The 230686-nt window shown below is 34.1% G+C and carries 185 protein-coding genes, 2 tRNA genes, 1 other RNA gene and 1 riboswitch (2 of these 189 running past the window's edge); of the genes, 91 read left to right on the forward strand and 97 right to left on the reverse strand.

Annotation, left to right across the window (positions count from 1 at the left end; all coding sequences use genetic code 11):
• The 14 genes from BLP44_RS11875 to BLP44_RS11945 form a co-directional block, all read left to right on the forward strand.
• Positions 1-79, forward strand: partial view of an SRPBCC family protein gene (locus BLP44_RS11875; protein WP_091133181.1) — the end only. 407 nt of this gene lie to the left of the window's left edge; 79 of the gene's 486 nt are visible here — the last part of the coding sequence; its start codon lies beyond the left edge, outside the window; the stop codon is at positions 77-79.
• A gap of 92 nt (positions 80-171) precedes the next feature.
• Positions 172-1068: an NmrA family NAD(P)-binding protein gene (locus BLP44_RS11880; RefSeq protein ID WP_091133184.1), complete on the forward strand. Its 897-nt coding sequence runs from the start codon at positions 172-174 to the stop codon at positions 1066-1068.
• Between the two features lie 12 nt (positions 1069-1080).
• Positions 1081-1995, forward strand: a complete 915-nt coding sequence (locus tag BLP44_RS11885; protein ID WP_008468617.1) for a helix-turn-helix domain-containing protein — start codon at positions 1081-1083, stop codon at positions 1993-1995.
• A gap of 53 nt (positions 1996-2048) precedes the next feature.
• Positions 2049-2465, forward strand: coding sequence for a hypothetical protein (locus BLP44_RS11890; RefSeq protein ID WP_091133186.1), 417 nt, complete (start codon positions 2049-2051; stop codon positions 2463-2465).
• A gap of 7 nt (positions 2466-2472) precedes the next feature.
• Positions 2473-2652 carry a hypothetical protein gene (locus BLP44_RS11895; RefSeq protein ID WP_244511753.1) on the forward strand — a complete coding sequence of 60 codons (180 nt, stop codon included), beginning with the start codon at positions 2473-2475 and terminating at the stop codon, positions 2650-2652.
• A gap of 111 nt (positions 2653-2763) precedes the next feature.
• Entirely contained in the window at positions 2764-3132 is a 369-nt protein-coding gene (locus BLP44_RS11900) for a nuclear transport factor 2 family protein (protein ID WP_008468614.1), read from the forward strand.
• 85 nt (positions 3133-3217) lie between these two features.
• A complete protein-coding gene (locus BLP44_RS11905; RefSeq protein ID WP_091133188.1) occupies positions 3218-4261 on the forward strand; it encodes a serine hydrolase domain-containing protein in 1044 nt (347 codons plus the stop codon).
• Positions 4262-4268: 7 nt separating this feature from the next.
• Positions 4269-4691, forward strand: coding sequence for a DUF1801 domain-containing protein (locus BLP44_RS11910; RefSeq protein ID WP_091133190.1), 423 nt, complete (start codon positions 4269-4271; stop codon positions 4689-4691).
• Positions 4692-5795: an MBL fold metallo-hydrolase gene (locus BLP44_RS11915; protein WP_091133192.1), complete on the forward strand. Its 1104-nt coding sequence runs from the start codon at positions 4692-4694 to the stop codon at positions 5793-5795.
• A 119-nt stretch (positions 5796-5914) separates the two neighbouring features.
• Positions 5915-7036: a lactonase family protein gene (locus BLP44_RS11920; protein ID WP_091133194.1), complete on the forward strand. Its 1122-nt coding sequence runs from the start codon at positions 5915-5917 to the stop codon at positions 7034-7036.
• Positions 7037-7268: 232 nt separating this feature from the next.
• Positions 7269-7850 carry an LOG family protein gene (locus BLP44_RS11930; protein WP_091133196.1) on the forward strand — a complete coding sequence of 194 codons (582 nt, stop codon included), beginning with the start codon at positions 7269-7271 and terminating at the stop codon, positions 7848-7850.
• A 111-nt stretch (positions 7851-7961) separates the two neighbouring features.
• Positions 7962-8429: an SRPBCC family protein gene (locus BLP44_RS11935; protein ID WP_091133198.1), complete on the forward strand. Its 468-nt coding sequence runs from the start codon at positions 7962-7964 to the stop codon at positions 8427-8429.
• A 265-nt stretch (positions 8430-8694) separates the two neighbouring features.
• On the forward strand, positions 8695-9063 hold the full coding sequence (locus BLP44_RS11940; RefSeq protein WP_091133200.1) for an iron chaperone: 369 nt from the start codon (positions 8695-8697) through the stop codon (positions 9061-9063).
• Positions 9064-9068: 5 nt separating this feature from the next.
• Positions 9069-9752, forward strand: a complete 684-nt coding sequence (locus BLP44_RS11945; RefSeq protein WP_091133202.1) for a 2'-5' RNA ligase family protein — start codon at positions 9069-9071, stop codon at positions 9750-9752.
• Between the two features lie 2 nt (positions 9753-9754).
• On the opposite strand, the gene BLP44_RS11950 is transcribed toward BLP44_RS11945, so the two are convergent.
• Genes BLP44_RS11950 through BLP44_RS11965 form a run of 4 tightly spaced genes read right to left on the reverse strand, consistent with a single transcriptional unit; the run spans position 9755 to position 13907 of the window.
• Positions 9755-10909, reverse strand: a complete 1155-nt coding sequence (locus BLP44_RS11950) for a DUF6438 domain-containing protein (protein ID WP_091133204.1) — start codon at positions 10907-10909, stop codon at positions 9755-9757.
• A 26-nt stretch (positions 10910-10935) separates the two neighbouring features.
• Positions 10936-11301 carry a VOC family protein gene (locus BLP44_RS11955; protein ID WP_091133719.1) on the reverse strand — a complete coding sequence of 122 codons (366 nt, stop codon included), beginning with the start codon at positions 11299-11301 and terminating at the stop codon, positions 10936-10938.
• 11 nt (positions 11302-11312) lie between these two features.
• Positions 11313-11744 carry an SMI1/KNR4 family protein gene (locus BLP44_RS11960; protein WP_066034000.1) on the reverse strand — a complete coding sequence of 144 codons (432 nt, stop codon included), beginning with the start codon at positions 11742-11744 and terminating at the stop codon, positions 11313-11315.
• A gap of 15 nt (positions 11745-11759) precedes the next feature.
• Positions 11760-13907 (reverse strand): cation:proton antiporter, encoded by a 2148-nt coding sequence (locus BLP44_RS11965; protein ID WP_008468587.1) that lies wholly within the window; start codon positions 13905-13907, stop codon positions 11760-11762.
• 295 nt (positions 13908-14202) lie between these two features.
• Here BLP44_RS11965 and BLP44_RS11970 point away from each other — a divergent pair, with 295 nt between their 5' ends.
• The 9 genes from BLP44_RS11970 (at position 14203) to ypfJ (ending at position 26528) form a co-directional block, all read left to right on the forward strand.
• On the forward strand, positions 14203-15630 hold the full coding sequence (locus BLP44_RS11970) for an L-serine ammonia-lyase (RefSeq protein ID WP_091133206.1): 1428 nt from the start codon (positions 14203-14205) through the stop codon (positions 15628-15630).
• A 107-nt stretch (positions 15631-15737) separates the two neighbouring features.
• Complete coding sequence (locus tag BLP44_RS11975) at positions 15738-16931, forward strand: SH3 domain-containing protein (RefSeq protein ID WP_091133208.1); 1194 nt, start codon at positions 15738-15740, stop codon at positions 16929-16931.
• A gap of 51 nt (positions 16932-16982) precedes the next feature.
• Positions 16983-17801 carry a 3-methyl-2-oxobutanoate hydroxymethyltransferase gene (panB, locus tag BLP44_RS11980; RefSeq protein WP_066033997.1) on the forward strand — a complete coding sequence of 273 codons (819 nt, stop codon included), beginning with the start codon at positions 16983-16985 and terminating at the stop codon, positions 17799-17801.
• A gap of 138 nt (positions 17802-17939) precedes the next feature.
• Positions 17940-18290, forward strand: coding sequence for a four helix bundle protein (locus BLP44_RS11985; protein ID WP_091133210.1), 351 nt, complete (start codon positions 17940-17942; stop codon positions 18288-18290).
• Positions 18291-18354: 64 nt separating this feature from the next.
• A complete protein-coding gene (locus tag BLP44_RS11990; RefSeq protein ID WP_091133212.1) occupies positions 18355-19044 on the forward strand; it encodes an RluA family pseudouridine synthase in 690 nt (229 codons plus the stop codon).
• A gap of 75 nt (positions 19045-19119) precedes the next feature.
• Positions 19120-20448 carry an aldehyde dehydrogenase gene (locus tag BLP44_RS11995; protein WP_091133214.1) on the forward strand — a complete coding sequence of 443 codons (1329 nt, stop codon included), beginning with the start codon at positions 19120-19122 and terminating at the stop codon, positions 20446-20448.
• A 121-nt stretch (positions 20449-20569) separates the two neighbouring features.
• A complete protein-coding gene (locus BLP44_RS12000) occupies positions 20570-21376 on the forward strand; it encodes a hypothetical protein (RefSeq protein ID WP_066033993.1) in 807 nt (268 codons plus the stop codon).
• An 89-nt stretch (positions 21377-21465) separates the two neighbouring features.
• The gene (locus BLP44_RS12005; RefSeq protein WP_091133216.1) at positions 21466-25518 is read left to right on the forward strand and encodes a PAS domain S-box protein; all 4053 of its coding nucleotides are present in this window, start codon (positions 21466-21468) and stop codon (positions 25516-25518) included.
• A 155-nt stretch (positions 25519-25673) separates the two neighbouring features.
• A complete protein-coding gene (gene ypfJ, locus BLP44_RS12010) occupies positions 25674-26528 on the forward strand; it encodes a KPN_02809 family neutral zinc metallopeptidase (RefSeq protein ID WP_091133218.1) in 855 nt (284 codons plus the stop codon).
• 236 nt (positions 26529-26764) lie between these two features.
• On the opposite strand, the gene BLP44_RS12015 is transcribed toward ypfJ, so the two are convergent.
• The 4 genes from BLP44_RS12015 to BLP44_RS12030 form a co-directional block, all read right to left on the reverse strand.
• Positions 26765-26838 (reverse strand) — tRNA-His (locus BLP44_RS12015).
• 79 nt (positions 26839-26917) lie between these two features.
• Complete coding sequence (gene bshB1 / locus BLP44_RS12020; RefSeq protein ID WP_091133221.1) at positions 26918-27634, reverse strand: bacillithiol biosynthesis deacetylase BshB1; 717 nt, start codon at positions 27632-27634, stop codon at positions 26918-26920.
• Positions 27635-27718: 84 nt separating this feature from the next.
• On the reverse strand, positions 27719-28786 hold the full coding sequence (locus BLP44_RS12025; protein WP_091133223.1) for a chorismate-binding protein: 1068 nt from the start codon (positions 28784-28786) through the stop codon (positions 27719-27721).
• 3 nt (positions 28787-28789) lie between these two features.
• Positions 28790-29221 carry a PaaI family thioesterase gene (locus BLP44_RS12030; RefSeq protein WP_091133225.1) on the reverse strand — a complete coding sequence of 144 codons (432 nt, stop codon included), beginning with the start codon at positions 29219-29221 and terminating at the stop codon, positions 28790-28792.
• A 266-nt stretch (positions 29222-29487) separates the two neighbouring features.
• Between BLP44_RS12030 and BLP44_RS12035 the strand changes: the two genes are divergently transcribed.
• The 6 genes from BLP44_RS12035 (at position 29488) to BLP44_RS12065 (ending at position 40912) form a co-directional block, all read left to right on the forward strand.
• Positions 29488-30999, forward strand: coding sequence for a hypothetical protein (locus tag BLP44_RS12035; protein ID WP_091133226.1), 1512 nt, complete (start codon positions 29488-29490; stop codon positions 30997-30999).
• A 320-nt stretch (positions 31000-31319) separates the two neighbouring features.
• Positions 31320-33164 (forward strand): endonuclease, encoded by a 1845-nt coding sequence (locus BLP44_RS12040; RefSeq protein ID WP_091133228.1) that lies wholly within the window; start codon positions 31320-31322, stop codon positions 33162-33164.
• Between the two features lie 386 nt (positions 33165-33550).
• Positions 33551-37204: a phosphoribosylformylglycinamidine synthase gene (gene purL, locus BLP44_RS12050; RefSeq protein WP_091133232.1), complete on the forward strand. Its 3654-nt coding sequence runs from the start codon at positions 33551-33553 to the stop codon at positions 37202-37204.
• 259 nt (positions 37205-37463) lie between these two features.
• Positions 37464-37898, forward strand: a complete 435-nt coding sequence (locus tag BLP44_RS12055) for a hypothetical protein (RefSeq protein WP_008468558.1) — start codon at positions 37464-37466, stop codon at positions 37896-37898.
• A 178-nt stretch (positions 37899-38076) separates the two neighbouring features.
• Positions 38077-39855: an AMP-dependent synthetase/ligase gene (locus BLP44_RS12060; protein WP_091133234.1), complete on the forward strand. Its 1779-nt coding sequence runs from the start codon at positions 38077-38079 to the stop codon at positions 39853-39855.
• Between the two features lie 142 nt (positions 39856-39997).
• On the forward strand, positions 39998-40912 hold the full coding sequence (locus tag BLP44_RS12065) for a phytanoyl-CoA dioxygenase family protein (protein WP_008468553.1): 915 nt from the start codon (positions 39998-40000) through the stop codon (positions 40910-40912).
• 6 nt (positions 40913-40918) lie between these two features.
• On the opposite strand, the gene BLP44_RS12070 is transcribed toward BLP44_RS12065, so the two are convergent.
• From BLP44_RS12070 to BLP44_RS22955, 9 genes are all read right to left on the reverse strand, one after another.
• A complete protein-coding gene (locus BLP44_RS12070) occupies positions 40919-41464 on the reverse strand; it encodes a 3'-5' exonuclease (protein ID WP_091133236.1) in 546 nt (181 codons plus the stop codon).
• 188 nt (positions 41465-41652) lie between these two features.
• Positions 41653-42156: a hypothetical protein gene (locus BLP44_RS12075; RefSeq protein WP_008468549.1), complete on the reverse strand. Its 504-nt coding sequence runs from the start codon at positions 42154-42156 to the stop codon at positions 41653-41655.
• Positions 42157-43574: 1418 nt separating this feature from the next.
• Positions 43575-44945, reverse strand: coding sequence for a helicase-related protein (locus tag BLP44_RS12085; RefSeq protein WP_170830233.1), 1371 nt, complete (start codon positions 44943-44945; stop codon positions 43575-43577).
• A gap of 17 nt (positions 44946-44962) precedes the next feature.
• Positions 44963-46240 (reverse strand): DEAD/DEAH box helicase, encoded by a 1278-nt coding sequence (locus BLP44_RS12090; protein ID WP_091133242.1) that lies wholly within the window; start codon positions 46238-46240, stop codon positions 44963-44965.
• Positions 46237-47175, reverse strand: coding sequence for a Hachiman antiphage defense system protein HamA (locus BLP44_RS12095; RefSeq protein WP_091133243.1), 939 nt, complete (start codon positions 47173-47175; stop codon positions 46237-46239). Before BLP44_RS12095 ends, BLP44_RS12090 begins: the two co-directional genes overlap by 4 nt.
• A gap of 212 nt (positions 47176-47387) precedes the next feature.
• The gene (locus BLP44_RS12100; protein ID WP_091133246.1) at positions 47388-48185 is read right to left on the reverse strand and encodes a TatD family hydrolase; all 798 of its coding nucleotides are present in this window, start codon (positions 48183-48185) and stop codon (positions 47388-47390) included.
• A gap of 263 nt (positions 48186-48448) precedes the next feature.
• A complete protein-coding gene (locus BLP44_RS12105) occupies positions 48449-49870 on the reverse strand; it encodes an RtcB family protein (RefSeq protein ID WP_091133248.1) in 1422 nt (473 codons plus the stop codon).
• A 226-nt stretch (positions 49871-50096) separates the two neighbouring features.
• The gene (locus tag BLP44_RS12110; protein ID WP_091133250.1) at positions 50097-52337 is read right to left on the reverse strand and encodes a hypothetical protein; all 2241 of its coding nucleotides are present in this window, start codon (positions 52335-52337) and stop codon (positions 50097-50099) included.
• Positions 52338-52593: 256 nt separating this feature from the next.
• Positions 52594-52710: transfer RNA gene (locus tag BLP44_RS22955), tRNA-OTHER, on the reverse strand.
• Between the two features lie 284 nt (positions 52711-52994).
• Here BLP44_RS22955 and BLP44_RS12115 point away from each other — a divergent pair.
• From BLP44_RS12115 to BLP44_RS12150, 8 genes are all read left to right on the forward strand, one after another.
• Positions 52995-53609, forward strand: a complete 615-nt coding sequence (locus tag BLP44_RS12115) for an HD domain-containing protein (protein WP_091133252.1) — start codon at positions 52995-52997, stop codon at positions 53607-53609.
• A 376-nt stretch (positions 53610-53985) separates the two neighbouring features.
• The gene (locus BLP44_RS12120; RefSeq protein ID WP_091133254.1) at positions 53986-55023 is read left to right on the forward strand and encodes a helix-turn-helix transcriptional regulator; all 1038 of its coding nucleotides are present in this window, start codon (positions 53986-53988) and stop codon (positions 55021-55023) included.
• Positions 55024-55244: 221 nt separating this feature from the next.
• The gene (locus BLP44_RS12125; protein ID WP_008468520.1) at positions 55245-55703 is read left to right on the forward strand and encodes a MarR family winged helix-turn-helix transcriptional regulator; all 459 of its coding nucleotides are present in this window, start codon (positions 55245-55247) and stop codon (positions 55701-55703) included.
• A gap of 47 nt (positions 55704-55750) precedes the next feature.
• Entirely contained in the window at positions 55751-58141 is a 2391-nt protein-coding gene (locus BLP44_RS12130; protein ID WP_091133256.1) for a 3-hydroxyacyl-CoA dehydrogenase/enoyl-CoA hydratase family protein, read from the forward strand.
• Between the two features lie 103 nt (positions 58142-58244).
• Positions 58245-59426, forward strand: a complete 1182-nt coding sequence (locus tag BLP44_RS12135) for a thiolase family protein (RefSeq protein WP_091133258.1) — start codon at positions 58245-58247, stop codon at positions 59424-59426.
• 128 nt (positions 59427-59554) lie between these two features.
• Positions 59555-59845, forward strand: a complete 291-nt coding sequence (locus BLP44_RS12140; protein ID WP_317040785.1) for a four helix bundle protein — start codon at positions 59555-59557, stop codon at positions 59843-59845.
• A gap of 106 nt (positions 59846-59951) precedes the next feature.
• Entirely contained in the window at positions 59952-61757 is a 1806-nt protein-coding gene (locus BLP44_RS12145) for an acyl-CoA dehydrogenase family protein (RefSeq protein ID WP_091133260.1), read from the forward strand.
• A 310-nt stretch (positions 61758-62067) separates the two neighbouring features.
• A complete protein-coding gene (locus BLP44_RS12150) occupies positions 62068-63084 on the forward strand; it encodes a glycoside hydrolase family 18 protein (RefSeq protein WP_244511754.1) in 1017 nt (338 codons plus the stop codon).
• 44 nt (positions 63085-63128) lie between these two features.
• Here BLP44_RS12150 and BLP44_RS12155 read toward each other — a convergent pair whose 3' ends face one another.
• From BLP44_RS12155 to BLP44_RS12170, 4 genes are all read right to left on the reverse strand, one after another.
• On the reverse strand, positions 63129-63620 hold the full coding sequence (locus BLP44_RS12155; RefSeq protein ID WP_091133264.1) for a hypothetical protein: 492 nt from the start codon (positions 63618-63620) through the stop codon (positions 63129-63131).
• 81 nt (positions 63621-63701) lie between these two features.
• Positions 63702-64616: a transporter gene (locus tag BLP44_RS12160; protein ID WP_091133266.1), complete on the reverse strand. Its 915-nt coding sequence runs from the start codon at positions 64614-64616 to the stop codon at positions 63702-63704.
• Positions 64617-64658: 42 nt separating this feature from the next.
• The gene (locus BLP44_RS12165) at positions 64659-65177 is read right to left on the reverse strand and encodes a DUF4251 domain-containing protein (RefSeq protein WP_008468505.1); all 519 of its coding nucleotides are present in this window, start codon (positions 65175-65177) and stop codon (positions 64659-64661) included.
• A 4-nt stretch (positions 65178-65181) separates the two neighbouring features.
• Positions 65182-65607 carry an META domain-containing protein gene (locus tag BLP44_RS12170; RefSeq protein WP_170830234.1) on the reverse strand — a complete coding sequence of 142 codons (426 nt, stop codon included), beginning with the start codon at positions 65605-65607 and terminating at the stop codon, positions 65182-65184.
• A 212-nt stretch (positions 65608-65819) separates the two neighbouring features.
• On the opposite strand from BLP44_RS12170, the gene BLP44_RS12175 reads away from it, so the two are divergent.
• Positions 65820-66347 carry a superoxide dismutase family protein gene (locus BLP44_RS12175; protein WP_008468500.1) on the forward strand — a complete coding sequence of 176 codons (528 nt, stop codon included), beginning with the start codon at positions 65820-65822 and terminating at the stop codon, positions 66345-66347.
• Between the two features lie 109 nt (positions 66348-66456).
• Complete coding sequence (locus BLP44_RS12180) at positions 66457-67659, forward strand: LETM1-related biofilm-associated protein (protein WP_091133270.1); 1203 nt, start codon at positions 66457-66459, stop codon at positions 67657-67659.
• A 42-nt stretch (positions 67660-67701) separates the two neighbouring features.
• Here the strand turns inward: BLP44_RS12180 and can are convergent, their stop codons facing one another.
• The 4 genes from can to BLP44_RS12200 form a co-directional block, all read right to left on the reverse strand.
• A complete protein-coding gene (gene can, locus BLP44_RS12185) occupies positions 67702-68337 on the reverse strand; it encodes a carbonate dehydratase (protein WP_008468497.1) in 636 nt (211 codons plus the stop codon).
• 114 nt (positions 68338-68451) lie between these two features.
• A complete protein-coding gene (locus BLP44_RS12190; protein WP_066033962.1) occupies positions 68452-70098 on the reverse strand; it encodes a SulP family inorganic anion transporter in 1647 nt (548 codons plus the stop codon).
• Between the two features lie 83 nt (positions 70099-70181).
• Positions 70182-70463, reverse strand: a complete 282-nt coding sequence (locus BLP44_RS12195; protein WP_244511755.1) for a hypothetical protein — start codon at positions 70461-70463, stop codon at positions 70182-70184.
• Positions 70464-70585: 122 nt separating this feature from the next.
• Complete coding sequence (locus BLP44_RS12200; protein WP_008468490.1) at positions 70586-71065, reverse strand: Dps family protein; 480 nt, start codon at positions 71063-71065, stop codon at positions 70586-70588.
• Between the two features lie 107 nt (positions 71066-71172).
• Here BLP44_RS12200 and BLP44_RS12205 point away from each other — a divergent pair, with 107 nt between their 5' ends.
• Positions 71173-72120, forward strand: a complete 948-nt coding sequence (locus BLP44_RS12205; RefSeq protein WP_008468488.1) for a LysR substrate-binding domain-containing protein — start codon at positions 71173-71175, stop codon at positions 72118-72120.
• Between the two features lie 28 nt (positions 72121-72148).
• Here BLP44_RS12205 and BLP44_RS12210 read toward each other — a convergent pair whose 3' ends face one another.
• Together BLP44_RS12210 and mnmD are read right to left on the reverse strand one after the other, a co-directional pair.
• Positions 72149-72346: a hypothetical protein gene (locus BLP44_RS12210; protein ID WP_008468486.1), complete on the reverse strand. Its 198-nt coding sequence runs from the start codon at positions 72344-72346 to the stop codon at positions 72149-72151.
• A 148-nt stretch (positions 72347-72494) separates the two neighbouring features.
• Positions 72495-73175 (reverse strand): tRNA (5-methylaminomethyl-2-thiouridine)(34)-methyltransferase MnmC2, encoded by a 681-nt coding sequence (gene mnmD, locus BLP44_RS12215; RefSeq protein ID WP_091133274.1) that lies wholly within the window; start codon positions 73173-73175, stop codon positions 72495-72497.
• Positions 73176-73482: 307 nt separating this feature from the next.
• Here mnmD and BLP44_RS12220 point away from each other — a divergent pair, with 307 nt between their 5' ends.
• Positions 73483-74553 (forward strand): branched-chain amino acid aminotransferase, encoded by a 1071-nt coding sequence (locus BLP44_RS12220; protein WP_008468483.1) that lies wholly within the window; start codon positions 73483-73485, stop codon positions 74551-74553.
• 237 nt (positions 74554-74790) lie between these two features.
• On the opposite strand, the gene BLP44_RS12225 is transcribed toward BLP44_RS12220, so the two are convergent.
• On the reverse strand, positions 74791-75171 hold the full coding sequence (locus BLP44_RS12225; protein ID WP_008468482.1) for a pyrophosphohydrolase domain-containing protein: 381 nt from the start codon (positions 75169-75171) through the stop codon (positions 74791-74793).
• Between the two features lie 417 nt (positions 75172-75588).
• Here BLP44_RS12225 and BLP44_RS12235 point away from each other — a divergent pair, with 417 nt between their 5' ends.
• The 4 genes from BLP44_RS12235 (at position 75589) to BLP44_RS12250 (ending at position 78353) form a co-directional block, all read left to right on the forward strand.
• A complete protein-coding gene (locus BLP44_RS12235) occupies positions 75589-76788 on the forward strand; it encodes an SRPBCC family protein (protein WP_008468480.1) in 1200 nt (399 codons plus the stop codon).
• A gap of 79 nt (positions 76789-76867) precedes the next feature.
• The gene (locus tag BLP44_RS12240; RefSeq protein WP_091133276.1) at positions 76868-77410 is read left to right on the forward strand and encodes an RNA polymerase sigma factor; all 543 of its coding nucleotides are present in this window, start codon (positions 76868-76870) and stop codon (positions 77408-77410) included.
• Between the two features lie 33 nt (positions 77411-77443).
• Positions 77444-77863, forward strand: a complete 420-nt coding sequence (locus BLP44_RS12245) for a hypothetical protein (protein WP_091133278.1) — start codon at positions 77444-77446, stop codon at positions 77861-77863.
• A gap of 31 nt (positions 77864-77894) precedes the next feature.
• Positions 77895-78353 (forward strand): hypothetical protein, encoded by a 459-nt coding sequence (locus BLP44_RS12250; RefSeq protein ID WP_008468477.1) that lies wholly within the window; start codon positions 77895-77897, stop codon positions 78351-78353.
• A 72-nt stretch (positions 78354-78425) separates the two neighbouring features.
• Here BLP44_RS12250 and BLP44_RS12255 read toward each other — a convergent pair whose 3' ends face one another.
• A complete protein-coding gene (locus tag BLP44_RS12255; RefSeq protein WP_091133280.1) occupies positions 78426-79487 on the reverse strand; it encodes a WD40/YVTN/BNR-like repeat-containing protein in 1062 nt (353 codons plus the stop codon).
• A gap of 250 nt (positions 79488-79737) precedes the next feature.
• Between BLP44_RS12255 and BLP44_RS12260 the strand changes: the two genes are divergently transcribed.
• The 3 genes from BLP44_RS12260 to BLP44_RS12270 all read left to right on the forward strand — a co-directional run bounded on the left by BLP44_RS12260 (position 79738) and on the right by BLP44_RS12270 (position 84493).
• Positions 79738-81036 carry a hypothetical protein gene (locus tag BLP44_RS12260; RefSeq protein ID WP_091133282.1) on the forward strand — a complete coding sequence of 433 codons (1299 nt, stop codon included), beginning with the start codon at positions 79738-79740 and terminating at the stop codon, positions 81034-81036.
• Between the two features lie 133 nt (positions 81037-81169).
• Positions 81170-83143 (forward strand): KUP/HAK/KT family potassium transporter, encoded by a 1974-nt coding sequence (locus BLP44_RS12265; protein ID WP_035692014.1) that lies wholly within the window; start codon positions 81170-81172, stop codon positions 83141-83143.
• 135 nt (positions 83144-83278) lie between these two features.
• Positions 83279-84493, forward strand: coding sequence for an RsmB/NOP family class I SAM-dependent RNA methyltransferase (locus BLP44_RS12270; RefSeq protein ID WP_091133284.1), 1215 nt, complete (start codon positions 83279-83281; stop codon positions 84491-84493).
• Positions 84494-84664: 171 nt separating this feature from the next.
• On the opposite strand, the gene BLP44_RS12275 is transcribed toward BLP44_RS12270, so the two are convergent.
• Together BLP44_RS12275 and BLP44_RS12280 are read right to left on the reverse strand one after the other, a co-directional pair.
• Positions 84665-85708, reverse strand: a complete 1044-nt coding sequence (locus BLP44_RS12275) for an AMP-binding protein (protein ID WP_091133720.1) — start codon at positions 85706-85708, stop codon at positions 84665-84667.
• Between the two features lie 4 nt (positions 85709-85712).
• Positions 85713-86645: a CPBP family intramembrane glutamic endopeptidase gene (locus BLP44_RS12280; RefSeq protein ID WP_091133286.1), complete on the reverse strand. Its 933-nt coding sequence runs from the start codon at positions 86643-86645 to the stop codon at positions 85713-85715.
• A gap of 114 nt (positions 86646-86759) precedes the next feature.
• Between BLP44_RS12280 and arsC the strand changes: the two genes are divergently transcribed.
• Positions 86760-87104 carry an arsenate reductase (glutaredoxin) gene (arsC, locus tag BLP44_RS12285; RefSeq protein ID WP_091133288.1) on the forward strand — a complete coding sequence of 115 codons (345 nt, stop codon included), beginning with the start codon at positions 86760-86762 and terminating at the stop codon, positions 87102-87104.
• Positions 87105-87195: 91 nt separating this feature from the next.
• The gene (locus BLP44_RS12290; RefSeq protein ID WP_091133290.1) at positions 87196-89646 is read left to right on the forward strand and encodes a TonB-dependent receptor; all 2451 of its coding nucleotides are present in this window, start codon (positions 87196-87198) and stop codon (positions 89644-89646) included.
• Between the two features lie 246 nt (positions 89647-89892).
• Here the strand turns inward: BLP44_RS12290 and BLP44_RS22960 are convergent, their stop codons facing one another.
• On the reverse strand, positions 89893-90066 hold the full coding sequence (locus BLP44_RS22960) for a hypothetical protein (RefSeq protein ID WP_008468464.1): 174 nt from the start codon (positions 90064-90066) through the stop codon (positions 89893-89895).
• Positions 90067-90285: 219 nt separating this feature from the next.
• On the opposite strand from BLP44_RS22960, the gene fumC reads away from it, so the two are divergent.
• Entirely contained in the window at positions 90286-91671 is a 1386-nt protein-coding gene (gene fumC, locus BLP44_RS12300) for a class II fumarate hydratase (RefSeq protein ID WP_066033951.1), read from the forward strand.
• 108 nt (positions 91672-91779) lie between these two features.
• Here the strand turns inward: fumC and BLP44_RS12305 are convergent, their stop codons facing one another.
• Entirely contained in the window at positions 91780-92982 is a 1203-nt protein-coding gene (locus BLP44_RS12305) for an NAD(P)-dependent oxidoreductase (protein WP_091133292.1), read from the reverse strand.
• Between the two features lie 240 nt (positions 92983-93222).
• On the opposite strand from BLP44_RS12305, the gene BLP44_RS12310 reads away from it, so the two are divergent.
• Both BLP44_RS12310 and ssrA read left to right on the forward strand, forming a co-directional pair.
• Complete coding sequence (locus BLP44_RS12310) at positions 93223-94425, forward strand: serine hydrolase domain-containing protein (protein ID WP_008468458.1); 1203 nt, start codon at positions 93223-93225, stop codon at positions 94423-94425.
• Between the two features lie 265 nt (positions 94426-94690).
• Positions 94691-95088, forward strand: a transfer-messenger RNA (tmRNA) gene (gene ssrA / locus BLP44_RS12315).
• Positions 95089-95230: 142 nt separating this feature from the next.
• Here the strand turns inward: ssrA and BLP44_RS12320 are convergent.
• From BLP44_RS12320 to BLP44_RS12365, 10 genes are all read right to left on the reverse strand, one after another.
• Positions 95231-95683: an Lrp/AsnC family transcriptional regulator gene (locus tag BLP44_RS12320; RefSeq protein ID WP_008468454.1), complete on the reverse strand. Its 453-nt coding sequence runs from the start codon at positions 95681-95683 to the stop codon at positions 95231-95233.
• Between the two features lie 138 nt (positions 95684-95821).
• Positions 95822-96814 carry a bile acid:sodium symporter family protein gene (locus BLP44_RS12325; RefSeq protein WP_091133294.1) on the reverse strand — a complete coding sequence of 331 codons (993 nt, stop codon included), beginning with the start codon at positions 96812-96814 and terminating at the stop codon, positions 95822-95824.
• 13 nt (positions 96815-96827) lie between these two features.
• Positions 96828-97901: a methionine synthase gene (locus BLP44_RS12330; protein WP_091133296.1), complete on the reverse strand. Its 1074-nt coding sequence runs from the start codon at positions 97899-97901 to the stop codon at positions 96828-96830.
• A 30-nt stretch (positions 97902-97931) separates the two neighbouring features.
• Positions 97932-98984 (reverse strand): DUF1852 domain-containing protein, encoded by a 1053-nt coding sequence (locus BLP44_RS12335; RefSeq protein WP_091133298.1) that lies wholly within the window; start codon positions 98982-98984, stop codon positions 97932-97934.
• A 569-nt stretch (positions 98985-99553) separates the two neighbouring features.
• Positions 99554-100075 carry a DUF3347 domain-containing protein gene (locus tag BLP44_RS12340; protein WP_091133300.1) on the reverse strand — a complete coding sequence of 174 codons (522 nt, stop codon included), beginning with the start codon at positions 100073-100075 and terminating at the stop codon, positions 99554-99556.
• Entirely contained in the window at positions 100072-102507 is a 2436-nt protein-coding gene (locus BLP44_RS12345; RefSeq protein WP_091133302.1) for a zinc-dependent metalloprotease, read from the reverse strand. The genes BLP44_RS12340 and BLP44_RS12345 overlap by 4 nt, the downstream gene beginning before the upstream one ends.
• A gap of 5 nt (positions 102508-102512) precedes the next feature.
• The gene (locus BLP44_RS12350) at positions 102513-103937 is read right to left on the reverse strand and encodes a RagB/SusD family nutrient uptake outer membrane protein (protein WP_066033944.1); all 1425 of its coding nucleotides are present in this window, start codon (positions 103935-103937) and stop codon (positions 102513-102515) included.
• A gap of 2 nt (positions 103938-103939) precedes the next feature.
• On the reverse strand, positions 103940-107572 hold the full coding sequence (locus BLP44_RS12355) for a SusC/RagA family TonB-linked outer membrane protein (RefSeq protein WP_091133304.1): 3633 nt from the start codon (positions 107570-107572) through the stop codon (positions 103940-103942).
• Positions 107573-107706: 134 nt separating this feature from the next.
• Positions 107707-108852: a FecR family protein gene (locus tag BLP44_RS12360; protein ID WP_091133305.1), complete on the reverse strand. Its 1146-nt coding sequence runs from the start codon at positions 108850-108852 to the stop codon at positions 107707-107709.
• Between the two features lie 186 nt (positions 108853-109038).
• Positions 109039-109608 (reverse strand): RNA polymerase sigma factor, encoded by a 570-nt coding sequence (locus BLP44_RS12365; RefSeq protein ID WP_066033942.1) that lies wholly within the window; start codon positions 109606-109608, stop codon positions 109039-109041.
• Between the two features lie 336 nt (positions 109609-109944).
• On the opposite strand from BLP44_RS12365, the gene BLP44_RS12370 reads away from it, so the two are divergent.
• Together BLP44_RS12370 and BLP44_RS12375 are read left to right on the forward strand one after the other, a co-directional pair.
• The gene (locus tag BLP44_RS12370; protein ID WP_008468434.1) at positions 109945-110235 is read left to right on the forward strand and encodes a hypothetical protein; all 291 of its coding nucleotides are present in this window, start codon (positions 109945-109947) and stop codon (positions 110233-110235) included.
• Between the two features lie 10 nt (positions 110236-110245).
• Positions 110246-110707 carry a hypothetical protein gene (locus BLP44_RS12375; RefSeq protein ID WP_091133308.1) on the forward strand — a complete coding sequence of 154 codons (462 nt, stop codon included), beginning with the start codon at positions 110246-110248 and terminating at the stop codon, positions 110705-110707.
• Between the two features lie 13 nt (positions 110708-110720).
• On the opposite strand, the gene BLP44_RS12380 is transcribed toward BLP44_RS12375, so the two are convergent.
• The 13 genes from BLP44_RS12380 to BLP44_RS12440 form a co-directional block, all read right to left on the reverse strand.
• Entirely contained in the window at positions 110721-111899 is a 1179-nt protein-coding gene (locus tag BLP44_RS12380; protein WP_066033940.1) for an MFS transporter, read from the reverse strand.
• Between the two features lie 45 nt (positions 111900-111944).
• Positions 111945-113165, reverse strand: coding sequence for a DUF763 domain-containing protein (locus BLP44_RS12385; protein ID WP_091133310.1), 1221 nt, complete (start codon positions 113163-113165; stop codon positions 111945-111947).
• Between the two features lie 254 nt (positions 113166-113419).
• A complete protein-coding gene (locus BLP44_RS12390) occupies positions 113420-114511 on the reverse strand; it encodes an AI-2E family transporter (protein WP_066033938.1) in 1092 nt (363 codons plus the stop codon).
• Positions 114512-114596: 85 nt separating this feature from the next.
• On the reverse strand, positions 114597-115301 hold the full coding sequence (locus tag BLP44_RS12395; RefSeq protein ID WP_091133311.1) for an ion channel: 705 nt from the start codon (positions 115299-115301) through the stop codon (positions 114597-114599).
• 128 nt (positions 115302-115429) lie between these two features.
• On the reverse strand, positions 115430-116998 hold the full coding sequence (locus BLP44_RS12400) for an MFS transporter (RefSeq protein ID WP_091133313.1): 1569 nt from the start codon (positions 116996-116998) through the stop codon (positions 115430-115432).
• Between the two features lie 3 nt (positions 116999-117001).
• Positions 117002-118066: an HlyD family secretion protein gene (locus BLP44_RS12405; RefSeq protein ID WP_091133315.1), complete on the reverse strand. Its 1065-nt coding sequence runs from the start codon at positions 118064-118066 to the stop codon at positions 117002-117004.
• Between the two features lie 11 nt (positions 118067-118077).
• Positions 118078-119382, reverse strand: coding sequence for a TolC family protein (locus tag BLP44_RS12410; protein ID WP_170830235.1), 1305 nt, complete (start codon positions 119380-119382; stop codon positions 118078-118080).
• A 586-nt stretch (positions 119383-119968) separates the two neighbouring features.
• A complete protein-coding gene (locus tag BLP44_RS12415) occupies positions 119969-121441 on the reverse strand; it encodes an aminotransferase class V-fold PLP-dependent enzyme (RefSeq protein WP_091133319.1) in 1473 nt (490 codons plus the stop codon).
• A 93-nt stretch (positions 121442-121534) separates the two neighbouring features.
• Positions 121535-122524, reverse strand: a complete 990-nt coding sequence (locus tag BLP44_RS12420; protein ID WP_091133321.1) for a TlpA disulfide reductase family protein — start codon at positions 122522-122524, stop codon at positions 121535-121537.
• Positions 122525-122764: 240 nt separating this feature from the next.
• A riboswitch (SAM riboswitch) is annotated at positions 122765-122865 on the reverse strand.
• A 222-nt stretch (positions 122866-123087) separates the two neighbouring features.
• A complete protein-coding gene (locus BLP44_RS12425; RefSeq protein WP_091133323.1) occupies positions 123088-123537 on the reverse strand; it encodes a response regulator in 450 nt (149 codons plus the stop codon).
• A 2-nt stretch (positions 123538-123539) separates the two neighbouring features.
• Entirely contained in the window at positions 123540-126212 is a 2673-nt protein-coding gene (locus BLP44_RS12430; RefSeq protein WP_091133325.1) for a PAS domain-containing sensor histidine kinase, read from the reverse strand.
• Positions 126213-126433: 221 nt separating this feature from the next.
• Complete coding sequence (locus BLP44_RS12435; RefSeq protein ID WP_091133327.1) at positions 126434-126637, reverse strand: hypothetical protein; 204 nt, start codon at positions 126635-126637, stop codon at positions 126434-126436.
• A gap of 105 nt (positions 126638-126742) precedes the next feature.
• Positions 126743-127090, reverse strand: a complete 348-nt coding sequence (locus BLP44_RS12440) for a hypothetical protein (RefSeq protein ID WP_066033928.1) — start codon at positions 127088-127090, stop codon at positions 126743-126745.
• Between the two features lie 193 nt (positions 127091-127283).
• Here BLP44_RS12440 and BLP44_RS12445 point away from each other — a divergent pair, with 193 nt between their 5' ends.
• From BLP44_RS12445 to BLP44_RS12455, 3 genes are all read left to right on the forward strand, one after another.
• The gene (locus tag BLP44_RS12445) at positions 127284-128864 is read left to right on the forward strand and encodes an FAD-dependent oxidoreductase (protein ID WP_091133329.1); all 1581 of its coding nucleotides are present in this window, start codon (positions 127284-127286) and stop codon (positions 128862-128864) included.
• Between the two features lie 18 nt (positions 128865-128882).
• Positions 128883-129641 (forward strand): SDR family oxidoreductase, encoded by a 759-nt coding sequence (locus BLP44_RS12450; protein WP_008468405.1) that lies wholly within the window; start codon positions 128883-128885, stop codon positions 129639-129641.
• Between the two features lie 395 nt (positions 129642-130036).
• Positions 130037-133273: a CheR family methyltransferase gene (locus BLP44_RS12455; RefSeq protein ID WP_091133331.1), complete on the forward strand. Its 3237-nt coding sequence runs from the start codon at positions 130037-130039 to the stop codon at positions 133271-133273.
• Positions 133274-133304: 31 nt separating this feature from the next.
• Here BLP44_RS12455 and BLP44_RS12460 read toward each other — a convergent pair whose 3' ends face one another.
• Positions 133305-133571, reverse strand: coding sequence for a hypothetical protein (locus BLP44_RS12460; protein ID WP_091133333.1), 267 nt, complete (start codon positions 133569-133571; stop codon positions 133305-133307).
• A gap of 128 nt (positions 133572-133699) precedes the next feature.
• A complete protein-coding gene (locus BLP44_RS12465) occupies positions 133700-134146 on the reverse strand; it encodes a hypothetical protein (protein ID WP_066033924.1) in 447 nt (148 codons plus the stop codon).
• 255 nt (positions 134147-134401) lie between these two features.
• Here BLP44_RS12465 and BLP44_RS22965 point away from each other — a divergent pair, with 255 nt between their 5' ends.
• Entirely contained in the window at positions 134402-134560 is a 159-nt protein-coding gene (locus tag BLP44_RS22965) for a hypothetical protein (protein WP_160782162.1), read from the forward strand.
• Positions 134561-134638: 78 nt separating this feature from the next.
• On the opposite strand, the gene BLP44_RS12470 is transcribed toward BLP44_RS22965, so the two are convergent.
• The 8 genes from BLP44_RS12470 to BLP44_RS12505 all read right to left on the reverse strand — a co-directional run bounded on the left by BLP44_RS12470 (position 134639) and on the right by BLP44_RS12505 (position 149258).
• Positions 134639-136501, reverse strand: coding sequence for a TonB-dependent receptor plug domain-containing protein (locus tag BLP44_RS12470; RefSeq protein WP_091133335.1), 1863 nt, complete (start codon positions 136499-136501; stop codon positions 134639-134641).
• Between the two features lie 349 nt (positions 136502-136850).
• Positions 136851-138155 (reverse strand): serine hydrolase domain-containing protein, encoded by a 1305-nt coding sequence (locus BLP44_RS12475; RefSeq protein ID WP_091133337.1) that lies wholly within the window; start codon positions 138153-138155, stop codon positions 136851-136853.
• A 4-nt stretch (positions 138156-138159) separates the two neighbouring features.
• On the reverse strand, positions 138160-140661 hold the full coding sequence (locus BLP44_RS12480; protein ID WP_091133339.1) for a beta-N-acetylhexosaminidase: 2502 nt from the start codon (positions 140659-140661) through the stop codon (positions 138160-138162).
• Between the two features lie 15 nt (positions 140662-140676).
• Positions 140677-142158, reverse strand: a complete 1482-nt coding sequence (locus tag BLP44_RS12485) for a glycoside hydrolase family 10-like protein (RefSeq protein ID WP_091133340.1) — start codon at positions 142156-142158, stop codon at positions 140677-140679.
• A gap of 192 nt (positions 142159-142350) precedes the next feature.
• Positions 142351-144186, reverse strand: a complete 1836-nt coding sequence (locus BLP44_RS12490; RefSeq protein WP_091133342.1) for an outer membrane protein assembly factor BamB family protein — start codon at positions 144184-144186, stop codon at positions 142351-142353.
• A gap of 172 nt (positions 144187-144358) precedes the next feature.
• Positions 144359-145186: an alpha/beta hydrolase gene (locus BLP44_RS12495; protein ID WP_091133344.1), complete on the reverse strand. Its 828-nt coding sequence runs from the start codon at positions 145184-145186 to the stop codon at positions 144359-144361.
• A 55-nt stretch (positions 145187-145241) separates the two neighbouring features.
• A complete protein-coding gene (locus BLP44_RS12500; RefSeq protein WP_091133346.1) occupies positions 145242-148157 on the reverse strand; it encodes an FAD-binding and (Fe-S)-binding domain-containing protein in 2916 nt (971 codons plus the stop codon).
• Positions 148158-148484: 327 nt separating this feature from the next.
• Entirely contained in the window at positions 148485-149258 is a 774-nt protein-coding gene (locus BLP44_RS12505; protein ID WP_240628138.1) for a DeoR/GlpR family DNA-binding transcription regulator, read from the reverse strand.
• A 225-nt stretch (positions 149259-149483) separates the two neighbouring features.
• Here BLP44_RS12505 and BLP44_RS12510 point away from each other — a divergent pair, with 225 nt between their 5' ends.
• From BLP44_RS12510 to BLP44_RS12545, 8 genes are all read left to right on the forward strand, one after another.
• Positions 149484-152768 carry a SusC/RagA family TonB-linked outer membrane protein gene (locus tag BLP44_RS12510; protein WP_091133348.1) on the forward strand — a complete coding sequence of 1095 codons (3285 nt, stop codon included), beginning with the start codon at positions 149484-149486 and terminating at the stop codon, positions 152766-152768.
• 33 nt (positions 152769-152801) lie between these two features.
• On the forward strand, positions 152802-154535 hold the full coding sequence (locus BLP44_RS12515) for a RagB/SusD family nutrient uptake outer membrane protein (RefSeq protein WP_091133350.1): 1734 nt from the start codon (positions 152802-152804) through the stop codon (positions 154533-154535).
• A gap of 254 nt (positions 154536-154789) precedes the next feature.
• Positions 154790-155992, forward strand: coding sequence for an exo-beta-N-acetylmuramidase NamZ family protein (locus tag BLP44_RS12520; protein WP_091133352.1), 1203 nt, complete (start codon positions 154790-154792; stop codon positions 155990-155992).
• Positions 155993-156285: 293 nt separating this feature from the next.
• Entirely contained in the window at positions 156286-157113 is an 828-nt protein-coding gene (gene murQ / locus BLP44_RS12525; protein ID WP_008468383.1) for an N-acetylmuramic acid 6-phosphate etherase, read from the forward strand.
• 350 nt (positions 157114-157463) lie between these two features.
• Positions 157464-158972, forward strand: a complete 1509-nt coding sequence (locus BLP44_RS12530; protein ID WP_091133354.1) for a sodium:solute symporter — start codon at positions 157464-157466, stop codon at positions 158970-158972.
• A 74-nt stretch (positions 158973-159046) separates the two neighbouring features.
• A complete protein-coding gene (locus tag BLP44_RS12535) occupies positions 159047-162043 on the forward strand; it encodes a serine hydrolase domain-containing protein (protein ID WP_091133721.1) in 2997 nt (998 codons plus the stop codon).
• 63 nt (positions 162044-162106) lie between these two features.
• Positions 162107-163378, forward strand: a complete 1272-nt coding sequence (locus BLP44_RS12540; protein WP_091133356.1) for an acyltransferase family protein — start codon at positions 162107-162109, stop codon at positions 163376-163378.
• Positions 163379-163671: 293 nt separating this feature from the next.
• Entirely contained in the window at positions 163672-165159 is a 1488-nt protein-coding gene (locus tag BLP44_RS12545) for an aminotransferase-like domain-containing protein (RefSeq protein ID WP_091133358.1), read from the forward strand.
• Between the two features lie 144 nt (positions 165160-165303).
• Here BLP44_RS12545 and BLP44_RS12550 read toward each other — a convergent pair whose 3' ends face one another.
• Positions 165304-167448 carry a catalase gene (locus tag BLP44_RS12550; protein WP_091133360.1) on the reverse strand — a complete coding sequence of 715 codons (2145 nt, stop codon included), beginning with the start codon at positions 167446-167448 and terminating at the stop codon, positions 165304-165306.
• 269 nt (positions 167449-167717) lie between these two features.
• On the opposite strand from BLP44_RS12550, the gene BLP44_RS12555 reads away from it, so the two are divergent.
• Positions 167718-168200, forward strand: a complete 483-nt coding sequence (locus BLP44_RS12555) for a hypothetical protein (protein WP_091133362.1) — start codon at positions 167718-167720, stop codon at positions 168198-168200.
• Positions 168187-170748, forward strand: a complete 2562-nt coding sequence (gene ligD / locus BLP44_RS12560; RefSeq protein WP_091133365.1) for a DNA ligase D — start codon at positions 168187-168189, stop codon at positions 170746-170748. Before BLP44_RS12555 ends, ligD begins: the two co-directional genes overlap by 14 nt.
• On the opposite strand, the gene ku is transcribed toward ligD, so the two are convergent.
• From ku to BLP44_RS12615, 11 genes are all read right to left on the reverse strand, one after another.
• Entirely contained in the window at positions 170745-171524 is a 780-nt protein-coding gene (ku, locus tag BLP44_RS12565; RefSeq protein WP_008468370.1) for a non-homologous end joining protein Ku, read from the reverse strand. The genes ligD and ku overlap by 4 nt on opposite strands.
• Positions 171525-171761: 237 nt before the next feature.
• Positions 171762-172574 (reverse strand): methionine ABC transporter substrate-binding lipoprotein MetQ, encoded by an 813-nt coding sequence (gene metQ, locus BLP44_RS12570; RefSeq protein WP_091133367.1) that lies wholly within the window; start codon positions 172572-172574, stop codon positions 171762-171764.
• Positions 172575-172617: 43 nt separating this feature from the next.
• A complete protein-coding gene (locus BLP44_RS12575) occupies positions 172618-173271 on the reverse strand; it encodes a methionine ABC transporter permease MetI (protein ID WP_066033906.1) in 654 nt (217 codons plus the stop codon).
• Complete coding sequence (gene metN, locus BLP44_RS12580) at positions 173264-174295, reverse strand: methionine ABC transporter ATP-binding protein MetN (protein WP_091133368.1); 1032 nt, start codon at positions 174293-174295, stop codon at positions 173264-173266. Before metN ends, BLP44_RS12575 begins: the two co-directional genes overlap by 8 nt.
• 389 nt (positions 174296-174684) lie before the next feature.
• The gene (locus BLP44_RS12585) at positions 174685-175689 is read right to left on the reverse strand and encodes an NHL repeat-containing protein (RefSeq protein ID WP_244511757.1); all 1005 of its coding nucleotides are present in this window, start codon (positions 175687-175689) and stop codon (positions 174685-174687) included.
• A 14-nt stretch (positions 175690-175703) separates the two neighbouring features.
• On the reverse strand, positions 175704-176918 hold the full coding sequence (locus BLP44_RS12590; RefSeq protein ID WP_091133373.1) for a hypothetical protein: 1215 nt from the start codon (positions 176916-176918) through the stop codon (positions 175704-175706).
• Between the two features lie 156 nt (positions 176919-177074).
• Positions 177075-178196 carry an N-acetylglucosamine-6-phosphate deacetylase gene (nagA, locus tag BLP44_RS12595; protein WP_091133376.1) on the reverse strand — a complete coding sequence of 374 codons (1122 nt, stop codon included), beginning with the start codon at positions 178194-178196 and terminating at the stop codon, positions 177075-177077.
• Positions 178197-178340: 144 nt separating this feature from the next.
• Entirely contained in the window at positions 178341-179738 is a 1398-nt protein-coding gene (locus BLP44_RS12600) for a TolC family protein (protein WP_091133378.1), read from the reverse strand.
• 1 nt (position 179739) lies between these two features.
• A complete protein-coding gene (locus tag BLP44_RS12605; protein ID WP_008468361.1) occupies positions 179740-181092 on the reverse strand; it encodes an HlyD family secretion protein in 1353 nt (450 codons plus the stop codon).
• A gap of 2 nt (positions 181093-181094) precedes the next feature.
• Positions 181095-182750, reverse strand: coding sequence for a peptidase domain-containing ABC transporter (locus tag BLP44_RS12610; protein WP_066033900.1), 1656 nt, complete (start codon positions 182748-182750; stop codon positions 181095-181097).
• A 102-nt stretch (positions 182751-182852) separates the two neighbouring features.
• Positions 182853-183257 (reverse strand): hypothetical protein, encoded by a 405-nt coding sequence (locus BLP44_RS12615; protein ID WP_008468358.1) that lies wholly within the window; start codon positions 183255-183257, stop codon positions 182853-182855.
• 352 nt (positions 183258-183609) lie between these two features.
• Between BLP44_RS12615 and BLP44_RS12620 the strand changes: the two genes are divergently transcribed.
• Positions 183610-184068 carry a DUF1810 domain-containing protein gene (locus BLP44_RS12620; protein WP_066033899.1) on the forward strand — a complete coding sequence of 153 codons (459 nt, stop codon included), beginning with the start codon at positions 183610-183612 and terminating at the stop codon, positions 184066-184068.
• Positions 184069-184156: 88 nt separating this feature from the next.
• Here the strand turns inward: BLP44_RS12620 and BLP44_RS12625 are convergent, their stop codons facing one another.
• The 11 genes from BLP44_RS12625 to BLP44_RS12675 form a co-directional block, all read right to left on the reverse strand.
• Entirely contained in the window at positions 184157-186199 is a 2043-nt protein-coding gene (locus BLP44_RS12625; RefSeq protein ID WP_091133380.1) for a protein-disulfide reductase DsbD family protein, read from the reverse strand.
• Between the two features lie 145 nt (positions 186200-186344).
• Positions 186345-189161 (reverse strand): M16 family metallopeptidase, encoded by a 2817-nt coding sequence (locus tag BLP44_RS12630; RefSeq protein WP_091133382.1) that lies wholly within the window; start codon positions 189159-189161, stop codon positions 186345-186347.
• Between the two features lie 11 nt (positions 189162-189172).
• Entirely contained in the window at positions 189173-190555 is a 1383-nt protein-coding gene (locus BLP44_RS23160; RefSeq protein WP_244511764.1) for a TlpA family protein disulfide reductase, read from the reverse strand.
• A gap of 27 nt (positions 190556-190582) precedes the next feature.
• Entirely contained in the window at positions 190583-192055 is a 1473-nt protein-coding gene (locus BLP44_RS12640; protein ID WP_091133384.1) for a retropepsin-like aspartic protease, read from the reverse strand.
• Positions 192056-192060: 5 nt separating this feature from the next.
• Positions 192061-192930, reverse strand: a complete 870-nt coding sequence (locus tag BLP44_RS12645; RefSeq protein ID WP_091133386.1) for a thioredoxin family protein — start codon at positions 192928-192930, stop codon at positions 192061-192063.
• Positions 192931-192996: 66 nt separating this feature from the next.
• Entirely contained in the window at positions 192997-194517 is a 1521-nt protein-coding gene (locus BLP44_RS12650; protein WP_091133388.1) for a PKD-like family lipoprotein, read from the reverse strand.
• A gap of 35 nt (positions 194518-194552) precedes the next feature.
• Positions 194553-195323, reverse strand: coding sequence for a DUF4843 domain-containing protein (locus tag BLP44_RS12655; RefSeq protein WP_091133390.1), 771 nt, complete (start codon positions 195321-195323; stop codon positions 194553-194555).
• Between the two features lie 15 nt (positions 195324-195338).
• The gene (locus BLP44_RS12660) at positions 195339-196784 is read right to left on the reverse strand and encodes a RagB/SusD family nutrient uptake outer membrane protein (RefSeq protein WP_091133392.1); all 1446 of its coding nucleotides are present in this window, start codon (positions 196782-196784) and stop codon (positions 195339-195341) included.
• A gap of 5 nt (positions 196785-196789) precedes the next feature.
• The gene (locus BLP44_RS12665; protein ID WP_170830236.1) at positions 196790-200110 is read right to left on the reverse strand and encodes a SusC/RagA family TonB-linked outer membrane protein; all 3321 of its coding nucleotides are present in this window, start codon (positions 200108-200110) and stop codon (positions 196790-196792) included.
• A gap of 172 nt (positions 200111-200282) precedes the next feature.
• Positions 200283-201431, reverse strand: coding sequence for a FecR family protein (locus tag BLP44_RS12670; protein WP_091133397.1), 1149 nt, complete (start codon positions 201429-201431; stop codon positions 200283-200285).
• 157 nt (positions 201432-201588) lie between these two features.
• Positions 201589-202182 carry an RNA polymerase sigma factor gene (locus BLP44_RS12675; protein ID WP_091133400.1) on the reverse strand — a complete coding sequence of 198 codons (594 nt, stop codon included), beginning with the start codon at positions 202180-202182 and terminating at the stop codon, positions 201589-201591.
• Positions 202183-202630: 448 nt separating this feature from the next.
• Between BLP44_RS12675 and BLP44_RS12680 the strand changes: the two genes are divergently transcribed.
• A complete protein-coding gene (locus BLP44_RS12680; protein WP_091133402.1) occupies positions 202631-203032 on the forward strand; it encodes a DUF4345 domain-containing protein in 402 nt (133 codons plus the stop codon).
• A 50-nt stretch (positions 203033-203082) separates the two neighbouring features.
• Here the strand turns inward: BLP44_RS12680 and BLP44_RS12685 are convergent, their stop codons facing one another.
• Entirely contained in the window at positions 203083-203658 is a 576-nt protein-coding gene (locus BLP44_RS12685; protein WP_091133404.1) for a Crp/Fnr family transcriptional regulator, read from the reverse strand.
• A gap of 165 nt (positions 203659-203823) precedes the next feature.
• Between BLP44_RS12685 and pdxR the strand changes: the two genes are divergently transcribed.
• Entirely contained in the window at positions 203824-205236 is a 1413-nt protein-coding gene (gene pdxR / locus BLP44_RS12690) for a MocR-like pyridoxine biosynthesis transcription factor PdxR (protein WP_091133406.1), read from the forward strand.
• A gap of 89 nt (positions 205237-205325) precedes the next feature.
• Here the strand turns inward: pdxR and BLP44_RS12695 are convergent, their stop codons facing one another.
• Positions 205326-205589: a DUF2024 family protein gene (locus BLP44_RS12695; RefSeq protein ID WP_008468331.1), complete on the reverse strand. Its 264-nt coding sequence runs from the start codon at positions 205587-205589 to the stop codon at positions 205326-205328.
• A gap of 158 nt (positions 205590-205747) precedes the next feature.
• On the opposite strand from BLP44_RS12695, the gene BLP44_RS12700 reads away from it, so the two are divergent.
• Both BLP44_RS12700 and BLP44_RS12705 read left to right on the forward strand, forming a co-directional pair.
• Positions 205748-206479: a YggS family pyridoxal phosphate-dependent enzyme gene (locus BLP44_RS12700; protein WP_091133408.1), complete on the forward strand. Its 732-nt coding sequence runs from the start codon at positions 205748-205750 to the stop codon at positions 206477-206479.
• Between the two features lie 30 nt (positions 206480-206509).
• Positions 206510-207223 carry an AAA family ATPase gene (locus BLP44_RS12705; RefSeq protein ID WP_091133410.1) on the forward strand — a complete coding sequence of 238 codons (714 nt, stop codon included), beginning with the start codon at positions 206510-206512 and terminating at the stop codon, positions 207221-207223.
• 349 nt (positions 207224-207572) lie between these two features.
• Here BLP44_RS12705 and BLP44_RS12710 read toward each other — a convergent pair whose 3' ends face one another.
• Positions 207573-209015 (reverse strand): glycosyltransferase family 2 protein, encoded by a 1443-nt coding sequence (locus BLP44_RS12710; RefSeq protein ID WP_091133412.1) that lies wholly within the window; start codon positions 209013-209015, stop codon positions 207573-207575.
• A 532-nt stretch (positions 209016-209547) separates the two neighbouring features.
• Here BLP44_RS12710 and BLP44_RS12715 point away from each other — a divergent pair.
• Both BLP44_RS12715 and BLP44_RS12720 read left to right on the forward strand, forming a co-directional pair.
• Positions 209548-209994 (forward strand): response regulator, encoded by a 447-nt coding sequence (locus BLP44_RS12715; protein ID WP_066033882.1) that lies wholly within the window; start codon positions 209548-209550, stop codon positions 209992-209994.
• 12 nt (positions 209995-210006) lie between these two features.
• Positions 210007-214026, forward strand: coding sequence for a PAS domain S-box protein (locus BLP44_RS12720; protein ID WP_091133414.1), 4020 nt, complete (start codon positions 210007-210009; stop codon positions 214024-214026).
• Between the two features lie 113 nt (positions 214027-214139).
• On the opposite strand, the gene BLP44_RS12725 is transcribed toward BLP44_RS12720, so the two are convergent.
• Positions 214140-214556 (reverse strand): lipocalin family protein, encoded by a 417-nt coding sequence (locus BLP44_RS12725; protein WP_008468325.1) that lies wholly within the window; start codon positions 214554-214556, stop codon positions 214140-214142.
• Positions 214557-214669: 113 nt separating this feature from the next.
• A complete protein-coding gene (locus tag BLP44_RS12730) occupies positions 214670-215611 on the reverse strand; it encodes a hypothetical protein (protein WP_139159202.1) in 942 nt (313 codons plus the stop codon).
• 378 nt (positions 215612-215989) lie between these two features.
• Between BLP44_RS12730 and BLP44_RS12735 the strand changes: the two genes are divergently transcribed.
• The 13 genes from BLP44_RS12735 to BLP44_RS12795 all read left to right on the forward strand — a co-directional run bounded on the left by BLP44_RS12735 (position 215990) and on the right by BLP44_RS12795 (position 225652).
• Entirely contained in the window at positions 215990-216181 is a 192-nt protein-coding gene (locus tag BLP44_RS12735; protein ID WP_091133418.1) for a hypothetical protein, read from the forward strand.
• 54 nt (positions 216182-216235) lie between these two features.
• Complete coding sequence (locus BLP44_RS12740) at positions 216236-217936, forward strand: tetratricopeptide repeat-containing sensor histidine kinase (RefSeq protein WP_091133420.1); 1701 nt, start codon at positions 216236-216238, stop codon at positions 217934-217936.
• Between the two features lie 6 nt (positions 217937-217942).
• Positions 217943-218611, forward strand: coding sequence for a response regulator transcription factor (locus BLP44_RS12745; protein WP_008468317.1), 669 nt, complete (start codon positions 217943-217945; stop codon positions 218609-218611).
• 153 nt (positions 218612-218764) lie between these two features.
• On the forward strand, positions 218765-218998 hold the full coding sequence (locus BLP44_RS12750; RefSeq protein WP_008468316.1) for a DUF4177 domain-containing protein: 234 nt from the start codon (positions 218765-218767) through the stop codon (positions 218996-218998).
• The gene (gene yidD, locus BLP44_RS12755; RefSeq protein ID WP_091133422.1) at positions 218995-219282 is read left to right on the forward strand and encodes a membrane protein insertion efficiency factor YidD; all 288 of its coding nucleotides are present in this window, start codon (positions 218995-218997) and stop codon (positions 219280-219282) included. The genes BLP44_RS12750 and yidD overlap by 4 nt, the downstream gene beginning before the upstream one ends.
• Positions 219283-219294: 12 nt before the next feature.
• Complete coding sequence (locus BLP44_RS12760) at positions 219295-219573, forward strand: excalibur calcium-binding domain-containing protein (protein ID WP_091133424.1); 279 nt, start codon at positions 219295-219297, stop codon at positions 219571-219573.
• Between the two features lie 13 nt (positions 219574-219586).
• Positions 219587-219982, forward strand: coding sequence for a tellurite resistance TerB family protein (locus BLP44_RS12765; RefSeq protein ID WP_091133427.1), 396 nt, complete (start codon positions 219587-219589; stop codon positions 219980-219982).
• Between the two features lie 3 nt (positions 219983-219985).
• Positions 219986-221254: an ABC transporter permease gene (locus BLP44_RS12770; protein ID WP_091133429.1), complete on the forward strand. Its 1269-nt coding sequence runs from the start codon at positions 219986-219988 to the stop codon at positions 221252-221254.
• A gap of 4 nt (positions 221255-221258) precedes the next feature.
• A complete protein-coding gene (locus tag BLP44_RS12775) occupies positions 221259-222158 on the forward strand; it encodes a hypothetical protein (protein ID WP_091133431.1) in 900 nt (299 codons plus the stop codon).
• 165 nt (positions 222159-222323) lie between these two features.
• Positions 222324-223391, forward strand: a complete 1068-nt coding sequence (locus BLP44_RS12780; protein ID WP_091133433.1) for a type I restriction endonuclease — start codon at positions 222324-222326, stop codon at positions 223389-223391.
• Between the two features lie 63 nt (positions 223392-223454).
• Positions 223455-223868, forward strand: a complete 414-nt coding sequence (locus BLP44_RS12785) for a hypothetical protein (protein WP_091133435.1) — start codon at positions 223455-223457, stop codon at positions 223866-223868.
• A gap of 12 nt (positions 223869-223880) precedes the next feature.
• Positions 223881-224090, forward strand: coding sequence for a hypothetical protein (locus tag BLP44_RS12790; protein ID WP_091133437.1), 210 nt, complete (start codon positions 223881-223883; stop codon positions 224088-224090).
• 209 nt (positions 224091-224299) lie between these two features.
• Positions 224300-225652, forward strand: a complete 1353-nt coding sequence (locus BLP44_RS12795; RefSeq protein WP_091133440.1) for a GH1 family beta-glucosidase — start codon at positions 224300-224302, stop codon at positions 225650-225652.
• 136 nt (positions 225653-225788) lie between these two features.
• Here BLP44_RS12795 and BLP44_RS12800 read toward each other — a convergent pair whose 3' ends face one another.
• On the reverse strand, positions 225789-226151 hold the full coding sequence (locus BLP44_RS12800; protein WP_008468305.1) for a hypothetical protein: 363 nt from the start codon (positions 226149-226151) through the stop codon (positions 225789-225791).
• A 374-nt stretch (positions 226152-226525) separates the two neighbouring features.
• Positions 226526-227155 carry a hypothetical protein gene (locus BLP44_RS12805; protein WP_244511765.1) on the reverse strand — a complete coding sequence of 210 codons (630 nt, stop codon included), beginning with the start codon at positions 227153-227155 and terminating at the stop codon, positions 226526-226528.
• A gap of 553 nt (positions 227156-227708) precedes the next feature.
• Here BLP44_RS12805 and BLP44_RS12810 point away from each other — a divergent pair.
• On the forward strand, positions 227709-227906 hold the full coding sequence (locus BLP44_RS12810; protein ID WP_091133725.1) for a hypothetical protein: 198 nt from the start codon (positions 227709-227711) through the stop codon (positions 227904-227906).
• Positions 227907-227963: 57 nt separating this feature from the next.
• Positions 227964-229718 carry a tetratricopeptide repeat-containing sensor histidine kinase gene (locus BLP44_RS12815; RefSeq protein ID WP_091133444.1) on the forward strand — a complete coding sequence of 585 codons (1755 nt, stop codon included), beginning with the start codon at positions 227964-227966 and terminating at the stop codon, positions 229716-229718.
• 72 nt (positions 229719-229790) lie between these two features.
• Here the strand turns inward: BLP44_RS12815 and BLP44_RS12820 are convergent, their stop codons facing one another.
• Positions 229791-230686 carry the 3' portion of a S66 family peptidase gene (locus BLP44_RS12820; RefSeq protein ID WP_091133446.1) on the reverse strand. It continues 145 nt past the right edge of the window, so 896 of the gene's 1041 nt are visible here — the last part of the coding sequence; its start codon lies beyond the right edge, outside the window; it ends in the stop codon at positions 229791-229793.

The raw sequence follows: 230686 nt of genomic DNA on the forward strand, positions 1-230686 counted from the left end.
AATTGAAACCGGAAAAGGACAGCCTAATGCAACTGGAAAACCTCAAATAGAAACCGAAAGGGCTTTATCTAAAAACTAAGGTTACTATAAAAAAGGCTACAACAACAATAGATTCGGCTAAATGATTTGTTCTGATGTTACGCAACTTTGTAATATCAAAATATAGAACAAATGAAAATTATAATCACAGGTTCTTTAGGGAACATTAGCAAGCCATTAACAGAGGCGTTAGTACAAAAAGGAAATACTGTTACTGTAATCACAAGCAGTAACGACAGACAAGAAGAAATTGAAAAACTAGGCGCATCAGCTGCAATTGGTTCTGTAGAAGATTTAAGTTTTTTAACTCAAACCTTTACTGGAGCAGATGCAGTTTATTGCATGATTCCGCGTGCAAATTATTTTGATCCGAATCTTGACTTGGATGCCTTTACCCGAAAAATTGGAAATAATTACGCAGAAGCCATCAAACTTTCTGGAGTGAAACGTGTTGTTTTCTTAAGCAGTATTGGCGCACATTTAAAAGAAAAATCTGGAATTATTCAGCGTTATAATGAAATCGAAGCCGTCTTGAATCAGCTTTCAGATGTTGCAATTACTTTTATGCGTCCGACTTCATTTTACTACAATTTGCTGGCATATATTCCTGCGATAAAAAATCAAGGTTTTATTTCGGCAAATTATGGAGCTGATTCATTGATTCCATGGGTTTCTCCAAATGACATTGCAGAAGCTATCACAGAAGAAATAAGTAGTCCGCTTGACGGGAAAAAAATACGTTATGTGGCGAGTGAAGAACTTTCTGGCCATCAGACTGCAAAAATTTTGGGTGAAGCAATAGGCAGACCCAATTTAGAATGGAAGTTAATTAGCGATGAAGAAACCTTAAACGGGTTAATTTCTGTTGGAATGCAGCCAAAAATTGCGCAAGGTTTGGTAGAAATGTACGCAGCACTTTACAACAATACATTGGGCGCAGATTATGAGCAAAATCGTCCTTCAGTTTTAGGAAAAACAAAACTGTCAGATTATGCTATAGAATTTGCTTCGATTTATAATCAAAATTAAGTACTTTAGACTATGGCAAATCTACAACCGGTCCGAATAAAAAGTATCAGCGAATTTCATGAATTTAGAAACTTGCCAAAACCTGAACACCCTTTGGTGAGCGTCTATAATTTTGAAGATTTAAAATACTTGAATGAAGACGAGCCAAAAAGCTTGATGCTCGATTTTTATTCGATTGCACTGAAACGAAACGCAAATGCCAAAATGCGTTACGGGCAACAGGAATATGATTTCAAAGAAGGTGTTTTACTTTTTATTTCGCCAGGACAGGTTTTTTCTATAGAAGGAAATGCCGAAATGCAGCATACAGGATGGTCATTATTGATCCATCCTGATTTTTTATGGAATACGCCCCTTGCACAGAAAATCAAGCAATATGAATATTTTGGATACGCAGTTCACGAAGCGCTTCATCTTTCTGATAAAGAGGAAAAACTGATAATTGACATCATTCAAAATATTCGGCAGGAATACCAATCCAATATAGATAAATTCAGTCAAGATGTTATTATCGCTCAAATTGAATTGCTATTGACTTATTCTGAGCGTTTTTATAACCGCCAGTTTATTACTCGAAAAATAAGCAATCATCAGATTCTGGCACGATTAGAAAAATTGCTCGAAGACTATTTCAACAACGATTCTTTAACAAAAAAGGGACTTCCGACAGTGCATTATATTGCCGAAAACTTGAACGTATCACCAAATTATTTAAGCGCCTTACTGAAACATCATACAGGACAAAGCACACAGCAGCATATTCATAATAAACTGATCGAAAAAGCTAAAGAAAAACTCTCAACTACTAATTTATCTGTTAGCGAAATTGCTTTTGAATTAGGTTTTGAACATCAGCAATCCTTTAGCAAATTGTTCAAAACAAAGACTAATGTCTCTCCAATTGAGTTCAGGCAATCTTTCAATTAATAATTTAACAAAAGAATAAATTTCATAAATTCGTTACAATAAAAGCAAAAATTATGAACCCTATTTTAAGAAATACTTTGGCCGTAATTGCAGGTCTCGTTGTCGGAAGCATTGTCAATATGAGTATCATTTTGATAAGCGGTTCTATAATTCCGCCACCAAATGGCGCAGATGTTACTACTACAGAAGGTTTACAGGCTAGCATGCACTTATTTGAGCCAAAGCATTTTCTATTTCCTTTTTTAGCCCACGCCATCGGAACTTTTGCTGGAGCACTTACAACTGCATTATCTGTGGCTTCTAACAAAACAAAACTGGCTTTTATTATCGGAGCTTTCTTTTTATTTGGCGGCATCACAATGGTTTTTACACTTCCATCTCCAATTTGGTTTAGCGCTGTCGATTTGGTTTTAGCTTATCTTCCAATGGCATATCTGGCTTCTAAAATTGCTTCAAAAAAGAAAATCTAAAGAAAAAATGAAAACTCAAAACACTATAAAACCAGCTAAAAAATGCTACAGCCATATTGGAGGTAAACTTGGCGAACTGCTTTTTGAAACATCGCAGACAAAAAATGGATCGCCAAAAATGAGGCTTCAGACAAACACTTTTACATCACTGAATTGGGAGAAAAAGAATTTGCTAAATTGGGCATAGACCTTTCCAAAATCAAATCGGAAGAAGTTTAATTTTATAATTATTCAATTCTTTTCTGCAAAATTTGTAGCGCCTAATTTCATATCTTAGTTTACTTTTAAATCCTGAATCATGACTAAGAAAGAAATCGCTAAAAACTTCCTGAAACTGGCAGCCAAAGGACATTCTCATGAAGGTTTTCGGTTATATGTCGGAAAAAATTTCAAGCATCATAATGCCTACTTCAAAGGCGATGCAGAGACATTAATGCTTGCTATGGAAGAGTCTGCCAGAACAAATCCAAATAAAATTTTCAAAATCCACCATATTTTAGAAGACGATAAATTCGTTGCTGTACATTCTCACCTAAAGCAGAATTCGGAAGATATTGGTTTTGCAGTAGTTCATATTTTAAAGTTTAAGGATGATAAAATCGTCGAACTCTGGGATCTCGGGCAACCTGTACCAAAAGATTCTATTAATCAAAATGGAATGTTTTAGTTTACAGTCACAGTGGCAGCGCCAATTTGGAACTGAAAACTGAGACTAAGACTGAAAACTAACTAAAAGAAAATAAATAACCAAAATGAACTTCATCACCAAAATCTCCTTATTATTTGTTTTAATCTTCGCTTCTTCTTTCAATTCATCAGCTCAAAAAAAAGAGGATTATAAAAAAAGTATTGATAGTATACTCCAAAAGGCTAATCCTAAATTTAATGGTGTGGTTTTAATTTCGCAAAACGGAAAAACGCTATACTCTAAAGTCGAAGGTTTTTCGAATTTTGAAACCAAAAAACCTTTGAAATTGGATACACAATTCGAAATCATGTCAAACAGCAAATTAATTGCCGCAACCTTACTTTTATTGGAAGTTGAAAAAGGAAATGTCGATTTGAATACTCCAATCAAAAAGTACTTGCCAGAACTCACGCAAACTTGGGCAGATTCTGTTACAGTTCATCAGCTTTTAAATCATTCTCACGGAATTGTAGATTTACAAAAACCATTGGCTTTTAAATCTGGAACGCAATTTAAATATGGAAATCTAAGTTTCAATTTGGTTGCCAAAATTGTAGCATTAAGCTCTAAAAAAAGTTATAGAGAGATTGCCGAATCGCTTTTTAAGAAATTAAAAATGAATCAGACTTTTTGTTATTCTGCAGATAAAACTCAAAATTTGGCAACTGGTTATTTTAATGCAAAAAATCAGTTGGAACCTATTACAACTAGACAAATTACTGACGAAAGTCTTGGAGCAGATGGCATTATTTCAACCGTTTCAGATCTTGCGATTTGGAACAATAATCTTCATAAAGGAAAAATTTTGAAACCAGAGTCTTATCAGCTATTAACTCAAAATACCATTCTATCCCAGCACAATTTCTTCGGCAAAGAAAAAGACGGTTATGGCTACGGGATTAGAGTTGTAGAAAAAGAGTCCGTTAAATATCTTGGCCACACAGGTTTAGGAGATGGTTTTTCTTCTGTAAATTTGTATTTCCCAGAAAGTGATGTGAGTTTGATTGTCATGGAAAATCAGATGCCTGAAGATTCTAATTTGTATTATGCTTCTGAATTTAAAATCAAAAACATGCTTTTGAAAACCAATTTATTAAAGAAAAAGTAAAGCTAAAATGGCAAAAAATAAAACCGCAGAAACTCAAAATAGCGTTACTGATTTTATTAACGCTGTTGAAAATGATAGCAAAAGAAATGATGCTTTCGAACTCCTAAAAATAATGCAGGAAATAACAGGATTTGAACCTAAAATGTGGGGACCTAGTATTATTGGTTTCGGAAGTTATCATTACAAATATGAAAGCGGACATGAAGGAGATGCGCCACTTGCGGGTTTTTCTCCAAGAAAAACTGCACTGACCGTTTATTTTTATCTGCCAGAAAAAAAAAGAGAAGCACTTTTATCTCAACTTGGAAAACATACCTCTTCTAAAGCCTGTATTTACATTAAAAAATTGGCTGATATCAACATCGAAATCTTAAAAGAAATAGTTTTACTCTCTATAGCACATACCCAGAAATTATATCCCTCAAAATAAATGATTACATTTTTAATTCTATTAGTACTAATAGCCCTTGTTCTCTACCGATTTTTGAACCATCCAAAATTCGGAAAAGCGCCTTCTGGCGAAAGGCTCATTCAAATTCAAAACTCTCCTCAGTATAAAAATGGGAAATTCGAAAATCAGAGTTTTACTCCAGATTTGATCGAAGGAGCAAGCATGGCGGGAGTTTTATTTGAATTTTTCTTTAAAAAGGTAGAAAGAAAAACTCCGACAGATTTGATTCCGTCTATAAAAACCAATTTATTGGAACTTTCTTTAGATCAGGATATTTTAGTTTGGTTTGGGCATTCTTCCTATTTTATTCAGCTTGAAGGAAAACGTTTTTTAATTGATCCTGTTTTTAGCGGTAACGCCTCTCCGATTCCTGGTACAACAAAATCGTTTAAAGGATCTGATATTTATACGGTCGACGATCTTCCAGAAATTGATTATTTATTGATTACGCACGACCATTATGATCATTTGGATTACGATACGATTTTAAAATTAAAACCTAAAACTAAAAAAATAATTACCGCACTTGGTGTCGGTTCGCACTTGGAATTCTGGGGATTTTTGTCAGATAAAATTATCGAAAAAGATTGGTACAGCACCATCAAATTAGATGAAAATCTAACGCTTCATACCGCGCCATCAAGGCATTTTTCAGGCAGAAGCTTTAAAAGATGCAATACACTTTGGACTTCATTTATTCTCGAAACTAAAGATTTTAAAATGTATTTGGGTGGAGACAGTGGCTACGATTCTCATTTTGCAGAAATCGGTGAAAAATATGGCCCTTTTGACATTGCTTTACTTGATAATGGCCAATATAATGAGAAATGGAAATACATTCACAATATGCCAGAAGATGTAATAAAAGCCATGAAAGACCTAAAAGCCAAAAGGGTTTTCCCAGTGCATTCTTCTAAATTTTCATTATCGCTTCATTCTTGGGATGAACCTTTGAAAAGAGTTACAGAATTGAATAGTTTGTCTGAAAATCCAATTACTTTAATTACACCAATGATTGGCGAAACAGTTGAATTAAAAAATGACAAACAGGAATTTAAACAATGGTGGAAAGAGGTTAATTAATTGTTAATTGTTATGTCACCCTGAGCGAAGTCGAAGAGCATTCCAATTAGTACTAAGACTTCTTCGCTCAGCCTGACAATGTAGGCAAAACTTGAAACCTGAAACAAACTTAAAAAACCGTGAAAAACAAAACTTTTTTAGCACTTTTATTTCTCGTAACAACCAACATCTTTTCTCAAAACACTTATGTCTTTTTGGGCTCTTATAATCGTGATAAAACGGCAGAAGCAATTCAGGTTTATCTATTGGACACTTTGAGAGGAAAGCTGACAAAATTCACTTCGGTTAAAAATATTGTCAATCCGTCTTATTTGACAGTTTCTCCTAATGGAAAATATGTTTACGCCTGTACAGATACCAAAACTCCAAATGCAGGAAGCGTGAGCAGTTTTGAATTTAATACTACAGCGAAAACTTTAACTTTTTTAAACAGCCAAAGAAGCGGTGGCGAAAATCCGGTTTATGTCAGCGTTCATAAAAACGGAAAATGGCTTGCCAACGCCAATTATACAGAAGGCAGCGTTTCTGTTTATCCTCTTCTGGAAAACGGTAAAATCGATTCGATTGCACAGAATTTTCAGTACATGGATGGAAGCGTAAACAAAGAAAGACAAACCAGGTCTCATGTACATTCAGCAGTATTTTCTCCAAAGTGCGATTATTTCTTTTTGCCCGATTTAGGTGCCGATAAAATTCGCTGTTATGCTTTTGATGAAAATCAGAAAAAACCTTTAGTTGAAACTCAAAATCCGTTTACGAAAACTGATTTAGAAGCTGGACCAAGACATTTTACCTTTCATCCCAATCAAAAATGGGGATATTGCATTGAAGAAATGGCGGGACAAATAAGTGCTTACAATTATGAAAATGGCATTTTAAACAAAATTCAGCGCATTGCCACACATCCAGAAAAAATAAAAGAAGGTTTTGAAAGTTCTGACATCCATATTTCTCCTGATGGTAAATTTCTTTATGCCACAAACCGAGGCAAGGAAAACAATATTGCTATTTTTTCTATTGATGAAAATGGTTTACTGAAAAGCATTGGTTATCAATCTACTTTAGGAAAACATCCGCGTATTTTTGCTATTGACGAAAGCGGAAAATTTTTAATTGCTTCGAATGTTCTAACAGGTAATATAATTGTTTTTAAAAGAGATTTTAAAACTGGGTTATTAAAAAAAGTAGGAAAACAGATTAAAATGCAAAATGTTTCATGTGTACAGATCAAACAGATTTAATTTTTTTTTCATGCAGATTTCCCTTCGCAAAAAGCCGTTCTGAAACTTGGAGCAGAAAAAAATAATGAATTCACATTTACTGTTAATGGTGCTGAAGTGCCTTATTTTGAATATGAATTGAAGAAAAAAGAATAAATGATAGAAGAAAGAGGCAAGAGAAAAGATATTGAATTTAATACATCGTCTTGCTTCTTTCATCTTCCATCTTTCCTTTCTTAAAAAAATAAAAAAAATGAAAAGAATAACTGTTTTCTGTGCTTCTAGCTTTGGCACTGAAAAAATTTACGAAGAGCAAGCAAGAGCTTTAGGGAAAACTTTAGCCGAGCAAAATATAGAATTAGTTTATGGAGGTGCTAATGTGGGCTTGATGGGCGCAGTTGCTGACGGCGCTTTACATGCAAGCGGAAAAGTGATTGGCGTGCTGCCAAACTTTTTACGATCTAAAGAAATTGCTCATTTAGGCTTGACCGAATTAATTTTGGTAGAAAGCATGCACGAAAGAAAAACCAAAATGAATGATTTGTGTGATGGTGTAATTGCGCTTCCTGGTGGTTTTGGAACACTGGAAGAACTTTTCGAAATGTTGACTTGGGCGCAATTAGGCTTGCATAAAAAACCAATTGCCATTTTGAACGTAAACGGTTTTTATGATGCTTTGATAACTTTACTACAAACCATGACAGAAAAAGGATTGCTGAAAGAAGTGAATCGAGAAATGCTTTTGGTTAGTGATAATATTGATGATTTGTTAGATCAAATGAAAAATTATGTTGCGCCAACTGTTGGGAAATGGATTGACAAGAAAAAGCTATAAATTGTGAATTATGAGTTAAGAGTTATCTGTTCGGAATAAAAACTACAAAATTTAGAGTTATATTTACAAATCCATCTCACTTCTAACAAACAACATCTAACCTAAAAAGAAATGAAAACAGAAAACAACAAATATGCAAAGGCCGAAATGCTGATTAGAAAACCTGTTTCAGAAGTTTTTCAGGCTTTTATTGATCCGCAGATTACGAGTAAATTTTGGTTTACAAAAGGATCAGGAAAATTAGAAGAAAATCAAAAAACCGAATGGACTTGGGAAATGTATGGTTTCTCTCTTTCTGTTACGACACTTGTCATTCAAGAAAATAAAAAAATTGTGATCGAATGGGGAAATCCTGACGAAATTACATTGGTCGAATGGGTTTTTAGTCCGTTAAACGAAAATGAAACTTTTGTTAGTATTACTAATTCTGGTTTTCACGGAGACACAGATAAAATAATCGATCAGGTTCGCAACTCAACTGAAGGCTTTACTTTGGTTTTAGCTGGAGCAAAAGCTTATTTAGAACATAATTTAAGATTGAATCTGGTTTTGGATCGTTTTCCTAAAGGACTTGCTTAATTTTATTGAGCCGCAAAGTCTTTTTTTACCGCAAAGCACGCAAAGATTTACGCAAAGAACGCTAAGTTTTTTTGAGAGTCATTTAAAATGAAAAAGTTCACAAAGCTTTGTCTAGACAAAGTTTTTTATAGACTATGCTTTGCGAACTTAAAATATAGATTTTGTTTAGCCTTCGTATTAAAAAAAACTTAGCGCACTTTGCGGTAAAAATTTAACCGCAAAGAAAGTCAACTTGAAACCTGAAACCTGAAACAAAAAAACTATCATGGAAGTTAAAAAACCTGAAAATATAGACGAATACATTGGCGGATTTCCCAATGATGTTCAAGAAATTCTAGAAAAGGTTCGAATGACAATTCAGAAAGCGGCTCCTGATGCTAAAGAGAAAATTAGTTATTCCATGCCAGCTTTTGAGCAGAAAGGGATTGTCGTTTATTTTGCAGCTTTTAAAAATCATATCGGGCTTTATGCACTGCCTTCTGGACATGAAGCTTTTGCTGCAGAACTTTCAAAATATAAATCAGGAAAAGGTTCTGTGCAATTTCCTTTGAAAGATCCAATACCTTATAATTTGATTGCTGAAATCGTTAAGTTTAGGGTAAAAGAGAATCTTGAAAAAGCAAAAAAGAAGTAACCCAAATGAATTTAACCGAACATTACAATCAGCTTTATAAAACATCTTCTGAAATCATTTCGGCAGGAAAATACTCTATTGATTCTGAACTTAAAAACGAATCCGATTCCCGTTTTGGAATCACGCTTCTTATTCGCCCGAATGATGAAATTAAAGCCAACATTCAGACTTTTATCAACGAATTAAAAAAAGCTGAACCAGAACAGTATTTTTATCCAGATTCAGACATCCATATTACTGTAATGTCTATTATTCCTTGTTCGGAAAACTTTAGTTTGAATCAGATCTCGCCAAACGAATATATTGAGGTAATATGCAGAAGTCTTGTTGAAGTAGAGAAAATCAAAATTCATTACAAAGGCATAACCGCTTCTCCATCAGCCATTATGATTCAAGGATTTCCAAGTGATGAAACTTTAAATAATTTACGAAACAGGCTTCGAGAGAATTTCAAAAATTCAGGATTACAGCAATCTATAGACAGCCGATATGAGATTTCTACCGCACATTCTACAGTAATGCGTTTTCAAGAAAAACTTCATGATCCTAAAAAACTGATTGAAATTGCAGATAAATTTCGTGATTATGATTTCGGAGAGTTTGAGGTCAAAAATTTAGAATTGGTTTATAATGACTGGTATCAAAGAAAAAGCTCAACGCGCGTTTTGGGTGATTTTGGATTGAGATGATTTTAGAAATCATCTTCTGTTTTAGCTTTAAACTTACTTAAAAATCCATTTTCTTTTAAAAAATTGAAGCCTAGATCAAGTGTAATTTCTTTTCCATCGTTAGCTTTAAAAGTAAAAAATCTTCCATCACTAAAAATAGTTTTCTCGGACTCATCAGACCAATATTTTAGTTTATATTTCTCTATCTTTTTAGTATCAACTATTTTAGCATTCAATAGCATACTCTTCAGAAAAAAAAAATCTGATTGAGCTAAATATAAAATTGTACTTTTATCTTCAAAATACGCATAGTAAAAATCAAGTAAAAGCGTTGTATTTTTAACTTTTTCCAGTTTTACCTTTCGTTGTAAATGTCTAATTTCTCTGTAAGCCCAAAAAAACTCCACAGGAGCTTCTTCACCGTAATCTTCAATTGTTTTTACAATTTTATTGTTTTTAATAAATGTTACACTTATTGTTTCATCATCTGTATGTGAAGCTTCATAATCATTTTTCAAATTATACCAACCAGATTTTAGAAAATCATTTTCAATATTAAGAAATTCTTCTTTTTTGGTAATCGCGGTAAAAAAGCCAATACTATCGGCGTAATGTCTACCATTAAAAATAATTTTACCTGTATTATCAATTAAAAGATCCTGAACAGGACAGCTACCATAACAGCCAGAGGAAGAAACAACTATTTTATCAAACAAATTCACTTTACTTTTATCAAAATGAATTCTAGTCCACTTAGAAGATTCATTTTTAGTATCAACCAATTCTAAAGTGTCTTTTTGAAGATTTTTTATTTTAAAAGATTCCCATTTTTCGGTCGATTTATTATAAAGTTTCAGGCTGTCGTTTTTAATTTTGTAGGTGGAACTTCTGCCTAAATAGATTGATTCTGTTTCACCTTTAATTTTATTAAATGCTTCCTTAAAAAAACCTAGTTTATTATCATAAACCCCATTTTCTTTAAACTCATATCCTCTAAATTTATTCCTTATACTCAATGGAGGTTTTATAATCCTTAAATTCCCATCTTTCGGAATAACTGGCTCTTCATACAAAAACTTCCAATCTCCCACAATCAATCTTTTGTTATCATTTTCTAAATTACTTTTACATGAAATAAGTGTTGCAAAAAACAACGTAAAAACAAAAGATTTTGTCATAACTAAAAAGATTTGTTGATTTATTTTTATTTAGAAAACTTCCCAAAATGCCATAAAACACCAGCTGGATCATGCAGAAAACATTCGCTTCCCCAATCTAGATATTTTATCGGAGTTAATTTTGCTCCTTCGTATTTCTCGGGAAGATTTAAAGCTAAAAGCTCGTCATAATATCGCTCGACATCATCAACTTCTACAAAAATCATAGTGTTTTCAATCCAACTTTTATCGTAATAATCTTGAAGATAAAAAGCGATTTCTCCAGATTTAAAAACTGAAAAATTAGATTCTAAAACTGTTTCTTCAAATCCTAAATCGCGGTAAAAGCTTCTTGAGATTTCGAAATTCTTAGCTCCAATAAAAGGTCTGATAGATTTTATTTTGTGATTCATAGCATTTATTTTTAATCTTGAAACCATTCAATTCCCTTATCTAGTCGGACAAGAAAATCTGTAAATGATTTTCCAATTTCGACGTGATACTTCGGATTCAAATCAATAAAAGGAGAAAGAATGATTTTTACAGAATTATCATCATCAAATTCAATTCCTATAAACTCGCCGCTTCCATTTGTGCCAATGGCGAGTGTTTGGGGCAGTTTTTCAAAAATATGATATTCTAAATTTGCATCGATAATTTCTTCTAGACTCCAAAGTTTTATAAACTCAACTCCAATAAACTGATCTATTCCCAAGTAATTCTCAACATAATAAACATAGTCTTCTGGAAGATCAAATTTTAAATGCTCCTGAATATCTTCAATTGCTACTAAAGAATTTTCATCCCGTTTTGGAAAAACATACTTCCTAAAAATCTCTGCTAATTCTTCTGTCATAAAACTATAAATGAGTTATCCTTTCTTCAAAATACTTCCAATACCTCGCCCGATCTGTTCTATGGCTTCGATTCCTTTTGCTAAAGGCGATGATGTAAAATCTTCATAAGCATCCATTGAACTTTCTTTTCTATCGTCTTGCGGATAAACTAAAATCACATTGTTATCGTTGAAATATTTTTCAAATTTCTGTGGCAGTTTATCAAAAATAGACTGATATGAAACAGAACCTTTTCTAGAAAGATTAAAAACGACTAAATCGGTTAGTTTTATTTCGTCTGAAATACTTTCAAAATCTTCCCAATCAGAAACATTTTTAAATCCTAATTTGGCATTTAATTTCAAATTATTAGCAATCTGCTGAATGGTTTCGTGAGTTTTATATTCAGCATAAAGCACAATCGGAATACTCAATTCCTGTGATAAACGGCATATTTTCTGAAGCAGTAAGTGAAACCCGACACCTCTTTCAGAAAATGGCGGACAAATAAAAACCAATCTTTTTTCTTCGATAAAATTCTTCTGAAATCTACAGATAAACAGACTCTTATCAACATTATTGATGATTGAATCTACATTTTCTCCAAAAATTTTATCGATAAATCCTGTTTTTCTCGGCCATCCGACAATTACAATATCGGACATAATTTCTTTTGAAGTTCTGGCAATTCCACTCGCTGGATTGTGGTCAATTCTGGCAATGGTATTGATTTTAACTTCTGAAGCTGAACCTTGAATAACAAATTTATCGGCCGCTTTTCTGTACTTTAAAATATTTTTTTCTGCCTGATTATTATTCGGTACAATCGTCAATAAAGTAATGGGGTTAGATGATTTTTTATCTTTTATCAAAAGAGCAAAATCCAATAAACTTGCCGCTGCAGAAGTTTTCGCCAGTGGAATCAGAATATGTTCGTCTAAAATTTGATCTCTACCAGCATCTTCATGAGAAAACTCTTCTTCGCAGATTGCAATTTTCTTGGCGGCTTTTTCAGTTGCAAACGAAGCTACAATACAAGTAATCAGGATTAGAATAATGGTTCCGTTTAAGATATTTTCGTCTAAAATTTTAGCTTTATAACCCACCAAAATCACGGCTAAAGTTGCTGCCGCGTGCGCACTGCTCAACCCAAAAATAAGCTGTCTTTCGGTTCTGGTATATTTAAAAACAATTTGAGTAAAAAATGCTGCAATCCATTTTCCAAATATCGCCACAACACTCAAAGTTCCAGCTACGATTAAAGCTGTTGGTCCGCTTAAAATAACGCTGACATCAACTAACATTCCTACTGAAATCAGAAAAAACGGAATGAATAATGAATTTCCAATAAACTCAATTCTGTTCATTAATGCTGACGAATGCGGAATTAAAGGATTCAATGCCAAACCAGCCACGAACGCGCCAATAATAGGCTCTACTCCTGCTACTTCGGCTAAAAAAGCTGCAAAGAAAACCACAGAAAGCACAAAGATGTAATGCGCATGTTTTTCACTCTCTAATTTTTTGAAAAACCATTTAGCAATTCTTGGAATAAGCAAAAACATTATGGCTGAAAAAATTGCCAGCGAAATAGTCAATTTGATCCAGAAAGCCTGATTTAAGCTTCCTTGAGCACTTCCCATAATTACGGCCAAAATAATCAAAACAGCTGTATCGGTCAAAATTGTTCCTCCAACAGTAATGGCAACTGCTTGATTTTTGGCAATTCCCAGTTTACTCACAATCGGATACGCAACCAAAGTATGTGTCGCAAACATGCTCGCAGTTAAAAAACTGGCATTGAAATCGTATTGAAGCAAATAAAAACAAACTGGAAAACCAATTGAAAGCGGCAGAATGAAGGTAAAAAAACCAAAGAGCAAACTCTTATTTCGGTTGGCTTTAAACTCATTCATATCCAATTCTAATCCAGCAATGAACATAATGTACAGAAGTCCAATTGTTGAAAAAAGATCAACTGCAGAGTTTTTTGCCAAGATATTTAAACCGTGGGGACCGATAATAACTCCAGAAATAATTAGTCCAATAATTCCCGGAATATTAATTTTTTTAAGCAAAATCGGCGAAAGCAGAATAATAAAAAGTATTAACGAAAAAATCAATACGGGGTTGCTTAAAGGTAATTCGAATTCTTGTAATAGATGTCTGAAAAATTCTATCATATGGTAACTTTATCTTCTTGTGGCATTATAATTTGTAAAAAGACATTTTCAGAATTCAAACAAAATCCATGAAGTATTAATATTAAAGAATCGAGTATTTTTAGCACTCGTTCTTTTACAAAAATACCTAAAAATAGTGAACTTTTTACTTAAAGCACATATTAAGGTTTTAAATTTATTTCGTTGCCGAATTATTAAATTTTAATATTTTTTTTAACAAATACGCAAGATTAACAATCAAAAATTAATCATCATTGCATTATTCGATTATCTTTGTCTTAACAAAAATTGAACAATGGAAGAATGTATCTCTGTTTTTGATATGCTTAAAATTGGCGTTGGCCCTTCAAGCTCACATACTTTAGGTCCTTGGCGCGCTGCCGAACGTTTTCTTGAAGAGCTCAAAGACGAAGCAATTTTAGACGACATTACAAGAGTAAAAGTCGACTTATATGGCTCTCTTTCTTTAACTGGAAAAGGCCACGCAACAGATCTTGCTGTAATGCTCGGATTGAGCGGACAAGATCCTGAATATATTCCTGTTGAAGATATTGCGGGAATTATTAAAAAAATCGAAACTACAAACGAAATCAATTTGGGCAACCAAAAAGTGATTCCGTTCTTTTTTCTTCAAGACATTGTTTTCAACAAAGATTTTCTTCCGTTTCATGCCAATGGTTTGAAATTTACAGCTTACAAATCTGATGATTCTGAATATGAATCTACTTTTTATTCTATCGGAGGCGGATTTGTTGTAAAAGAAGAACGTACCAATGCGAAAGAAAAAAAAGCTATAAAATGTGCGTTTCCTTACCCGATTCAAAACGCAGCTGAATTGTTGAATTATACTATTACTGAAAATAAATCAATTTCTGAAATTGTATATCAAAATGAAATTTCGATGCGTCCAGAAGCCGAAGTGCATTCAGAATTAATGCGCATTTGGAATACAATGCTGGAATGCATGTACATTGGCTGCCACTCTGAAGGCATTCTTCCTGGCGGACTTCATGTGCGCAGAAGAGCTTTTGACATGCACCAAAACTTAATCGGATTGTCTAATTATACCGACCCGCAAAGCTGGTTGGAAGAAATTAGAAAAACTGAGGTAAAATTTCGTCAGATTCTAAAATGGGTTAGCTGTTTTGCACTTGCCGTGAATGAAGTAAACGCTTCTCTTGGACGTGTTGTTACAGCGCCTACCAATGGAAGTTCTGGAGTAATTCCGGCCGTTTTAATGTATTATATGGTAATCGAAAACCATAGTGCTGGCGAAAAAGAAATCAAACAATTTTTGATGGTTGCGGGCGAAATCGGAAGTATCTTCAAAAAAGGATCTACTATTTCTGCTGCAATGGGCGGATGCCAAGCTGAAATTGGCGTTTCTTCTGCAATGGCAGCGGGAGCTTTGTGCGAATTGATGGGCGGAACTCCTGCTCAGGTTCTTATGGCTGCTGAAATCGCAATGGAACATCATTTGGGTTTAACTTGCGATCCTATTGGCGGTTTGGTTCAGATTCCTTGCATCGAAAGAAATACAATGGGTGCAATTAAAGCGATAAATGCTGCTGAATTGGCCTTAGAAACGGATTCAAAAAATGCTAAAGTTCCTTTAGACAAAGTGATTAACACAATGTGGGAAACGGCAAAAGATATGAATTCAAAATACAAAGAAACTTCTGAAGGAGGTCTTGCGGTTGCCGTAAACATGGCTGATTGTTAACTTTTTAAGGTTTGCCACAAATTACACAAATTAGCACGAATTAAATTTTACTCAATTACTCAAAAAAAATTGGTGTAATTCGTGGCAGAAAAAAACCAACCATTTACATGAAAAAACTTTACCTTTTACTCTTTTTCTGTTCTATTTTACTTCATTCTCAAGAACGTTATTTTTTAAATTCTGATACAAGATTATTTATTTCTCCGAATGCATCTGCCGATTTTTTAGGGTATTTTAAATATGGAGCTGAAGTTCGCTTATTATCTGAAAATCAAAATGGCTGGTACAAAATACAAGCTGATAATTTGAACGAAGGTTATGTGCAAGAAAAGTTTATTGCAAACAGCCTTAACGCAAAAGATGTAAAAATTAAAGATCCCAAAAATCCTATTTTGGAAGGTGGCGATGCTTATTACGGTGGCAATCATCTTTTTGTTCTTGCAGCTGGACTGAAAGCAAGAGCTTTGCCCGATAAAAGTTCAAAAATCAGAGAAATTTTATTTACAGGAGATCCTGTTGCAGTAAACTATCTTCCTGTAAATCCTGATGAATGGGTAAATATCAGCGGAATTTTTAACGAAGAATATTCTAAATATACACTGAGAAAATTTCTTGGCCTTAGACCAAACTTTGATGCTTTATTGAAAGATTTCGATAAACTTGATGCAAACGCGCTTAACGAACGTAAAACAGTTAGCGAAAGAATTGTAGAATTGGCATGGAACAGTGATTATTCTAAATTAATTCCTGCTTATCAGAGATACTATGAAGTTGTAAAACAGCTAAACGATCCTAAATTACTTAGCGAAACAGAATTGAATATGGCATTAGCCAAAGGTCTGGCCAATCATAAATTATCAGAACAGATTATTGCCTTTACTCAAAAATCCCATTATTCTTTAAAAGGTTTTAAAACAAAATCGGTTAACATTTCGCTGGCAGATTTAATTAAAACGATGGGAAATCCTCCCAAAAAAACTCGTATTTCAGACGAATGCGGCATTTATTTGAGTGATTTATTTTACTACTATCCAGATTTGGAAATTTCTGTTGATGAAAAACAAAAGCGGGGAGAAATCATTAAAGTTTTCATCAACGAAAACAACAAATTTATTATAAATCAAAACGCTATTTTAGATCATACGCTGTCTGAAAAAGCTTTCATTGAAAAATATGGAACTTATATTGAAGCTTCTCTAAAATCGGCCCACATTTACAGTATCATAATGGAAGACAGCCAATTCCGATTAGAATTTAAAGACGGAAAACTATTTTCTGTCGAAATATTCTATTATTGCTGATTCCCCTTTTACAATTATTCAATACTTTTACATTATCAAAAAAACAATAAAATGTCTGTAGCAAAAAAAGATTATAAAAGAATCACAACAAAGTCATTAATTGAAATGAAAAGCAATGGAGAAAAAATCTCTATGCTAACTGCGTATGATTATACAATGGCGAAAATTGTTGATACCGCTGGTGTCGATGTAATTTTAGTTGGTGATTCGGCATCAAACGTAATGGCTGGTCATGAAACTACTCTGCCTATTACTTTAGATCAGATGATTTACCATGCTTCTTCTGTAGTTCGCGCTGTAGAAAGAGGCTTAGTTGTAGTTGACTTGCCTTTCGGAAGTTATCAATCAGATTCAAAAGAAGCTTTACGTTCTTCTATCAGAATCATGAAAGAAAGTGGTGCGCATGCTGTGAAATTGGAAGGCGGAAAAGAAATAAAAGAGTCTATCAAAAAAATATTAAATGCCGGAATTCCAGTAATGGGACATTTAGGATTAACTCCTCAATCTATCTATAAATTCGGAACTTACACAGTTCGCGCTAAAGAAGAAGAAGAAGCTGAGAAATTAATTGAAGATGCTCAAATGCTTGAAAAAGTAGGATGTTTTGCTGTCGTTTTGGAAAAAATCCCAGCAGCTCTTGCTAAAAAAGTAGCAGACAGTATTTCTATTCCTGTTATCGGAATTGGTGCTGGAGGTGGCGTTGACGGTCAGGTTTTAGTAATCCATGATATGTTAGGAATGAACAACGAATTCAGTCCACGTTTCTTGCGCCGTTACTTAAATCTTTACGAAGAAATGACAAAAGCAATCAGCCAATATGCTGCTGATGTTAAGTCTAGTGATTTCCCGAATGCTAGTGAACAATATTAAAATCAGACTGGCTTAGATTTTTAGACATACTTAGACTTCTTAGATATTGCACTTAAATTCATTTAATTGCGCAAAATTCTAAGAAGTCTAATTTTTTGAAATCTTGAGCTTCTGCCAAAACTATCAATAATTTAAGCCATGCATCAATTTAAAGAGCTTTTGATCTGGAAGAAAAGCAGATCATTTTGTTCTAAAATTTATTCTGTAACAGCCACATTTCCTAGTGAAGAAAAATTTGGAATAATAAATCAATTAAGAAGAGCTTCTGTATCAATCCCTTCAAATATTGCAGAGGGCTCTTCAAGAAATTCAAATAAGGATTTTGCTAGATTTTTAGAAATTGCTATCGGATCAGCCTATGAAGTTGAAACACAACTTTTAATTTCATCTGATTTAGGATTTATAAATGAAGAAAGTACAACTGAACTAATTAACTTACTGGAAGAAATCACTAAAATGACATCCCGATTTAGAGCGACGTTATTATAAAATCAAAAGAATCAGTCAAAATCTAAGAAGTCTAAGTATGTCTAAAAATCTAAGCAAGTCTAATATGAAAATTGTTTCCACCAAAGATAATTTACAAGTACTTCACGAAGACAATCACATCATTGTGGTTAATAAGCGTGTGGGCGATATTGTTCAAGGCGATAAAACAGGCGATAAACCTTTGTCTGATGTTGTGAGAGAATATATCAAAGAAAAATACAACAAACCTGGTGATGTTTTCTTGGGTGTGATTCATCGTTTGGATCGACCTACAACTGGAATTGTGGTTTTTGCGAGAACTAGTAAAGCTTTATCGCGAATGAATGAGTTGTTCAGCAATCGTGAAACTAAAAAAACCTATTGGGCTGTCGTAAAGAATAAACCACGTGAAGCATCAGCAAAATTGGTTCATTATTTAAAACGAAACGAAAAAAATAATACTTCAAAAGCACATTCAAAAGAGGTGCCTGATAGCAAATTAGCCAGTTTAGATTATACGATTATCAAAGAACTTCAAAATTATACGGCGCTCGAAATCAATTTGCATACAGGACGTCATCATCAGATTCGTGCTCAATTAAGTGCCATTGGTTCGCCCATAAAAGGAGATTTAAAATATGGCGCAGACCGAAGCAATCCAGACGGCGGAATTCATCTTCATGCCAGAAAACTAACTTTTGTGCATCCTGTTTCTAAAGAAAACATAACGATTGTCGCGCCGACACCAGACGACCCAATTTGGAATGCTGTATGATTTTTATGATTTAATTGTTAAATTTTTAAATTTTATCAATTAACTTGCATAGGGAAAATTCAAGTTAATCGGAAAATGGATTATAAAAATAACATCGGATATCGAAAGGAAACTCTAAAAAAGTTATTGTATAATATTCAAAAAAGCGAAGATTTAATCGTAAAAGCTTTATACGATGACTTTAAAAAACCTGAGTTCGAGGCTGTTTTGACCGAAACCAATTATGTCATTTCAGAACTCAAAGATGTTATAAAAAACATTAATAAATGGGCCAAACCTGAACGCGTTTTTCCTTCACTTTTAAATTTTCCTTCTAGCGATTATCTTTATAAAGAACCTTATGGAGATGTATTGATTATAGCGCCTTGGAATTATCCTTTTCAGCTTGCTTTATGTCCGTTGATTGCTGCGGTTGCTGCAGGAAATAGAGTGGTTTTAAAACCTTCTGAACTTACACCTCATACCTCGGCCATAATTGCAAAAATTATAGAAAAAACTTTTCATGTTAATCACGTCGAAGTTTATGAAGGCGGAATCGAAGTTTCTAATAAATTGCTTGCACAGCGTTGGGATTATATCTTCTTTACTGGAAGCGTTGCTGTAGGTAAAATTGTTGCAAAAGTGGCAGCAGAAAATTTAACTCCAGTTATTTTGGAATTAGGCGGGAAGAACCCATGTATTGTTGATGAAACTGCCAACTTAAAACTTGCCGCAAAACGAATTGTCTGGGGAAAATTCATTAATGCCGGTCAGACTTGCATTGCACCCGATTATATTTTGATTCAGAAAAATATGAAGGTTAATTTTATTTCTTACTTAATTGAAGAAATCATTAAAGCTTACGGCAAGAAAATTGACAAATCTCCTGATTTTGCGCGAATTATAAATACAAAAAACTGGTACCGACTCACCAATATGATTCAAGACGAACATATTTTATTTGGCGGAGAAAGTGATGCCAACAAACTTTATATTGCGCCAACACTTCTTGAAGAGCCAGATTTGGACAGTCCAGTTATGAAAGAAGAAATCTTTGGCCCAATTCTGCCTATTCTGGTTTATGAAAATGAAAATGACATCGAAAAGGTTGTCAGCCGCTATGAGAAACCTCTTTCATTTTATATTTTTAGCGAAAATAATTCATTTACAAAGAAATTAATTTCAAAATACTCCTTTGGAGGCGGTTGTATCAACGATACTGTTGTTCATTTTTCTAATAATAGACTGCCTTTTGGTGGTGTCGGCCATAGCGGAATTGGCGCTTATCACGGTAAACGAAGTTTCGATACATTCTCTCATCATAAAGCAATTGTGAAAAAAGGAAATTGGCTTGATTTGCCTATGCGCTATGCGCCTTACAAAGATAAATTGGCTTCGATAAAACGAATTTTAGACTGGCTATAAATCAGTTAAAAACATTTCGCAATGTTTTGTAGATTTTTATATGGTATTGATTAAAAATATTATATTTACGTCAAGATACCTTTAAAAATGTTATAAGTCTATAAAACAATTATAAATATAAATGAAATCTACACTTGACCAAATTGAGGACATTAAAAAAAATGGCTTTTCCCTTGATTTTTCTTCCGTTTTCAATCACGCTTTCGAAAACTATAAAAAAATAGCTCTTTATTCGGGACTTATCATTTTGGTCTTAGCCATTATCATTGTGATGGCATATATGGGAATATTGATCGCCTATTTTGGAATCGAGAGCCTAAAGCAAGATTATCTAAAGGAATTCACAAATCAAAATTTCACAGGTGTTGAGCTTTTAGTTCAAACTATTGGATTTTCTTTGTTAGCAGCATTAATAGCTCCTTTTGGTGCAGGATTTTTAAAAATGGCAGATTCTGCAGATAAAGACATTGAATTTAATGTCTCTACGATGTTCTACTATTACAAAGGAAAATATTTTGCACAGATTTTCGTCGCAGCTATTATCACGGCTATTACAGGAAACTTGCTTTCAAATTTAATTAGAAGTTTAAATATTCCATTTGGAGAACTTATTGCATTTGCAATTCCCTACATTATATCTTATTTTGTTTATTTGTCAACTCCTCTAATTATTTTTGGGAATTTGACAGCAATAGAATCCTTGAAAGCAAGCATTATCATAGTTACTAAAAATCCACTAAACATATTCGCATTTTTTATCATAGGTTTTTTAGGTGCTTTGGTAGGACTTGTGGCATGCTGTGTAGGAGTAATATTTACTGCGGTTTTTAATAGTTCAATGCAATATGCTACATATTTTGCCATTTTTGGAACACATTCTGAAGAAGAAGATTCAATTGATTCAATCGGAAAATACAATGTAGATTAAAATAGAAAATTCTTAATTATAAAGAACCTAACCACTTCTTTTTAAGAATTCTCAAAACGCTATTTACTTAACCAACATACCCAAATTCTATGGCCGCAAACTGTAGTTTTTTCAATTCGGTTATCTCAGGAATTTCTGCCAGCGGAAGTGCCTTTGAGTCAATTATGACCGGATGGTATGTGTTTAATTCTGATATCATTTATTACAACAATCATAAACTTGTTGTTTTAGGATTATCGCTTATTGCCTTTCTTTCGCTCTTAGTTTACCAGTTTTTTAAAATTAAAGCTAAAATTGGGTATTTCATTGAAAAAAAGAAAGAGCAGGAAACCGTAAGCAAAGAATACCAACTTTATATTCTATTTTTCGGTATTGCGGTAATTGTTATCGAAATCATCAATGAAATTTTCAAAATCAGACCCAAAAGCCTTTTATTGGTAAATGTCCTGATTGGTATTTTTGTTCTGATTATTTACGTGATAACAAACAAAATCAAATGGGTGAGAGATAAAATCCAGCAGATTTTTATTTCCTGTTTTTTTATTTATATCAGTTATGTCGCCTATAATATTGTCACCTTACGAAATGACGTAGTACCTATAATTGTTTTCCTGATCTCATTTTTCTTTTCGTACAACATTCTCAAACCCATAAAAATTTATTGGTCTTTTGTTGGTTTAACATTTACCTTTTTAATTGCTACTTTATTATTTCATCTTATCCCAATAAAGTCTTCTATTTTATTGCTTAATTTCTGCATCCTAATTTTCATTATAAATCAAGTTAAATATGCTGTCTTATTAAACAATCGTGACAATTTTAGGTTTGCAAATGAAATAGTTCACAAAGGCAATTCGCTTACCATAGCCTCAAATCAAAAAAGCGAAATTCTTTTTTGCAGTGAAACCATTACTCCCATTTTAGGATATCTGCCTGATGAAGTGATGGGATTAAAATTCTGGGAGCTAACCCAAGATTCAGAAGAAAAATTAGACCCCATTAAAAACCACGAAAACAAGCTGTACATCAGAAAATTAAAAACAAAAATTGGCGAATACAAATACATCCAATGGAAAGATAAAAAGTTCTCAGAAGATTTAATAATTAGTATTGGGCAAGATGTTACAGAGCAGATTATCGTTCAGGACCAATACAAAAATCTAATTCAGACCGCAACCGATATTATTTTTGAAATTGATGCAGAAGGATATTTTACTTTTATGAATGAATTTGGTTTTTCGATTCTTGGTTACACTGAAAATGAAATCATTAAAAAACATTATTCCAATTTTATTCATGAACATTATATTACTAGTGCTGTAGATTTTTATGAAAATTTAGTGCTGAATGAAAATAATTATCCCATTATCGAAATTCCAGTTCTGAAGAAAAATGGCGAAGAAGTATGGATTTCGCAAAAGATCATTGTACGTAAAAATGATCTGGGATTAACGACTGGTTTTTCTGGCATTGCAAGAGATATTACTGAAAAAAAGAATATCGAAAATGAGAAAAAAAAGCGTCTTAAAAAAATTGAAGCTTACAATAATTCGACCAAAAAATTATCGACTACGGACTTTAGCAAATACAATGAATTAAACACCATTATTGATTTAATACTAAAAGAAGCAGCCACAATTAGCGACGTCAATCGTGTAAGTTTTTGGAAATATGACAACGATCTCATTACCTGTAAAAATCTTTTTAGCCTTGACAATCAAAGCTTAAACGATAAAAGCATTTTAAAGAAAGAGTCCTATCCTATTTATTTTGAAACACTGAACAACAAAGCGATTATAAATGCTCCAGATGTATTCAACAAATTAGAAACATCTGAATTTCAAAAACTTTACTTTACAAAAAACAACATAAAATCGATGTTGGATGTTCCTATTTTCCTAACGGGACAATTGGCAGGTGTGGTCTGCTTTGAAAGCACCGAACAAAAACGCGAATGGGATAATGAAGACATTAATTATGCAAGAACTATCTCAGATGTAATTTCGCTTGCCATTTCCTCACAAATGCGATTGGAAGCAGAAAGAAAATTACAGCTTAAAAGCCAGCTTTTGTCTGCACTTTCTTTATGTACCGAAAAATTCCTGCTAAGCAAAACCACACATCAGATGTTTGAGGAAACCTACAACATTATTGGAAAAGCAGCCAAAGTAGATCATATGTATTACTACGAAAAAGATGCCATTTACAATACTGTAAGCCAAAAATACAAATGGTCTCGCGAAGGGGTTACACATCAGATTACACCTTTGCGTTCTATGACCGAAGAAAATCTGCGAGAGATTTATGATGCGGCATCGCAGAGAAAAATCCTAAATACGCTAACTCGAAATCTTAATGACGGTTTTTTCAAAAAGCTTCTGATCGATAACGAAATTCAGTCAATTTTAATTTTACCGATTTACATAAATGATATTTTTACTGGTTTCATTGGTTTTGATGATTGTACGACGGAAAGAAAATGGTCTGAAGATGAAATTAATATCTTTCAGGTTTTGGCCAATAATATTTCGTCTGCATTAGAAAGAAACCGAAATGAAACTAAAATTATCGAAAGTGAAGAAAAATTCAAATTGATTGCCAACAACATTCCTGGAACGGTGTATTTATCGAAATTTGATGCTTTCTCAACCAAAATATTCTTAAACGACGAGGTTTCGAACCTTACTGGATATTCAAAATCCGAATTTATTGAAAATAATTTGTCTTTTCTATCGTTAATTCATCCTGAAGACAAAGAAGAAGTAATTAACAATCAAATCGATAATCTCCAAAACGGAATGCCTTTGCATAATGTATACCGCATTAAGCGCAAGAGCGGCGAGTATATTTGGATAGAAGAATTTGGAGACGTAATTAAGCGAGATGATGAAATTGAATTTGTTGGCGGAATCTATTTTGATATTACAAGCAAAAAAGAAATCGAAGACGCTATAAAAGCCAAACAATTGGCCGAAGCAGCAAACAAATCAAAATCTGACTTTTTAGCCAATATGTCGCATGAAATTAGAACTCCTCTAAACGGAATTATTGGTTTTACACATTTATTAATGAAAACAGATTTAGAGGAAATTCAAGAAAAATATATGACGACAATTAACCAATCGGCTCATTCTCTTCTTGAAATTATTAATGACATTTTAGATTTCTCAAAAATTGAAGCTGGAAAATTAGAGCTCTTTATTGATTTATATGATCTCAAAAAAATCTTAGGGCAAGTCTTTGATTTAATTGTCTACGAATCCAATAAGAAGAATCTCGAACTTGAATTGAATATTGACCCTGAAGTTCCAAAATATATCTGGACCGATATTGTCCGTCTGAAACAGATTTTGATTAATCTGCTTTCTAATGCGGTTAAATTTACAATTGAAGGTTCCATCAAATTAAATGTTTCCGTTTTAGAAAAAAAACACAACAACAACTGCGTGATTCGCTTTGCTGTAATTGATACAGGCATTGGCATTTTGGAAAAAAATCAACAGAAGATTTTCAAAGCCTTTTCTCAGGAAGACAGCTCTACGACTAGAAAATTTGGAGGAACTGGACTTGGTTTAACCATATCCAATCAATTATTAGCTTTAATGGAAAGCCGTTTACAGCTAGAAAGCAAAATTGATGAAGGAAGCACTTTTTTCTTTGATCTGAATTTAAAAACGAGTAACCAAAGCATTAATGACAAATACAATGCAGAACTTAAAAGTTTAAATATCAATCTTGATTCTGATGAAATTGAAACAAACGGCAGCAATATTACTTTTCTAATTGTTGAAGACAACAAAGTAAACATGCTTCTTCTTAAGACCATTATAAAAAATCTTTACAACAACGCTTTTATTTTCGAATGTGAAAACGGTTATGAAGCCATTCAGCAATTTGAACAAATTAATCCAACCATAATTTTTATGGATATTCAGATGCCGATTATGAATGGATATGAAACTGCCAAGGCAATCAGAAATACTAAAAAAGGACGAGATGTTCCAATAATTGCTGTTACCGCAGGTGCAGAAAAAGAAGAACGCAACAAATGTATTTCTGCCGGAATGGACGATTACATTTCTAAACCAATTATGAAAGGAAGTGTTGAAGAGGCTTTAATTAAATGGCTAGGTAATTTTTAGTTTTTAGTCTCAGTTGCAGTTTTCAGTCACACACTATTTGCTGAGAGTGAAGACTGCGTCCGAAAACTAAACATAAATATCTTTACTCTAAAATTTATCATAAAAAATCTATAAATTCGTACAACGTTTCAAACAAAAACAAAAAACAATTCAATATGAAATGGAAAGGCAGCAGACAAAGTGATAATGTAGAAGATCGAAGATCTATCTCTGGTGGCGGTAAAGCCATAATTGGTGGTGGCGTAATTGGTATTATTGTTTTACTTCTGAACCTTTTTGGAGGTGAAACAGGTCAGCAGATAGCTCCTATTTTAGAACAAATGCAAGGCGGACAAGGCCAGCAGACTGAAGCCGCTGCCCCATTAAGCAAAGAAGACGAAGAAATGGGGAATTTTGTTAGGGCAATGCTAGCTTATAATGAAGATACATGGACAAAAATTTTTACGCAACATGGCATGACTTATGAAAAACCAAAATTAGTACTTTTTAAAGGAGCCGTACAAACAGCCTGCGGTGGAGCATCTTCGGCCTCTGGGCCGTTTTATTGTCCTGGTGATCGTAAAGTGTATATGGATTTGGACTTTTTTGAAGAATTGAAAACCAAATTTGGTGCAAAAGGAGGTGATTTTGCCATAGCTTATGTAATAGCCCATGAAATTGGCCACCATATACAAACTTTGATGGGAACGTCTTCAAAAATGCGCCAGGAACAGCAGGGAAAAAGTGAAGCCGAAGCTAATAAATTATCCGTAGCTTTAGAGTTGCAAGCAGATTTTTATGCAGGAGTCTGGGCTCACGACAATCAGGAAAAACTTGAGGCAGGAGATATTGAAGAAGCATTAAGTGCAGCTAGTGCCGTTGGAGACGATGCCATTCAAAGCAAAATGCAAGGACACGTTGTTCCCGATTCTTTTACACACGGCACTTCAGAACAAAGAATGTATTGGTTTAAAAAAGGTTATAAAACAGGTGACATTACACAAGGCACTACATTTGAAGAAATTCGATAATACATAAACCAAATATAATAACCACAAGAAAAGCACAACTTAACAGTTGTGCTTTTTTAATTTCCAATATTCTAAAACCCAAACTCCAAACTCTTTGAGATTAGATACAAATAAAAAATTCCAAATTTCAAACTGTAGTGAGTTGGAATTTGGAATTTCAAAAATTGGAATTTTACTTTTTTAGTTTTCGTCAGAAAACAAAAAAAGCCTTGAATTTCTTCAAGGCTTTAAATCTGGGTGGCTGACCGGGTTCGAACCGGCGACCCGCGGCACCACAAACCGCTACTCTAACCAGCTGAGCTACAACCACCATTTTTCTGCTTAGCGAGTGCAAATATAGAACAAAGGTTGAGTTCTACAAAGAAAAAAATGAAAAATTTTTATAAAAATTAAATCAAATTTTCTAAGCTATTGACAGCCAAACATCTTTCAACTGTAAAACCTTCTGCAAAATCTTTCCCAACTAGTCTTCCTAGGTCTTGCGCACGATAATTTAGGCTCTCAAAAAAGTTTTTACTCGTAATTGGCGTTGCAGGTTCATTCGAATTAGGATCATAAAATTGAGTTTTGTAAGCCATAATCGCTTCCACTTTCTTTTCTTCAAAACCTGTAATATCCACAACGAAGTCTGGGGTAATGTTTTTCCATTGAATATAATGATATACTACTTTTGGTCTCCAAGCTTCTTGTGCCTCGCCATCAATCGAAGTTTTGATTTTCATCAAACCAGACAAAAAGCAAGCATCAGAAACGAGTTTGCTTCCTCTTCCGTGATCAATGTGGCGATCGTCAATTGCATTGCATAAAACAATCTCAGGTTTATATTTACGAATCATTTTAATGACCTCTAATTGATGCTTTTCGTCATTTACAAAAAAACCATCACGCATGCGTAAATTTTCACGTACAACGACTCCTAAAATTTCCGCTGCATCTTTTGCTTCCTGATCTCTAGTTTCCGCAGTTCCACGAGTTCCCAACTCACCACGAGTTAAATCTACAATACCTACTTTTTTACCAAGTGATACTTCTTTTAAAATGGTTCCGGCACAACCCAATTCTACATCGTCTGGATGCGCGCCAAAGGCTAATATGTCTAGTTTCATTATCTATATTTAAGTCACAGTTGACAGTCGCAGTATTCAGTCTCAGCAAAACTGAAAACTGTGACTGCGACTGTAAACATATTTTTAAGTTATTTTCAATACTCTTTTCATCGTCATTGATTTGTTGACGCTTTCTTCCCATTCTTTTTCCGGAATGCTTTCTTTTGTGATGCCGCAACCCATATACAGAATTGCTTTTTCTTCCTGAATCTGCATGCATCGTAAATTTACAAATAAATCAGAACTTGCATTATTTCCTGCAAATGTGCTGTTTAATTCGCCTAAGAAACCCGTATAGAAAGTTCTATCGTAATTTTCGTTTTCCAAAATAAATGCTTTCGATTTCTTTTTAGGAAGTCCGCAAACGGCTGGCGTAGGATGCAAAGTATCGATAACTTCTTCTAAAGTTGAATTATCTTTTAAAACACCCGAAATATCCGTTTTAATATGCCAAATCGATCCTGCTTTCAAACTGTAAGGTTCAGAAACCACTACAGAAGCCGTAAATTCTCGAAGGCGTTTTACAATAAAATCAGTCACAAATTGCTGCTCGTCTTTTTCTTTCTGCTGCCAAACAATTTCCGTTTGCAGATTATCTTTCTGTGTTCCCGCCAAAGCCATGGTTTCAAAAACATTTCCGTTTGCTTTTAGCAGTTTTTCTGGTGTGGCTCCCATCCAAAGCCCTATTTTTGGGTGAAAGAAGCAATAACAAAAAGTGGCTGGATATAACTGAACCAAGTGCTGAAAAGTTTCAATACAATCAAATTCAGCCAAAGGCACTTCTTCACTTCTTGATAAAACTACTTTTTTGAATTCTTCATTTTTGATGGCCTGAATTCCCTGAGCTACTAAATATTCATATTGAAATTTAGCTTCAGAATCAAAACTCAAATCATCAATTTCTATTGGAGCAAATGAGGTTTCTTCTTTATTAGCAGTAATAACTTCCGATTCACTTTCTGGAATTAGGATCAATTGTTTTTCATCAAAAGAAGCAAAAACAAATCCTTTTTCGCTGTAATCAGAAACCGTATTTAAATTATTATTTTGCTGTAAAATCCCAATGTAGTTTTCTGAATTGGGTTTTGAATAAAGCACAAAGGGTAAATTTTGTTCTTTATGATTTTTAATTTTTAAGAACAATGCATTCATAATTTATTCACTTTTCTTTCTTTCCAAAACCATATTAGTCAATTTGCAAAGCGAAACCAAGTTTCCTGCTTCATCAGTAATTTTAATTTCCCAAAGATGAAGACTTCTTCCTTTGTGGATAATTCTGGCAGTACCAAAAACATAACCTTCACGAATACTTTTTAGATGATTTGCCGAGATTTCAATACCTCTTACCTCCTGCTCTTTCGGATTGATAAAAAAGAAAGAAGCTGCACTTCCAACACTTTCTGCCAAAGCTACAGAAGCGCCGCCGTGCAATAATCCCATTGGTTGATGAACGCTTGGATTTACAGGCATTTTTGCAGTTAAAAAATCTTCTCCGGCGTCGATATATTCAATTTTCAGCGTTTCCATTAATGTGTTTTTAGAAAACTCATTACAGCGCGCTAAAATCTGTTCTTTTGTATAATTCATTAAAATAAACTTTAAAAACGTAAAATTAAAGAAAGATAAGACACAAATCGAAAAATCGGATTCTAAAATTAAAAATCAATTATGAACTTGTCAGTTTTTTGCTATTTTTACAAAAACAATCCAAATCAATCTTTAGCTTTTTGCCACTCCCGATAGCTATCGGGATACACAGATTGAAAAGGTTTTTTATCTACAATTTATTCGCCACTAATTCACGAATTATTTCAAATAAAAATTCGTGAATTAGTGGCTAAAAAAGAAATTAAATGCGTCAATACTTTATACTCTTCATTTTCGGAATAATTATAACTTTCAGTTCTTGCAGAACTGACTTTGATACCGTTGCCAGCACAGGAGATTTAAAGTTCTCAAAAGACACGGTTTATTTGGATACTGTTTTTAAAAATATTGGCTCAAGCACGTATCAATTAAAAGTTTACAACCAAAGTAAAAATGACATTTCGATTCCGATTGTGCAATTTAAAAAAGGTTTGAATTCTAAATATAGAATGACTGTTGATGGAATGACGGGCAACAACGGGAAAATTTTTCAAAATGTTACACTTTTAGCAAAAGACAGTTTGTACATTTTTATAGAGACAACGGCAGATATCACAGACGCAAATCCTGATGATTTTTTATATACAGACGAAATTCAATTTGACAGCGGAGCCAATCTGCAAGAAGTGGCGCTGGTTACTTTAATTCAAGACGCTGTTTTTTTATATCCAAATCAAAATCCTGACGGAACCAAAGAAAAAATCAAAATTGACGGAAAAGATGTTGACGGATTTTATTTAAATGAAAATGATCCTACAAACGGAAATGAGCTTCTTTTTACAAATGACAAACCGTACGTTATTTATGGTTATGCTGGAGTTCCAGAAGATAAAACCGTGATTTTTGAAGCCGGCACAAGAGTTCATTTTCACGCTAATTCTGGCTTGTATGTTAGCAAAAATGCTTCTCTAGAAATAAATGGAACAGCTTCAACAAGTGATAAATTAGAAAACGAAGTTATTTTTGAAGGCGATCGTTTAGAATCGCTTTATTCTGACATTCCAGGACAATGGAAATCGGTTATTTTTGAAAAAGGGAGCGCCGATCATTCGATTAATCATTTGACTTTAAAAAATGCTGTTATTGGTTTAGATTTTAGAAGTCCTTCAATCACAATAGAAATTAAAAACTCGCAGATTTACAATTGTGCTGAATACGGAATTTCGGCTCAAAATGCTCAAATTGTCGGAGAAAATATAGTGATTAATTATGCTGGACTATCAAGCTTGGCTTGCGTTTATGGCGGAAACTATCAATTCACGCATTGCACTTTCAACAATAATTGGCCTACAGCTTCACAATTTTCTGTGAGCTTAAGCAATTCTTTGGCTGGAGCAACGCCAGAAACCAATCCGTTGACACAGGCTACTTTCAACAATTGCATTATTTACGGCTCAAATACCAACGAATTTAATTTGAGCAAAAATACTAACACGCCATTTGTTTATCAGTTAAACAATTGTCTTTTAAAATTCAGCAGTTCGACAACAAACCCAGATTATCAGTTCAAAACTGATACGGAACATTATAACAACATTATTCTGAATGAAAATCCGAAGTTTTATAATGTTTCTCAGAATAAGTTTAATATTGATAAAACTTCTGCCGCTTTCGCGAAAGGGAATCAGGCCTATATAATTCCAACAGATATTTTAGAAATTACAAGAACTTCTCCACCAGATTTGGGAGCTTATCAGAGTCAGGATTTCCCTAAATAATGGTTTTGCCACGAAGGCGCTAAGACACAAAGTTTTTAATCTCGCAAAGTCGCGAAGTCGCAAAGATTTTGTTTTGCTTAAAATTAAACTTTGCGACTTAGCGACTTTGCGAGAAAACTTGACAAAGAAATTCTAAAAAAAACTTTGCGTCTTAGTGCCTTCGTGGCAAAAAAAAACTCGTAAGAAAATATATCCAAAATTAAACATCACTTAACGCAACGCATTCATAAAAGTAGTAGATTTGTTATAATACATTTTTAAAAACTTAAAAATCAAGTTTTTAAAATAGTTTTCTCAACCAAATCTTAAAACTATTAATTATGAAGAAAAACTACTTTTTACTGTTATTGATGTTTACTGCAATTGGTTTTGCTCAAATTCCGTCAGAATATTACAGCACTGCAACGGGAACGGGCTACACTTTAAAAACTCAATTGTACAATATTATAAAAGGCCATACAGATAACGGTTATGCTGGATTGTACACCACTTACCAAACTTCTGACGTTGATAATTTCTATGAAAACGACGGAACCATATTAGACATGTATTCTGAAAATCCATCAGGAACAGATCCATACACTTACACAACGGGAACCACTCAAAGATGCGGGAATTATTCTGTAGAAGGAGATTGCTACAATAGAGAACATATTATTCCGCAATCTGTTTTTAGCGAGCAGTCACCAATGGTTTCCGATGCGCATTTCATAACTCCAACTGATGGAAAAGTAAACGGAATACGTTCCAATTATCCGCACGGAAATGTAAGTTCCGCAACCTATACTTCTCAAAACGGAAGCAAATTAGGATCAAGTGCCGTTTCTGGATATTCGGGGACTGTTTTCGAGCCAATCAATGACTTTAAAGGCGATATTGCTCGAATGTATTTCTATTTTGCAACTCGATACGAAAACACGGTTGCGGGTTATTCTTATGCTATGTTTAATGGCACAAGCAACCAAGTTTTTACAACCGCTTTTTTAAATATGCTTTTGGCTTGGCACGCGCAGGATCCTGTAAGCGCAAGAGAAATCGCTAGAAACAATGCCGTTTATGCAAGACAAAACAATAGAAATCCATTTATTGATCATCCAGAATATGTAAATCAAATTTGGGGCGGAACTCCATCTGGAGATACTCAAGCACCAACTGCACCAACGAGCTTGGCTTCAACATCAAAAACAGCCACTTCAATTACGCTTTCGTGGACAGCTTCTACAGATAATGTAGCAGTTACGGGTTATGAGGTTTATGCCAATAGTGTTTTAAAAACAACAGTTTCTAGTACCACCACAACAATTACAGGTTTGACTGCTTCAACAGCTTATTCTATTTATGTAAAAGCAAAAGATGCAGTTGGAAATACTTCGGCTTCAAGCAATACGATTTCAGTTACAACCAATAGCAACGGAACCGGAACTGCAACCGATCTACTTTTCTCTGAATACATTGAAGGTTCTGGAAATAACAAAGCTTTAGAAATTGCAAACAATACTGGAGCTTCTGTTAATTTATCTGCCTATACAATCAAAAAACAGACAAATGGCGCAGGTTCTTGGAGTACAGGTTTAGCATTGAGCGGAACTTTAACAACTGGAAGCAAATTTGTAATTGTAAACAGTTCTATGTCATCAAGTTGTTTTTCTACAAGTGCTGCCAATATTTCGACCACTGCAACCGAACTGACTTTTAATGGAAATGATGCTGTAGGTTTATTCAAAAATGGCGTTCTAATTGACATTATTGGAACTTTCAATGGCGGAACAGCCAATTTTGCGATAGATGTTACATTAAGAAGAAAATCGACTGTGACTTCTCCTAGCACAACATTCAATTTAAGTGCACAATGGGATTCCTATTCACAAGACACTTGCAACAACTTAGCAAGCAAAATGGTTCAGGCTGCTGAAATCGAAGAAGAAGTCATTGCAGACGAAATTGCAATTTACCCAAACCCTTCTAATGGAAATTTCAATATTCAGCCAGGAATTGTAGATAGTCCTTATTCGGCTGAAATTTTCTCATTCTCTGGTCAAAAAGTATTCGAAAAACAAAATACGACTTCTCCAGAAGTTTCGGTACATAATCTTTCAACAGGAATCTACATTATTAAAATTATAAAAGGAGAAAAAACAGCATTTAAAAAGGTCATTATTAATTAAAAATTAGATTTTCATCAACCAAAAAAGCGACAAATTGCCGCTTTTTTCATAATCTGTGAAAGATTTTTCTTTAGAAATGTATTTTTCATCACTTTCTGCATTTCGTAAATTTTGCAAAATTGCCCTATTGTAAACGTCAAAATTGTGCCGTTTTATTTTTGATTTTTTCCTTTCTAAAAGTTTAATATTACAGAACATATCAAAAAAGAAATTTTAATAAAACATTAAATTTCTCGAAGGACCGAAACCTCTTGATATTGCGTCTTTTTGGTAGAAAAAATGCAAGAAAAAAGCAATTTCATTTTTTTTGAAAAGAGATGGTTTTCAAATTTGCGCTTACTATTTATTTACATTAAATTTGCAGCTCAATACAACAAACTACACAAATGATCCATTTCTTTGAAAACCAAAGCAAAACTGTTTTTGCCGTACAAACGCAAAACGAAATTTCAGCTCAAGACATTTCAAAATTAAACTGGCTTTTTGCCGATGCGAGTAAGATCGAAAAATCTGCATTGACAGGTTTCTTTGTTGGGCCTCGCGCAACCATGATTACACCTTGGAGTACAAATGCTGTAGAAATTACTCAAAACATGGGAATTTCTGGCATTATCAGAATCGAGGAATTTCATCCTGCAACGGAAGATTTTACTGATTTTGATCCAATGCTTTCTCAAAAATTCAACGAATTAGATCAAGAAATCTTCACTATCAACATTCAGCCAGAACCAATTCTAGAAATTGATGATATTGCTGCTTACAACAAAGTAGAAGGTTTAGCTTTAAGCGAAGAAGAAGTAGAATACTTAAACAATCTTTCGACTAAACTAGGAAGAAAATTAACTGATTCTGAGATTTTTGCTTTCTCTCAAGCAAACTCAGAGCACTGTCGTCACAAAATCTTCAACGGAACATTTGTGATCGACGGAGAAGAAAAACAAACTTCTCTTTTCAAATTAATCAAAAAAACATCTCAGGAAAATCCTAACGATATTGTGTCTGCTTACAAAGACAACGTTGCTTTTGTAAAAGGGCCAAAAGTGCAACAATTTGCACCAAAATCGGCTGATAAACCTGATTTTTACGAAATAAAAGAATTTGATTCTGTAATCTCATTAAAAGCAGAAACACACAATTTCCCAACAACAGTTGAGCCTTTCAACGGTGCTGCAACAGGTTCTGGAGGAGAAATTCGTGACCGTTTAGCTGGAGGTCAAGGATCTTTGCCATTAGCTGGAACTGCTGTTTACATGACTTCTTACTCTCGTCTAAAAGAAGACAGAAAATGGGAAAATGCAGTTGAAGAAAGAAAATGGTTGTACCAAACGCCAATGGATATCTTAATCAAAGCTTCAAACGGAGCTTCTGATTTTGGAAATAAATTTGGTCAGCCGCTTATTACAGGTTCTGTTTTAACTTTCGAACACGAAGAAGAAAACAGAAAAATTGGTTACGATAAAGTAATCATGCAAGCAGGTGGAATTGGTTACGGAAAATTAGATCAATCTATCAAACACAAACCAAAAGAAGGCGATAAAATCGTAATTCTTGGAGGTGAAAACTATAGAATCGGAATGGGTGGTGCTGCAGTTTCTTCTGCAGATACTGGAGCTTTCGGTTCAGGAATTGAGTTAAATGCCATTCAGCGTTCAAACCCTGAAATGCAAAAACGTGCTGCAAACGCGATTCGTGGTTTGGTAGAAAGCGATAATAACCCAATTGTTTCTATTCACGATCATGGAGCTGGAGGACACTTAAACTGTCTTTCTGAATTAGTGGAAGAAACTGGAGGTTTGATCGATTTAGATAAATTACCTGTTGGAGACCCTACTCTTTCTGCAAAAGAAATTATCGGTAACGAATCTCAAGAAAGAATGGGATTGGTTATTGGTCAAAAAGATATCGATACGTTGCAAAGAATTGCCGACAGAGAGCGTTCGCCAATGTACGAAGTTGGAGATGTAACGGGAGATCACCGTTTTACTTTCCAATCAAAAACTAACGGTTCAAAACCGATGGATTATGCTTTAGAAGATTTCTTCGGAAGTTCTCCAAAAACAGTTATGACTGATACTACAGTTGACAGAAAATATGCTGATGTTGCTTACAATGCAGCAGATTTCGAAACCTATTTAAAAGACGTTTTACGTTTAGAAGCTGTTGCTTCAAAAGACTGGTTAACAAATAAAGTTGACCGTTGTGTTGGAGGAAAAGTGGCGAAACAGCAAAATGCAGGTCCTTTACAATTACCATTGAATAATGTCGGCGTTATGGCTCTAGATTATTTAGGAAAAGAAGGAATTGCAACTTCCATCGGGCACGCTCCTATTGCGGCTTTAATTGATCCAGTTGCTGGATCTAGAAATGCTATCGCAGAATCGTTATCAAATATTATCTGGGCTCCAATTAAAGATCAGCTAAAAGGAGTTTCGTTATCGGCAAACTGGATGTGGGCTTGTAAAAACGAAGGCGAAGATGCTCGTTTATACGAAGCGGTACAAGGATGTTCAGATTTTGCAATTGAATTGGGAATCAATATTCCGACAGGAAAAGATTCGCTTTCAATGAAACAAAAATATCCAAATGATGAAGTAATTGCGCCAGGAACGGTTATTATTTCAGCTGCAGGAAACTGTACCGATATCAGAAAAGTTGTTGAACCTGTTTTACAGAAAAACGGAGATTCAATCTATTACATCAATTTGTCTCAGGACGATTTCAAATTGGGAGGTTCGTCTTTTGCACAAATCAGAAATGCAATCGGAAACGAAACTTCTACCATTAAAGATGCTTCTTTCTTCAAAAATGCATTTAATACAGTTCAGGAATTAATCGGCGAAAGCCAAATTTTAGCAGGTCACGATATCGGAAGCGGTGGTTTAATCACAACTTTATTAGAAATGTGTTTTGCTGATGTGAATTTGGGTGCTAAAATTGATTTCAGCGCTTTCGCGGAAAAAGACGTATTGAAAATCCTTTTCGCGGAAAACATCGGAATCGTTTTCCAAGCTAAATCTGATGCAACTGTTGAAGCTAAATTGAAAGCTAACAATATCGAATTCTTCAAAATCGGTTCTGTAACTTCTACAGCTACTTTAGAAGTTGGAAATTGGAAATTGGACATCCCAACTTATAGAGATGTTTGGTTTGAAACTTCTTATTTATTAGATCAAAAACAATCTAAAAACGGAAGAGCTCAAGCACGTTTTGAAAACTATAAAAATCAGGTTTTAAATTATACTTTCCCTACACATTTCACAGGAAAGAAACCAGAAATCGACAATTCTAAACCAAGACCAAAAGCAGCTATTATCCGTGAAAAAGGAAGTAATTCTGAGCGTGAAATGGCAAATGCTATGTACTTGGCAGGTTTTGACGTAAAAGACGTTCACATGACGGATTTAATTTCTGGTCGTGAAACGCTTGAAGATATTCAATTTATTGGAGCTGTTGGTGGATTCTCTAACTCAGACGTTTTAGGTTCTGCTAAAGGTTGGGCTGGAGCTTTCTTATACAATGAAAAAGCAAAAACAGCTTTAGATAATTTCTTCAAAAGAGAAGATACTCTTTCTGTCGGAATCTGTAACGGATGCCAGTTGTTTATGGAATTGGAAGTAATTAATCCAGAGCACGAAGTTCACGGAAAAATGCTTCATAACGAGAGCCAGAAACACGAAAGTATCTTTACTTCTGTAACTGTTCAAGAAAACAATTCGGTTATGTTGTCAACTCTTGCTGGAAGTACTTTAGGAGTTTGGGTTTCTCACGGAGAAGGTAAATTCAAATTGCCTTTAGCAGAAGAAAACTATAACATTGTTTCTAAATATGCTTACGAAGGTTATCCTGCAAACCCAAATGGCTCTGATTACAACACAGCTATGATGTGTGATAAAACAGGAAGACACTTAGTAATGATGCCTCACATTGAACGTTCTACTTTCCAGTGGAACTGGGCGCATTATCCAAAAGACAGAAATGACGAGGTTACGCCTTGGCACGAAGCTTTTGTTAATGCCAGAAAATGGATTGAGAAAAACTAAAAAATATATTTTTACCAGAAGCGCCCGAACTTTATCGGGCGTTTTTTTGTCACAGATTAAAAAGATTATCACAGACTACAGATTTTAAAGAAAAATTACTCGAAAATCAGTTTTCTACGGAGTAAAAACTTACCTAAAACAAATAGTTTCATTCTTGTATTTTTAAGCCTGCATTCTATAAAAAAAATGGATTATATTCGCCCAGAAAAAAATCAGCCACTCGATTTTTTCAGCCCAAAAACACTTAAACCTACATAGAATGAAATTTTTAAAATTACTTTTTGCTTTCAGCTTATTCTTTGCTGTTACCACATCACATTCACAAGTTCACGTAGATCAAATTACCCACAATTCTAAGGAACGTTATATTACTACGACTATCGGATATCCAGTTCCGGGAACTTATGCTCCTCTAAATCAAAAACAGCCTATTACAGTTTTAAATCCAGACGGCACAGGTTTTATTCAAGCCGAAGATTTAAGCAAACAAAAAATCAATTGGGGAATAGAATGCACAGAAGAAGGCGTTCCTGTTTTCAAAGAAGGATTCAATAGCGCCTCTTATACTTTCTGGTATAGACCAAATGATAGCGAAGAATGGTATTATTCTCAATTTTCTATTCATTTTGCCAAGAAAAAAATGTTTTTAATGGGAGAAAGAGTAAAAGAATATGAAGATTACAACGTTCAGTAAATAAAAAAAAGATACCTTCCCATTAAATATTTCTTCATTTTTGACAAAATTTCCTATCAAAAAGAAAACGTTTTCGTTGATTTTTAATAGTCTCTATAAATTTTCCCATAAAATTTCATTAAATAAAAAATCATACCTAAATTTTATTTAATTTGCAATCAAATTCAATATATTAAACATGGTTTCAATCACACGCCTTTTTGATTTTCCCTATTATCAACAAGAAACTTACAATCTTCCAGTTGCTCTTGCAACCAAAAAAAATGGAGTCTGGGAAAAAACATCTAGCGAGGAATATATTGCAAAAGCAAATGCTATTTCGAGAGCATTATTGCGTATGGGCGTTCAGAAAGATGATAAAATTGCTTTAATTAGTTCAAATAACCGTACTGAGTGGAATATAATGGATATTGGTATTTTGCAGACTGGTGCGCAAAATGTTCCTATTTATCCAACAATTGCAGAAGAAGATTACGAATATATTTTAAACCACAGCGGCAGTATTTATTGCTTTGTTTCTGATGAAGAAGTTTTACAGAAAGTAAATGCAATTAAAGCCAATGTGCCTTCTTTAAAAGAGGTTTATTCTTTTAATGAAATTGCGGGATGCAAACATTGGTCAGATTTATTGGTTTTAGGTGAAGACAAAAGCAATCAAAGCGAAGTTGAAGCCAGAAAAGACAGCATTAAGACTGACGATTTAGCCACAATTATTTATACTTCTGGAACCACAGGAAGACCAAAAGGAGTTATGCTTTCGCACAAAAATATTGTGTCGAATGTTTTAGACAGCTCGCCAAGAATTCCGTTTGATCCAGGAAAAAGCACTGCATTGAGCTTCTTGCCTATTTGCCATATTTTTGAAAGAATGATTTTGTACATCTATCAATACTATGGTGTATCGGTTTATTTTGGAGAATCTATTGACAAAATCAGTGATAACTTAAAAGAAGTACGTCCAACTGTAATTACAGCTGTACCAAGACTTTTAGAAAAAGTTTACGATAAAATTTATGCTAAAGGAGCCGAATTAACAGGAATCAAGAAAAAACTATTCTTCTGGGCTATCGATTTAGGTTTAAAATACGAACCATACGGAGCAAATGGTGCTTGGTATGAATTTCAGTTAAAAATTGCCCGTAAATTGATCTTCAGCAAGTGGAAAGAAGGTTTAGGCGGAAATTTAGACTTGATGGTTTCTGGAAGTGCTGCTCTACAGCCACGTTTGACAAGAGTTTTTGCTGCGGCAGAAATTCCGGTTATGGAAGGTTACGGTTTAACTGAAACGTCTCCTGTAATTGCCGTAAACGATCAAAGAAATAGAGGATTTAAAATTGGAACTGTCGGAAAACCAATTCGTAATCTCGAAGTTAAAATTGCCGAGGACGGAGAAATTTTATTAAAAGGCCCGAACGTAATGTTAGGCTATTATAAAGATCCTGAGAAAACTGCAGAAGCTGTTATAGACGGTTATTTCCATACAGGAGATATTGGAGAAATTGACAGCGAAGGTTTCTTAAAAATTACAGATCGTAAAAAAGAAATGTTTAAAACTTCAGGAGGTAAATATATTGCGCCGCAAATGATTGAAAATGCCATGAAACAATCTCGTTTTATTGAGCAGATTATGGTTATTGGTGAAGGTGAAAAAATGCCAGGAGCTTTTATTCAGCCAAACTTTGAGTTTGTAAAAGAATGGGCAAAAATCCACAAAATTACTTTAGGAAATACAGATGCAGAAATTAGTGCAAATCCAGAAGTAATTAAACGCATTGATGAAGAAGTGGAAAGCATCAATAAAAAATTCGGACACTGGGAGCAAGTAAAACGTTTTGAACTTACTCCAGATGTTTGGTCTATTGATGGCGGACAGCTTACTCCAACTTTAAAACTAAAACGTAAAATCATTAAAGAAATTTATAAAGATCTTTACGCTAAAATCTACGGAAACAATTAATAAATCAGAATAATATAACCAAACGAAAAGGCTGTCTCAATTGAGACAGCCTTTTTTAGTGTTAGAAAACAGGTGTTTTTACTTTAAATACCCAGCCATAAATCCTGTATTTTAGCTTATTGTCTTTTATAACAAAAAAGCTATGCCTTGGAATACCCTTGAACAATTATGGAAACGCACTGTTGATCCTCAAAATGCTGATCTCGGTCAAACCAACTGGAACAACGAAATCAAAACCTTGTATCAGCTAGGTATTGGTATGGAAGATGCTTTGCAATTTTTATATTTCGAAAAGCCAGATTATGAATCTTTTAAAATCTGGATCAACAACCGAAAACGTGATATAGTAATTGAACCCGAAGATTTAACCGACAATGTTTTATCCGAAGAAGATCTAGAATTCTGGAACCAAAATGGCTATGTAATCGTTAAAAATGCTATCTCAAAAGAAGACTGTGAAGACACTCAAAAAGCTATTTGGGAATACCTAAAAATGGATCCTAATAAAAAGGAAAGCTGGTACGAAAGCCATGAAGATCTAAAAGGCCTTATGCTTAATTTTTCTGATCATGAAACTTTAAATCGGAACCGTTTTTCTCCAAGGGTAAAAAAAGCGTATGAACAGCTTTATAAAACCACTAAAATTTACAAAACGATTGACAAGGTAAGTTTTAATCCGCCTGAAACAGAGAATTTTAATTTTCTGGGAAGTCCGCTTCATTGGGATATGAGTTTGAAAAAGCCGTTGAGTTTTGGCCTTCAGGGCTTGCTTTATTTAACCGATTGCGGACCAAATGATGGCGCTTTTCATTGTGTTCCGGGTTTTCATAACCAAATTAATCAGTGGCTTGACGAACTTAAACCTCAAGAGAATCCGAGAGAAAAAGCCTTGCAGACACTGCAGTCGAAACCAATTATCGGGCAAGCAGGAGATTTTATCATTTGGCATCAAGCGCTTCCGCATTGTGCGACACCAAATAATGGTGAAAAACCGCGAATGGTTCAATATCTCACTTATCTTCCAGATGATTATAATGCAGCTGGAGAGTGGATTTAAACCATTCTAGTTTTTCAAACACCAATGCAAGATTTTAGCGATGTTTTTAGCATCATCAATACCGCGATGGTGTGTTCCTTCCAATGGAATATTCAGCAACTGTAGAGCGCCATTCATTCCTGTCGACCTCTTCAAGCCAAACTTCTCGGCAAAATGTTCTTTTACATTGATATGCTCCTCTCCCATCGGATATGGAATGCCAAACGATTTACACTGTTTTGTCAGCATATTCAAATCGTACTGCCCATAACTTGCCCAAGTGTACAAATCTGGATTGTATTCGTCGATTAGCAAATCAACAGCTTCTTCAAAAGAAACTCCATTTTTATCCAGTAAATCTTGAGTAATAGTCGTCAGTTCAGTACAAAACGGACTAACATGAGAACGTTGTGGCTTTATCAGAATCCCCTTGTTCTTAGAGATTTCTCCCGTCCCAGTATCTAAGACTGCTAATCCGATTTCAATAATTTCATTCTGCTGTCCCCTCGGGACTGCGCCTTGCCAACATGTAGCTTCTAAATCGATAATAATAATTTTATCTGTTGTTTTCATTTTTTTAATTTTTAATAATTGTTTTATTTAACCGCAAAGAGCACAAAGGTTTACGCAAAGGAACGCTAAGATTAGTTTCACGCTCCCGATAGCTATCGGGATTGCAAATTTGAGCAGATTTTTAATCCTTTTAATCTTTATAATCTGTGGCTAAAAAACTTTGTGTCTTAGCGCCTTAGTGGCACTCCCTAGAAAAACATGCTTTTGAAATCTAGAAAGAAGTTTCTTTTCTTAGACTTCTTTTCATGCTTTTCCTTTTTAGCAGATTTCTTTTTTTCAAGAACTGCTTTAGCTTTCTCAATCCGTTTAACTGGTTTTATTTCTTCAGTTTTAGACATTTCGTAGAACTTTTTAAAAGGACGTGGTTCAAAATCAACCAAAATAGCTGCCATGTTTATAGCGTCAATGTTTGACGGATCTGTTTCTCCTTTGAAGAAAGTTTCGATAGGTCTGAACTTATCCTTTTTCTCCTTAAACTTATTCTTTTTACTATGATCGAAATCTAAGCCCAATAGGTTGCTGAAGACGTTCAAGTCATCCTTTGTTGGGTTGTTTTCGAAAATTAGCCAGCACAAATCACGAAGTTTTCCACGAGAAGGCTTGTACAAGTAATCAAAGTATTTACCTTCTTTTTCTATTTCGTATTTTTTTCTAATTGCTTTTTTGTATTTTTCTAGTGTATTGTTTTGCATGGTATTTTTTTTTTGTAATTCTTGGGAATCTCAGGAAATCGAAGGCTTTTCTGGGAAATCCAATATCACAAAAGTTTAAAAGCACCCTTGCTTTACCAGAGAAATATCTCTACATGATATATATGGTTTCCCGAAAATGTACCTTTTCATTCCATAGGAAAATGAGCTTCAAATTCATTTTTCCAATTGAGGCAAATGGCGACTCACTAAACTCCATTGCATCTGTTTGACCACCGTGGCCCGACGAATATCCTATTTCTTGATTCATCCTTAAATTTTTATTGTTAAACATAAACTGTCAGTGTTTACCACTAACGGTCCCTACTTTTTACTTCATTACTATTTCTTCATGAACAAATATTACAATTGTTCTGCGCAGTTATTTTGCGTATTTCTTTCTCTTGCCGCTAAGGCGCTAAGACACAAAGTTTTTCTTTTTTATCTTTTCTTAAATCTTAGCGCCTTTGTGCCTTCGTGGCTAATAAATAGTCACAAAAAAAGCACCCGATTAAAGGTGCTTCATAACAAATACGATATAACTATCCTATTGCCTATATTGATGCACCAACATGTAAAAGCGTTCACGGTCCGAAGCCGCTGCTACTAGTCCTGGGTTATGTATGTATAATTTAAAACTCATTTTATTTATTTTTTAATTGTTGTTGTTATTTATTGTAATTGCTATTGCTATTGCTATTGTTATTGCAATTTGTTTCAATTTTGTTCGGCAAAGATATGATGGAAAAATTCATATTTCCAAATATTTTTTAAGAATAATTTTCTGATTATCAGTTAGTTAAGCCAAAAATAAAGACAAAGAAATTCCTGTCCGCAAACTGGTGCAGATCTCACTTTTGTATCAAATGACTGTTACTCATCAGATTACTTTCCAAGACTATATCTCTCTATTTTTATTAATCATTAAACATTTTGGTTAAATATTTTTTTAGTTTTTTTAGTTCTGGTTTGTTTTCTTTATCATTTTGTTGTTCACTTTTGTCACACTGAGCGAAGTCGAAGTGCTTTAAAACAAAAAAAGCGTCCTAAAATGAGGACGCTTTTCTATTCTATGATGAGTTTGACTCTAAATTCTAGATCATAATTTCATAAAAATACATACGCATCCTGAGCAATTAGCTGGAAAATCTCCGGCCAAACGTTCAAAAAATGGGCTTGATAAAAGTTTCATATGTATTTTTTTCTATTATTAATTACAGATACAAATGTAGTATATTTTAGATTAATTTAACAAATATTAGTTAAAATTTAATTTTTATAACAATTCTGCGGATTAGTATTTGCAGGGTTTAGTGATGTAATTGTTATCTGATTACGTATTAAAGTTTGAATTACTTTTCATCATGTGCACGCCTAGGGAGCAAGGGCTGACATAGGCAAGATCTGTTCTAGATATTCTATTAACTTTCTTCATCATCAGTTAATAGATACCCCTTTCTCTTTAGATAATCATTATAAATTTTTTGAATTTTCAGTTCTTTTTGAGTTGACAACCATTCTATTGGATTTTCAGTATGCTCTTCGGGTATAAGTTTATAAATCTTAATTGCAATTGATCTTGAAATCCCTTTAGAAATCAAAAATAAAACTAAATTATCTCTAGTTCCCAATTCTAACATTGTAGGTAAAGAAAGGCTAAGCCTATATAACTCTAATTCTTCTTCTGTAAATACATATTCTAAGATATCTCCTAGTAACTTAGTATATTTTACTAAAACATAACTTATTATCGATGAATAAATTTTTATTACTTCATTTATTGTTTTATTTATGTCTCTTTTATTATTTCTATCAATACTTTTTTTGATATCGGCATTAAAATTTATCTCTCTAATTATCAATTCTTTAAAACTTCTATTATCTAACCACAAAGTAGCATAAAATACCATTTGTGGAACTGTTCTGGAAATATCATGTTTAAAATAAGCTTCCTTATTAAAATCAAATATTTCATCCAACTTGTATAATATATTCTTTAATTGTCCAAAGAAATTACTTTCTTCGTGAACTTTTTTTGATAATGTCTCCCTATTCCATTTCGCATTTATATATTTATGCATATGAAGAACCCAATCTTTTACACCTTGTTCCTTAATTCTTAAGTATAGCTCATTTTGAAGTTCTGGATCTATACTCGGATTGAGTCGTAAAATATCACTAGGTAGCTTGATATACTTTAATTTTTCAGAGAGATTACTTACTATTACTTCGATTAAATTCTCATCTGTATTCTTATCCTTTAGATACTCAACGAGTTTTTCTTCCCCTTTAAGATACTTCAGTTTTAGAAAAATAACTCCAAACTCTAGTTTCTTATTCCCAACATCTAGAGGTTGATTTAAAGCCGAAACTAAATCGTCAATTGGATAGCTTAAAATTTTATTAATAGCTGGAATAATTTCTTTATCAGGTTCATTTTCAAAAAAATCCTCAGCCCATTCTTCTTCTTCTTTTTCCAAGCAAATTATTGTTCCGGTCAGCGCATCTCTAATCCTACCAGCCCGCCCAACGATGTTTCCAAATTCAAATGGGCTTAGTTTCTTATTATCTTTTTTTGGGTATGGAATAAAAATTTTTTCGGCAGGTAAATTAACTCCTTCTACTAATGTAGAAGTACAAATAATATTATCAAGATATCCATTTGAAAAAAGATACTCTAATTCACCTCTTATAATCTCAGGCAATTTGCCATGATGAAAAGCAGATTTAATTTTTAATGTGTCTATTAAATTGTATTGATGATGGATTTCTTCTTTTATTAAATCAATCAATTCATTTATTTCCTCGCTTAATTGGGTTTTTCATTACTTTTAGCTAATGTTAAATAATGTGAAAATTGCTCAACATAATTTGCTTTTGGTAAGTAAATTAAATTTTTGCTTTTCTTTCCAAATTTCAATAAAACCTTTACAGTCGTTTTTAGTTTATTATCCATTATTTGCTTTCCATAATCAAAATCAATTGGAACCTCTATTTTGTTTATTAATTCTTCAAGAAAAAAAATATTAGCAAGAACTACCTTATTATCTTTTAATGGTTTTAAACTAATTTTTAATTGAAATACTGGAGAGAATATTGTTTTTAGATTTTCGCTAAACTCTTTAAACATTTGTTTTAATAATGAGTCTGGATTATTCAAAAACGGCCCTGCGGTTATTTTTCTAGATTTTTTCCATACAATTTCCATTTCATTGATTAAATGTTCAAAAACAAACCCCCTATTTCCTTCATCTTCAATATTTTGAACTTCGTCTATAAAAATTATATCTGGAGAAAAATCATTTTTATAAGAATATTGTATTAATTTTAATGTTCTTTCTGGAGTTAATATGAATATCTCTTTATCTGAAAATTGTTCTTTTAAAGTAAGATCTTCTTTTTCAATGAATGCAGTATTTATGTTTACATCGGAATCTAATATTTTCCTAAAATCTTCTGAAACTTCTGAAATTAAAGCTCTTGTAGGAACAATATAAACTACAAAAAAAGATTTTCTATTTAAAAATGAATGTCTAACAAAATTTTGAACTATAAATGATTTACCAGCAGAAGTTGGTGCAGAAATCGCTACATTTTCATTGCTTTTTGTTAATATAGTCCATAAATACTTTTGATAATCTGAACCAATAATTTTTCCTTTCCCACTCTCAATTTCATTTAATGCTATTTTGGATCCCAATTCAAAATCCATTACAGTACCAAAACTATCATCAAAAAATAAATCTCCTGATATTGAATTTATTGTTATAAGCTCTTTAAAAAAACGAGTTGTAATCAAATTACCAGATCTCGATAAAATTATATATGCAACCTTTCTATACTCTTTAGATTCAAATTCTAAAAAAAGAGCAATTCCAAATACTGAACTCAAATATTTGTCATTTTCTTCTGTACTAGTAGCAATTATAGAAGCAAGCCATATCGCCTTGTCTAGATTATTTTCATCTATCAGTTTTTTTTTAGACTCTAAATCTAATTCTGAATAAAATCTATTAGTTATTAAAGAATGTAAAACCTCTCTAAAAACAGGATGCTCTTTTGCTGATTTAATCGTTAAATTAGTCATTCTTTCCTTTCATATTTTTTCCCATTATGAAAAATCTGATAACACATTTCTCTAAAAGAGCTAACATCTTTCACTGGCATCATAAAAAATTCAAGCGTGATATCTAAAACATCGGGTAACGATTTTTTAATATAATTGGCTCTTTTAGTTTTAACTGATTTAATTAATTTTAAAACTTCGTTTTCTATTTCTGTTAAGTCCTCGTCAATTATTTTACCAATTTTTTTTTCTTTATACATTAAAAAAGCTGGATAACAAATACTGTATTCCTTAAATTCTTTTTGTTTGACTCTTAAACTTTGATAAATAAAATCCAAATCGCTCCGTTCTAAATCATATAAATTTCTACTTAAATGTTTTTTTGCCACATCCAGTTCTCTTTCTACTGTTTCAAAATCAGTTATAAATCTTCCAAGTGATTCCATTACATCTCCTACGCATAAATTAAAATTATTACGCATCTTAGATTCACCAATTAATAGTGTTGCTTTATCATTAATATTTCCGATAAAAATTCCGTCTGCTCCTTTTACCTGATCATTATTATTATATGTTTGGGAAATTTTATGAACAATCATTGGTGCTTGCAATACAGACTCAACAAATAGATATAGAATTAATTCTCCATATCGTCCATCAGTTAAAGGGTCGATATCTCCAAAATAGCTTAGAGCTTTCTCAAGGGGATTATGTCCATCCTCAATAAGTTCCTTTATTTCTTTTTCATCAAATACATATTTTTCAACTTCACAATACAGGTAATTTATAAAACCTTCTATGTTCAGCTCATTATTTTCACATTTTAAACTGTAAAATTTAACTTTTATATCATCTGAAATCACTTCTTCTTCGTGTAGAAAAAACCAATTTAAAAAAGTATCTCTATCGACTTTAATAAGCTTTAACCAATCTATTTCTTTAATTCTACTTGCCATTTACAATTTCTCATATTACTTACACAGTAAATATATAAAGATTTTTACTACATCATTTTACGGTTTTCCGTAATCAAGAATTTCATCATTAATATTCTTTCACGATATTTTTATTTTGATAATCTACTCTCAAATATATACAAACAAAAAGCCTTCAAACCAAGTACAAACACCTGATTTAAAAGCCAACAAATAATCTTTGTAATTAAGACTTAAATCCCAAAAAAGCTTTTAGAATTCCTAGTTGTTTCCTCCGCTACTTTAGCTAAAGTAATTCCTTTAAACTGTGCAATTGTTCCGGCAACATACGGCAGAAAAGCAGGTTCGCAACGGCGTTCGTGATATTTCTTCAAAAGGCTGTTCGGGACATTTTTAGGAAGCATAAACGGCGCATCGGTTTCAATCATCATTCGGTCAAGCGGTACGTACTGAATGACTTCTTTTAAAGGACTGAAACGCTTGGCATCTGAAATCGCTCCCGTAAAACCCAGATAAAATCCGTTATCGAGATAGGTTTTGGCTTCTTGCAACGTTCCCGTAAAACAATGCACAACGGCTTTTGGCAGTTTCGGCAGATAGTCTTTGGTAATATTCATAAACGAATTGAAAGCGCTTCTTTCGTGCAAAAACAACGGTTTCTGTACTTCAATAGCCAATTCTAATTGGGCTTTATAACATTCTTCCTGTTTGTTTCGGGGCGAAAAGTCACGATCAAAATCGAGTCCGCATTCGCCAACCGAAACTACGTGTTTCAGTTCTAATAATTTCCTCAGTTTCGAAATACTCTGCACATCGAAACTCTTCGCATCATGCGGATGTATGCCCGCCGTAGCGTACAACACGCCCGGATATTGTCGCGCAATCTTAGCAGATTCTTCGCTATTTCGTACGCTGGTGCCCGTGAGTATCATCTGCGATACATCGGCGTCGAGCGCGTCTTGTACGACATCGTCTATGTCGTTTTGGAATTGTTTGTTGGTTAGGTTGATTCCTATGTCTATATAATTCATGTTTTTTTTAAAGTTGCTAAGGTTCTGAGATACTAAGATGCTAAGGTTTTTTCTCTCTGAACCGATTATTTTTTCTTTTAAGATTTTGCAGAGAAAGGAAGCAAGAGGCAAGACTTTCTCATCTTTCCTCTTGGCTCTTTCTTATTTGTCTACTTTTTTAATTTTTAAATTTTGTGCAGAAAAGAAACAAAAGACAAAACAGTCATATCTTTCTTCTTGCTTCTTGCTTCTCCTTAGTCTTGCCTCTTGCTTCTTGCTTCTTCTTAGTCTTCACGGCTTCCATCATCCGCCATTCTAACTAATTTCGGTGTAAACTTCGCCACAACATCCACCAATTCTTTCTGCGCTTCCATCACCTGATTGATATCTTTATACGCCATTGGGGCTTCGTCAAGGCCTGCTCCGATAAGCGTAACGCCATGATCTCTCAGGATCGATTTCATTTCAGTTTGTGTGATGTTTTTTATGGCTTGGGTTCTGCTCATTTGTCTTCCTGCGCCATGTGAAGCCGAATTAATAGCGTTCTCCTCGCCTTTTCCTCTCACCAAAAATCCCGGTGCGGTCATACTTCCCGGAATGATTCCCATAACGCCTTTTCCAGCTGGAGTTGCTCCTTTTCTATGCACGATCACTTCTTCGCCGTTCCAAGTTTCTTTCCAGGCAAAATTATGATGGTTTTCGACTTTAGCTAAAATCGTCGCACCCAAAGCGCGTTCCATTTTGTTATGGATAATCTCGTGACAAGCCGAAGCGTAATCTCCCGCCAAATTCATCGCAAGCCAATATTCCTGACCCAATTGTGAATTCATATCCAAATACGCTAAGTTTTTGGCAACTTCTGGAAGTCTGCATTCGTCTTTGGCAATTTTAGTATAATGTCCGGCAATTGTGGCTCCCATTCCGCGTGAACCAGAATGCGTTAACAAAGCGACGTACTTTCCTTTTGGGATATTCAAAATCGCATCGTCTTGAGCAAATTCCATGATTCCGAATTCCACAAAGTGATTTCCTCCACCCGAAGATCCTAATTGCGACCAAGCTTTATCTTTCAGGTTCTTCACAAACGGATTCATATTAAATGTATCGTTCTCCAAAACCGCATGATCTGATTTGTATTGACCGTGAAATCCGTGACCTGCTCCAAAAATTGAATTCGCGATTAATTCTTTTTTGAATTTGGCTTCGTTTTCAAAGTAAAAATCTTCTGGTATATCATAAACCGACAATGCCATTCTACACCCAATATCGACACCAACACCATACGGAATAATGGCATTTTTTGTGGCAAGAACTCCGCCAATCGGTAATCCGTAACCTTGGTGCGCATCTGGCATTAAAGCTCCGGCAACCGTCACAGGCAGTTTCATGGCAACTTCCATTTGCTTTCTGGCGCCGTCTTCGATATGATCCAATCCGTAAGCCGAATACGCATTCGGATTCTGATTTAAAGCAATGAAATCTTCTGGTTTTTCATTCGATTTTTCGATTAAAGCCACAGCCAATTTGCTGAAGATTTTATCGTCGATATAGTTTTCTGGAGTTTCTAAGACGTTTTTGTAATGAGCGATCATTTCGTCTCTTGTAAATCCGTTTCTTTTGCTGTTTATTTTTAAGGCAATCCCGATTATTTTTCCTTCTGGGAATCCTAATTCTAATATATCTGTACCGTTTATTTGTGTTTTCATTGTTTCTTTTTTAAGTGACAAAGTGCCAGAGTTTGATAGTGACAAAGGTCTTTTACTACTACGCAGTTATTTTGCGTAGGTTTTGTTTCACGCAGATTTTGCAGATTTAAGCAGATCTAAAAGAATTTTTTTTGATAAATAATCTGCGCTAATCTGCTAAAATCTTTTTTAAATCTGCGTTAAATATTAAAACCTTTGTCACTTTGTTACTATGAATCTTTGCAACTTAATCCACCAATAATTGCGTAACAACCGCTGGGTTCATCGCCCATTGCGCTGTATAAACCTCATCGGCAATTTCATTTTCAGTGATTGTTAAACCTTGAGCTTCCGCTTTAAGCTGTAACAAACTACCAATATTCAACTTGCTGTTTAATTTTGCCAATAGCGCCTGAACTCCTTTGAAATCCAAACCACCTACAACCTGACCTCCGAAAGTCATCTCTAACCAAACGATTTCTCTTTTGGCTATATCCAACACTCCAAAAACTAAGCCTTTGGCAACATTCTGCGTCACTCGAACCTGATGATCTACACACGACGGATCGTATGCTACACCAGTTTTCTCCGAAATTTTCATCGGGTGTTTACTGTTCATCCAACCTACAACTAGATTTGGCGTAATACTTCCGTTGCTGTACGCGTTGCAAGTAAAAGTTACAAATTTGGCTTTGGCTTTCGCCAATTCGTCGATGTTGATGTTGATATATTCGGCAGTTCCAATTTTATTCGGAATGCTTCGGATATCTCCACTATGCTGACAACCTGTAGTCGTCAATCGGCTGAAAGAACAAATATCTGAACGATCTTCGTAGGCAATATGACAGCTTAAATCCATATCCAAATGTTGTGCAGGAAGATCTTTACCCCACTGCATAAACAATCGCACTTCGTTATCTTCAACTGGAAAACGTGTTCCCATTAAAGCAACTGGCAAATCCTGAACAGTTTCGCTTCGGTCACCTATAGAAACCGGAATATTAAACAATTGCGGATCGATATAGATTGTTTTGTTGGTGTTCGCAATTTTCGAAAATCGTTTTTTCATGGCCAAAAGACACAATTCTTCGATTTGATTTTTCATCGCTTCCAACTGAAAATCTTCGTACAACTTCAATAAAGCATTTGCTTCAATTCGTTTGTTTGTTCCACCCAAAGGCTTCACACTTCTCTGCATGTTTTTATCAAAATAATTTTGAGCATACATATTCAAAGTAAACACCAATCGAGCCGGAACTTTATCGATGATTTCTTCAAAGTGAGCAATAGTTTCTTCTGCACCAAACCAAAGCATATTCGAAAATAACGAACGAGCAAATAATCCTGGACGTTGTTTTAATAACGCAAATGTTTTATCGGCATCAAATTTCAATCTTGACGAATCTACTTTGCTTTGCCAAACATCATAGACTTGGTTGTAGAATACATCCATTAAAAAGTTCAATTTCTCAAATCCTTTTCTTTTGCTATATTCTGCCAAACGCAACGCTCGGATAAAACGAACCCACATTCCTCTTTTTGGATGCATGGTTTCGCACATAGCCTCAACATCCATATCCATATTATTCAACCAGTTTGCCACCATTAAACATTCTTTTCGGGAATATTTTAGTTTCAAATCTTTTTGAGACGCAATTCTCGCCTGAACGCTTGTATCTAAAACATTGTAGAAATGCTGAGCATTTTTTGATGTTCTTTTGATAATCGTTTTTGGCTCAATAATTTGCAACATTCCCGTGTTTTTGTACCATAAATATCGTAAGATATCGGTTGGCGTTTTCAAAAACTGAGACGCTTCGTCTTCTTTACCATTTTCAATCAAAAGATCGATTACCAGCATTAAAGTTTCCTTCATTGCTACTTCTGTTTTTGGTAAAGGCAAATATTGCATCGCCATTTTTAAACTATCTACCTGAGTAGCGTCTAAAGCGGTTTTAGATTGCAATAACGATATATAGAAATCATTTAAATCTTTTTCTGTCCACAATTCCAACATTTTCAATTTGCTTCCTTGTCCGATATTTTCCAGTTTTCCAAATTCAAACGGAGTTCCGCAGAACGGACAACCATTGTATCTTTCTAATGGAAAAGTATTGTCTGGTATAATATGACCGCATTGTAATTTACTTCCGTTTTTAGTCTGGAAAATATTTCCGAAAAACGTGATGATATGATCTACAACAGATTCGTTTGTTGGAACATTCCATTCTTTTACCAAAGGCGTCCAGTTTTTATCTGTCCCTAGAACTTCTCTCAAAACTTCTAAAACCTCGATTTTATAATTCGGGCTTACATTGTTTAAAGCATGAAGCAATGATTCAGAAAATGTAAATCCAAGTTTTGAAACATTGGCCAACAAAACTGAAGTTGTTCCTGATAAATTTTTAACATCATTCGTAATCATTTCTGACGGAATGAAAATGGCATTTTGGCGTAAACTGATTTTTAATAATTCTTTTGTTTTCATTTTTTTTTAATTTTTAAAATTTAGATAATTGTGCTTCTAGTTCTACCCAAAAGATTTGAAGTAAGAAACACTTGACCTGAAATTTGACGATAATTGATTAACTAAGCTAAAATGGAGCGGGCTACCGCGAAAGAAGTAAGTTAATCTTGACCCTCGGTTTTTATTAATGATAATTTTAAAACTTAATAACCAGCAACCTCCTTTCGGAAGTTAGGAGTCGAACCTAAAGAAGTAAGTTTTAATTGACCATTAATTGTGGAGCAGGTGGGATTCGAACCCACGACACGGACATTAAAAGTGTAAGAAGTAAATTTTGATTGACCTTTTATTGATAATTTCAAAACTACCTGCTCTACCACTGAGCTACTGCCCCAATTATGATTGAAAAATAAAAAGGTAATGGTGTAAGTGTGTACGTGGAAAGTGTTTTCGAAGTAACTCAAACTTGACCTATTTTATTCTTTTATTTCTATGAACGTTTGTTTTTATTTCTGAACAAAGATTTTAAAACTAGTGCGCAGTTATTTTGCGTAGTATAATTTTTGTTTCATTTTTAAGAAATACTGCTTGTTTTATTTCTTGAGCAAAGATTTCAAAACTACTACGCAATTATTTTGCGCAGTAAAAAAAGAATTTTAAATTTGAGTAAAAAACAAGATGAATTTAAAAGAAATTTATTCTGATTTACTCTTAAATATTGGCTTTTCAGCAAATGAAATTCAGCAAAATTGGTTGGATTTAGAAAAGGCATATTCCAAAAAATCAAGGCATTATCATAATCTCACGCATTTAAAAGAAATGATTGCCAGTTTTGAAGTCTATCGTGATAAACTTCAAAACCCAAACGAAATATTATTTTCGATTTTCTATCATGATTTTGTGTATTCGGCATCCAAGAAAGATAACGAACTCAAAAGTGCTGAATATGCTTTGTCTGTTTTACCTAAAAATGTCAATCTAAATAAACAATTAGTTTTTGATGCGATTTGTGCAACACAACAACATCAACACAATGCAATTGAAGATATTAATTGGTTAATCGATTTTGATTTGAAAATCCTTGCTAAAGATTGGGACGATTATAAAATCTATTTTGAACAAATTAGAAAAGAATATCGCATTTATCCTGATTTTCTATACAAACCCGGGCGTGCAAAAGTTTTGAAGCATTTTCTGGAAAACGAGTTTATTTTTCAGACTGATGAGTTTAGGAGTTTGTATCAGGAAAAAGCTCGGGCTAATATTGAAAAAGAGATTCTATTATTAACGTAAATGCGTGAGGGATTGAAGTGGAGCTCTTTTTTAAGGCGATTTTTCTTCGCCTTAAAAAAAGCGGGAACGTAAAGCCCGACCCGGAGGGGCACGCCCAAAATTTCAACGCAGAATTAATATCGCAAAGACGCGAAGTCGCAAAGTTTTTTATTTAAAGTATTAATTAAACACACCGTTTGTCATTTCGACGTAAGGAGAAATCACACGCGGAATTCGACAAAGATTGGAGAAGTTCTGTATGGAGTTTCTAGTGTGATTTCTCCCTTCGGTCGAAATGACAAAAAATGAGAGAAATCATTCTAATCCTCATAATCTGTGGCTTAAAAATAAAAAACTTTGCGACTTCGCGACTTTGCGAGCAAAACCACACACAGCCATGTCACAAAACAAAAACGCCTTAATCCGGTACAAAACAATCGATAAATGCCTTCAGAATAAATACCGACAATGGACACTCGAAGATTTAATCGAAGAATGTTCTGAGGCTTTATTTGAATATGAAGGACGCCAAAATCCAATAAGTAAACGAACAATCCAAATGGATATTCAATTGATGCGGAGCGAAAAACTCGGTTATAATGCGCCGATCGTAGTTTACGATAAAAAGTATTATAAATACGAAGACGAAGATTTTTCGATAACCGATATTCCACTGACGGAAACCGATATGAATGTTTTGACGGAAACCGTTTCGATGTTGAAGCAATTCAAGGATTTCTCCCTTTTTAACGATGTCTCGGATATTTTACAGCGATTGGAAGATAAAATCTACGCCGAAAAGTCGCATACCAAACCTGTTATTTATCTGGATAAAAATGAAAAACTAAAAGGACTGCATTATTTGGATGAAATATATCAGGCAATTATCAAAAAGATGGTTCTGATTATTACCTATAAATCATTTAAATCTGCTGAAGAGACGAAATTCCATTTTCATCCTTTTATCTTGAAAGAATTTAATAATCGCTGGTTTTTAATCGGAAAGAAAAAAGCAACACAGCCAATTACCAATTTAGCATTGGACAGAATCATTTCTATTGATTACGATTTTAATCATCCATACTTAGAAGAAGATTTTGATGCTGACGTATATTATAAGGATGTAATTGGTGTTACCGTAAATTCAGGATTAAATGCAAGACGTATTGAATTATGGGTCGATGCTTCGAATGCGCCTTATGTACTTACCAAACCTTTGCACACTTCTCAGCGATTAATCAAAGAAAATGAAGACGGCAGTATTATTATACATATATATGTAGTACCAAATTATGAAATGGAACGTCTTCTGTTAGGTTTTGGAAGCTGTTTGGAGATTTTAAGACCAGAAGGTCTTAGAAATCGTATGAAAAAGATACTTCAAGACGCTATTTCACGCTATGATCCAAAAGAAACGACTGAAATAAATGCATAATTTTTTACAGAATACAGAATTAAATGCGTTTTAAAAACCAAAAAAGGATTTTTACAGCATTAAAAATGTTAAAATCTAAAAAAAGAATAGTATATTACACTTAAAATAAACAACCAAAACCCTCTAAATCAGGGATATTTTATAACTAACCAAAAAATTATTAAAAAATTATATGCATGCATAGTATTTTTTAATTATATTTGAAATCGATATAGTTACCTATGAAAGACAAAACGATAGATTATATTTTGAGAGCAACATGGCAAGCTGTTTCAAGAATGTATAATGAAGAAGCTGCTAAATACGATGCAACAATGGCAACAGGATTTGCTCTTTTAAGTATGGACAAGGAAGAAGGAACTCCGTCAACGGCTCTCGGCCCAAGAATGGGAATGGAAGCCACAAGCTTAACAAGAACCTTAAAATCTATGGAAGAAAAAGGTTTGATTGTTCGCAAGAAAAATCCAAGTGACGGTAGAGGTGTTCTAATCTATCTGACCGAATTTGGAAAAGAAAAAAGAGATTTATCTAAAAATACAGTTCTAAAGTTTAATGAAACCGTTAGAAAGCATGTCTCAGAAGAAAAACTGAATCATTTTATCGAAGTTTCTGAAATTATCAATGAACTGATTCACGATAAAAACATATTTAATCAAACAGAAAACACAGAAGAAAAGTAATCAATTTTGATAGCCCTGATTCTGTAAAAAAACAAATAATAACAAATATGAAACGCACAATTAAAAAAGTTGCTGTAATTGGATCCGGAATTATGGGTTCAGGTATAGCTTGTCATTTTGCTAACATTGGTGTCGAAGTTTTACTTCTGGACATTGTACCGCGTGAACTGACCGAAGCTGAAGCTAAAAAAGGATTAACACTTGAAAGTAAAGCCGTTCGCAACCGTGTGGTAAACGAACATTTGGCGAATTCATTAAAATCAAAACCATCTCCTATTTACAGTCAAAAATTCGCTAGCCGAATCACTACTGGAAATACGACAGATGATATGGCAAAAATTGCCAATGTAGACTGGATTATCGAAGTTGTTGTAGAGCGTTTGGATATCAAAAAATTGGTTTTTGAACAAATCGACAAATTCCGTAAACCGGGAACTTTGGTTACTTCAAACACTTCTGGTATTCCAATTCACTTTATGAGTGAAGGAAGAAGCGAAGATTTCCAACAGCACTTCTGCGGCACTCACTTTTTTAACCCTGCGCGTTACTTAAAATTATTTGAAATTATTCCTGGTCCAAAAACTTCAAAAGAAGTATTGGATTTCTTAAACGAATACGGATCTAAATTCTTAGGAAAAACTTCGGTTGTTGCTAAAGATACTCCGGCGTTTATTGGAAACAGAATTGGTATTTACGGAATCCAAAGTTTATTCCATTTAGTTAAAGAAATGGGATTAACAATCGAAGAAGTTGATAAATTGACAGGACCAGTAATTGGTCGTCCAAAATCAGCTACTTTCCGTACGGTTGACGTTGTTGGATTGGATACTTTGGTACACGTTGCCAACGGTATTTACGAAAACTGTCCAAACGACGAACAGCACGAATTGTTCAAACTTCCTGATTTCATTAACAAAATGATGGAAAATAACTGGTTAGGAAGCAAAACCGGACAAGGTTTCTACAAAAAAGTAGACAAAGATATTCTTTCTTTAGACTTAGATACATTAGAATATAGAGCTGCAAAAAAAGCAAATTTTGCAACTTTAGAATTAACTAAAACTATCGACAAACCGATCAATCGTTTTAAAGTTTTAGTAAAAGGAACGGACAAAGCAGGTGAATTCTACCGTAAGAGTTTCGCTGGAATGTTTGCTTACGTTTCTAACAGAGTTCCTGAAATCACAGACGAATTCTACAAAATTGACGATGCTATGAAAGCTGGTTTTGGATGGGAAAATGGTCCATTCGAAATCTGGGATGCCATTGGTGTTGAAAAAGGAATTGAAATTATGAAAGCAGAAGGTTTAGAGCCTGCTGCATGGGTAAACGAAATGTTGGCTTCTGGAAGCAAAAGTTTTTATACTGTAAAAGAAGGCGCTACTTATTTCTACGATATTCCAACAAAATCGCAAGTTAAAGTTCCTGGACAAGATTCATTCATTATTCTGAACAACATTCGCGAAAGCAAAAAAGTTTGGAGCAACAGTGGCGCAATCATTCAGGATTTAGGAGACGGAATCTTAAACTTAGAATTCCAATCTAAAATGAATACAATTGGTGGCGACGTTCTTTCGGCAATCAATAAAGCAATTGAATTAGCAGAAAAAGAACACCAAGGTTTAGTTATTGGAAACCAAGCAGCGAATTTCTCTGTTGGAGCTAATATCGGAATGATTTTCATGATGGCGGTTGAGCAGGAATATGATGAATTGAATATGGCAATTAAATTGTTCCAAGATACAATGATGCGTGTTCGTTACTCTTCTATTCCAGTTGTGGTTGCGCCTCACGGAATGACTTTTGGCGGTGGATGCGAAATGAGCTTACATGCTGATAAGGTTGTTGCTGCTGCAGAAACTTACATGGGATTAGTTGAATTTGGTGTTGGAGTTATTCCTGGTGGTGGTGGCTCTAAAGAAATGACTTTAAGAGCTTCCGATTTATTCCGCAAAAACGATGTGGAATTGAACGTTCTTCAAGAGTATTTCTTGACAATTGCAATGGCTAAAGTTTCGACTTCTGGTTACGAAGCTTTTGACACTGGACTTCTTCAGCATGGAAAAGACATTATTGTAGTAAACAAAGATCGTCAGATTGCTGAAGCTAAGAAACATGCATTGTTAATGGCAGAAGCGGGTTATACACAGCCAATTAGAAGAAATGATATTAAAGTTCTAGGGAAACAAGCTTTGGGAATGTTCTTAGTTGGAACAGATCAAATGCAAGCTGGAAAATACATTTCTGAGCACGATAAGAAAATCGCTAACAAACTAGCTTACGTAATGGCTGGAGGTGATTTATCTGAAGCAACTTTAGTATCTGAACAATATTTATTAGATATCGAACGTGAAGCTTTCTTGAGTTTATGTACAGAGCGTAAGACTTTAGAAAGAATTCAATACATGTTGACTAAAGGAAAACCGCTTCGTAACTAGAAAAATAGATAAAGAAGAAAGAAGCAAGAGAAAAGACAAAACTCTGTTTTGAAATCTTGCTTCTTGCATCTTTCTTCTACCAATCTTAAAAAACAAAAAACAAATGAAAACAGCATATATAGTAAAAGCATATAGAACAGCAGTTGGAAAAGCTCCAAAAGGTGTTTTTAGATTTAAAAGACCTGATGAATTAGCAGCTGAAACCATTCAGTTTATGATGGACGAACTGCCTAATTTCGACAAAAAACGTATTGATGACGTTATGGTAGGAAATGCCATGCCGGAAGCAGAACAAGGTCTTAACGTTGGCCGTTTGATCTCTTTGATGGGATTAAAAGTGGAAGATGTTCCTGGAGTTACAGTAAACCGTTACTGTGCATCTGGATTAGAAACTATCGGAATGGCTACTGCTAAAATCCAATCAGGAATGGCAGATTGTATCATTGCCGGTGGTGCAGAAAGTATGAGTTATATTCCGATGGGAGGTTACAAACCAACTCCGGATTATAAAGTGGCTGCGGCAGGTCACGAAGATTATTACTGGGGAATGGGTTTAACTGCTGAAGCGGTGGCGAACCAATACAAAATCTCTAGAGAAGATCAGGATGAGTTTGCTTACAACTCTCACATGAAAGCTTTAAAAGCGCAAGCAGAAGGAAAATTCGACAAACAAATCGTTCCGATTACTGTTGAGCAGACTTTCATCAATGAAAATGGAAAAAAAGAAACAAAATCATACGTTGTAAATAAAGACGAAGGGCCAAGAGCCGGAACTTCTAAAGAAGCTTTGGCAGGTTTAAAACCAGTTTTCGCTGCTGACGGAAGTGTAACGGCTGGTAACTCTTCTCAAATGAGCGATGGTGCTGCTTTCGTTTTAATCATGAGCGAAGAAATGGTAAAAGAGTTAAACCTTGACCCGATCGCACGTTTGGTAAACTTTGCTTCTTCTGGTGTTGAGCCAAGAATTATGGGTATTGGCCCTGTAAAAGCAATTCCGAAAGCATTAAAACAAGCTGGTTTAACATTGAACGATATCGAGTTAATTGAATTAAACGAAGCTTTTGCTTCACAAGCTTTAGCCGTTACTCGTGAATTGAATATTAACCCTGAAATCGTAAACGTAAACGGTGGAGCAATTTCTTTAGGCCACCCTCTTGGATGTACTGGAGCTAAACTTTCTGTTCAGTTATTCGACGAAATGAAACGTAGAGGTAATAAGTACGGAATCGTTTCTATGTGTGTGGGAACTGGACAAGGAAGTGCTGGAATCTACGAGGTTTTATAAGACTTTTTAGAGGAAAGAAGCAAGAGGAAAGACTTTCTATTTGGGATGAAAAGTTAGCCTGAAATGGATTTTTAAAAAGTAGTAAAAAACTTACTTTTAATTTTTCTTCTTATCTTGCCCTCAAAAACATGAAACACAATTTCAAGAATTTGAAAATTTGGATTTTAGCTATGGAAATTACAAATGATATCTATAAACTAACCGCCACTTTTCCAAAATCAGAAACCTATAGTTTGGCAAATCAAATGAATCGATGTTCTGTTTCTATGCCTTCAAATATTGCAGAAGGTTCAAACAGAGGAAATAAACACTTTCAACATTATTTGAATATTAGTTTAGGTTCGTCATTTGAATTACAAACGCAATTACTGATAGCTTTTCAAAATGAATATCTATCAAGACAAAAACAGAAGAAATAGAAAACAAAATAATTGAATTTCAAAGGATGACATCAGGTTTCATAAGTAAGTTGATTTAAAATCTTGCTTCTTGCTTCTTTCATCTTTTATAAAAAACAAAAACAAAATGGCAGATACAATCGAAAAAAACGTGACTCGTGGTGGTCAGTTTTTAGTTAAAGAAACAAAATGCGAGGATATCTTCACACCAGAAGATTTTTCAGAAGAGCAGTTAATGATGCGTGACTCTGTAAAAGAGTTCGTTGACAAAGAATTATGGGCGCATAAAGATCGTTTTGAGAAAAAAGATTATGCGTATACAGAAGCTTCTATGCGTAAAGCAGGTGAACTTGGACTTCTTGGTGTTGCAGTTCCTGAAGAATACGGCGGATTAGGAATGGGATTTGTTTCTACAATGTTGGTTTGCGACTACATTTCTGGAGCAACAGGTTCTTTCTCAACTGCTTTTGGTGCTCATACTGGAATTGGAACTATGCCAATTACACTTTATGGTACTGAAGAACAAAAGAAAAAATACGTTCCGAAATTGGCTTCTGGAGAATGGTTTGGAGCTTATTGCTTAACGGAACCAGGTGCAGGATCTGATGCTAACTCAGGGAAAACAAAAGCGGTTTTATCTGAAGACGGAACTCATTATCTAATTACAGGACAAAAAATGTGGATTTCAAATGCAGGTTTCTGCAGCTTATTCATCGTTTTTGCTCGTATTGGAGATGATAAAAACATTACAGGTTTCATTGTAGAAAACAATCCTTCAAATGGAATTTCTATGAATGAAGAAGAGCATAAATTAGGAATCCGCGCTTCTTCTACTCGTCAGGTTTTCTTCAACGAAACAAAAGTTCCTGTTGAAAACATGTTATCTGAAAGAGGAAACGGTTTCAAAATCGCGATGAATGCTTTAAACGTTGGTCGTATTAAATTGGCTGCAGCTTGTTTAGATGCACAAAGAAGAGTTACTTCTGGAGCTGTAAAATATGCTAACGAAAGAATTCAGTTTAATACTTCTATTTCATCTTTTGGAGCTATTCGTTCTAAATTAGCTGAAATGGCAACTAATGCTTACGCAGGAGAAAGTGCTTCTTACCGTGCTGCAAAAGACATCGAAGACAGAATCGCTGCTCGTGAAGCAGAAGGAACTTCTCATCAAGAAGCAGAGTTGAAAGGTGTTGAAGAATATGCAATCGAGTGTTCTATCTTGAAAGTAGCGGTTTCTGAAGACGTCCAAAACTGTTCTGACGAAGGTATTCAGGTTTTTGGTGGAATGGGATTCTCTGAAGATACTCCAATGGAAAGTGCTTGGAGAGATGCTCGTATCGCTCGTATTTACGAAGGTACAAACGAAATCAACAGAATGCTTTCTGTAGGTATGCTGATCAAAAAAGCTATGAAAGGACACGTTGATTTACTTGGACCAGCAATGAAAGTTCAGGAAGAATTGATGGGAATTCCATCTTTCGATACTCCAGATTACTCTGAATTATTCTCTGAAGAAAAAGCAATCGTAGCAAACTTGAAAAAAGTTTTCTTAATGGTTGCTGGAAGCGCTGTTCAAAAATACGGACCAGAATTAGATTCTCACCAACAGTTATTAATGGCTGCTGCTGATATCTTAATCGAAATCTACATGGCTGAAAGTACAATTTTGAGAACTGAGAAATTAGCTAAAAAAGAAGGTGAAGATAAAGTTCAAGAGCAAATTGCTATGGCAAAATTATACTTGTACAAAGCGGTTGATATCGTAAACTTAAGAGGAAAAGAAGGAATTGCTTCTTTCTCTGAAGGTGACGAACAACGTATGATGTTAATGGGACTTAAACGTTTCACTAAATATACTAACCTGCCAAACGTGGTAGCGTTAAGAGAAAAAATTGCAGAAAAATTAGTTGCAGAAAATTCATACTGCTTCTAATTTCAAAATAGTTTTTAGCTTTTAATTTGTTATAAACCCGTGCAAGTCCGAAACTGCACGGGTTTATTTTTTTTTAATATGCTTATCGAAAGATATTTCTTATACGTCGCAATATTTTTGCAGCGATTTGCAAAATATTTGTTAAAATTAGCTTATAGACTCATACGGTATAGCTAAACATAAAATGCATTACAGTATATTTAACATTCTAAAAACTATAAAAACAAAATAAATGAAACAAATTAACCTAATTGCATCATTTTTATTGTGCTTTTGCTTCACAGCTGTCTTAGCACAAAAAAATAAAAAAATGGACATTATTGCTTATTACACTGGCGATTCTCAACTTATTGATAAATATGAAGTTGGAAAATTAAACCAGATTATTTTTAGTTTCTGCCATTTAAAAGATGGAAAACTAAGTGTTGATTCTGCCAAAGATTCTATCACTATCAAACATTTAGTTTCGCTTAAAGCAAAAAATCCACAGTTGAAAATTATTGTATCTCTTGGAGGATGGGGAGGCTGCGAACCTTGTTCTCAAGCATTCTCAACTGCTGAAGGACGCTTAAAATTTGCAAAGTCTGTAAAAGAAGTAAGCGATTATTTTAAAATTGACGGTTTAGATTTGGATTGGGAATATCCATCGATTGAAGGACTTCCAGGACACTTATATCAACCTGCTGACAAAACTAATTTTACAGAACTAATCAAAATATTACGTTCTACTTTAGGTAAAAAATATGAATTGAGCTTTGCTGCAGGAGGCTTCCAAAAATGTTTAGATGAATCTATTGACTGGAAAGCAGTTGCTCCTTTTGTTAATCGCATTAATATCATGAGTTACGATTTAGTAAACGGATATTCAAAAGTTACTGGTCACCACACGCCTTTATACAGCACAAATCCCAAAGAAGAATCTACAGATAGAGCCGTTGAATTTTTATTGAAACTAGGTGTTCCTGCTGAAAAATTGGTAATTGGAGGTGCATTTTATACCAGACAATGGAAAAATGTAGAAAACATCAATAACGGATTATACCAAGCAGGAGAGCACTTTCAAGGTGTTGACTTTAAAAACTACGCTACAACATACACAGAAGCAAACGGCTGGAAATATTTTTATGATGAAAAAGCTCAAGCACCATATTGGTACAATGCATCAAATAAAACTTTTGCTACATCAGATGATTTAAAATCTATAAGAGCTAAAGCGGAATATGTAAAAGCAAAAAAACTAGGTGGCATCATGTTTTGGGAGCTTACTCTAGACAGTTTCCGCGACGGAATGGTAAATGAGATTTACAAAGTTAAAACTGAAAAATAAAAAAAGGGAATCAAATTGATTCCCTTTTTTTAAAAACGAATATTCTACATCGTTTTAGTTTTATTTTTGTCCATTTCACCAATAAACGGAATTGCTTCTAAAATTTCGCTTCTTATTATAGTTTGAAGATAAACCTCAAGCTGAATAAACTTTGCCGCGTTTATTGAACCAATTGCTTTTTTTGCCTGATTATAAGTCTTAGAATAAAGCTTCTCGTAATCAACGTGGTTTTTTAAAGTAGCCTTTGCCAACTCATCAGCTTTTGCATCTGTTAAAGTTTCATAATTAGCTGCATAATCATTTAATAGTTGAAACTTTGTCTGTCCTAAGGCTTTTCGCGACGTTTCATAGTCATCATAAACTTTAGTGAAAGCAGCGGCTTGTGCATCAGATAAGTTCATGTACTGTTTTACCAGATCTGCTTTAGATTTTCCATAAACACTTTGTACTACTTCTAAATCTTCTTTATAAGAAGACTGTGCATAAGATGAAAACGAGGCTACCGCCATGATAAGAATAAGTCCTAATTTTTTCATAGTTTTAATTTTAAATTTGTTTTTAAAAATATATGCATACTCAAATATACTGATTTTAAACACTTTAAATAAAATAACATTTTAAAAGAAAGAATATTGGTAAACTGCTGAAAGCGCATAATAATTTAGTCCGTTGTTGGTATATGCCCCAATATGATATTGAAATCTAATGGATTGCCCTTTTGCAATTGGAGTAGAAAAAGTTCCTCCTACGCGCCAGTTATCAATCTGGCTATCATCCGAAACGCCATCAGTAATAGTTCGGCCTCCAAAAAACCAAGTCGTATTAAAACCAACCCACATTTGATTTTTAAAATAATAGCTTGCATGCGCCTGAAGGCTGTAGGTTGGTTTTTGCTCTAATTTTTTTCCTAGATAATCATTATTATCCGTATAAAACCAAACCCCGCCATAAGCCTCAGCATACACATGAGCAAACCGTTTCGATACTCCTATTTCTGGCTTGAAAGCCCATCGGTTTGTTCCAATGTTTACTTGTTTATCTCCATAATATCTTCCTGTTGGGATTGAAGTAACCAAACTGACTCCAAGAATTGTTTTTTGCTCAAAACTTCTGAATTCAGATTTATCAAGTGCAGGAGAACCTAGCAAATTAATTCCAAAACGCACTTTCATATCTGCAAAACCAGTTCTTGAGCCAGTAACCCGCTGATCACTAACTACGGCAGATCCATCCATAAAAGTAAAAGGCAGTCCAACCTGTATACGAGCCAATTTATTTGCCAATCCAAACGTTCTAATATAATTCACAGCCATATTATGGCTTTGAAGTTTAAAATCTTTTATAGGTAGAGAAGGATCTGTAAGCACATTTCCATTTATAAAAACATAACCTGTAGCAATTACATTTAAATCTTTAGGAACATTAGCATACGCTCGAGGTTCCAAATCCTGAGCAGATAGGGACAACACACCAAAAAAGAAAACCAAAAGCGAAAACTGCCACTTTACTAACCAAAAAAAGATTCTTACCATATATTCAGACGAATTTGTGACAAGCTTACCCCATGAATTATATCATTGTTTCTCCGCTGTTTTGGGAGCATATATTATTCCATCATAGCTAATTGGGCCTCTATTATTACTACTGACAGAAAGTGTTGTGCTTCCGTTATAAAAAATAGAAAACAGTAAATCATAAACATCGCTTTTCCCTCTTACTGTCGCTTTTAGAATAGTATTATTCTTTTTACTTTCAACTCTAATATTTTCGGGTTTGCCTTCAAATTTTATTCCGCCATCACTATTGTATCCCACATTATAACCACGTCCGAAAAAGGGAAGATCACAAGTTGTACTGTCAGCTTTAAACTTTAAAAAATAAGTATTATAGTCCAGCTGGATTAATCTCCCGCCTTGAGGCGTTGCTTTCTGAGCTTCAAAAACAAAATTTTGGCTATCTATAAGCGCTTTAATTTCATTTTGTTTTTTAAGTTCTCTTTCTTGCTTGAGTTCTTTTTTTGTTTTTTCTTGTGCAGAAACCGAAAAGTTTAGAATACTAACTAAAAAAAGCAAAACAGATAATTTCGTTTTCATAACATTATTTTTTAGTGAAACGCATCATGGCAATATCTCCAGAAATAAAATTCAATGTTTTGCCATTATCTGTTATATCATATGATGTAATTTTCTGCAGTGTACTCATATACGCCTGCTCCCCTTTGCCGCCATCTAAGCACATCATCTTGGTTACGGCCATGGGTTGAGTAAAATCAATTTTGTTGCCAGTCACATTCAGTTTTCCAGTGTATGAATTACAGCTGTTGTTTCCGGATACCTGATTCTCTTTCGTATTAAAATTTATACTTGGCTTTTTATTTGGATATAAGACATCAAAGGTTTGTGTGTCCGAGATATAATTCAATTCCCAATTTCCATCAAGCTTAGAAACTGCATCGGTTTTTGCGCATTTACAAGAAATTAAAAACGAACTAAAAAAAACGAGGGTAAAAATCTTTTTCATCATAACATTAAGGATTAAATGTGAGCGAATTAGATAATTAGCTTTCAGAAATTATTCGTTAAAAAGCTATACGAATTTAAACAATATTTTCGGTTTTTAACTCAATCAATATCAAATTATAACGTATAGTTTGACTTTTTTTTAACTTTTAGAGTTAATCAGTTCCGTTATTTTATGTTAAATTTACTTAATCTTTAATTAAAATGCCCGTAAATATGAAAAAACTAATCGTTTCTTTCGCTATAATTACAGCCTTAATCATTGGCTGTAAAACAAATAATAAATCAAATGATGCTAAAACTCTGACTGTTGCACTAGAGCCAAAAAGCAACAGTAAAGTAGCCGGAACTGCTACTTTTGTTGAGAAAAATGGCAAAGTAACTTTTACAGCAAAAATCACAGGGTTAGAGCCTGGAGTTCACGCCATACACATTCACGAAAAAGCAGATTGCAGCTCTGCAGACGGAAGTTCTGCCGGGGGACACTGGAATCCAACTTTCAAAAAACACGGAAAATGGGGAGTTGGAGAATATCATAAAGGTGATATCGGAAACTTTACCGCCGACGCAAAAGGTAATGGATCTATCACTTTAACTACCGACGAATGGTGTGTTGGATGTGGAGATTCTAACAAAGATGTTCTTGGAAAAGGTTTAATCGTACATGCAGGAACAGACGATTTTACCACTCAGCCAACAGGAAATGCCGGAGGAAGAGTTGCTTGCGCAGGAATCATTAAATAAGAAAAATTTGAATAACCGCTATTTTTAACAAAATCTAGCGGTTATTTCATTTTAAAATGAATTCTAAAACAAGAAAAAGACATAGCTTTGCATCAGCAAAATAAAGTCAATGATTAACCCATCAGCACCAGGCTGGATCGATAAGTTTTTTAGTGAACAGAAGTTTTCAGAAGCTATTCCTTTTGAGACTGTGGATTTGTTTTACTATAAAGTAAGAGAAACGGGATTTATTTATGGCCATATTATTGCTATAGATTCGCAAGTTCCAATTCCGATAAAAGGCTGGTTTAAAACCGAAATTTCCAAAGTCGCTTTACTTAATACGCTCTACCATATTTTTTGCTTAGAGAAAAGAAACTCGGAACCTAGAAATTTTATTTCTGAAGTTTTAAAGTTTTACAAGCAAATGAACCCAGAAGGATTTAATTTGTTTAAAATTTTATTGCCGAAAGATACTCCTTCTCTATCGCTTGAAAATATTATTGATCAGAGAGTTCAAACCAATGACAGTATCATCAGTAAAAACTTTTCGCATTTGGTGACCAATGCACTTTTGTTTATTGATGTTTTAGCTTTCAGACAATATTTGGAGCACGGAGAAATTCCTGAAAAATATTTAAAACGAATTGAAGAAACAGTTCTTGGAATTGTTGGTTTGGCTTTGAAAACCAAAACCGTAAAATCGCAACATGACGATCTTTTGATTAAACTTTTTGAAGCTTCTATACGCTATTCAAAATTTTCAAAAGTAACGGTTGAGACCTTAGAGACTTTGAATCTTGATTACTTTAAAAACAGACTTGAACAATATTACCTGATTGACATGGCCGGAATGGCTTTGTGGAGTGATGGCGTGGTGGAAAACGAAGAATCGTATTTTCTATATGCTTTAGGTTCAACAATGGGAGTTCCTGATGATTTTGTGACCAAAAGTATGGACACAACCAATACTTTTATCACTACACATAAAAAGAAAATTCCGTACTTTAATTATTCAAATCCTGTTAAGCATTTTTACGATCAAATGACGCATAGCGTAGTCAAATTAATCATACGAAATAAAAACAGGCTGATTAAAGAAATTGTTCAAAGTAAGGAATTAATGGTGCTACTTGCCTACTCTACCACTAGAGATTTGGATGCGAAGGAAAAGAAAAAAGTAAAAAAACAGCTTTTAGACATTTGTAAAACCATTCCATCGCTTACCATATTTTTACTTCCCGGAGGAAGTTTATTGTTGCCGATATTGATTAAGTTTATTCCAACAATGCTTCCATCAGCATTTAATGAGAATTTAGACGAAAACGAATAAAAAAAATCGCCCTTTTTAAGGGCGATTTCTATTTTTTAACGATTAAAGATCTAATTGGTAAACTTCGTCTAGTTCATCATTCGAAGCAATGTTTACATTTAAGTCTGTTACAAAACCTGAATTTAATCCGTAAACCCATCCATGAAGCATTAAATCTTGTCCATTTTTCCAAGCATTCTGTACAATAGATGTTTTTGCTAAGTTGTAAACCTGCTCTTTTGTATTGATTTCAACAAAAGCATTGAAACGCTCTTCTTCATTTTCAATTGAGTTTAAATATTTATCGTGAAGACGATATTCATCTTTAATATGACGTAACCAGTTATCGATAATTCCAACAGATTGATGTCCCATTGCAGCTTTCACACCACCGCATCCGTAGTGTCCACACACAATAATATGCTTAATTTTTAAAACATTTACGGCATAATCTAGAACACTAAGCATATTCATATCAGAATGCACCACCATATTGGCAATGTTACGGTGAACAAAAACTTCTCCTGGTTTTGCACCAACAATTTCGTTTGCAGGAACACGGCTGTCAGAACAACCAATCCACAATAATGGTGGCTGTTGTCCTTTTGCCAAATCAGCAAAATAGTTTGGGTCTTTTGCCAATGAAGTTTCAACCCACTTTTTATTGTTTTCTAATAACTGCTCATAAAATTTTCTCATTTCTTTATTTTTTTGTGTGGTAATTTTTAAGTTATAATAGCCTCAAAAAATGAACTTGATGTAAAGTTACCTAAATTTTGACATTTCTTAGGTCTTAAAAACACCTAAATTTAATTATTCTTCTCTAACAACTTCTCTTTTAACTAGTTCTCTTTTTGCCACATCATAATAATGTTCAATCGTAACATGATTATTATTTTCTGGCGTATTTTCTAGTTCGTATGCTTCTTTAAATCCTTTAAGCTTCACTTTGATGTTTTCATCAACCGCTCTGGTTTCTTTAAATTCGCGAATCAAATCTAAAACGTCATGTGCAATATACTCTGTATCATGAGCATTGATGATTACCTTTGAATTTTCTGGAATTTCATTTAAAGTCTGCTTGATAGCCGCTTTGTTTAAAAACGAAACTTCCTGAGCTAAATCGATATGAATGATATCGCCATCTTCATATTCTTCTTTTTTAAATACATAAGCTCTTTTTAAGTTTCCTCTTAAAACAAAGATGATACTGATGATAATTCCCAACGCAACACCTTTTAGCAAATCTGTCGCAACAACAAAGACCAAAGTTGCGATGAAAGGTACAAACTGGTATTTCCCCTTTTCCCAGAAATGCATAAAGGTTGCTGGTTTTGCTAATTTATATCCGATCAAAATCAAAACCGTAGCCAATGTTGCCAATGGAATTTTGTTCAGAATTGCTGGAATAGACAATACACTTATTAATAAAAGAATACCGTGAATAATGGTTGACATTTTAGATTTTGCTCCTGCGTTGTTATTCGCTGACGAACGCACTACAACAGATGTCATAGGAAGTCCTCCTAAAAGCGAACTAACGACGTTTCCAATTCCCTGAGCTTTAAGCTCAACATTGGTGTCAGTATAACGTTTTTGCACATCCATTCTATCAGAAGCCTCAATACACAAAAGAGTTTCAATAGAAGCGACAATGGCAATTGTAATAGCAACCACCCAAACTTGCGGATTTGTAACAGCAGTGAAGTCTGGCATTATTATAATTGATTTAAAGTCTTCAAAAGATTTTGGAACTGGCAAAGAAACCAAATGTTCTTTCGCAATTGCCAAAGTGCTTCCTGTAGATACAAATATTTCGTTTAAAACTACTCCAGCAATAACAGCGACTAGAGCTCCTGGAACCAGTTTTATTCTTTTTAAGAAAGGAACTTTATCCCAAGCTAATAAAATTACTAATGAAACTGCCGAAACCACAACAGCTCCTAAATGAATATGATTTAAAACATCAAACAAAAATGAAAACGAATTACTTCCATCATTTTGAATAAAAGCTTGATCTCCTTCGAAATCGGCATCATAACCAAAAGCGTGCGGTATTTGTTTTAAGATAATAATAATTCCGATACCCGCTAACATACCCTCTATTACGTTTGTTGGAAAATAATTCGATATACTTCCCGCTTTTAAAAATCCTAATGCTAATTGAATTAGTCCAGCAATAAAAACAGACATTAAAAATACATCGAACGCACCTAAATCGGTAATAGCGGTTAAAATGATAGCGGTTAACCCAGCAGCTGGACCTGATACACTAATATGTGATTGGCTTAAATATCCTACAACGATACCACCCACAACACCAGCGATAATTCCAGAAAATAACGGTGCTCCAGAAGCCATTGCAATACCTAAACACAATGGAAGAGCCACCAAGAAAACCACTAAACCTGAAGCAAAATCAGATTTAAGGTTAGCAAAAAGATTGATTTTTTTTGTCATAATATAATACTAAAAAAATTATTCATTAAAGATTTGCCACATCTCAATAGAAATGCGGATAAAGATCAAAATAATCGGAAGTATTATGCTACGTTTGGCGGTGGAGCAAATATGCTCGGAGATATGTTGTCTAGTTTGACAATATTTTCAGAAATAATTGTTTTTTTCTCGATATAAACCTGAATCAAAACTTCATGCTCAAGAATTGTAGGGTGAACTACATTTTTAAGTTCTTTGTGCACTTCTTCTTCAGCAATGCTAAAAGATATAGCCGTATTATTCCCTTTCTTTAACGCCTGAACAATTGTTGGGGTCGATAAGAAGGCAATAAAAATGAATAATAATATGCGGGCTATAAATTTCATCAAAGCAAAAATAGCGTTAAACAAATAAAATCAAAGAGATTTTTATAGAAATTTAACACAAACAAAAAAGCAGAATGCAATTTTCATCCCATTCTGCTTCTATTTTATTAAAAACCAATACATTATAACGATTCTTCTAACCAAGCATTCATCATCCAAATTGTTTTTTCCTGCTCAGCAATAAAGTCGCTCATCATAGAATTGGTTCCTTCATCATTAATTTCGTCAGATTTGTTCAATATTTCTCTTTCTATTTTTAATAAATCAGATAAGGAGTGAACAATCAGTTGAACTGCTTTTTCATCGTTAGAAATATTCTTTCCAACCGTCAATTTATTATTTTGAATATAATCTTCAAAAGTATGCAGAGGCGTTCCTCCTATTGTTAGCACTCTTTCTGCGATCATATCTATTTTAAGTTGTGCATCTGTATATAATTCTTCAAACTTAACATGTAAATCAAAGAAGCGCTTTCCGCGAATATTCCAGTGAATCCCTCTTAAGTTTTGATAATATACTTGAAAATTTGATAATAATACATTCAATTCTTGTACTAACAATTCTGATTCTTTTACTGGTAATCCTAAAATATTTGTCTTCATAATCTTATTTTTTACACTAATTTACTACAAATTTAGAGTAACTTTACTAAAATATATATAAATAAAAATTATATTTTCTTATTTTCGCATCACAAATTACTATCAACATGACTATAACTCAATTGCAATATGTGTTAGCGGTTGCTGAGCATAAAAACTTCACTCTTGCTGCTGAAAAATGCTTCGTAACACAGCCAACTTTAAGTATGCAGATACAAAAGATTGAAGAGGAGCTTAATATCTTAATCTTCGATAGAAGCAAAAAACCAATTCAGCTTACTGATATAGGACAAAAAATTGTCAGTCAAGCGAAAAACATCGTAAACGAAGCCGATCGCATAAAAGATATCGTAGAACAGCAGAAAGGTTTTATTGGCGGAGAATTTCGTTTAGGAATTATTCCAACGATTATGCCTACACTTCTGCCTATGTTTCTGAATAATTTCATTAAGAAATATCCAAAAGTAAAACTCTTAATTGAGGAGCTGAATACAGAGGAAATCATTACAAAACTAAAAAACGGGCATCTAGATGCTGCAATTGCCGCAACGCCGCTTGAAGACGAAAAAATCAAGGAAATTGTATTGTACTTTGAACCATTCGTAGCCTACATTCCTGAGCATCATGCTAGTTTTCAGAAAGAAGAAATTGAAGTAGCCGACTTAAACCTCAATGAAATTCTGCTTTTACAAGACGGTCACTGTTTTAGAGACGGCATTTTGAATTTATGTAAAAGCGTCTCTGACGTCGATCAAAATAATTTTCAGATTCAAAGCGGAAGTTTTGAAACTTTAATTAAATTGGCAGACGAAGGCCTTGGTACAACGTTACTTCCGTACTTGCACACCTTAGACTTAAAAGAATCTGATAAACTGAAGCTTCGTAACTTTAAGGAACCAAAACCAGCTCGAGAGGTAAGTTTGATTTACCCAAAGAGCGAATTAAAGATGCAAATCATTGATGCACTCAGATCTACAATCGCAGGCGTTGTAAAAGGCGCAATTGTTTTTCAGAATGTTCAAATCATCAGTCCATTACAAAAGAAAGCGCAATAAAAAAGGAGCCAAATTGGCTCCTTTCTTTTTATACTTTAATTAGTTGTAGACTTTGTTTTAATTCTGGTTTTCCGACAACGAAATTCAGTAACCACTCTTGCAATTGTTCCATTTCGTAAGGCAACAGTGTTTTGATAGCTTTTTCTAACTCTTTGCAGAAAAGTACCGGATCGAAACTAACTCTTTCAAGTATTGATTTCGTGTAATCAAACATCATTTTTGACATAATAAAATAAGATTTTCGGGGGTTATCTATTTTTTTAAACTCGCACCAAATTTAAACAAATAACCAACATAAACATTACTTTTAACTTATTTTTTAAAAAACTTTAGCAACGAATACGTTTTCTTAAAACAAATAAATCAATATAGAATCATTCTAAATTATTCATTTGAACCGTTTTAAAAGCTCGAAACATTTCCCTTTTTCCTGGAGGTCCTGTTAATTTTTCTACCGTAAATCCAACTTCCATCATGCTTCTCTTCACAACTCCTCGAGCAGCATAGGTAACCAAAACGCCGTTTGGTTTTAAGCTATTGTACATTTTCTGAAAAATTTCAGTACTCCAAAGCTCCGGTTGTACTCTATATCCGAAGGCATCAAAGTAAATCAAATCATAAATTTCAAAATCGTTTATTTCGTGAAAAAATTGTTTTCTTTTGGTTAACGAGAACAGGTCGCAAATTTCTATTTTTTCATTCCATTCACTTTTATGCATTTTCTCAAAAATGTTCTCAAATTCCAATGCCTCGAGTTCATCGGCATAATTCATCTCCAAGATTTCATCTGCATCAACAGGATATGCCTCTACTCCAACATAATCTATTCTCTGATTTTTTCTAATAGCTTCCAAATACGTGATAAAAGCATTTAAACCAGTCCCAAAACCTATTTCTAATATACTTATTGGATTTTCAAATAATGAAAGACCATTTTTAATAAAAACATGTTTTGCTTCCTGAATTGCACCGTGTTTTGAATGATAACACTCGTCCCATTCAGGCAAACGAATTGTAGTTGAGCCATCTAGCGTTTTAATTATTTCCCTTTTCACCTTTTAAGAATTTAATAATAGCTTATTGTTGATTTTCAAGCCATTTCAATAATCAAATTTAGTCAAAACAAATGCGTAAAGCCTTAAAAAACGACACTTTTTTCATAAAATCTTTATAAAAATCAATTAAATATTTGAGTTTATTATAGGATAAACAAATCTCAATCAAAACCTATAAATAATGAATTTTCACTAAGCATTTTACAGATTTTTACGTAATTTTGCATTCGATAAATTCCATTTTACACGATATCATCACTTTAGATTTCTGAGAGTGAAGAATATCTCACAAAAAACATACATAACTATGAGTACAACTCAAACGAGCAAAATTGAAATCATTAAAGCTACTTCTACAAAAATAAACGAAGTAGATTTTGACAACTTAAGTTTTGGTGCTGTATTTACAGACCATTTATTCGAATGCGATTTTAAAAACGGGCAATGGCAAAATCCTGTCATTAAGCCTTATGCTCCAATTTTAATGGATCCGTCATCAAAAGTCTTCCATTATGGACAAGCGATTTTTGAAGGAATGAAAGCTTATAAGGATGACAATAATGATGTTTGGTTGTTTAGACCAGATGAAAACTTCAAACGTTTTAATAAATCTGCTGTAAGGATGGCAATGCCAGAAGTCCCAGAAGCTATTTTTATGGATGGTTTAAATGAATTATTGAAATTAGATAAAGATTGGATTCAAAGAGGAAACGGAGCTAGTATGTACATTCGTCCTTTCATGATTGCTACAGGTCCTGGCGTAATTGCAAATCCTTCTGATGAATATAAATTTATGATTTTACTTTCTCCTGCAAAAGCATATTACGGAGGTGAAGTAAAAGTTATCATTGCTGAACATTTCAGTAGAGCTGCAAACGGCGGTATTGGTGCTGCAAAAGCTGCAGGAAACTACGCTGCTCAATTTTACCCAACTAACTTGGCAAACAAAGACGGTTTCCAACAAGTTATCTGGACAGATGATGCAACGCATACAAAATTAGAAGAAGCTGGAACAATGAACGTGTTCTTCAGAATTAACGATACTTTATTAACAGCTCCGACAAGCGAAAGAATTTTAGATGGTGTGACCAGAAAAAGTTTGATTGCAATGGCTGAAAAAGAAGGATTAAAAGTAGAAGTTCGTCCTGTAATTGTTTCTGAATTGGTAGAAGCTGCTAAAAATGGATCTTTGAAAGAAATCTTCGGAGCAGGAACTGCTGCTGTAATCAGCGTTATCAAAGGATTCTCATATAAAGATGAGTATTTTGAAATGGCTCCAATCGAAAATTCTTATGCTTCTTTCTTAAAAGAAAAATTAACAAATCTTCAAAACAAACTTTCTGAAGATACTTTTGGATGGACAGTGAAAGTTCAATAATCCAAAACCATATAAAAAAGAAACCCGATAAATTTAGTTTTATCGGGTTTTTCATTTTTCCTTTATTATTAAATTTAGCTTCTCGTTGCCGTTACTTGCGAAGATTTGCTTCGCCTGTTCGCTATCGCTCGGGTCTCCTTCGTCGAAATGACAAAAATAACGTAAAGCTTTGCGAACTTGCCTTTTTCTAAGAACTGCAGAAAAAAAACTTAGCGTTCTTTGCGTTAAAAAACTTCTTTACAATAATTTAGAAAAATCAGGTTTAAAATAATTTGGACCTTTCATTACTTTTCCGTCTTCGCGGTAAATTGGCTTCCCATCTTCTCCTAATTTACTCATATTACTACGTTGGATCTCATCAAAAACAGCTTCAATTTTATCCTGAAGTCCGTGCTCGATAATTGTGCCGCACAAGATGTACATCATATCTCCAAGTGCATCTGCAATTTCAACCAAATCATTATTTTGAACCGCCTCGTAATATTCCTCATTTTCCTCCTTCATTAAATTATAACGAAGTAATTTTTTCTCTGCTCCTACATCGGCAATTGGAGTTAAACTGTGGCCAATTTTAAAAGCAGTGTGAAATTCGGTTACGGCGTCAAGTTGTTTTTTCATATAGTAGTTTTCTTTTTTTTGCTAATTTAAATCACTTTCTAATAATCTGAAAAATTATTGAATGAAATGAAAAGGCAATTTAGCAGCAAATCGTTTACAAATCTCTAAATTTGCTAAAAATTTTTATAATTATGTTTAGTCAAGGACAATTACTATTTGGAGTATGTTTTTTTATCGCTTTTGTAATCATTATGATATTTGCTTATCGAAAAGATTTGAAATTACACAAAGTTTTCTACAAAGGAAATTACAAAGTACTCCTTGCCTTTCTGCTTTTCATCGTCCTTTTGTTCGTAATTAAAATCTTTCTAAAAAGATAAATTATTCTGGTCGTGATAAAATAAAACCTAATAATTAGGGGTTATTAGTAAGACTCATAATAAAATTTATAACTTTACCGAAACCAAACAATCTACCATGAAAATTCTAAAGTATTTATTTCTTTTTGCACTTTTAAGCTTTGTTGCTCTTACTGTTTTTGTTGCTACACAGAAAGGAGATTTTTCTGTAGAAAGAAGTAAAGTCATCAATTCGCCTCGTGCAACGGTTTATAACTACCTGAATGACTTTAGAAATTACGAAGATTTTGAATCATGGTCTGTTGAAGATCCTACGATTAAAATGACCTATGCTAATAAAACCAGTGGCAATGGCGCTACATTTTATTGGGATGGCGCAGACGGAAAAGGAAATTCTATTATTCTTAAAACGAAAGATGGAGAAAGCATCGATCAAAAAATGCAGTTTGATGGCACCGAAGCCGATGTAAACTGGACCTTAAAAGATACTTTAAACGGCAAAACAAAAGTTACTTGGAAAGGAAAAGGAACTATGAGTTTTCTATTTAAAATATACACCGCTCTTCATGGCGGTTCTGACCGAGTTATTGGAACTATCTATGAAAAAAGTTTAGCTAATATTGACAAAAACTTAGATTACGAAACTAAAACTTATGCTGTTAAAGTAGATGGAGTGGTTAAGAAAACTGAAACTCCTTATATCAAGCAGACTTTTACTAGCGAAATTGCCAAAGTAAGCAAGAATGCTAGAATTGTAATTCCGAAGCTTATTCAGTTTAGCGAAACAAATGGTTTGTCTGCGGCAGGAAAACCTTTTATCATTTATCATACTTACGACACTAAAAATGGTTTAGCAAAGATTTCTATCTGTTTGCCTATTAATAAAGAGATTTCAACAAGTTCGGGAAGCGATATTTTAGCAGGAAAATTAAATGGTTTCGATGCTGTAAAAACAACGCTTAATGGAGATTATTCCCATAGGAATGAAGCCATTGCAAAAACAACGGCTTACATAAACAATCAAAAGATTATTCCAGATTTAAGCTGGTCTCATCTTGAAATTTTGACATTAAGCAAATTGGATGTAAAAGCTTCATCTAAATTGGTGACCGAAATTTATTTTCCAATAAAACCAAAAGTAGTTCCTGTTGCTACAGAACCTGTCTATGCTCCAGAAACTACTGGCGAAATGACAAGCGAGCCACGAGCAGAACAACCTACAGAAAAGCCTCGTACAGAACCTGTAAAACGCAAACCAGCTGCACCAACTCCAGCTCCTGCGCAAACACCTGCACAAGAGGAAGATTCAGAATTTTAAATAATTTCAAAAGCGCATTAAACCTTTTGTTTTAAATTCTGTCTAACTTCTATTAAAAAAAGTTTACAAAACAAAAAGTTTGATAGACGAGAAAGAATTTATAAAACAACTATTAACCCCTGAAACGCAAAATACTGCGTTTCAAAAACTCTTGTCTGATTATCAGAAACCTTTGTATTCTCATATTCGAAACATTGTTTTGAATCATGATGATGCTGATGATGTATTACAGAACACTTTTGTAAAAGTCTTTCAAAATCTTAAAAACTTTAAAGGAGAAAGTAAACTTTTTTCCTGGATGTATCGTATTGCCACAAATGAAGCTTTGACTTTTCTATCGCAAAAAGCAAAATTAAGTGGAATTTCTTCTGAAGATCTGCAAAACAAAACCATTGATGGTTTAAAAGCCGATCTCTATTTTGATGGAGATGAAATTCAAATCAAACTTCAAAAAGCAATTGTAACGCTTCCAGAGAAACAGCAATTAGTTTTCAAAATGAAATATTTTGAAGAGTTAAAATATGAAGAAATTGCAGATATTTTAGGGACATCTGTTGGAGCACTTAAAGCATCTTATCATCACGCAGTAAAAAAAATCGAATTATATGTTACAACAAATTAAACCTTTTGTAACTAAAACTGTCTTATAAGTATTATGAAAACATTTAAATTAGAAAACGAACCCAAAATAAAATCTGGCTTTAAAGCTCCAGAAAACTATTTTGATGATTTTTCGGAAAAGGTTTTGCAGCAATTAAACGAAAAAGAAGTTAAGGTAATTCCTTTTTACAAACGTAAAAAAACACTTTGGATGGCTGCCGCTGCAGTAGTGGGCTTTGCAATATTAATTCCTGCCATAAATAATTATAGAGCAAATTCAACCGATCTTGACGAGGCTACTTTAGAAAATTATTTATCCTATCATTCTAATATAAGCCAATACGATCTTATTCAAAAACTGGATGACAGCGATATCGAAAAATTAGGTAACGATGTTACTCTAGAAGATGAAACTTTAGAAGATATTTTAGCTACAAGCCCAAACATAGAACACTTAATTTCAGAACAAAATTAAATCAAACTTAACTCAACAACTTAGCTCAACAATGAAAATAAAAAACATTTTACCGCTATTGCTATTTCTGACAAGTTTTTCATTTTTTGCACAAAATGGAAAAATTGATGAAAAGCGAGAAAAGATTAAAGCTTTTAAAGTGTCATTTTTAACGACAGAATTAGAACTAACTTCAACCGAAGCTGAAAAATTCTGGCCAATTTATAATGCTTATGATGATAAACAATATGAATTGAAGTACCTAAAAATGAAGACTTATATAAAACAGTTAAAAGATGAAAATCTTAAAAATCTTTCAGACAAAGAAGCTGTAACGTTATTATCTCAAATAGAAAGTACAGATAAAGAAATCTATCAGCTTCGTGAAAAATACATGAACAATCTGAAAAAAGTACTTCCTGCAAAGAAAATACTCTTACTTAAAAAATCTGAAGACGACTTTAATCGAAAATTATTGCAACAATACCGAGACAAAGCCAATAAGGATTAAATCTTAACGATACAACAGCGATAAGAACCCTATATAATAATACTTACTTTATTATTTAGGGTTCTTATTTTTTTATTTAAAATTCAATCGGACTACCTTATTGTGTCCTGCTGCGATTGCAGTATTTCTGTTCACAAATCGAATGGTAAAAAATTTGTTATCTGTAGAAAGCTGCATCCAGTTTTCTCCTCCATTTTGAGAATATTGTATTCCTTCAGAACCAACACAAACAATTTCTCTTCCATTACCTCCAGGAACATATTGTATACATGACGCATAACCAAATCCCATATTCTGACCAATTAATTGCCAAGTCTTGCCGCCGTCTTTTGTAAAAGCTTTATTATTGGCTTTATTATTAGGAAGATCATAATCTCCTCCTGCAATAAAACCTTGTTTAGAATCATAAAAATCGGCAGTAAAAATTCCTGTCATCTGTTTTCCTTGCACAATTGGAGTTTCTACAACTTTCCATGTTTTTGCCTTATCTGGAGAATAAAAAACACGCGCTTTTCTTCCGCCTGAAACCAACCAAGTATCATTACCTTTTATAACGATATTTGTATTGCTGGCTGCAAAGGCTGCTTCTCCCGTGCTATTTGTCGGCAGTTTATCAGAAAGCAGTTTGGTCCAAGTCTCTCCGCCATCACGAGTAACTATAATTGAAAAAGTATCTTCTGTTGGATCACCAATTGCAATTCCTTCCTTGTCGTTCCAAAACTGCATGCTATCGTAAAATACTTTTGGATTAACTTCTTTGTAAACCAATTTAACTTTGCGATCCTTTTTTGAAACAGAGTAAAGAAGTGCAGGATTTGCCACACTCAATAAAAAAATATCTTTTGAAGTTTGCGCTATACTTCTAAATTCTAATTTTAATGTATCGCGATAAATATGTTCTTCAAATTTTTCTTTTTTATCCAAATCATAATACCCAAAACGAGAATTATCGGCACCATACCAAACTTTATTTTTATCAATAAGAATTGCTCTAATACTAATTCTGTCTTTAAATAATGTATCTACCGTCATTGAAGTAAAGCCATTATTGTAAGCAACGTCAGTTTTATAATTAAATGATCTAAAAGACATCAATAAAATAAAAATAACACAAAATAAAGTGAGTTTTTTCATAGGAAACTTAAAATTTGGTTAACGCTAAAATACAATTAATTCCCACATGGAAAATTAATTTTCTTATTTTTTTGCTAAGCTTATTTATTGTTTCATTTACAGAACTTTATATAAAAAAGTCACAAAACCACTATTCTAAAAATTTAAAACGCTAAAAATCAGCATTATAAAATTCATCCTGTTTTAAATAAATTTTGTGGCACAGTAATTGGATATCTCATAACACAAAATAATTTAATACAAATTAGCCATGAAAGCGAATTTACTTTTAATAGCAATATCAGCCCTAGTTTTTGGTTCTTGCGCTGCGCAAAGTCAAACTACTGTTTATGCAAAAAACTCAGATATAAGCGATAACTTAGATTTAAGAGCTGTTGCTTCGATGTTTGGAGAATCAGCCAATCTTCAAGATTTTGAAAGACGTTTAAATGACCCTAAATATCAAATATCAAATCTTGACCTTAACGGAGATGACGAAGTAGACTATCTTCGTGTAATCGAAAGTGTTGAAAACAGAACTCACGTTGTAATAATACAAGCAGTTTTGGACCGTGATGTTTACCAAGACGTTGCTACAATAGATGTAGAAAGAGACAATTACAATAAAGTGAGCGTTCAAATTGTTGGAAACGCTTACTTATACGGAGCAAATTACATTTATGAGCCTGTTTATAGTGTGGCACCTGTTATTTACACTTCATTTTGGGTAACAAATTACAGACCGTATTATTCAACTTGGTATTGGGGTTATTATCCAACTTACTATACTGCTTGGAGACCTTACCCTGTTTACAGATATAGAAATAATATCAATGTTTGCATCAACGTACACAATACATATAACTATGTAAATGTGAGAAGAAGCTACAGAGCCCCTGCTATTTATGAAACAAGACGTAGTTACGGTTACGAAAGAATGCGTCCTAACTACAGTTTTGCTGAAAGGCACGCAAACACATCTAACAGATATGAATTAGAACAAAGACGTGTAGCAAACAGAGAAACTAGCCGAAATACGTATAACACCAATAGAAATTATACAGGAAGAACAACATCTGATAATGGTATTTCTAACAGAACATATGCTGAAAACAGAAATGCAACAAACAGATCATCTGTAGACAGAAGCAACAATACCACTAGAGGTTATAACTCTACAGGCAGAAGTACTGAAAGTGTAAGCACAGAAAGAAGCACAAATCGTGGTGGTTATTCAAATAATGGTTATAATTCTCAAAGAAATGAAAATGCAGCTAGAGTACAGAATACTCCAAGAGTAGATTACGGAAACGGAAATACTTCTAGCACATCAAGAGGATATTCTAACCGAGAGGCATCTGCTCCAAGAGCTGAAAGAAGTTCAAGAAGTTATTCTGAAAACCAGTCTAGCAATTCAAACAGAGACTATTCTGCTAGACCACAGCAAAGCCAACGTTCAGAATCTCCACGAATGAGCCAAGAATCTTCTAGAGGAAACCAAGAATCTAGAGGTGGACAGAGCCAAAGAGATAACGGTTCGAGTTCTAGAGGAAATGGCAGAAGAGGTTAATTTTCGAAATAAATAATATTCAAAAAAGAAAGCACAATTTTACGATTGTGCTTTTTTTTATCTTTTTAATTTTAATTGCCTCTAATTTGTTTTAAAACAGTAAATTTGCAACCGTCTTTTTATAAAATTATACATGAGCGCATCGCATAAAAACTTACATAGTAAGTTGTCTATAGGGGGTTTATTGATTACTTTAGGGATTATTTATGGAGATATCGGTACTTCTCCACTGTACGTAATGAAGGCTATTTTGGGTGATCATACGATAAATGCTGATATTGTTTTAGGAGGCATTTCGTGTGTGTTTTGGACACTTACATTACAAACTACAATTAAATATGTACTTATTACTTTAAGTGCAGACAACCACGGTGAAGGAGGGATTTTTGCCTTATATGCATTGGTCAAGAAAACTAAAATTCAATGGCTTATAGTACCCGCGATTATTGGTGGTAGTGCCCTACTCGCTGACGGAATTATAACCCCGCCTATTTCGATTTCTTCTGCTGTAGAAGGAATTAGGGCATTTTACCCAACGATGCAGACACAAACTATCGTATACATCGTAATTACCATTTTATTCGTTTTATTTACTATTCAGCAGTTTGGAACTAAATTGGTTGGAAAATTCTTTGCTCCAATGATGTTAATCTGGTTCGCTATGTTGGGTACACTAGGAGCAATTCAGGTATTGAATTATCCTGAAGTAATTAAAGCGATTAATCCTTATTACGCTTATCATTTATTATCGATACATCCTGATGGTTTCTTCGTTCTTGGATTTGTTTTCTTATGTACAACTGGAGCTGAGGCTTTATATTCTGACATGGGACACTGTGGAAGAAAAAACATTAGAATTAGCTGGATTTTTGTGAAAACCACTTTAGTTTTAAACTATTTTGGACAAGCTGCTTATTTAATTCACCACGAAGGAAGTACGTTACAGCAATTAGGAGGTGAAAACGGAAATCCGTTTTACTTGATTATGCCACATTGGTTTTTACCTTTCGGAATCGTAGTTGCAACTCTTGCCGCTGTAATTGCATCTCAAGCGCTTATCTCTGGTTCGTTTACATTAATTAACGAGGCTATGCGTCTGAACTTCTGGCCAAAAGTAAAAATCAAATATCCAACAGAAGTAAAAGGTCAATTGTACATTCCGTCAATCAACTGGCTATTGTTTTTTGGCTGTGTTGGAATCGTTTTACATTTCGAGAAATCAGGAAACATGGAGCATGCGTATGGTCTTGCCATTATTTTGTGTATGATCATGACAACCATATTATTGAATTACTACTTAATCATGAAACGTGTAAAACTGTACTTTATGGTACCGTTAATTACAATTTATTTATTGATTGAGTTCAGCTTCCTTTTTGCTAATATTACCAAATTTGCCGAAGGTGGTTACGTAACATTAATTATTGCGAGTTTACTTATTTCTGTGATGACAATCTGGTATCTAGCTAAGAAAATCAACAAAAACTACACTAAGGTGGTCAAAGTTGATGATTACAAGCAAGTTCTGGTAGAGTTAAGCCAAGATTTATCCATTCCGAAATATGCCACACATTTGGTTTATATGACCAATGCAAATCGCGTTGATGAATTGGAAGAAAAAGTAATTTATTCGATTCTTCAAAAACGTCCAAAAAGAGCTGATATTTATTGGTTTGTTCACGTTAATATTTTAACTGAACCTTACAAAACGCAATATAAAGTAACAGAAATTGCGAAAGACGATATTTATAGAATTGATTTTAACTTAGGATTTAGAGAGCCAACCAAAATCAATTTGATGTTTAGAGAAGTTATCAAAGACATGGTAAAACGAGGTGAAGTAGATATTACCAGCCGTTACGAATCTTTAAACAAGAACAATATTATTGGAGACTTTAAATTTGTATTGTCTGAGAAATTCTTATCAAACGACAACGATTTAAGATGGCATGAAAATATTATCATGAACTCTTATTTCTTCATAAAAAAACTGAGTTTGTCTGAGGAAAGAGCTTTTGGTCTAGACAGCAGTTCTGTTAAAATAGAAAAATTCCCGATGGTGCTTCACGCTCCAGAAAATATTGGATTAACGCGTATTACAAAATAATAGGCTTTTAAATAATTCAAAAAAACACTCTAATTTGGAGTGTTTTTTTCTTTTAATACGAGTTAGATTAAGATTCAGTATTAAAAATTTAACTTTCAATCAATTAATAGTACCTTTGCAACTCAAATTATAGAAATGAGATTACACAGAAATTTAGTTTATACTACCATTGACTCTTTGAATGCCATTTTCAACGAAGGAGAATATGCTGATAAAGTGGTAGCCAGAGCATTAAAAAAAGACAAACGTTGGGGAAGTTCTGACAGAAAGTTTGTTGCTGAAACGATATACGAAATTGTTCGCTGGAAAAGATTATATGCAGAAATTGCCGAAGTAAAAGAACCTTACGACAGAGATAATCTATGGAGAATGTTTGCGGTTTGGGCAGTTTTACGCGGTTATCCAATTCCAGATTGGAGACAACTGGAAGGAACTCCTGAAAGAAAAATCAAAGGTCGTTTTGATGAATTATCTAAAACTAGAGCCATAAAAGAATCTATTCCAGATTGGATGGATGAATTGGGCGTAAAAGAACTTGGTGAGAAAGTTTGGGCCAAAGAAATTGCAGCGCAAAATCAGCCGGCAAAAGTTATCTTGAGAACTAATACTTTAAAAGGTACAAAAGAAAGTCTTAGAAATACTTTAATGGATTTAAATATTGAAACTGAATATTTAAAAGATCAGCCAGATGCTCTTGTTTTAAAAGAAAGAGCAAACGTATTTTTGACAGACGCTTTTAAACAAGGACTTTTTGAAGTTCAAGATGCCAACTCTCAGTTAGTTGCAGCCTTTTTAGATGTAAAACCAGGAATGCGCGTAGTAGACACTTGCGCAGGTGCGGGCGGAAAAACATTACACATGGCTTCTCTAATGCAAAATAAAGGACAATTGATTGCAATGGACTTGTACGAAAGTAAATTGAAACAATTGAAATTAAGAGCTAAAAGAAATGGTGCTTTTAATATTGAATATCGCATCATCGACAGCACAAAAGTGATTAAAAAATTACACGAAAAAGCCGATCGTGTTTTAATTGATGCACCTTGTAGCGGATTAGGAGTTTTAAAAAGAAATCCAGATTCTAAATGGAAATTACAACCTGAATTTATCGACAACATTCGTAAAGTTCAGAGCGAAGTTTTAGAAAGCTATTCTAAAATTGTAAAACCAGGAGGGAAATTAGTTTACGCCACTTGTTCTGTTCTTCCATCAGAAAACCAAGAACAAGTAGAAAAGTTCTTAAAAACAGAAATCGGGCAACAATTTACTTTTATTGAAGATCGTAAAATGTTAGCTTCAGAATCTGGTTTTGATGGATTCTATATGGCGCTAATGGAAAGAAAAAAGTAAAAATTCCAATATCAAATTCCAAATTCCAACCTTGGAATTGCTTAATATTTAAAATCCCAAATTTCAATCTGAGTTATTGAAATTTGGGATTTTTTTATTTTACAACTTTGTCAAAGTTTAAAACTTTGACAAAGTTCTAAACTCAAGTTTGGAATTTAAAAGATTGAAATTTTACTCTTGCAAAGTTGGTTTACGAAGTAATTTTCCGTTTTCATTTTCTTTGAATTTTGAAACGAAGACTATTTCTTTTGGCTTCTCGTATTTCCCTAAAACATCAAAGAAATCAGGTTCAAATTCTTGTTTTTCTCCTTCTATAACCAAAACTAGTTTTTCTCCTAAAGTAGTATCTGGAAGTCCTGTCACAAAAAATCTATTAGCAATTTTTCCTGTCAGTTTAGCTTCAATCTGTTCTGGAATCAGCTTTACCCCTCCACTATTGATTACATTATCAATTCGACCTAAAAACTTAAACTGCTGTTCATTCACCAACTCTACCAAATCATTTGTGACAATTGGCTCATCAGAAATTGTAGCTACATGAATCACCAAGCATTGACGATCGTCCTGAGAGATTTTGACATTTGGAAGAATCGAAAAAACAGAATCCCCCAAACGTTTCGCCGCAATATGCGTAATTGTTTCGGTCATTCCATAAGTTTCGTAGATTTCTGTTTTTAAAGGCAAAAGCTTTTCCTCAAGAGCCGAATCTAATTTAGCTCCGCCAATAATTAATTTGTGTACTTTAGAAAGTCCGCCTATAGAGTTTTGAACCTGAAGCGGCACCATTGCCACAAAATCGTAAGTCGTCGTATTGAATTGTAATGGATGCAGACTTGGCGAAACCACATCTAATTCCAATCCTAAAATTAAACTTCTCACCAGCATCATCTTCCCTGCTATAAATTGCGTTGGCAAACATAATAAAGCTTTATTTCCTGGCTCCAAACCAAAAAAATCACCTGTTGCCAAAGCAGATTGAATCATGGCTTGTTTTTTTAATCTAACCAGTTTTGGAAGTCCTGTTGTTCCAGAGGTCGTCATTTCGATATAATCTTTTTTATCAAACCAGTCTAAAAAGAACTCTCCAATAGATTGTTCATATGCATCTCCTTCTTTAATATAACTATAAGCGACACGGCACAAGTCTTTTGCATTTAGATGATATCCATTTAATTTGAAATAATTGTGAACGTTATTTTGAGTTAAGTTTTGCATAATCTTAAGCATTTAATTCGACATTACTAATTTTTCCTGTTAGCTTTTCTTTCCAATTTGTCCAGCCATATTTTTTACTAAAAATAAAGAGCAGAATAGGATAAATAATAACCACTGGCAGAATTACATCAATTCCTGCTGAAGGTTCTGAAAGATCTTTAAATATAGAATTGGTTTGAAAAACGGTCCAATCTGAAGTAACCAATAATGCTCCAACAAGATTGTTTGCAGCATGAAATCCGAGTGCCAATTCCATCCCTTCATCCATCAGCGTTATTACACCCAAAAACAATCCCGTTCCTATATAATAAATCATGATAACACCTCCCATTTTTTCAACTTCAGGATTGGTCCAATGCATCGAGCCAAATATGACAGAAGTCATTAAGAGCGGAAACCATCTATTCTGAACTAAATTGGCAAATCCCTGCATTAAATAACCTCTAAAAACATATTCTTCAGTTGAAGTCTGAATCGGAATTAAAATGCATCCTAAAACTGCTAATGTCAAAAAAGGAACTAATTTAAACTGCAATACGAATTGCTCAGGTGATCTTAAATATACGAACAAAAAACTGAGCAAGGAGAAAAATGACCATAAAAAGAAAGAAAACAAGATTCTTTTCCAATCCATTTTAGATCTTGAAGTTGTCACCGACAATAGAGTTTGACGATGAATATATTTAACCACAAAATAAATTCCTGCAAAAGCAAAAATGAAAGAAATCATTATCAGAAAAAGAGTTGTATTAGACTCAAACATTTTCATTATTTCTTCATTTGTAGTTGGGAAAGCAACATGCTCTGTGAATGTTTTATAAAATACAGCTGCTGTAATTGGAATTTGCCCTATAAAAGATGCCGAAATAATAAAAACTGATCCTAACAGATATTTCCAAAATTTATTCTCGGGCTTAATTCCTTGTTCTAAAAACATAAATTTAAAATTTTAAAAAATGAGAATTCAAATTCGATAAGTTAATCTTACTTTTGATAGCACTAAAATACCGCCTTTTTATTTTACGAATATTAAACGTTTAAATATAACAAAATGATACAAATTTACCACAATCCAAGATGCGGAAAATCGAGAAATTGTCTAGCTTTTATTGAAAAATCGAATCAGGATTTTGAAATCATACCTTACTTAACTGAAACTCCATCTTTTGACCAATTAAAAATATTATTAGGTCAACTAAATTTAGAGCCAATCCAACTCATTAGAACAAAGGAAAAAATCTGGATCGAAAATTTTAAAGGAAAAACCTTGAGCGATGACGAGATTATAAATGCCATGGTAGAAAACCCAATTTTAATAGAGCGTCCAATTGTTGTAAAAGACGGAAAAGCTATAATTGGCCGAGACCCAGAACTCGTTGCTTCTTTTTTAGATTGATTCTAAAATACCCTATTAACATTTTTTTGTGATTCTTCTCTTTAAACCAAAAACTACATTTGGCGTCTAAAGAGAAAAAGAAAACCAGAAAATGAAAAAAATCAAATTTGCTGTATTGCTTGTATTCATGTTTACAAGTTTCTACAATTACTCTCAACAAGGTCCCGGAGGCAGACCCAAAGTAAAAGTCACCGGAAAAGTTTTCGAGAAAGTAAGCAAACAACCATTAGAGTATGCTACAATTTCACTTACTGCTCCAAATGATACAAAAGTTGTTGCTGGAGGTATTACGAATCCGAAAGGAGAATTTGAAGTTGCGGTTGCACCCGGAACTTACGATATAAAAGTAGAGTTCATTTCATTCAAATCGACTGAAATTAAACAGAAAAGCATTCAAGGCGATACCAATTTAGGTGTAGTAAACCTATCTGAAGATGCTGCACAACTAAACGAAGTTGTAGTTCGCGCTGAAAAATCGACTGTAGAAATCAAACTGGACAAAAAAGTTTACAACGTTGGTCAGGATATGATTGTAAAAGGCGGAAGTGTTAGCGATGTTTTAGACAACGTCCCTTCTGTTTCTGTTGATACAGAAGGAAATGTAAGTTTAAGAGGAAGCGACAACATTCGTATTTTAATTGACGGAAGACCTTCGCAAGCTATAAATATTGCAGAAGCTTTAAGACAGCTTCCAGCGGACGCAATTGACAAAGTAGAAGTAATTACAAACCCATCAGCGCGTTATGATGCTGAGGGTGGTTCTGGAATTATCAATATTGTTCTTAAAAAAGGAAAAAATCAAGGTTTCAACGGAACTTTTATTGCTTCAACAGGTTTACCAGAAACGTATGGATTAAGTGCTAACTTAAACTACAAAACTGAAAAGTTAAACTATTTTACAACTGCTGGTTACAACTACAGAACTACAGAAGGAGCTGGCCAGACCAATTCTGAATATTTAAATCCAGACGGTACAACAAAAAGTTTCTTAGACGAAGACCGCGATACAAAACGTATCAGAAACGGATTCAATGCAAGAGCTGGAGTTGAATGGACCATAACGCCATCTACATTCTGGACAAATGCTATCAACTACCAAAAAAATACGGGTGACGATAGAGATCTGATCAATTATTATAATTACGATGCTAATCGCAATTTTACTGGAACAACGTATCGTTTAAACAACGCAGATACTGGAAGCGAAAACTTTGAGTACACTTCTAATTTGATTAAGAATTTCAACGATAAGGGACACAAACTTACCGCAGACCTTTCTATTTCAAGAAATACAGATGATAGCTACAGCACTATTACAGCCTCACCGAATTTCAATAATACGCTAAACGATCAGATCCAAAAACAAGTATTATTTCAGGCAGATTATGTTCTTCCGCTAGGAAAAGGAAGCCAGTTTGAAGCAGGATATAAAGGAAGTTTTGGAGATCTAAACAACGAATATTATGTAACTGAAAATGGAGGAGCAAAAGATCCTAATTTATCAAATACTTTAGAATACAAAGAAAACATCAATGCACTTTACACACAGTATGGTTTCAAAGTAAATAAATTCTCTTATTTATTTGGTTTAAGATGGGAAGACACGGACATCCATGTTAATTTGCTAGACAATAGCGATTTCAATACTAAAAAATACAACAACTTATTTCCAAGTGCTTTTATTAGTTACGAAATCTCAGATCAAAGTAATTTCTCTGCAAGCTATAGCAAACGTTTGTCAAGACCAAGAGGACGTTTCATGAACCCTGCGGTAAACTATGCAAGTAATGTTAACATCTTTCAAGGAAATCCAGACTTAGATCCTTCTTTGACAGACAAATATGATATTGGCTACATCAAAAAATGGGATAAAGTAACCTTCAATACATCGGCATATTTTGAAGACACAAAAGATGTTTTCAGTTTTGTACGATCTCCTACTGGAGACGAAGTTAATGGAGTGCCTGTAATCAAAAGCCAACCTATTAACTTAGGAAAAGAGCAAAAATTTGGTTTCGAATTTACGTTCAATTACACTCCATTCAAATGGTGGAAATTAAACAGTAACTTTAACTTCTTCAATGTAAAAACTACAGGGGAACATAGTTATACAGATACGCAAGGAAAAGAGATTGTTCAAGATTTAGACAATCAGGCTAATTCTTGGTTTGCAAGAGTAAACTCTAAAGTTACACTTCCGTACAAAATTGACTGGCAGTTGACAGCAATGTACAACGGAGAACAAAAAACAGCTCAAGGTAAAAACTTAGGCCAATTCGGAATGAATACTGCTTTCAGCAAAGATGTCATGAAAGACAAAGGAACTATTGCTTTCAACATTAGCGACGTATTCAATTCAAGAAAAATGAGATCGTACACGTATTTAGATGATGTAAGTTCATATAGCGAATTCCAATTCCGTAAACGTCAGTTCAATTTATCATTCACATACCGTTTCAATAAACCAAAAGGTGAAAGAGATAAAAATGCACAGCCAAGAAATGATGGCGGTGGAGACGGTGGCGGAGATTTTCCTGGATAAAATCTTTTAAATTCCAATCTGGATAAAAAATTCCAATAAAAAAATTCCAAATTCCAATTTTTATCATTGGGATTTGGAATTTTCTATTTATAAGGAACCCGACAGGTTTTAAAAACCTATCGGGTTTAAATAAGCTTATCGAATTGGAATTTGGAATTTGTCCCGAGGCTTCGGGATTGGAATTTCCTTTTTTTGGCACAAAAAAAAGAACCTTTTGGGTTCTTTTTTTATGACATCAATCTAAAATTAAATAGATTGTTCTTCTTGTCTTTTTCTGGCTCTTTTTTCTTTAATCATTTCCCAGCTAGCTCCTGTTACCCAATAAGATAAGAAACCTACCAAGAAAAACATTAACCAAAACCCTATAGTTAGTATGGTTAAGAAAAGTAAAAAACCTAAGTACTGTGAAAATTCAAACATGTTTTCCGGAATTTTTGAATGTTACCACAAATGTAGGGTATATATTTTTTCTCAGCAATAAAATCTAAATCAATTTTCGTTAAATAACATTTATCCGTATATTTATACTCATTTTAAATAAGCTTTTTTAGATCATACAATCCCTTTCTCTAAAAGAGCTCAGATGAATTTCATCAAAAAATTTCACATTTTACAAATAACATTTTTACATACAACATAATGAAATACAGAATAGAAAAAGACACCATGGGCGAAGTTCAAGTCCCAGCCGATAAATATTGGGGTGCACAAACAGAACGATCTAGAAATAATTTCAAAATTGGGCCGGCGGCATCCATGCCAAAAGAAATCATAGAAGGTTTTGCTTACTTAAAAAAAGCCGCTGCTTATGCCAATTACGATTTAGGCGTTTTGCCAATCGAAAAAAGAGATGCAATCGCAGCAGTTTGCGACGAAATTCTTGAGGGAAAACTAGATGACCAATTCCCTCTTGTAATCTGGCAGACGGGTTCTGGAACGCAAAGCAATATGAACGTAAACGAAGTAATTGCCAACCGCGCTCAAGTCCTTAAAGGTTTTGAAATTGGCGAAGGCGAACAATTTATAAAAGCCAACGACGATGTAAACAAATCCCAATCGTCAAATGATACTTTCCCAACTGGAATGCATATTGCCGCTTACAAAATGGTCGTAGAAACTACGATTCCTGGTATCGAAAAACTTCATGCTACCCTAGCCAAAAAAGCTGCAGAATTTAAAGATGTTGTCAAAATCGGCCGTACGCACTTAATGGATGCGACACCATTAACTCTTGGTCAGGAAATTTCAGGTTACGCAGCACAACTAGCCTTCGGATTAAAAGCCTTAAAAAATACTTTATCCCATTTATCTGAAATCGCTCTTGGAGGAACAGCTGTTGGAACAGGATTAAACACTCCAAAAGGATATGATGTAAAAGTCGCAGAATATATCGCAAAATTTACCAACCATCCTTTTGTAACGGCAGAAAATAAGTTTGAAGCGCTTGCAGCACACGATGCAATTGTAGAAACACACGGAGCTTTAAAACAATTGGCTGTCTCTTTAAATAAAATTGCCAACGATGTTAGAATGCTGGCTTCAGGTCCTCGTTCTGGAATTGGCGAAATTCATATTCCTGAAAATGAACCAGGTTCTTCTATTATGCCTGGAAAAGTAAACCCAACGCAATGTGAAGCTTTAACCATGGTTTGCGCTCAAGTTATTGGAAATGATATGGCAATTGCTGTTGGCGGTATGCAAGGGCACTATGAACTGAATGTTTTCAAACCTGTAATGGCGGCCAATTTTTTACAATCGGCACAATTATTAGGTGATGCCTGTGTTTCTTTTGACGAACATTGCGCACAGGGAATCGAACCAAATCATAAACGCATCAAAGAATTAGTTGATAATTCGCTTATGCTAGTAACTGCTTTAAACACCAAAATCGGATACTATAAAGCGGCAGAAATTGCTCAAACCGCTCACAAAAACGGAACAACTTTAAAAGAAGAAGCGGTTCGACTTGGTTATGTAACTCCAGAAGATTTTGATGCTTGGGTAAAACCTGAAGATATGGTTTGAGTTATGAATTATGAGTTATTACTCTAACGTAAATAATAAAAGGAGAAACATTTATGTTTCTCCTTTTTTATAGACAAAATCGGCTAACTCTAATTCATAATTCATAACTTATTTACCGTCTACATAATCCTGTAAATAACTGAATCTTTCTGTTAGTTTTCCATTTTCAGTGATTTTGGCGCGTTTTAAGATTCCGTCTTTATCACCGTTGAAGAAAGCTGGAATTACGTGTTCCATAAATTGTTCTCCAAAACCTTCGCTGGCATCTTTTGGAATTTCACACGGCAGATTATCTACTGCCATTACTGCAACTGCAGCTGGATGAAAAAGATCAACTTCACGATCTTCTAACGGAAAATACCCATATAAGGGATCTTCAATGGTTGACGAACGTATTGTACAAGCAATCGGACCGTTAACATCACAAGAAATATCAGCTACCACTTTCAATTTGCAGTCGCTTGCGTTCAGCATTTCTTTGGTTAAAATCATCGGTGCATTACTGGCATAAAAATGTCCAGCAAAATAAATGTCAGATACTTTCGTGAATCGTTCAAAATCAGATTCATACTCTTCTGGATGCTTAACAAAATCTACAAAATCCAAAACCTGCCCGTCTTTCCTTTTGTTGTATTCCAAAACATCCAATTGCACATAAACCGCTTGAGCATATTTTTTAGTCAAATAATTATCAATTGTAATTTCCTTCACTTTTATAGCATCCAAAATTTCTTTGGCTCCGCTCCCAACCTTTCCAGTTCCAGTAACTACAAATTTCAGAGCTGGCATTGTGATACGCTTTAAGTGTTTTATCAAATCTTCTTTTCCTGAAAGAGTTTCTGCTTTTGGAAGTTTGAACAATTCGAATTTAATTCCGAATGCGCGGATTCCGTTATAAACACCAACCATTCCAGCATATTTTCCAAAACCAATTAAACGATGATCGTATTCGTTTACAATCGTTTCATGATCGTATAAATCGATATTTTTTTCTAAAATCGCCTGAAGTAATTTTCTATTATGAGGCTGTTTTTTAATTGTATGAGAAAAAAAGAAATACGCTTTGTTTGGAATCAAGCTTTCTACAGGAACTTCTTTCACACCAAATAAAACATCGCAGTCAGAAACATCATCAGTAACGGTAATTCCCATATTTTTATAGTCATCATCAGAAAAAATTCTGATATCTGAACTTTCGACTTTTACAGAGGCATCATGATAAAGTTGCTTTAATCTTGTCAATTCATTTGGAGAAAAAACAACTCTTCTGTCAGGCGGGTTTTTTCTCTCTTTTATGATTCCAAATTTCATTAGATTGGTTTTTTAGTATTTAATAATATAACTTTTTAAAACATATTTGTTTCAAATATAACAAATTTAGTTAAAATTTTGTTTCAAAAATTCTATTTAAAATGTTCCAAAACCGTTAAAAGCTGAAAAACAACCGAGTAAAATTTAGTTTTCTTAAAAAAATGTTAAAAAACACAAAATAGAGCTCCAGAACCAAGAATACAACAAAATTGAATTCGATATATTTGTTTTTAAAGAACGATGCAAATGATTTTCCTTAAAAAAACAAAGATACCACAAATACTTTTTTCAATACTGGTTTTAAGTTCATGTGGCCAAAACAAAACAGCAGCCACAGATACAACTCAGACAGTCGAAGATACCTTACCTAAAATGAAGCCGTTAGGAGCTGAACCGAAAGTTTCACAGGCTTATAAAAACTCAGTTGTCGGCAGAATAAATCACTTTTACAACAAAAATTGGCCAAATAATACCATGAATGGAAGTTTCTTAGTGGCCAAAAATGGACAAATTTTATTTGAAAGATATAATGGTTATGCCAATAAAAATGAAGGAACGGAGATAACTCCTGAAACACCTGTACAAATTGCTTCTGTGAGCAAAGTGCTAACTGCCACAGCGGTTTTAAAATTGGTTAACGCAGGTAAAATCGATTTGGACCAAAAAGTAAATACTATTTTAAAAACTTTCCCATACGAAGAATGTACCATAAGAATGTTATTGGATCACCGCACAGGAATGCGTAATTACGCTTATTTCACAGACCGCGACAAATCGATTTGGGACAGACATAATCAATTAACCAATAAAGACATTTTAGATATTCTGGCTACAAAAGATATTGGTTTGGAAGCTAAAACTGGAACACGTTTTAGTTATTGCAATACGAATTATGCCATGCTGGCTCTTATTATAGAAAAAATTACGGGCTTAAGTTATAAAGAAGCCATGTCTGAAATGATTTTTAAGCCTTTGGGAATGACTCATACTTATGTTTTTGATGATGATAAAGACAGAAAAAAAATTGTTCCTTCTTATAAAGGCAACGGTGTAGAAATTGGCTTTGATTATTTAGATAATGTTTACGGAGATAAAAATATCTTCTCGACTGCACGAGATCTTTTAAAATTTGATCGCGCAAGACAATCGCCAGATTTCTTAAAACCTGAATTACTAAAACAAGTTTACACTGGCTATAGCAATGAGCGTAAAGGAACTAAGAATTATGGTCTTGGCATTAGAATGATTAATTGGGAAACGGGACAAAACTTTTATTTTCATAATGGATGGTGGCACGGAAATACCTCATCTTATATTACTTTGATGAAAGAAGGCGTAACGATTATTGCCCTGTCTAATAAGATGACTAGAAACACTTATGCAGTTCGTAAACTAGCTCCGATTTTTGGAGATTATCCTTTTAATTTTAAAGACGAAGAGTAAAAATAGTTGTAAAGTCATAAAGCCCAAAGTCGAAAGTCCAAAGTCTTAAAGTTGTTGTCTATTTTGACTTTGTCTTTTAATATACTAATTGAGGTACAATAAAAAGGAGCAAAAGAAAGTAAGCTTTTGATTTTAAAAACTTTATAACTTTCAAGTTTCGATTTCCGGCTTTAGACTTTCCGACTTTGGACTTTGGACTTATATTTTTTTGAAAATTTTAGCAGAAAGTAATTTCAAATACTCTAAATTTGCAGACTTATTTTTTGGGGTCGACTGGTTTTGACAGCAAGTCGAATTGAACAGTAAGCACGTCGAGCATTGAGACCTTGCTCGTAAATATAAGATCTCGAACTTTTACACGGCGAAAATAATTACGCTTTAGCTGCATAATCCGAATCATAGTAAGATTACGCCACGTCTCTACAAGGTAGAGAAGCTGGATTCTCCTGGAAAGCCTTGGTTTGTGGCGTTCCGTTCAGGGGAACCGTAAAAATAAACCTAGATTTCCATGAGCTTCGGGTGGATTTCGAAATTTAAGAAGATAAGTGTTGGGTGGTTGTTTCTGGCCTAGCTCAACATCGAAAATCCAATCAGGAAATAAGCGTGTAGAAAGCTCTTTAGTTGCTTGTTTGGACCCGGGTTCGATTCCCGGCGACTCCACAAAAAAGCCTGTAAACAAATTGTTTACAGGCTTTTTGTTTTTTTTTGGTTGACAATTTGGTTGATATTTTTTCTCCTTTGGTTTATCTTATTTTTTTGATGCTAAATGATAGCAATTCCAAAATAATTTTAAAACATCGCGGAGCTATCCATACATATTTTTTATCTCCGACATAACAAAGGTACTTTGGGTACTTCCTATGCTTTCAACTGATCCCAATTTATTAAACACAAAATCCTGATAATGCTTCATATCTTTGGCAGAAACTTTCATTAAAAAATCGTAATCGCCTGAGATATTATAACATTCTACAACTTCTTCTATTTTCATAATATCACTGACAAACTGATTCCCAATATTACGATCGTGCTGTTTTAGTTTGATATTACAAAAAACAATGAATCCCCTGTTTAATTTTTCTGCATCAAGAAGCGCTATGTATTTCTTAATATAACCATTGTTCTCTAATCTTTTAATGCGCTCAAAAACGGGCGATGGGGAAAGATTTACCATCTTCGCCAGTTCTTTTACTGTATATTTAGAATTATCGTGAAGTATATTTAATAACTGAAGATCAATATCATCTATCTGCTCCATAGAATTTTACTTTAAATTAGGTTTAATTTATTTCTAAATTAGAATAAAATTCTTTAAATACAACTAGAAACAACACAAAAATCTTATTTTACACCAATTAAAAAAATAATAACCTGCACTTATTTGATATAACAAAAATTACACTTCTTTTCGCCGAGCCATACCCTGAGCGATAATACTGGCGGCAATCAATTGCAATGCATGGTAAAGCATGAGCGGCAGCAATACGATCCCGGTGATAGTACTGTGCTGAAAAAGTACTTTTGACATAACGGTGCCATGTACCAATGACTTTTTAGACCCGCAGAATAAGACCGTAATACGATCTTCATCTGAAAAACCAAGCAGGCGGCTGAGTAGTCCTACACAAAAGAATACGACAAAAAACAACGCCATCATCCCTACAGCAAGTCCAGCAAGTTCCAGAGCGGTGAAACCTTCAAAAAGATGTTCGGAGAATGACTTGCAAAACGAAGTGTAAATAATGGTTAGAATAACTGCCTGGTCGAAATATTTGAGCTGCTTCTTGTATTTTTCGGCAATGGCGCCAAAACGGGAATTTAAGCTTATGCCAATCATGACAGGCAGCAAGACTTGAAGAATCAACTTTATGACGATTTGAGTAACATCAAAATCGTCTGTCGCAGAAGCTATAAACAGCCCAACCCAGAGCGGCGTAACCAATACTCCGATCAAACTAGAAATGCTTGCATTGAAAATCGCTGCGGGAATGTTTCCCTTAGCAATAGAGACCATAACCACAGAAGAGGATACTGTTGACGGTAAAGCCGCCAGAAAAAATACACCCAACCACAGCAGCTCGAACCCGTTATTGACAAACAACGGGCGAAATGCCAAAACAATGAGCGGAAAAAATAAAAAGGTGGTCAACTGGACGACAATGTGCATTTTCCAGTTGGAAAGTCCGGCTTTTAGTTTCTCAACACTCAGTCGCATGCCATAAAACAAGAAAATCAAGGAAACCCCAGCATTGGCAATCTCCTCCAGCGAAACAGGTTCTTTAACCATGCCTGGCTTTGGTAAAAAATAAGCCATCAGAATCATGGTGGCTATCATTAACAGGAAACCGTCGAAACCTGCTTTTTTTAATACTTGTAATAATTTTTTCAATGTGTATTAAATATTATTCCTCCATAGAAGTATGGACTCCATTATTAATATCGAGACTAATCCCAAGTTCTTTGCGTATAATTTCTGCTCCTGCACTTAAAGCACTTAATTTGCCTCTAGCTACGTTTCGAGATAACGGAGCCATACCGCAGTTTGTAGAAGGGTAAAGATTTTCGGCATCTACAAACTCAAGAGCTTTACGCAGGGTATCAGCTACTTCTTCTGGCGTTTCGATAGTGTTGGTTGCCACATCAATGGCACCGACCATTACTTTTTTACCGCGAACCAATTCCATTAAATCTAAAGGCACATTGGAATTGTGACATTCTAAAGACACCACATCAATTTTAGATTTTTGAATTTTCGGGAAAATTTCTTCGTATTGTCGCCACTCAGAACCTAATGTCTTTTTCCAATCGGTATTTGCCTGTATTCCATAACCATAACAAATATGAACAGCAGTTTGACAATGTAAGCCTTCAATGGCTCTTTCTAATGCCGCCATTCCCCAATCGTTCACTTCATCAAAGAACACATTAAATGCAGGTTCATCAAACTGGATAATATCTACCCCTGCGTCTTGAAGTTCTCTTGCTTCTTGATTGAGTGCTTTCGCAAATTCCCACGCCAATTTTTCCCGGCTTTTATAATGGTCGTCGTACAAGGTATCTACCATTGTCAGCGGGCCTGGCAATGCCCATTTTATAGGTTTATTAGTCTGTTTGCGTAAAAATTTAGCATCTTCAACAAAAACTGCTTTTTGGCGTGCAACCTCACCTACAACCACTGGAACACTCGCATCATAACGGTTACGGATTTTTACGGTTTTACGGTTTTCAAAATCTACACCGCTTAAATGCTCGATAAAAGTCGTTACAAAATGCTGGCGTGTTTGTTCGCCGTCACAAATGATATCTAGATCTGCCAATTGCTGTTCCTGCAGAGAAATGCGCAGAGCATCCTGTTTCCCTTCAAGTAACTGATCTCCTTCTAATTTCCATGGTGACCAAAGTTTTTCGGGTGGTGCAAGCCAGGCTGGTTTGGGTAAACTTCCAACAATAGAGGTGGGTAGTAATAATTTTTTCATAATAATATAATTTTAATGCGTTGTAATCAATTAAAGGGTAAAATTAGCAGACCATTGTTCCAAGAGACTTTTGTAAGGCTTAATGAAATGCTCTTCTGCATATTTACCCTGCTCAACAGCCAGTCGGCTGCGCTCTTCGCGGTCATAAACCACGCGAGTCAGTGAATAATCTTCGTGTTTAAGACTAGGCTTATAGATTTTTCCAGCCACTGAATTTGCATTGTAAATTTCAGGACGATAAATCTTCTGGAAAGTCTCCATTGTGCTGATTGAGCTGATTAATCCAAGATCAGTATAATCGGCAAGCAGATCTCCAGAATGATAAAAAGCCATCGGTGCCACACTATTCGGAGGCATGAAAAAACGAACTTTTAAGCCCATTTTAGAGAAATATTCATCAGTGAGAGAATATTCATTCTGCAGATATTCAAAACCCAGAACAGGATGCTGGTAGTCAGTGCGGGTATACGTTTTGTTGCTCGATACACTTAAACAAATGATCGGTGACATCTTAAAATGCTCTTTATAAGTGACCGAATTCACAAAACATTTATAAAGTTTTCCGTGCAAATCGCCAAAATTTTCAGGAATAGAAAAAGTAGATTTATTTTTATTGTACTCGGTCAATAAAATACTGAAATCATAATCACGAACATAAGAAGAATAATTGTTTCCGGCAACCCCTTCGATTTGCTGGCCACTTTTACGGTCAATAATATTCGTTTTTAAAACTTCAATCATCGGTAAATCGTTACTGCCATTTTTATCATCAATACTCATCGTTACTGTGAGGATTTCAAGTTCTATAAGGTAACGATCAGCTTTTGGATTATCCAAATGAGCCAATGCATTGAATCGATTGTTAATCATATTTAAGGCATTGCGTAAGTTTTGCTGGCGCTTATCTCCTCTAGCCAGATTTGCAAAATTGGTTGTCAAACGCGTTTGGCTTGAGGGATGATAGTTTTCATCTAAACAAGTGCTCTTTAGTGTGAATGCAAAATCATTCTTGATTGCATTCTGAGTATTTTTAATATCCTGCTTTTCGTTTATTCCCCTCTCTTCTTTTATGTTCGCTTTCATTTGATGATAATATTTAGTTTTTTATCCTGCAAATTTTAAAATAAAAGATTAAATATTTTTATTCATACTTAAAATCAGATAATTATTCTTTTTATGTATGTTTATAAAGATTATTATCCTTTAAACAAATCTAATAATGAGCGAAAACAGATAATTATTCTTAGTGCACTTAAAGATGATTGATTCGGAGTTTCCTTTATTACTTCAAAAACTCGAAAAAGAAAATATAAAGGAAAAATTATACCTAATAAAAGCTCAAATAATACTACTTTCAAATACTGGACATAATGTAAAATGATTGCAATCTTCTTTGTCTCGAACTTAAATCACATATACTATTTTAATGGATATTATTTAAGTTTATCAATAAACATTACGATGGGAATTAGCTGTTCGAATGAAATCCCTGCGACTCCATAAAAAAGCCTGTAAACTCTTGTTTACAGGCTTTTTTTCAATTGTTTCTACAATAGTTTTAACTATAACGGTGGCATTAAGTATTCTAAACGACAAATACGGCTTCCCTACAAAGAAGACCGCATCTATCAAACTAATTCAAATTAAAAAAACTATAAAGTTGCTTTTACTTCACCACAGGTAAGCATATTTTTGGGATAATATGGATTTTTGATTTCTTTACTATCGCTTGTCCAAACTGCGCCAGTCATTGGGCAGACTTGTAAATATAATGTTTCATCTGCTGCTTTAAACTTTGAAGCCTGATCCCAGTACTTTACTGAAAGAGTCTCAAAAATCTTGCGCTGTTTATTAATGTTTTTTGTCACGGCAATCTGATTAGCCAATTCTATAATTTCTTTTCTTGAAATTGTAGCAATGTTCATTTGCTCCAACGTTAATTTTTTAAACTTGAAGTTTTTCAAAGAATTCGTCAAAGCCACAGCACTTTTAACGGCAACAAGGCTATCCGAAAGTATTAAGCTATTCTTTAAAGCTAAATAACTCTTTGTAATTTCTTTCTTTTGCTCTTCTCTTTTTTGCACCAATTCTGGAGTCACTTCTTCTTTTGACGTTAATTGTGCCTGAGCCAGAGTACTTAAGCAAATCAATGCTACAACTAATATTTTTTTCATATCGCGGTTTTATCTAATTTATTAACGATTTTATCGATTTCGATTAAAATGCTTTCGAAGTGGTCTTTATTGAATCCTGAAGAAGCATCTTCTAATTTTTTGATTTCATCTCTTAATTTTAAAAGATGCTGTTTCCCATACAATCTAATATCGCTTCGCTGAGCTGCATTTAAGGCTTTTCCGGGTTCTGCTTCTTTTGGCAATAAAAGCATGCCTAGTTTTTCAATATAACCACGCTGTAAACTTCTTCTGTAAAAATCCTGCTTTTCATCGCCTGTAAATTTCACCCAAACTGTCTGCTGCAAATCGTTTAAAAATTCAGGAACTGTATAAGCATTTTCAAACTGGATCGATTTAAGACTGATATTGTACAGCATGCCTGGACTTAAAAGCATATTTAAAACCTGATTCTGCTGATCTGAAATTTGATCAGCTGTTTTTAAAGAAATAAGCTGATCAATTTCCTGCGGGTACATCCATAGCGGAGCTACAAACAATTGTCTTCCGACATAGTCAATCGCGGCTTTTACTTTTGCTTTTGGTATCTGCTGATAGACAACACCTTTTTCATCTACAGTTCTTTTGGTCACATAATTATTACCGATATATTTCAATACATGGTACAAATAGATACTATATTGTGACACCACCGCTTTGTGCATGTCCGATAAATTATCGTAAGCATCATTAGGCTGATAGGTCCATTCGATAAGATTTGGCACAACGCGCTTTAAATTTTTTATTCCGTAATCACTTGCCTTTACTGCGTCATCACCGATATCTTCTCTTTGGCTGCGCGGATCTTCATCTTTACCTTCTCCGCCAAACCATAATTTAGGATTAGCAGCTAAACTATCAGTAGTTAATTTCGCCAATATTTTTTCTTCTTCAAACTCGTCCTTCGCATTTGGATAATATCCATAACCCCATTGAACCGCCCATTTGTCGTAGCTTCCAATACGCGGATAAATTCCTTTTGGACTAATATTGTCTTCTGGCTGCGCCACATAATTAAAGCGGGCATAATCCATAATAGAAACGGTATGGCCATTGGCTTCTACCCATTTTTTGTCACGAAGTTTTTCTACTGGAGTAGCATTACTTGCTCCCATATTATGGCGTAAACCAATAGTGTGACCTATTTCATGCGAAGAAACAAAACGGATTAATTGTCCCATTAATTCATCATCCAGATGCATTTTTCTTGCTCTCGCGTCAAGAGGTCCAGCCTGAATCATATACCAGCGCTGCACTAATTTCATCACATTATGATACCAACCAACATGGCTTTCTATAATTTCACCGCTTCTTGGATCGCTCACACGAGGCCCATACGCATTTGGCGTTTCAGAAGCGTAATATCTTACTACAGAATACCTTGCATCTTCTAGACTCATTGTTTTATCGTCTTCTGGCCATTCTTTCCCTACAATCGCATTTTTAAAACCAGCGGCCTCAAAAGCTTTCTGCCAGTCGTTGATTCCCGCAATTAAATATGGTCTCCATTTTTTTGGCGTTGCTGGATCTATGTAATAAACTATTTGCTTTTTTGGTTCAACCAATTCGCCTTTTAGATATTTTTTAATATCCTTCTCTTTTGGCTCTAAACGATACCTTTGAATGATAAATTTCTTCTGTGCGCGTTGTTCGTCATCATCAAAAAGGACATATTTGTTGGCAAAGTATCCCACTCTTTCATCAAAAAAGCGTTTGCGCATTGGTGTTTTAGGCAATAATACAATAGATGTATTTAATCTAATGGTTATGCTTCCGCTGCTTGCAGTACTGCTTGTGTACGTTTTTGTGGTTTTCACTTCGATATTGATTGCATAGGTATCAATAGCCTCAATAAAAGATTTATCATCGGCAAGAGAAGTCAGTTTTTTTTCTGTTTTCTCTTTGCTTTCTAAAGAAAACATCGGATTGTCTTTTTTGAATGCATCTGTTACATCAATAACAATATTTCCGTTATCTGGATTAGTTGTCTTTATTGCAAAAGCCCCTACAATTGGGTTTTCATTACTTCCAGCCAATGCTTTTGCCAACATTGAATCAGCCGAACGTACATCTTGCTTATATTGCAGCGATCTCAAATAAACCGTATTATTAGCTCCTTTTTCAAAATAAATGGTTTGTTCGTTGGCTTTTTCTCCTCCAAAAGCTCCCATTCCTTCTGGAGTAGATAAATATCGTGTTACCACTAGCATGTATCTATTAAACAAGCTGTCTGGAATCTGAAAATAATATTTAGTATCAACCTGGCTTACAGTAAAAAGCCCTGATTTATTTTTTGCTTTATCTGTTATTACCTTATTATAAGCCTGCATGCCTTTGGGCTGTGTACTGGTACTATCGGCTTTTTTTTCTGGGGTTTGAGCAAAACCATGCTGCCAAGCAGACAGCATGGTTAGTATTATAATTAACTTTTTCATTGAAATTAAAACGGAACTTTTTCGTCTGTATTTAAAGTAAGCTTTGGATTTTTTGTCAGTGCCGATAAAGGAAACGGAATAATGTACAATCTTGAGTTAGGCTGCAATGTATAAGTCTTTTGAGGAACTGTTTTGTTTACGATTGGAAATACTCTTGTTATTGTTTTTGCGTATTCTGCTTCTGTATTTAATCGCTTTAGGTCAAAAAACCTATTAAATCCTAAAAGCAGTTCTTTTCTGCGTTCGTTCACCACCAATTCCATAGTTTCTTTTCTAGTTGCAGGAACCGTTAAATTTACTGTGCCAGATAGAATACGTTTTGCTCTTAAAGTATTTAAAACTCCTACTGCTTCGTTTAATTTATTGTCTCTGGCATAACATTCTGCTAGCATTAAATATACTTCAGTAGTCTTCATGCCAACTGTTGGATAAAAAAACCTTGTATATTGAACTCCCCAATAAGCAGTATTCGAACCCTGATCTAAATTGGTTGTACTCGTAGAATTGAAAAACAAATTAAAACGAGCATCATTTGTTCCAAATAAAGTTCTCAATTCAGGGCTAATAATATAGCTCTGCGCAAAATTCATTTCGTTATAACCTGTCATGTACATATAACTAAGAACTTCAATATTGTCTGCAGCTGGAACAGCCACTGATGTTGGCCCTCCTTTTGCGCTGTAAGCAACCATATCAAATATCTGATTGTTATAACTCAATGACTTTTCTGCCGCAGCCTGTGCCGCCGCAATTTCGCGTTTAAACAAATGTACTTTAGCTTTAAATGCGTAGGCAAATGCCAATGAAGGATGATAAACATCCATTGGTTTTTCCTTCAAATATGGCAACGCATCTTCTATATCTTTCTGTATAAAATCGTAAACCTGAGCAACAGTAGATTTTGAAGGCTGCGCTTCCAGATCAAATTTATCCATGATACAAATTCCTCCATCAGTCGCAGCGGTTTGCGGATCATAAGCTTTAGCATACGTATTTACTAATAAGAAATGATCGTACGCTCTATAAATTTTAGCTTCGGCTTTGGCTAATTGCTTTATGCTCTCATCTCCTTTACTATCATCAACCAACGAAATAACAGTATTCCATCTATTAATATAAGTATAAGCTTGATTATAAAAACTTGAAGCTGTGAATAAAGAAACCCTGTCTATAGTTTCATCAAAAGTAAAATTAATGATGTCGATGTTTGGAGTTCTTCCTATCACGTTGGCTTCTCTCATCCATTGGTCATCTGACAAATATTGAAAGTTATTGATTGGATACCCTCTATTTGGCAGCGACACTAATTCAAGAAATTGTTGAGGAGTTTCGATCACCAAAGCGCCTTTGGGTGTTATTTCAGTGTATTCTTCGCATGATGAAATCGTTAACATCATCAAAGACAATAATAGTATATAAACCTGTTTCATTTTTAAAGAGTAAGATTAAGACCTAGTAAATACGTTTTTGGCAATGGTAAATTACGCGTACCAGAATTTAGGCTATAAACCTCTGGATCAATACGATTACCAGCTGCACTCCAATACCAAATATTATTCATTTGAAAAGTAAATTTTGCAGACGCCATTTTTATTTTAGTTGCAAAAGCTTTAGGAAGATTGTAAGCCAAAGAAATATTTCTCAATTTAATATAATCGCCATCTACAACATTTGCGGTTGAGTTTCTCCATTGGCTGCTTATTGTTCCCGCATAATTTCTAATATTTTCGGCGAAATCAACATACAAACGAGTATTGTCATTTCTATTCGTGTCAGTATAACGATCTGTGATACCAGAAAGATTTACGGCATCAGAACTCATATCTAAGGTTTCTTTACGCATTACGTTTCCTCCCGAAAAAACAAACAGAAAATTTAAATCGAATTGTTTATACGAAAAACGCTGAGATAATGAACCTGTGTAAGTTGGCATTAAAGTTCCCACATTTACTAAGGCATCTGCATTGGTAATTGTTTTTATACTTGTAGAAACTGGATTTCCGTTTTCATCAAAAGTTATAGAAGGATTTCCATTTTCATCCAAAACGTAAGGATAACCATTTACTGTTCCTCCGTATTGGTAAGCATACATGCTATTAAATAATTCATTTTCTAGAAAAAAATTGGTTGGCGAAGAAACATATACCGATGCTGTCGATTCAGCTCTTGTTACTTTTTTAACGGTTGTCTTGTTGTGGGCAAAAACTAAATTAGAATTAATGCGGAAATTACCGTTATTATACCATTCAGAACCAATACTAAATTCTATACCTTTATTTAATAGAGCTCCTGCATTGATTTTTCTTGACAAAGCACCAACAGTAGGATCAAGATCTGTAGTCGCCAATAAATCGCTGCTGTATTTGTGATAAACATCAATTGTACCGTTTAATTTAGCTCTAAATAAGCTATAATCTACACCAATATTGGTACTTTGTGTTTTTTCCCATCTTAACATCGGATTTGGCTGAGCCGTAATATTTGTATATTGTAAAGATTGATACAGGTTATCGTTTCTTCTTGTAGCAGTAATATAAGGTGTTGTATTTTGATCAACATTTCCGTTTATACCATAAGTTGATCTCAATTTTAACATACTTACCCATTTAACCTCTTTCATAAAATCTTCATTGCTGATATTCCAGCCTAAACCTACGGACCATAATGGACGGTTTTTATATTTTGGATCAACTCCAAACAAATCTGCTCTATCTACTCGGTAACTTCCCGTAAGGTTGTATTTTGATAAATAAGTATAACTGGCAGTACTAAAAATAGAAAAGTAACGGTGAAGGATTTCTTGCTGTGTTCTGCCTAATGCTGAAAGTGTTCTGTTATTCCCAAAAATATAACTAGAAACTCCCGTTTGGCTAAGTGCAAGATTGTTTAATACTGCAGAAGTAAGTGTAACAGGATCATACCCATATCGAAGTTGCTCTATGCTTCTTGGAACAAAAGTTTCGCGCATTTCTGTACCAACTAACGCATTAACTGAGTGCTTGCCTTCTGCAAACTCTTGATTAAAATCTAATTGATTTCTAAAAGAATAATTACTTGCCTGACTGCTTGCCTGTTTGTATCTTCCTCCTGTAGAAAAGCCATCAACGTAAGTGTATGCATTTGTAGTCGGATTATAGCCTGTTAAAGCATTGATAGCATAACGCATTCTATAAGAATTGACATCATGATATTGTTCTCTATCATTTTTTCTTACTTCATATTGAAATTGTGTATTAAAGCTTAGACCTTTCCATAATTTAGCTTTTACGTTAGCGAAAGTTCTTAGGCTTAATGAATTTTGCTCCTCAATACCTTCTTTAAGCGCATCTAAAACATTAAAATTAAAAGATTTAAAACCGCTTAAACCTGCAAGTTTTTCAACCATAGCCGGATTAAGAGCTCCACTAGAGGTAAATCCATCTTTAATTGATGCAAATGAAGATTGCACTAAATTTCCGTTATCATCTGTAATACGTTCGTATCGTTTTTGAATGTCGTAATTGCCAAGATCATATTCTGTAACATCGTCATTGCTGTAGGTTCCATTTACTCCAAATGTTGCATTTAACCAATTATTTATCTGGAAACTACTTTTTGCGTAAAGATTGAATGCACGTCCAGTATTATATTTTATACGATTTTTAGATTCATCATAATTAAGAGACACATACGTATTCTGTTTGCTTGTACTGCCCGAAAATGCGATATTGTAACGCTGTCTAAATTCATTTTGCCAAACATTATCGCGATAATCTTTATTGTAATCATTCTTTCTCCATTGTGCAAGAGTACTGTTATAAGTGGCATTATCGATTTTTCCCTCTTCCAGATTTCTGTTTAATTGATAAAGCGGACTGTAATATTTTGTACTGCTGTTTCCAATATCTCCGTAACTGCTAAACATGGTTGCAGTATCAGCAAATCTTGCTCTTTCTCTATTGTAAACCGCCTGCTCAAAATCAATCAGATCACTTGTTGAGGCATAGTTCATATCTCTCAAATTTGGTTTATCTGAAATAAAGAAATCTGAGTTTACCGTCACTTTTAACTTACCATTTCCTTTTTTGGTAGTTAATACAATAATACCATTTGCCGCTCTTGAACCATAGATAGAAGCTGCTGCTGCATCTTTTAGAACATCTACACTTTCAATATCATACGGATTAATTTCATCCAATGTTAATTCTGTTGGCAGACCATCTATTACTACAAGCGGACTATAACCCACATCTGCAGAAAAAGTACCGATACCTCTTAATATTGGCTGATCAGATCCAAGTCCGTTTGGATTTTTTTGAAACATCAAACCAGCTACACGGCCTTCAAGCGCACTAGATAAATTGCCATTAATATTTTCGTTTAACACCTTTTCATCAACCTTACCAATAGCCCCAGTAAAATTACTTCTGGCAATTGTCTGAAAACCCGTTACCACAACTTCTTTCATGGCAGCCACTTTGTCTTCAACAATGAGTGTTAATTCTGTGCGTCCTGCAATCCCAAAAGATTTATTCTCAATAGTTAGTCCAGAACATTCAAGAACAGCACTTGATGAAACTTTATCAAAAGAAAAACTACCATCAAAATCGGTTATGCTTACTCTGTTAGTTCCAGAAACCGTAACTGTTACTCCCGGAAAAGGTTCATTTTTATTGTTTAGTACTTTTCCTCGTATATCGATCAGTTCGTTTCCCAAGTTCTCGGCTTTATCTTTTGAACCAGTCACTACTATAGTTTGGTTCGCAAGATTGAACTTTAAATTCTGACCGCTAAAAATCCGATTTAAAGTTTCCTTCAATGAAGAATTCTTTACATTAATCGTAACAGGTTTAGCATCTTTAAGCAGTTTTTGAGTGTAAAAAACTTCATAATTAGCTTGTTTGGCCACTTCTTTTAATACCGTCTCAAGCGATGCGTCTTTAAAATTGACAGTAATAGTCTGAGCTTGGCTCTTATAACTGCAAAACAAAGTAAACAGAAGACTTAATAAAGCCAGAAAACTAACTTTTGGAATCTTTTTTTTAAGTTTTTTGTAAGGTTTTTTTGGTTGTAAATTTAATTTCATACATTTACATTAGTTATAGTTAAACAATAGTGGACAACTTATATTGGCTATAAACTTTTTAAACAACCAGAAGCATCGCAACTGCCTCTGGTTTTTTAGTTTATAAACTCAATATAATCGGTTAAATAAAAGACTTACGGATAGACGGTAATCGTTTTTCCTTCGACCTTAAATTTTATATTGCTAAGCTCAAGCACTTTTAATACTTCAGACAAATTTTTATTTCTAAAAGTACCACCGTTAAATCTCACGTCTGAGACATCGCCGCGGTATTCTACTTTAATTCCGTACCAGCGTTCCAGCTGTTTCATTACCGATTTCAAATCAGCATTATCAAATTTAAATCGGCCATTTTTCCAAGCTATTGCCGCTTCTGTATCAACTTCTCTAATGGCAATTTTAGCATTATCACTTATATTAGACTGCTGGCCCGGTTTTAAAATTGCTTTCTGATTTTTAGAAGAAACCGCAACACTTCCTTCTAACAATGTAGTTTTTACAGCTGCTTCATTATTATAGGCATGTACATTAAAATGTGTTCCTAAAACCTCAATGGTCTGTTTGTCAGATTTTACTATAAAAGGTTTGCTTTTATCTTTAGCAACTTCAAAATAAGCTTCTCCTTCCAATTCTACGACTCTTTGATCTCCGTTAAACTGAGTTGGATATTTGATAGACGAAACGGCATTCAGAAATACCTTTGTCCCGTCTGCTAAGACAATATTATACTGCCCTCCAGTTGGCGTAGATAGTGTATTAAATGAATTGCCATTTTCTTTTGAAGTATCCGCATCTGGATTTATAACATAAGTAATCACTCCATTGGCATCCATTTTTATAGTTACCTCATCTTGATCTTCTTTAGCAATGATATCTTTCGAAGAAATATCAGAAAGTATAATCTGTTTTCCGTTAGAAAGCGTCAAAATCCCTCTGTTTCCGCCTGGAGCAATTTCTTTTGCCTTTTCAACAATCTGAATATTTTCTTGTTTTGCTGCCGTTTCCAATTTTACAAAATAGAATATTCCAGCGCTTAACAGCACAATAATTGATGCTGCAGCGGCAACACGCGGCCAAATATTAATCACTTTTGTTTTTTGAGCCAACGGAAGCCTCGATTTCAAATGTTCGTAACTATCTGCCAGTTCGTACTCGCTAAGCTGTCTCTTGCTATTTGAAGCTTTATGTAAATACCACGCATCAAGTTTACCTCTATCTTCATTAGATAAAGTGTCATTTTGATATTTTTTAAGCAGTTCTAGAAATTCAGTTTCATTCATAATTACAACACGAAATTTTGTCTCGTTTTATAGTAAGACAGTTAGAAATGGGTTTTGTCATAGATGAAAATCAAAAAAATATTAATTTATCATTAATAAATTCATCAAAACGTTAGTTTCTCTTTATTAATGAGGTTATTAGAAGTAAATTTTGTTTTAAATTTTAACAAAAAGAACAAGAAAAAATTACCAAATGAAAACATTTAGGGCCGATTTTAGTTTTCCACGAAGAATTTTCAGCGAATTATAAACTTGCTGTTTAGCTGTTTTGTCGGTTATATTTAATTGTAAGGCAATTTCATCATACGAAAGTTCTTCTACTTTTCTTAAAAGAAAAACTTCACGCATTTTTTCAGGAAGTAAGGCTATTTCGCTTTCAATAATTGCTTCTAATTCTTTTTCTCTGAGTTTAGAATCAGCAAAAACATAATCGCTTTCTATAAAATTCGAAATCGAATCAGCATAACGCGAAACTACTTTTTCGTGAGCAATATGATTAAGGATTTTGTTTTTTGTTGCTTTGTACAAATAAGAAGATAGAGAACCCGTAATTTCCAGCTCATGGCGTTTGTTCCAAATAAATAAGAACACTTCTTGAACAACGTCATTTGATTCATCCTGATTCCCAATCATTTTGTAAGCATGATTTACTAAAAGTCTGGAATATCTCTCAAAAATTTCTGTATACGCTAATTGATCATCTTCCTTAAGAAGATTCAATAAAATATGATCAGCATATTTGCGGTAAACAGACATTTAACAATAAAAAGTGAGGATCAAAAACACAATATTAAACATTTTTAGTGTTAAAAACCAAAAGATGATGTAGTTAAAACAAGCGCAAAGGATTTCGTAAAGCATTTTTTTAAATATCAATATGATTAATCTTAATAATATTGAATAGCCAGAATTATAGTTGGAAAAAGAACCAATTTATATTTTTTCAATCTTCTTGCCCTTGCCTTTTTTGGTTAAATGAAAATTTGATAAGACTGTTAGAAAATTATATAAAACAATTAGCCGTGTTAGAATGTAATTTTAGAATAATCTAATACAGAATTAGATACAATTATTCTTTAAAACTTATTTAATATGAGATCAGAAAATTACATGTCAGACGAATTTGGATTAGAAATGAATTCTTACGAGGAACAGCTATTATTAAATTATGATGATTATCTGGAAGGCGATTATAACAATAGGCTGACAGCTTCTAATCACTACAATCTAGAACTAGGAGAATTGGAAGATAATCTTGAATATGATTTCGACTCGGAATATGACGAAAATGACTGGGAAGAAGAAGAAGATTTAAATGATAATCTTGCAGGAGAATATGATGAGAACGAAGAAAAACCAGGAAGCTTTGAAATGATGAACTAAAAATAGCACTATGAAAAATTGGTATATACTTCTAATGTCAATTTTCTGTTTTTCATGTCAGCAGAAGGAAAATAATAAAACTGCTGCTGACGCTACAAAACCTGTTGTTCAAAAAGAAAAGCAGGAAAATAAACAAATAGGCGATACTATTGCTATGAATTTCAAAAATGAAGAAAATGTGTTTTCAGCTGAAGGCCATTTAGATTCTCTGAATTCAAAAGTGTATGTTCAATTCAAAAATGAAGTTTTGGGTGAATTAAACGCTCAAATTGTTCCAGATGCAGGAAAAGGAAACATCCGATTTAATCAAATTATTTTTCCTGATAAAACCTCAGATGGCCCTTTTGGAATGGACTTGAAAATCCCGCTTCAACAAAAAGGAACTCATATTTTGGTAATTGGCCATTCTTTAATGGCCAAAAATCCTTATTACGGCAATTTTAAAGTGCAGTTAAATATTCGAAAAGAATAAAGATCTATTAAAATCATACTTTAATTCTCTTTCTATTTTTCGCCCAATAAGTAAGATATACAATTCCTAAAATTAGCACCAATATATCAAATCTAATAATTTGCGGTATGCGATTGATTTGATCATTATAATAAGTTCCACCCAAAAGCGCTCCTAATCCAATTCCGAGTTCCATCGAAATATACATAGTGGCAACCGCTTTCCCTCTATGTTCAGGATTGCTCATATCTATGGTCCATGCGCTAATTGCTGGAGACAAAATACCAGTCCCAACTCCATAAATTCCAGCTCCAATCAATAACATCTCAATATCTCTTCCCGAACTAATTATAAAAAGAGCAATCGAAGTTATGATTAATCCAGCCATGATCACTTTTGGTCGGCCATGTCTATCTGAAACTTTTCCTGCCCCAAAACGCACCATAACCGAAGCTACCGTAAAAGCTGTAAAAAATATACCTTTATTTGTCGCTCCCAAATGCTCACTCCAATCTGGAATTAAGGTTAAAATAAGTCCGAAAGCAGTGTACGAAAGAAAAGTAATAATTCCCGCAGGAAACACATTTTTATCTACAATATCGTTTCTTCCTATAATGAACATTGATCTGTTCAATTTTTCTTTCGACTTAAGAGTTTCTTTCATGTTCATTACGATTATAATTGAAAAGAAAGCCAAAAATGACGAAGTGTAAAACATCACATTGATTCCATAATTATTTACAATCATACTTCCCAGCGCAGGTCCTAGTGCACCTCCAATACTAAAACATAATCCATGCATTCCGAGAGCTTCTCCCCATCTGTGCTGCGGAATAATATCTGCCACATAAGCCGATGTCGAGGTTGGTTTAAATCCTGTTGAAAAACCATGAACCAAACGAAGTAATAAAAACCCTGAAACAGAACTCAAAATCGGATACAAAAATCCGCATACCACACATACCGAAGAACCTATTGCCATAACAGGAACACGTCCCCATTTGTCGGTAAGCTTACCACTGAAAGGTCTCGAAATCGCAGCTGTTAATGTAAACAATGAGATAATAAGCCCTTTGTATTCTGCTCCTCCAAGACTGCTTAAATAATTAGGAAGTTCAGGAATCATCATATTAAAACTTGATGAAAATAATAAAGAACTCAAACAAAGTAAAATGAATTGTAAAGTATAAATTGATTTTTCGTTTTGTGACATTATTGGATTTTTATATAACTAAAGGCTGATAGAAAATTATAATTTTTAGAATAATTCCAGCTGATTGTTTGGGTTTATAGGTTTCTTTTTAGGAGGTTTTGCATCGCCAAAAACGGTTCTTCCGCCATACTTGTACGATTCCTCTCGTTCTCTCTGGATAAGAGCATCAAAATTAGAATTCGGCGTAAAACTTTCTTCTGCTTTCCGCGAAATCTCAGATAGTTTCTGAATGGCACTTAATTTATCGCTATTTCCGATTTTGGCGCGATTAATCGCTCTTTGCAACGTATCAATAGTTTCATCGTAGATCTTAACGGGAACAGGAAAGGGATGTCCGTCTTTTCCTCCATGAGCAAATGAAAAACGTGCTGGATCTTCAAATCGTGTTGGAGTTCCATAAATGATTTCGCTTACCAAAGCTAAAGATTGCAAAGCCCTCGGCCCCATTCCTTTTAAGAGCAACAGTTCTTCAAAATCTTCGGGCTTATTTTCATGCGTAGCCCAAAGCATGGCGCCCAATCTTTTCATATTCACATCTTCCATTCTCACATCATGGTGCGCGGGCATAGAAAGATGCTGCATTTCTTTTATGATTTTAACTGGCGATTCTTTTACCAATTCTAAAATACCTTCGCGAGATTTTGTTGCGGCATTGGCTGTAAGATTTAAAATCGAACCCTGATTTTCGCCATAAATAAACGTGTGCGGTTCGTTGATAAAAGATTTTAAATCTTGCGAGTGCCAATGGTATCTTCTGGCAGTTCTAGAATTCGGATTCATTCCCTGCTGGATAACAGCCCATTGTCCTTTATTATCGACAATAAAATTATGCTGATACAATTGAAATCCGTCTTGAATGGCGGTATTGTCCACTTTTGCCGTAAGTCGGCTGCAGCTGGCAAGATTGATTCCATCGAGGCCTGTTTTTTCTCCCACAAATAAGAGTTCTTGTGGCGTTGCCATAGAATGTTTTCCTTTTCCTCCACAAATATAAATTCCCAACTCTTTTGAGTGCGGATTAACCGATTTTTTCAAAGCTCCAAGCACCGAAGTTGTAATTCCAGACGAATGCCAATCCATTCCCATTACAGCTCCAAAACTCTGAAACCAAAACGGATTGCTTAATTTGCTAATAACTTCAGCAGTAGAAAATTCTATAGCAATGGTTTCCACAATGGCAAAACCAAGTTTAGACATTCGCTCAGCAAGCCATAATGGAACATGTCCATAATGTAAAGGAAGATCTGCCGTGCCGGAACGTTTCATTTGCTGGAATTATAATCCTGCAAAAATACTTCTTTTAATTGTGAATTATAAATTGTGAATTGTTAATTCAAGTGTAAAACTTTCTAAATAATCAATTGCGTCTATCTATAGGGAGATACACAAAATTTGCACAAAAAGGCTTTAGTCTAAATAATAACGATATTCGATTCCGAAAACCCCTAGCTGAAACTAGGGGCTATGCAAAAACATATCAGCGATTGACAATTCGTAGCTAACCATCAACCATCAACAATTTAGACAATTTCAATATCGTCTGCAGGTTCTTCAACGGGCTCGGGATTATCATCTAACCATGCTACAAATAATTTATATCCTATTGAAAACACAATTGGTCCGACAAATAATCCGATGAAACCTGACATGATGAAACCGCCAATTACACCCAGAAAAATTACAAGCATTGGCACAAGCGCTCCTTTACCTAATAGAAGCGGCTTTAAAACATTATCTGAAAGTCCGCTGATGATAAAAAACACAGTCCAAAAAACAGCATGGCCAGAATCTCCTGTTGAAAAAAGATAGATAATAACTCCAATATTAATTATAATGGGTCCAATTTGTAAAATAGAAAATATCAAACAAATCAAGGTCAATATTCCCGCATAAGGGATATCAGCCATAAATAATCCGATGGCCTGGATCAGAGTCTGAATAACGGCAACACCCAAAATGCCTTTAACCACTTGATAAATTGTTGAAACAGAAATTGTCATAATTTCTTCAGCTTCACTTCCTGCAATTTTTTTAAGGAATTTCATAAAGAAAGCTTTACCTCCTGGCGATACTAATAAAACTCCAGCAATAATAACCGAAAGTATAAATTGCAGAAATGCAGCACCAGAACTCAAAATACTTGCCATAATTTTAGATGACAATTCTCTAATCTGATCTTGATATTTAACAACGCCTTGTTCCAAATCTGTTGACATCGTTAGCAAAAACTCGTAAAGAGGCTTCCCAATTATCGGCCATTCCTTTATAGAAGGTCCCGGTGGACTAATTTTAAGCGTTCCTGCTTCAAAGCTGTCCTTCAGTTCCAAAAAATTGCCAGTCGCCGCTTTCAGGAAATAAATAAGAGGCACCACCATAATGGCAATAATCAAAATAGTAATGACAACCGATGCCAATGCTTTACGTCCTTTTAATATTCGCTGCAATGAATTAAACAATGGATAAAATACAACAGACAGTATTATAGCCCAAAGGATAGGCATAAAAAAAGGCAACAGCAATTTAAGACAAAACCCGACAAGGAGAAATATGAAAAATAACTGCAAAATAGTATCAAAGAGTTCTTTCTTTTTATTCGAATAAGTTGTTTTCATGGTTATTATTTTAATGGTGAATGGAAATTTTGAGTTGTGAATTGTTAATGGTAAGTGATTTCTTTAACTCCTTACTCTTGCTTCTCTAATCTTGCTTCTTCTCAGTCTCATTAATAGAGAAATTGGCATCTGAAACCAACCTTCCAATTAAGATTACTGGATACAAAACGCCCGTAAGCACTTCAATCTGAACTAGGGATCGAGCCAAAGGATGAAGAGGCACTATTTCCCCAAAACCTGTTGAAGTGATACAGATATAACTGAAATACATAAAACTAGCCAAATCGCTATTGCTTGTAAATTTCGATTCGGTTATCTGAAAAGCACCTTCAATATGTTCAAAAAGAAATAAATAAAGGGTTGACCAAAAATGAACCAACAGCATGTAAACTACAATCGAACCCACAATGCGATAAGTTGTGACCGGACCAGGTTCTAGAACTTTTATTAAAACCAAAGTAATTAGCAGAAGCATGATGGCAATAGAAAGAATAAGGTCGGCAAAGAGAATAAAAATATTATGTTCAAAATAATTAATCCATTGTGTTACAATGAATAAAAATGGAATTATTGAAATAATTAGAGCCTGTTTTTTATGTTTGGATAATGCCAAAATTCCAGCAAAGAGAAACAGCATCCAAAATATATTAACAGCAACCACAAAGCGTGTATAACTGCCGAAAAAAGGAATGATAATGAAATGCATGATAAACAGCAATATCAACATACCGCTGAGCCCTTTTTCTTGAGTCCAAAAGCGATATAAAAAACGATCTTTTTTTACTATCATAATGTTAATTTCAAATATTAAATTCCAATCCCGAAACCTCGGAAAAAATCTATGTTCTTACTTCTTTACTCTTGCTTCTTTCATCTTTCATCTTTCATTTTTCATTTTTCATCTTTCATCTTTCATCTTCAAATCGGAATCGGCTCTACTTCAACTCTTCCAATTGGTCTACGCCAAAGTTTGAAAATCAGTATAATGAAAATGGGCAGAAAACAGACTGCTGACATGACGAGATAAATATCTTTATAAGCCAATAATATTGAGGCTTGCGAGGTTTGATTAGAAAGACTCTTCTCAGCTTTTTTCTGTGCTTCGGCATCTGATAAACCCATATATAAAAATTGCCTTTTTGAATTTTCCAACTGATTTTCGGCTTGTTTATTTATCGGACTCAGCTGCTGGCTCAGACCAGTTTTATGCTGCACATTCATGTTCGAAATAAAAGTTCCTAAAACAGCACTTCCCAACAAAGAAGCAAAAACTGCCTGAGCAATAATTCCAGTCATCATGCGCGATGTGCTTAGAAACGGAGGAATTCCCTCTGAAATGTAAAGCAGCGAAACAGGGAAAAGAAATCCCATTCCTAACCCTTTAAAAATTAATGGCAGATAAAAATCAGATGCATCAATTCCTGGATAAAATCTGAAAAAAAGTATTATGTGATACATTCCGTAACAGGCAAAACCAATGACCCAAATCGTAGCGAGATAAATGCGTTTGTATAAAAGATAAGTCGAAAGCGGAATTGAAATACATAATCCAATTAAAAGTGAAAGATGCGTTACCGCTCCCAAAACAGGATCAAAACCTAAAACATTGGTCATATAGCCCGTTACAACGCTTCCTGTCCCATTCATTATTCCTATATAAAACATTAAAAATGCACCGGGAATCACATTTTTAAATTTGTAAACATCCGGATTAATTAATGGTTCTTCCGTAAAACGAACATGAAGCAAATAGATTCCTGCCACGATAAACAAAACTGCTGAAGCTAATGTTATTTTAGGATCATTAAACCAATTTCTGGTCTGACCTTCGGCACATAAAAAAAGGATAATCGTAAAAAATAGAATCAGTATAATCCAGCCTCTCCAATCAAATTGAAATTTGGTTTTGAGAGGCGCCACATCGGCTCTGTAAAAATACCAAGCCAGAATAATACAGATTAAAAAATTGACATTCAGAAAATAAATTCCAAACGTCCAATTATGAAAACTCACAAAATGTGCTCCTAAATACTGATACAAATGCTGGCTCCCTTTTTGAATAAACTGAAAAATTCCATACATCAAAGCCATATTTAAAGCTGGATTGTATTTTAACAAAATGGGCACCATCGAAGCAAATATTCCGATAATGGAAACAATTGCCAAAAGCGAACGGCATAAAACAAACCAAGCAATAGTGGGCGCAAACAAGGATGCCGTATTGAAAAGCAGAGACAAAAACGAAACCGATAAAATCATGGTTCGAACTTTAATTTGTTTTCCTAATTTCAAACCCAAAGGCAAAAAAGCCAACATTGCAAAAATGGGAATGTAAACCGCATAACTAAAAGCCGTGGTAGAAGGTCCGAAATGTCCTAATATCTGCGAATTATCATAAGTTGTGACATTGAGTCCGTTAAAAAAAGGAATCGTCAGGATATACAATCCTGCCAATGTAAAAACGCTCCTTTTTTTTCCTGCAAACATCTCTTATTTTTTTACTTCAACTGTTACATTCATTCCTGGTCTTACTTCCTGAAGCTCTTTTGTTGGAGTTTCAAATTCAATTTTCGCTGGAATACGCTGTGTGATTTTTACAAAATTACCAGTCGAATTATCGGGTTCAACCATAGAGAATTTGGCTCCTGTGGCTGGAGAAAAACCAGCAACTTTTCCTTTAAATTCTTTTCCGTCTAACGCATCAATTGTAATGGTCACTTCTTGTCCTTGCTTTATTTTTTCGATTTGAGTTTCTTTAAAATTCGCTGAAATCCATAATTTTTCAGTCAGTACGATTGTAGCAATGGTTTGATTGGCATTGATTAATTCGCCAATAGACAAATTTCGTTCGCCAACAAAACCATCAGCGGGAGCCAATATAACCGTATAAGACAGCTGCAATTTTGCTGCATCAAGATCTGCTTTCTTTCTCGCAACAGTTGCTGTGGCAGCTTCAAGATTAATCGAACTCTGTTTGGTAATCGAACTGCTGGCATCTAGACCTTTTCTGCCCGCCTTTACATAAGCTTCTTCCGATTTTAATTTGGAAATAACCTGATCATATTGATTTCTCGTCACAGCCGAATCGGCATACATATTCTTGAAACGCTGATAATCTTTTTGTGCTTTTTCTAAACTCGCCAAATCTCCCGCCAATTTTTCTTTTCCCGAAGCCTGATTAGAAATCGAAGTGGTTATATTTTGCTGTAGCGAATGCAGATTTCCTTCGGCTATAGCCAAATCAGCTTCTGCTTGTTTGACTTTGATGATATATTCTGAATCGTCTAAAACAACCAATGTATCGCCTTTATGCACCTGCTGATTGGCTTCAAAACGAATTTCTTTTATATGGCCAGTCGCTCTTGCCGCAACGTTATTGATGTAAGCTTCTACCTGAGCATTATTAGTAGTTTCGTAAGAGCTGAAATCAAAGAACAAACTTAAAATCCACACCCCTCCTGCAAGTAAAAAAACAAAAGACAGTAGCGTAAGAATGCTGTTTCTCTTTTTTTCACTTTTCTTAACTGCTCCGTTTTGTGTATCTGCTTCGCTCATAACAAGAAATTTTAAAGTTTGCCCATTGCATATTGAAGTGAATAATATTGAATGATTAAATCTAAATTGGCGTTTACAAGTGAAATTCTGGAGTTATTTAACTGTAATTCTGCATCTACAATCTCGCTGATTAAAGCAAAATCATTATCATATCGGCTTTTTACAATTTTATAATTGCTCATTGACAGCTCGACATCTTTTTTGTAGGTTTTGATGTTTTCTTTACTTTCAGCATATCTGACAAATGCATTTTTTACTTCTGTCGTAATCTGATCTTTGGTAACTTCTAGAGCGATATTGCTCTTATCAATTTCCAGTTTATCACCATTTATCCGATGTTTCAGATTATAAAAACTCGAAATATCCCAGTTTAAAGAAAGTCCCGCTGCCCAGTAATTCAGAATATTGACATAATTGGGCCATTGAGCCGGATATTCTGTATTCAGTATGAGGTTTGCATTTAAATTGGGTTTAAATCCGCTTTTGGTCAAACTCAGCGAAGATTCTGACAATTTGATTCTTATACTTGCCCTTTTTATTTCTTCTCTGTTTTGAAAAGCCTCTTCCAAACTTTCTTGCAGGTTCATATTTTCTGTCGGAATCATGCTTTCTGTCACTTCAGGTTTCAGAATTGTATTGGTCGGGAAACCGATTAATATATCCAGATAATTGCTGATAAGCTGAATGGTATTGGTGCTTCTAAAAACCGAAACCTTAAAATTAGATTGTTGTAGTTCGGTTCTCAAAAGGTCACTTGTCAGATTCTGACCGTTTTTTACACGCGATTTCAGCTGATTTATTCGAATGTCAGTATTGATGATATTCTGTTTCGTAACCTCAATCTGGCGGTACAATTTCTCGAGTGTGAAATATTGTTCTGTAATGGCATTTTTAACGTCTGCCTCAGTCATTCGAACAGCAGATTCCTGCATTTGACTAATTAATTCCTGCTGATTGATTCTGGTGTTAATGGCATTTCCGGCGTAAATTGGAAGTGAAGAAATAATATTAGCAAAAGCCTGATGATCGTAATAATCTACGGTGACATTTCTGGCATAAAATCCTTCATAGAGTTTAGGATCTCCGATGTAGTTGTATCCGCCATTCAAACTTATTCTTGGCGCTTTTGCAATTTTTGCCTGACCGACATTTTCGTTAGCAATAGCCAAATCAGCATTTGCCAGTTTTAATTGCCGGTTATTTTTAATTCCTAATAAAATTGCTTCATCGAGTCTTATTTTTTTTGCAGATGCAAGACTGCTGGTATCCTGCTGAGCAAAATTGAAGTTACAGCAGCACAATAAGACAAGAGTCAAATGTTTTAAATTTGAAACTCTTAATTGCCAATAACACATCCGATTATATTGATTTAATTTTTAATTTTTGGGAATTGTAATCAATATTCTTCAACAAACCTTTCGGTAAAACTTGAAATCTTTCTATAAAAAAGTCACGGCGTAAAATCTGAAATTGTTCTTTTGCGATAATTATTTTGATATAAATTTAAACAATTATTATTCAAGACTTTAGAGTACAAACACTCAAAATTGTTTCATTTTATAAATTGGAACAATTTTTAAGGCTTTGAAGCAAAAAAAATTGCAACAATCAGATGATCATTGCAATTTTAGAAAGAAATCAAAATGTAATTGTCGGCGTATAATTATCTCAATTTACAGTATCCATTAAATAGATCATTGAATGGGCGAAAGTGTATTCATCAGATAGAATAAAACTAATTTTGCCAGAAATAATAATGATGCATTACAAAGTATGAGTTTAGTGCATTAATCAGTGTGGCTCTCTTTTTAGGACTATCATTTCCAAATCTTTATCAAACGGAATCTGGACTTTATACTAAAAACCTAACAGGTTTTCAAAACCTGTTAGGTTTACTACTAACTAATCTAACTTAAACCATTCATTTACTTCTCTTGCGATGGTATCTTTAATTTCGGGATTTTCAAATTCATTTGAAACCGAATTATATACATAATCTTTTTTCCACTTTTTATAATTATGAGCCACTTTTTCAATGGCATCGCAGATATACAAAAGCTCTTCATTGGTTGTAATTGGATGCAATGACAAACGTACCCAACCCGGTTTATTGGTCTGATTTCGCTGCAATAATTCGTTTGTAATCTCTGCCGATTTCTTTTCGTTGATATTGAACAAATAATGAGCATAAGTACTAGCACACGACCAGCCACCGCGAACCTGAATTCCGAAACGGTCGTTTAAAAGTCTTACAATCAGATTGTAGTGAATATCTTCAATTACAAACGAGACACAGCCAATTCGCTCAGTGGTCAAATCTCCTAAAATAGACAAGCCTTGTATTTTTTGAAGTCTTGAAAAACAAAGGTCAAGCAATTCTTTTTCTCTTTTTTTGATGTTCTCCACGCCCATTTGCTCTTTCAATTCTAAAGCCAATGCCGTTCTAATAACCTGCAGAAATCCTGGAGTTCCGCCATCTTCTCTTACTTCTATCACATCACTGTAACAATATTTTCCTAACGGATTGGTCCATTTTACATTTCCTCCACCTGGATTATCTGGAAAATCAGATTGGTATAATTTTTCATTAAAAACCAGAATACCGCAAGTTCCTGGCCCTCCTAAAAATTTATGCGGAGAAAAGAAAATCGCATCCAATTGTTCTTCTGGGTCTTCCGGATGCATATCAATTTTAACATACGGCGCCGAAGCCGCAAAATCTACAAAACAAAGTCCGCCGTTTTGATGCATGATTTTGGCCAATTCGTGATAAGGCGTAATAATTCCTGTAACATTTGAACAAGCTGTAAACGAACCGATTTTTAAGCTTCTGTCGGCATATTTTTTTATTGCTGACGAAAGAGCTTTTGGGTCAACCAAATTATTTTCATCGGGTGGCAGAATAACCACTTCTGCATTCGTTTCATACCAAGAAACCTGATTGGAATGATGCTCCATGTGTGTGATGAAAACCACTGGTCTATCTTCTTCAGCTTTTGTTCGAAGCGCCATGATACGCTGCAATTTGGATAAAGCAGCCGTCATTCCGCTTCCTGTTGTTACCAAAACATCAGATTCATTGACATTTACCGATTTTTTAATAATATCTCTCGCATGCTGATAGGCGTAAGTAGAAGTTTTTCCTGTCTGACTTGAAAGTGAATGCGTATTGGCAATCATGGGACCAATTTTATTAAGCATGATATCTTCGATCGGGGCGTATAATCTTCCGCTGGCAACCCAGTCTGCATAAACTAGATTCTGTTCTCCGTAAACCGATTCGAAAGTATGATCAATTCCTACTGTATTTTCTCTAAATTTAGAAAAGTAACACTCAGGTTCTGTTGGTTTTGTTGTTGGCTCAATAGCATTCATATCCTTGTCATTTTAAATTAACTAATATTGTATTTTTTGTATTTCTTATCAATCTTATCATTCATCTGAAAGACAAGATTGCGCTTTTCTTTTTTAAATTTTATTTTCTAAAAGTCTTTTCAATGTAGATTGCAATTCTTCTCCATACAGGTTTTTCGCAACGATTACTCCTTTCGAATCCACCAAATAATTTCCAGGAATGGCTCTTACACCATATAATTTGGCAACTGCACTGTTCCAGAAAAGCAAATCAGAAACATGCGTCCAGGTTAAATTATCGTCTTTAATTCCTTTGATCCAGTTTTCTTTCTTTTTATCCAAAGAAATTGCGACAATATTGAATCCTTTGTCATGAAATTCTTTGTAAGCCGCAACAATATTTGGATTCTCTCTTCGGCAAGGTCCGCACCATGAAGCCCAAAAATCAATTAAAGTATAGCCTTTTAAGTTATCATAAAGTCGAACTGGCTTTCCATCAGGATCATTGGCTGTAAAATCTGGGGCTTTTTTACCTACCGATAATCCGTCTAAAACAATAGCCAGTTCTTTTAATTCTTTCACGTAAGTGGTACTTTGAAGACTTTTATCTAGCAAAGCAATATTTTGTGTAATCTGTTCAGGTGTTAATCTGTAAGACCAGTTTCTGTACAATACATAAGCAGAAACAATAGATTTTGGATTTTCTGTTATGAATTTACTGATTTCTACATCTTTGCTCTTTTTATAGGCTTCAAACAAATCCTGAGAAGCAGAACCTTCAACCACAGATGTTGTGTAATATTTCTTCGGACTCAGTTTTACTGTAATCGGATTTTTTTCTAGAAAAATATGCAATGGCGAGCTTTCTGTATTTACGCTTAATCCGTATAAATCTGGCGTTTTTACTTTCGTTTTAAAACTAAAATTTCCGTCTTTTACTTTTGCCGAATCAATCGTGGTAAACATCTTATTGTGAAATTTCTGCAAGTAAACGTATTGCGCTACAGTATCAGCAACCGTTCCTTTCAATTGTAAATTATTTTCTTGAGCCTGAGTTTGAAGAGCCCCAAGAAATAAAGCGAAACCTAACAGTATTTTTTTCATTTTATATTTAGTTTTAAGATTAGACAAAAGAATTTCAGGCCAATGTCAGAAGTCATTGGCAGTATTTTATTTTACAAAGAGAATCTGGAATAAACTATTGTTTTAGCATTTAGAAAAAAGCAAAGGCGTTTTCTTCAAAAATGGAATTCAAGAGCTCATAACCGACATATACAATTGATTCAGCTTTCATATTAATAAAGATTTGGTTAGATGATCTTAAACAGATTTACGGAGAAATCTTTCTTATCTGCCCGCTTGTAGCGGAAGGATTTAGCACCTTATTCGGCAACAGGTTGCTAAGACTTCATTGGGCCTATTCCCTCAGTCTTTCTGGATAAGTATCATGTTATAAATTTTCTTCGATACAAATATATATTAATTCTACCGAATTAGTCAAGTTTAAGTTGGTTTTTTTTAAAATTAATTGAAAAAGCGTTTTTAATAAGAAAACAAATCGCTCATAATCAAATAATTAAAAAACACAAATACATCGTTTTGAAATTCTTATTTATAAAAGAAATTCATACGTTTTTAAAATCTGAATTGAAAAGTATTTTTAAATTCTAAAGAAAAAGATGCAGGTATTGGTTCTTTTCCAGATTGGAAAGCGGTTCTTTTAATCCGTTTTCAAGATTTGAGGTAATCAGTCCCAACACTTGTTTTAGATCGTTGAAATTATTTGGCTTCACAAAATAACAGAATGCACCAAGGTTGCCGGCAGCTTCCATATCATTTTTATGTGAAGAAGTAGAAATCATAATTACCGGAATATCTTTATAACGCTCTTCCGATTTTAATCGTTTCAGACATTCCCATCCATTCATAATAGGCATATTTAAATCTAAAAAGACAACTTCAGGAGTTTTATCATGACTATTTAGCATTTTCAATGCTTGATCCCCATTTTCTGCACAATGACAAATAATACTTTCATCTATATCAGCCAACGCTTCGCAAAACATTTCTGCGTCGTCCCTGTCATCATCGGCTAATAAAATTATTTTCTTACTCATGCTTAAATGTCTTTTTCTGTTTGTTCAAATGGCAACATAATTGTAAAAACAGCTCCTTTATCGACAATTCCATTTGCTGTAATGCTGCCTCCGTGACGTTCCGCTATTTTTTTACAAAGCGACAACCCTAAGCCAGTTCCTTCATAACGGTCTTTAGAATTTAATCGGGTAAAAGTTTCAAAAATACGTCCCGTCTGATCGGGGTCAAATCCGATTCCGTTGTCTCGTACCGTAATTACAGCAATTCTTTTACCGTCTTCAAATTTTTCTTCTGTATTAATGGCAATCTGCGGCGGAACATTTTCTTTAGCAAATTTAATAGAATTGTTTATCAGATTATAAAACAATTGATAAAGCAGCACAGAAGCTCCTTCAATAACAGGAAGTCCTTGATAATAAATATTTCCGCCTGTTCTTTGAAGTGAAATTTCCAGATCGGTTTCTATATTTTTGATGACTTCGTTAAGATCAACTATTGTTGCTTTCTGCGAGTCGGCATTGATTTTAGAATAGGCAAGTACACCATCAATCATAGTAAACATGCGATCTGCCGCTACATGGATTCTTTCAATATATCTCGTTGCCGATTCGTCGAGCTTATTTTCAAGATGGTCTTCCAAACGGCTTACAAATGTTTTTATTTTCCTAACAGGCTCTTTTAAATCGTGAGAAGCGACATGAGCAAATTGCTGTAAATCATCGTTAGAACGCTGGAGTTCTTTGGTACGGTCCGCCACCAAAATTTCCAGCTTTTCGGTAATCGACTTCTGTTCATGAATATCGGTGCAGGTACCAAACCAATTGGTGATAACGCCTTCTTTATCTCTAATAGGAAGTGCTTTACTCAAAAACCAACGGTATTCGCCTGTACTTCCATTTTTTAAACGAAATTCCATTTGGTAAGAAGACCCCGCTTGAACGCTTTGATACCAAGTTCTTAAAACATCATAAACATCATCGGGATGGAGCGCTGGAACCCAACTGGAATCACCAAATTCATATTCATTAAAACCGGTGTATTCATACCATCTGCTGTTGTAATAATCTATAAATCCGTCAGGACGAGCAGTCCAGATAATTTGAGGCACCAGATCGGCAAGCTGCCTAAATTTCTCTTCACTTTCTGCAATAACATTTTGAAGTTCTTTTTGTGAAGTAATATCACTCGCGGCGCCAAACCATTCTACGATTTTTTCTTTTTCATCTAATATCGGAACCACTCTAGACAAAACCCATCTTACAGAATCATCTTCTTTTATAATTCTGTGTTCCATTTCAAAAATGCTTTTCTCCACTATAGATTTAGAAATAAGATGAACTGCTTGTTCCAAATCGCCAGGATGTACAAATTTATCCAGCCAATTGATACTTTGCCCTCCAGTTCCAGAAAGCCTTCCTCCTCCTTCAAGGCTATGCATTACCATCCAATCAGAATCCATTCGGTAAACCAGATCAGATGAAGCGTTGACCAAAGCTCGAAAACGGTTTTCACTTTTTTCCATTTTCTGGCGAGCTTCAACTTGTTCGGTAACATCAACCGCTACTTGAATCATTCCTGTTATCTGATCTTCTTCAATTAATGGGCGATAGGTCAAGTTATAATAGTAGTTTTTTAATTCTCCCGTTCGATTGTGCGGTACAAGAACCTCGCTTTGGTCAAAAGGAATTCCTTCATTATAAACCTTTAAAACCTGCTCCCAAACATATTGCCCTTCAAGTTCCGGCAGCACATCAATCAATCGCATACCAATAATTTCTTCACCACGGCCTATCATTTGCAGCATGTGTTTATTTATCTGCTCAATAACCAAGTCGTCTCCTCGTAGCACTAAAGTTGGGGCTGGTGTCTGATGGATCATTTTGCGAAAACGGTTTTCACTCTGCTGCAATTTTTCTTCAGCTTGTTTGCTTTCCGTAATATCTCGTGTCGTTCCTGCTACAAGTTCCACTTTTCCGTCTTCATTAAAAACGGGAACAAAAATATAATCGTATATCCTTCTTCCTAATTCTGCATGCGGAAAAGAAACAGTTCCTCTAATGGATTTTTTTTCAGCAACTACAATGTCTATTTCTCTTTCGTGCATTTCGGCATGCCAATCTTCATATCCATTTTCTCGAAGGCCGCGCCCAATTGCATCCTCTGCCGATTTCCCCCACATTGTCAGTAAGGCTTTATTGGCATAAGTAAACTTATAATCGAGATCAAACACATAGACCAAATCGGGAGTCCCATTTATTATAGAGTTGTAAAGCCTTTTTTGTTTTTCCGCATCAATTAAAGCAGTATTCAGTTCGGTTTCGGCATATTTCTTTTCGGTAATATCCTCCATTGTCATTACCAATAAATCATCTTGCATAACAACAGTAAATTTCAAGCACTGTTTTCCTCTTTCATCATTATGCCATTGCTCAAAATAGGCTGTAATTCCGGTTTCTGCGGTTTCAATACACTTTTCGAGAATCGTGTTTCCTTCAATTTTAGAAAAAACTTTACTGAATCTCTTTCCCTTGTAGTCTTCGATATTGATCCAATTTATAAGGTAGTTATTTAGCAACAGCACTGAAAAATCTTCGATTGTATTTTTAGTGCTATGCAAAGGTTTTAAAACTGCAATACCATTTGGCGCAGCATTAAAAACAGTTTTAAAAAGGTCTAAATTATTTATTAACTCCATTATCTTACTGAGTGAAAATAATTTCTAATGCTGCTTAATTTACAAAATACGCTGAATTTTGTTAAATTCCTTCTCAAATATAAATAAAAACGCATTCACTTTAAGCAATCTTTAAAATGATTTTTAACTAAAAAACATAGTAAAAGTCTTTTCTGATGCAACATCAAAAAAAGCTGAATCCTTTAGATCCAGCTTTTTGTTTTTTGTGCATAATAAAACAATTATCGCTTGATAGAATCGGTTTTAACGGTTGAAGTCGTATCCATATTTATGGTATCAACTTCTGGTCCAACAGTATCCATAGTGTTTTGAATGCTATCATTTTCATGCGAATCTATTGTAGTGCTTTCATTCTTTTTACAAGAAAATGCTAATCCTGCTAGGAGAATCAAAAAAGCCATTTTAGTTATTATTTGCGTTTTCATAATTATATTTTTTAATGAACATTATCAAATTTTAATTTTTATAAAAATAGCTCTTTATACAAATGTACTCTTTACACAATTTTCAAAACTTCTTATATAATGCTGTTATTTCTTTTTCTTCTTTATACTGTCTTTTTTCAATCTTACGCTATCTTTTTGTACACCCGATTCACTGGTGTAGGTTGCGCCATCTTCTGCGCTCGCACTGGGACCTGTACCTGTTCCAGCGTTGCTATGTTCTGCAGATCCGCTGTTGCCAGATCCCATACTCTGCGGATCTTCGACATTTACGGCATTATCATTAATGCTTCTTGCAGTGTCTTTTGCCGCTGCACCAGTATCTAGCGGATTTTGGTTAGTTTCTATTTCGTCGCTGTACCCATCATTATTGTTTTTACAAGAACCTATCATTCCTGTTAGAATAATGAGAATCAAAATTTTTAATGTTTTCATAATAATTCGTTTTTACAATTTGCACTAAGAAACTACCATTCAACTATTTATGTTTACAAAATTTCTATTGGTTGTTATATAAAAGCACAATGGAAATCCTATAAATTTTTAGAATTAAAACTGTAAGCCATTGGTATTTTTTACTTAGTAGCTTTGATATGAATGGATTAGACCTCAACAAAAAGTTTAAAAAATGGAAAATTCAAATCAAAATATAAATGAAGGCAGTATTACTTCAGGTGATAATGTTTCTTTCTGGATTGATTCTACAGATATAATTGCTTTCGAAAAACCGACTCAGGACATTACTACTGAAGTGCTGATTATCGGAGGCGGTATTGCGGGACTTACAACTGCTTATAAGCTTTTAAAAGCAGGAAAAAAAGTGGTTTTGGTAGAAGACGGTTTTATTGGCAGCGGAGAAACAGGAAGAACTACAGCACATTTAACTTGTGCCTTAGACGATAGATATTATTATCTTCAAAACACATTTGGAAAGGAAAACGCCCGACTTGCCGCCGAAAGCCATACGGCCGCAATAGATGAAATAGAAAAAATTGTAAATGAGTTACAGATTGATTGCGATTTTGAAAGAGTAAACGGTTATTTATTTCTTCATCCGAATGACAAGGAAAAAAATTTGGATAAAGAATTTGAAGCTACTCAAAACGCAGGGTTAGAAACTGTCCTTTTAAACCATACGCCTTCGCTGGCCGAATCTCAGAATCAAAGATGCCTCGCATTTAAAAATCAGGCGCAATTTCATATTTTACATTATGTAAAAGGACTTTCAAAAGCTATAATCGATTTAGGCGGCACTATTTATACTGAAGCACACGCCGAAAATATAACCGAAAAAGGTGCAACCGTAAATGGTTTTAATTTTTGTGGCAAATATATAGTTGTGGCAACTAATACACCTATTAACGATGTGCTGACCATGCATACCAAACAGCACGCTTACCGAACCTACGTTATTGGAGGAAAAATTCCGAAAGGCAGTTTGCCGCATGCTTTATGGTGGGATACTGGAGATCCAGAATCCAAATGGGTTGCACAGCCTTATCATTATGTGCGATTGCAAAATTTTGATGATGAAAATGATCTGCTGATTGTGGGAGGTGAAGATCATAAAACGGGACAAGCTGATGAAGAAGGAATATCTGCATTTTCGCGTTACGAGTTATTGGAGATTTGGGCTAGAAAATATTTTCCATTGTTAAATGAAATCAGCTATAAATGGTCTGGACAGGTTATGGAACCTTTTGATTCTTTAGGCTTTCTGGGCAGAAATCCAGGCGATCAAAATGTCTTTATCATTACTGGTGATTCTGGAAATGGAATGACTCACGCTACTATTGGTGCCATGATTATTTCTGATATGATTCAGGGGATCGACAATAAATGGCAGGATTTATACAGTCCGTCGCGAATCACTTTTAAAGCAATTGGAGATTATATGAAAGAAGCTGGAAATATGGCTTCGCAATATCTGGATTGGATTACAGGATCTGATCTTGACAACACAGCCGATTTAGAACTTGGGGAAGGCGGTATTCTATCTTTCGGATTACGAAAAGTGGCAGTTTATCGAGATTACGACAAGACGCTTCACGCCTTCTCTGCTGTTTGTCCGCATTTGGGCTGCATTGTGCAATGGAATTCAGATGAAAAATCTTTTGATTGCCCGTGCCACGGTTCCAGATTCGCAGCCGACGGTACAGTATTAAATGGTCCTGCTGAAAGCAATTTAAGCAATCTTCACATTAAATAATATAAAAATATATACAGCATGGAAATCTTATCAAACTACTTTACTGAAAATATATCTCAGAAACGAATTGTAATAACAGGCGGTACAACTGGAATTGGCAAAGCTATTGCCGATTTACTAGTTTCTCTTGGCGGAAAGGTCTTCATTTTTGGAAGAGACGAAACGGATTTTTATCATGCTATGGATGATATTAAAGCCAAATCGTCTAAAGGGGAAATCTATGGAGAAACAGCAGATATCACCCAAAAAGAAGATATTGCCAGAATTTGGGAAAGGGTTGACAAAGTCCTTGGCGGAATAGATATTTTAATTAACAACGCTGCTCTGCCAGCTCGCGGCATTATTGAAGGCGAGTATGAGGATTGGAAGTATATTTTAGAAACCAATATCTTAGGATATATAGCTTTTGCGAAAGAAGCAGTCAATAGAATGAAAGAACAAAAATCTGGGCATATTGTAAATATTGGTTCTATGAGCGCCGAAGTCAAAGAAAAAACAGGCGTTATTTATGTAGCCACCAAAACTGCCATAAGAGGTTTTAGCACTGCTTTACGCAAAGAAATTAATCCGCTTGGGATTAAAGTATCGCATGTAGAGCCAGGTGCGGTAACAAGTGATATGCAGCCTGATCCAAAAGAAGTCCAAAAAGAGAAAATAAAAGAAATGAAGATGCTTGAAGCAGAAGATATTGCCATGAGTGTATTATTTTGTCTCTGCCAGCCCAAACGTTGCGATGTTGTTAGCATGCAAATAAGACCTCATCTCCAGATCATTTAAAAATAAAATACTCACTTTTTTCATTTTTTTAATTTGAAAATGCCTGTGCAAATTTCTGTGCGGGCGTTTTCTTTATTGTTCTGAAAATTATAGAATTTAATCTGAAAATTATGTAAACAAAATTTCAGATTTCATTTTTACATTAGCGTTACCATACACAAAATCTTTTTAATCTTCACTTAATAAAGTCTATTGTTTAATGGACTCTTATTTTTAAACAAACTGAAAATTTAAAAATAGCTGTCTTTAATCGTTTATTTGGTGAAAGCAATCTCATACTTTCTATTTTCTATTTTGTTGCTATACATGCATTTACTAATTGCATCTGTTTTTGCATGTCTACGTTTTTAGTATAAAGCTTTCGTCATATGAAGGTAACTTAACCCCAAACGACCATGAATATTGTGCATTTAAATAGAACTCAAAAAGCCGAATCTTTTTTTCCGATTGTTGCCATTAGTTCAGCTTCATCAGAAATTGAAATTCTAAAAAAAGTAATTTCAGAATTTCCCGCAGATTCTAGAATGGCTTATCTCATTATGGAAGATTTGTATTTTCCACAAACCGAAAATCTAGCATTCGAACTCGAATCGTATTCAGAAATGCCAGTTATAGAAATTGTCAGCTCAGTTGATCTTCACCCAAATCACATTTATGTTATTCCAGCTAATAATTTTCTCGAAATCGAAAATGGTTCGCTTGTGCTTAAATCAAGAACAAGAAGCAGTAATTCTGCCAACTGCCTCGATTTCTTTTTTGATTCTCTTGCTAGCATTTATAAAAGTTATACCATTGGTCTTGTTATTTCTGGAAGCGCTGTAGATGGTTTTGCCGGACTTAAAAAAGTCAAAGAAATGGGCGGTACTTCTATTGCAATTCTGCACAAAAAGGGAGTTCCGAAAAACGATGACACTGGAAATTTTATAGATTATTTTAGTCCGCAAGATCGAGTTTCAGACAAATTAAAAGAAATACAAAACAGTTATGTAGTCAATCACGCCTACCAAGACAATCAAAATAATAACAACGAAGAGGAAGAAAATCTACTTAAAGAAATTACTGCTTTATTACAACTAAGAACAGGAACCAATTTTCAACATTATAAACATCAGACAATTCGAAGACGTATTGCAAAAAGAATGGTGGTTACACATCAGGAAAGCACTCAAAAATACTTGAATATTCTAAAAAACAGTACAGTAGAACAAGACGCTTTGTTTAATGATATTCTTATTCCTGTGACTTACTTTTTTAGAGATGCTTCATTTTTCGATCATTTGTGCACAGCCATTTTTCCCTCTTTAATAGAAAATGCAAACAATGAGATTTTACGTATTTGGTCTGCGGGCTGCTCGACGGGAGAAGAAGCATATTCACTGGCAATTTGTCTGCACGAATATTTAGAGCAGAATAATAAGCATAATATAAAAATTCAAATTTTTGCCTCCGATTTATCTGATCATTGCATTGTCAAAGCGCGCTCGGGAGTATACACTTTGCAAGATGTCAAAAATATTAGCAGTGAAAGACTCGAAAAATATTTTACAAAAAGAAACAATACATTTCATGTCAATAAAATTATTCAGGACATGTGTGTATTTGCTGTTCATGATTTAACAAAAGATGCCTCATTTTCTAAAATAAATCTTATCTCCTGCCGCAATGTTTTAATCTACTTTGATACAGAATTACAAAATCAAGTGTTGACTTCTTTTCATTATTCTCTAAGAGATAACGGATATTTATTTTTAGGAAAAGCAGAAACAGCCCATAATGTGCCCGATTTATTCGCCATAGTGGATAAACAAGAGAAAATCTATATTCGAAAAAATGAAACGAAACATCCCAAAACTATCCGTTTAGGCACAAACAGCAATAGAACAAAAAATGTTGCCTCAGAAACTGAAATAGATTATAAAAAAATTGCTTCTGACATTCTTCTTGAAAATTTTTCTCCTGCGGCCGTAATGATAAACGAACAGCTTGAAATTGTCTATTTTCACGGAGACACAAGTCCGTTTTTACAGCCAGCATCTGGAAAACCAAGTTTCAACATCTTAAATATGGTTCGAGAAGAGATTAGTCTGGAACTTAGAAATGCCATTTTAAAAGCAAGAAACGAGAAAAAAAACTTCTCAAACGGCTACATTGCTGTAAAAAAACAATCTTTTTTAACTTCTTTCGAAGTTATTTTTCTTCCTTCAAATCTTGATTTGCTGTTGATTGTGTTTTGCAAAAAAACACTTTCGCATTCAGAACTCATTACCAATGCTGAAAGTCCTTCGGACGAATTTGAAAAAGAATTGCATCAGCTTCGAGGCGATTTTAAAAGAGTTACCGAAGAACAGCAGATTTATTTTGAAGAATTGCAGAATACCAACGTAGAATTATTGGCTAATACTGAAGAATTACAGCTTATAAACGAAAAACTTACGGCTTCTGCTGAAGAATTGCAGTCAAATAACAAGGAGCTTTCTTTTTTAAATGAAGAATTACAGAACCGTAGGGATGAACTTGCTCTTATGCGAAACTTTTACGAATCTATTGTAAAAACAATCCGAGAGCCAATACTTATAATTGATCGAAACGCTGCTATAAAAAGCGCCAATACTTCATTTTACAATTATTTTAAAACCATTCAGGAAGAAACAGAAGGAAATTCAATTTTTGAAATTGGCTCTTGCCATTGGAATATTCCAGAATTCAAAGAATCTGTTTTGAAGAAAGTAAATCAGGGAGAAACGGTAGAAAATTTTAAAATCAGTTTTATTCTTGAAAACGGAATAAAAAAAACAATGATTTTAAATGCCACTCCCATTATTCATTCTGTTCCCGAAGGAATGATTTTAATTGCACTTGAAGATATTACAGAGTTAGAGTTTAGCAATGAATCTATTAAAAATAAAAATCTTGAATTAAAAAGCTACAGTGAACATCTAGAATCATTTACCAATGCAGCGAGCCATAATTTGCTTGAACCTGGACGAAAAATCTATATGTTTGGAAAAAAGGTTTTAGACTCCGAAAAGTTATTGTCGGAATCAGGAAAACACAATTTGCATCGTCTATTGAATACAGCTGTAAATCTGAATCAGCTTATTGAAGATTTAATTGATTATTCTAAAGTAAATTTTAGCGAAAAATCTTTCAAGAAGACTGATCTTAATGTTGTAATAAAAAAAGTTATGATCGAACTAAAAGTCATGATCCAAGAGCACAAAGCAGAAATTATTTCCGATTTGCTTCCTGTTCTTTATAGTATTCCTTCCCAGATGAAACAGCTTTTTTCTCAATTAATAATCAATTCTATTAAATATGCTAAGAAAGGTGTAAACCCCCAGATTAAGATAAGTGCAGTACAGCCATCTCCAGAGGAAATTAAACATGTAAATGCCAATTCAAGCCGAAATTATACTAAAATCATGATTAAAGATAATGGAATGGGGTTTACGAAAGATTTTGAAAATTTAATTTTTGATCCTTTCTATAAGCTTCATAGCAACGAAGACCATTATGGTAGCGGATTGGGTTTGACGATCGTGCATAAGATCGTTTCCAATCATAACGGTTTCATTCAAGTTTCAAGCAAACCAGAAAAAGGAACTATTATTTGTATTTATCTTCCTGTATAAAAAAAGAGTGGAAAACCACTCTTTTTATTCTTTAATCTGTTTTTGTTTCTTCATTTCGAAAAGTTCGAATGTTCATGACGGAATTATCTTTATGTCTGAGCTCTTCGTAATCAGCATCATCTCCCCAATCTCCTGTATTTGGTTTTTGAATTGGGCTATTGGCTTCATTTAATTCCTCATCCTTATTCTCGTCATTCGGAAAATACATGTGATACCCCAAAATAGGATCCCAATTTGCTTCTTGAGTACGATCAATGCCATCTTGGAATAAATCGTTGTTTTCATTTCTTGCATCCATTTTCTACTGTTTTTATACCATCAGAAATTGAAAGTATGATTATTACCTCGTTTCATAAACAGTAAAATTCAATAAATTAAGCGAAGTACTTGTTATATCATTTTGGAGAAAATTTATAAGATTCTGTTTTATAGTGTTTTTATTTTGTTTCGCCATTTTGATTTGTATTGTTCGGCAGAATGTTTCAGTGACCAGTATTCTATTATGGTCTGTATAGTTTCTTTAAATTTTTCATCGCTGTAAGGCGTTATAAAATAACTCTTTGCAGGTATTGCATAAGTATCTATGACAAAAGAACTGGTAAACAAAATAGAATAAAAAAGGCAAGGACATTTCATCTTCCTTAATATTGTTTTTTTATAACTGGATTGTCTGTCATCTTCATTGAATTGCAATACATTGGAAAATAACAAAAAAGGTATATTTTTTTGAGCAGCCATATACAACATAGCCTCAGCAAAGGTGTTGAAACAAAGCAGAGTATTCCTGAGTTCCAAATCTGAAATAATTTCCTGAAACAAAAGACGATTTTCTTTGTTTTCTTCTATTACAATTATACTTCCTTTTATATTCATGATTATAATCTTTTGGGTTAGACATTCAGAATATTCTCATTTTCAAAGTTCATATTTTAAAAATCTTTCATTTATATAATTGTTAGCGTATTTTTACATAATTCCCACACTAAACCCTTCAAACAATTGATTTTTAAAACATTATCTGCTAAATAAAAAAGTGGGAATAATGAAAGATTTGCCTAAAATTATATAAGTAGAGAACGGGATGCCATTATATTTTGCGCAAAAAATTAATCCTTAAACCCCAACAACATGAACAACTTATATTTTAAAATTATCGCAATCGTCATTTTGATAAGTTTTAATTACAGCTGCGACGCACTTTGCAATGACGAAGATTCTCCTAGCGCTAAAAAAGAAGCGGCAGTACTTAAAAAAGCAGATAGCTTAAATGTATCTATAACTGACTAATAGTAAAATCAAACGGCCTGTAAAATCAATATTTACAGGCCGTTTTTTAACAATCTAAAATCTGAAAAAAAAGTCTTTTTAAAAAGTCACCAGTTTTACTCCCAAAGTAAACCAGCGTGATGGCAATGGCACCGCCCCTACTTCATAATAAGTGGCATTAAAAATATTCTGGCCATCTAAGAAAATAGTGAATTTGTTAATCGCTTGACTTACTCTAAAATCATTTACCCAGTAAGAAGGTCCTGTAATTCTTTCGTTGAAACGAGTTGCAAACATTACAGACAGGTTTTTAAACTGATAATCTATTGTATTGGTAATTTGATGTTTTAATGAAGAAATTGCATATTTTGAATACGTTTCTGTACGTGTCGTCTTAAATTCAGAATCTAAATAAGTATAGGCTAACAAAATGCTTAATCTAGAATCTTTAGAGAAATCAAATCTGTAATTTCCGCGTAAATTAATTCCGTTTGTGTTCAAATCTCCTTTGTTCTGGCTCTGCCAAGGCACATTTGTAGCATTACGCATCCAGTCGATATAATTGTCTATTTTTCTGTAGAAATAATTAGCGTTTAAGCTCAAAGCTCTTTTATTGTATTTAAATCCAATTTCGCTCTGAAAAGCATTTTCTGAATCTAAATCTGGATTCCCGATATTTCCGGTCTGCTTCAGATACAAATCGGTAAACGACGGAATTCTTTGGCTTGTTCCTACATTTCCAATGATTTTAAATGCGTCGGTAATAGCATAACTAGCATCGATTCCTGGATAGATTTGCCATTTATAATCTGAATTGTAGTTTAAATAAGTTCCGATATTGACATCCAGTTTTTCAGTAAAGCTTCTTCTGTATTCTGCATAAAGCCCAACATTTTCGCGATCGTGGTCTCCAATGTTTGAAGAATGAATATTTTCATTTCTGAATTCAGCTCCAAAACCAATTTCTCCTTTTGATAATTTAACCGTAGAATTCAATTCTCCCGCAATAGAATTAGTATAATGCTGACTTCTTCCCACAGCTAGATTTGAATTTCCCAAATAGCGGTAATCATCATAATTGTATCGGTACGTAACTCTCGGCATGATTTTCCAGCTATCTGTAATTTGATGATTGGACTGAATGTTGGCAAACGTAGTCTGAACAATCTCAGTAGCATTTTTATCTCCTGGTGCAGCGTAAAATCCGTTTGCTCCAAATCCGTTTTTGATGTAACCTGCAGAACCTAAAATTTCGTTCTTATCATTTATCTGCACGTTTCCTTGGTAGAAAATTTTATTGTTTTCGAATGCTGTATTATAACGGTAACCATTACTTTTATCGTGCGAAGCAAAAAGCAAATGCTGTTGTTTTTCTTTGCCTAAAACAGCTCCTGCTTGAACGCCTGTTCCGTAAAATGTATCGCCAGTGTCCTGAGTATCTTTTTCGAAGTTAGAACCTGCATAAGTGCTTACTAAAAATCCAGAATCAGTTGGCTTTTTGGTAATGATATTAATCGCTCCAGTTAAACTGTTGATCCCATAAATCCTTGCCGCTGGTCCGCGAACTACTTCAATTCTTTCAATTGCTTCAACCGGAAGAGGCAAGTTCAGCATATTATGAGCCGTTTGCGAGTCGATTACTTTTGCTCCGTTTAACAGAACAACAGTCTGCTCAAAACTTCCGCCGTCAACACTGATGTCTGCTTGAGTTCCAAAAGGTCCTCTTTGTCTAATATCGACTCCGTTGGCATATTGCAATACTTCTTGCAATGTTCTTCCTGGAAGTTTTTTTATGGTTTCGCTCGAAATAACGTAAACATTTCTGTTTTGCTTAGAAATAGGCGTGTTAAAACGGCCTTCATTAATAATAACTTCATCCATTTGGTTGATGGAATCCTTTTTTGTCTGTGCGTAAAAATTGGTACAAATTACTGTAAAAACAGCAAAATAGATTTTTTTCATTTTGGTTTACTATTTTTTTGGCAAAAGTAATCTCTTACCGTACCAATAAAGCATACCAGTTTTGTAATTATAACTAGTCCGGACGAATTTCTATTCTATTTTCCTAAAATTCAAATAAACCTGAAAGATATTACTTATAAATCAAATGTTTAACTCTCCATCTTTTTCCCAACTGCTCCTTATTTCTTCTTCCGAAATTCCTACCTCAATCTGATTATGATTAGTTTTTCATGTCGTTGTATTTTTAGCCACGAATTCACGAATTATTTTTTTATATCTGTTTATTAAAAAAACATACTGAATTACACTAATCTAATATTGAAAATTCATGAATTCGTGGCTAAAAAAATCATCTATTAATTTGCCTCCAGATTTTAGCACTAAAATCGTCTTTATACATTAATCTGTTTGTCCTCGTTGGATTTACACGATTCGTCAGAATGATTAAAAATCGATTTCTATTTCTGTTCATGAAGAAAAAAGTTCCTGTAAAACCTGTATGTCCAAAATCGTCTTTGGTAAAAAACTCATCCGGTTTTCTTTTGTCAAAACCTAAACCTCTATAAATTCCTTCTTTTGCAAGCGGAGAATCTGCAAACTCTTTTACAACATTTGCTTTTAGAATCTGTTTTCCATTATAAGTTCCGTTGTTCAGTAACATTTTACAGATTACTGCAATCGATTCTGCATTGGCAAACAAACCTGCATTCCCAGAAACGCCTCCAAAAATCGCCGCTGCTTCATCGTGCACATAACCTTTAACCGTATCTTTTCTAAAAAAATGATCTACTTCCGTTGGCATTACATTATCTATCGAAGTCCATTTTAACGGATTATAGCCAATTTTTGAAATGCCTAATTCCGTATAAATTTCATTGGTAAACTGATCGAGTTTCTTTCCTGTTTTGGTTTCAATCATTTGTTTCACCAAAAGCAAGTTTAAATCGCTGTACAAATATTTCCCTCTCGGATTTGTATTTGCTTTCGCAATCCTTTCGTAAACTGATGGATAAAATTCTGGATTCAGCCACATATTTTTATAAATCTGAACCCAATTTTGTTTCGGTTCAAAAACCAAATACTTTGAGTCGTAAACAATGTTTTTGTTCACATACATATTATCAAACTGCTCAACATATTGCTCCGATTTTTGATTGCTCAACAAAGGCGAATTATCTGGCGTAGAAAGCAATGCCTGATAAAAAGTGATACTTGGCGTTAATCCAGAAGTATGTGTTAAAAGTTCAAAAAGCGTTAAATCTGCAATGGCTGTATTTTTATACATTGGAACAATTTGGCCAACTTGATCTGTAAGTTTTAGTTTATTGTCTCCAACCAAACGCATCGAAACAAGCGTCGCTCCAAGAACTTTAGACATCGAAGCCAAATCGAAAACATCGTCAGATTTCACCAATTGCTTTTTCGTATAATCATGATATCCATAATTTTTTGAAATCAGAACTTCATCTTTAGTTCCAACAATAATTTGCGCACCAGGAAAAAAGCCTTTTTCGAGCGCATTTGTCATCATTGAGTCGATATAAACTTCATTTCGCTTTAAATCGAAAGACTGCTTTGCATTTTTCTGGGAATGACTTTTTGTTCCCACAAAAATCAAAGAAATCATTATAATTTTAACACCAATATTTTTCATAGTACTACGGATTAATTTTTAAGTCCTGCGCTGCCATCAAAGGCTCGTTATTGGTTCCCTTAATTTGTATTCTAACTGCTTTTACAGGCTGTTTTGGATAAATTGACGCATTTCCGTAATCAAAATTATCGCCTTTTATGAAATCCGTTCCGTTGTATGAAAACTCAACGTAACCGTCATTTATTATAAATCTCGGATGATGCGGAATTCCAGTTAAAACATCTATTTTAGAAGAAGTTACAGGAGTAGTAAAAGTATACAAAATCCAATCGCCATCTTTACAAGCAACATCAGTACGCAAATACGATTCTTCGTTATAATCTTGCAGATTTGAAATCGGGAACTTCGGATTTTCTGTCATCGAAGAAGTCACTTTAACTTCTGGTTCTTGATATGGCGAACAATTGAATTTTACGTTTGCCGCTGACTTTTTCTCTTCTTTATTTTCAACAGTAAAATCTAATCGATACGTATTTTTTTCGTTATAATTTCCAATTACAAATCTCAAACGAGGTTTTGCTTTTAACGCTTTTTCGTCTGCATAAGTCTGAATCAATTTATCATTTTCAAAAAGCGAAACACTTTTGATTGTTCCGTTTGCTCCATCATCTGCTGGATTAAAATTCAGATACCAAATTCCTTTTTTATCAACATGCTCTGAGATATTTTCTGAAATCGTTAAAACTTCTGCTTTCGATGTATTCCAATTGGCAACAGGCAATTTTTCAGCTTTTACAGCTGGACTTGCCGAAGTCTCATTAAAGAAAACTCTAAACCTATATTGCTCATAATTTTCTGTCTGAATTGGTTCGGTATACAAAGGCGACTGTCTTGTAGGCTCGTTTCCGTCTTTGTCAAAGCGAACAACCGCACCTTCATAAGGCGGCGTTACTGTGATTGTTCCATTTTTATAAATCGCTGTTGGAGGAAAATCTCTAAAAGCAATTCCCATATCGGCTAATCTTTTCAAATGGCTGTTGGTTAATCTTCCATAAAAATCATCCCAGTTTTTATCTTCTTTTTTAGACCAGCCAATTTCAGCCAAAGCGCTTATTCTTGGATAACTCTGGTATTCCATGATTCTTGCAGGGCGATCCAAATATTCACTCCATAAAGCACCTTGAACTCCAATTATATTTTTTTGTTCTTCAGGAGTTAAATCGGTATCTGGAATTGGTTCAAACGAATACGCTCTTTTTGTATCCGTAATTGCCGCCCAACGATGACCACGTTCTGTTTCTGATTGTGCCATGTCAAAATACAAAAATTGTCCCGGTATCATGATGGTCTTATATCCTTTTTTTGCCGATTCAATTCCGTAACTAATGCCTTGCCAAGCAGAAATAAGTGTGTTTGGATCAATTTCTCCTCCTTTTAAGATTTCATTCCAGCCATCTGTTTTTTTATGGTATTTATCAACGATTTTTTGAACCCTTCTAAAGAAATAATTCTGAAGCTGAAAACTATCTGTAAAACCTTCTTTTGCCATCAAAGCTTTGCATTTTGGGCATTGTTCCCAATTTGCACGATTGACTTCGTCTCCTGCAACATGAATATATTCAAAGGGAAACAATCCAGATACTTCTCTAATGATTGAATCTAAAAGGTCATAGTTTTCCTCTCGACCAACACACCAAACATTTTTTACTTCTCCTTGAACACTTTTAAGTTCCTGACTTATTTCACATCCAATTTCTGGATATGACGCTGTAACTGCTCTCGAATGTCCTGGAATTTCGATTTCTGGCATTACCGAAATACCGCGATTTGCCGCATAAGCTACGACTTCTTTAATGTCTTCTTGCGTATAAAAACCTCCATAACGTTTGTCTCCAGAACCGTAAGATGGCAATAAGACTTCGCCAGGACCTCTCCAAGCACCTTTTAAAGTCAAATCTGGCATCGATTTGATTTCGATTCTCCAGCCATTATCATCTGTTAAATGCCAATGAAAAACATTCATTTTATGTGCCGCGAGCCAATCGATATAATTTTTTACGGTTTGTTTGTCAAAAAATTGTCTTGAACAATCGAGCATCATGCCTCGCCAGTCAAAACGTGGATAATCTTCTATTTTTACAAACGGAAGAGTTCCTTTTTTAACTTCTTTTGCAGAGCAAATTTGCAGGAAAGTCTGGAATCCGTTTAAAACTCCTTTATCCGTTTTTCCTTTTATGAAAATGCCACTTTGGTTTATTTCCAATTGATACCCTTCGTTTGGAAGATCCAATTTCTTATCTACTAGAAATGAAATGTTATTTTTTCCGTGTTTTTTTCCAATGGAAACAATCGGATTAATTCCAGTACTTTTTGAAACACCTGCTGCAATATAATCGGCGCTATTTTTTACTTTCTTATCTACGACAATTTTTAAAGAAGAAGGCAAAACAAATTGTCCTGTGCTTTGTTGAGCGGATACAGGTTTTGGAATTATATCCAGTTTTTGGGCTTGTATAATACTAAACGAACTTAGAAATATGGCTAATAGAAGAATGTTTTTTCTCATTTCTTTTTATATATTTTATTTTGTTGAAAATTCAATGGGACTACTTTCTGTCTGGGTCTGACTTAACGCAGTGAGCGCGTAAACATAGTTTTCCAAATTGGCATTTGGTACTTCTAGTTTTAGAGCTGTTGTCACATAATAAATATTCTCAGGATTCGAGAAATCTGTAATTTTCCCTTTTGGAAATCTATAAATCACATATTTCTTGTCATTAAATGCAGCTTTCCAAGTTAAAATTGCATTATTGCCTTTTTTGGCAATTACAGCATTTGTTGGCGGCTCTGGTTTTAATCTTGTAATTCTGTTTGCTTCTGGAGTTAGAGCGATATACTTGTATTCTTTTTCAACGAGAGGTTTTCTAAGCGTATCTCCTTTTTTCAGAAAAGTAGAAGCTGTAAAATGCATCGAACCATCAATTAAAGGCATTTTACGAATCATTTCAATCTGCTTCACAATTTGATCCGAGCTTCTCCATTCTGGTTCTTTCGCAGTATTTGAAATTTTATAATCGCCATGCCCCACGTAAACATTTGCACCATATTTATGTTCAGCCCACCATTTTGCGAGAACTTCAAAGTTTGCTCTGTCAAAACCAATATGCCAATAGATTTGAGGCGTTACATAATCAATCCAGTTTTCTTTTTGCCATTTTAAGATATTAGCATACAAATCATCATAATTGGTAGCACCTGCTCTGGTATTAGAACCTTGCGAATCTTTGGCAATATTTCGCCATACTCCAAAAGGCGAAATTCCGAACTCAACTTCTGGTTTATTGGCAATAATAGTATCTCTGATTTGTTTAATGATTAAATCAACATTGTCTCTTCTCCAATCCTCTTTATCTTTAAACTGACGTGGTTCTTTAGCGAAAGCTTTTTCATCAGGAAACTCTTGACCTTCAATTTTATACGGATAAAAATAATCGTCCATGTGAACGGCCTGAATATCATATTTACGAACAATTTCGCCAACTACAGAAGCAACAAAATTTCTTGTTTCCTGCAATCCCGGATTAAAATATCTGGTTTTTCCGTACGTCAGAAAAAGGTCTGGTCTTTTAAAGTACAAGTGATTTTTTGCAAGCACATCTCTTACTGTATCTTTCTGAACACGATACGGATTCAGCCAAACATGCACATTCATGCCGCGTTTTCCTGCTTCATCAATCATCATCTGTAGCGGGTCAAAACCCGGAGCAACGCCTTGAGTTCCTGTTATCCAATGCGATGCTGGTTCTTTTGTCGATTTGTAATACGCATCGGCAGTTGGACGGATTTGAAAAATGACCGTATTCAAATTATAAGAACGTAGATTATCCAAAATGGCAATCATTTCGTTCTTCATTTCTTTGTCTGATAAACCAGGTTTAGAAGGCCAGTCGATATTTTCTACGGTAGAAATCCAAGCAGCGCGCATTTCTCTTTTTGGAGACTGCTGACTGAAAATTTGGGAATGAATCAGCAATATTAGGATTAGTAATTTTAGACTTTTCATAGGGTTGTGTTTTTTGGTTAGCTAATTGTTGTTGAATAATTTAACCGCTAAGTTCGCTAAGATTCACGCAAGGTTCGCAAAGTTTTTTTTAATCTCGCAAAGACGCGAAGTCGCAAAGTTTTTTTTTAAGCTTTTAATAATACTTTGCGGATTTCGCGACTTTAAATTTACGTTGGGAAAAAAACTTAAAAATTATTCCAGCAAAAATATCCCTCCTTCAATAAGTGATGCCCAGACTTGCCCTTTATCATCAATTGTAAAACCATTTACGCTTGAACTTCCTAGGTTAATTTGCTTTACAATCTCAAATTTAGAAGCATCTACAATCAAAACTTCTCCTTTTCTGCTTCCTACGTATATTTTGTTTTTGTTTTCTAATATTGCTGCTGGATTGTGTTCGTATCCAAGTTTTAAATCTAGCACTTTGCTTTGGTTCACCAGATTTTCTTCTGTAAGTTCAAGATCATCGCTAAGAGGCAATCTTAAAAGTAAGCCGTCCATTGTTTTACCGTAAAACCATTTCCCATCTTGACTTTTTCCCATCGATTCTCTAATTTTCCATTTCTGAGTTCTTAAAAGTGTTTTTCCTGTTTCAATATCCAAAATGGTCAAAAAACGTTGTGGAGTAACAAAATAAAGTCGGTTTTTTGTCGAAACCATATTTACATTTCCAGCCGAATATAAAATTTGTTTATCATTACCATTGTTCCATTTCCAGATCAATTTTCCTGTGTTTTTATCCAGACAATACACATACGAATCCCAAACTCCAAAAATTATTTTATCGCCTTGAATTAACGGTGTTCCTTGCGAATATGACGCTGGCAAATTATTCTGCCATATTACTTTTCCAGTCACAGCATCTGCACAAATAAATGCTGTAGAACTCGCCGTATAAATTTTATTGTTTTCTGCAATTGGCGAGCCTACCAAAACGCCGCCAACAGGGATTGTCCATTTTTGTTTGCCAGATTGTGTGTCAAATCCTACTAGGTTTCCTTCTATTGTACCGATAACTAAATTATTTTTTACGATGATTGGCGAAAAATAAATTGAATTTCCTGTCTCAGTTTTCCAATTTAAAGCTTTGTTTTTAAGGTTTATAGATTTTATTTCGCCTATAGAATTCGTAAAATAAACACTCTTTTTGTCAAATGCCGGAAGGCTGTAAATTGAGGCAATATCCTTTATATAAGGAGATTGCATTGCCAAACTATCTTTAGGAATTACAATTTTGGAAGGTTTTGACGGAACCGAAAATTTAAAAACTCCAGGTTTATCTATTTCTTTTTGATAGATACTGATACTGTCTTTGCTGATAATTACTTGATTATAACTTTTTGTTTTTCCATCCAGAGAAGTTATTGATGTTCCCATTATACCGCTCAAACCAGAGAAATCATATTTTCGTAAGGTGTGTCCATGACCGCAAAAGGTAGCAACGGTTGGATATTTTTCTAAAACCGAAAGGACTTCTTTGTAATTGCTCACGCTGTTATCTAACGGATAATGAGCAAAATTCAGCACTTTTTTATTATTGTTTTTAAGATTGTCTTTTAGAGTCTTATCAAGCCAAAGCACATCTTCGTGTTTTACAAAACCATCCCCCATTTTCATGTAAGGTCCACAAGGAAAACCGATGAAAAGATAATCACCTTTTGAAAACACAAAACGGTCCTCGCCAAATATTTTTTTATAAGTCAAGCCGGCGCTTTCGCTCCAGTTGGTTTCATGATTTCCTGAAATGACGTAATACGGAATTTTCAATTTAGATAGAATTGAATGAACTTGTTTTAACTCGTCATCGGCACCTCTATTGGTCAAATCGCCAGTTACAACCGCAAATTCAAAATCGGAATTATTGATCTCTTTTACAATATCCTGCAATAAAAAATCATTTTCATTTCCTACCGAAACGTGTAAATCTGTGAGCTGCACAAATTTGATCTGTTCTGATTTTTCTATATTTTGAGCAAAACTCGTTGTGATTACAAAAATTAAGAGTATTCTGGAAAATAGATTTTTCATTGGTAATTTTATTTAATTAAACTATAATTTATTTAGAATCTAATGGCGTTTATGGTACCTTAGTTACAATTCTTTGGCAAAAAAATACCTAACAGGTTAAAAAAACCTGTTAGGATAACCAACCAAAATTTATGTATTCCGGTATGTGTGGAACCCGAAATACACTTTAGGATTACTTTGTTTTTAGATTTTCATCAAAGAAATCATGAAAAAACAAAAGCTGATATTTTAAAGAATTCTCCCAGTATTTCAGATTATGTTCTCCTGGGCGTTCTATATAATCGTGATTTATTTTTTGAGCCAGCATTTTTGCATGAAGCTCTCTATTAACGGTCATGAAAAAATCATCAACTCCACAGTCAATAATTAGTTTTAGTTTGTTGTCTTTTACTAAATCGAGCATATTGGTAACCGTATTTTTATCCCAGTTTTCAGGATGTTCCGTAATGGTTCCCAACCTTTTTTTGATGTCCCAATTTTCAGGAAACGGACGAAAATCTACTCCACCACTCATACTTCCTGCCGCTCCAAATACATCCTGATGCTTAAATGACAAGTATAAAGCGCCGTGACCACCCATGCTCAAACCCGAAATCGCTCTAGCTTTACGATCTGCAATTGTTCTGTACTGCTTATCAATAAACGGAACCAATTCTTTTACAACATAAGTTTCATATTTAAAACTCGGATCAAGCGGACTATCAAAATACCAGCTTGAATAATTCCCGTCTACTCCAACCACTATAAAACCATATTCATCCACTTGTTTTCCTAATTCCTTAAAATCTTTTGCCCATGAAGCATAATTTCCGCTATAACCATGAAGCAAATAAACTACTGGAAATGCTTTCTTACTCTTTTTATAATGGTCCGGAACTACTACGCAAGTTTTAATATTCTTCTGCATCGAAGCACTAAAAACCTGCAATGTATCAACCTTTGCTGCTCTGGCTGTAAAAATTAAAAGCAGTAATACGATTGAGTAAATTATTTTTTTCATAATTGATGTTTTTATAAAATAATATTTTTGAAAAGTACTGGTAAAATACGAAAACTTATTTCAAACAACCTTTCAAAATGGTTACAGGATGCATCGCTTTTCTACTCGTCCCATCAAAAATCTGATGACGACAGCTGGTTCCCGCAGCTGCAATTTCGGTTGATGGTTCTGTTGCCCTAATTTTTGGAAACAAGGTATCTTCTCCCATCTTCATACTGATTTCATAATGCTCTTTTTCGTAACCAAATGAACCCGCCATTCCGCAACAGCCCGAATTGTAAATGGTCACGGTATTATTTTTTGGAACATTCAGCATCGCAAAAGAAGCTTCAACAGAGCTTAATGATTTTTGATGGCAATGCCCATGAATCTTTATATTTTTCTCTCTTTCAGAAAATTGTCCAGCATGAATTTTTCCCTTAGCAATTTCTTTTTTGAAAAATTCTTCAACCGTTAAAGTGTTTTGGGCTAATTTCTCAGCGCTTTCCTTATCCGAAGCCAATCGGATGTATTCGTCTCTGAAAGTCAATATTGCCGAAGGTTCGATTCCGATTAAAGGCGTATTTTCAGAAACTATATTTTTGAATGTATTGACATTTTTATTGGCTATTTCTTGCGCTTCTTCCAAAAAACCTTTGGAAATAAAAGCTCTGCCGCTTTCTTCGTGATCAACTACAATTACGTTATAACCTAATTTAGTCAGCAATTCGAAAGCATCAATTCCGACTGAGACATCATAATAATTGGTAAATTCATCACAGAAAAGATAAACGCTGCCGTTTTCAAAAGAATTATTTTCATAAAGCTTTTTGTTCTTTTGATACCACTTTCTAAATGTCTTTGAAGCTAGTAATGGCACTTGTCTTTCAGGTGCAATTCCCATACGCTTTTTAACGAACGAAAGATTGGAAGCCCAGTTGGTCATAGATGGGGCAATACTTCCCAATTCATTCAATTTAGAATTGAACGCAAATATTTTATTTCGGAAAGAAAATCCGTTTGCTTTTTGATATTGATATAAAAATTCTGCTTTTAAAGTTGCTACATCAACATTGCTTGGGCATTCGCTCGCGCAGGCTTTACAGCTCACACACAACTCAAAAACCTTATATAATTCTTCGTGATCGAATTTGTTTTCTTTTTCTGAATTCGTCAAATATTCTCTTAAAGCGTTGGCACGTGCACGAGTTGTATCTTTTTCGTTTCTTGTTGCGCGATAACTTGGACATAAAGTTCCTCCGGCAGAAGGCATTTTTCTGCAATCGCCCGAACCATTGCATTTTTCTGCAGCACGTAAAACGCCTAAACTATCAGAGAAATCTTGAATGGTTTTTATCTCAGGTTCTACCCTTCCCGCCTCGAAACGAAGGTTTTCATCCATTTTAGACGCATTTACGATTTTCCCAACATTCAAAATAGTATCGGGATCAAATGCTTTTTTGATTCGTTTCAGCAGTTCGTAGTTTTTATCGCCAATCATAAACGGCAGGAACTCCCCTCGCAAAATTCCGTCGCCGTGTTCACCGCTCAATGAACCTCTATATTTTTTAACCAGATGCGCAACTTCAGTAGATAAATTTCTAAACTGGTGCAATCCTTCTTTTGTTTTCAAATTTATCTTCGGACGCAAATGCAGCTCTCCCGCTCCGGCATGTGCATAGTAAATGGCACTTTGTCCGTGTCTTTCCATCATGGCGGCAAAATCGGCAATATAATTTGGAAGATCACTCAATTCAACCGCTGTATCTTCAATAGAATCGGCTGCTTTGTCGTCTCCAACAATGCTTCCTAAAAGCCCAAGACCTGCCTTTCTCACCTCGTTTACTTTATCAATATCTGCTCCATAGATTTTTGGCAAAGCGTATCCGAAACCATTAATTTGAAGATCATTAATCAAAGCATCTGCTTGCAATTCGGCATCTTCCATACTAATGTGAGATCCAACTTCGAGCATAATAACTGCTTTTGGCTCACCCACAATAAAAAAACGGTTTTTAGCCTGTTCCCTATTGGTTTTGGTGCAGTCTAAAATCGTATCATCCATCATTTCGCAAGTGTACAAATGATGTTTCATTGCAGTCACTACAGCTTCTAAACTTTCTTGAATGGTATGAAAATGCGCGACAACCATAATATTGTTGGTTGGCGGTAAATCATCCACTTTTAAGGTAATTTCTGTTGTAAAAGCCAACGTTCCCTCACTTCCGCAAAGCAGTTTTCCTAAATTGATGGTATCTTCTGTTCCTGAAAAAAGTTTCGATTTCAGCAAAACATCAATTGCGTAACCTGTATTTCGTCTGTGAATTTCTGGTTTTGGAAATTCTTTTAAGATTTCTTCCTGATTTTCCTTGTTCGAAAGTTCTTCGTAAATCGTTCTGTAAATTTTACTTTCTAAAGAATCTCCTTTAGTTTTTTCAATAAATTCTTCAGAAGTTAAATCCTTAAATACTGCTGTAGAGCCATCACTTAAAACGGCTTTTATTTCTACTATTTTATCTCTTGTAACACCGTATCGGATTGAAGTCGTTCCAGATGAATTGTTTCCGACCATTCCCCCAATCATACATCTATTGGTTGTTGATGTTGTTGGAGCAAAAAACAGTCCGTGTGGTTTTAGATATAAATTCAGTTCATCGCGAATTACTCCCGGCTGAACAGTTATGGTCTTCTTTTCAGAATCAAAAGAAACAATTTTAGTAAAGTGTTTTGAGACATCTACAATGATTCCGTTTCCAACAGTTTGGCCTGCTAAAGATGTTCCTGCCGTTCTTGGCGTTATCGAAATCTTATTTTTTGAGGCAAAACGAATAATGTTAATAATATCATTTTCTGATTTCGGAATGGCCACGGCAAGCGGCATAATTCTGTAAGCAGAGGCGTCTGTGGCGTATATTTTTTTATGAAGATCATCATAAAAAAGGTTTCCTTCTAAGGAAGCTTCTAATTCTTGTAATTGGAGAGAATCGGACATTTAATTGGTTCTGTTGCTTTTTGGTTCTTTAATACATGTTTTATTTCTGCATTTGGCTAAAAGCTATCCGCAAAAACAAAACATTCTAAATTTTATTAGAATTGAATATTTATTAAAGTTCCTATTTGGAAACTTGAACTTCATTAAATGCATTAGAAAAATGGCAAGTAAACGAAGAGTGATTTTTATAAATATATCTGACTAATAAAATTAGTTTTAACAAATATAGATACAAAAAGCATACAAATACATTATTTTGCGTTTTTTAACACAATAAAATTAAAATACCGCAACAAAACGCAGAAAATATATTGCAAAAGTTTAAAATTACAAGATAAAGACTCCCGATTTTCTATATTCATCCAGCCTTTCATCTTCTGGATCTAATTCTGTCACAATAGTATCCAACTGCGTAAGATCACATACGCCGTGAGGCATTTTGGTATTTAACTTATTTGAAGCAAACATCGACACCACCCTATCAGAAGCTTCTATCATAGCTTTTTTAACAATAGATATTTCATAACCTACTTCTGTAAGTCCCTGTTTGATATTAATACTGCTGGCGCCAATGAAACAAATATCGGCTTTAATTTTAGATACTACCTGAATCACATCCATACCTATTGTCACCATTGCGTTTTTTTGCATTTTTCCGCCAATAAAAATCAAATCTATATTAGGGTGTTGAGACAGCTGCATAGCGATCGGTAAACTATAAGTATATATGGTAGCTTTTAAATCGGCTGGGATTAACTTTGCAAAAACCAGATTGGTACTTCCTCCACTCATTATAATAACCTGATCGTCATGAAGAAGAGATAATGCTTTTGTTACAATCTTCTTTTTTTGTTCTTCTGCAACAATAGCAATATCAAATACATTATCAGACTTTTCTTTTACCTGAACAGCACCTCCATATACTTTCTCTAACAGCTTTTTGCTATCCAATTCGTTCAAATCTCTTCTAATTGTATCTTCTGACAAATCGAGAGCCAAAGCTAAATCTGTTGTAACAACTTTTTGGTCTTCAATAAGTTTAGTCATTATATATTTATGTCTTTCGGCTTTCAGCATGTTTTTATAAAAGTTAAAATTCATCACAAATATATCAAATATTTTATTCGATATTAGAAAAAGCCACAAAAACTGCAAAATCATGCATTAGTAGGATTTTAAAAACAAATTCAATTCTGATTTTTTATTTAAAAATGCGTTATTTTGCGTTTTTTAAATTATTTTTAGAAAAAAAACACATAAAAATGCATTTGTATGCAATAAATAGATATATTTGCTCAACAACAACCATAAAAAACCAGATTAATCATGAAAAAATTACTCTTTATTACAGTGTTGGTTTTGTGCATTCAAACAGCATTTGGACAAGCAAAAACAGTTACTGGAACAGTAAAAAACAAAGCAGATGGATTTCCGATACCTGGAGTCAGTGTTATGATTCAAGGGACTTCCAACGGAACTACAACTGATTTTGATGGAAATTTCAGCATAAGCGTCGCGTCAGGACGAAGCCTTAGCTTTAGCTACATGGGCTTTGAAACGCAAGTAGTGAAAGTTGAAGGGCAACAAAAACTTAGTATTTCACTTGCGGCGACTGCTGCAAAATTGGATGAAGTAGTTGTCGTGGGATTCGCTTCTCAGAAAAAAGCAAATCTTACTGGCGCAGTTGCTAAAGTAGATGTAAAGAAAGCTTTAGGAAGTATTCCTATTACAGATATTACAAAAGGTCTTCAAGGAACTACTCCTGGACTTAACATTACTTACAATTCAGGAAACATAAGCAAAGGATCAAAAGTTAATATTCGTGGAGCCGGAACTATTGTTAATGGCGAAGTTTCAGGATCCCCGCTTATTTTGGTAGATGGTGTTCCAGGAGATTTATCATTATTAAATGCAGAAGATGTAGAATCGATGTCTGTACTTAAAGACGCCGCTTCTGCTTCTATTTATGGTGCACGTGCTGCATTTGGAGTTATATTAGTTACTACTAAAAGCGGTAAAAATGCAAAAGGCAAAGTACGATTTGCTTATAGCGTAAATACTGGTATTAGCAACCCAATTTCGTTGATTCAATTTAATGATCCTACAGTAGAGCTACCTGCAATGATCGAGGCACAAGCTAGAGCGGGTAACGCCAATCCAGAGTCTTTTGGTATGAACTACAAGACATTATTGCCGGGTATTATTAACTGGAAGGAAAAATATGCCGCGACAAGAAATCCTAATGATAAAAACATGATTTTAGGAGAGGATTTTGACGTGATTGGCGGCAGAGAATATTTTTATAGAATCTGGAATCCGCATGATGAAATGCTAAAAAAGAATTCTATACAAACGCTTCATAATTTATCAGCTCAAGGTTCTTTGGGAGAAAAAAGCTCATTTATTGTTTCGTTAGGTCTTGCTAATCAAGATGGTGTAATGAAAATCAATACCGAAACCAATAAAAGATTCAGTCTTAATATGGGTATGACTACTCAATTAACAAACTGGCTTACTGGAGATTTTAAAGTATTAGGAACTTTCCAAGAATATGATTCACCTTTTAACTACTATAACAATGGTGTAGATACTGCTGGTAATGGTTATTTTGGATACTACATGCGTTGGGGATCTTATTTCCCATACGGGACTTACAATGGGACTTACTTCAGACATGCTCCAGGTTACATGGCAAATGCATCTCAAAACGAGAATAAGTCAAATGATATGAGGATAAGCGGAAAACTTACTGCTCAAATTACAAAAGACTTTAATCTTATTGGAGAATATAGTATCAATACTAATTTTTCAAGCCTTAAAATGAATGGTGGTCAAGTGCCACTTTGGGATTGGTGGACAAGTGCTGCTGACTTAGTTGCGGGCAAACCGACATCTATGGAAACTGCAAACGATTTTGTTGCACAAGCCAAAACATCTTACACTAGAAATGTAGCCAATATTTATGCAAATTATACTAAAACATTAGGTGAAAACCATAACTTTAAAGTATTAGGAGGTTTAAACACTGAGTGGTACGATCAAGAAAGAACCTATGCTCGTAGAAATACACTTTTAGACAAAAGCAAACCAGAATTTAATTTAGCTATTGGTGACCAATTTACTGCACCTCTTGTGGCTAATGATATCTTAAATCCAGGTTTATCAAGATATGCTATTGCTGGATTCTTTGCACGTGTCAATTATGACTACAAAGGAAAATATCTTTTGGAAGTAAACGGGCGTTATGACGGTTCATCAAAATTCCCTACAGATGAGCAATGGGGATTCTTCCCTTCTGCTTCTGTTGGATACAGAATTTCGGAAGAAGCTTTCATGGAAGGCACAAGAAGCTGGTTAAATGATTTGAAAATTAGAGGATCTGTTGGTTCAATTGGAAATCAGAATATTGCTAACAATGCCTTTTTACCTGTTATGACTAATGTTACTACTAATCCTAACCCTTATTGGATAGGAAGCGGTACAACCATTCCTCCTACTGTGAATCAGCCAACAAATGTTGATCCTAATTTAACTTGGGAAAAAGTAACTACTCAGGATATTGGTATCGATATTCGTATCTTTAATATGCTTGGATTAACTTTTGACTATTATCAAAGAGATACCAAAGGAATGTTGGCTCCAGGTAAAACACTTCCAGGCTCATTTGGTCAGGCTGCTGCCAATACAAACTCAGGAAATTTAAGAACAAAAGGTTGGGAGCTTGCTCTTAACTTTAACAAACAAATAAACCAAAACGTTAGTGTTTATGCAGATCTTACCCTTTCAGACAATACTACTGAAGTAACAGAATGGAATAACTCTGCTAAACTGATCTCAACTTCATCTTTTTACGCAGGTCAAAAACTTGGGGAAATTTGGGGATTAGAAACAGACCGTTTGATTCAAACTACAGATCAAATTGATGCAACCGGATTAATCGTAAATGGTGTTGATTATAAAAATATTAGAACAGGTGCTTTTAAATTCGGCGCTGGAGATGTAATGTATAAAGATCTAGATGGTGATGGTGTAATCTCAAGAGGAGATGGAACAGCTCTTAAACCGGGAGATTTAAAAGTTATTGGTAATACAACTCCTCGTTACCAATATGGAATTCGTTTAGGAAGTGCTTTATACGGATTTGACATTGATGCTTTCTTTCAAGGAGTTGGTAAACGTGAATACTGGGCGACTTCTGATTTAGTATTGCCATTCTACAATAGAACAGATGCTATGTATGTAAACCAGAATGATTACTGGACACCAGAAAACACAGATGCTTATTTCCCTAATCCGTACCCTAACCATGCTGGAAATGCTTTTGGAACTTATGCACCTGGATCTAACAACTTTGTGGCACAGTCACGTTATTTATTAGACATGTCTTATTTACGCTTAAAGTCTGTAACGATTGGATACACTTTTCCTAAAAGCATTACCGAAAAAATCGGAATCGATAAAATTAGACCGTACGTTTCTGGCTTAAACTTAGCGACTTGGAAAAGCAGTAAATTGCCAGTAGATCCTGAGATTAATGAAACAGAAGCTGCATGGGGAAGAACTTTCCCTTATTCTAAAACGATATCATTTGGTATTCAACTTGCTTTCTAAAAAAAGTATTTAAAAATTAAAAAATTAATCAAAATGAGAAAATATATAACAAACTCTAGGATAAAACTAACAGTTGCCTTGTTTGCTATTGCAAGTGTAACGGTTAGCTGTTCAGATTTCTTGGACACACCACCTGAAGATGTTTTTACAGATGACAATTTTTGGACTTCAGAAAATAATGTAAAAACATTCTCTTGGTTGAACTACAATACCTTCAACGGTTATGGAAATAATGCAGGTACTACAGCTGACTTCTACTTCCATTCAGGAACAGGATTAATAGATGACAACCTAGCCAATAACGTTTTTACAAACTTTCCAACGGCCCCAAATGCAACTAATGCAAACTGGAACGAATACTACACTTTGGTTCGTCGTTGCAATCTTATGCTTGCAAGAGTACCTAATGTGCCAATGGATCAGACAAAGAAAAACCACTATATAGGTGTTGCCAAGTTTTTTAGAGCTCATACTTATTTTCGTTTAGCACAGCAGTTTGGCGATGTGCCTTATACAGACCAATATTTGGCTCAAAGTGATGTTAACGTATACAAACCAGCTTTATCAAGAGCAGAAGTTATTGACAATGTAATTAAAGATTTGGAAGAAGCAATTCCAATGCTACTAAATGTTGACGATAATAATGTTACAGTAAATAAATATACTGCTTATGCATTATTAAGCCGTGTATGCTTAACAGAAGGTACGTACAGAAAATACAATTTAGGACAGAATGGAAGCACTTATCTTCAAAAAGCAAAAGATGCTGCATTGGCTGTAATGAACAACAATTCTTACAAATTAAATGCTGATTGGAAATCACTTTACAATTCTGTTGAATTATTAGGAAATACTGAAGTAATCTTAACAAAAAGATACATAAAAGGTGTTTTAGGAAATGGAATACAAGCCTACACTAATACATCCACTGTTCAAAACGGATTGACAAAATTTGCCGCACAAAGTTATGTAACTACTAATGGACTACCTATTAAGCAAGCTGGCAATACTCAATATTTAGGCGATAACACTATTGCAAATACCTTTGCCAACAGAGACCCTCGATTTGCCAAAGCATTTAGCAATGTAGATTATGCTTATTCTGATAAACCTTATACTGGTCTGACATCTATTACTGGTTATGTGTTTCAGTTATATAACAATCCTGCTACAACAGGTACAGAGGTTACCACAATTGGCCAAAATCAAATTGACGCACCAGTTTTCACATTAAGTGAAGTGTATTTAAACTATGCTGAAGCATGTGCAGAATTAGGAACTATCACTACTGCAGATCTTAATTTATCTATTAATAAAGTTCGCACACGTGCTGGAATTGCAACTTTGACTACAGATGGCGTAAATGCATCTGCTAATGGCGTACAGATAGATGATCCGCAAAGAACAGCAGCATTAGAACAAATTTCAGGAATTGTTAATCCAATTATATGGGAGATTCGTCGCGAGCGCAGAATCGAGTTTATGAGCTGGACTACCATGAGAAAAGAAGATTTAATGCGTTGGAAAAAAGGAGATTACTTAGACACAAATGCTAATCCTGATGTTGCTTTAGGAGCTAAAATAGTAACTCTAATAGGAACTAATTCTAAAACAAAAGTAAACGCAGAAGGATATGTAATTCCTTATGCTGCTGGTGTTGCAAGAACATTTGTTTCGCCAAAGAATTACTTAAGCGCTATACCAACAAATGATATCAATTTATACGCTGCAGAAGGTGTAGAATTGAAACAAAATCCAGGCTGGTAATATAGTAAACTCAATAATTGCCTCCATATAATACACTGCCTCTGAAATGAGAAATTTTAGAGGCAGTATTTTAAAATACTCTTTTTAAACACGTTGTGACCAATAAAAAAGCCAAATAAAAATTTACACCTGATTCATACAGGTTATTCTTGTTAGTTTTTAGATTCCCCAAATCTTCCTAAAACATTCATATACTCCGATAAAATATTAATTTTATTAGTCCAATTCGTCTTTAACTAATAACTGTATTTAAAATGATAAAATATATAGCAAAAAGTGCTTTTGTTGCAGCGCTTCTGTTTTGCGCGCCTTTATATTCGGCAGCGATTCTGCCAATTGAGCACCATAATTCAGAGGAACTCAATTATGCCGTTATAAAAACGGGAGCTGACAACTACGAAAAATACTTACCGCTTTTAAAAGATAAAAAAGTCGGAATTGTAACCAACCAAACAGGAATTTTATCCAACAAAACACATGTGGTTGATTTCCTTTTGGAGAAAAAAATTGCTGTTCAGACTATTTTTGCTCCAGAACACGGATTTAGAGGAACTGCCGACGCCGGCGAACATATTGTTGACGGAAAAGATCCGAAAACAGGTTTGCCGATTATTTCACTTTACGGCGACAACAAAAAACCAAAACCTGCGCAGTTATCTGGAATTGATGTTATGATTTTTGACTTGCAAGATGTTGGAGCACGATTCTATACCTACATTTCATCTTTACACTATGTAATGGAAGCTTGTGCAGAAAACAACGTTCCGCTTATTGTTTTTGATCGTCCAAATCCAAATGGTTCTATTGTAGACGGACCTCTTTTAGAAAAAGAATTTACCAGTTTTGTTGGTATGCACCCTATTCCGCTTCTTCACGGAATGACAATTGGCGAATATGCGCAAATGGTAAATGGAGAAAAATGGCTGAAAGATGGCGCTCAATGTAAACTAACCGTAATTCCTTGTGTAGATTATAATAGAACTATGCCATACAGTTTATTGGTAAAACCGTCTCCAAATTTACCTAACGATCAATCTATAAATCTGTACGCCAGTTTATGCCTTTTTGAAGGAACAAATGTGAGCATGGGACGCGGAACTGAAAAACAATTTCAAATCTACGGCTCTCCATATTTAAGCAAAACCAATTTCAGCTTTACTCCAAAGCCCAATTTTGGTGCAAAAGACCCTTTATACAACGGAAAAGAATGTTTTGGTGAAGATTTGACAGCCTATCCAAAATTGAAACAATTAGAATTGAAATGGCTTATTAAAGCATATCAGAATACCAGCGACAAGACAAAATTCTTCAACGCATTTTTTACCAAACTCGCAGGAACAAAAAAACTGCAACAGCAAATTGAAAGTGGTGTTCCTGAAGCTCAAATAAGAAAAACTTGGCAGAAAGATCTTGAAGCTTTCAAAAAAATGCGAACAAAATATCTAATTTATAAATAATACTTCAGTTCCCTTAGACTTAATTTTTTAAACAATAGAAACATAGACTTTGATAGACTTACAAAAAAGCGTTTGATTAGCATAAACACACACATATATATTGCTATGCAGAAATGTAGTTCTCTTTGGTTTGTTTTTTAAAGATTGGTTACCTTTTTAAACAAAAATCAAAACCTGTGTTTCTATGTTTTAAAATTAAATTCCATTCTAGATAAAAACAGCAAACTATTAATGTAAAATAGAGAAGCCTGATATTAGAAAAATCTCGGTTTCAAAAATCAAAAAAAAGAAAAATGAAAAATAAAAATCCTGAAACTGAACAAGAATCTTTGTACAAAGACTTGGATCAAATGAGCGTGAAAGAACTTCTTACCAACATTAATACAGAAGACAAAAAAGTTCCGCATATTATTGAAGAGCAAATTCCTAAAATAGAAAAACTGGTTAAAGCCATTGTGAAAAAAATGCAATTGGGCGGAAGACTATTTTATATTGGAGCCGGAACTTCTGGGAGAATCGGGATTTTAGATGCATCAGAATGCCCGCCTACTTTTGGTGTTCCGCATGATATGATTATCGGAATTATAGCTGGTGGAGACACTGCAATCAGAAAAGCAGTTGAAAATGCCGAAGATGATACCGAACAAGCATGGAAAGATTTAGCCAAATTTGAAATTTCAAGTCTTGATATGATTATCGGAATTGCTGCTTCTGGAAACACGCCATATGTTTTAGGAGCACTTAAAAAAGCAAAAGAACACAACATTAAAACGGGAAGCATTTCTTGCATCAGCAACGGATTAATTGCTCAAGAGGCTGATTACCCGATTGAATTGATCGTGGGTCCTGAATTTTTAACAGGAAGTACGAGAATGAAAGCAGGAACAGCTCAAAAACTAACCTTGAACATGATTTCTACTTCGGTAATGATCAAGTTAGGAAAAGTAAAAGGCAACAAAATGGTTGATATGCAGCTTTCTAACGAAAAATTGGTAAAACGCGGCATTAAGATGATTATGGAAGAATTAGGAATTGAATATGAAGTAGCTGAAGAATTATTGCATAAACATAAAAGTGTAAGGGCTGTTCTATTGGCTCACAGCAAAAATCAGGAAAACTAAAAACCACACTATCAAAATCTTTTTATAGATTTATCCAAATTCAAAAGCTGAATAAATTCATTTTTTGGAGTTTTTAACACCGACCTGACCGACTAAAATCCGTCAGGTCAATTAAAAAACAGCTTCTAGTTTATATTTAACACATAGAAACATAGTTCTGAGATTTCAGGATTGTGTCAAAAAAAGAAATAAAAGAAACTAGTTTCCACATATAGTATAGCCTATGTTTACTTAAATTAATGGAACGCCTTTTTTAAAATTTAAAAAAAACTATGTTTCTATGTGTTAAAATAATTGCAGCCAACGGCTTTAAATAATTTATAAAAACCAAAAATCACCAAAACTATAAAATGACACCAAGTACCATCCTTCTCCTTATTATCATTTATTTCGGAACATTATTCTATATCTCACATCGAGTAAGCAAGAAAGACAGCGGAAATGAAGCTTTTTTTACAGCCAATAAAAATTCAAAATGGTATTTCGTGGCTTTCGGAATGATCGGAACTGCATTGTCAGGAGTAACGTTTATATCTGTTCCTGGAGAAGTTGGAGCACCAAGCGGTGAACAATTTAAGTATTTTCAGTTTGTATTAGGAAATGCGCTTGGATTTATTGTCATTACAAAGCTTTTACTGCCTCTATATTATCGAATGAATTTGACTTCGATTTATGGTTATATTGAGCAGCGAATGGGTGTTTTTAGCTATAAAACAGCGGCTTCAATTTTCTTAATCAGCCGAACTATCAGTTCAGCATTCAGATTGTACTTGGTTGTAATCGTTCTACAGCGTTTTGTATTCGATTTTTATCACGTTCCTTTTGCGTTTACTGTTTTAATTTCGCTGCTGTTAATCTTCTCTTATACGTATAGAGGCGGATTAAAAACGATTATTATTACAGATACTTTACAGACTTTCTTTCTAGTAACTTCTGTTTTCCTTACCATTTATTTCATTTGTGACCGAATGGATTTGAGTGCCATCAGTGCATTTGAAGAAGTAAAAAACAGCAATTATTCTAAGATATTTTTCTTTGATGATTTTATGGGAAGTAAATTCCATTTTGTTAAACAAATTCTGGGAGGAATGTTCGTAACTATTGCCATGACAGGTCTGGATCAGGATTTAATGCAAAAGAACTTGAGCTGTAAAAACATTGGCGAAGCACAAAAAAACATGTTTACTTTTACAGGAATCTTTGTCATCATCAACATTTTCTTTTTGAGTGTCGGAGCCTTATTATATATCTATGCAAACAAAAACGGAATTGCTGTTCCAACCGATTTAATTACAGGAAAACCAAGAACCGATTTACTTTTCCCTGAAATTGCTTTAAACCATTTAGCGCTTGTTCCTGCAATTGTATTTTTATTGGGAATTATTGCTGCCACTTTTGCTACAACAGATTCTGCTTTAACTGCCTTAACCACTTCTTTTTGTGTTGACTTTTTAGGAATGGACAAAGCAGAAAACAGCCATAAGAAAAACACCGTGAAAATTAGACATTTAGTACATATCAGTTTCTCTGTTTTAGTCTTTTTTATCATTTTAATTTTTAACTCAATCAATGACAGCTCTGTAGTGGGAATGATCTTTAAGGTTGCTTCCTACACTTATGGTCCGTTATTAGGATTATACGCCTTTGGTTTGTTCCAAAAATCAAGACATGTAAACGACAAACTGGTTCCTTTTATCTGTTTGCTTTCACCGTTGTTCACCTATTTCATTAATGAATATTCTAAAGTTTTATTTGCAGGATATGTTTTTGACAATGAATTAATTATACTAAACGGATTAATTACGTATTTAGGATTATTTATTACCAGTTCACGCAGTGAAAAAGAAATAAGTTTCTAATTCAGTTATTACTCTTGATGAATCAATTTGAGTGTTAGAGCATTAAATTCAAATTGATTCTTAAAAAAAATGATATGAAAAATCCATTCATAAAAATTAGTTTATACGCCGCTTTTATATTTTTAATTACCAATTGCGCATCCAAAAAAAATAATGGCGCAACAGATAATAAAAAGGATATTCCTTTAAAAGACACTGTTGTTTACGTGCCAAAAAATACTTCAGAGAAAAAGACCTTTTTCAAAGATTCTGATCAGGAAACGGTTTGGGTTGACAGCATTTATAACAAAATGACCGTACAGGAAAAAATCGGGCAACTGTTTATGGTTTCTGCCTATTCTAACAAAGATTCTGTACACGTAAACCAAATCAGCAAACTGATTGAAGATTATAAAATAGGAAACGTTATTTTCTTCCAAGGCGGACCACTTCGTCAGGCGAAATTAACCAACTTATACCAATCAAAAGCAAAAGTTCCTTTGATGATCGGAATCGATGCTGAATGGGGATTGGCCATGCGTTTAGACTCAACATATCGTTATCCGTGGAATATGACTTTGGGCGCGATTCAGGATTTAAAATTAATTGAAAATGTGGGAAAAAATATGGCAGCCGAAAACAAGCGAATCGGCGTTCATTTTAACTTTGCTCCTGTTTTGGATATTAATACTAATCCGAAAAATCCAATTATCGGAAACCGTTCTTTTGGTGAAGATAAGGTTAATGTGAGCGAAAAAGCAATTGCTTTAATGAAAGGAATTCAAGGAAATGGCGTTTTCTGTACAGGAAAACATTTTCCGGGGCACGGAGACACCTCAACCGATTCACACCACGCCTTACCTACCGTTAATTTTTCTAAAGATCGTTTAGAATTAGTCGAATTATATCCATACAAAAAATTATTCGACGAAGGTTTGGCTTCTGTAATGGTGGCGCATCTTAATATTCCGAGTTTAGAATCACAGCCAAACTGCCCATCTTCGGCTTCTTATAATGTGGTGACCAATCTGCTGCAAAAAGAATTGGGTTTCAACGGATTGATTTTTACTGATGGTCTGGCGATGAAAGGCGCAGCCAATTTTAAAGGTCCTGGAGATTTGGAAATTGCAGTTATTTTGGCTGGAAATGATATTTTACTTTGCCCAGAAAATGTACCCGTTGCGTTTCAGAAATTGGAAGCAGCTTACAACGAAAAAGTAATTACAGAAGAGCGATTGGCACATTCAGTAAAAAAAATATTGCATTACAAATACAAAGCAGGATTAAACAAATACAAGCCGATTGATTTAAACAATTTATACAATGATTTAAATCCGACGCAAAATGATGCTTTACATTATAAATTGTATGAAAATGCAATTACAGTTCTAAAAAACGAAAAAGAAATCCTTCCGATAAAAGATTTAAGTGAAAAAATCGCGTACATCAAATTAGGTGAAGATACGAACAGCACTTTTGTTTCGACCTTAAAAAAATATACTGAAATCACAGAAGTTAAAGACACCAATCTTGACAGTCTGAATAAGGAATTGAAGAAATTCGACAAGGTTATTATCAGTTATCATAAAGTAAATAAAGCTTGGGAAAAACAGGAATTTACGTTGCAAGAAATGCTTTGGCTGAAGGAAATTGCCAAACATAACAAAGTAATTTTAGACATTTTTGCAAAACCATATTCGCTTTTATCCGTTTCAAATTTTGATGACATCGAAGGACTAGTGGTTTCGTATCAAAACTCAGACATTAGTCAAGTCGTTTCTGCAGAATTAATTTTTGGTGCTATAGAAGCTAAAGGGAAATTGCCTGTTTCCATCAATGATGCTTTCCACGTAAATGATGGTTTAACTACAGAAAAACTAAATCGTCTGGCCTTTACAGCTCCAGAAAATGCAGGAATGAATCCGGCAATTTTATCTAAAATTGACGCCGTAGCACAAAAAGCAATTGACGGGAAAATGGCTCCAGGAATGCAGGTTTTGGTTGCCAGAAAAGGAAACGTAATTTTTCAGAAATCGTACGGAACGCAGACTTATGATAACGGAAAAAAAGTGACTGATTCTGATTTATATGATGTTGCTTCGATTTCAAAAATGATTTCAACATTGCCAAATGTGATGCAATTGTACGATAAAAATAAAGTAGAACTGGATACCAAACTGAAAGATATGTTGCCTTTTTTTGCCAAAACAAACAAAGAAAACATCACTTTCAAAGATTTGTTGAACCATTACGCAGGACTTCAAGCTTGGATTCCGTTTTACAAAGCGACATTAGACAAAAACAATCAGCCTTCTGAAAAATATTATCGAAAAGTAGCCGAAAACGGTTTTACAACAAAAGTAGCCGACAATCTTTATATTCGAAATGATTACCATGACACGATTATGAAAATCATTGCTGAAAGTCCTGTAGCACTAAAAAAAGAATACAAATACAGCGATTTTACTTTCATCATTTTAAAAGAATATTTAGAGAGAAAAACACATAAAAAGCTAGAAGATCTGAGCAAAGAAAATTTTTTCAACACATTAGGAATGACAAATACGCTTTACAATCCGCTAGAAAAATTTGACAAAAGCAATATTGCCCCGACTGAAATCGATAATTATTTCAGACATCAGGTAATTCAAGGTTACGTGCACGACATGGCCGCAGCAATGGAAGGCGGAGTTGCAGGTCACGCGGGAATTTTTTCTAATGCGATGGATGTTGCCAAAATGATGCAGCTGTTTTTGCAAAAAGGAAATTACGGAGGCGTTCAATACTTTTCTCCTCAAACTTTTGATGCTTTTAATACTTGTTATTATAAAAATCAAGGCGTTTTAAGAGGTTTAGGGTTTGATAAAAGAGTTCACAAAGGCGGACCAACCTGCGATTGTGTTTCTGAAGCAAGTTTTGGCCACACAGGATTTACTGGAAACATGGCTTGGGCAGACCCAGAAACCGAAATCGTGTATGTATTCTTATCTAACAGAACCTATCCAGAAGTAGTAAATGACGAAAATAAATTAGCCAAAGGAAAAATCCGAGAAGAAATTCAACAAATCATTCAAGATGCGATAATAAAATAATTCAAGACAAAAGTCTTGCTTCTTGCCTCTTTCATCTTTAAAAAATCTAAACTATCAAAACCAATGACAAAAGAACGTTTAACCTCACTCGATGTCTTTAGAGGATTTACCATCTTCTTAATGACGATTGTCAATAATCCGGGAAGCTGGTCATCTATTTATCCGCCCCTTGAACACGCCGAATGGCATGGTTGTACGCCTACTGACTTAGTTTTCCCGTTTTTTGTATTCATAATGGGAACCGCAATTCCATTTGCAATGCCTGTAAAACATTTTGATGGAAGTGTATTCAATAAAATTTTAGTCCGTTCGCTTCGAATTTTCTGTTTAGGGTTATTTTTAAGCGTTTTCAGCAGAATTCATTTATTTGGTTTAGAAGGAATTCCGTTATTAGGTTTGAGATTAATTGTTGCTTTTGCAGTAGCTTATGCCCTTTTAGGAAACTTTTCGATGAAAGTCAAAACCATTTTGGCCGTTGGTGTATTTTTAATTCTTATCTCATTATCATTTAGCGGACTTGAACATTTTGAAGACACCAGAATTCCAGGCGTTTTACAGCGAATTGCGATTGTGTATTTCTTTACTTCAATTTTATATCTAAAAACAAATTTAAAAACACAGATTTTAGTTTTAGCTGGACTTTTAGTTGGATATTGGCTTGTAATGGCTTTTATTCCTGTTCCAGGATTTGGTCCTGCCAATTTCGACAAAGGAACCAATCTTGCGGCTTGGATAGACGATACGCTTTTAAACGGCCATCTATGGGCATCATCTAAAACTTGGGATCCAGAAGGAATTTTGAGCACTTTGCCAGCTATTGGAACTGGAATTTTAGGAATGTACATTGGCCAACTTTTAAACTTATCTGTCGATAAAATCGAAATTGTAAAAAAGACAGCAATTGCAGGAACTGCTTTGGTAATTGGAGGATTAATTTGGAACATCTTCTTCCCTATCAATAAATCACTTTGGACAAGTTCTTATGTTTTGTACACAGCTGGAATTGCAACGTTATGTCTAACATTATTGTATTACATAATCGATATTAAAGGGCATAAAAAATGGACTAAACTATTCCTGATTTGGGGAGTAAACCCGATGATTGTGTTTTTCTTTTCTGGAATAATTCCGAGAGTTTTAAGCGCTATAAAAGTAGCAGATCCCGAAAAAGCTGGCGAAGAAATTGGCCTTCAGGCGTACATCTATAATCATGGAATTGTACCTTGTTTTGAAAATCCGTTGAATGCATCTCTTGCTTATGCATTGTCTTATGCCGTTTTCTGGTCGTTTATCTTGTGGATCTTCTTTAAAAAGAAACTAATTTTTAAAGTCTAACTATTTTTTTAAAACACATAGAAACATAGTCTTGCAAACTCAAAAAGGCGTTTCACTTTAAATAAACATAGCTTGGCCATGTGTGGAAACTTGTTTCTTTTGGCATCTTTTTTTCAAAACAAAAACTATGTTTCTATGTGTTAAAATTAAAATATATATACTATTTCAGCCGGACGTAATAGTTTGATTTGGTCATCGCTCTGATACTTGTTGTAAGATCGCTTTTCTTTTTCTAAAAATTTTGAGAAAAGCAGTATCTTGCCGTACCAATAAAAAGTATTAGTTTATAAATTATGGATAGTCCGGTTGAAATTCCTTTTAAAAGCTTTATTCAGTTAAAACCAGAAGAGAGCACTGCCATTTATCTGCAACTCGTTTTTGAGTTTATCAAAGCCATACAAACGGGTTTTCTTCCTGAAGGCACCAAACTTCCAGGCACTAGAATTTTATGTAAAGTGCTTTCCGTTAACCGAAATACTTTAATCAAAGCCTTTCAGGATTTAGAATCGCAAGGTTGGATTGAAACACTTCCGAATAAAGGAACTTTTATTTTATCACAGCAAAAGCAAAAAAATAAAGCCGAATTTACCATTTCGAAAGAACAAAATTCGTCCGATAATGTCGGTTTCAGTTTTCAGCGTTCTACTATTCTTGAAAGTCCCATAGAAAACAGTAATCTGCCGTATCAGTTTAATGACGGAACGCCCGATTTACGATTGGTGCAAACTGATGTTTTAGGTCGGTTATATGTCTCAAAACTAAAAAGAAGAAAAACATCCAAAACTTACGAACAGATAGAATTGCGTTCGCATTTGAACTTTAAAACTCATTTTTCTAATTATCTGAATTTAACCCGCGGAATCCGCATTTCTACTTCCAATCTTCTTACGGCAAGCAGTCATGAAATTGCTTTGTATCTGGTTACAAAAGTGCTCATAGCACCCGAAGATAAAGTTGTTGTAGCTTCTCCAGGTTATTATATGTCCAATATGACACTGACTAATACGGGAGCACAAATTATTTCTATTCCTGTACATGAGGATGGAATTGACACCAAACGTTTGAAGGAAATTTGCGAAACATCAAAAATCAGGGTTTTATATCTGACCTCCAATTATCATTATCCAACGACCATTTCACTTAGCGCTAAAAAAAGAATCGAGGTTTTGGAATTGGCCAATCAATACGGATTTGTGATTTTGGAAGACGATTATGATTTTGATTTTCATTACGACAATAATCCTGTTTTGCCTTTGGCCGCTTTCGATTCCAACCAAAAAGTAGTTTATATCGGTTCGTTTGGGAGATCGCTTCCTTCAGGTTTTAGTTATGGTTTTGTGGCCGCCCCTGCAGAATTTATTAAGGAACTAGAGAAACATCAAAACATTCTCGAACCAAGAATAGATGTTATAAAAGAACAAGTTTTAACCGAATGGATTACCGAAGGTGAAGTGCATCGGCTTTCCAAAAAAAATAAAAAGACTTATAAAGAACGCCGAGATTATTTTGTTTCACTTTTAAACGAAAAACTAAAAGGTAAAATCAAATTTAAGATTCCGCCTCGAGGATTGGCCATTTGGGTTGAGTGGCTAGGTCATTTTAATCTGATACAATTTCAAAAGGAGTGTGCCAATAATAGCTTGTTTCTGCCGAAAACCATTTTATACCAAACCAAAAATCTTACTGCTACACGTTTAGGATTTGGACATTTGGAAAAAGAAGAAATGGAAAAAGCAGTTTCTATTTTGAGTGAAAGTTTGGAAATAATTTTAGCGAAATAATTTTCATATAACCCGTGGTTTCAGCCATGAGAATGCAATGAAATTCCTCTCCGAATGTCCCAATATTTGAATATAAATGCGCATAAACAGCTGTTTATTCTAAAAAAAAATGGCTGTCTTTTTCGACAGCCAATTGTGCAATTATTATAAAGTTTTTTCTCTTTCCCAAAAACGGTGTTTTCCTAAAGCTTTTATAAAAGAAACACTTAAAGTTTTATCGACTCTATTTTCACTCATTAAAACTCCTGGATCTTTGTCTTTTATATCACTATTGTTTTTTATAATCTGAGTTCCTTCTCCTTCAGCTGCAATAAATTTACAGTGATGATATGAGTCATTTAAAAACTCTTTTACTTCTTTAATTTTTGAAAGATCGGTAATTCCTTTTCCAGCTGGAATAAAAACACCATCAAAAAGCACGGAAGCCGCAATTTTATAGGTTTGATCAACTGAAATTTCTGTACCATCTTCAGAAACAATTGTTCCTAAATGCGGAGCTATGATAATCGCTTTTGCGCCTGCGTTTTGCAAAGCTGTTTTCATCGCTTTAACCGAATCGGCACTTACGCCTTCTGTACATAAAAAAGCAATTTGTCGCGTTGCAATGGTATTAGAAACAGTCGGGTTTTTAAGCATGCTCAAAGCATCAGAATGAGTTATATTCTGATTTACTTTACTAGGTTCTTGAGTACCTTTATCGTCTGCCCCAACTCCATGATTAATCGGTTTTTCTATATCTTTTGGAACTGGAATTCCTAAATTTTTTCCAACGGTTGCAGCTAAATTGGCATCAACTTGATTTAAAAGCCCAAGCATTCTTTCTCTTACCGAAATTGCTTCGACTTTTCCTAATTCAAAAGATAAAGCACTCGCAATATGATCTTGCTCTACAGGAGTCTGGCTATTATAAAAAAGTTTTGCTTGGCTAAAATGGTCTGAAAAACTTTTGCTTCTTGCTCGTACCTTATGCGCATCAACACGTTCATTAAAACTCACAAATCCGCCCTGATCCATTTTGGCTTGAAACGGGCATCCTCCACCTAAAGAATTTGGATGGTAACTTACTTTTCCCACCGCAATTTCCTGACGCATATGTCCGTCGCGCTGATTGTTGTGCATTGGAGCAATAGTTCTGTTAATTGGAATTTCATGAAAGTTCGGGCTTCCTAATCTTGACAATTGAGTATCAGTATATGAAAATAATCTTCCTTGCAACAGCGGATCATTTGTAAAATCAATTCCAGGAACAATATGTCCTGGGTGAAACGCAATCTGTTCGGTTTCTGCAAAAAAGTTATCCGGATTTTTATTTAAGACCATTTTTCCGATAATGGTTACCGGAACCAATTCTTCTGGAACTAATTTTGTTGGATCAAGCAAATCAAAATCAAATTTATGCTCGTCACTTTCCGGAATAATCTGAACGCCTAATTCCCATTCTGGAAAATTTCCCGCCTCTATGGTCTCCCACAAATCTTGTTTATGGAAATCTGGATTTTTTCCTGATATTTTTTGCGCCTCATCCCAAGCAACTCCATGCGTGCCTAATTTGGGTTTCCAATGAAATTTTACAAAATGAGATTCATTTTTCTCATTTACAAATCTAAAAGTGTGGACACCAAAACCTTCCATCATTCTTAAACTTCTCGGAATCGCTCTGTCACTCATCACCCACATAATCATGTGCATTGATTCGGGCATTAGTGAAATAAAATCCCAAAAAGTATCATGTGCCGAAGCCGCCTGAGGAATTTCATTATGAGGTTCTGGTTTAACGGCATGAATTAAATCTGGAAACTTCATTGCATCTTGAATAAAAAATACCGGTATATTATTTCCAACCAAATCAAAAATGCCTTCCTGAGTATAAAATTTGACTGCAAAACCGCGAACATCTCGAGCTAAATCTGTAGAACCTCTAGAACCTGCTACGGTAGAAAAACGAACAAAAACAGGCGTTTTAATACTGGTATCGTTTAAGAAGCCCGCTTTGGTATATTTTTCCATTGTTTTGTACAATTCAAAATAACCATGAGCTCCCGAACCTCGCGCATGAACGATGCGCTCTGGAATTCTCTCGTGGTCAAAATGGGTAATTTTTTCTCGCAGTATAAAATCTTCCAAAAGAGACGGACCTCTTTCTCCTGACTTTAAAGAATTGTTATCGTCATTAATTTTAACGCCTTGGTTAGTGGTTAAAAACTCATTCTGAGCACTAGATTTATTAAATTCTAAATCATTCTGTTTGCCATCCGAGTTGTCTTGGTTTGTTTTTTTTGAATTTTTCATTTTCTGTTGATTTTACATTTACCATTCAATGAACTATAAATTTCTACTTTGGTTTGCGAGACATTTCTCTAAAATAGGTCAACAAATTTAGGAGGCTTTTTTGGTTTAACTTTATACAATTAAGCTTAAGGATTATAACATTCTAATCACAATCAAAATGAAAATCAGCACTTTACTTATAATTATATAATTACAACTTGTTAATCCTATAACAGGAAAAGCCATTCCGAAAGTACCTTTGAAATAGAGTTTAATTCAAAAAAAAGCTTATGATTTTTTTCATCATTATACAATTAATTTTAGTTGCTATTGGGGCGACATCGGCTATGACTTGGTTTAGTTATGCGATGTCGGAGAATTTCAGGGAATTGTATAAAGAACCTGTTTTATTGAGTTTTGCTCTAAAGAAAACAAACATCACCCTTTCCGAAAAATCTCGGAAAACGTGGGGATGGCTAATACATTATATTATTGGTTTTCTATTTGTTATGGGATATCATATAGTATGGGTGAAGAATATTTTGCCAATTTCGCCACTCAGTGCGCTTATATTAGGCGTTATCAGTGGTGTAATTGGAATACTCAGCTGGATTGTTATATTTAAAATGACCGACCATCAACCCCCAATTGATTTTAAAGGTTATTACATTCAGCTGTTCTTTGCCCATATTATTTTTGCCGTCACAGCAACCGCGCTCTACTCTATTTTACTAACTATTTTAACCCTTCTAAAAGCTTATGTCACTGTCTAAATACAATCAGAAAAGAGATTTTAAACAAACGCGTGAACCGAAAGGAAAAATCGAAAAATCAGCAAGCGAGCTAATTTTTGTCGTGCAGAAACATGCTGCGTCACATCTTCATTACGATTTTAGGTTAGAGATGGACGGTGTTTTAAAAAGCTGGGCAGTGCCAAAAGGCCCGTCGATGGATCCTGAAGTGAAACGTTTAGCCATGATGGTTGAGGATCATCCGTACAGCTATAAAGATTTTGAAGGCACCATCCCAGAAGGAAATTACGGTGCTGGAAATGTAATTGTATGGGATAACGGAACCTATACTTCTGATGAAAAAACGGCTTCTGACGAAAAAAAATTATTGAGCGATCTGGCAAAAGGACATTTGAGTTTTATTTTAAAGGGCAAAAAATTGAAAGGTGAATTTTCTTTAGTCAAACTTCACGGAAAACAGGAAAATGCTTGGCTGCTAATTAAGAAAAATGATAAATATGCTTCTGAAGAAGATATTTTAGAGAAGAATAAATCGGTTATTTCTAAAAGAAGTCTAGAACAATTGGTTGAAAAATCTGAAAAGCTCACTTCAAAAAGCGAAGAGAAAACTACTGAGAAAAAAGTAGTAAAAAAAAAGTCCAACCCAAAAGCTGACATCGCCGAATTTTTAAAGCCCATGCTTGCCAGCGTAAGCGAAAAACCTTTTGATGATGACGAATGGATTTTTGAAAATAAATACGACGGCTACAGAACGATTGCCGTTATTAATCCGCAACAGGTTGATTTGTTCAGCAGAAACGAGCTTTCTTTTAATGCTAATTTCAAACCCATTGCCGAAGAATTAAAACAAATTGACCACACTGTAGTTTTGGATGGCGAAATTGTAGTAGAAAATGATGCTGGAAGAGCCGATTTTCAGCTGCTTCAAAACTATATGAAAACAGGAATCGGGAATCTAAAATATTATGTTTTTGATTTATTGAATTTGGACGGAAATCTCATTACGGAACTCTCTTTATTGGAAAGAAAAGAACTGCTCAAAATTCTCTTTAATAAATATCCTTTTTCTAATGTTTCTTATTCTGAACATACCGTTGGCGACGGAATTAAACAATTTGAAAAAGCCGTTAAAAATAAAACTGAAGGCATTATTGCCAAAAGAGCAGACAGCACTTACACTATAAATCGAAGAAGCACCAACTGGCTAAAAATAAAAACAGCAAATGAAGAAGAAGCAATTATAATTGGCATTACCGAACCGCGAAATTCCAGAAAATATTTTGGCGCTCTTTTACTCGGACAATACGATGGCAAAAAACTGCAATATATTGGCAAATGCGGCAGTGGTTTTACAGAAAGCACGCTAAAAGATTTATATACCAAATTAAAACCGCTATTTACAGCCAAATCTCCGCTTGACGAAAAAATTCCGATACGCGATAAAATTCAGTGGGTAAATCCAAAAGTGGTGTGTCAGGTTAAATTTTCAGAATGGACTCAAGATCAACATTTAAGACATCCCGTTTACCTCGGAATTCGAATTGATAAAAAAGCAGAGGAAGTTTTTTTATCATTCCCAAAAGACGATTCAACTCAACTAAATTCAGATGAAATGGCAATTACACCAGAAAATAAAAAGGAAAAAACAGAAAACGATTATGATTTAAAAGTCGGAAAAACAGTTTTGCATCTTACTAATCAAAACAAAGTCTATTTCCCAAAAGACGGCATCACTAAAGGCGATATTATTCATTATTATAATGAAGTTTCAGAATTGATTCTGCCTTATTTAAAAGACCGTCCAGAATCAATGAACCGTTTTCCTAACGGAATTGATTCGCCAAGCTTCTATCAGAAAGATGTTGATGTAGATAAAATTCCGAAATGGCTCAAAACCAAAAAAGTCTTCTCAGAATCTAATAATGCCGACATCGATTATCTCATCTGTAATAATAAAGAAACATTGCTTTATATGGCAAATTTGGGCTGTATAGAAATGAATCCGTGGAACTCGACAACCAAACACATTCAGAATCCAGATTGGCTGGTAATTGATTTGGATCCTGCAGGAAATGATTTTGCTCCTGTGGTGACAACCGCTTTGGTGGTGAAAGAAGTTTTAGACGAATTAGAAACCGAATGTTTATGTAAGACTTCGGGTGCTTCTGGACTGCATATTTATATTCCGCTTGGCGCGAAATATGATTATGATTCCATAAAAATTCTTGGCGAATTAATAGCAAAAGAAGTGCAATCCAGACTTCCAGATATTACTTCAATTGAAAGAAGCATCAAAAAGAGAAAAAATAAACTGTACATCGATTTCTTGCAAAACCGACGTGGGCAAACTTTAGCGGCCCCGTATTCTGTTCGACCAAAACCTGGCGCGACAGTTTCTACGCCTTTGGAATGGAGCGAAGTGAATGAAAAACTGCATCCGTCGCAATTTACCATCAAAAATGTCTTGAAACGTTTTGAGAAAAAAGGAGATTTGTGGACTCCCGTTTTATCAAAAGGAGCCGATATTAAAAAGATTATTCACAAACTAGAAGAAAATCAAAACGTTTAAGAAGATTTTTTCTTTTTGGTTTCCAAACTGGCTTTCAGCATTTCCATTAAGTCGTCGCTTTGTTTGTGTACGACTTTTAGTTTTGGAGCCGTTTTTTTGAGTTTTCCTTTGGCTTTCTTTTTAATGATATCCAAAAGTTTGGCGGTATATTCGTCTTTAAAACCAGAAATATCAAATTTCTCGGTAAGCTGATCGATTAGTTTTTCGGCCATGTCCATTTCTTTTGTAGACTTTTTGGACATTGGCGGAAGCTTTAATTCATCTGTACTTCTAATTTCCTGTTCAAAACGAATTCGGTTTAAAACAATGACATTTTTGTACGGTTTTAAAATAGCCAGACTTTCTTTGTTTCTTAAAACAAATCTCGTAACGCCAACTTTTCCTGAAGCTTCAAGCGCATCACGAAGCAATCCATACGCATTCATCGCGCCTTTATCGGGTTCTAGATAATATGGCTGTTCGTAATAAATACTTTCAATTTCTTTTTCGAAAGCAAAACTTTCAATATCGATTGTTTTGGTTTTAATGGCATCTGCAGCTTCAAAATCGGAATCTTCCAGAATAACATATTTGCCTTCAAGATTATACCCTTTTACGATATTAGCAAAATCTACTTCTTTTCCTGTGTCTTCATTGACACGCTTAAACTTGATATTGGCGTGATCTTTTGCATCAAGCATGTCCATATCCAAACTGCTTTCCTGCACCGCCGAAAACATTTTTATCGGAATATTAATTAATCCAAAACTTACCGAACCTGTCCAAATTGATCTCATGGCTTTTGCTTTAAAAATTGAACTCTAATTTAGTTCAACCAAAAAACGTAAGCCTTACAAAATCAAAAAATTACTTTATAAAATTATGAGTTATGAGTTATGAGTTTTACTGATGTGTTCACGTGGTTGAAACCACGGGCTATGTTTGAATAGTTATGCACATAGAATAAAAAAATTATGAGTTATGAATTACAAGCACGACCACGCTCATAATTCATAACTCATAACTAAAAAAAATTACCATCCTCTTACAGCACCGCCTTTAAACTCGCGTTCAGCTGCTTTTTCCACTTCTGGAGATTGAAAAGCTTGTAAAAACTGTTTTACTTTTTCTTCGTTTTTATTGTCTTCACGGCTTACGACCAAATTTACATAAGGTGAATCATTATCTTCAACAAACAAAGCGTCACGCGAAGGAACCAATCCAGCTGCAGACGCAAAAGTATTGTTGATAATGGCGATAGAAACATTTTGGTCGTCTAAAGCTCGAGGCAATTGAGGCGCTTCTAACTCTAAAATTTTTAAATTTTTAGGATTGCTTACGATATCTGTTACTTTTGGCAATAAACCAACACCTTCTCTTAGTTTCAATAATCCGTTTTTCTGTAGAAGCAATAAAGAACGTCCGCCGTTTGTTGGATCATTTGGAATAATAATCGTGCTTTCGTTTTTCAATTCAGAAAGACTTTTTATTTTTTTAGAATAAGCTGCAATCGGGTATACAAATGTATTTCCGATAATGGCCAATTTATAGCCTCTTTGTTTAGACTGCTCGTCTAAATATGGTTTGTGCTGAAAAGCATTTGCATCGATATCACCCTGGCTTAAAGCTTCATTTGGAATTACGTAGTCGTTAAACGAAACCAATTCTACTTCCAATCCGAATTTTTCTTTTGCCACTTTTTTAGCCGCTTCAGCCACTTTTAATTCTGGTCCCGATGCCACACCCACTTTTATAAAATGAGGATCATTGTTTTTACTTTTTCCGCAATTAACCAAAACAAAAGACAAAGCAAATATCCCGGCAGTTTTTAAAATATTTAATTTCATGATTGTTCTATTTTTTAATTTTTAATTCTAAATTTTTAATTGATTATCTGTGATCAAATCTCTTTGATAATCGGTCTCCAGCAAACTGAATCGCGAATACCAAAATGACCAATAATGCCAAAACCGAATTCATGGTCACGGCATCATAACCAATATATCCGTATTGATATCCAACTTGCCCTAAACCACCTGCTCCAACAGCTCCACCCATTGCAGAATATCCGACAAGGGTAATTAAAGTAATAGAAGCTGCATTGATTAAAGAAGGAAGAGCTTCTGGCAATAATACTTTGTACACAATTTGCAAAGGAGTTGCACCCAATGCTCTTGCTGCTTCGATTAATCCAGACGGAAGGCTCAACAAACTGTTTTCTACCAAACGGGCAATAAATGGCGCTGCACCAATGCTCAACGGAACCAAAGCCGCGCTAACGCCAATTGAAGTGCCAACAATAGCACGTGTAAACGGAATCATCCAAACGATCAAAATAATGAATGGAATGGAACGAAAAACATTTACTATAACTGATAATGTTCTGTTTAAAACGGGTTGGTCCAGAATCTGATTTTTACGAGTCAAGAACAATAAAATTCCTGTTGGAAGTCCTAATAAAAAACCGAAAAAGCCCGATACAAAAGTCATAACAATGGTTTCCCATGTTCCTTTTAACAATAAATCTATAAGAGAATCAGACATAACCTAAAATTTCTGTTTTAATGTGTTTTGAATTAAAATATTGAATCGCTGCATCGTAATTTTCGCGTTTTCCTGAAAGTTCGATCAGCATCACGCCAAAATTAACCTCGCCAGCCTGATCCATTTGCGCGCTGACAATTTTGAAATCGGTATCAAAAAGTCTAGAAACCTCTGAAATAACAGGCTCGTTAACTGATTTTCCCGTCATTTCCAGTTTTAATAATGGATTCAAATTACCGTTGTCATCTTTTTGCAATTTTTCCTGATAAACAGACGGAATCTCGATATGAAGCGAAGAAGAAATAAATTCTTTTGTCAGTTCATGTTTCGGATCTGCAAAGATTTCGCCCACACTTCCCTGCTCTATCAATTTTCCGTGACTGATAACCGCAACTTCATCACAAATCGATTTTACCACTTCCATTTGGTGCGTAATCAGCAAAACGGTAATGTTCAGACGTTTGTTGATGTCTTTCAATAAATTCAAAATCGATCTTGTTGTTGCAGGATCAAGCGCACTTGTAGCTTCATCAGACAAAAGCACTTTCGGATTATTGGCTAAAGTTCTTGCAATCGCCACTCTTTGTTTTTGTCCACCAGAAAGACTTGCCGGATAATCGTTTGCTTTTTCCGCCAATCCAACCAATTGCAATAATTCTAAAACACGCGTTTTAATTTCGCTTTTTGAAATTCCTGCCAGTTCTAACGGAAAAGCCACATTATCAAAAACTGTTCTTGAAGAAAGCAGATTGAAGTGCTGAAAAATCATTCCGATTTGTCTTCTCTCAATCGCCAATTCTGCGTTTGATAATTGCATTAAAGATTTGCCATCAACGATAATTTCGCCAGAAGTTGGTCTTTCCAACAAGTTCACGCAGCGAATCAAAGTACTTTTTCCTGCTCCGGAAGTTCCAATTACACCAAAAATTTTTCCCTCAGGAACCTTTAAAGAGACATCAGATAAAGCAGCAACAATTCTGTCTTTCTGATGAAACGTTTTGGTTACATTTTTTAATTCAATCATTCTTTACGGTTTAAAAACAAGAAAGCCTTTCATAAATTAGTTGAAAGGCTCTTTCGAAATAAATTTTATCATTTTATATATTAAGCCAGATCAATAAACACCATTACAGCAGCACAGTACATCATACTGCAACGATAATAATTATTCATTTTCTGGTTCTCTTTCTTCATAGCGACTGCAAATTTAAATAGTTATTTTCAATTTTAACCTATAAATCGTTAAAACTTTTATTTCCCTATCAATCTAATAGGTTATTTTAAAATTCTAATCTTGAAAATCTAAATTCCAATTTTGAAAACCCCAAATCACAAAATTTTATTTCAATTCAAAAAAAAATCCAAACTCCAGTTAGTTTGGAATTTGGATTTTTAAAATATTGGTATTTAAAACTAGTTGTTTTGTTCTGCGATTGTAGATTTATTCAGTTTTATAACTCTGATTTTCTTATTTGTATTATCAGATAAGAAAATACGGTCGTCAAGCTGGGCTGTACCGACAATAGTACCAAAAGCATTTTGTCCTAAAATATCAGAAACGCTTAGAACAGCTTTGTAGTTCATCTTTATAAAATCTGCTTTTGGATACAATTTTAAATAAGACACGCTTCCAACATTTTCTGAAGTAACGGCAAAATCTTTACTGAAAGATACTGCAATTGGTTTTATGTCTACAAATTGCACTTTTTCTGGCTCAATAGGAGTTGTAAGCGAATTTGCGGCATTGGCTTTAATTTTAGCAATATTATACTGCAGATAACTTTTTGCATCTCTCCCACCTACAACCAAGTTTCCGTCTAAAACATCCATTGAATATATTTCAGTATATCCGTTAAGAGTATTTAGTTTGGCAATAGGCTTTAAATTCCAGTCGCTTGTTTCTGTTATTTGGGAAGTTTCAAAAACTTTTATGCTTTTTTCTTTTTCTTTCACAAATACCAATCCGTCTTTAGCCACAACACCAAAAACGTGCACGAAAGTCTGCCACCATTGGCCGTTTCCAACTGTACTAATTCCTGCATTTGTAGTTTCATCAAAAACAAATAATCTAGATTCTGTAGTGCCTAAATAAATACGGCCGTTGTCAACAGAAACCGAAGTAAGGCTTGTAAGCGGAATAGTCGTTGTGCCTTTTGTATATTCTTTTATTGTTTTGATGTGTGCTAATGTCACAGCATTAAAAATCTCTAAAACATTTCCGTTTACAACGTATAGTTTTTCATTAGACAATGCAATTCCTTTTGGGTCAAATGCTTCTGTGCTTCCTGGGATATTTTCGTTGGTAATAGATGCTTCATCTGTTGGATAATAATACGTATAATCTTTAGACGTCGCATCGTTTTTACTGCAATTGGTAAAAAAACAAAGCGCAAGGATCAGGGGCAGAATATGTTTCATGTATAGTTTATATTTTAATTCCATTTTCCTTCGCCTTTATATTTTACTAAAAATGGATTGTTAGGTTTAATTTCAAATACTGGTTTTTTATAAGTTCCAGTCACATATTTTGTTTTTGTATACGTTTTTAAAACATCTGGATCTGTAAAGGGAAGATCATTTAGATAAATCAAATATTTATAAAAATCAGTAAGCATTCCCTGCTGTCCACCGCCTTCTCCGCTGTTTGCCAAGTTGCTGCTGTGGCTGAACCCAATATGATGCGAATATTCATGCGACCAAACCGACATATCTCCAACCCAATGTCCGGTTACATAACCCGATTCCCATTGCGATGCCAGATTTCCTCCGCCCCAAGCAGAATCTCCTCCAACCATTGCCATATAAACGGTTCTTTTGTCTAAGTAATTCCAATATATTTTTTCGATTTCTTCTTTAGAATAATAATCATAAACACCGTCTACATCATCTGCATTTCCGTGCCAGTTTAAGGCTCCGTTTATTCCTGTTCCAGCTGCCGCAGCCTGTTCTTGTTTGTATTTGTCAAAATTGGTGAATGTGCTATAATACAATGGATGGCTCAAAGCATACGAATAATTGATAATCATAGTAATGGCCTCTTTTGCCAAAGCAGGATTCATTGGAAGAAATTTGCCCAATTCATTAATGTGGTATCCATCATGAAACTGAACTAAATGATTGGATTTTATTTTTTTGAACTTTTGAAATAAAGGGTCATCTGATTCTATTGAGAATTGAATGGCACCAGAGGAAAATCCTTCAATTTTGTCAATTGTCACTGCATTGCCTGTTTCTAACAAATAATCGTTTTTCTGATCGGTTAATGGAATTTTATGAAATGAGCGATGAAAAGCTGGTATTTTAGAAAAACTGTAGATTACAAATCGCTTATCATAATTTGGCAGTTTCGCGTAGATTTTCACATTTGTAAGTCCGACTGGAGAGTATAAAGAAATCTGTACAGAATCTTTTCCTTTTTGAATAACCTGAAGCGGTTCGTTTACTCGAAACCATCGATCGGTTTTGTCATACATTTTTGAAGGACTTTCGTCATCTTCAAACATCGTCATTGGTTTATTTTCTGCTGGTAAAGTTGTGGCATCTATAGTTGGCAGATAGTTTGGCTTGTACGAATCTCCATCGTCACTACAGCCAAAAATAGTACTTGCCAATAGGGCAAATACAAAAAAGCGAGTGTTTTTTCTCATCAGTAAGTAAAGTAGGTTTGGGGTTAAATCTTCGTGCAAAACTATAAATATACTTTATATATACAAGCTGTTTGCAAGAAAAATATGAATATAAAATATACTAAAAGTAAGTTTTTATAAACACCTACTATACTTAAAAGTTAGATTTTAAAGTGGCTATTCAACCAGATTTAATGTCTTTATTACAGCCAAATCAGAATCGAATTGAACAAAACTCGCTGGAAAACCCGACTTAATTTTTCCAACTTTTTCTTTCATACCGATTGCCGCTGCCACTCTTGTAGTTGCCATTTTTATAGCTTCGTCCGGAGAAACACGCAAATGGTTATAAGCATTTTGCACGGCTTCTGTCATTGAAATTGATGCTCCAGCAAGATTTCCGTCTTTGTTTCTATAAAAACCATCAACTAAATGTGCGTCAAAGTTATCCCATTTAAAATTGGCAACTTTTCTCCCTAAAAATGTAGCATCGCTGATTAAGAAAAATTTATCCTGTTTTAATTTGTACGCTATTTTTGCGGCTGCATAATCGCAGTGAACACCATCTAGAATTATTGGAGCGAAGACTTCTTCATTTTCAAAAACGGCTCCCACTAAACCTGGTTCACGATGCCCGAACTGTGTCATGGCATTAAACAAATGTGTTACAAGATTAATTCCTTTTGCGAAATAAGGCTGTGCTTCTTTATGCGTAATTGTTGAATGTCCGATTGAAATAGTAATACCACTTTCAATCAGCATATTTAACTGTTTTTCTGTAAAACATTCTGGAGCTATGGTAATGACTTTTATAACGTCTTTTCCTTTACTGATAATTTCTTCAAGTTCTTCATCAGTTGGTTTTCGAACCTGATCGATGCTATGTGCTCCACGTCTCTGCGGATTCAAGAAAGGCCCTTCTAGATGCATTCCAATTACACCATTTTTATGTTTTTGCATGTAATTGCGAACGGCCTCAATTCCCTCTAAAATGGTTTCTCTTGACGAAGAAATTAGACAAGGTAAAACATGTGTTGTGCCATATTTCATACTAGCATCATAAATATCCTGAATGGTTTCTTCATTGGGTGTCTGGCTGAAATAATATTTTTCTCCACCATTAATTTGAATATCTATAAATCCTGCCGAAAGATGATTTCCGCCCAAATCTATGGTCTCGATATTGTTTGGAATCTCTTTTTGCACCGAAATAATAATTCCGTTTTCTACAACTACAACTCCATCTTCTATTATTTCTTCTCCTGTGTGTACGACAGCATTTATAATCGCTTGTTTCATTTTGTTTATTTCTTTGTTCCAAATTTAAATAAGTTTGAATTAATTCCTAAACAAAAAAGCTTTAGAAAAATATCTAAAGCTTTTTAAAATTTAAATTCTGAAAACTAATATAATGCAGACAGGTACAGACTACATATTTTTTTATTAATCTGGATTTGCCAGTATTTTATACAATTCGGCATTCGAAAGATAAAACTGATTCTCTAAACTAATTTGTGACAATTTTGCACTAACCAAATTGTTTTCTCTTGAATTGATTAAGAAAATCGAACTTTCTCCAAATGAGAAGAGTTTTTCTTCTGAGTCCAGCATTGTCATATAATCTTTTACGAGATTGTCAATTACGACTTTTTGTTTTCTTAACGAAGCTATCTCGGTCTGCTGTGCTTTTATTTTATTTTTTAATTCTAATCGCTGCTGACCTATGTCAAATTGCATGTCTTGAATTTTCAGTTTTGCCATTTTCAAACTTCCACGTTCTTTTCTTAAGAAAATTGGGAAGCTGAAATCGATATTAAACTTATAATCATCTGCATTGAAATTATTCCAATAATTAGGCTCTGAAATATAGTTATACCCTACGTTTATTTTTGGAAGCAACGAATTGGCTTTCAGCTGGCGATTGACTTCCAAAATATCCATTTTAGTTTCAAGCGACTGAATTTTTGGATGTGAGTCTAACGACTCAACATCGACCATCATGGCGTCTGTCTTTAAAGTTTCTTCTATGGTCTGAATTAAATTCTGCTCTGGTTTTACCAAATCTCCCAATTCAACTGGAACATTTTCTATCCATAAAAAATTAGCTAGTTTCAATTTTGCTTTCGCTAATTTCAGATTTCCGTTTTCAACATTCAGTTCTCTGTTTCTTACTGTAATTTTAGCTTCAACACTGTCAATCGCTGGCGCGTCACCTGCTGCAATTAGTTTCCTAACACCTTCAAAACGAGTGCTGGCAAAACCTAGATAATTTTTATACAGTTCGGCTTCGTTATAGCTTTTTCGCCATTCAAAATAAGCCTCACTTGCTTGGTACAAAACTTCAATTGCTCTCAATTTACGCTGTGCATCGCTTAGTTTTACCTGAAGTTTTCCTTCGCGAACATCTGCCATTCTTTGGTTAATGAACATTCCTTGGCCTAAAGCAACGTTAATTCCGAGCGACGTTAAACCTGCTTCTGGAGTTTTATTCTGCGGATTGTAATATTCCCCGCTTGTATCATCAAAACCAGCTTTTACTTCAATTCCGTACCAGGTCGGAATTTTGAAACTGCTGTTTAATAACGAATAATATTCTGTGCCTTTAAATTCTTTCTTATTGTAATCTACTTCAATTTTTGGGTCAAATCCGCCACGTGCCAGCATCAATTTTGCCTGAGCGTTGGTCACTTCAAGATTAGCTTGTTTTACGAGCGGGTGGTATTTTTTAACATATCCCAAATACTCGATAAAAGTAAGCTCCTCTTGATTAAAATTCTGGCTATGCAGTGTAGAAAAACAAAATAGTATTAAGAAAGAAAACAATTTTACAAGATTTCTCATTTTACTTTTTCTCCTTTCCTTTTGCTTCTTTTTCTCCTGAGTTATAATAATTTGGAGGGAAACCATTCAGGTTTCGCCAAATCTCGTACCATACCGAAACGGTTTCTAACAAGGCAATACTTTGTGCTCCTGCGCCAATACTTAATTCTTTTGGCCAATGACGGTCTTCTCCATCTGGCGAAATCAGTATTCGGTATTTTCCGTTTGGGCTGATAAAGTTTTCTATCGCTACCACTTTTCCTCCGTAAGTTCCGTAAGATAATCCAGGCCATCCTGAAAATACAATTCTAGGCCATCCATCAAACCAAACACGAACTTTTGCGCCTCGGTGAACCAGCGGCAAATCGATTGGGTCTACATACGTTTCTACCGCAATATCATATTTAGATGGCATGATGCTTACTACAGGAGTTCCTTCTTTAATCGTTTCTCCAAGACCTGCCAATAAAGCACGGTTTACATAACCGCTTTGTGGCGCCGTAATATAATATAAACCATTTCTAAGTCTATAATTGGTATATTGGTTTTCTAACTTATTTACCTGGGCTTCTGTATCGTATTGCGTGCTCAAAGCGGTAAATTTATCACTTCTCGATTTTGATATTTTTTCAGCATATTCAGCAGTAATTCTATTGATTTCTACTTTTGCATTTATCAATTCGTTTTTGCTGCTCAACAGTTTATTTTCCTGCGTAATCACATACGCTTCAGCTTCTTGCAGTTTTAATCTTTTCTGCTCGACATCGGTAAGCGGTTTTAGGCCTTCTTTGTTTAATGCAGTCGAACGGTCAAATTGTGTTTTTGCAATTCGAAGCTGTGTTTTTACCGCTACCAAATCCATACTGTCACTTTTTATTTTCAGTTGTGATTGGCGGATTTTGTTTTGTGCCTGTTGCAGTTTCAATTGTCTTTCTGTGCTAAGCGACTGCGCCTGCACATCAAGAGAATTTACTTTGTCGCTATACGATTCTACGGCCATTTTTTTGGCATCAACCTGTTGTTTGGTATTGCCAACGAGATTAGGATCTAGATAATCTTCTTTAATCTCCGAAATGTAAAGTATTGTATCACCTTTTTTTACATAATCCCCTTCCTTTACAAACCATTTTTCAATACGGCCCGCAATAGCATTGTGAACCGTTTGCGGTCTTTGATCTGGTTTTAAAGTAGTAACAGAACCTGTACCAGAAATATTCTGTGTCCAAGGCAGAAAAAGGCATAATACTGAAAATATCAGAAATCCGATGATGACTCTGTTTAAAATTTTATAATGTGGCCTGCGGGCAACGCTTGTAATCGATTTGTATTTGCCCGGCGTTATAAGTACGTTATTATCTTTAGATATGTTGAGCATGATTAAAGCTTTATGTCGTTAATAATTTTTCCGTCATCAATCGTAATCATACGACTGCATTTGCTTTTCCAAATGTCACTTTTAGAAGTCACAATAACAGTCCAGTCATTTTCTTCAGAAAGTAAAAAATCAACGATTTTACTCGAAGTAATTTCGTCCATTTTATCAACTGGATCTTCTAAGAATAAGATATTTGGTTTACCCACAATACTTCTTGCCAAAAGAATTTTTTGAACATCAGAAGCAGAAAGTTCACGACCTCCTGGATGAATTTGATTCTCCAGTCCGTTCTCAAAAGTTTTAATGTACGGCGTTAATCCAACATTATCTAAAGCCCATTTTAAATCATCGCTATTTAATTTTTCATTTCCAAAAACAATATTCTCGCGAATAGTTCCTGCAAAAAGCGTATCACCCTGCAAATACGTTCCCGCCTGTGCTCTGTATGTATCTTCGTTAAGGCGGTTCATATAGTTATCAGTCACATACATGGCTCCGCTTTCTGGCTCTAAAACACCTGAAAGCAATCGCAGCAAAGTACTTTTTCCTGCACCATTTGTTCCCGTAAGAATAATTTTTTCTCCTTGAGAGATTTTCAAATTGATATTCTTAAGCGATTTTTTGCTGTGTCCTGGATAATTGTAACTAATGCTCTCTGTCTCGATATTGATTCCTTTTTCTGTTTTGTCAGAAGTCTCAGGAATGCAAGAAGTCTCCATATCAGTCACTTGACCAATTTTTTCAACAGAAGTCAAAACGTCGTAAAATGACTCTAATCCGAAGATGATTTTTTCTACTGAGTTAATTAATAATACAATTACGATTTCAGCTGCTACGAACTGCCCTATGTTCATTTGGTGGTGAATTACCAGAAAACCACCTATTGATAATAAGGCAGCAGTAACAATTACCTTAAAAATAGTAAGCTGAATGTATTGTTTTTTCATTACCTGAAAGTGTTTTTCACGGTAATTTACATAGTTGTTTACATAGCCGTCATTTCTGTCCAGAGCATATTCGAAAGCTCCTTTTCTGCGAAAACTTTCTCTGTTTCTCGCAATTTCCTGAAGCCAAGCTGCTACTTTGTATTTAAATTTTGATTCGTTCAAACTGGTTTCTAGACCGTCTTTGTACGAAAACTTAAAAATGACATATAAAATGACAATAAATAAAAGTCCAATTACCGTAAAGAAAGAATGGTAAAGCACTAATAATATAATTCCCAGTCCGACCTGAAGAAATGCTGTACAGAAATCAAGCAAAAGTTTTGCCGTGCCTTTCTGCACCATTAAAGTATCAAAAAAGCGATTTGCCTTTTCTGGAGCATACTCTGAGTACATTTCTTTAAATTTAATCAAAGGCAGTCTGTACGCAAACTCAAATGAAGAACGCACAAAAATTCGCTGCTGCAGGTTCTCTACAATACGCAGCTGTAAAATCGTTAGTACGCCTCCAAAACCAACTCCAACCGTAACTAGAATCACAAGAATGATCCATGATACGCTTAGCTGTCCGCTTTGAATAAAATTAATAATGGCTTGGATTCCCAAAGGCAGAGAAAGATTTACTAACCCTGCAAACGCAGCATAGAAGATAATTTGATACACATCGCGCTTATCTAGCTGCAATAAGTTGTAAAATCGTTTGAATGGTGTCATGAATTTAAAGTATAAATACAAGATTATTACATAGAATAAATATACGGCAAAAACCGCATTAACAGATTAAGATTTTGAACCTAATCCTTAAAAAACAAGTATTTATGAAATCATCCGAGGAGGCGGTATGTCTATTTTACCATGAAAACTAAACGAGAAGATTGTATTATCGATGTATTTTTTTCCTTCTGATTCTACTAGAAAGTAAAAATTAGGCATTAAGGATTCTGATGAAACTAAATATTCCATTAACGGAATTCCTTTTGCTAATTTGGCTGTTTTGGTATCTTTTGTTTTGTAGTCATCCAGCTCTTCTGGAATTCCGTCACACTTAAAGATTTTTTTTAAGAAGTTGCATGTAATGCCTTTTACCGTATAGGTTTCTGCATTATCGGTAATAATTCGGCTTACACCATTTGCGATGTTTAAACTGCTGATTAAAAAATAGCCGACAAGTAACGCCTGAAGGCATTTACATAAAAAGCTATTTTTAATCTTATTCAACATACTCTAAAATGGCGTAAAGCTTAAGAAATCACATCAATTTGAACTGAAATCCCACTGATTTAAGGCGTTTGCTATAATTATTTTAAGGGTGCAAGTTAGAGCCATTTTTTTTGCAGAACATTAAAATAACATTAGAATTTAGAATCATTCAAAAGTTTATAATTACATTAACAAGGCATTCTTACAGGCCTATCGGAATTATGTAAAGACAAACTACAATTCTATAACTCAGATGGCTATGGTCATTATACTTTTGGTATTCGAAAATTTGATACAATTCTTTAAAAATATATTACTAGTGTTACCGATTAAACAAATTAGATTTACAAACCATTTAATACAGAATCAAGAGATGACTTACGCAAAAAATGATTTGACCCGATTTTTAGATGCGCAAAATAAACTTTATCTGACCGCATTATCTGAAATAAAAAAAGGTAAAAAAGAAACTCATTGGATGTGGTTTATTTTTCCGCAGATCAAAGGACTTGGTAAAAGTGCTCTTTCTGATTATTATGCCGTTGCCGACCTTAAAGAAGCAACTGAATTTTTAAATCATCCGATTTTATCGAAACATTTAATTGAGATTTCTAAACTTCTTCTGACTTTAAAAAAGAAATCTGCTGAAGGAATTTTAGGAGAACTTGGTGCCAGAAAGCTGCATTCTTCTATGAGCTTATTTGTACAGGTAGAAAATGCGCATCCTGTTTTTCAGGAAGTTTTAGATACTTTTTTCTACGGCCATTTGGATCAATTAACTTTGAATTTTACACAAAAAACTAGTGTTCTGCCAGACACAGTACTTTCTTAATATTCTTAGAACAAAAAAGGGAATAGCTCGTAAACTATTCCCTTTTTGATTAACAACATAATTATAAATAAAGCACAAACCCTGAACTTTAACTTTTCTCAAAATTTGAAACGCCTTTTTTAAGCCAATTCAAATATTCTTCGATATCTGGATTATAAGCTGAAGTTTCGTTGAGCGTCTCTCCGTTATGATCTACCAGAACATAAAATGGCTGTGCGTTGGTTTTGTAGGTCAGCGTTTGGAATTCGCTCCATTTTTGACCAATATATTTTAATTTTTTTCCTGTTATCTGAGAAGTGACCTGCTCGCTCGGATTCAGTTCTCTTTTATCATCTACATAAAGCGAAATTAAAACCAAATCACCTTTTAAGATTTTCTGCACCTTTTCGTCAGACCAAACATTATCTTCCATCTTACGGCAGTTTACACAAGCATGACCAGTAAAGTCTATCATAACCGGTTTCCCTATTTTTTTGGCATATTGCATACCCAAATCATAATCGGTAAAAGCCATAATATTATGCGGACCAAGCTCTGCTCCTTCTGGAAGATTTTGTGTTATTTCTTTTGAAGCGGCATTATTCAATCCGTTCGGAATTTCGCTGTAATGCATTGGCGGAGGAAAACCACTGATCATTTTAAGCGGAGCGCCCCAAATGCCTGGAATTAGATAAATGGTAAAAGCCAAAACCACAACGCCTAATCCTAATCTTCCAACGCTTATATTAGAAACCGGACTATCATGCGGCAATTGAATTTTTCCGAACAAATAAAAAGCCAGTGTTCCAAAAATGGCAATCCAAATTGCTAGAAAAGTTTCTCTTTCCAGCCAATGCAATTGCAGGACCAAATCGGCATTAGATAAAAACTTAAACGCCAAAGCCATTTCTAAAAAACCTAAAAATACTTTAACCGAATTTAACCATCCGCCTGATTTTGGAAGCGAATTTAGCCAGCCCGGAAAAGCGGCAAATAAAGTAAAGGGCAAAGCCAAAGCCAGAGAAAAACCAAACATTCCGACAAACGGAGCAATTCCGCCACGAGAAGCCGCCTCTACTAATAATGTTCCCACAATTGGTCCTGTGCAAGAAAAAGAAACAATTGCCAAAGCCAAAGCCATAAATAATATTCCGACAATTCCGCCTCTATCTGCTTGCGAATCTACTTTGTTTGCCCATGCATTAGGCAACATAATTTCGAATGCGCCTAAAAATGAAAACGCAAAAATCATTAAAAGCACAAAAAAGATCAGATTAAACCAAACGTTTGTAGAAAGCGCATTGAGCGAATCTGCTCCAAAAGCCCAAGTCACAATGGCGCCCAAAAAAATATAAATCGCAATAATGGCAATTCCGTAAAAAACGGCTTTTCTAATTCCTTGCGATTTGGTTTTGCTTTGTTTGGTAAAAAAACTCACCGTCATCGGAATCATTGGAAAAACGCAAGGCGTTAACAAGGCTGCAAATCCAGAAAAAAACGACAATAAAAAAATCGTCCACAAACTTCTGGATTCTGCTTTTGGTTCGCCTTTTTTGATTTCTTTTTTAGGCGCATTTACAATTTCTGTAGGAACGATTTCTTCCGTTTTTTCTTTTATTTCAGTAACCGAAGAATCTATTGTTTCTGTTTTTACTTCTTCTTTTACTGCTGCTTCTATTAAAGTCTTCGCTTTCGCGGAAGGGCTAATGGAAAATTCTAATTCATCTGAACTTGGCGGAAGGCAGTTTTCATCATTACAAACCATGAATTCAACTTCGGCTTTGATTTTGAAAGGTTTGGATGAAAGTATTTTAATGCGTTGTCTAAAAGTGGTTTCTTTTTCAAAAAACTTAATCTGCATCTTGAAAACAGGATCGCTAACCGTTTTTCCCTTTTCTTCTTTTACAACATCTGTTAACTGAAAATCTGCGCTTTTTATAAAATTAAAATGAGTTGGAATCGGTCCTCCGTCTGAAACTTCCTGACTGTATAAATGCCAACCCGATTCTATAATGGCTTTTGCCTGCAATTCATATTCAGTATCTGAAATTTTCTCGACACTGGTTTTCCATTTTATGGGATTGTATATCTGAGCCTTTACGAATATGGAAAACAGCAGGAAAAAGCCCAGTAAAAAAATATTCTTTTTCATGGGTAAAAATCTTTAAAAAGAGGGTTGAATAGCAAAAAACAACCCTCTAAGTAATCCGCTATACAAACTAAATTGCTTACTAATTCAAAATACTATTTGATAGGGAAATACAAATTAAACTCTAGTAAATAAAAATTGGGTCAGATTATTTTAATGGTTTGAAAACGATCTCATAAGAATCTGCTTTGTTCAAAAATGAATTGGCAAATTCTTGAATGTCTTTTGCAGTAATGCTTTTTACAATATCAACATAAGTTGCAGGATCATTCATATCGTAATTGTTCTCGAAATAATTATAAATCAAGTTCATACTATAACTGTTGAAGTTTTTGCTATCTTCTCTAGATTTCAAATAATTTGTTCTTGTCTTTTCGATATCTTCAGCAGCAATTTCTCCTTTCTTGATTTTATCAATTTCCTGATAGACAATTGGCAGCAAATGTTCGACTTTATCAGCATCGCAATCAAAATTAACCTGAAGATTTACTTTAGAAATTGGAAGTTTATCAACATTTGCATTTACATGCGCGCCGTAAGTTCCGCCTTCTTTTTCACGCAGACTTTCAGTATAACGCAAGGTTAATATATCGGCCAAATAAGAAGTTAGAATCCTATTTTTTTGATTAAAAGCGTACTCTTTAGAAAATGCAATTCGAACAGAACTTTTTGGAGTTTCCATTTTGATGAAAACATCTTTATCAATTTTATTTGATGTCCATTTCGGAACTTGTTTTTTGAATTTTTCCTTACGTTTAATTCCATTTATACTAGCGATATATTTTTCTAATAATGGTTTTAAAACTTCTGGCGAAACATCTCCAACAATATAAAATTCAAAATTTGAAACATCTGCAAAACGATCCAAATAGAAAGCTTTCATTTTATCAAAAGATAAATCGTCGATATATTTTTGATTGAATGGCTGTACTCTCGGGTTGTTTTTTCCATAAACCACAGCTGTTAAACTGTCGTCCATTTTTGCATTGATATCATTTGCTCTATTTTTAAGCGAATTTTGTAATCTTTGCTTTAACAATGCATACATCTGATTATCAAATCTTGGCTGTACAAAACGCAAATGAACCAATTGCATCATCGTTTCAATATCTTTTACGTTTGCAGAACCTGAAACGGTTTCTTTAAGCGAACTAATGCTTACAGAAGAATTGGCAATTTTTCCTTTTAAAACTTTATCTAAATCAACATTCGAAAGTTCGCCAACTCCAGACATCATTGCTAAAGTTGTAGTACGCCCAATTGACGGAAGATCTTGCGGTTCGTACAATGAAGTTCCTCCAAAACTTTCAGCTTTAAGCTCCACTTCTTTTTTGTTTTTATCGGCAAATTTGTAATGCACTTTTACGCCATTGCTCAATACAAAAGTGGTTGCATCGATTGCAGTTTCTTTTTTCTCCGAAACAATTTTTCCAGAATTGATTTTCAGATTTCCTAAAAGTGTTTTTCCTTCAAAAGTATCCACATAAGGCTGTAACGATGCATCGTTTTCTGCTTTCTGAATAATATCAAAAGCTTTTTCTTGAGTTAAATTATTTTCGTTTTCTACACCTGTAACCGCTACCACACGATTTTGCGCTGTATATAATTTACTAATTTGCTCTTGAAGAATTTTCGTGTCCACATTTTTCAAAATGCTTTTTACCATTTCAAATTCTGCTTTTGGGTCGGCAATTACTTCGTGATTCAAATAATCGTCTTTTACCATTCCGATAACTTGTTTATGCGGAATCTCATTTAGTTTGTCTAAATAGTTTTCATAACTCGAGATATTTTCTGTAATGGCTCTTTCGATTTCTCCTTTAGAAAAACCAAATTTATACGCACGAACCCATTCGTTCATTACCATCGCAAAAGCTTCAGCTTGTTTTTCTGGTTTCGGAGAAACGTTCAAAATCCACATATCATTCAAACGCGTGTAGTTTTGATATCCGATTGATGCACTTTTAAAAGGGCATTCTTGTTTCTGCGCCATTTCTGCCAAACGATTATTTAAAATAGAAAAAGCAAGGCTTCTTTGTGTCGATTTCTCTAATTCTGCATAATCATTCGTCGATTTTTCGGCTGTATGGCGAATCATAAAACTTATGTTTGAAGCCGAAATTTCTTTGTCTAAAGCCAGTTTAAAAGTTGGTTCTACTCTTTCTGGAATGGCAATTTCAAAACGTTTTTTAGGATTTACAGGTTTCGGAATATCTGCAAAAAGCTTCTTGATTTTTGCTTCGATTTCGTCTGCATTGATATCTCCCACAATTGCGATTGCCTGCAAATCTGGACGATACCAATCTTTATAAAAATCTTTTAAAACCTGATATTTAAAGTTTTTAATGATTTCCATATCACCAATTGGCATACGGTCTGCATACAATGAATTGTTGTAATAATACGGCGCCAGCTGATTGTAAATTCTAGCTCTTGCATTTTGTCTTGTACGCCATTCTTCGGTAATCACGCCACGTTCGGCATCGATTTCTTCATCTGTTAGAGATAAAAAATTTGACCAATCGTGCAAAACCAATAAACAAGTATCGACAACTCCGCCATCTTTTGACGGAATATTATCTAGATTGTAAACCGTTTCGTCTGTGCTTGTGTAAGCGTTGATATTTTTCCCGAAAACGGCACCTTGTTTTTGAAGCGTATTCAAGATTCCTTTTCCTTCAAAATGTTTCGTTCCATTAAACGCCATGTGTTCCAAGAAATGCGCCAGACCTTTCTGCTGATCGTTTTCTAAAATCGAACCAACATTCTGAATGATATAGTAACTTGCCGTATTTTTATTGACATCTGTCGGATAAATATAATACGTCATTCCGTTTGGTAGCACTCCCTTTTTTATTTTCTGGTTGACCGCAATTGGTTCTGTTGCTTTAAAGTTTTGCGCTTGCGCGAAAGTTAAACTTCCGATAAAAAGAAGTAAAACTGATATTTTTTTGCTGTATTTCATAAAGCTATTAATTAACCTTTCAATAATTTATCCAGTTGCACTCTCAACTCTGGATTTGACGGACGAAGCGCATCGGCATTGATAATATTTCCTTTTGTGTCAAACAATAAAAATCTTGGAATCGCATTTACGTCATAATTTTTTGCCACATCAGAACCAAAATCTTTATCGGCCATTAATTGAATCCCTTTTAATTGTTCTTTAGTAACAAAATCTTTCCATTTTTGTGCGTCTTTTGGTTTATCCAATGAAAGACTTACAAAAACGATATTTTTTCCGTGATAATCTTCCTCGATTTTTTTCATGTGTGGAATCTCTGCTTTACAAGGTCCGCACCAAGTTGCCCACAAATCGATGTACACAAATTTACCTTTAAAATCTGAAAACGAAACTGGTTTATCGTTGATGTCTTTATAAGTAAAATCCAATCCTTTTTGCCCCACATTTTTATGAAGTACTTTTTCATATTCTAATAAAAATGCTTTACTCGCGTCAGAAACCATAAAAGGTTTAATGCTTGGCGCAATTTTTTCGTATTCTTCAATTTTCATTCTTGAAGTTGCCACTTCTTCGCGAAGGTATGCATCTTTTAAAGCTGGGTCTGTAATATGAGTAATTGATTCTGTTAAGTCCAAACGTTTTGGTTTCTCACCACCATTAATGCTTACATAGAAAAAATAATTGGTCATCAAAGAAACTCCATTCGCTAATTTTAACAAATCTGGATCTGTAAACTTTTTGTCTGCCATCCAAGTTTTAATCACTGCCGGACGATCGTCTTTGTCTGGAAACACAGATCTTGGCATTCTGAAAAAAGTATAAGTCAATTCTTCAACATCTGTTGCAACGGCCAATTTTAGTAGTTTATTGAAATTCGCATCTTTGGTTTTAATTGATTTTGAAAATTCATCTGCTTTAGCAATGCCTTTATCAATGAATGGATAAAATTCTACATACGATACATTTTCACCCAAACGGGCAAATGGCGCAAATTCGTTATAGATTTCGTTTGCTTTTTGCACCAAAGCATTTTGTCCGATATTCTTTCCGCTTAAAACATAATTGGTTTTATTAACCACAAGATTAATATCTAATTTTGGTTCTAAATACAAACGAATTAATTGGTTTCTGCTTTTAAATTGTCCATAGTCAACATAATAAAAGCCAGCAGCTGAAACTGGTGTCATAAAGCCAAATTCCCCCAGTGAATTGACTTTTGCGGTAGCAGCAACGACTGGCTTTCCTTCTTCGACATTGTAAAGTGTTACCTCTTTTGCTTTGAAATCTGGAATCGTAATTGTTCCTCTGATTACTGCGTATTCCGAAAGATTGGCAGCAAAGCTCATTTGAACCGTAATGAAGGTCAAAATGAAATAAAAAATGTGTTTTTTCATTGTTTCTTTGTTTTTTGGTTGATAGTTTTAAATTGAAATTCGCATAGATTGATCGCCTTGTTCTATAATGAAGTCTTTGCTTTCTTTTGTTTCTTTTAATTGTTTCAGATTTTCAGGCTTCAGTAAATCTTTTGCCTCAAAATCATTAATCTGTGTGACTTTTGCACCAATTTTGACTTTTTTCAAATCCTCATTTTCCTGATCTATAATTCTCTTTACCAGAAGATTTTGGTTTTCATCAAAATCTAAATCAAGTCCACTTAAATAGAAAGAAGACATTTTTTTGAAATTCTTATTCGGTTCCAAATACACCGTTTTATGCAAAAGATCAATGGTAAAATTGAAACGTTTTATTAAATCAATTCCGAGTGATCCATCAGCGAAGGCCCAGCTTTTATTGGCTTCGTCATATTCCTGCAAGGCAATTGTTACGTTCGGAAAATTGTTTCCGTTGATCGCAACATTTGGAATGGCACCACCGACAATTTTGGTTTGTTTTCCTAAACTGAAATTAACAGAGTTGTATTCGGTTTTTAGACTTGCTTCGAGATTGTTTTTATGATTGAAAGGTCCGTAAGCTATAAGATCGTAACCTGCCCCAGTATCAAAAGTGAAACTGCCTTCGACTGTTTTTTTATCTTCAAAAGTCAGATTCATTTTTACTACCGGAAGTCCCGATTTATAATCAAAAACCAATGGCTTTGCTTTTCCCCAATACTTAAAATTTCCGAAATTATACAAGTCAATCGTCATCGTGTCAAAGTTGACCGACGTGATAAAATTTCTCAACAAGTTTGCACCAAACAATCCGTCATAAACTCCATGTTTCGGAAAAATAACCAAACCTTGATTCTTTAGAACTTGATCGCCAATATAAATAGTATTATCCGCAGAATACTGCACTTGCTGACTTCCGCCAACTACAGATGCCGATTTACTTTTGGTAACAACAACGCCTGCTTTGTAGGCGCTGTCTGGATTGAGCGCCATTCCGTCTGCACCTGTGTCAAAAAGCATTAAAAACTCACGATCGGCTTTGTTTAGTTTTATTTTAATGGCGATTCCGTTTTCGATAATTTCAAACGGAATGCTTGCCACTTCTTTTACTTGCGCGTGTCGGTCAACTTTGTATAAAGAATCGAAAAAAGTCACGTACAGCATTTTATTTTCTGAGTTGAAGACGATTTGAGACGGCTTTTTTTCTTTTCCTTTAAAACAAAAATCTACCAAGACAAAAGTTTCATTTTTAATCGACACAGATTTTGCAACCTGAATAGAATCTAAAGCCGGAAATGCTTTGAAAATACCATTCAGATAAAATTCGTTTGAAGAAGAATCTCCAACGCCAACAGTAAATTGCGGCGCCAGAAGATCTTTCATTTCGGCAAAACTCTTGTTCTGAAAAGCTTTTTCGAAAGTTTTAATAGATTTCTGAATGTTGTTTTGAGCATGAATTGTACAGCCAAAAATCAGTACTAAAAAGAAAAGTATCTTTTTCATTTCGATTACTTGTGCGAAGCCGAAGGATTAACTACCACTTTTTCTACTCCAAAATCTTTTAATAAAATACCCGAATATTTGGCGAATTCTTCTGGCGTATAGAGTTCTTTAGATTCATTTACTAATTCTGTAAATCCTTTTAAATCGTTCTTTTTTTCGAATTCTTTTTTCTTGCGCTGTAAAATGGAAAATACGTGTGTTGTCACATTCCATGTTCCGTAATCTTTCGCCAGTTTTTTACTATTGAAAAGAAATGCATCATCATATTGTTTTCCAACTCGCAATCCAGTAACAATTACAAAAGAAATTTCATCAGAAGAATCTTTAGATTTTAAATATGTATCGATCACATCGAAAGGAACATTTCTTTTTCCGTTTAAATACGCTTGTTTGTAAAAATCAGGATAATCATTTTCATTGATTTCAGGACTATACTTTTTGAAAATCCCTTTTTTAGCCGCTTCTTTTGCGTTTTGAAGTAAAGCTGTAAATTGCTCTACGTTATGAAAACCGCCTGCAATGTCAATTATTTTTCCGTCGGCATTCATCAATAAAAAAGTTGGAAATCCGGTAACGCCATATTTCATGCATAGCTTTTTACCGATTTCTTCTTTCAAAATATCTGATTTGAAAATGACAAAATCAGCGTTTAAAAGTGCTGTTACTTTTGGATCAGGAAACACTTCTTTGTCCATTTGCGCGCATGGCATACAGCCTGTAAAATACAAATCGACAAAAATTAATTTTTTCTCTGTTTGCGCTTGTTTTTTAGCTTGTTCCCAACTTTCTTGAGTGGATTGCGCTTGTGCTTTTAAGGCAATAGATGGACAGGCAAGCAGCAAAACTGCGCTTGCGATTCTAAAAAATCGTTTCATAAAATGTGGGTTATTCAGCCGAATGAATTTTAAAAATTCATTCGGCTTTGAGTTATCAATTTTTAATTATCTAGCACGGTATGCAACATCAACAATTTTACACAATCCTGAATAACTATAATCAAGTACCAAATCTCCATTTACAGGAGGAACAGTAAATAATTCTAGTTTTCCTACTGAACCATTGTAACTTCCAACAATTAATTTTTTATTGTATAATTTATTGGCTCTTGCATTACAATCCAGATAAGTGATTTCTTCACTTCCTTTGTCCAGCATCAATTTTGCAGACTGAGTTCCATTATCATACTCATATAGTTTTCCTCCAACTGCATAAAACAAATAACCAGAATCTGGACTTACAGCAAATTTGGTCGCTTTATCAAAATCTGGAGCATTCAAGATTTCTTTATAATACGTTTGCGCAAAAGCTTTATTAAATCTCAACAAATGAAATTTACCTGTTGTAATATTTCTTAAGACCGCAAAATTTTCATAAGAATTGTAAGCTGACGTAGTCATAAACACTAGATCGCAATTGGTATTGTTCCAATCCAAAACAGTTGGAGAACCAACAACTGGAGGCATTATAGAACAATTTCCTTTTACTACATTCATACGAACAAAACGACGCAAATCTTTATCAAATAAAACTGGAGGACCACCGTATCCTTGATTCTCCGCTATAAAAGGCGCTGCATAAAAAGGTTTTGTTTCTGTATCCAAGATATTGTTTGGCAAACCATATCTAACTTGCTGCACTTTTATGTAACTATACACATTTCCTTTGCTGTAAATAATGTTTTCTGCAGGGCCAGCAGATTTCATAAAATCAACACCAAAATTGGTATCAAAAGCACCACCAACACTTTCGTAAGCAATATTTTGAGATTGTGTCCAAGCAAAAGAGTCTGGTTCTAATCTTGCTGTACCAGTTTCTGTAGAGGTTACATAAATTCCATAAGCAGTGGAAGTGGCAAGGGCTGAGCCAAAACATTCTACATCGACAGCTTTACCACTTAATTTTAGAGCTGAACCTGCAGCGTCTAAAACATCTGTAATAACACGTGTTGTTCCGTTTGGTATTATAGAAACCATATCTAATCTTGCTTTTCCATCAACATCACCTACCACAAGCCATCCTTCATAAATAGCCGAAACTACATTCAATGTAAAATAGTCCTGTTTCTTTGTAACCCCAGTAACTTTGTCAGTAATTAAAAACTCCGTTTGCCAAGTAACTCCAGTAACTTTATCTGTAATGAGGTAATAAATCTTGTACTGACCAGGAGACAATTTTATTGCGGCATCAAAATCTTTTGTTGTGCCGATAACAGTTCTAGTTCCCTTTAACGCTACCCATTCAAATGTATAGCGATTAGGATCAGTCCCATCATCTTTGGTAGGATTTAAATTTGGAGATATTTTAAAACTTTCTCCAGTATAAACAGTATACTCATTATCGATACCTGTTACATTTAAGGTATTAATATCAGTATAATTGTAATTCCCTTCATCGCTTACGCAACTGCTCGCTAAGATCAACAGGAGCATCACAGCGATTTTAATTTGTATCTTTTTTATCATTTTTATACGTTTTATAATGAAATGAATTTGATAATTTATGGAAGGAACATTTCTGTGCCGTCTTCTTCATAAATAGTATTTCCAGATTTCTTCTGATCGGCTAAGTAACGTTTCATAAAATTTTGATAATATGTTACATCTGGCACCGTTAGTCCTGGAGAGCCAAGTTTCTGTGCAAACATTTCTGGATTTAGACTCATTAGTTCACACATTAAAAAGAATTTCTTAGCAGTAAAAACACCCAAATAAGCGGCAAACCATCCTGGAGGTTGTGTTAACTTGTCATCGAAAGTTATTTTACATCGAATAAAACTCATGGTTTTTCCCGTAATAGAATTCACCACTTTTGTCTGCATTTTTGTGGTAAACCATTCATTTTCTTCAAGATTTAAAACCAATGTATATTGATTGGTTTTCATATCTGGAGTTCTAAAAAAAGCAACATCTACTGTATCGACATGTTTTCCTGCATGAAGGTAAATTTCTTTAGGAAGAGAGAAATGAGTTCCTTCAATCGCTGTGCTCGATGGATCTACAGTAAGTTTTACTTTTCTGTCAACATCACTTAGGTTTCCTTGAACCCTAATCGGAATTTTGAAAATTCTTCCCGTTATAGCTGGCCTATCTAAACTGAAACTAAATCCTGTACTATCACGAACAGGCTCACTAATCCCATTTGGAGCATATAAAGCATTAGAAAAATAAATATTATCGGTGTCTTGGTATGTTTCAATTTCTTCTTTCTCGCAAGATGTAAATCCTAAAAAAGAAACGAAGATTATACTTAAAATCAATATCTTATTCATATTTAATCTTTTAAATTATTGAAAGTTAATTTCGGAATCTGGTAACGGTACTACATATTGAGTGGCATTCATAGTCAAATTTCCTGATGCCGCAGCACCGTTTGGAATATTTGCAGAATTGATTCTTTTGTAATAGAAAAACAACTGTCCCTCTCCAATAAATTCTTTTCGGTATTCTTTTGTGACTTCGGTTGCTAAAACTGCTGTTGCTGCTAAATTTCCAAGTCCTCTGTTAAAGCGAAGCGTATTTAAATAAGAAATTCCAGTGGCAGGAACTGTTGAAGTTTCGGCTGCGATTAAATACATTTCTGAAAGTTTGAACATTGGAATTTGCAAACGAAACACTTTAGTCTTATCACTAACATCTTCATATTTAAAGAATGTTTTCTGAGTTTTTCCTCCAACAATTGGAATTTTCCAGCTTGGAAGACTTCTATAATCGTTATCATTCGACTCGAAAACTGCATTGATTCTAGACAATAACGGAGAATATATTTTACGATCTTCCAGACTAGAATCAAACAAATCTTTTTGTTTGGTATATAAGGTATAATCGCTTAGAGCAAAGAAATTTTCTGAAGAAAAAATACGATCAGGATCTGCTGCATTAGTTGCATCTAAAAAGGCTGTCCAAGGAAAAAGTGTATTTGATTTAGTAAAATTGATTACTTCATTTGCTATAGTTGAAGCACCTGTTTTATCTCCAGAATATAATAGGACACGTGCCTTTAAGCATTTTACTGCCAAATAATTCATTCTATTTCCTCTGTTTACAGAATAATACGGATTGCCCCCAAAAGCGCCCGATCCTGTATACTTTCCAGTGGTCAAAACAGGGTCATTTGCTAAAAGAGTTAAAGCCTGATCAAGATCTGCAAGCACCTTTGCAATTACATCATTTGCTGGAAGAATCGGGTTAATTGTTGTTACATATTTATCATAATAAGGAATTCCAGGATCAGCAGGAGCTACTTTGTAAATAGGCCCATAAAGACGAAGCATATCAAAATGAAGCATAGCGCGAATCGCAATCGCTTCGCCTTTTAACATATTAGCTTTTTCTGCAGAAATTACACCAGCATGTTCTTCTATGCTTTCCAGAAATTTATTGGCTGATAAAATGGTTGTAAATGCTGTTTCCCAAATACTCGTGAAAGTTGCCTTAGGTGTTTTTTCAGCATAGTTATAACTCGCCATAGTATATTTTTCATGATTTGACTGTATATTATACTGCTGTGCCAAAATCTCAACGGCATCCATAGTCAGCTGTTTGCCATAAAGATTATTGGAGGCCAATTGCAAATAAAGTCCATTGTGCACATTCTGAACTCCTGTTTCTGAGCTGTACAGCTGTGATTCTAAGATTTTATCCTGAGGTACCACATCTAGAAAATCACTACAGCCAACAACTGTAAGAGATACTAGAAAAAGGAATGAAATTTTATGTAAATACTTTTTCATACTAATTAAAATGATACGTTTAAATTAAGTGAATAGATTCTTGAAAAAGGGTAATCGATACCTCGCTCGGCTTTGATAGAAGACACTAGGAAAAATTCGTTTGCAATAGCATTAAATGCTAATCCAGTTAATCCTGCTCTTTTTAGCCAAGCTCTATCAGTTACTCGATATCCTAGACGCATAGATTCTCCTGCTATATAATCGTCTTTTTGAATAAAGCGAGAAGATATTGGAGTAGCATTCGTCAAACCAATAGCTTTAAATTGTGCTACCTGTCCAGGTGTTGTCCAACGATCTGTAAAAGCTCTCGCATCTTGATTATCAAAAATATTATCCTTCGAGATATTTTCTACTTTGTTGTACAAGGCGGTATTAAATCTTTCCGCTCCAAAACTGTATCGCACTAATAGTCCGAAACTGAAGCCTTTATAGGTCAAGTTTGTAGAAACAACTCCTGTAGCCGTTTCTCTAGAATTCCCCATTACCACCTCATCTTTTTTATCTAATGTAAAAGTCGATTGACCATTTTTCTTTAAGAAAACTTCTCTTCCTGTTGCAGGATCAATCCCTAAAGAAGGAACAGCCCAAAGGTCATTACTGCTCGCTCCATCGTAATAACGCGTAAGACTTGTTGTTTTTTGAGCAGCCTCATTTAGAGAAGAAAGAGCATTATTAAAACCTCCTAATTTATTATCCCCAGAAGCACCCATAATACCAATTCCCCAAATAAAGTTCTTTTGAAGATCATAAATAAAGTTGTAGTTCACTTTCCATTCTATTCCTTGTGTAGCTAGATAGCCTATATTTAATGGATACGAATTTACCCCTGTTGAAGCAGCCATATCAATCGCCACAATTTGTGGAGAAGTCTTCCTTTTGTAGGCACCTAATGTTGCAGTCAGTCTATTTCTGAACATAGCCAAATCTAATCCAACTGATAAATCTTTTGTTCTTTGCGCTTCTAGATCAGGATTCGCCAGTTGAGAAACCGATAGTCCAGGTCCAAAAACGTTAGTGTTAATACTATATGAATAAACGTCATAAGAAGCAAAACCTACTAAATTTTGATTTCCTGTCTGTCCAATATTTCCGCGAAGTTTTAAAATATTAACAATGCTTTCGTTCATTTTGAACTCATTATTGATATTCCATCCCACACCAACACCCCAATATGGAGAATATTTTTTATTGGTTCCGAAGTTGGTTGCTCCTGACATTGTTTGTGTAAAATCAAACAAATATTTTCTATCATAAGCATAGTTGATTTGATTGGTTAAATCAACACTTCGAATTAACTCGGTGAACACTTTAGGTTTTCCGTTTGGCTGGTATCCAAAAGCAAATGCTGGATTTCCTTCAACACCTAATGGAAACCCTCTCAGCGTAGTTCCAAAAGCATTGTTTCTAGTTTCTAAAGCCGAAGCTCTAATGGTATAATTGAAAGAATGTACATTTTTAAAAACATTAGAATAAGTGGCACCAAGATTGGCGTTCCATTTATCAGTAATTGCCTCGTTTTTAAAGTACGATCCTTTTTCTGTCGCAATATCATTAATATATCTCGTATCATCTGGCGATACAAAAACAGTTGAAAGCGTGCTGTTTCTTGTTACCGATAATGCTCCAGTTGCTTTTATATGTGGATTTATATCGTAATTAACAGCAAAGTTATTCGTAAAATTGAAAGAATTTGATTTATCGTAACTACCTAAGAAAACATTGTAAAGCGGATTAGGAGCCTGATTTACCACAATATCTTTTGCTTCTAAAGGTAATGAAGAACCATCCAAATAACGTGTTATAATTCCATCTTCATTATATTTTGGATAATACGGACTTGTTTTTGCCCAAGTTTCAAAAGAACCATACGGTGATTCTTGGTTATCTCCTCCAGAAACAAAAAACTGATTGTTAATACTCAATTTATTCTTTCGGTAAGTTAAAGTAGCATTGTATCCCCAAGTATTATGCTCAGTCCCTTTCATAGTTCCCGTAACCTTTTTATAATTTCCTGCGATATTGAATCGGAACTCGTCACTTCCACCTCCGAAATTCAAACTATGCCCTGAGGTAATTCCCATTTGAATTGGCTCATTTAACCAATACGTATTGATTCCGCTTCGCACACCTGCTAAACGTCTTTGATATTCTTTTTGTACTTTAAAGTCAAATTCAGAAGCATTATTAGAAGTGGTATATACTCCAGAAAGTCTTTCAAACTCCAGTTTTTGCTCGGCATTCATTAAATGATAAACACTTAAATCTGCTAATTCGTAAGATGAATTATACACATAATTAAACTGCAATTTTCCAGGTATTGGTTTGTTTGTTTCAATAACCACAACACCATTTGCAGAACGAGAACCGTACAATGCAGTCGAAGCCGCATCTTTTAATAAAGTGATGCTCGCAATTCTATTAATGTCTAAATCGACAACCTGCTGTAATGTGGTTGGAAATCCGTCCAAAATAAATAGAGGCTGATTCGGATCGTCTCTAAACTGACTATCAACCTGATTTGCTGTTAAACTCGTCTGCCCTCTCACCTCTATAGTTGGCAAAATATTTGGGTTTGAACCCGCAATATTATTATTTACAACAATAAAAGACGGATCTAATGATTTTAAAGCCTGAACCGCATTTTGCGTAGACACCTGTCTTAATTCCTCACCTTTAAAAATAGTTACAGCACCAGTTATCAATTCTTTTTTACGAACAGTAACCCCTGTATTTACAACAACTCCTTCAAGCTCTTTTCGTTCTTCCTGAAGTTTTACATTAATTATTTTTCTGTTATTAACCTCAATAACTTGCGCACGATGTCCGATATAGGTAAAGAGAATTTGTCCATCATCTGGAGCTGTAATGGTATATTTACCATCAAAATCGGTTTGGGTAGCAACACCTGTGCCTTTTACTTTGATATTTACTCCTGGAATAGGCTCTCCCTTATCATTGGTAACAGTTCCTTTAATTTCAATAAATTTGGATTCTGGAGCTACAACTTTTTCGGTTGCTTTTTTCTCTTTTACAATAATTGTATTTCCAGCAGAAAAACTAAAATCAAAATCCTTATTGGAAAAACTGGCTTCCAATAAATCATTCACTTTAATTTTTCCCTTTTTTAAATGTACTTTAGGTAATTTTTTAAATAAATCTTCCTGATAAATAAAAGTATAGTTGGTCTGTTTTTTAATAATGTCAAAAACTTCGTCAACAGATACTGTTTTATCAGCTGTAATTACAACTTTCGTGTTTTGTGAAAATAGATTTACGGGAGAAAAACCAAAAATTGTAGTACAAAACAAGAAGATAAAAGTTCTCATAATGTTAATAATTAGCCGCTTTCTAAAATAGAAATAGGCACTGGTTAATTTAAATTTCATAAATTTACATGTTAATTGGTGGTTGGTTAATAAAACTGACTTACTGGTTGATACACAGAAAGGGATAAAGCGCAGTACGGTGAGAGGTCTAAACTTTAATCCCTTTTCTTTTTTATTTGATTATAATTTTATTGTCTTTCTTTTCATAGGCATTAATAAAATTGATATTCTTGATCGTGGTTAATATGTCTTCTAATTTCTGATTCTTATTTAAAACACCATTAAACTTGACATTGCCAAGCGCTGGATCTGCAAATACAATATCAACATCGTACCATCTTGACAATACTCTCGCAATATCTTTTAAAGGCATTCCTTTGAATACAAACAATCCTTTTCTCCAAGAAATCTCATTGTAGACATCGGCTTCAGAAACACTTATATTTCCATTGTATTCTGTTATTTTAGATTGTTGGCTTGGAGTCAGAATTTGCTTTTTGGCGGCATTGCTTACAGCAACAACTCCTTGTACCAAGGTGGTATAAATTGCAGGTTCATCTCTATAAGCCTTAATATTAAATTCTGTTCCGATAACCTCAACATTCTGTTCTTGAGTTTTAACTTTAAATCTTGAACCCTTATGTTTGGTACTTGGCGAAACTTCAAAATATGCTTCTCCATAAACCAATTCAACTTGTCTGGTCTGGCCGTCAACAAAAGCAACTGGGTATTTTAATTGCGATTCAGAATTCAGCCAGACTTTGGTACTGTCTGCAAGTTGCACAAAAAACTGCCCGCCTCTCGGAATCGTTAAAAGATTATTGGCAATTGCTGCAGATTTTCCGTTGGAATTGTAAATTAACTTTTCTCCATTACTAGAAGCATTTCCTTTGCTGTATGATTTTCCTTTTTCTAATTCGATAACAGAACCGTCTTCAAGAGTCAGAGTTGCTTTATCGCTTCCAATTAAAATTTCTTTGTGCGCCACTTGCGGTGTTTCAATCTTAAGCGGATTTGTTTTATTTATTATTAATGAAATTGAAATCAGCAATAATAATGATGCCGCCATGGCAATCAATTTGAAAGATGTTTTGGTATAAAATGGCTGAATTGATATGATTTTAGATTCTTCAGATTGAATGGCGTTTTGAAGACGTGTTCTCATTTTTAGTTCAAGTTCTTCCTTAGAGCCCAAAGTTTCGTCCCAATTCTTATCGGTTTGGAAACTTTCGTAATAATTCAATAATTTATTATTCTCCTCGAGATTGGTATCACCGGAAAGATATCTATTTAATAACAGTAAGAAATCCTCTTTTTTCATTTTTTATTGTATTATTTCGGGAGTATATGAGATAAGTAACCAAAAAGGAATATACCCCCTAGTCCAAATTGCTTTTTTTTTGATTTTTTTTGAAAAAGAATTAAAAAAGAAGAAAAACCACACACCATCAACCCAAATCACTGCATTTTTAATTCCGCTAAAAGATATTTTTTGAGAGCCATAAAATCATCGCCATACTCATGCTTTCGCCCATCGAAGAGCGAATAGTATGCAATGCTTTGGTAATATGATTTTCGACTGTTTTTGTAGAAATATTAAGCCGTTCGGCAATTTCTTTATGACTCAACTGTTCTTCGCGACTTAGTTTATATACAGCTTGACATTTTTCAGGAAGTCCTGCAATGATTAAATTCAACTGTTGCACCAGTTCGTCGTGCATTAACTGTGTTTCTGGAGTTGTAGACAAGAAACGTTTTTCTAAATCATCAAAAAGTTCTACATGAACTTTGTCTTTATTTTTTCTCAGATGATTAAAAACCTGATATCTCGCGCAGGCGTACATATATCCTTTTAGCGAAATATGAATTTCGATTTTTTCACGATTGTGCCAGATATTCATGAAAATATCCTGAATAATATCTTCGCACAATTCTTTGTCTTTAATGACATTATAAGCCGACATAAAAAGTGCCTGCCAAAATGTATTGTACAATTCTGTCAATGCCGATTCGTCGCCGCCGCGAAGACGATCGATTAAAATCTGATCCTGATTTAAGATAGAATTTGGCAATGATGGAAGTTTATGGAGATTGAATAATTCGCAACAAACTTAATAAATTCCGTTAATAATCCTAATTTGTTCTTAGTCTCAGAGAATTGCGTTTCTGATAAATCTTAATTTTAACAGCAGATTTAGTTTAAAGAAATTCTAATTTCACCAACAAAATCAGCTTGTTTTTTAAACATAAATAAAATTCACAATTAAAATAAAATGAATTTTCTAAAATCTCCAAAACAACTTCTTTTTACGTTAAAATTGTATTTTTATTAAATTTCAAAAAAATGACGTAGCCAATTTCTTTAAATCTAAAATTGAGTTTTTCAGGCTTCCTTTTTTTAACTCAAAATTTCTTAAATAAAAAATTGCTCTCCTTATTTTCTTATCTTAAGTCAAGGTCTTAACTTTTTCATAGCCATTACTTTTGAGAATTATTAACCTAAAACTCAAAATACATTTTATGAAATCATCAATCTATCTTAAAATTTTACTTTTTATTGTCGGACTTATTGGTTTTTCGATTGGGATCGCGCTTTTATTTTTTCCGATAACTTTTGAAGCTTCAGCAGGTATTTATCTTAACGAAAATGATTTTAGTCTGTTGAGCGAAATCCGTTCTTCGGGCGGAACGCTGATTGCATTTGGAATTGTAATTGTTACGGGAGCATTCAAATATTCATTTACAAAAATTTCTCTGCAAACAGCAATTTTACAGTATTTCGCTTACGGATTTTCTCGCTTATATGCCTTAATTGTTGATGGAGTTCCAAGTCCAACAATTCTAAATGCGGCGATATCCGAAATTGCAATCGGAATTATTTGCACTGGATTTTATTTTAAATATAAAAACGAACTCGGGTAAAACAGATTCGCGACAGCTACTTGTAATAAGTTTTAGCTATAAAAACAAACTCATTTCTGAACTATCCTTTTTCTAATTCTGCTCAATGATTCGGGCGTAATACTTAAGTAACTGGCAATATGAACGAGCGGTATTCGATTTAAAAAATTAGGATTCGATTTCATGAATTTCAGATAACGTTCTTCTGGATTGTAATTGTTTAGCAAAGCAATATAACGTTCTGCTTTTCGATAATCTGAAACCATGATCAACAAAGTTATATGCTCCAATATTGGGCTTTTTAATTGCATTTCTAATTCTTTTTCTCGAGTGCCACTCACTAAAATGGTGTCTTCAAGACATTGGATGTTAAATTCAGAAGGTTTTCCGTCTAAGTAGCTGGAATAAATCACTAAAGGCATTTCTTCTATAAAAAAACCCGAGGTTTTTTCGACTCCATCAATCATTTTGAATTGTCTTAAACAGCCTTTTAAAACCAAATAACATTTATCGCTAATCTGTCCTTCTGTTACTACAAAATCGCCTTTTTTAAAAAATTCGATTGTTGTGTTTTCAATAATTAGATCAATATCTGAAGGCTTAAACCTATTGAATTGTCCTAAAAATTTCCGAAGCAGATCGTTCATTGTTACAGTTTTAAATTTTCATTTTTAAAAATAACAAAAGCTATTTAATGTACTGAATTTGAGGCTCATTTTTTTCGTCACTATACTATTAAAAATACTCTAATGATAATTATTGTATTTTTGGACTAGCAAAATATATTTATTTACCAAACAAAAACAGTCCAGATGCTTCGACCGTGGCCATTAGAAATTCAGCTTGATAAAAAATCAGATAAAGCCATTTACCTGCAAATTGCCGACGCTGTAATAGATGCCATAAAAACTGGAAAATTGGTAAGTGGCAATGCATTACCAGGAAGCAGACAACTCGCCGAATTATTGAAAGTAAACCGAAACACAGTTGTAGAAGCTTTAGACGTTTTAATTGCCGAAGGCTGGCTCATAACAATCGACCGAAAAGGAACTTTTGTAACGCAGTCACTTCCGCAAATCAATCATGATGCAGAAAACAAAAAAGACCAAAAAATTAAAATAGAGGAATCCAAAAGTTTTTTAGTTTTTGATGACGGACTTCCCGATAGCCGGCTTGCACCAATGAATGATCTGGCAAGAGCGTATCGCGAATTGTTTAGCCGAAAATCGCGCTGGCAAATTATGGGTTACAGCAGCGAATTGGGAAATTTGGAGTTTAGAAAATCGATTGCTCAAATGCTGAATTTTAAACGTGGTATGAGTATTTCTTACGATCAAATCTGCATTACGCGCGGAAGCCAGATGGCGATGTATCTTGCCTCGCATTGCATTTTAAAATCAGGCGATTTTGTTTTGGTCGAAAATCCGGGGTACAAACCTGCTTGGGAAGCTTTTGAAAATGCAGGCGCAACATTACTTCCCGTAAATGTAAACTCAGACGGATTGGATATCGATCAAGTAGAAAAATATCTTGAAAAACATTCAGGCATAAAAGCAATTTACGTTACACCTCATCATCAATTTCCGACCACGGTAACGCTTTCTTTAAAAAAGAGATTAAAACTGATTGGACTTTCTAATCAATATAATTTTACAATTATTGAAGACGATTACGATAATGAATTTCATTTTGGACAGCGCCCAATACTTCCGATTTCCAGTTATTCGGTTTTGAAAAACTATATTTACATTGGCACTTTCAGCAAAATTGTTGCTCCTGCGCTTCGTATTGGATATCTGGCGAGTTCTCATGAAAACATTCAGAAAATCGGAAACCATAGAAAAATAATAGATGTTCAGGGCGATAATATTATGGAAGAGGCGATTTTGAACCTCATCAATGAAGGGAAAATAAAGCGTCATCTCAAAAAAGCCAATTTGGTTTACAAAAACAAAAGAGATTATTTTGAAAGTCTGCTAAATCAATATCTGAAAGATAAAATCACCTTTACAAAACCTGAAGGCGGGCTTGCATTTTGGATTGTTCCAAAAGAAGAAATTGATGTTCTTGAAGTTTTTGAAAAGCTAAAATCGCAAGGCATTCAGATTATGAGCCCAAACCGATTTAGTTTTGATGAGACTATCAAAGGTTTTCGTCTAGGATATGCTTCACTCTCAGAAAAACAAATGGAGGAAGGAATAAGCGTACTTTCAAAATTGCTATAAAAAGCCCTTCGACTTCGCTCAGGGTGACATGAAGATTGTCTGGCTGAGCGGAGTCGAAGCCTTTCTAGTTATCAGTCTTGCAAATTAATTTAATTGCAATTCTCCATTTCAATAATAGAAAACCCATTTGCCCGAATCTGATTTTCAACTTCAATCGGCGCTTTATCAATGTGACAGAAACGGCATTCTTTAGAAGATAAAGTCTGTCCTTCTTGCGCTACACTTTTTAGATATTTTTTACCGTATTCATATACCTGTTCTGCATCATTAACATTTTCATCTACCAAAATATCAAAGTGCATAATTTTTCCGTCTTTGCGGGTTACATAAGTATCCCAAACTGCTATTTTCATTTTTTTAAAGGTGCTAAGATTCTAAGTTACTAAGATTCTAAGTTTTTTTTTCTATGCAAATTTATATTGGTTTTCGTAGTGTCAAATCATCCAGTTTTTTCATTTTTTGAAATATACTGGTCCAGCAGAATTTTGCTGTTTAGGCATAGTTTTGCAATATGGAAAACGAAATTATTTTTAATTTAACTAAAGTGCGCCAGCGTATCGAAAATGCCTGCAAAATTGCCGGCAGAAACACTGCTGATGTTCAGCTTTTATTGGCAACTAAAACGGTTCCAGCTGAAAAAATTCGAATCGCAATTGAAGCTGGAGAAACTTTAATGGGCGAAAACAAAATGCAGGAATTGAGGGATAAAAATGATGTTTTGAAAAATCTTCCTGTTGAACGTCATTTTATTGGACATCTTCAAACCAATAAAATAAAAGATGTCTTGAAATATGTGACTTGCATTCAATCTCTAGATCGAATAAATCTGGCTGATGAATTGCACAAACAACTTCAAAACCAAAACAGAAAATTAGATGTTTTTGTGCAAGTCAATACATCTTACGAAGAAAGCAAATTTGGTCTAGCTCCAGAAGAAGTTTTGTCTTTCATTAAAAAAATAAAAACTTACGATACATTAAATATAAAAGGTCTCATGACTATTGGTTTGCTTGATGTTGAAAAAGAAAAAATGATTCCGTCACTCCGGCTTTTAAGAACTATTCGGGATGAAATTTATTCGGAAGGAATTGACGATTTGCAAAATCTAAAACTTTCGATGGGAATGTCTCAGGATTTGGAACTTGCTATCGCGGAAGGTTCGAATATGGTTCGAATTGGCACTTCGATATTCGGAAACCGCTTTTTAGGAAAAGAAATCTGGAACGAAAACATTGCAGAATAAAACTTAATTTTGAAGCAAATAAATGAGCAGATGAACCTGAATGATCTTACTGTAATTGATAATGAAAAAATTGCTTTAGACGATTTATTTTTTAGTGATGAGAATAAAGCTGCATTGCTTCAGATTATCAAAGAGCATCAATATATCGAAGAACTAAAAAAGTACAATCTTAAAGTTGATAATAAAATTTTATTGCACGGAAGTTCTGGCTGTGGTAAAACGACAACAGCAAAAGCGATTGCCAATACGTTAGGCAAAAACATTATTATTGTAAACCTCAGCACTGTTGTCGATTCTAGAATTGGTGAAACTTCTAAAAATTTAAAAGCCATTTTTGATAAAGCCATTAGAGAAAGAGCGGTTTTATTTTTAGACGAATTTGATCAGATCGGAAAAAGCCGTGACAGCGATGATAAAGACGTAGGCGAAATGAGGCGTTTGGTCAATACCATTATTCAGCTTTTTGATTATTTCCCTTCTGATAGTTTACTGATTTGTGCTACCAATCATTATGAGATAATTGACAGTGCTTTATTGCGCAGATTTCAGCTTCGTTTGAAATATGAAATGCCTTCAGAAAAACAGCTCGATATTTATTATGATAAAATTTTAAGCAGTTTTCCAAAACATTTTCAAAACATCGAAAGACGTTATGCCATTTCGTATGCTGAGGCTTTAGATTATATTAATACTACTATGAAAAAGCAGATTATTGCTGCTTTGGATTCAAATAAAAACATATAAAATTCGACATAATTTCACGTTTAATTATTTGTTCCGTAGGAACATTTCATCGCTAGAATTAGATTGACATCATTGTTTTACGTTCCTTAGGAACGTTTGATTGTCATGCATTTTTTACCGACGAGACGTTCCTAGAGGAACGGGGTTCACTGGTTACCTTTTTTTACCGATCAAACGTTCCTATGGAACGTGTAACCACAATCCACATTTTAATTCTACCGATGAAATGTTCCTAGCGGAACGTGGGTTGTAATGGTTATCTTTTTTTAAATCAAAAAACCCGCTGTAAATGCTCACAACGGGTAATTCTCTTGGGTGGAGTTTTATAATAGAATGAAAGTGTACTTGTTTATAAGCCTCTTGTCAACCAGCCTTTTTTGTTGGCTGTTGCAATAGCATAAGGCCCTATCCAGAATAAACTGAAAGTGTAAAAAACACTATATGAATATGCCCAGAATGATTCTGAAAGCGTGTATCTTTTTGCATAAAATACCATAGAAAATGTTGAAAACATTAAAATGGCTACCAATGTTGAACTTAAAAATAATACTGGGTGAACCGCAATAAAGTAAAACATAAATAATATAAAAGGATACGTCATTGCAATTTTAAAAAACTGGTTTAAGAATAACATTCTCGCGCCAAATTTTGATCCTTTTCTAAAATCTGTAAAAACATATTTTGCCATCATTAGGTTTTCACGAACGTTGCTTCTTGCCCATCTTATGAACATTTTATACAGACCTTTGTATTCTTCAGGAACATTCGTCAATACAACGGCATTTCTTTGAAATTTAACTTCAAAACCTTGTTTCAAAATCATATTAGTCAAAGCACGGTCTTCTCCAATATCTGAAGGTTCGCCCATAAAAGTTTGGTTGATCCATTCTGGGAGACAGTTGAAAACGGCATCTCTTCTATACGCTGCCAAAGCTCCCGGCGTACATAACACAGATCCCAACTCGCTTTCTGCAGAACGCTGAAATTCAAAACTCATTACGAAACTTACATTTAGCATTTTTGGCAAAATTGCTTTTTTGTTGTTCAAAACCTGAACGTTTCCTGCAACTGCACCACATTTTTTGTTTACCACAAACGGACTCACCAAGTTTCTTAAAGTATCTTTTTTTACAATAGAATCGCTGTCTACGGTAACAAATATTTCTCCTGTTCCTAATTTAAATCCTCTGTATAATGCCTGACGTTTCCCTTGATTTTTTGGCTGCTGGAAAATTGTAACGCGATCTCCCAATTTTGCTTTTGCTTCTTGCATCCAGTACCAAGTATCATCTTTACTTCCATCATCAATTGCTAAAAGCTGTAGTTTTTCTGCTGGATAATCGCTGTCTGCAAGACTTAATAGAGTATCCCAAACTAATTTTCCTTCGTTATATGCCGGAACGATAATCGTACAGATTGGCAATAAATCATCTGATACAGAAGGAATTGCTTTATATCTTAAATACAAGTAAGAGCTGTACAAGAAAACTCCTGCTTGATAGAAAAACAAAATGGTAGTGATTACTAAAAATGGCAATCCCCAAGTCGAAGCAATTCTTTCAAAATGAAATTGCTCAAAATCGTCTTGTAAAAGAAATACTGAAACTAATCCAGCAATTAATAATAAAAATGTTGCAACAAGAACCGCTAATCCAAAAGGGCTCGTTGGACGTTCTACATGCACTTTTGTTCTTTCGTTGGTTCTGAAAAAAGAACCGTTTAATGTTTTTTCGCTGATTGCTGAACTGCCGTTCGCATAAAATTGTTCTGAGATAATTGTTTCGCTTTTCATGCTTATACTCCTTTTTTAATTTCCTTAATTTGGCTTTTAGTAAAATCTTTTCTTTTCTCATTTATTGGTGGCTCTTATTCGAGAAACAATAAAAAAACAAACGCATCAAAGATTTTGACATAAACACTTTTTACAAGTGACGTGCCAATACGATTTTAAACTGATAAAGAGCTATTTAGAAAAAGAAGTTCAAAAAAGAGTGTATAATTATTTCACACTTTTTGGATACGGTACACACTAAAATTGGAAAATTATGAATACTGAAAGCGAGATTTCAAAGGGTTTCTCAGCGATTTTCCTATTCGTATTTAGAAAGAAACGAAATCTCAAAACTGTTTTTTCTCGCGAAAAATTGATAAGAATTAATAAAACGCCATTTTAAAAATAAAATTGTTTGAGAGAAAGAAAATAGATTCTAAAACAGCTTTTTTTAGGTCTTTGAAAAACATTCTTCATAAAAAATCAGGAAATCTTATCGAAAAAAGTTAAATTTATCCGAACAAACTTAACCCTAAATTAAGGAGACTACAAAATGAGTAAGGAGCATTACCATCTTTTACTGGCTGACGATGACGAAGACGACTGCCTTTTCTTTAAAGAAGCTCTCGATGAAATAGCTGTCAGCAATGATCTTTTAATGGTTCACGATGGCGTACAATTAATGGATTATTTAAAAAATAATATTGTAAATCTTCCAGAAGTTGTTTTTTTGGATCTTAATATGCCCCGAAAAAATGGCTTGGAATGTTTGGATGAAATAAAAAATGACGAAAAACTAAAAAATCTGCCCATCATTATTTTCTCTACTTCACTGGATAGTGAGATAGTAAATAGACTATATCAACAAGGTGCTTCTTATTATATCAGGAAACCTGGAGAATTTTCTAAACTGAAATCTGTTATAAATAAAGCCCTTACCATTGCATCTGAAAACAATTTCACACAGCCTGAAAGAGCTAATTTCATACTGCAACCCTAACTCTATTTGGAAATGAGCCATAAAAAAAAGGAACATTATTTCCTTTCCGAAGGAGGAGAAATGGGAGAATTAATTCGTTCCGCAAATTGGAGCCAAACTCCTTTGGGTGATCCCGAAAAATGGCCTCAGAGTCTTAAAACCATGACTGCGATGATGTTAGGCAATCCGTTTGGAATGTACATTGCTTGGGGGAAAAATTATATTCAATTATATAATGATGCTTTTCGTCCTATTCTTGGCGCTTCAAAACATCCGGATGCGTTGGGCGGAAGCTCTAAAGATACATTTGCCGAAATCTGGGACACCATTGGTCCTATGTTTGCCAATGTTATGCAGGGACAAGCAGTAAGTTTTCCTGATTTTAAAGTTTCGCTTCATCGAAATGGCTATACAGAAGATTGTTATTTTGATTTTTCGTATAGTCCCATAAAAATAGAAGACGGTTCTATTGGCGGAATCTTGGTTACCGTTATCGAAACTACCGAAAAGAAAATTGTTGCAGATGCTTTACAGGAAAGTAATGCACGATTTATCAATAATATTATGCAGGCTCCTGTCGCAATGTGCATTTTTAGAGGTAAAAATCATATAGTTGAAATCGCCAACGAACAAATGCTGCAGCTTTGGGGCACAAAAGCAGAAAATGTAATTAATAAACCTATTTTTGAAGTTCTGCCAGGATTAAAAAAACAAGGCTTTGATGAAATTCTTCATAACGTTTTTACAGACGGAAAAAAAATTACCACAGACGAATTATTTGTCCAATTAAATCGAAACGGACAAACTGAGAACACTTATATCAATTTTGTTTACGAAGCCTTAAGAGAAACCGACGGAACTATTTCTGGTGTAGCCGCAATTGCTACAGAAGTTACAGCTCAAGTTTTGGCTCGTACGAAAATAGAAGAAAGCGAGCAAAAAATAAGGCAGCTGGTTGAAAATACCCCTTTTCCGATTGCGGTTTATGTAGGCGAGGAAATGCGCATTGAACTGGCAAATGACTCCATCATTAAAGTTTGGGGAAAAGGTCCCGATGTAATTGGAAAAACATACACCGAAATTCTTCCTGAATTAAAAGATGAGCCCATTTTTAAACAAGTCGAAATGGTGTATAAAACAGGAATACCTTTTCATTCCAAAAATTCAAAAATTAATCTTATTGTAGACAACGTTGTAAAAACTTCTTATTTTGATTACAGCTTTACGCCACTTTATGACAACTATGGAAATGTATATGGCGTAATGAATACCGGGGTTGAAATAACTGATTTATATTTAGCCAAACAAAAAATAGAGGAAAGCGACAAGCGTTTCCGCGATACTGTAAGGCAAGCTCCTGTTGGCATTACGATTCTTCGCGGCCCAGAATATGTAGTCGAAATGGCAAACGAAGCTTATCTCAAACTTGTTGATCGAGAGGAACAAACTTTTGTCGGAAGACCACTGTACGATTCTTTACCAGAAGTAAAAGAAACCGTTAGCACTTTATTAGACAGTGTTTTAAATACAGGAATTCCGTATCACGGAATTGAAGTTCCTGTACCTTTAAACCGATATGGAAAAATAGAAACCTCTTATTTTGATTTTCTTTACCATCCATTAAAAGAAGAAAATGGGAACATTTCTGGAATTTTAGTAACGGCTACTGAAGTCACTGAAAAAGTAGAAGCTAGAAAAAAAATTGAATTAAATGAGGAACGCCTCAAAATTGTAGTGGAAGCCAGCGAATTGGGGACATGGGAATTGAATGTTAAAACCAGAATACCTTCTTATTCGCAAAGATACCTTGAAATTCTTGGAGGTTACACGGAAGAAGTGGCATTAACTCACGAAGAATTATTAGCCCATCTTCATCCTGATGATTTACACATTAGAAATAAAGGCTTTAAGGAAGCTTTAAGTACAGGTTTCTTAAATTATGAAGTCCGTGTAATTTGGAAAGACCAATCAATACACTGGATTGAAGGAAAAGGAAAAGTTTTTTATGATGAAAACCATGATCCTCAAAAACTCATTGGAACAATTCGAGATATTACAGAAGAAAAAAAATACCAGCAGAAGATTGAAGAAAGCGAAAAGAAACTTCGCAATCTTATTATGCAGTCGCCCGTTCCAAAAGCCATTTTGCGAGGAAATGATTTTGTAATCGAAATGGCCAATTTTGTACTTTTGAATAATATCTGGAAAAAAGAAGAAACTGAAGTTCAAGGAAAAAAAATACTAGAAATATTTCCAGAGCTGAAAAAACAAAAATATGCTGATTTATTAAAGAAAGTTTACGAATCTGGAAATGTATATTCGGAATCAGAATCATTATTATTTTTTGAAAATGAAAAAAGCGGCAACCCATTTTATGTAGATTTTGAATTTGCACCGCTCCGCGAAAGTGATAATTCGATTTCTGGAATTAGAATGACGCTTATTGATGTTACGGAGAAAGTTGAAGCGAGAAAGAAAATCGAAGAAAGCGAGAAGAGATTCCGACTGCTTACCGAAAGTATTCCGCAATTAATCTGGGAAACCGATGCCGATGGAAATGCCCTTTTCACTTCGGGAAGATGGCTTGAATATACTGGCATTGAACCAGGAGTTGAAGGGTCATGGCAGAAAATGATTCATCCAGATGACTTTGATGAAAATATAAAAATTTGGCAGCATGCGCTTGCAACGGGAGAAATGTACCGCTGTGATGTAAGAATGCGAAGAAAAGATGGTTCGTACAGATGGCATACCGTTATCGGCGAACCAGTTTTTGGACCTGACAATAAAATTGTAAAATGGGTGGGAGCCTTTACCGATATTCATACCGAAAAAGCTTTTACGCACGAACTTGAACAGCAGGTTACGGCCAGAACAAGAGAATTAATCCAAATTAACGAGTCGCTTCGAAAAAGTGAAGAACGTTACCATTTAATGGTTGAAGAAGTTCAAGAATATTCAATACTCTACTTGAATCCAAATGGCATTGTGGAGAATTGGAATGTTGGAGCTGAAAAGATTAAAGGCTACAAGGCAGAGGAAATTATCGGAAAATATTTTGCTGTTTTTTATACCAATGAAGATCAGAAGAATAAATTGCCCGAGAAACTTTTGGAGTTGGCTCGCGAAAAAGGAAAAGTAATTCATGAAGGCTGGCGTACGCGTAAAGACGGAAGTTTATTCTGGGCAAGCGTAGTTATTACAGCTGTGCATAATAAAAAAGGTGACGTTATCGGTTTTTCAAAAGTTACGCATGACTTAACCGAAAAGAAAAAAGCCGATGATAAATTAAAAATGAATGCACTCGAACTAGAGCAGAAAAATAATGAGCTGGAAGAAATGAACAAAGAACTCCAGTCGTTTGCTTATATCTCAAGTCATGATTTACAGGAACCGCTCAGAAAAATACAGACTTTTGCGTCTCAGATTATTGAAAAAGAAGCCGAACATTTAACAGAAAACGGAAAAGATAAATTCAAAAGAATGCAGAACGCAGCACAGCGAATGCAGACCTTAATTAATGATTTATTGGCTTATTCAAGAACAAATGCCCAAGAACGTATTTTCATAAAAACAGATCTTGCCCAAATTATAAATGAAGTAAAGGAAGATTTAACCGAAGAACTAGAGCAAAAAAGTGCCGTAATTGAAATTGAAGACAGCGTTGAAGTTAATATCATTCCGTTTCAGTTCAAGCAGTTGTTATATAACCTCATCAGTAATTCATTAAAATTTTCAAATCCTGATATTCCAATTGTAATAAAAATTAAAAGCAAAATTGCATTAGGAAAAGATTTAGAAAATGAAAAACTGATTCCCGCTAAAAAATATTGTCACATTGAAGTTTCAGATAACGGTATTGGTTTTGAAGCCCAGTACAACAAAAAAATATTCGAAGTTTTCCAGCGCCTTCATGGAAGAGACCGATACAACGGAACTGGAATAGGATTAGCTATTGTAAAAAAAATTATTGAAAACCACAACGGAATCATCACGGCTTCGGGTATTCAAAATAAAGGAGCTTCTTTTGATATTTATATTCCTGTAGAATAAGATTTTTTAAATTCTAAATTCCATATTTCAATTCATAAAAAAAACGGAAACTGCAAATAAGCGGTTTCCGTTTTTCCATTTCAAAGGAAATTGAAATTATCTCAAAACAAATTTTATCTAGTATAAACAGTAATTATACCTGTTGTTTTGTCTTTAATTTTTAACTCTTTGTTGGTAAGATTCATGATATCGCTAGTAGAACTTACATTTCCAACAGTAATAGTCAAATCATTATGGGATCTTACATAAGTACCAGTAGTTTCTGTTAAAGCACAATTACTTCCATCATAATCTCCAATAACTGCAGCATTACTTAATTTTAACTCTAAATAATCTCCAGGACATCCACTTTGGTTTTGTGGAGCATCTACTAAAACTTCTTGACCGTTAACAATTGTTCCTGTTTTGCTTAGATTATACTTCCCTTGGATAGGAACTATTGTTTCTCCTTCATTATCGTCGTTACTACAAGAGGTTACGAACATTCCCGCGCTTAAGGCTAATACGAATAATATTTTTCTGCTTTTCATGATTTGTTTGTTTTTTATTAATTTAATTCAATAATGCTAAATTAAAAGTATATACTTACAAAAAATTTCATGATTCTGCGAATATTTTACATAAATCGCATTTTCGCTAGATTTTACTTTTTCACATATTTATTCAAAATATATCTAGTTACAGGTCTTAAAGGACTATTATTCTCGGGATGTCTTCCATGTCCATTGAAGAAATCTATTCCATTTGCCGTTTTGCCATACCAGACAATTGCTTCTCCATTTGTATTAAAAAATGGTGTTGTATCGCATACTTTTATTTTTTTTAAGTCAAAAACAGTTTTGTCAAAAGGTTCTACAATATTAAAACTTCCCAGACCATTTACTTCCAAATCACAGCTTACTTTTTCGTAGTGATCATTTGACCATTGCATGCATTGTTTTTGAAAGAAAGCAAAATAAATCATTATCACTAATCCAGCAGAGAAAGCTGTAACTACTGCATATATTATCATCCTAGATTTTGTTGGTTTTCCTGTCGCAACAAAAGTTGCAATAGGGATTGGTGCTATTTCAGATTCTAGAGATTGAGTTTGCTCTACTTCTTCGACTTTTAGACTATCGTCCTCTTCTATTTTATCAATTAAGGTATTAAATGAAGTTTCTTTCTTAGGTGGCGGTGTAGTATCTCTTAATTCTTCTATTAATTTCTTTTCTTCTATACTAAGTTGTTTCCTGTACTCATTAAAAGGTCTTGGTTGAAGATCAACCAATATTGCTGCCAATTGAATGGTATCTTCAGCAGGATTCTCTGTTTTACCTAAAAAAAATCTCTTAACCGCTTCTAATTTGTTCAGTTCGTCTTCTCCAAATAAATTTTTCTTGTTCCTATCAAATGGAAAATCAAAAAAAGATTTAAAGGCAATTAAGTCATCTTGATTATTATTTGTATCAAATCTTTTGACGCACAAATTTCTAAGATTTGCTGCTGTAGGAGAATTTAAATTATTTGAATATTCTCCATTTTTTTCCTCTTCATACTTTGCTTTAATAGCGTTTTTATAATCTTCAAAAGTAATGGTTTGCATAGGCATTTGGACTTTTTAAAACTTTTCTAAAATACTTTCCTCGACTTTTTATGACTTTCTGGAACTTATCCCGACTTTAAGAAAATATATTCGACTTTCCTGACTTTACGCTCCTTACAGCCCTAAACCCAACATAACTTTGCCTCAACAAAATTAGTTATCGCTTTGATCTGCAGGTCAAAAGCAAATGTACAAAACTAGTTCATGTACCAAGTGCGGAAAACCGTAAGATGGATTTTATCCGGGAAGTATAGATGAAAATCTTACGGTTCTACACACTTCACTTCCCAAACAAATTTGGCATTGCTGTCATTAAAAAACAATCAGGAAAAACTCCAGACAGCAATCCTCATGTCTAATTTTTAATCCATAAAAAAAATGAAAACTTTATATTTATTGGGAGCGTGCGCGCTGTTGTCAACTACATTATTTTCTTGTACTGCTGATGAATTTGAAACAGAAAGTAAAAAAACTGAGGTAAAAAAGGAAGTAACTCTGCCAGAAGGACAAGCAAGTGAACCAGATGGTCCTGGCGATGATCCAATTGTGGTTCCTCCACCAAAAAAATAATCCATAAAATAGTACATATCTATTTTATTATTAATTTCGGGGAAAGTATTATTTATGATACGATCCCCGTTTTTATTTCTTCTAATCGCATTGTTTGTTTTTTCGTGTGCAGAAAAGACCTCTACTTCTATTGATGATAAAGATATAAGAGAAAAAGCCTTTCAGTTTAGAGAAAAGGGAATTGCACAGCTTCAAGAAAAAAACTTTAATAGCGCTTTTTATTCTTTTAATAAATCTAAAATCTCTTACGAAAAGATCAAAGACAGTGCTAACATCGTCTTCAATCTTATTCAGATGGCTTCGATCCAACAGATAAACGGAGATTATTATGGAAGCAAAGAAACACTGACGGAAGCTTTGCCTTATATCAAGAGAAAAGATATTTACAGCGCATCTATCAATAATTTTTTTGGCATTGCCGACAAGGAACTTTCTTTATATGACGATGCTATATCTTATTATAAAGAAGCTATAAAAGATTGTACAGATTCTATCTCAAAACAACCTCCTTTGAATAATATAGCCGTAGTATATATTCAACAGAAAAACTACAACAAAGCAATTTCCATTTTAAAATCAATTTTAAATAAAAAAGATTTAGACAGCATCTTGTCTTCTAAAACTAAATCGAGAGTTCTTGATAATCTTGGGTTTGCTTACTTCAAAATAGGAAAACCAGACAAAGGTTTGCTTTTAATGAATGAGAGCTTGGATTTAAGGACTAGAACTGAAGATTTTTATGGAAGCATTGAAAGTTATCTTCATTTAGCCGAATATTATTCAAAAAACGATGTGAAAAAATCAAATGAGTATGCTAAAAAAGCTTATGAAATTGCAACTAAATTCAATAGTATTGATGAGCGACTGAGAGCTTTAGCGTTTCTTGTTTCTAACGGATCTGAAACAAAGTATGGCAAGAAATATATTTCTTTAAATGACAGCATTATTAAAATCAGAAACAATTTTAAAAACAAGTTCGCTAAAATTAAATACGATTCCAAAAAAGAAAAAGACGAAAATCAGAAACTTAAATTAGAGAAAGCTGAGAATTTGCTTGCGCTTCAGAAAGCTAAATATCAAAAGATATTTTTCATAATAGGCATTTCATCTCTTTTTCTACTATTGCTTTATTTGAGAAAGTTTTATCAGAATCGAAATCGAATTGAGAAAATAAAAACAGCATACAGTACAGAAACCCGAATTGCAAAAGACATTCATGACGGTCTGGCAAATGATGTTTTTCATGCTATTACTTACACGCAAACTCAGCCTTTAACCAACGAAAGCAATAAAGAAAACTTACTCCAGAAACTTGATGACATTTACTCACGCGTTCGTGGAATTTCTAGAGAAAACAATGATATAGATACGGGTTCAAATTTTCCGAACAATTTAAAAGCAATGCTTTCTACTTATAATAGCAGTCAGACTAACGTTATCATAAATGGTGTTGAAAAAATAAATTGGGATTCGGTTGATGATTTAAAGAAGATTGCCATTCAGCGAGTTTTACACGAATTAATGGTCAATATGAAAAAACATAGTGAAGCTCCTGTCGTGTCTATAAAGTTCAATACGGACTCAAATTCTCTGCTTATTGATTACAGTGACAACGGAAAAGGCTGCGAAAAATCAAAAATTATAAAAAATGGTCTTCAAAATATGGAAATCCGTATTCTGGCTGTAAAAGGAACTATTACTTTTGAAACTGAACCGAATAAAGGTTTTAAAGTAAAAATAACAATGCCTAAATAAGAGCCTATGTTTAAAAAAGTAATAATAGCCGAGGATTTTGAAGAATTCAATTTAGCCATCAAACAGACTTTGAATGATTTCAACATTGTCAATTTCCAACACGCTAAATATTGTGATGATGCTTTTCTTAAAATTAGAAAAGCGATTCAGGATAACGAACCATACGATTTATTAATTAGCGATCTTTCGTTTAAAAAAGACCATCGCGAAGTAAAAATCGGCAGCGGAGATGAACTGATTCAAAAAGTCCGCGAACTCCAGCCTGATATTAAAATCATCGCCTACTCGATTGAAGATAAAAGCGTTCGCATAAAATCACTTTTTGAAGATTCTGAAATTAATGCCTTTGTGCTAAAAGGCAGAAATAGTATTGAAGAACTCAAAAAAGCATTGACCATAATTTCGTCTTCTGATCAAAGATTTATTTCACCAGAAGTTGCTTCAGCGCTTCAGGAAAAAGGCAATTATGAAATAGACGATGTAGATATTAAAATCTTAAAATATTTGTCTGCTGGAACTTCTCAGGATGAAATTATAGAAATCTTTAAAAGCAGCGATATAAAACCAAATAGCAAAAGCGCTATGGAAAAAAGATTGGCAAAACTAAAAGACTTTTTCAAAGCCAACAATACCATTCATCTGGTTTCGATTACAAAAGATATGGGGATAATTTAAATCTCTATTTATTACCCATTTAAGCTCCTTCGGGAGCTTTTTTTATTTTCAAGAATTATAATATCGGATTATGGATTTCCGTAAAATACTGGTTTTGATTGGTTTTACTTTTGGGTTGTAAATCAATTTAAAAATTAATTAAAATCAAAAATTATGGAATACAAAGTAGTGCCATTCGTGGCTTCAATCGATCCAAAAAAAGGAACTTCTAATCATGTTGCTGAACAACTTGAAAGTTTAATCAAAAATTACACAAGCCGAGGTTGGGAATATGTGCGCTTAGAAAGTGTATCCACATTTGTTCATCCTGATAATGGTTGTTTTGGATTCGGTGCAAAACCAGGCTACACAACAAATAGTCAAATGGTTGTTTTTCAGAAAAAATGAAATATTTAACCTTATTAATTATTCGATTGTATTGGATTTTAATTCCGCAGTCTAACAGAAGGAAATGCATTTTTAAAAAATCCTGCTCAAATTATGTTTTTGAAATAACTCAAAAAGAAGGATTTATAAAAGGTTTAAAAGCATTTCAATTTCGATATAAAAACTGCAGAGGAAATTTTTCCATTTTTAAGAATCCAATTAATGACCAAATCCAAATGATTCTTCCTTCTCAAATCATAATTGACCGAGAAGAAATAGCGGAAAGATTAATTAAACAAATCTAAATTATCTATATCATGAACCATAAAAAAATTACTCAAGTTATACTTTCATTACTCGCAATTTTCGCTTTTGCAGTTTCATGTTCAGAATCTGGTGATTCAATTGAATCAACTGTAACTAATACAGGCTCGTCTTCGAGTCCGTCCTCAAATTCAAATTCAAATTGTCCAACAAAAACTTGTGATGATTTCAAAAGTCAAGCCGATGCTCAAAAAACTTTTGAAAGCAACAAAAAATGCTATAAAAATTTGGATGGAGATGGAAATGGAAAAGCTTGTGAACATTTAAAATAACTAAATAAAAACCATGATAACACTAGAACTAAAAAGCCATTTCTTAAGATTATATCAAATGGCATTATCCGATGATCAATTTGATGTATTAGAACTTCAAATGCTATATCACTTTGCAGACGAAAGAGGAATTCCAAAAGAAGAACTCGACAAACTTTTTCTGAATCCGATTAATGCTGAGTTTATTGTTCCAGAATCTTTACATACCAAAATCGAATATCTGTATGATCTTACCAGAATTATTTGGGCCGATGGAAAAATTACTGACGACGAATTAAATATGCTTAGAAAGTATTGCCGAAAATTTGATTTTGTCGAAGAAAACATCAATGATTTATCTGATTATCTGATTGATTGTGTTCAGAAAAACATTGGTAAAGAAGAAATTATTAGTCAACTAAACGCTTAAGTTATGAAACCACTTTCACAATTATTTAGTTTAAAAAAATCTGAAGATTCTCCTTTTAAAATTCCGGAAGAGAATGAAGAAGACAGAGAACAAATTAGAATCACCTATTATCAAAGCGGTTTTGCTGCATCGGTTAAGGCAACCGGAAAACCAATTGTTTTAAAAGCATGTCTTCAAAATTTATATATGAGTTTTGAAGATCAGTGCCGAAAACAAAAAATGGAACAAGACAAACTCAAACAGCCGTATCGCGAAGAACAGGAAAAAAACAGAACAGAGCTTAAAAAATCTGAAGCCGCAATTGGCATTTATGAGAAAAAAGAACAGGATATAAATGATAATATCGATCAGATAAAAAACGAAATTATTGAAGTAAAACGAAATCCTGACAAATACGGAATCGAAGAAGGAAAAGGTTTAAAAGCACAATTTTATATTGGTTTGATTCTTTTATTGCCAATTACACTTTATGTTTTGGTGTTTTATATTTCGGCTTCTTATTCTGCTTTTTTCAAAGAATTTTCAAATGACAGTTTAACTGCAGCCATTTTTGATGCCGATGCATTTACAAATGCTTTCAAAGCAAGTTGGCTCGAAGGCGTTTTGGTTACCACTATTCCGTTTGTTTTTATGGGATTGGGGTATGTTATTCATATGGTGCAAAAAGGAAAAGGAATCAAAAATATTATCAGACTTGCTGCACTTTTTACTATTACATTTCTATTTGATGGTCTTTTGGCGTACATCATTGAGAAAAAAATATACGAGTTTAATAAAACAACAGAATCTTCCCCTTACAATTTAAATATCGCTTTGGGTGAGCCAGAATTCTGGATGATCATATTTGCTGGTTTCGTGGTGTATATTATCTGGGGGTTGGTATTTGATTTTGTAATGAAAGAATTTGAAAACATTGATAAAATTCGAGCTTTTATAAGAGGGCGAAAAGAAAATTTATTAAATCTAGAAAAACTAAAATCTGATTATGTTAATAAAATCAACGGTTTTAAAGAACAGATTGTAACCATAAATGGTAAAATATCAGAACTTCAATTAAAAATAGACGGCTTTGTTTTTCCTGTAAAAGAATATCTGCATTATCATCATCAATATAAAGAAGGCTGGTTTCAAGCTATCAATACAGAAATTGCCTTGCCTCATAAAGAAAAAGTAGAATTGCTGGAAAATTGCGAAAATCTATCTGAAGAGCATCTTGGAAGATTAAACTTAATAGATCCTGATTTTCAGCATTTGGTGTATTTTAAAAATTAAGATTATGAAAAATACTTTACTTAAAATTTCAATGTCTTTGTTGTTGATTTTCTTCTTTTCATGTAAAGAAGAAACCAAAACAGAAAGCAAAGAAACCTCAACTAGAAGTTCTGTTTCAGAAAATTATAACATTAGTATTTTGGTAGATTTATCAGACCGAATTAGCCTCAAAAAAAATCCAAATCCAACAATGGAAATTTATCAAAGGGACTTAGGATATATCAAATCGGTTTCTGAAGCTTTTACAGATCATCTGAAATCAAAAAAATTGAGACAGATTGATGACAAAATGCAATTGTTTTTTAATCCAGAACCCGAAAATCCTGAAATTAATTCTATTTCTAAAGAATTGAGAATTACGGTAAATAAAGATAATGCGTCCAAGAAATTCCTTAATTCCATTAATGATACTTATTCTTCAAAAACATCAAAAATATATGAATCAGCGATTAAAGATGATAAATATATCGGTTCAGATATTTGGAACTTTTTCGACAGCAAAGTTCAGGATCAATGCATTGACAAAGATTTTAGAAATATCTTAATTATTCTCACAGACGGATATATGTTTTATGAAGGAACGCAAATTAAAGATGGAAATTTATCGAGTTATTTAACACCTCAGCTAATTAAACAAAATGGCTTGAATACAAATAACTGGCAGAAAAGATTCAATGAAGAAAATTTTGGTTTTATTAAAGTTGATACCGATTTGTCTAATCTTGAAGTTTTGGTTTTAGGAATAAATCCAAGCAAAAATAATCCGTTTGAAGAAAAAGTTATAAAGGCGTATTGGACAAAATGGCTTTCTGAAATGAAAATAAAACATTTCGAAATTAAAAATGCTGACTTGCCTTCAAACATGGATAAAATCATAAAAGATTTTATTTCCGAAAAAGAATAAAAAATCAAATTTATGCTTTTTAAAGAGGAACTTTATTGTCCTCTTTTTTCCGTTTAAATCCATTCCAAAAAACTTCCATCAAATTTCCATCTCGTTACGGATTTCCATAATACACTGATTTTTATTGGTTTTACATTTGAAATATTAATTTAAAACTACAACCCAATGGAAATGAATATTCAACTAAAATCATTAGCCGATAAAATAAATCAGCTAAAAAGTAAAATCGAAACCGAAGAATCTACAAAACATGCTTTTGTACTGCCTTTTATACATGTTTTAGGATACGATGCCTTTAATCCGCTAGAAGTAGTTCCTGAATTTACGGCTGATCTTGGCTTAAAAAAAGGAGAAAAAGTAGATTATGCTATTTTTCAGAATGGAGAACCAATTATTATTGTAGAATGCAAAAGCTGGAAAGAAAAACTTACTGTTCATAATTCACAATTATTCCGCTATTTCCATGTCACTAAAACGCGATTTGCACTTTTAACAAACGGAATTCATTATCAGTTTTTCACCGATTTGGACGATCAAAACAAAATGGACGAAAAGCCATTTTTAGAATTTGATATCTGCAATCTAAAAGAAAATACGATAAACGAAATTGCCAAATTTCATAAAGCGAATTTTGATGTCAATAATATTGTAAGCAATGCAAGTTCATTAAAGTACATTAAGGAAATAAAAAAGCAGATAAGTACAGAATTAGAAAATCCATCAAATGAATTTACAAAACTTTTTGCCAACAAAGTTTACACAGGCAGGCTTACAGAAAAAGTTGTGGAAGAATTCAAAGATTTAGTTCAAAAATCAGTAAATCAATTTATTAATGATAAAATTAATGATCGTTTAAATGCGGCTTTAAGTAAAGAAACAATCAAACAACAAGACGAAGAAATTGTCTCAGTTGAAGATGATAGCAAAGTGGTTACAACCGAAGAAGAACTTGACAGTTATCGTATAGTAGTTGCCATTTTACGACGAAAACTCCCAGTAGCCAGAATCGTATATCGCGATACACAATCGTACTTTGGAATACTGCTGGATGATAATAATCGAAAACCTCTTTGCAGGCTACATCTAAATGGCGGTAAAAAATATTTAAGCCTCTTCAACAATAATAAAACCGAAGCTAAAATTGCAATTTCATCAATTGATGATATTTACCAATACGAAAAAGAATTATTAGAGACTGTAGCGCTTTACGAAACAGAATTAAATCCCGTATAAGTACTCATTTTAAAGAATTTAATTCTAAGTAGATTTATTGCAGCTACAAATACCACATCGCCTATGCAAAAAAACTACCTCATCTTACTTTTATTATCTACGTTTTATTCGTGCAAGAAAGCTGCTTCTCCGCCTCCATTGCCACAAGTAAATTCGTTTTACAAACCAGTCATTACACCAGATGACCGAAAAACACTTACACCAGAAGAAGCCAGAACGTATCATGTAAATAAAACGTATCAATACGAATACAGAACAGGAAACCCTGGAAATTACGAGTACAATTATGATGTAAAAGGAATAAACAGCAGAGGCGATTCGGTTTGTGGGAATATTAACGTTCAGGGAAAATACGGCGCAGGAATTTTAACCAGCGATTCAGTTGCTGAAGTTGAAATAAATACGGAATGGATCTCATACGGAAAATTAAAAGCTACTGATAAACAAGGAAATGAATACCATTTGATTGTTAAATAAAAAATATATAGAATGAAATATACTCTACTTTTACTTTTTGTTTTTGCAGCTTCTTTTCGACCTCCAGAAACAAAAGTGTTTATTTGCGGTTCTACTGGCGCAAAAAAATATCATTATAATGAAAATTGCCGTGGTTTAAGATCTTGTAGTCATGAAATAGTTAAAACATCGCTTAAACAAGCTCAAGGTCTAGGTTTGACACTATGTGGATGGGAAGATTAAAACCTTCCCGTTTTTACATTTAATTATTTGATAATAATCACTTTACAATAATTTCACATTAGTTTTTTTAATTTGATATAAAACTAATCGTTATGAAATTCTTTAATCTAAAATTCCTAGTATCATTCAAAGAATGGCTTTTTTTAAGAGCAATGCAATCTTCTTTCCTGCATTAATAAACCATTATAAATAAAGGAAAGCACTACTGAATGAATAAAATTGAAAGCTCATTTTTGAACAGAAACCAATTTGGTGAAGATTTCTTGTGGGGTGTTTCTACCGCCGCTTTCCAAATTGAAGGGGCACATGATGCCGACGGAAAAGGTTCTTCTATCTGGGATGTTTTTACTTCTCAAAAAGGAAAAATCAAAAACGGACATCATGCCTTAACAGCTTGTGATTTTTACAACTGCTATGAAGACGACATTAGTTTAATAAAAGAATTAAATATTCCGAATTTTAGATTCTCTATCAGCTGGCCCAGAATTATGCCGACAGGCATTCATCCTATAAATCAAGCAGGCATCGATTATTACAACAAAATTATAGATTCTCTGCTGTCATCTGGAATAGAACCTTGGATAACACTCTATCATTGGGACTTACCTCACGAACTTGAAGTAAAAGGAGGCTGGACAAACCGCGAATCGGTTTCTTGGTTTAAAGAATATGTCGAAGTCTGCGTACAATATTTTGGCGATCGCGTTAAAAACTGGATGGTGATAAACGAACCTTCCGTCTTTACTGGAGCAGGTTATTTTTTAGGCATTCATGCACCTGGAAAAAAAGGAATTACCAATTATCTTAAAGCGATGCATCATGTTACTCTAGCTACTTCAGCAGGAGCTAAAATAGTTCGTGAACGAATTCCAAATGCCAATATCGGAACTACATTTTCATGCACGCATATCGAACCTGCAACTGAAAGCTCAAAAGATGTTGAAGCCGCAAAACGTGTAGATACTTTATTAAACAGAACTTTTATAGAACCCATTTTAGGATTAGGTTATCCGCAGAAAGATCTTCCGGTTCTTAAAAAATTGAATAATTATATACTTGAAGACGATTTAAACAATCTCAATTTCGATTTTGATTTCATCGGATTACAGTGTTACACCCGAGAGGTTGTAAAATCTTCTATCTTAACTCCGTACATTGGCGCTGAACTGATAAGTGCTGAAAAAAGAAATGTAATTTCTACAGAAATGGGCTGGGAAGTTTATCCGCCTGCTATGTATCATATCCTTAAAAAATTTAATGAGTATAACGGAATCAAAAAAATAATTATTACCGAAAACGGAGCCGCTTTTCCTGACACCGTTCAAAACGGAAAAGTACACGATATAAAGCGAACTCATTTTATTCAGGATAATTTAGAACAAATTCTAAAAGCTAAAAATGAGGGTATAAATGTTGACGGCTATTTTGTTTGGACTTTAACCGATAATTTTGAGTGGGCAGAAGGTTACAATGCCCGATTCGGACTAATCCATGTAGATTTTGAAACCCAAAAACGAACTATAAAAAACTCTGGATTATGGTTTAAGGATTTCTTATCCTGATTTTACCGTGAAGTACGCTAAGTTTTTTAAATAACTTTCAGTCAAAACAAAGTTCGCAAAGCTATGTATAAATTGCTTTGCGAACTTTGCATTTATCTTTTTGCCTTTGCGATTAAAAAGCTAGACCCAAATAGCATTAAGACTTATATTTATAATTCTGTTTTAATATTCCAACATGGATTTTTCCATTAGTTTTTAAGTTAGTTATAATCCTAATAAATTTCTCTTCGGGATATTTTACATCAAAACTAAAGGTTGTATCTTTTGTTTTAACCTGAAGCAAGTGTTTCCCTTCGCCAGACACCGACAATCCTACTGTTTCATAAGTAGGGAGTTCTTCTGTCGCTTTCAAATTAATCTCTTTCACTTTTTCTTTATCAAGAAATACTTCAAGCTTTAAGTTATCCAATTTCATATTCGTTGGCTGTTCAAACGAGACAACGTATTTTTTGCAGCTGACAGCGCATAAAACAATAAATAGTATGAGAAGCTTTTTCATAAAGGAATTTTAAACTGATTGTTATTAAAAAATCAAAACCGTTTTTTAGTGTTTTATAAATATAAATAATTTTATTTCAATCTGCTGAAAAAACAAATTCTATAATTTTCTGGGGATATAGAATTACTCAAAAAAGTCCGAAAAAAAATATCCAAAAAAAAGCAAAAAAAGAGTAGAAAAATCTGTTATTTCATTGAATTCATTAGGTTTATCCATATTTTTTTCTTATATTTATTGTGTAAAAAACAGTAAATATATGCCTAAAAACAAACTTTCTAAACGCCAAAATTACACTTCAAAAAATTTTCTTTTTTATCTCTTCAAGCATTTTATTTTTCAAAATGCATTTAAATTTCATTCCGAAATTATATTTCTCAATTTTTTTTCTGCACAAAATATAAGCATGCAGAAGATACCAGAGCAACTGCTCCAACTGCAATCGTAATTATTTTGCGCGGATATATTTTCTGAGCCACTTTTATAGAAAATAGATCTTTTAAATTCAGCATAAGATTTCTCTTTTTGGGAACTTCTTTAGACTCTTCATTTTCATTTTTCAACAAAACAGTTTTTTCTATGCCACTACCATCAATTTCAGCAGTTACATTCTCAACGACATTCTTAATTTGTTTGGCTTCTTCAATTCTACATTTTTCGTTGAATTTTTTAAAAGGGCGTGGCTGAAAATCGACTATTACTGCTGCAAGATTTATGGCATCAATATTTGATGGATCTGTTTCGCCCTTAAAGAAAGTTTCAATAGGCCTAAACTTATCTTTTTGATTTTTAAACTTATTCTTTTGAGTATAGTCAAAATCTACGCACAGTAAATTCCTAAAAACTTTTAAATCATCTTGAGTCGGATTATCTTCAAAGATAAGCCAGCATAAATCGCGTAGTTTTCCGCGTGAAGGATGGTGTAGGAAGTCAAAATACTCTCCCTCTTTTTCGATCTCGTATTTAATTTTAATCGCCTTTTTATATTCTTCTAATGTATTATTCATTTTGCCTTTTTTAGAAAATTCTTTTGACTCTTTATTTTCACTCTTAACCAAAACTTTTTATATGCCTTTATTTTCGATCTCTACAATTAAATCTTTACCAGCAATTCAATTTTTGTTCCAAATCTATATTATTTATATAATTTTTTTTAGCTATTCGCAACCAACTTTTGACCGACAAATTGCATCTATTACAAGAGATTTGTATTAAAATTAAATAATTCAAACTAGACTTTTAGGCTTTTTTCTGGGAATTTCTGGGAATCTCAGGAAAACGCAGGAATTCCGGGAATCTCTTGCCAGATAAGGCCTGGAAGCTCCTTTACTTTGCATCAAGAAATTAGTTCAGGTTTTGTCTGCAGACTAAAACAATAATGAAAACCAGTTCTAATTAAGAGTGTAAAAAACTGTAAGACCAAGTTTATTCGGGAAGTATAAATAACGTCTTACTGTTCTACACACTTCACTTCCCAAAACCAATGTTGGTATTGTCCCAAAAGACTCTGGATCATTCCGGACCGCAATACCTATGTCTAATTTCTTAAAAATAAACAAAATGAAAAAACTAATACTATTTATCGCTTTTGCGTTATTGTTCACGATATTTTCTTGTACTCCTGATGAGTATGAGACTACACCAAAAAAGAAAATTGAAAAAGTTGGCACTCCGTCAGCAGAATATAATGATGATGGTCCTGGTGATAAACCTGGAGGAGGAGGAGGAGGAACACCTCCACCTCCCCCAGCTCCATAATAAAAAAAATATTTTTGGTGTCAATTTAATTACTATTTTCGGGGAAAGTAAATTTAAATGTTACGATCCCCGTTTTTTTATTGTATTATTTTGCTTTTTCTTTTTTCCTGTGAAGAAAAAAAGACCGTTAATCCTAAAACTAAATCTATACAAAAAGAGGCTTATGCTTTGAGGGATAAAGCTATTGAAAACTATAAAAACCAAAATTTCAATACTGCTTTTTACGATTTCAATAAGTCAAAAAAACTATATGAAACTTTAAAAGATAGTGCCAATATTGGATATATCCTTATCCAAACATCACTGATTCAACAAATCAATGGAGATTATTATGGTAGTAAAGAGACCCTAACCGAAGCATTGCATTATGTTAAGAAAAACAGTATTTATGCAGCTAACATAAAGACGAATCTTGGCATTGCAGACAAAGAACTTTCTCTTTATGATGATGCTATTTTTTACTATAAACAAGCCGCAGAAGAATATTCAGATCCTCTCTTAAAACAAGCTCCCTTACAAAATATTGCTGCTGTTTATATTCAACAAAAAAAATATGCTAAGGCAATCCCAATATTGGATTCTCTTTTGCAATCTCTTTCAAGTAAAGATTTAAAAGAGAAAGCTATACCAAGTGACAAGTCTATACTGCTCGATAATTTGGGTTATGCTTACTTTAAAAATGGAATAGAAATTAAAGGGCTTCATTTAATGAATGAAGGTTTAAAAATTAGAATTGATACTAAGGACACCTATGGAAGTATTGAAAGTTATCTACATCTAGCCGATTATTATTCTAAAAAAGACAAAAAAATATCAGATGAGAATGCTCTGTTCGCTTATAAAGTTGCTACAAAGCTTAACAGTATTGACGAAAGATTAGAAGCACTACAAATTTTAATTTCAAACGATAATACTGCTAATACCCCAAACTATACACAAAAATACTTTACGCTAAATGACAGCATTATTAAAATTCGAAATAATTTTAAAAATAAATCCGCTAAAATTAAATACGATGCTAAAAAGGAAAAAGACGAAAACGAAAAACTTCGTTTAGAAAAAGCCGAGAACCAATTATCGCTTCAAAGAGCCAAATACCTAAAAATCGTATTTGCAATTGTTTTTGTCTTTTTAGTTATTCTAATATTCATTTTAATACGTTATTACAAGAATAAAAATAAGTCCATCGAATTTAAAACCTCATACAATACAGAAACTCGAATTGCCAAAAAAATCCATGATGAGTTGGCTAATGATGTTTTTCAGGTTATCGCTTTTGCAGAATCTCAACCGTTATATGCAGAAAATACCAAAGAGAATCTTTTGCAAAAACTAGATGATATTTACAGCCGTGTTAGAGGTATATCTAGAGAAAACAATAGTATCGATACTGGTGCAAATTTTACCCGCAGTATAAAAGAAATGCTTTCTGCATATAATACACGAGAAAGAAATATCATGGTTACCAATTTAGAAGACATAAATTGGGAAGGCATTGACGATATAAAAAAGATCACCATCAGCCGAATTTTACAGGAACTAATGGTAAATATGAAAAAACATAGCAAAGCAAGTCTTGTGGTTATACGATTTGAAAGTGACCAAAAATCAATTTTTGTAAATTATATGGACAACGGGATTGGCTGCGAAAAAAGTATGATTCTTAAAAATGGTCTACAAAACATGGCAAACCGTATTCTCGCTGTTAACGGTACATTTGATATTGAGACAGAACCAGACAAAGGATTTAAAGTAAAAATATCTATGCCAGAACAAACGCAGATTAAAGTAAAAGAAAAGTTCGCATATTAAAATTAAAAGCCTTTCTGAATTAAATCTAAAAAGGCTTTATAATCTAAGAATATACTTTTCCCACTTTTTTACCTATTCTACAACTCCGCTTTCTAATATACTGAATGTTTTGTTTTCAGAATCTATTTCAGCTAATACACCAAACGGAAGGGTAAATGTTGGGCATGTATGACCAAAATCCATTTCTGTTACAATGGCTAGTTCAGTTAAATTTTCTTCATTTATAATTTTCAAAATTTCGTCATTATATTCTTTAATATATTTGGAATCGTATGGACGGCCGAAAATAATTCCTTTTAAACGATGCAAAATTCCTTGTGCTGCATAATTTCTAAGCCAATATCTTAACGTGCTTGGTTCAGCCATATTTTCAGAAGTTTCCAAAAACAAAATACAGTCATTCCATTCCTCTACAGATGGCCAAAATTCGGTTCCTTTCAAAAATTCCAAAACGTCCAAACAGCCTCCAATTAATTTTCCCTGAACTTTCCCATTTCCCTGCAAAAAATTCCATCCATCAGATGCCGTAAGTTTTCTTTTTGTATTTGACAATGATGCATCAAACCAATCCAGATATTCTGATGTCCAGCCTTCCTTATTCGGCAAAATTTCTCCAACTGGTTTTGTAGCAAACAATGTTCTTTTAATATCCTGAATCTGATAATCATGCATTCCGCAATTCTCAGCAAATCCAACCAAAAGTGAAGTGCCGTAAAAAGAAGTCAATCCTGCCTTTAAGCAAGCAAAATGTGTTATTGTTGCATCGGAAAAACCTAAAAATATTTTTGGATTTTTTGCCATAATATCCAAATCTAAAAAAGGCAGAATTCGAACGCTCTCTTCTCCACCAATATTACTAATAATAGCTTTAACAGATGGGTCTAGAAATGCTTGCATTAAATCTTCTGCACGAGCTTTTGGATTATTATAAATCCAATCAGCAGATTTCAATGCATTTTTAGTTTCCA

The sequence above is a fragment of the Flavobacterium anhuiense genome, from assembly GCF_900101855.1.
Classification (GTDB): Bacteria; Bacteroidota; Bacteroidia; order Flavobacteriales; family Flavobacteriaceae; genus Flavobacterium; species Flavobacterium anhuiense.

Excerpts from the sequence above, each read along its gene's own strand:
- BLP44_RS11880 (WP_091133184.1), top strand. The coding sequence starts at position 172 with ATGAAAATTATAATCACAGGTTCTTTAGGGAACATTAGCAAGCCATTA.
- BLP44_RS11885 (WP_008468617.1), top strand. The coding sequence starts at position 1,081 with ATGGCAAATCTACAACCGGTCCGAATAAAAAGTATCAGCGAATTTCAT.
- BLP44_RS11890 (WP_091133186.1), top strand. The coding sequence starts at position 2,049 with ATGAACCCTATTTTAAGAAATACTTTGGCCGTAATTGCAGGTCTCGTT.
- BLP44_RS11895 (WP_244511753.1), top strand. The coding sequence starts at position 2,473 with ATGAAAACTCAAAACACTATAAAACCAGCTAAAAAATGCTACAGCCAT.
- BLP44_RS11900 (WP_008468614.1), top strand. The coding sequence starts at position 2,764 with ATGACTAAGAAAGAAATCGCTAAAAACTTCCTGAAACTGGCAGCCAAA.
- BLP44_RS11905 (WP_091133188.1), top strand. The coding sequence starts at position 3,218 with ATGAACTTCATCACCAAAATCTCCTTATTATTTGTTTTAATCTTCGCT.
- BLP44_RS11910 (WP_091133190.1), top strand. The coding sequence starts at position 4,269 with ATGGCAAAAAATAAAACCGCAGAAACTCAAAATAGCGTTACTGATTTT.
- BLP44_RS11915 (WP_091133192.1), top strand. The coding sequence starts at position 4,692 with ATGATTACATTTTTAATTCTATTAGTACTAATAGCCCTTGTTCTCTAC.
- BLP44_RS11930 (WP_091133196.1), top strand. The coding sequence starts at position 7,269 with ATGAAAAGAATAACTGTTTTCTGTGCTTCTAGCTTTGGCACTGAAAAA.
- BLP44_RS11935 (WP_091133198.1), top strand. The coding sequence starts at position 7,962 with ATGAAAACAGAAAACAACAAATATGCAAAGGCCGAAATGCTGATTAGA.
- BLP44_RS11940 (WP_091133200.1), top strand. The coding sequence starts at position 8,695 with ATGGAAGTTAAAAAACCTGAAAATATAGACGAATACATTGGCGGATTT.
- BLP44_RS11945 (WP_091133202.1), top strand. The coding sequence starts at position 9,069 with ATGAATTTAACCGAACATTACAATCAGCTTTATAAAACATCTTCTGAA.
- BLP44_RS11950 (WP_091133204.1), bottom strand. The coding sequence starts at position 10,909 with ATGACAAAATCTTTTGTTTTTACGTTGTTTTTTGCAACACTTATTTCA.
- BLP44_RS11955 (WP_091133719.1), bottom strand. The coding sequence starts at position 11,301 with ATGAATCACAAAATAAAATCTATCAGACCTTTTATTGGAGCTAAGAAT.
- BLP44_RS11960 (WP_066034000.1), bottom strand. The coding sequence starts at position 11,744 with ATGACAGAAGAATTAGCAGAGATTTTTAGGAAGTATGTTTTTCCAAAA.
- BLP44_RS11965 (WP_008468587.1), bottom strand. The coding sequence starts at position 13,907 with ATGATAGAATTTTTCAGACATCTATTACAAGAATTCGAATTACCTTTA.
- BLP44_RS11970 (WP_091133206.1), top strand. The coding sequence starts at position 14,203 with ATGGAAGAATGTATCTCTGTTTTTGATATGCTTAAAATTGGCGTTGGC.
- BLP44_RS11975 (WP_091133208.1), top strand. The coding sequence starts at position 15,738 with ATGAAAAAACTTTACCTTTTACTCTTTTTCTGTTCTATTTTACTTCAT.
- panB (WP_066033997.1), top strand. The coding sequence starts at position 16,983 with ATGTCTGTAGCAAAAAAAGATTATAAAAGAATCACAACAAAGTCATTA.
- BLP44_RS11985 (WP_091133210.1), top strand. The coding sequence starts at position 17,940 with ATGCATCAATTTAAAGAGCTTTTGATCTGGAAGAAAAGCAGATCATTT.
- BLP44_RS11990 (WP_091133212.1), top strand. The coding sequence starts at position 18,355 with ATGAAAATTGTTTCCACCAAAGATAATTTACAAGTACTTCACGAAGAC.
- BLP44_RS11995 (WP_091133214.1), top strand. The coding sequence starts at position 19,120 with ATGGATTATAAAAATAACATCGGATATCGAAAGGAAACTCTAAAAAAG.
- BLP44_RS12000 (WP_066033993.1), top strand. The coding sequence starts at position 20,570 with ATGAAATCTACACTTGACCAAATTGAGGACATTAAAAAAAATGGCTTT.
- BLP44_RS12005 (WP_091133216.1), top strand. The coding sequence starts at position 21,466 with ATGGCCGCAAACTGTAGTTTTTTCAATTCGGTTATCTCAGGAATTTCT.
- ypfJ (WP_091133218.1), top strand. The coding sequence starts at position 25,674 with ATGAAATGGAAAGGCAGCAGACAAAGTGATAATGTAGAAGATCGAAGA.
- bshB1 (WP_091133221.1), bottom strand. The coding sequence starts at position 27,634 with ATGAAACTAGACATATTAGCCTTTGGCGCGCATCCAGACGATGTAGAA.
- BLP44_RS12025 (WP_091133223.1), bottom strand. The coding sequence starts at position 28,786 with ATGAATGCATTGTTCTTAAAAATTAAAAATCATAAAGAACAAAATTTA.
- BLP44_RS12030 (WP_091133225.1), bottom strand. The coding sequence starts at position 29,221 with ATGAATTATACAAAAGAACAGATTTTAGCGCGCTGTAATGAGTTTTCT.
- BLP44_RS12035 (WP_091133226.1), top strand. The coding sequence starts at position 29,488 with ATGCGTCAATACTTTATACTCTTCATTTTCGGAATAATTATAACTTTC.
- BLP44_RS12040 (WP_091133228.1), top strand. The coding sequence starts at position 31,320 with ATGAAGAAAAACTACTTTTTACTGTTATTGATGTTTACTGCAATTGGT.
- purL (WP_091133232.1), top strand. The coding sequence starts at position 33,551 with ATGATCCATTTCTTTGAAAACCAAAGCAAAACTGTTTTTGCCGTACAA.
- BLP44_RS12055 (WP_008468558.1), top strand. The coding sequence starts at position 37,464 with ATGAAATTTTTAAAATTACTTTTTGCTTTCAGCTTATTCTTTGCTGTT.
- BLP44_RS12060 (WP_091133234.1), top strand. The coding sequence starts at position 38,077 with ATGGTTTCAATCACACGCCTTTTTGATTTTCCCTATTATCAACAAGAA.
- BLP44_RS12065 (WP_008468553.1), top strand. The coding sequence starts at position 39,998 with ATGCCTTGGAATACCCTTGAACAATTATGGAAACGCACTGTTGATCCT.
- BLP44_RS12070 (WP_091133236.1), bottom strand. The coding sequence starts at position 41,464 with ATGAAAACAACAGATAAAATTATTATTATCGATTTAGAAGCTACATGT.
- BLP44_RS12075 (WP_008468549.1), bottom strand. The coding sequence starts at position 42,156 with ATGCAAAACAATACACTAGAAAAATACAAAAAAGCAATTAGAAAAAAA.
- BLP44_RS12090 (WP_091133242.1), bottom strand. The coding sequence starts at position 46,240 with ATGACTAATTTAACGATTAAATCAGCAAAAGAGCATCCTGTTTTTAGA.
- BLP44_RS12095 (WP_091133243.1), bottom strand. The coding sequence starts at position 47,175 with ATGGCAAGTAGAATTAAAGAAATAGATTGGTTAAAGCTTATTAAAGTC.
- BLP44_RS12100 (WP_091133246.1), bottom strand. The coding sequence starts at position 48,185 with ATGAATTATATAGACATAGGAATCAACCTAACCAACAAACAATTCCAA.
- BLP44_RS12105 (WP_091133248.1), bottom strand. The coding sequence starts at position 49,870 with ATGAAAACACAAATAAACGGTACAGATATATTAGAATTAGGATTCCCA.
- BLP44_RS12110 (WP_091133250.1), bottom strand. The coding sequence starts at position 52,337 with ATGAAAACAAAAGAATTATTAAAAATCAGTTTACGCCAAAATGCCATT.
- BLP44_RS12115 (WP_091133252.1), top strand. The coding sequence starts at position 52,995 with ATGAATTTAAAAGAAATTTATTCTGATTTACTCTTAAATATTGGCTTT.
- BLP44_RS12120 (WP_091133254.1), top strand. The coding sequence starts at position 53,986 with ATGTCACAAAACAAAAACGCCTTAATCCGGTACAAAACAATCGATAAA.
- BLP44_RS12125 (WP_008468520.1), top strand. The coding sequence starts at position 55,245 with ATGAAAGACAAAACGATAGATTATATTTTGAGAGCAACATGGCAAGCT.
- BLP44_RS12130 (WP_091133256.1), top strand. The coding sequence starts at position 55,751 with ATGAAACGCACAATTAAAAAAGTTGCTGTAATTGGATCCGGAATTATG.
- BLP44_RS12135 (WP_091133258.1), top strand. The coding sequence starts at position 58,245 with ATGAAAACAGCATATATAGTAAAAGCATATAGAACAGCAGTTGGAAAA.
- BLP44_RS12140 (WP_317040785.1), top strand. The coding sequence starts at position 59,555 with ATGAAACACAATTTCAAGAATTTGAAAATTTGGATTTTAGCTATGGAA.
- BLP44_RS12145 (WP_091133260.1), top strand. The coding sequence starts at position 59,952 with ATGGCAGATACAATCGAAAAAAACGTGACTCGTGGTGGTCAGTTTTTA.
- BLP44_RS12150 (WP_244511754.1), top strand. The coding sequence starts at position 62,068 with ATGGACATTATTGCTTATTACACTGGCGATTCTCAACTTATTGATAAA.
- BLP44_RS12155 (WP_091133264.1), bottom strand. The coding sequence starts at position 63,620 with ATGAAAAAATTAGGACTTATTCTTATCATGGCGGTAGCCTCGTTTTCA.
- BLP44_RS12160 (WP_091133266.1), bottom strand. The coding sequence starts at position 64,616 with ATGGTAAGAATCTTTTTTTGGTTAGTAAAGTGGCAGTTTTCGCTTTTG.
- BLP44_RS12165 (WP_008468505.1), bottom strand. The coding sequence starts at position 65,177 with ATGAAAACGAAATTATCTGTTTTGCTTTTTTTAGTTAGTATTCTAAAC.
- BLP44_RS12170 (WP_170830234.1), bottom strand. The coding sequence starts at position 65,607 with ATGATGAAAAAGATTTTTACCCTCGTTTTTTTTAGTTCGTTTTTAATT.
- BLP44_RS12175 (WP_008468500.1), top strand. The coding sequence starts at position 65,820 with ATGAAAAAACTAATCGTTTCTTTCGCTATAATTACAGCCTTAATCATT.
- BLP44_RS12180 (WP_091133270.1), top strand. The coding sequence starts at position 66,457 with ATGATTAACCCATCAGCACCAGGCTGGATCGATAAGTTTTTTAGTGAA.
- can (WP_008468497.1), bottom strand. The coding sequence starts at position 68,337 with ATGAGAAAATTTTATGAGCAGTTATTAGAAAACAATAAAAAGTGGGTT.
- BLP44_RS12190 (WP_066033962.1), bottom strand. The coding sequence starts at position 70,098 with ATGACAAAAAAAATCAATCTTTTTGCTAACCTTAAATCTGATTTTGCT.
- BLP44_RS12195 (WP_244511755.1), bottom strand. The coding sequence starts at position 70,463 with ATGAAATTTATAGCCCGCATATTATTATTCATTTTTATTGCCTTCTTA.
- BLP44_RS12200 (WP_008468490.1), bottom strand. The coding sequence starts at position 71,065 with ATGAAGACAAATATTTTAGGATTACCAGTAAAAGAATCAGAATTGTTA.
- BLP44_RS12205 (WP_008468488.1), top strand. The coding sequence starts at position 71,173 with ATGACTATAACTCAATTGCAATATGTGTTAGCGGTTGCTGAGCATAAA.
- BLP44_RS12210 (WP_008468486.1), bottom strand. The coding sequence starts at position 72,346 with ATGTCAAAAATGATGTTTGATTACACGAAATCAATACTTGAAAGAGTT.
- BLP44_RS12220 (WP_008468483.1), top strand. The coding sequence starts at position 73,483 with ATGAGTACAACTCAAACGAGCAAAATTGAAATCATTAAAGCTACTTCT.
- BLP44_RS12225 (WP_008468482.1), bottom strand. The coding sequence starts at position 75,171 with ATGAAAAAACAACTTGACGCCGTAACCGAATTTCACACTGCTTTTAAA.
- BLP44_RS12235 (WP_008468480.1), top strand. The coding sequence starts at position 75,589 with ATGAAAATTCTAAAGTATTTATTTCTTTTTGCACTTTTAAGCTTTGTT.
- BLP44_RS12245 (WP_091133278.1), top strand. The coding sequence starts at position 77,444 with ATGAAAACATTTAAATTAGAAAACGAACCCAAAATAAAATCTGGCTTT.
- BLP44_RS12250 (WP_008468477.1), top strand. The coding sequence starts at position 77,895 with ATGAAAATAAAAAACATTTTACCGCTATTGCTATTTCTGACAAGTTTT.
- BLP44_RS12255 (WP_091133280.1), bottom strand. The coding sequence starts at position 79,487 with ATGAAAAAACTCACTTTATTTTGTGTTATTTTTATTTTATTGATGTCT.
- BLP44_RS12260 (WP_091133282.1), top strand. The coding sequence starts at position 79,738 with ATGAAAGCGAATTTACTTTTAATAGCAATATCAGCCCTAGTTTTTGGT.
- BLP44_RS12265 (WP_035692014.1), top strand. The coding sequence starts at position 81,170 with ATGAGCGCATCGCATAAAAACTTACATAGTAAGTTGTCTATAGGGGGT.
- BLP44_RS12270 (WP_091133284.1), top strand. The coding sequence starts at position 83,279 with ATGAGATTACACAGAAATTTAGTTTATACTACCATTGACTCTTTGAAT.
- BLP44_RS12275 (WP_091133720.1), bottom strand. The coding sequence starts at position 85,708 with ATGCAAAACTTAACTCAAAATAACGTTCACAATTATTTCAAATTAAAT.
- BLP44_RS12280 (WP_091133286.1), bottom strand. The coding sequence starts at position 86,645 with ATGTTTTTAGAACAAGGAATTAAGCCCGAGAATAAATTTTGGAAATAT.
- arsC (WP_091133288.1), top strand. The coding sequence starts at position 86,760 with ATGATACAAATTTACCACAATCCAAGATGCGGAAAATCGAGAAATTGT.
- BLP44_RS12290 (WP_091133290.1), top strand. The coding sequence starts at position 87,196 with ATGAAAAAAATCAAATTTGCTGTATTGCTTGTATTCATGTTTACAAGT.
- BLP44_RS22960 (WP_008468464.1), bottom strand. The coding sequence starts at position 90,066 with ATGTTTGAATTTTCACAGTACTTAGGTTTTTTACTTTTCTTAACCATA.
- fumC (WP_066033951.1), top strand. The coding sequence starts at position 90,286 with ATGAAATACAGAATAGAAAAAGACACCATGGGCGAAGTTCAAGTCCCA.
- BLP44_RS12305 (WP_091133292.1), bottom strand. The coding sequence starts at position 92,982 with ATGAAATTTGGAATCATAAAAGAGAGAAAAAACCCGCCTGACAGAAGA.
- BLP44_RS12310 (WP_008468458.1), top strand. The coding sequence starts at position 93,223 with ATGCAAATGATTTTCCTTAAAAAAACAAAGATACCACAAATACTTTTT.
- BLP44_RS12320 (WP_008468454.1), bottom strand. The coding sequence starts at position 95,683 with ATGGAGCAGATAGATGATATTGATCTTCAGTTATTAAATATACTTCAC.
- BLP44_RS12330 (WP_091133296.1), bottom strand. The coding sequence starts at position 97,901 with ATGAAAAAATTATTACTACCCACCTCTATTGTTGGAAGTTTACCCAAA.
- BLP44_RS12335 (WP_091133298.1), bottom strand. The coding sequence starts at position 98,984 with ATGAAAGCGAACATAAAAGAAGAGAGGGGAATAAACGAAAAGCAGGAT.
- BLP44_RS12340 (WP_091133300.1), bottom strand. The coding sequence starts at position 100,075 with ATGAAAAAAATATTAGTTGTAGCATTGATTTGCTTAAGTACTCTGGCT.
- BLP44_RS12345 (WP_091133302.1), bottom strand. The coding sequence starts at position 102,507 with ATGAAAAAGTTAATTATAATACTAACCATGCTGTCTGCTTGGCAGCAT.
- BLP44_RS12350 (WP_066033944.1), bottom strand. The coding sequence starts at position 103,937 with ATGAAACAGGTTTATATACTATTATTGTCTTTGATGATGTTAACGATT.
- BLP44_RS12355 (WP_091133304.1), bottom strand. The coding sequence starts at position 107,572 with ATGAAATTAAATTTACAACCAAAAAAACCTTACAAAAAACTTAAAAAA.
- BLP44_RS12360 (WP_091133305.1), bottom strand. The coding sequence starts at position 108,852 with ATGAATGAAACTGAATTTCTAGAACTGCTTAAAAAATATCAAAATGAC.
- BLP44_RS12365 (WP_066033942.1), bottom strand. The coding sequence starts at position 109,608 with ATGTCTGTTTACCGCAAATATGCTGATCATATTTTATTGAATCTTCTT.
- BLP44_RS12370 (WP_008468434.1), top strand. The coding sequence starts at position 109,945 with ATGAGATCAGAAAATTACATGTCAGACGAATTTGGATTAGAAATGAAT.
- BLP44_RS12375 (WP_091133308.1), top strand. The coding sequence starts at position 110,246 with ATGAAAAATTGGTATATACTTCTAATGTCAATTTTCTGTTTTTCATGT.
- BLP44_RS12380 (WP_066033940.1), bottom strand. The coding sequence starts at position 111,899 with ATGTCACAAAACGAAAAATCAATTTATACTTTACAATTCATTTTACTT.
- BLP44_RS12385 (WP_091133310.1), bottom strand. The coding sequence starts at position 113,165 with ATGAAACGTTCCGGCACGGCAGATCTTCCTTTACATTATGGACATGTT.
- BLP44_RS12390 (WP_066033938.1), bottom strand. The coding sequence starts at position 114,511 with ATGAAAACAACTTATTCGAATAAAAAGAAAGAACTCTTTGATACTATT.
- BLP44_RS12395 (WP_091133311.1), bottom strand. The coding sequence starts at position 115,301 with ATGATAGTAAAAAAAGATCGTTTTTTATATCGCTTTTGGACTCAAGAA.
- BLP44_RS12400 (WP_091133313.1), bottom strand. The coding sequence starts at position 116,998 with ATGTTTGCAGGAAAAAAAAGGAGCGTTTTTACATTGGCAGGATTGTAT.
- BLP44_RS12405 (WP_091133315.1), bottom strand. The coding sequence starts at position 118,066 with ATGAGCGAAGCAGATACACAAAACGGAGCAGTTAAGAAAAGTGAAAAA.
- BLP44_RS12415 (WP_091133319.1), bottom strand. The coding sequence starts at position 121,441 with ATGAATGCTATTGAGCCAACAACAAAACCAACAGAACCTGAGTGTTAC.
- BLP44_RS12420 (WP_091133321.1), bottom strand. The coding sequence starts at position 122,524 with ATGAAAAAAATACTGTTAGGTTTCGCTTTATTTCTTGGGGCTCTTCAA.
- BLP44_RS12425 (WP_091133323.1), bottom strand. The coding sequence starts at position 123,537 with ATGAGTAAGAAAATAATTTTATTAGCCGATGATGACAGGGACGACGCA.
- BLP44_RS12430 (WP_091133325.1), bottom strand. The coding sequence starts at position 126,212 with ATGGAGTTAATAAATAATTTAGACCTTTTTAAAACTGTTTTTAATGCT.
- BLP44_RS12435 (WP_091133327.1), bottom strand. The coding sequence starts at position 126,637 with ATGAAAACGCAAATAATAACTAAAATGGCTTTTTTGATTCTCCTAGCA.
- BLP44_RS12440 (WP_066033928.1), bottom strand. The coding sequence starts at position 127,090 with ATGAAAACATTAAAAATTTTGATTCTCATTATTCTAACAGGAATGATA.
- BLP44_RS12445 (WP_091133329.1), top strand. The coding sequence starts at position 127,284 with ATGGAAAATTCAAATCAAAATATAAATGAAGGCAGTATTACTTCAGGT.
- BLP44_RS12450 (WP_008468405.1), top strand. The coding sequence starts at position 128,883 with ATGGAAATCTTATCAAACTACTTTACTGAAAATATATCTCAGAAACGA.
- BLP44_RS12455 (WP_091133331.1), top strand. The coding sequence starts at position 130,037 with ATGAATATTGTGCATTTAAATAGAACTCAAAAAGCCGAATCTTTTTTT.
- BLP44_RS12460 (WP_091133333.1), bottom strand. The coding sequence starts at position 133,571 with ATGGATGCAAGAAATGAAAACAACGATTTATTCCAAGATGGCATTGAT.
- BLP44_RS12465 (WP_066033924.1), bottom strand. The coding sequence starts at position 134,146 with ATGAATATAAAAGGAAGTATAATTGTAATAGAAGAAAACAAAGAAAAT.
- BLP44_RS22965 (WP_160782162.1), top strand. The coding sequence starts at position 134,402 with ATGAACAACTTATATTTTAAAATTATCGCAATCGTCATTTTGATAAGT.
- BLP44_RS12470 (WP_091133335.1), bottom strand. The coding sequence starts at position 136,501 with ATGAAAAAAATCTATTTTGCTGTTTTTACAGTAATTTGTACCAATTTT.
- BLP44_RS12475 (WP_091133337.1), bottom strand. The coding sequence starts at position 138,155 with ATGAAAAATATTGGTGTTAAAATTATAATGATTTCTTTGATTTTTGTG.
- BLP44_RS12480 (WP_091133339.1), bottom strand. The coding sequence starts at position 140,661 with ATGAGAAAAAACATTCTTCTATTAGCCATATTTCTAAGTTCGTTTAGT.
- BLP44_RS12485 (WP_091133340.1), bottom strand. The coding sequence starts at position 142,158 with ATGAAAAGTCTAAAATTACTAATCCTAATATTGCTGATTCATTCCCAA.
- BLP44_RS12490 (WP_091133342.1), bottom strand. The coding sequence starts at position 144,186 with ATGAAAAATCTATTTTCCAGAATACTCTTAATTTTTGTAATCACAACG.
- BLP44_RS12495 (WP_091133344.1), bottom strand. The coding sequence starts at position 145,186 with ATGAAAAAAATAATTTACTCAATCGTATTACTGCTTTTAATTTTTACA.
- BLP44_RS12500 (WP_091133346.1), bottom strand. The coding sequence starts at position 148,157 with ATGTCCGATTCTCTCCAATTACAAGAATTAGAAGCTTCCTTAGAAGGA.
- BLP44_RS12505 (WP_240628138.1), bottom strand. The coding sequence starts at position 149,258 with ATGAATTTTAACTTTTATAAAAACATGCTGAAAGCCGAAAGACATAAA.
- BLP44_RS12510 (WP_091133348.1), top strand. The coding sequence starts at position 149,484 with ATGAAAAAATTACTCTTTATTACAGTGTTGGTTTTGTGCATTCAAACA.
- BLP44_RS12515 (WP_091133350.1), top strand. The coding sequence starts at position 152,802 with ATGAGAAAATATATAACAAACTCTAGGATAAAACTAACAGTTGCCTTG.
- BLP44_RS12520 (WP_091133352.1), top strand. The coding sequence starts at position 154,790 with ATGATAAAATATATAGCAAAAAGTGCTTTTGTTGCAGCGCTTCTGTTT.
- murQ (WP_008468383.1), top strand. The coding sequence starts at position 156,286 with ATGAAAAATAAAAATCCTGAAACTGAACAAGAATCTTTGTACAAAGAC.
- BLP44_RS12530 (WP_091133354.1), top strand. The coding sequence starts at position 157,464 with ATGACACCAAGTACCATCCTTCTCCTTATTATCATTTATTTCGGAACA.
- BLP44_RS12535 (WP_091133721.1), top strand. The coding sequence starts at position 159,047 with ATGAAAAATCCATTCATAAAAATTAGTTTATACGCCGCTTTTATATTT.
- BLP44_RS12540 (WP_091133356.1), top strand. The coding sequence starts at position 162,107 with ATGACAAAAGAACGTTTAACCTCACTCGATGTCTTTAGAGGATTTACC.
- BLP44_RS12545 (WP_091133358.1), top strand. The coding sequence starts at position 163,672 with ATGGATAGTCCGGTTGAAATTCCTTTTAAAAGCTTTATTCAGTTAAAA.
- BLP44_RS12550 (WP_091133360.1), bottom strand. The coding sequence starts at position 167,448 with ATGAAAAATTCAAAAAAAACAAACCAAGACAACTCGGATGGCAAACAG.
- BLP44_RS12555 (WP_091133362.1), top strand. The coding sequence starts at position 167,718 with ATGATTTTTTTCATCATTATACAATTAATTTTAGTTGCTATTGGGGCG.
- ligD (WP_091133365.1), top strand. The coding sequence starts at position 168,187 with ATGTCACTGTCTAAATACAATCAGAAAAGAGATTTTAAACAAACGCGT.
- ku (WP_008468370.1), bottom strand. The coding sequence starts at position 171,524 with ATGAGATCAATTTGGACAGGTTCGGTAAGTTTTGGATTAATTAATATT.
- metQ (WP_091133367.1), bottom strand. The coding sequence starts at position 172,574 with ATGAAATTAAATATTTTAAAAACTGCCGGGATATTTGCTTTGTCTTTT.
- BLP44_RS12575 (WP_066033906.1), bottom strand. The coding sequence starts at position 173,271 with ATGTCTGATTCTCTTATAGATTTATTGTTAAAAGGAACATGGGAAACC.
- metN (WP_091133368.1), bottom strand. The coding sequence starts at position 174,295 with ATGATTGAATTAAAAAATGTAACCAAAACGTTTCATCAGAAAGACAGA.
- BLP44_RS12585 (WP_244511757.1), bottom strand. The coding sequence starts at position 175,689 with ATGAAACATATTCTGCCCCTGATCCTTGCGCTTTGTTTTTTTACCAAT.
- BLP44_RS12590 (WP_091133373.1), bottom strand. The coding sequence starts at position 176,918 with ATGAGAAAAAACACTCGCTTTTTTGTATTTGCCCTATTGGCAAGTACT.
- nagA (WP_091133376.1), bottom strand. The coding sequence starts at position 178,196 with ATGAAACAAGCGATTATAAATGCTGTCGTACACACAGGAGAAGAAATA.
- BLP44_RS12600 (WP_091133378.1), bottom strand. The coding sequence starts at position 179,738 with ATGAGAAATCTTGTAAAATTGTTTTCTTTCTTAATACTATTTTGTTTT.
- BLP44_RS12605 (WP_008468361.1), bottom strand. The coding sequence starts at position 181,092 with ATGCTCAACATATCTAAAGATAATAACGTACTTATAACGCCGGGCAAA.
- BLP44_RS12610 (WP_066033900.1), bottom strand. The coding sequence starts at position 182,750 with ATGACACCATTCAAACGATTTTACAACTTATTGCAGCTAGATAAGCGC.
- BLP44_RS12615 (WP_008468358.1), bottom strand. The coding sequence starts at position 183,257 with ATGTTGAATAAGATTAAAAATAGCTTTTTATGTAAATGCCTTCAGGCG.
- BLP44_RS12620 (WP_066033899.1), top strand. The coding sequence starts at position 183,610 with ATGACTTACGCAAAAAATGATTTGACCCGATTTTTAGATGCGCAAAAT.
- BLP44_RS12625 (WP_091133380.1), bottom strand. The coding sequence starts at position 186,199 with ATGAAAAAGAATATTTTTTTACTGGGCTTTTTCCTGCTGTTTTCCATA.
- BLP44_RS12630 (WP_091133382.1), bottom strand. The coding sequence starts at position 189,161 with ATGAAATACAGCAAAAAAATATCAGTTTTACTTCTTTTTATCGGAAGT.
- BLP44_RS23160 (WP_244511764.1), bottom strand. The coding sequence starts at position 190,555 with ATGAAAAAACACATTTTTTATTTCATTTTGACCTTCATTACGGTTCAA.
- BLP44_RS12640 (WP_091133384.1), bottom strand. The coding sequence starts at position 192,055 with ATGAAAAAGATACTTTTCTTTTTAGTACTGATTTTTGGCTGTACAATT.
- BLP44_RS12645 (WP_091133386.1), bottom strand. The coding sequence starts at position 192,930 with ATGAAACGATTTTTTAGAATCGCAAGCGCAGTTTTGCTGCTTGCCTGT.
- BLP44_RS12650 (WP_091133388.1), bottom strand. The coding sequence starts at position 194,517 with ATGATAAAAAAGATACAAATTAAAATCGCTGTGATGCTCCTGTTGATC.
- BLP44_RS12655 (WP_091133390.1), bottom strand. The coding sequence starts at position 195,323 with ATGAATAAGATATTGATTTTAAGTATAATCTTCGTTTCTTTTTTAGGA.
- BLP44_RS12660 (WP_091133392.1), bottom strand. The coding sequence starts at position 196,784 with ATGAAAAAGTATTTACATAAAATTTCATTCCTTTTTCTAGTATCTCTT.
- BLP44_RS12665 (WP_170830236.1), bottom strand. The coding sequence starts at position 200,110 with ATGAGAACTTTTATCTTCTTGTTTTGTACTACAATTTTTGGTTTTTCT.
- BLP44_RS12670 (WP_091133397.1), bottom strand. The coding sequence starts at position 201,431 with ATGAAAAAAGAGGATTTCTTACTGTTATTAAATAGATATCTTTCCGGT.
- BLP44_RS12680 (WP_091133402.1), top strand. The coding sequence starts at position 202,631 with ATGAAATCATCAATCTATCTTAAAATTTTACTTTTTATTGTCGGACTT.
- BLP44_RS12685 (WP_091133404.1), bottom strand. The coding sequence starts at position 203,658 with ATGAACGATCTGCTTCGGAAATTTTTAGGACAATTCAATAGGTTTAAG.
- pdxR (WP_091133406.1), top strand. The coding sequence starts at position 203,824 with ATGCTTCGACCGTGGCCATTAGAAATTCAGCTTGATAAAAAATCAGAT.
- BLP44_RS12695 (WP_008468331.1), bottom strand. The coding sequence starts at position 205,589 with ATGAAAATAGCAGTTTGGGATACTTATGTAACCCGCAAAGACGGAAAA.
- BLP44_RS12700 (WP_091133408.1), top strand. The coding sequence starts at position 205,748 with ATGGAAAACGAAATTATTTTTAATTTAACTAAAGTGCGCCAGCGTATC.
- BLP44_RS12705 (WP_091133410.1), top strand. The coding sequence starts at position 206,510 with ATGAACCTGAATGATCTTACTGTAATTGATAATGAAAAAATTGCTTTA.
- BLP44_RS12710 (WP_091133412.1), bottom strand. The coding sequence starts at position 209,015 with ATGAAAAGCGAAACAATTATCTCAGAACAATTTTATGCGAACGGCAGT.
- BLP44_RS12715 (WP_066033882.1), top strand. The coding sequence starts at position 209,548 with ATGAGTAAGGAGCATTACCATCTTTTACTGGCTGACGATGACGAAGAC.
- BLP44_RS12720 (WP_091133414.1), top strand. The coding sequence starts at position 210,007 with ATGAGCCATAAAAAAAAGGAACATTATTTCCTTTCCGAAGGAGGAGAA.
- BLP44_RS12725 (WP_008468325.1), bottom strand. The coding sequence starts at position 214,556 with ATGAAAAGCAGAAAAATATTATTCGTATTAGCCTTAAGCGCGGGAATG.
- BLP44_RS12730 (WP_139159202.1), bottom strand. The coding sequence starts at position 215,611 with ATGCAAACCATTACTTTTGAAGATTATAAAAACGCTATTAAAGCAAAG.
- BLP44_RS12735 (WP_091133418.1), top strand. The coding sequence starts at position 215,990 with ATGAAAACTTTATATTTATTGGGAGCGTGCGCGCTGTTGTCAACTACA.
- BLP44_RS12740 (WP_091133420.1), top strand. The coding sequence starts at position 216,236 with ATGATACGATCCCCGTTTTTATTTCTTCTAATCGCATTGTTTGTTTTT.
- BLP44_RS12745 (WP_008468317.1), top strand. The coding sequence starts at position 217,943 with ATGTTTAAAAAAGTAATAATAGCCGAGGATTTTGAAGAATTCAATTTA.
- BLP44_RS12750 (WP_008468316.1), top strand. The coding sequence starts at position 218,765 with ATGGAATACAAAGTAGTGCCATTCGTGGCTTCAATCGATCCAAAAAAA.
- yidD (WP_091133422.1), top strand. The coding sequence starts at position 218,995 with ATGAAATATTTAACCTTATTAATTATTCGATTGTATTGGATTTTAATT.
- BLP44_RS12760 (WP_091133424.1), top strand. The coding sequence starts at position 219,295 with ATGAACCATAAAAAAATTACTCAAGTTATACTTTCATTACTCGCAATT.
- BLP44_RS12765 (WP_091133427.1), top strand. The coding sequence starts at position 219,587 with ATGATAACACTAGAACTAAAAAGCCATTTCTTAAGATTATATCAAATG.
- BLP44_RS12770 (WP_091133429.1), top strand. The coding sequence starts at position 219,986 with ATGAAACCACTTTCACAATTATTTAGTTTAAAAAAATCTGAAGATTCT.
- BLP44_RS12775 (WP_091133431.1), top strand. The coding sequence starts at position 221,259 with ATGAAAAATACTTTACTTAAAATTTCAATGTCTTTGTTGTTGATTTTC.
- BLP44_RS12780 (WP_091133433.1), top strand. The coding sequence starts at position 222,324 with ATGGAAATGAATATTCAACTAAAATCATTAGCCGATAAAATAAATCAG.
- BLP44_RS12785 (WP_091133435.1), top strand. The coding sequence starts at position 223,455 with ATGCAAAAAAACTACCTCATCTTACTTTTATTATCTACGTTTTATTCG.
- BLP44_RS12790 (WP_091133437.1), top strand. The coding sequence starts at position 223,881 with ATGAAATATACTCTACTTTTACTTTTTGTTTTTGCAGCTTCTTTTCGA.
- BLP44_RS12795 (WP_091133440.1), top strand. The coding sequence starts at position 224,300 with ATGAATAAAATTGAAAGCTCATTTTTGAACAGAAACCAATTTGGTGAA.
- BLP44_RS12800 (WP_008468305.1), bottom strand. The coding sequence starts at position 226,151 with ATGAAAAAGCTTCTCATACTATTTATTGTTTTATGCGCTGTCAGCTGC.
- BLP44_RS12805 (WP_244511765.1), bottom strand. The coding sequence starts at position 227,155 with ATGAATAATACATTAGAAGAATATAAAAAGGCGATTAAAATTAAATAC.
- BLP44_RS12810 (WP_091133725.1), top strand. The coding sequence starts at position 227,709 with ATGAAAAAACTAATACTATTTATCGCTTTTGCGTTATTGTTCACGATA.
- BLP44_RS12815 (WP_091133444.1), top strand. The coding sequence starts at position 227,964 with ATGTTACGATCCCCGTTTTTTTATTGTATTATTTTGCTTTTTCTTTTT.